A 230686-nucleotide genomic window follows, 5' to 3' on the forward strand; every position below is an offset into this window, starting at 1 on the left:
CGTTGACCTCGAGCGTCGACTGGCCCGGAACGATGTTGGCGAGAACGATGTGCCGGTCGATGAAGGCCTGGCTTCCGCGCAGCACGGCGATGCAGCAGGCCGACCCGGCGCTGGGCCGCAGGATGAACCGGATGGCATTGACCGCTGCCGGAATCGGCGTGTCGAACGCGAGCGGCGCAGCGGCCGACGATGGCGCTATGCTGCCGACCGCCGCGGACGACTGCTCCCAGTTGACCGAGAACGACAATTGAGTGCCCGGCGTCGACGAGCCGGACCCGCCGCCGCTGCCGCCGCAGCCGTCAGTCAGTGAGACGGCGAACGCAGCGAGAACTGCAAGTTGTGAACGGCGTCCGAAAGATTTGATGCCCATGAAGACCCCGCCCGTGCTGCTTGATCGAAACCCCCGGAAAACCGCGCGAAGCTATACGAACTTAGCTCGAAGACTCAAACGGTCCGGCCGTTCTTGTCGGATCTACGGTGGGCGGCGGTCTGGCCTGGTCGTCGTATATGGGTGGGCGGCCGGCTTTTTCCGGCGCAGAATGCCTTCCATAAGTCCGGCAGGCCCGCATTGACTGAGGGTCGGACGGCAGCGTAGGCCTGCGCCCGACCGAGCGGTATGTGTCCGGCACTTTCTGTGGCCGTCAGCACTGCGATGGAACGAGCGGCGAGTGTCCGGCTCGGCCATACGTCAACTGCGACAACGAAACTCTCGATGCCGGGGAGCAGTGCGATACCGGATACTCGAACGGCGAGGATTGGAGTTGCTGCGACTGCAGCTGCTCGTTCGTCGCGGCGGCCACGCTGTGCCGTGACGGCTTCGTGGCCTGCAACCCGCTCGAGTATTGCACCGGTTCGAGCGCCGAGTACCCCGTCGACGTTTACGAAGGTGACGACGACGCCATCTGTAATCCCGTGGACGTGCACCGACCTTTTCGTCAACCTCCTCAACAGCACCGATCTCAGCCTCGATGCGCCTCGCCAAAAGGGCAAGCTGCTGACCTATCTCAGCGTTACGAACGCCGATTCGGTCGATCCGGTCGGACACGGAACACGGGCTCAGGGCCGACTCGTCGCGTCACCGTGCGTGACTTTGAGCTCGCGTGCCAGCTCGATTGCACGTTGACCGGAGCAGCCATCTTCCGCATTGTCTTTCGCGGGTGGGGCGATCCGGCGCGCCGGGGGAAGCGCAGCAGTGGGCAATGCCAATACAATTCTGGATCCGGTTTCTGCGCGTCACCTGCTGCGTCGAACGGGATTCGGCGCGCGGCCGGCAGATGTTCAAGCGATCCTCGACCGACAACTGACGCGCGGCCAGGCTGTCGATGAGCTGATGGCCTTCGAGAGCAAGCCGATCGGGCTCGGCGGTTACTACGTCGAGAAGATCCACGCCAAGTGGCTCAAGACGATGGTCCGCTCGCGATATCCGTTGCAGGGCAAGCTCGTGCTCTTCTGGCACGACCACTTCGCCACGAGCAACGCCAAGGTCGATAACCTGCCCACGATGGGCGTCCACATCGACCTGATCCACACGCACTGCAAAGGCGACTTCAAAGCATTCGTCAAGGCGATGAATCGCGACTCCGCGATGATCTTGTTCCTCGACACCAGGCGCAATCTTAAAGAGAGCCCGAACGAGAACTACGCGAGAGAGTTGCAGGAGCTGTTCACTCTCGGCGTCTATGATTTCGCCGGCAATCCCAACTACACCCAGCAGGATGTCGTGCAGATCGCGCGAGCCTTCAGCGGCTGGCACGACTGGGGCTTCCGGGACTACGAACACGACTATCAGTCCGAATTCCTGGCCGCGCGCGGCCCGAAGGTGATTTACCAGAGTACAGGCGGTTTCGGACCGGGCGGCGCTGCGTTCGACGTCGATGGTGAGGGACCGCAGGAGATCGATGCCGTAACCGACATCATCTTCGAGCATGTCGATGGGGACGGGAAACACACCGTCGCGCGTCGGATGACTCGCCGGCTCTTCGAATATTTCGCGTACGAGATCCCGGACCCGATCGATCAGGATCATGTTGGCATGATCGACCAGCTCATCGACGAATCGGGGTTCGCATCGTCATGGGACATCGCAGCGCTCCTCCGCGCGATGTTCGTCCACGACCGGTTCTACGAGACGGCCGCGCCGGCGCCATTCGTCGAGACTACCCGCAAATCGGTCAGGTGGCCGGTCGATTACGTGGTGACCGCGCTGCGACTGCTCAGCGCACGCCTGGACAAACAAGGGAACGAGAGGGTTCGCGGGCAGCTTTCGAAGATGGGTCAGGTGCTTCTCGAACCGCCGAGCGTGTTTGGATGGGAATGGGAGCTCGGCTGGATCGGCAGCGCAGCATTGCTCGCGCGCTATGACTTCGCGTCGTACCTGACCTCTATCGACGAAGACGGACGGCACACCTTCCGACCGGAACGGCAACGCGTGCTCGTCGATGGCGAGTCGGTGCGCCTGAGCTCCCTGACGGATCCCGCTGGGATTGTCCGTGCCGCAGCAGACATACTCGGTGTCCCTGATCTGCTGACGAGCGACGAGCACGATGCCCTGGTGGCGTACCTGAGCGACGATGGGCTGAACGCAACCATTGACCTGAACGACGAGCAGACGCTCAACGAGAAACTCTACGGTTTGTTCGCGCTGATGCTGCAGTGCCCGGGCTACCATGTGCACTAGGAGCTCCGGATGATCACTCGGCGACAGTTCCTCAAACGTGCCGGCGTGATGGGTGCGGCAGCCCTCGCGGGTCCCGGACTGTTCGAGAGGCTGCTCGTTCAGCAGGCGATCGCCGAGACGTTCGGCGACAAGTACTTCGTCGTCATTTATCTCGACGGTGGAAACGATGGTCTGAACACCGTCACGCCGTACGACAACGGCAACGGTTCGTTGCGATCCGCGTATAATGTCGCGCGGGCGACGAACAGCCAGTTGCACCTGAGCCCCGACGTTCTCGAGGCCTCACTCATCGGCGTCGATCCGAACACAGGCGCCCAGCTCGCGCTGCATCCTGCTCTTTCCGGCCTCAAGGACTTGTACGATCTCGGCAAGGTCGCCGTCCTGCAGGGCTGCGGCTATCCGGAGTACACGACCTCGCACGAGTATTCGCGCAGGATCTGGCAGACGGCCGATCCCCTTCGAGCCGGCGTGAACACGGGATGGCTTGGCAGGTATCTGGCCGCGAACTACGGCGGCGACGATACGGTCGGCGTCAGCATGTCGGAAACCGTCGCCGGCGAGCTTCGCCAGGGCACAACCGGCGTGCTGACGATGTCACGCGTGCAGGACTTCGGTTTCCCGTACGACCCGTCCTTCAATGTGGAAGACAAACGTGCGGCATTTGCCGCACTTTGCGCCGCGGGCAGCGCCAGCTCGCAGCCGTCGCTGTCGTCGCTCGGCAAGACCGCGATGGCGACGCTGCTGAGCAGCGAGGCGTATCCGAGTCTCGATGCCTACTACAACAACGCTCGGGGCGGTATCTGGAACCCGCAATACGATGCTGTCGCAGGCACGTTGTCCGGTGACCTGCGTGAAATCGCGAAAATGATCTACGGCGTCTCGCAAGGCGTGCCGAATGTCGGAGCGCGATTCTTCCAGGCACGCGCTTTAGGCTACGACCTGCACGCGGACCAGGGAGGCGCCGAGGCGACCGGCCAGCATTCGATCCTGCACAGGGCGCTCGGGGATTCGCTCAAGGTGTTCTACGAAGACCTCGCCGATATGGGGATCGCGGACAAGACGTGCATTCTCGTGTGGAGCGAGTTCGGCCGGCGAGTTCCGCAGAACAACAACGGCACCGACCACGGCTCGCAGGGCCCCGCCTTTCTCGTCGGCGGATCTGTCCTCGGCGGTGTCTATGGCGATCACCCGAATATTTCCGCCAACGCGCTCGACGCGAGCGGTAACACCGAGTACCGCCAGGGCGCTGCCGAGTTCCGCTCGACGGATCTGCGTGATGTCTACGGCACGATCCTCAAGCACTGGCTCGGAATGTCGGCGATCGACGTCGCTTCGGTTCTGCCGCTCGATGCAGGCGACCCGCAGCGCTACTGGACGACGTCCGATTTCGATCTTGGGATGCTTTGAGCGTAGCGAGACTCGGCGCAGCCGGGACCGGGCCGATCAGCCGGACTCTGCCAGCCCGGACCTCACCTTCACATCGAACCTTGCAGCAACCGGGTAGTGGTCGGACAGCTCGCGCCCGCGTTTGTCGCGGAAATTCTCGAGCACCTCGTACTTCACAGGCGCGAAGCTGACCGCGCTGCCGCTTCGATAGAAAATCTTGTCCACCAGCTCGCAATCGCGACCGGCGGGAGCCCGGCTGCACGTAACGTCCATCATCGGTCCGGGCTCCGGAACCCGGCCGCCTCGCACGAGCTCGACCCACACATCGCGAAGGCCGCCTGCCACGAGAAGCTGATCGACGTTGTCGCGCGGTGATCGGGTATAGCGTGCGTTGGTATCGCCCATCACGATGACGGCCGTTCCCGGCGGAGAGAGCAGTTGCATGGCTTTGAGGAGCTGGCGGATGTTGCTGCGGCGCGCCGCAAAGCTGCCGCGATCCCCTCCTGCGTCGGCGTGAAGGTTGTAGACGTCGACGAATGCCCCCGGCGCGATCGCATGCCGTGCATAGGAAAAACCCTTGTCCGTGTCGCAGTCGCTCTCGTACAGGCCGAGCCTGCCAAAGCATTTTTTCCAGTCGACGCGAAAGGGGCGCGCAAACGCCGATACGGACAACTGCACGAGACCGTCGCCGAGTCCGAACGTGCCGCCGCGGTTCTTCACCGTCGCGAACGGAAACGAGGATGCGGAGATGCCGACGAGCGTCCTGTGGTAGTCGCGGTCGAACACCTCCTGGAGCGCGACGATGATCCTGGCGCCGGCCGAGGAGGTGTCCGGCGTGCGCAGACTTTCCAGAAGCTCGGCAATCGCCTCGACTTTTCCGCTGCGATCGCCGATCAGCAGCGGCGGCAGGCCGTGGACATTATAGGTAAGGACGCTCAGCGGCTGGCTCGAAGCGGGCGACGGCCATAGCGCAACCGTCGCCATCAGGACCGCTGCGCATCTGCCGGCTCGCTTCGTTCGCTTCACGACTTCGACAGTAGCGCCTGATGCTTCGCCAAATCGATGAGGTTTCGAAAAACAACTCGCGTGATTGCGGCTCGAGCGTGCCCCCGTGCTCGGATCTCGGAGCTCCCTCCGGTTTCGGAGCCTTAAGCGGGTCTGGACCTGCAGGCTCAGCGTGCGGTTCCGGGGTCACTGCCCCGGAAGTAGCGCAGGAAGTCGCTCTCGGGCGACAGGATCATCGACGTGCCGCTCTTGATCGACGTGCGATAGGCCTCGAGCGTGCGCACGAACGCGTAGAAGTCGGTGTCGCGCCCATAGGCGTCGGCGAAGATCTTCACGGCCTGGGCATCGCCTTCACCTCGGCGGATCTCGGACTGCTTTCTTGCCTCTGCAATCAGGATGGCCACTTCCTTGTCGGAGCCCGAGCGGATCTTGCGCGCTTCCTCGTCGCCTTCGGCGCGGAACTTCTTCGCGAGCCGCTCGCGTTCGGTGCGCATGCGGCTGAAGACGTTCATCTCGGTTTTCTCGGGAAGATCGGCGCGCTTGATGCGCACGTCGACGATCTCGATGCCGAAGTCGTGCGCCCGCTCGTTGGTGATCTGCGTGACTTCCTTCATGAGCTGCTCGCGGCTGGAGCTGATGATCTCGCTGAAGGTGTGACGGCCGAGATTCTCGCGCACGTTGGAGTAGATGATGTCGTCCAGCCGCGAGGCCGCGCCCTGCTCGTTGCGCACCGTCCGGTAGAACAGCAGCGGATCGAGGATGCGCCAGCGCGCGTAGTTGTCCACGAGAAGCTGCTGCTTGTCCTTGGTGAGCACCTCGCGCGGCGATGCGTCGTACTCGAGCAGTCGCCGGTCGAAATACAGAACGCTCTGGACGAACGGCAGCTTGAAGTTGAGCCCGGGCTCGCGAACGGTGCGAACCGGATCGCCGAGCTGGACAACGACCGCCTGCATCCATTGCTGCACGCGGAAAGCGGCAAGATTCCATGCCGCGATGATGAGGCCGAGCGCGATCAGGAAGGGGAGGGCACGCCGGTCCATCGTTACTGTCCCTCGCCGCGCGGCATCTCGGATTCGAGCGGGCCCGGAGTGCGCCGCAGCATCTGGTCCAGAGGCAGATACGGAACCACGTGCGTCGCCGATTGCTCGTCGAGCAGCAGCACGTTGCTGCGCGACATCACGTCTTCCATCGTCTCGATCCACAGCCGTGTCCGCGTAACCGCGGCGGCCTTGGCGTATTCGTCGTGGAGAGCGATGAACCTGCCGGCCGCGCCTTCGGCCGCCTTGACCTTGGTCTCCACGTAAGCGTCGGCCTCGTTGATCAGCTGCGCCGCCTGGCCGCGCGCCTTCGGCACGACGTCGTTGGCGTAACCACGCGACTCGTTGATGAGCCGTTCGCGGTCCTGCTGCGCGCTGATCACGTCCTTGAACGCGTCGGCGACCTGGTCGGGAGGATCGACGTCCTGGAGCTTGACCGTCGCTACCTCGATGCCGAGGTCATACTGATCGAGGATCGTCTGGAGCAGCTTCTGGGTGTCGGTCTGAATGCGGTCCTTGCCCTCGGTCAGCGCGGTATCGATGTCGTTGCGGCCGATGACTTCGCGCATCGCCGCTTCGGCGGCATCGCGCACGGTCTGGGTCTGATTGCGAACATTGAAGAGGAAGTCGGTCGCGCCGGACTCCTCCGGCTTGATGCGATACTGGACGATGAACTGGAGCTTGACGATGTTTTCGTCGCCAGTGACCATCAGCGCTTCGCGGTCCACGTCGACGTATTCGGCCGGCGGCCCGACGGCCACGGTGCGGAATCCGAACTCTTCCTTGCTGATGCGTGTGACCGACGGCTTGAGCACTTCCTCGACCGGCCACGGCAGGTGATAGCCGGGACCAGACGGCGCCTCGCGTACGACGCGGCCAAACCGGAGCACGATGCCGCGCTCCTCGGGCGCGATGATGAAGAACCCGGACGCAAGCCAGAGCACCAGCGCAATTACCGCGAGCGCCCACGGAGGCACCGGCCACTTCGGCGGCCCGCTTCGCGCATTGCCGCCGCCGGAGGTCGCGGACACTTGATACTGTCCGAGCAGCCGGCGTGCCTCTTCGAGCGGATCGAAGGGTCGATCGCCTCCATTTGGCTGTCCGGGTGTCCAACCTTCGGCCATCGCCGTCCTCCCTCCATCGCCGTCGCAAGATCGCGAGGCGAATCTTCATTGCCCCGACACGCCGCCGCAGCAATCCGGACTCTCGCGTCTCAGGGCACTACGCGCGTGCTCCCGTTGCAATTTGACGCAACTTTCCCGCGCTTCGGCCGGGCAGTCGGATTCGGACGCACAAAAAAACGGGCCGCTGCACCGCAGCGGCCCCGCTCTTTCAACGATCGAGCCTGCCGTTCACTGGAACATGCACGCGTTGATGAAGCTCGCCTTCGCGGCGGGCAGTCGCCGTCCGCGTCGTCGCGTTTTCCACAAGGCGACCCTCGGAATTCTACGTCGAATTCAGGCTGGCCTCACTGCGGCTGGTGCAATAGCATGCGCCCGGCGGCGGTAACGTATCGCGTTGCCGACCGGCTGCTTCTCGATCGCCGGTCGAGACCTGTTCGAAGGAGGAGGGACATGAACATCACGCGGCAAACTCCGGTTGTGCTGGGACTGTGGATCTTTTCGGTTCTGCGCGCGCAGGCGGCTCCGCCCGTGTTCGAGCCAGCCGTCGTGGTCGACCCGCAGCTCGTCGACGTAGGCCGATTTGCTCTCGATCATGTCGCGGCCACGACGGGAACGGGGACGTGGGTAGCCGCATGGAGCAACGCCCGCGAGATCGTATTTTCGCGATCGACCGATCATGGGCTTTCGTTCTCTCCCGCCGCCATTCTCAACACGGACTTCGCAGACGATCAGGACCCGTGGTTCGATACCTTTTTCGAACAAAGAGATAACGCGCCGGCGCTCGCGGCCGATCCGAACGGTCGTTTCATCGCCGTATGGCAGAGGTCAAGCCTTCAAGGCGAACACATCGAAGTCGCGCACTCGGATGATTCCGGCGCGACGTGGACGCCCCCGGCCATCCTCGTGGACTACGGCGGACGTTCCCCGGGAATCGCAACCGACGGACAGGGGAAGTGGATCATCGTCTGGCCCGGTCACCACGTGGCTGGCGGGAAATACCAGGAGGTATATTTCACGCGCTCGACGGACGGCGGCAACACGTGGAGCGCTCCGGCGCCGCTGGTCGCGAACAGCTCCGGTGGTGCACCGACCGTGCTCGGCACGCGGGTGGTCTGGTCGGGAGGAACCTGGATTGTCGCGTGGTCGAACGGCGACACTTCCGGTGACGTTGATTCCGACCTGGTGACCTCGCGCTCGACGGATGGTGGTCTCACATGGTCGGCGCCTTCGCCTGTGGACACCATCGACACCAATCTCGACTTCGGAGCGCAGCTTGCGGGCGACGGCGCCGGCAACTGGATCGCGGTGTGGGAGGCGAGACTGGCGAACTCGCAGGACGTGCTCGCGGCGCGATCCTCGGACGACGCCGTGACGTGGAGCGCGCCCGTTGCACTGAATGCAGATCCGGGAACCGGGTCATCGGTCAATTGGGCCATACACGCAGCCGCCGGAGCGACCGGCGAATTCGTTGCCGCCTGGACGCGGTACTCAGAAGAAGCGGGCGATCCCTACGGCAACGACGACGCAGACGTTCTGATGAGGAGTACGAGTGACGGCGGCGTGTCGTGGACGCCGGAGTTGCCGCTGAACGCAGCCGAGACCGACGGGATCTACGAAGACGAGATTTTTCCTTTCGTTGCTCACGATCCGTCCGGGCACTGGATGGTGTTCTGGTCATCCGAAGACGATCGTCTCTTGAGCGGTACCAAGGGCGGCTATCTCGATCTGGTCTACGCGCTGGCCGACCATCCCTGCGGCAACGGCGTGACCGATCCCGGCGAAGGATGCGATGACGGCCGTCGCGGCGATCTCGACTGCTGCGATCGCACATGCACGTTCAATGCCGATGGTACAGCATGTGCCGCCGATGATGACCTCTGCACTCTCGAGCGCTGCGATGGCAGCGGCACCTGTAATCATCTGACCGCGCCGGCAGGAACGCTCTGTACCGCCGACAGCGACGTCTGCACGTACGACCGTTGCGACGATGCAAGGAACTGCGAACACGTCGCTGAGCCGCGGCCCAGCTGCAAACAACCGTTCGCGCGTGCGTCGAAACTGCAGATCGTCGATGGCGCCGATCCCGCCGACCGGTCGTTTCGATGGAAATGGTCACGCGGAGACCTGGCGGATCTTTACGACGTCGGCCAGTCCGTCCAGGACTTCGGCCTGTGTGTCTTCGATTCGAACGGCCTCATCGCACGCTTCGACGCGCCGGCGGGCCCGAGATGCCTCGAGGACGTCACCGACGACTGCTGGAAGTTTGCCGGCAACCACAGCTGGAAATATCAGTACCGGAACAAATCCGGCTCACCGACTGGACTGACGAGCCTGGTGCTCAAAGGCAACGATGCATCCAGGTTGGGCATCAGCCTGTCCGCAAGCGGAGACAATCTGGTGTTGCCTTCGCTGCCGCTCACGAACCTTCCGCTGCGTGTACAGCTCGTCAACGAGATCGGAACGTGCTGGGACGCGGTCTATTCGCAGCCAAAGGAGACTACGGACACGAGCTTCAAGGCCTTGAACGATTGAGTTGTCGATGCCGCACGTGCAGACCCAGCGGGTTCTTTCTCTGGCGGCATTGCTCGCACTGCTTGTCGCCGCGCCTTGTTCGCACGCGGGCGGTCCACTCCTCGTCAGCGGCGCGGGACAGCCGCTTACGTGGGCGGCCGATCCGATCCCGTACAATCCCGACCGCGGAATGCTCGGAAACCTCAGCAATGCCTCCGCCACGTCGCGTATCGCGGACGCGGCGGCGGCATGGACCGCGGTAACGACGTCATCGATCTCGCTGTCGCAGGCGGCTGCCCTGCCGGTCGACGTCACCGTGTCGAATTACGCTGCCTACCTGCAGGTATGCGGGGATGATCTCAGTCCGATCGTTTTCGACAGCGATGGAAGGATCACGGACGACCTCTTCGGCGTCGGCGCGAATCAGCATATCATCGGTTTTGCCGGTCCAGCCTGCGGAACCTTCGACCCTCCGGTCATCACCGAGGGTTTCTCCGTGTTCAACGGCCGTTTTCTCGACGGCGTGGACGCATCGAACAATCCCGAGCTGACTCCGGACGAATTCGATGCGGTGCTGCTCCACGAGCTCGGCCACTACGTCGGACTCGATCATTCACAGGTAAATTTCGCCGAGGCGGCCGACGGCGATGCGTCAAACGACGACGCGCTTGCAACGATGTTCCCGATTCTCGTCAATGCGACGCAAATGAAGTCGCTTCATCTCGACGACATCGTCGCAGTCTCGTCGCTGTATCCGCAAAGCTCCTTCACCACCGATTTCGGAACGATCACTGGCCAAGTGTATGAAGGAGACGGGGCGACACCGTTCCAGGGCGCGAATGTCATTGCGCGAAAGGTCGGCGACCCTCGCATCACGGCCGTCTCGCAAGTCTCGGGCGCTCGATATTTTCCCCAGAACTATGGCGGACCTCCCGACCCGTCGCTGCGCGCGCTCTTCGAGCTCAAGGGGCTGCCGCCGGGATCGTATACGGTCGAGCTCGAGCCGATTTACGTGAACTTCACCGGCGGCTCGAGCGTCGGGCCCCTCGAAATCCCGGCCGGACTGCCCGGAGCTGCGGAGTTCTGGAATGGCTCTGATGAATCCGCGTCAAATCCGCCCGACGATCCGACGGTCGCCGAGACCATCGACGTCGTCGCGAACAGTGTCACCGAGGGAATCGACTTCGTGCTGAACCAGGGGCCGCCTCCGAGCAACGACGAGTGCGCTGGTGCGATCGAAATCCCGACGACGCCATTTACGGACGCGGCAGACGTCACGGGCGCGACGACCGGAGCGTTCGATCCGATTCAGTCGTGCACGGACCTGTTTGGCTCGCAGAACATGAACAGCGTCTGGTACCGCTACACGGCGCCCGCCGACGGAGTCCTTCACGTCTCCACCGACGGCAGCAATTATGACACTGCCGTCAGTGCACTGACGGGAATATGCGGAAATCTCGTGGAAGCCGGATGCGATGACATCAGTGGACCGGGCGTCCTGGCGGATCTCCTGATGGAGGCCGATGCAGGCGTCTCCTATCTGCTGGAGGCGACGGCGCGCTCGGGCGGCGGACAGCTCAGCATCGCGGTGGATTTCGAGCCCGCTGCGGATTGTCCGTCGGAGCAGCGCACGGGTTGTCGCGCAGCCTCAAACGACAGGTCCGCGCTGCGGCTTCGCCCGAGTCCCGATCCCCAGAGTCAATCGATGCAATGGAAATGGCTGTCAGGCGACGCAACGGCCGGCGAGCTCGGTGATCCGCTGCTTTCGACCGGTACCAGTTACGCACTGTGCATCTACGACGGCACCGGTACGCTTGCGCTGCGCGCTCGGGCTCCTGCCGGCGACCGCTGCGGCAGCGGTCTCGGCGAATGCTGGCAGTCGCGCAACGGTGCGCTGAAGTACAAGGACCGCGAGCGGCTGCCGGACGGACTGGCGAGCGTCGGATTCAAAGCCGGAAGCGGCGATGCGAAGCTCAAGATCAAAGCGGGCGGCGAGAACCTCGACATGCCGTCGCTCCCCCTGACTGCTCCCGTGACGATCCAGCTCTCGAACAGCGACGGCGGCTGCTGGGAGTCGTCGTTTTCCGGCTTGGACATCACGCAGAATGACGAGCTCGGTCTTGCCGCGAGGAATCGATGATGCGGAACGTGATGCCAATCGCCGTCTTTGTTGCGAGCCTCGTGGCGTTTTCATCCCCGGCTCGAGCCACGCTGCTTCTGGGCTCGCTGTCATTGGAGGAGACGACCCGGCAGGCCGATCGCATCGCCTACGGAAAAGTGACCGACGTTCGCGTCGCGACCGACGATGCCGGGCTTACGGCGACGTGGGTGACGCTCGAAGTCCGACGCGGCCTGAAGGGAGTTGCCGCGGGCAACCTGACCATCAAGCAGTTCGGCGATTGCAGCGCGGCGGATCTGCAACCGATCGGTCGCGTTCCGGGTCTGCCGTTGTATGTTCCGGGTGAGGAGATCGTCTTCTTTCTGCGCGGGAACAGCGCTCGCGGGTTCACGAGCCCCGTCGGCTTCGAAGGCGGCATCTATCGAGTGCATGTCGTCGGTACACGGCGTTCCGCCCGCAGCGTCGGTTCACCGGCCGACGAAAATCTCGAAACGCTGCTCGGGAAGGTAGCCGACATCGTTCAGCGGCAGTCCACGGAAGAATAAGCTGCTGAACCGAGCGGCTGCGTCGTGATCTCCTTCCGCCGACTGCTGTGACACGTAAACACCACCACGTCCCCGCACGGCTTTCACCCGCAATAGCGCTCGCGCTCGTCACGCTGTCGGCCGTCGCGGCGTCGGCCGCGACCACGTGCTACGACGAATCGCTGTATCCGGCGGTCTTTCGGCTCGAGCGGTCCCCGAAGGGACTTCGTGCCGTCGTCAACGATCCCGGTCATGACTCCGAGTCCCGGTCCGAGTTTCCGGCACTCGACTACTCTCCTGCGGACGGCTGGCAGCCCGCTGGCTCGGCACTTCCGTACGACTCGGGCGCGTACGAAAAGAAGTCTCCCGTTCCCGAGATCGTCCTCTCCAGGCGCGAGGCCATCACGCTGCGCCCGCATCTGGTGAACGCCGACGTCTTCGAACAGGAAACCGGCGCGTGGACCGAGCACGACGGCAGCATCTGGTTCGGCATCTCGTTCTACGAGGGCGAAGGCGTGGACGGCGTCGGCGGCGTCGGCCGCTACGATGCAACGACGCACACGACCGAAATACGCCGGCCCGAGCTTCTTATCGACTCGTCGATCGACTCGATCGTGCACGACGGCACGTGGCTGTGGTTCTCGACGGCCGGCCACTACGAATGCATCGGGCTACCGCCGATGGAAGGGCTCGTACGCTACGACTGGAACGCGGACCGGCTCGAAACGTTCAAGGGCAACGACGACGGGCCGTGCGGCTTCGCCGTCCACGACCTCATGCTCGATGACGACTATCTGTGGGTCGCGACCGATCTCGGGCTATCGCGGCGTGAACGTCGCACCGGGAAATGGGAGCACTTCGTTCCCGACGTCAAGGCGACGCCGCCGATGCGGCCGGCGACGTGCGAGCAGCTGTACACGCATCTTCTCGAGACGCTTCCGAAGCCGAGCGGCGACGATGTCAATCGCTATTCGGACGACGACCGCGACTCGCGGTCGCAGTTGATTGGAAACCTGCAGACGTTCCGGCCGCGTTTCCTCGCCGGCAAAGCGCGAACGCGTCCCGAGCAGTGGACTTGCGGCGACCTCGCGGCTCTCGGACAGAAGGCCGAGAGCTATGCTGCGCTCAAGACGAATGTGCTGCGGCGCCGGCGCATCGGCAGCCCGGACGTCGCGTGCGCTCTCGAAGCGTTCGGCAGGAAGAAGACGCGTGAGCCGGAGTGGCGCGATCTTCTGCTCGCGCTGCTCGATACGCCAGGTTTTTCATCGACGGCGCTGCAGGCGCTCGAGCCGTTCGCGGGCGACGAAAAGGTGGGTGCGGCCCTTGTCCGCCGCCTCGAGCAGACGCCGGAACCAATGAGCGAAGCGATGGTGCTTTCCGAAATCCTCAGCGATCGAAGCGTTCCGGCGCTCGTCCGCGCGCTCGACCGTTTCCAGCAGGACGAGCATGACACGCTGACATGGATCATCGTTGCCCTGATGCGCGCTACGAAGATCGGAATCCGCCCGGACGGCACGATCGTGAACCTGCCGAAGACCGCCGAGGCGAATCGTTTCGCCTTCGAGCTCCAGGATTATTTCGACATCATCGGGTCCCGGGAAAGTCGCGACAACATCCGGCGCGTCGCCGACCATTGGCGGGAGTGGTCGAAGAATCCTGAACGTCCGCGCTGCCAGCCGCTTCCGGAAGCCGATCCGGCACCGACGGACTGCCTGCGCGAATTCGGCGAGCTTGCTTCGCCGATCGTGCCCGGTTTCGAAGCAAATCATGGATTGAGCCAGGCCGCGCTGGCCCAGCAGTTCGGCGCTCCTATGAACAGCCTCGTGTCGAAGTCGCGCGACAACATCACCGGCGAGGCGGTCGAGCACATTACGCTCGAGTTCCCCGGAATCACGGCGTCGGGTCTTCGGTCCGCGAAATCGAAGGCCGATCCGTTGTTGCTCACGCGTCTCGTCGTCGAGACACGGGAGCTGAGTCTTCCGTGTGATCTGCGGATCGGCGATACGATTTCGCAGTTCGTCAATCGCATCGGTCCGACGCAAGCAGAGCTTCCGTACGGGACGTCGCCGTTCGCAAGCAACAGTCCTATGTACAAATGGGATCGCAACGAGTGCCGTAGCGGTGTCCCCAGCTCCTCGCGCACGAGGATCGACGTTTCGACCGGCGTAGACGGGCGTGTAAGCCGCGTGGTGTGGGAGGTCTGGCCGTACTGACGCGAAACGCTCCTTCTCGCAATCCGCGTGTCGCAGGTGCGTCGGTCAGCGCGGCTGCCGCCCGCGCAGAAGCGATTGCACAGAGTCTCCGACGCTCGGGTGGAGAAATTCGGTGTAGCGCCCGAGCCAATCGACCATGCGCTCGGCAATGCCCTCGTCAAAGCGGCTGTCCAGACGCGCGATATGCGGACCGCGAAACGTGGCCACCTCCACGCCCGACATCGCAAGGTCTGGCGCTCCGCCGATGCGGTAACACGTGCGCCAGCGTGCGCGGACGCGGTTGCCGGCCTGCTCGATCTGGGGCCGGCCCACGATTGCCCGCTCGTCGAAGCGACGGTCGAAGTTGTCGAGCACTCCGCGGAAGTAGTCCGCGACGCCGTCGATGCCTTCACACCCTCCGGAGAACGGCTCGGTGTGGATGCGGATCACGACATCCCTCGTGAGGAACGATTCGATCCGCGTCCAGTCGTCGTCGTGAAACGCGAGCTCGAACGCGGCAACGTAGGCCGCGTAGCGCTCGGTCAGGTCTTCATTGCGTGGAGGCGCCATGGCTTCGTCACGGTCCGACGACCGCCATGCAGCTCGAATGGTCGACCGTGATCTTTTTGAAGCTGCTGCCGGTCAGGTCGCACGTGCTGCCGCTGGCAACGAAGTCGAGCGTTGCTCCATCTGCCGAACCAGTGACCTTCGTATTCTTGAAGAGGAACGGGTTGAAGGGCGCGTCGTCTGCGTCGCCGACCACGATGGTCTTGCCGGCGATCTTCGCGCCGTCCACCGACAGTGTTTCATACGGATGCAGCATGATCGAATTCTGCTTCTCCGCGCCGCTGAGCGAAACTTTTGGCGAGATCCCGATCGAGTAGCCCTCGAGGACGATCGAGGACGGCATCATCGGGTCTTTGGCAGTTCCGCTCTTGATCTTGGTGCCTTCGGCGATCTGTACGCCGAACCCGGAGTTCGGCGCGGACGAGATCAGAGTGTCGGAGGTGTATGCACTCACCTTGCTCTTGGCCCCGAGCGAAACCCCGAGGTAGCCCTGGAGCGAAACCGACCCGCCCGTGGAGACGATCTTCGCTTTGTCTCCGAAATCGATCGTGCTGCCGGTCGAGGAGCTTATGTTCGCGTACGCGCTGAGCTTGGCGCTCGCGCCGAAGCTCACGCCTCCCGACAGGCTGACGACGAGACCCGTTGCAGCAGTGAGCCTCGCCTTCTCGCCAACAGCCAGGTTGCCTCCGCCGAGCGTTACGACGCCATCTGTCGCCTCGACGGAAAATTTGTCGCCGGCGACAAGATCTCCGCTGCCGCTGGTCGTCACGGTTCCGCCTGACATCTTCACGCCGTCCCCAGCCGTGATTCCGTTGGCCGAAATGGAAGCGCTCGACTCGCCTTCGAGCGACACACCGTCACCGAGCGTCAGAGTGCTCGATGCTGTTATCGACAGCGAGCCTGTCGCAGCAACGGACACGCCGGACTGGAGCTCGCTGCCTGCGTTCATGCTGATGCTGACGTAGCCATTCGTACCGACGATGGAGGCGCCTTCCCGAACGAGGATGTCATTGTCCACATCAAGATAGACGGAAGCGCCGCTGAGGTGCGTGCTCGCCCCAAGGTCGGTGGTGGCAGACCCGGTCATCGACAGAATTCCCGTGATGGCCGTCAAAGTGGCGCCGTCGCCCACGATCATGACTCCGCCACTCATGCCAAAATGGACGTCGTTTCCGATCAGCTTCGCGCTGGCACCGATTTGGATTGAAAAGCCGTCGAAGCTGAAACTGCTGTAGTTCGAAACGCTGCCGTCGAGATAGAGGCGCGTGGCATGCCAGTCCGTGTTCGACCCGTCGGGCGCCTCGAGCTTGACGCCATGGGGCACGACGATGGATCCCGACGTTGTGTAGGTGCCGACCAGCGACGCCTCCGGAATCTCCGTATCGGTTCCGCTGTTGAAGCAGCCGTCGTTGCCGACGTCGAGGTAGACAAAATCCGGTTCACCCGGCGGACAGATCACGGCGTGCGCGGGTGGGACTGCTGCGGCCGACGCAAGACAGGCCGCTGCGACGAAGGATCGATGCCATACGAAAGAACACTTCATGAGTTCCCCCTTCCGTGTCGATGAGTCACGGGAAATCGGGAGTTAGCGGGCGGGCACGCATGTGTCGAGTGCGTGGGGAAAGAGCGAAACGAAAAAGACGCCGGCGCCTGCTCACGCGCGATCGCGCGCAACTCCGATCCCGATTTGACCGATGTGTCGCCAGCGCCGAACTCGCTCGACAGGCAGAAGCCGTTCGGACGGACGAGCTGCACGATCATCTGCGGGAGCCTGTTTGACGAATTGGGTCGGTCCGACCGGGCCAGGAAGCGGAAGTCCGGAGTAATCCTGCGCACGCAACCGCATCGGCAGGAAGATCGACCGAGGTTCCTAGTAGCTCGACGATTGCCATCAGCCGCATTGCGGTACTCGCCTGCCAACCGTTCCTGAGTTGCGGCGGCGACTCCCAGTCAATTCTGCTATGGCTGCGGTTTTGTCGGATTGGGCTGGGGCGAGGTTGGCTCGGTAGTATGACTCGCGTCAGCCCTGTCACGGGTGACGCAGATCGGTACCCTTTCTTCCTTCGGTTTATCGTCGTGTGGTGGGTTGGCAGCCCAGGCATAGACTCCCAGCGCGATCAGGCCCATGGAGGTGACTAAGAGCAGTGCCACCGAACGATTGCGGACGTCCATTTTGAGCTGCTCCGTTTGCAGATACGAGCTCAGGCGACTCAACGTCGGCGTCAGCGCGGTGAATCTGTTCAACGCCTCAGTGTATTCGTTCGAACCCGGGGACTTGCTGTGCTTACGCAGCTCGACGGTGGCAGCTTGACGTTCATCAAGCAGCGGAATGAGGGACTCGTACTGAGGCGGTAGAAGGTCCGATGCGTGAGCCTCAATGAGTTTGAGGAGATTCGAGTTCTGTCTCACATCTTCCAGGAAAAAAGTCTCGGTGATGAGAAGGCGTAGCGCCTGGATCATTCCGATACCGAAAAGAAGCAGCGCCGCCGCGAGTGCCACCACCGCAGCGTAGAACCGCGGTGTAAGCGGGATCAAAGAGCCGAGAGACGTGAAGGGGCTGGTGCCGATCGCCAGCGCCCCGAGAGCGCCCAAGCCACCGACCATCCATTTGGCGGTCGCGCGAATATCCGATCGCACGGCCTCAAATTTCTGAAGTGGAGAGTCCGGGGTATCCATGGATCAGACGATTTCGAATTTGATCCGGGCAGGAATCGCGAGTCTCGAGCGTAGTTTCTCAATGTCCACGCTTTTGCCTGGCGGAACATGCACGAGAAGTGCCGGCGACTTGCGCGACCGCGTCGGGCTGGCGCCCGTTCGGACCTCGAGTAGATCCCAGTCTGTGAATGGGAGGCTCGATTTGCGGCCGGATCGGATCGGCTGAATCAGCCAGCAGGAAGTGGTCCCGGGGTCAGGAAGAACCGGCGGCGAGGTAGGCTTTGGCCCTACCGGCTTCGGAGTCTTCTTACGCCGACTCGTCGGCTTTTTCGTGGTGGCTCGCCACAGTGTGACAGATTCACCATGGCAACTGACTGTGATGCTGCCGTCCAGATTCTCTTTGACGTCCATGAGTAAGCCTCGCGGCGAATGCGGTTACGGGGCTGGCGGAACTGTGTCGAGTGACAAGGGTGAGTATCGCCACAAGTAGGGGACTGGGGGGACTTGGCCGGCGCTCGTACGATGCGGATCGCCGCGCCGGTGAGAAGCCTCGCGAAACCGGAACCGACCGAAACAATATCCATGCGGCTCGGGGTTAAACGCCCCGGGCAACCACGGGTTGCGGCGATTAAGGCTCGGGCGGTCACAGCGGGAAAGACCCCGCGGCGCGTGCAAGCGCCGCGGGGCCTCGAAGGGTTTTACGTGGAGGCGCCTTACTCGCAGAAGCCGCCGACTCCGCACGTCAGTGCAGGCAGCCACTCGCCGCTGAAGCCTTCGCAATCCACCTGCGAGTTGAAGTTCGGGCCGGCCACGCAGCCACTCGACGTCTGGCAGCATCCGCCCGGCGTCGGAGTTGCAGAGCAGAAGCCGTCGCTGCCGCATCCGGCCCCCGCCGTGATGTATGTCGCGAGGGGCCCGGCGGCCATCTGGCAGTCGGTGAGCGTCTGCAGAGTCGAAAGGATCCCGCAGGCGCCGGACACGCCGTCCGATCCGCTGCAGCATGCGGTGATCGTCAGTTTCCGCAGCGACATGCTGGCGGATTCTTCGATGTCTGCCTGGAACACACCTTCGTCCCCGGAAGTCCGACAGCCGCCTTTCGACTCCGCTTTCGTCCACGACGACGAGATCTTGCCGACGCACTTCGAGGTATCGACGGGGTCGCCGCTCTTGAGCGACTTGGCGTTTGCCGCGTGCAGGCACGACGAGTACTTGCCGGCGGCTTTTAGTTTCGCGGCTGCACAATCGGCGGCAGGGTCGCCGGCTCGCGACGCTGCAGCCGCCGCCAGTGTCAGACAAGTGACCGCAACGACAAACGAAGTTCTTCGAATCAAACTCATTGTCCTCTCCTTCTTCGCCTCGACGGCGTCGCACACCTTGTTGTGGCAGTCCTATGGACAGTGTCGTGCGACGGCCAGTCTGCGATTCCCGCCGATCTTCGCTCGACGCACGAGCGTACAATTCGAGTACGTCGAGAGTTGATGCAAACGGATCGGCCGGCGAGCTACGGCGCCTTGTACGATGCAGCGAACTTCGCCGCGCCGTTACTCTTGATCTCGTCCGCCCCGAAGCTCGCCTGCCAGCAGGACGCGTCGCTCGTGCGAACCTGCGCGACTACGGTACCTTCGAGGCCGTCGCCGAGCGCAAACGTCGGGATCGTGCTGCCCTTCGCCTTGAGCTGGACCTTTCCGCTGCCCGTGGTGCTCGACGTGCCGGCAATTCCGCTGATTCCGTCGCCCGGTGCCGGCTTCCGGCGGTCCTTGTATTTGAAGCCCTTGGTCGTCTCGCTCCAGCACGACTCGTCTTCGCAGGTCGCGTTTCCGGCCAGCGGTTGGAGGAAAATGACGAGGCCATTCGCATCGTACACGCAGAGCTCGTACGCCGTGTCGGTCGTGGGCGAGCCGAGATCCTCCTTCGCGAAGCCGGCCTTGCCCCACTTGAACGAGACCGCGCGCTTCCCGGCGTCGTCGGAATTGGCCAGCGAGAGCGTCGCGCCGCCCGGCGCGTCGTTGTCACAGGTCTGCGGCGTGTCGTCGCTTTCGCAACCGCTTTCCACGTTGCAGTAGTCCCGTGTGCAGAGGGTGCCGTCGTCGCATGCGCTATCGTCGGCGGTGTGCAGGCAGCGTCCGACACTGTCGCACTCGTCGACGGTGCACCCGACGCCGTCCTCCCAGCATGGAGCCCCGTCGGCTTCGAAGGTGCACGTCGAAGAGCAGCAGTCTCCATTCGCGACATTCCCGTCGTCGCAGATTTCGCCGTATTCGACGAGGCCATTGCCGCACACCGGGATCCCCGCTTCATAGGCGCCGAGATCGCAGTGGGCTCCGACCGGCCGCGGGAATCCGCGCTGATCCCGGTCGCCGAGCAGATGGCAAGTGGTATCGTCGCCGGCGTCGATCGCGCTCGACGGGACGTTGAGCTTCAGCGTGTATGTCGGGCCGCCGTTGTCATCGGGATCGCCCGCGAGATTCGGGTCACCGCTGAGTGCCGGATTGCAGCTTCCGTCCTCGATGAGGTTGTGATGGTTCACGGCGAACGCCGTGCTCAAACAATCGGCGTGCAACGAATTGGCGATGATGTTGTTCACGATGCTGAGATTGCCGCCCGACGCGAGCCGAACCAGTCCAACCGAGTTGTACGAGAGAGTGCTGTTGGTGAGCTCGAGCGATCCGGTGTCGAGAGTGATCGCGCCACCCGTGATCGAGTTGGAAAAGCTGGCCGAGAACGTGCTGTTCCGGATGCTCGTTGCGCTGTTCGTGCTGTAGACGGCTCCTCCGTCGGAGTCTGCGCCATTTCCCGCGAAATAGCTGTCGAGGACGGAGAGCGTCGAGGAGCTTACGTAGATCGCACCGCCGGTGCCCGCAACGTTGTTGCTGAACGAGCTGCCTTCTATTGCGAGCGTCGAGGAGCTGGCGTGGATCACACCGCCGTCGATCGCAACATTGTTGTTGAACGAGCAGCCTTCTATTGCGAGCGTCGCCGAATCGACCATGATCGCGCCGCCGGCCACCGCGCCGCCTCCCTGAATCTGCAGTCCATTCATCTCGACGGTGCCGCCGTCGATCGAGAAGACCTGGACGGGGACGTTGGTCTCGTCGACGCCGGTGATCACGACGTACTGGCCTGCGCCGTCTATCGTGAGGGTTTTGTGGATCTGCGGGAGGCTCGATTCGAGTGTAATAAAAGTCGTGTCTGCGAACCTGATGAGATTCGGTCCAAAGGCGGCGGCGGCGGCGTTCATCGCCTCGCGCAGCGTGCAATGCGCGTCGCAGGTGCCGTCGTCATCGTCCCCACCGGCGGTGACATAGAGGATGTTCTGTTCTTCGGTCGCGCCGATGTCGCAGCCGGATCCCACCGGCCGCGTGATGCCGCGCTGATCGACACCGCCTGTGGGACTGGCCAGGCAGTAGGTTTCGTCGCCGTGGTCGTTCGCGAGGGAGCCGTTCATCGGCGGTGCTGTCTGGGTCGGACCGCCGTAGTTCCCAAGAGGCGAAAGCATGGGATCGCCGCTGAACGCAGCCGGGCACGATGCATCCTCGATCAAGTTCGAGGTGTTCGTCCCGATGGAGCCGCCGGACTCCAGCTTGCAGTCCGCACCGGTCGATCCGGCGATGATGGTGTTGACGAGGTCGAGCGGTCCGCGAGTCGCGATGCCGCCTCCAGCTGTCAGAGGCGCCGAATTGGCCATGACTGTGGTGTTGTACAGTTGCACGCCCGCGGTCACCCGGCCCTGGATTCCTCCGCCGTCGGTTGCTGCCGTGTTTCCGTAGATCGTGCTGTTGACGATCAGTGCGCTCGACGCCACGTAGATCCCGCCTCCCTGGTCGCCGCTGTTGCCGTTGATCGTGCTGCCGGAGATGGTCGCATACGTGGCGTAGATGCCGCCGCCTGCGGCGGAAGCGTGACATGCGGAGACCGTGCTGTCGTAGAAGAACAGCCGGCCCGTGCTCAGGATACAACCGCCGACGTCGCCGAGACCTTTGGTGAGCGTCACGTGGTCGAGAGTGAAGTTGATCTCGAAAGCGACGACGAACAGCTGAACGTCTGCGCTGCCGTTTCCGTTGCTGTCGCCGCTCAATGTGACCGGCACGCCGGTACCGTCGATCGTCAGGTCCTTGTCCACGGTGATGGCGCTGCCGAAACGGATTACTGATCCGGCCAGACCGGCGTCGAAGTCGATCGTGTCGCCCGACGATGCCGATGCGATCGTGTCGCGCAGCGATCCGGCGCCGGTGTCATTGCTGTTCATGACGGTGAGCACGGCCGCCTCGGACCAGTCCGGCGTCATCGCCAGCAGACAGAACGCCAGGACGCACGCAGAGTAGTTTCGAATGTTTCGGATGTTCATGGCCCTCCCTCTCAGTCGATCAGTTTGCCAAGGTGCTCGAGCAGCTCGGCGAGGCTCGTGAAGTGGTGGCGGCCGCTCGACGTGACCTCCTCCAGCTTGCCCCTGCACGTACCGGCACCGAGATCGGTGGTACGGTCGAAGCGCAGGACGAACGTCCGCTCCTGTGGATAGAGGGGACGCTGGAGTTTCTCGTCGTCGCTGCGGAAGCGCTCGGTCATGCGCAGTTGCTACCCCGGCCGGCGCCGGCGAGTCCCCACAAAACTCACACATTTCGAGGCTGCCGGGCACGAAGGCGCTCGTTTCCGGCCTCGCGCCGCCGCAGTCGGCGTGAGCGTCCACCGGCGAGCTATTTTGTGGTTTCGCCGTCCCCGGTATTCTTCCGCGCCATGGCCGGGACTTCTGGTGCTGCTCCCGCGCGTCGCCGGATCGGTCAGGGTTTCGAGCTGGATCTTTCCGGCGAACAACTCTGCCGCGGCGGGCAGACCATTGCGGTGCGGCCCAAGAGCTGGCTCGTGCTCCGGTATCTCAGCGAACGAGCGGGCGAGCTCGTTTCGATAGGCGACCTTCTCGATGTCGCGTGGCCTGGAACAGCAATCACACCGAACACGCTGAGCAACGTCATCAACGAGCTGAGACGGGCTCTCGGGGACAGCGCATCCGATCCGCGCTTCATCCAGACCGTGCACAGGCGCGGATTCCGCTGGCTTGGGGCCGGTGCGGGCGACGGTCGTCCGCCTTCGGAATCCGATTCCCGCGGCTCCGTGCCACACACGGAAGTATTCGTTGGCCGAGAGACTGAGCTGGAGCGACTTCGTCGCTGCTGGACCGATGCAAAGGCGGGCCGGCGGCAGATCGTTTTCGTTGGAGGCGATGCCGGTATTGGCAAGACGACACTCGTCGCTGAGCTCATGCGCTCGCTCGATGATGGAGAGAGCCTGATCGCGCGCGGCGGCGCTGTCGAATCGACAGGCGCCCTCGAGCCATACGTGCCGTTTGTCGGTGCGATCGATGACCTGCTGTCGCGCGAGCGCGCTCTGGTGCTGCCTTTGTTGCAGCGCTCAGCTCCCGGCTGGCTCGCCATGATGCCTTGGACTGCCGCGCCCGAATCAGCCCCGCTTTCGCCGGCTGCACCTCTCGACACTGCTCCCTCGCTGCTGTTCCAGGGAGCAACCTTCTGGGAATCCGTCGCGGCGATGCGACCCACGCTGCTGGTGATCGAAGACCTTCACATGGCGGATGCGGCAACGATCGCGCTCGTCGGGCTTCTCGCCGAGCGCACCGCGACGGCACGACTCATGGTGCTCGCTACGTGGCGCTCTGCGCAGGCCGTTGCGACCGAGCACGCCGCCGCGGGCCTTGTCCGGCGGTTGCAGGCGTCGCGCCGTGCGAGCGTGATCTCCTTGTCACCGCTGCTGCGTGTCGAGATCGAGCGGTGGCTGTCCCATCGCTTCGCCAGCGACTCGGTTGCCGCAGCGCTTGCGCCGGCGCTGGAACAGCTCTCGGAGGGCAACCCGCTCTTTCTCCGCGCGCTCAGCGAACATGCGGTCGAGCGGGGCATCATCAGCAGCGACGGAAGTGCCTGGCAGCTTCCAGTCGATCCTGCTGCCACGCTGCTCGAGCTTCCGGACGATCTGCGCGACATCGTGGGAGCACAGCTCGACGTGCTCGGCCCGGACGAAACCGAAGCCCTGGAGGTTGCAGCCGCGGTGGGGCTGCGCTTCTGCGCGCAGGACGTCGCCAGCGGATGCGGACGGCCGGTGGCTGCTGCCGATTCGCTCTGCCATCGCCTCGGGAAGGCGCGTCATTTCATCCGCGCGTGTGGCAGTGTCACTCGTCCCGACGGCACTCGCAGCGGCGAATACGAGTTCGTGCATTCTCTCTTCCGTCACGCCTGCTACGCGCGCATGTCGTCGGCGCGCCGCCAGCTCGTTCACGAGCGGATCGCGCTCGGAATGGAAATGGCCCACGGCGAGCGAACGACGGAGGCTGTTTACCAGCTCGCTGAGCAGTTCGAGGCGGCGGACGATCTCGAGAGGGCGGTGCAGTATCTGTCGAAGGCCGCCGCATCCGCGGTCGAACCCGACGCACAGGCCGAAGCGCGCAAGCGTCTCGAACAGTTGCTTCAAAGGCTTCACGAAGAACCCCGAAGCCGCGCGCGTGATAGCGAGGATGCCCAGTTCCAGCTTACCGGCCTCGACTTTCAGCGCACGGGGGGCGACTACTTCCAGTACTACCAGACGGCGGAGCGGTTGGCCTTGCGAGCGGGAGACAGCCGCCTCGTCTTCACCGCGCGCCTCGGACTCGCTGTCGGCCAGCTTGCGCTCGGAGAAACGGAGCAGGCCGAGCTCACCGCGGAAAAGCTTCTCGTGATGGCCGACAGGGAGCTGCCCACTCTTCGTCCACAAGCGCTCACGGCGGCGTCGTTCGCACCGGTCGTCAAAGGAGAGCTCGAGAAGGCCGCGGCGCGTCTTTCGGTAGCCGTCACGCTGGATCCGGAGCCGGGCATTCCCGCCACCGTCGATCAGCGCGCGTGGCAGGAGATTCACTACGCGTACGTGCTTGCGCTGCTCGGAAGACTCCGCGAGTCGGAAGTGTGGCTCGAACGATCACTCGCGCGCTGTGAGGATTCGGATCATCCGGTCAGCCAATCTTTGGTACAGACCCACGCCGCGGAGATCTGCATCGTGCTGCGCAATCCCGATCGAGCCGCGCGCTGCAACGAACGATCGTCGCAGATCACGCAGCAGCTCATCGGAAAAATCACTGCGCGAAACCGCGCGATCGCGAGCTGGGCCGCCTTTGAGCGCACACCTTCGGCCGAGTTGTGCGATGCGATGGAAGGCATCAATCAACGCCGCTGGTTGTCCTGGCCGGCAGTGCTCGCCTCGGCGCAGAGGCGCGTCGGCCGGCTCGAGAAGGCTCTTCAGACGATCGAGGCCGGCTTCCAATACGCCGTCGACACCAGCTCGGCGATCTATCTGGCAGACTTGCACCGCGAGCGCGGCGAGATCGCGATGGCCCGGCTCACGCACGAACGCGGCGCCGGCACCGCCGCCGAAGCGGAAACGCAGTTCCGCGAAGCAGTGCGCGTGGCGCACCATCAGCGTTCCCGGCTGCTCGAGCTCCGAGCCAGAGTTTGCCTCGCGCGACTGCTCGCCCGGACGGAGCGTGCGGCCGAGGCTCGCCAGCAGCTCGAGGACATTCTCGGTTCCTTCGAGGGCGAGCCGGCTGCCGCGGACATCACCGAGGCGATGGCCGCGAACCAGAGTATCTGCTGAGGCTGATGCAGTAGGCGCGAAGCGCCGTGACGAGGAAGCGCGAAGCGCCGTGACGAGAGTCCCGTACGGCGATCGTCCCGTCCATGTCGCGGAACCCTTCTGCTTCACGAACATTCCCCGGGGAATGTTGTTCGCGATCGTCGTACGACGGCCGAGCTGCTCATCGCGATCGCCGAGATCGATGACCGTAAGCTCTCCGCCAGGCACGCCTGATCTGGCGGAGTGAGGCTAACCGAGCCATTTGAGGTAGGCGTTGGCGCGACTGAACCCCGCTCTCTCGTAGAACCGATGCGCGTCAGCGCGCCGACTGTTTGATGACAGCTCGATGTGAGTGAGGCCGCGCGCCGTCGCCCAGTCCTCGGCCGCGGCCAGCAACTGACCGCCGATGCCCTCGGACCGCCTCTTCTCATCGACAACCATGTCCTGCAGCCAACACTTCGGACCGAAGCCGAGCGATTGGATGTCCGCATAGACACTCGTCAAGCCCACGGCTCTGTCACCATCAAAAGCCAGAAGTATGTCGGCATTCGGTTGCTCCACTGCCCAGCGGAACGATGTCGACGAGCGGCGTCGCGTGTAGTCGGGGGGCACGCCGCCGGGCGGCTCGAACAACTGCTCGAGCAGGTAAAGCGCGCCCTCCTCGTCCGAGAGGGTTGCCGGGCGTATCTCGATTCCCATGTTCGGATTCTACACAAGGACGAAACGTGGACTAGAAGGCGGGTGGCCAGAGCCGGCCACCAGGCGCGTCTGTGTCAGTCTTCGTAGACCGGCGGACGTCCATGCTTTCGCGCGCGAATCGCCTCGTCGAGATTCTGCGTCGTCATGCGCACGAGCAGCTGGTTGCGGTTCTCGAGATCGATGGCGGCCTTGAGGCTGCCCGCCTCGAGGTTCGCCCACAGCACTTCCTTCGTCATCGAAAGACCGTGCGCGCTGTAGCCGCACATGCGGTCGGCCATCTCGAGGGCGCAATCGACGAGCTCGGCGTCATCGACGACGCGCGAGACGAGGCCGATACGCTCGGCTTCGTCCGCATCGACCTCGCGACCCGACAGGATGATCTCGTTGGCGCGCGACGCGCCGATCAGTCGCGGGAGTAGATAGCTTACGCCGCACTCGGTACCGGCGAGGCCGTTGTTGATGCCGGCGCCGCGAAAGGTCGCCGAGCGCGCCGCGATGCGGATGTCGGCGCCGAGCGGAATGCACATTCCGCCGCCGTACGACGGGCCGTTGACCGCGCAAATCAGCGGCTGCGGAATCGCACGCATTGCCGGTACCACGTCCGACATGAACGCCATCGCGCGGATCGCGATGCGCGAGATCGGAAGCCCGTCGCTTCCCGGCGGCATCCCGACGTCGGTCAGGTCCATGCCCGAGCAGAAGCCGCGACCGCTTCCGGTCAGGATTGCGACCATGCAGTCGTTGTCGGCGGCGACGCGGCGGAGCGCGGCGTACAGCGACTCGACGAGCGGAAACGACATCGCGTTGAGCCGCTCGGGGTTGTTGAGCGTGATCAGTCGAACGCGCGGCCGCGGGCTCGACACGAGCACGTAGTCCGCGCCGTCGTCACGCGCGTGCATGGCGTAGTTCTGGTGACTCATGACGCTGGCCAATCGTTGCCGCACGGCGGGAAGTCAATCGGAGACCAGCAGCAGCGGTTTCTTGTTACTGAGTTTTAAATGTACCTGTCCCCATCAGGTTGCGCCGGATTTGCTGACGAATTTTAAATGTACCTGTCCCTATTTTCCGTTTCAGGAGGACTACGATGATCACGTTGTATGGCGTGCCCGGCTCGCGGGCGTTTCGCACGATCTGGATGCTCGAGGAGCTCGGCGTCCCTTATGAAAATGTCCCGACCCACTTCGCGAACGGCGACACGAAGAAGCCGGACTATCTCGCGCTGAATCCGAATGGCCACATTCCGACGCTCGTCGACGACGGGACGCCGTACTGGGAGTCGATGGCGATCAACCTGTATCTCGCGAAGAAGTACGACAAGGGCCTGCAGCCGAAGTCGGCTGAAGGCGAAGCGCACGCCATACAGTGGAGCTTCTGGGCGATGACCGAGGTCGAGAACCCGCTCATCGAAGTGCTGATGCACCGCATGTTCCTGCCCGCCGACCAGCGCAATCCCAAAGTCGCCGAAGCGGCCGTCGAAAAGCTCCAGGGCCCGCTCGGTGTGCTCGACCGGCATCTGGCCGGCCGCAAGTACGTGCTCGGCGACCAGTACAGTGTCGCCGACGTGAATCTTGCGTCGGTTCTTTCGTGGGGTCCGCTCGTAGGGCTCGACCTGTCCGGTTTCCCGTCGCTCGGGAAGTGGCTGATGGAGTGCTCGGCGCGGCCTGCGGCAAAGACCGCGTCGGCCAAGGCGATGGGCTAGCCGTCACCTCGGCCGTCGTAGCAGGTCTCGCCGGGATCGGCTGAACCGAAGGCGCGGCGCTGGCGCGGAAAAGATCACAAAAAAAGACCCGACGTTCCTCTGGCCGTGGAACGTCGGGTCCGAATCGCTCGAAGTCTCGGGGGGGAGGTCAGACTTCGAGCAGGAGCTGCACCGATGGGGGGGATGGTCAGTCGGTTCAACTCCCGTGGCACCATCAGAGCACGGCTCGTGCCAGCCGGCGGCGTTCACGGCACAGTTCTTAACAACATGAAGTCGCTCAGGATTTTTCGAGCTATGCGGGAATTTTACCGCAATCGTGTCTCAGTGAACTGTTTCAATTCTGTCTCTGTCGTGTCCCGCGAGACACCGTAGAGACACCGTCTGAAAATCCCGGAGGGCCTCGATCGCCGGCATCGCGCCGGTCGATTTCTGCCCGTCATTCATCCTTCGGCTGCTCGCCGTGCTCTGGATCGTCGGCACCAAACCCCGGGACCCCAAGCACCGTCAGCCGCCGGTAGAACGTGGCGCGACTCACTCCGAGCAGCTTGGCGGCCTGCGACCGGTTGCCGCCCGCGCGGTGCAGCGCTTCGAGCACCTCGAGCCGCGAGGCCATCGGACCCTGCGGCAGCGATGCGGCAGCAGCCGCACCGTCGAGCACTTCGACCGGAAGATCGTCGGCCTGGATGAGCTCGCCGCGGGCGCGCGCCGCCGCCACAGCGATCGCATTGCGAAGCTCGCGCACGTTGCCCGGCCAATCGTACAGGTGAAGCAGCCGCAGCGTTTCGTTGCCGACGCCGCGTACGGTCTTGCCGGTAACGGCGCTCTGCGCGGCGAGGAAGTGCCGCACCAGGTGCACGATGTCTTCCTTGCGGTCGCGCAGCGGGGGAAGCGTAATGCGCGCCGCGCGCACGCGATAGTAAAGATCGGCACGGAAGTGTCCGAGCCTCACCTCCTCGGCAAGGTCGCGATTGGTCGCGGCGACGATGCGCACGTCGACCGGCTCTCCCTTGGTGCGTCCGACCGGATAGACGAGCCGCTCGTCGAGCACGCGAAGCAGGCTCGCCTGCACGCGCGCCGACAGCTCGCCGATCTCGTCGAGAAACAGCGTTCCGCCGTTGGCTGCGCGGAAGAGTCCCTCGTAGTCGCCGATCGCGTCGGTGAACGCGCCGCGGGCGTGTCCGAAGAGCTGGCTCGAGGCGAGCTCGTCGGAAAGTCCCGCGCAGTTGACGGCGACGAAATTTCCGTCGGCGCGCACGCTGCTGCGGTGGATCGCGCGCGCAACCAGCTCTTTGCCCGAACCGGTTTCGCCGTCGACGAGCACCGGCACTTCGACAGCGCCGTAGTCGCGGATCTGCAGGAAGATCTGCTTCATCGGATCGCTGTTGCCGACGATGTCGCTGAAGCGCGAGCGCTCGTCGAGGATGCGCTCGAGGTGCACGACGCGCGACACGTCGTACAGGAAGAACATCCTGCCGCCGGCCGTGCGCACGTCTTCGCGCACCTCGACTTCGACCGCCGTCGGAACGCCGGCACCGTGCGGTATGTGCACCAGCACCGTTCCGGCATGTCCCGCCGGATTGCGAACGGCGTTGTCGAGACGCTGGCGATCGCTCTTGGAGAGTCCGAGCGCATCCTGCCAGTTGCTGCCGAGCACGCTCTCCTCCTCGAGGCCAAGCATCGACAGCGCCGCACGGCTCGCGAACGTGACGCGGCTCTCGCCGTCGACGAGAAGCGTGCCGTGGCGCTGCGCATCGAGCACGGCCTTCAGGTCGTCGTGCGCGCGCTGCAGGTTGCGATGGATTGCGCCGCGACCGAGCGCGGTCTGCACGGTGACCTCGATGTCGCGCTGGTCGAACGGCTTGACGATATAACCGAGCGGTGCGGCGCTGCGCGCGCGCTCGAGCGTGGTCGGATCGGCGTACGCGGTCAGGAACACGATCGGGATGTCGTGTTCCCGGCGGATGCGCTTGGCGAGCTCGATGCCGTCTTCCTCGCCCTCGATGCGCACGTCCATCAGCACGAGGTCGGGTTTGTGCTCGATCGCGAGCTGGAAAGCCGCTTCGCCGCTGCGCGCGGTTCCCACCACTTCGTGGCCGAGGCGCCGCAGCCGCGTGGCGATGTCGAACGCGACGATGCTTTCGTCTTCGACGATCAGGATGCGTGCCGGAAGAGTAGCCGTAGGTACTTCGCTCATGACCCGGCTCCTTCCATGCTCGCCACGCTCGGGCTGCGCGCGATCATGATGCGACCGCCTTGCGCGGACGGCCCGGCGCGACGGCTTCCGAGTCTTCGATGGAAACGTCGTCGACGCCGGCGGTCTGCGCGAGAGCCGGCAGGTCGACGATGCACTTGGCGCCGCCGTCGGTTGCCATCGTAAGGTGCCCGCCGAGCTGCTCGGTCAGTGCCTGCACGAGCTTCAGCCCCAGGCTGTCGGACGTCTCGATGTCGAGATCGGCCGGAAAACCACTTCCGTTGTCGGTCACCAGCAGCCTGCGTGCGAGCGCGTTGCCGCTCAGCCGCACCGTGATCAGGCCTTTCGGCTGGCCTGTAAAACCGTGTTTGACCGAGTTCGCGATCAGCTCGTTGACGATCAGACCGATCGGAATTGCCTGGTCGACGCTCACCTCGCGCACGCTTTCGTCGACGTGCACGTCGACGTGGCACTCGCCGTGGCCGAGATAGCGGATCACCTGCTGCGCGAGCGTGTCGAGGTAACGCGCGAGATCGACATGGGCGAGGTCTCCCGAGCGGTAGAGCTGCTCGTGGACGAGCGCCATGGCGCGGATCCGGACTTCGCTTTCATGAAAGATTTCGCGCGTGTCGTCGTCGCGGCTGCGATCGCCCTGAAGGCTCAGCATCGACGAGATGATCTGCAGGTTGTTCTTCACGCGGTGGTGGATTTCGCGCAGCAGGATCTCTTTCTCCACGAGCGAGCGCTCGATCTGTCTTTCGGCTGCGAGGCGGTCGGTGACGTTTTCCATGACGAACACGTAACCCGTAGGTACGCCGCCCTCTTCACGAAGCGGGGCTGCAGACACGCGCACCGGAATGTGGCCGCCATCCGGCCGGCACAGCTCGAACGTGCGAGGAGAATCGCTGTAGCGCGGCAGGCCGACCGGCGCGCGCCGCAGATCGGGCAGCAACGTCTCGATGAGCTTTCCGTGAAGCTCGGATTCACTCGCGCCGAGCTCTTCAAGACAGCGCGGATTGGCGGTCACGACGCGGCCTTCGGCATCGGTGGCGATCAGCATGTCGGCCATCGAGCGCAGCACGTTGTCGAAATAGTCCTTGGACACCGTCGTCGTGCGCAGCGTTGCGGCCATTTCGTCGAACGCGCGCGAGAGATCGCCGATCTCGTCGCGGCGCTCGAGCGCGTCCGATTGCACCAGCTCGCCGCGACCGATGCGTCGGGCGCGCGATGCGAACGCGACGACCGGACGCGAAAGGCCGCCCGCGACCCCGATTGCCGAAAGCACCGAAACCGTGACGAGCACGATGCCGAGCGCGATGCCCGTCAGCGAGAACGCCGTCGACTGGCTGCGGATGAGTCCATCCAGACGCGCCTGCTCGAGCTGGATGTCGCTGCGGATTCCGTCCATCGCAAGGTCGACCAGCGCGGCGCCGATCACGTGATTTTCGAGAACCGCGGGAGCGGCCACGCGCAGCGTCCGGCCGTCGCGCCGACTCGAAGGTTTTCCGGTTTCGAGAGCCTCGCGCACCCACGGAACAGCCTGCCGGCTGTCATCGCCGTCGGGCGGCACGCCGCTTTCACGAATCAGCATCCCCCTGCCGTCGACGACCGATGCCGTAAGCACGTCGGGATAGCTCCGCAGCTCGGCGGCTTCGTGGCTGATCTGGCGGTAGTCGTTGTGATACAGCGGCGTGACGAGACGCTCGGCAAGCGCGGATGCGAGCGAGATGCCGTGCTTCTCAATCTGGCGTTCGAGCGTGTCGCTCAGGTTCGAGGATGCAACCGAGCTGATTTCCTCGGCGTAGCGGCGCTGCTCGGCGAGCAGCGCCGCGCCGAGCACGAGCAGGCTCGCGCACACGAGCCCTCCGATCACCATCGTGTATTGTCCGCGGAGCCGCATTCAGTTGGCTCCCTGCACGGCGCCGGACAATTCCGCATGAACGAGCGACCAGGTCTCTTCGAGATCGGCGATCGACCGCTCAGTCTCCGCATCGATCGCGCTCAGGCGGTCGATCTTGTTGTAGCGATCGAGCGTTTCGCGCCCGTCGGCGTCGCTGTTCATCTCGAGCAGCAGCTTGCCGAGCCCCGCGCGCTGCTCGGCCGAGACCGTCGGCCCGGTCAGCACGAACGCGCGCGGAATCTCGTTCGACTCGTAGATGATACGCAAGCCGGAAATGGTTGTGGGCTGTGCGGCTTCGGCGGCCTTCCATTCCTCGCTGCTGAGCGCGCCGGCGTCTGCGACGTCGCGAGCGACGGCGGCAACGATCGCCGTCTCCGAGAGTGCGAAGAAATATCCGGCCGCATCCTTCGGCGCGGCCTGCATCGGGGTTGCGAGTGCGACCGTTGCAAGACCCGTACGCTTGATGCCGGCAAGCGGCAGCAGGAACGCGGTCGTCGAGCCGGAGTCTTCGAATGCGACGCGATGCGAGCCAAGGTCGGCGAGCGTATGAATCGGGGAATCTTTCCGGACGAAGACGACCGAGTCGTACGTCGCCCGTCCGCCCCGACTCTCGCGCAGCAGGATCGTGGCGCCGGCAGCCTTGACGAAATGAATCGCCGAAAGCGGGGTCTCCGAGACAACGTCGACGATGCCTCGCCGAAGGAACTCGATCATCTCGGCGTTGTCGCGAGCGACGACCGGGCGGGCCCTGGCGTATCCCAGCCCGCCGATGCGGCTGGCGAACCACGAGGCGAGCGCGTCGAGTGCGGGAAGATGCTCGGAGACGTTGCGCGCGACGCGGCCGACTCCGAGCGTGTCGGGCTGTTCGAGCTCGTCGCGATACAGGATCGGAGGCTTGCCGAGATCGGCGGTATCCGGGGCTTCGACGCTGGGATCGCGTGGTTCCATTTCAGCCGTCGCCAGGCCTGCCGCACCGGTGATCATCGCCACCGGGACGAGCAGAAAAACCAGCGTCATTGCTGCCACGGACCCCGCGTGCCTCAGCATCTCCCCTCTTTCCGGAACTCGCGAAAGTCGCCGGTTCTGTTGTCTCACCACTGTCTCAGCCGTGACGCAAGCACTTTCTGGTAACGGCCTCGGTACGCGCCGGAATTGCTGGAGATTGACCTGACCCGCGCCGTTCGACATCGAGGGGCATGCCCCCGTTCCTGTGGCCGGTCCTCATCTATGGAGTGATCCTTCTCCTCCATATTGCCGTGCCTGGCCGGTGGGTGACCGGCTACGTGACCGGCGAAAACGGCGAGAAGCTCCGCTACCGGCTGAACGGTCTTCGCGTGCTCGCGGCCGCGATCGTGCTGTGGGCGGGCGCATGCTGGGGAGGTTTCCTCGCGTGGGATGCGTTTTACGTGCACCGCTGGGAGCTCGCGGCCGGTGCGTGCCTCGTCGGCCTCATCTTCACGCTCGCGATCGTGCTTCCGGCCGCGCCTGATCCGGACAAGTCATTTGCAGCGCAGCTCTACGAGGGCCGGCTCGCCAACCCGCAGTGGTTCGGCGGGCTTCTCGACGCGAAGATGGTGCTCTATCTGCTAGGCGCGATCATGCTCGAGCAGAACGTGCTGTCGTTCGCCGCCCACCACGTTCTGCTTCATCAGGATGACCCGTCGCCGGGCGTGTTTCTGTACGCAGCGCTGTTCAGCTTCTTCGTCGCCGAGTATCTGAACTTCGAGGAAGTCCATCTCTACACGTACGACTTCATGGCCGAGCGCGTCGGCTTCAAGCTGGGCTGGGGCTGCCTGGTGTTCTATCCGTTCTTCTATGCCGTTGGTCTGTGGGGACTCGCGGAATGGCCGAACCCGCATACGCCGCCTGTGCTGCTCGTGCTGTACGCGGGAATCTTCTTCAGCGGCTGGATGCTGTCGCGCGGCGCGAACCTGCAGAAGTTCTGGTTCAAGCGCGATCCGTCGGCTCGGGCATTCGGTGTGCTCGATCCGCGCGCGATCAGCGGCGGCGGAAAGCACGTGCTGGCCGGAGGTTTCTGGGGCCTGTCGCGGCACATCAATTATCTCGGCGAGATCCTGATGGCCTGCGGCCTCGCGCTGAGCCTCGGCTATCCGCTCGCGCTCACGCCGTGGCTCTACCCGCTGTATTACGTCGCGCTGCTTTTGCCGCGCCAGGCCGACGACGACCGCCGCTGCGCCGCGCGCTACGGTGACCTGTGGACCGAATACTGCCGCCGCGTGCCGTGGCGCATCATTCCCTACGTGTACTGAGCAGTTTTCCTTGCCGGTGCGTTTGCGGCACCACGACACAAGCTCCATCGCGAGGGACCCCCATGCGAACTGCCGTTACAAAGATGCTGGGAATCGACTTCCCGATCTTCGCGTTCACGCACTGCCGCGACGTCGTCGCTGCAGTATCCAATGCCGGCGGTCTCGGCGTGCTCGGAGCCGTTGCGCATACCCCCGAGCAACTCGACATCGATCTCAAGTGGATTCGCGAGCAGGTCAAAGGCCGACCGTTCGGCGTCGACCTGCTGATCCCGAGCAAGTATGCCGGCGCAAGCGAAGGCGGCTTCGACGCCGCATCGCTGAAATCGATGGTGCCGGACGAGCACCGCGAGTGGCTCGAGCGCCTGCTCGAGCGCTACGACATTCCCGGTCTTCCCGAGCCGGCGAGCGGCGAGCGCGGCATGGCGCGCATGCGTGTCGATCCGAAAAGCATGGGCCCACTGATCGACGTGTCGTTCGACAACAAGGTTTCATTCCTCGCCTCTGCGCTCGGCAGCCCGCCGCGATGGCTCGTCGACCGCTGCCACGAAGCCGGAGTGCCGGTTGCTGCGCTGGCCGGGCGTCTCGACCATGCGATCGCTCACAAGGAAGCCGGCGTCGACATCATCATCGCGCAGGGAACCGAAGGCGGAGGCCACACCGGCGAGATCGCGACGATGGTGCTGATTCCGCAGGTCGTCGATGCGGTTGCGCCGGTGCCGGTGCTCGCGGCCGGCGGGATCGCCAACGGCAGGCAGATGGCTGCCGCAATGGCGCTCGGCGCCGAAGGCGTCTGGTGCGGCTCGGTATGGCTGACGACCAACGAAGCCGAGACGTCGCCGGTGATCCGGCAGAAGTTTCTCGCGGCAACCTCGGCCGACACGCTTCGTTCGAAGTCGCTCACCGGAAAGCCCGCGCGCATGCTTCGCAGCGCATGGACCGATGCGTGGCAGGATCCCGATGCGCCGCAGCCGCTGCCGATGCCGCTTCAGAGCATGCTGATCGGCGAGGCGCAGCGCCGCATCCATCGCATCGCGCACAAGGAAGGAAGCGGCGCGCAGCAGCTCGCGACGTACTTCGTCGGCCAGGTCGTCGGGCAGATGAATACGCCGATGCCGGCCCGGCGCGTCGTCTCGGAGATGGTCGAAGAGTTCGTGACCGCGATGGAGCGCATGAACTCTCTCGTCGAGGATTGAATTCGCTCGAGCGACGCGCGCCGGGGGCGGGGGCATGCGCGTACGCTTCGATTCGCTTCGCTCATAGGCGCGTCCGCGCACGCCCTCGCCCCCGGCGCGCTGCGTAGTTGCTTGATGGAGGGATTGTGAACTACGGCGTACTTCAGATTTTTCAGAATTATGAGAGCCGCGATGCGGACGAAGTCGTCTGGCAGCAGGAGACCGAGATGGCGCTCGAGGCGGAGAAGCTCGGGTTTCATTCGGTGTGGGTCGTCGAGCATCACTTCCGCGACTACGCGGCGTGTCCCGACAATCTCCAGTACCTGGCGTGGCTCGCGGCCAAGACGAGCCGCATCCGTCTTGCGACCGGCGCGGTCATTCTTCCGTGGAACGATCCGCTGCGCGTCGCCGAGAAGCTCTCGGTGCTCGACCATTTGAGCGGCGGGCGCGCGATCTTCGGAATGGGCCGGGGCCTCGCGCGCTGCGAATACCTCGGCTTCAACATCGAGATGGACACGTCGCGCGGACGCTTCGACGAAGCGGCCGACAGCGTGCTGAGCGCGCTCGACACCGGCATCTTCGAAAGCAAAGGCCCGTGGTTCACGCGTGAGCCTACCGAGATCCGGCCGCGCCCGCGCGCCGGGTTTCGCGATCGGGTCTGGTGCATCGCGATGTCACCGGATTCGGTCGAGGCCGCGGCGCGCATCGGCACCGGCATGGCGATGTTCTCGCAGGCGTCGTGGGACAGCGCGCGCGAGTCGGTCGGCCGCTACCGCACGCTGTTTCGCGAGCAGCACGCCGGCAAGCCGATTCCTCCCGTCGTCACCGCCGACATGATCGTCTGCGACGACGATCCCGAGCGCGCGAAAGACATGGCGCGCAAACACATCGGCGGCTACCTCGTCACGGTCTTCAATCATTACGAGCTGATGAGCGATCATCTGAAGAACGCGAAAGGCTACGAGCTCTACGGCAGCGCCGTCGACATGCTGCGCGCCATCGGGCTCGAGCACGTCGTCGAGAGCTACATCGACGTCCAGGCGTGGGGCACGCCCGAGATGGTCGCAGACAAGCTTCGCGCGCGCGGCGAGAAGATCGGCGACTATTTCTTCAACGCGTGTTTCCGTTTCGCCGGCGTTCCGCACGACTACGCGATGCGCAGCATGCGGATGTTCGCGGACAAGGTGATGCCGGCGCTCGCATAACGTCATGGACATCAAGGATCCGGAAATACTCGGGCTCATTGAGGAGCTCGACCGCGCGCGTGAATCGTGGATTCACGGAAGAACCGAGAAGCCGGGCACCGACGTCATGGTGCAGGGCGCCGACATGACGATCTTCGGTCCGTTCGGCGGCGAGCTCGTGAGCAACAGTCCGGAGCTCGAGCGGCGGCAGGAAGCGATCTCGGCGAAATTCCGCGGCGGAACCGGGAGATCGGAAGTCGCGAGCGTGATGCGCGAAGGCAACCTCGTCGTGATCGTGCTCCTCGAGCGCAACACGGTGCTGTTCGAAGGAAAGACCGAGCCGCAACCGTTCGTGCTGCGCACGACGCAGGTGTTTCGAAAGGACGGTGAACGCTGGCTGCGCCTGCACCGACATGCCGATCCACTGATCGACCGGCGTTCGTTCGAGACGACGCTCGAGATCGCGGCCGGAAAGCTCGGCGGCTGAGCGTAGCCTTAGCCGCTGATTCGCATCCTGCTGTTGCCGCGGGCCGGTCGTATCGGAAATCCGCGGCTATACCGTGTTTACTGCACTTCGAGCGTCGAGAGCTCTCCGCCGTAGATGGCGTAACGGACGGTCATGTTTTCGTCGATGCAGCTCGAATAGAGATCGAGGTCACCTTGGAAAGCGAGATGCAAAGTCGCGACCTGATCGACGAACGCGCCGGTGTCGATCGGATCGGTGACGATCGTCATCGTATCGGTTCCGTCATCGTACGAAGCGCTGGCCACGGTGGCTTTGCTTGTCGCCACTGTCATCCGGTTTCCAGCCGGGTTCAGGCCGACCCAGCGAATCTTGATCTTTCCTTTGTCCAGCGTCGAAGCGCTGCTGAAGAACGACGCGCAGGTTGCTTCGCGCAGCTTGCCGGTGAGCCGGAACGAAACCTCGGTGATGGGCGCGGAGCCCCCGGTTATGCCCGAGTTATCGCAACTGCTTTGCGTGTCGGTCACCCGTGCCGTCTGCGTCTTCGGAATTCCCGTGAGGCCCGGGTGAAACTCGAATCCGGTATATGGCCACGAATGCTCGTCGCCGCTTGCGATGGAGCACGAGATCGTCCCGGTCGGCTGATCGGCACTGGCGACGGTCGCCGGCGCCGCGCAGAGAAGCACCGCCAGAACCATGGCTCCGAACGATGTAGTGGTACGGGTAACAGTCCGATCGCAGCGACGGTTTGTCATGGAAGCCCTCCTGAAGGCCGCGGGTCTCGTCTCCCTTAGAGGGTTGCCACCCAGTGTGTCAAGGGACGAATCGCTCGCGGGCTACTTACTTCGCGTCACTCGCGAGTGCCGAATCACCGCGTCAGCTCCTGATGCGGATCTTGTAGTTGCCGCGCGCCTGGTCGTATTCGAGCGTGACGAGGCTACGGGCCTCGGCGTCTTTCAGCATCTCGACGAAGCTCGCGTAGCCGTAGTGCTCTTCGCGAAAGTCGGGATGCACGCGTCGCAGCGTCTGTTTCACGAGCGAGCCCCAGACCGGATCGTAATCCTGCGACAGCGACGTGACGATCTCGAGCAGCTTGTCGATGCCTTCGGCCCTGTTGTCGTGAGCCGCTTCGGTCGTCGTCGTCTCCGTCTCGGGCTCGACGGGAGTGTCGGTCACCGCCTCGGCCTCCGCGTCCACGGACTTCTTCGAGCGCCGCCCGCGCGCCGTGCGCGTGGACGTGGCCTTTGTCGAAGCTTTCGTCGTGCGCGAACGTTTCGCCGGTTTTGCTTCGACGACCGGCTCAGCCGCCGCTTCGACGACGACCTCCGCCAGCGGCGCTGCGCTTTCCTTGGCGACCGGCGCAGTCTTTGTCGAAGCGCGGCCGCGCGTGCGCGCTCCGGTAGAGCGCGACGCGCGCCGTGCCGACGCGACCGTGCGGATCTTGTCGGCGGTCTGCACGAGATCGTCATAGTAGATGAACTCGTCGCAGCTCGAGACCAGAAGCTCCGACGTCGAGCTTCGCACGCCGCAGCCGATCACGCGCTTGTTGTTCTCCTTGAGCTTGTTGACGAGCGGCGAGAAGTCGCTGTCGCCGGTCAGCAGCGCGAACACGTCGATGTGGTCTTTCGAGTAACAGAGGTCGAGCGCATCGACGACCATGCGGATGTCGGCAGAGTTCTTGCCCGTCAGCTTGTTCGAGGGGATGTCGATCATCTCGATTCCCTGCGAGTGGAAGCCGCGCACGGCGCCGCGATAGCGGTTCCAGTCGCAGTACGCGCGCTTGAAGACGAGGCGGCCTTTTTCGAGAAGCCGCTTGTGGACGAGATCGATGCGGAACTCGCCTTCGTGCATGTCGCGCGAGCCGATCGCGAGGTTCTCGAAGTCGACGAAGACGGCAATCAGGGATTCTTCAGCCATGCGCCGCACCATAGGCCTCACGGCGGCCGGAACGAATCGATTCCCGTGCACGGACGCGGTCATCGGCCTGGAGAAACGGCAGACGATCCGCCTCGCACGCTTTCCGGGGCTCCGGGCGCGAGTCGTTCGCGTCTGTTTATGCTGCAGTCTTGACCTCCGCGGACCCTGCATGATAGCCGCCGCAGAGGGGATCGATCATGAGACGAATCCTGTCCGCAGTTGCCGGAGGTGTTCTGACGATTGTCCCGGTTACACGAGGCTACGCGCAATACGTCGCCGTTCCGAGCTTTCCCGCGGGATCGCCGACGTTCTGCACGTGGCTCCAGGAGATCGATGTCGCGCCGGGCAGCGACGGCGGCTTCACTGTGGTCTGGGGAGAATTCAACAACACGCTCGGATCCTCGAACGCGATCGTCACGCATCGCTTCTCTCGCGACGGCGTCGCCGAGGCTCCTCCCGTGCGGATCGATACCAGCGGCTGGGGACTTTACCCGACGATCACCGCGGACGCGGGAGGCGGTTTCATCGGCGCGTGGATGTACTCGCACGACGGCTCGCCGCGCGCGCTGTACTCGCGACGTTTGAGTGCAGCCGGCGTCGGCGTCGGTGGTGAAGGTCGCATCGACACGCTGAACACCGGTCCGATGATCGCGCATTCGGTCGCCTATCGCGATGCCGGGCCGGTTTATCTGTGGAAGCAGAACGGGCTGTTCATCCGCGCGTACGACAACTTCGGAAACGCGTTGTCGTCGGCGATCGCCGTTACGAGCAACTCGCCTTCGTTCGAGACCGGGATCGCAGCGCTCCCTGGTGGCGGCTTCATCGTGACGTGGAGCAACATGTGGATGACCGAGTGGAGCTGGGCGCGCATCTATAATGCGGATCTTACGCCGGCGACCGCCGAATTTTCTGTCGATGTGCCCGGCCTCGTCGACAACGTCATCGCGAGCAGCACCGGTGAAATCACTTTCGTCGGGCACGCGTGGAACGATGGCGGGCCGGCGGGATCTCACTCGGAAGCATGGTTCCGCAAATTTTCTTCCAGCGGATCACCGCTCGGCGACAGAGTGATCGCCAGAACCGCGCCCGACGGCTACTACCTCGAAGTAGACGCCGACTACGATTCGCGCGGCAATCTGCTGCTGGTCTGGACCGAATACGACACGACGAACGAGGTCTTCCTGCCGGCGCGCGCCCGTGCGTACGACGCGTCGAATTCTCCGCTTGGCCCCGATTTCATCGTTGCCGACGCACGCGCCGATTCGATCCGTACGGCGGCGCTCAGCGACGGCTGCTTCGCGAACGCGTGGTACGGAAACGCAAGGGCGTACGCGAACGTCGTGTGCCTGTGCGGCGGCGAGAACAGCTCGTGCGGCGACGGCAACGTGGATGCGCAGTGCGAAGCGTGCGACGACGGCAACACGACCGACGGCGATGGCTGCGATTCCAACTGTACGTTACCGGCATGCGGCAATGGCGTGGTCTCGCCGGGAGAAGGCTGCGACGACGGCAATCGTGCCGACAGCGATGGCTGCGATTCGAACTGCACGCCGACTGCGTGCGGCAACGGCGTGCGTGCCGGCGCTGAGCAGTGCGACGACGGCAATCTGGTCGACGACGACGGTTGCGACGCGAACTGCCGTCCAAGCGGTTGCGGCAACGGGACGGCCGGCGCCGGCGAAGCGTGCGACGACGGTGATCAGGCGAGCGGCGACGGGTGCGATGCCAACTGCACGGTCTCGCGCTGCGGCAACGGAATCGCCGCCGGCGGCGAGGCCTGCGACGACGGAAACGAAACCTCCGGCGACGGCTGCGACACCAACTGCACGCTTTCCGCGTGTGGAAACGGCATCGCGGTCGGCGAGGAAGAGTGCGACGACGCGAACCGCACGAGCGGCGACGGCTGCGACAAGAACTGCCTGATCGAGTTCTGCGGCAACGGCCGCCGCGAAGCGAACGAGCAGTGCGACAGCGGCGGTGCGCCCGAAGGCGAAGACGCCGGATGCAATCCGGATTGCACGCTGCGCGCCGTGCACGACAGTGTCGTATTCGCGGTCGATCCGATCGAGCTGTCGATCCCCGTCGGAAACTCTCCGTTCCCGTCGAACGTCGTCGTGCAGGTTCAGAACGCGGACGTGACTCCCGAGCGCGAGTCGCCCGGACACACGATTCGCCTGACGGCGTCCGACGGGGATTGTCCGCCGGGAACCGCCGGCCAGCCGGATTTCGATCGCGGCGTGGCGGGCGTGCAGGATACGACCGTAGTCGAGGGAGGCGTGCCGTCGACTGCGATCGCGGAAGTCACGGTTTCACGCGACGCATTCACGCCGTTCGACCACAAGATCCCGACGCGCTGCACGCTGTGGTTCACAGCCGAGGAAGCGAGCGGCGCATCCGACGATCCGACGCCCGACAACAACGTTGCGTCGGTGCATCTCGACGTGACCGACACCGATGACCCCGTGCACTCGGACGAAGACGAGTTCTTCATCGACAGCATGGACCCGATCACGATCAAGATTCCGAACGGGCAGACCGTCGTCACCAAACAGATCAAGCCGGTCGTGCGCCGGTCGCGCGATCTTCCGGACACCGCCGGCGATCTCGAGGTGACCGTGAGCGTGAGCGACGGCGACTGCCCGCCGGGGACCGTCGGCTACATCGACTTCGACAAGCGGCTTGCCGGGCATCAGTCGCGGATGATGCTGCGCCGCGGACGGCGTGCGAAAGGAACGCTCGGCCTCGTCGTTCGCGCGGAGGTGTTCGACAGTCCGAGCGACGAGTCTCCGCGGCGGTGCACGGCGCTGATCACGGCGAACGGGTATGGAGATTCGGATCCGTCGAACAACACCACGCGGCTGGTGATTGATGTGGTGGATCGGAACGATTTCTAGCCGCTCTCGCGGCGCGCATCACGACAGCCGCATTCCGGGCCGCGGTCTCGAGACGCCCGCGGCGTTCAGTCGCGTGCTTCGGCTCCGGACGGATGGGCGGCAACGTCGGAAATGTTAAGGGTAAGAACTGCACGGGTTTCACCCGACGGCAGAACGAACTCGACTTCGACGCCATCCGGTTCGTAGACGAACACAATTGTCCCGTGATCGCCTGCCTTCAGACGGTGCTCCGGGATGTCTCGTCGCAAAACAACGATATCGAGTTCTCGGTATTTCATGACGGTTCTCCCGGATATGCGCTAACCAATCGCGGGAAGTCTTCTCCTTTGAGTATGATCCAGACCGAGACGACCTCCCGAACGATTCCTGACGGTCCCCGAAGCGTACCACGGACTGCGTATTTCATTCCATAAACAGTCTCAGCTGCATCAACGGCCGGTCGAAGGCGCAGATGGCGCCTGAGATCGTCCGCGAGACGTTTCCAGTGATTGCGCGAATATCATCATATCTTCCAGACAGGCACCGGAACGGGTGGCGACTTCTAATTGCTAACGTCGTACTCTGATCGCCGCCTCCTCGCTCGCCCGCTCGGCGATCGAGTCGAGCATGCCCTGGAAGACGATCGCGTGCAGTGGATAGACGCCGTACCAGTACGCGAGTCCCGCAAGCCCCGCCGGGTCGAACATCGCCGTCTGGCGAATGATCGATCCGCCTTCGGCCGGCGTCACCTCGAACTCGAGCCACGCGCGGCCGGGCACTTTCATTTCCGCGTACAGCACCAGGCGGCGATCGGGCTCGAACGCTTCGACGCGCCACCAGTCGAGCGCATCTCCTGCGCGAAGCTTTTCCGGATCGCGGCGGCCGCGTCGCATGCCGACGCCGCCCATCCACATGTCGAGTATGCCGCGAATCCGCCACAGCCAGTTCGCGTGATACCAGCCGCGCGCTCCGCCGATGCGGCGAATTGGCGCGAACGCCGCGGCCGGCGGCACAGGAACGAACGCGGTTCTGGAATCGATCAGCCGGTTACCGACGGGGACGCTGCCGGGATCGGTCGGCCGGCCGACTGCCGATAGCGCGTCCGACCAGCGGGTTTCCGCGAGCTCGTTGTCCTCGTTGACGAGGGCCGACGAAATGGCCTGCTCGAGCCCCATTGGTTTGATTCCGAAGACGCGCGTCGCTGAATCATCGCGAACGATCGTCGGATGCACGATGCTCTCGATGAGCTTGCGGCCGATGCGTGCGTAAAGCGGCGTCACGAAGCCGAGCCACAGGCTCGACAGCCAGGGCGTGAGAAGTGGGAACGGAATCATCGCGCGGCGAAGTCCGCGCTGGCGTGCGTACTCCTGCATGATGCCGCCGTACGAGACGACGTCGGCTCCGCCGATCTCGAAGATGCGGCTCGTCTCGGCGGGAACCGTCAGGGCGGTGACCAGGTAGGAGATGAGGTCGGCGATCGCGATCGGCTGCGCCGGCACGCGAACCCAGCGCGGCGTGATCATCACCGGCAGCCGCTCGGTCAGCGCGCGCACCATTTCGAACGAGAGGCTTCCCGACCCGATCACGACCGACGCGCGAAACTCGATCGTCGGCACGGGACTCTCGCGAAGGATGCGACCCGTTTCGTGCCGGCTACGAAGGTGCGTGGAAAGCTCCGCGGAGTCGTCGCCGAGGCCGCCGAGGTAAACGATGCGGCGCACGCCGGCCTCGGCTGCTGCAGATGCAAAGCTGGTCGCCGCCTCGCGGTCCTGTTCCTCGAACGAGCCCGACGAGGACATTGAATGGACGAGGTAGTACGCGAACTCGCAGTGTTTCAACGCGGCGACGAGCGACGCGCGGTCGAATGCATCGCCGCGGACGACTTCGACGCCGGACGGGACGCGGGCGACCAGATACTCGGGCCGGCGTGCGATCGCGCGCACCGCGAATCCCGCGTTGAGCAGCGGACGCAGCAGTCGGCCGCCGACATAGCCGCTGGCGCCGAGGACGGCGACGCGGCCGGCGGGTCGGGAGGTTTCGCTCAAACGCGGCGACTATACGGGGAGGGGAGTGCGGAGCGAGGCGGCGCTTGATCCGCCTGGAATGGGGAAACGTTGCTCGGGAGGCGTCCTGGGCTATAACGCGCGGCTGCCGGGTTGGGGCCGCCCCGCTTCGGCGTTTCTCGTGGCTCTGTCGGATTCTGTCCGCCGGGCGCGAGTTGTCCTTCGGTACGCTGACGTAGCTCAGTTGGTAGAGCAGCTGATTCGTAATCAGCAGGTCCCCGGTTCGAGTCCGGGCGTCAGCTCCATGAAAATCAAAGACTTAGCGCGCATCCGCGGATCGCTTCGATTCCGGGGTTACGCTGGGGTTACGACGGGGCGCGGTTCGACTATCGCTCTATCGTGACATGGAGTTTTCCTTCCAGTCTCGCGGGACAATCGTTCGCATTGGGAACGTGCGGCACAGATCACGCGGAGTGGTGCGCCGTTTTTTACGGGTCGCGAAACTCGCGAAATACGTCGGCGGACGGACACAACTCCGCATCGCAGCTCGCCGGGAGCGCCGAACCGGAAACCAGGTCGATTCACGAAACTGATCGACCGCCAAAACTGCCACGATTCATTCTCGTGGAGCGTCGTAATCGAGACAAAAATGACAGAATTTCGCGGTCGCGAGGGGAGGGGGCGCCAAATCTCTGCGAGAGTGACTTGGGGACCGGCGCTCACAGTCGTGCGAGTGTGCGCGCAGGTTTTGGGAGTGATTTCCCGTTAGCGCGGCGGTCCGGCCCGCAGTCTTTTGGGACTTTACGGAACCGGTAAAAAAGAGAGCTCGGGTCGCGTCGCTCTGCGGCTGCAACCGGATCGCGCTAGGAACATCGTAGACCGTTTCCCGAAGGCGCTCGGCACAAATCTGCACAGTGGCCGACGTTTCGATGGCTGGGCGTCAGGGTTAGGTTCGGGCGCGCAGAGTGGGGCGATCCGCGCGCAGCCGTCGATGGCTGGTTGGCGGGAAGACCAGGTGATCGGCTAGAAGGACTCGTGTACGTGCCTGAGCCTGGAATCCATCGGCCGGCAGCGGGAATCTCCAATGGCGATGGGCAACAGGAGTTCAATGCTTCAACGCGGGACAGATGCGAGTCACTCCGAGAGCCCACCGGCCGCTCGCACTAAGACGGGCAGAGTTTCTCCGCGTTCAGGCGCTGTAGCGCGTGCCAGTAGCCAAAGGACCAAGGCTGCGCCTCGCGCTGCGGCCGACAAATCGGCGTGCGATGTCCGGGTCGAGCTTGGAGATGCCTACGATCTACTCGATACCCTCGATCCGAGCAGCATTGATCTGCTCATTACGAGTCCGCCGTATTGGGGGCAGCGTAGTTACGGGGCAGACCACAATTGGTCTGTCTTGAGCGAATGGAAGTGCGCGGGTGGTCAGCCCGAGCAAGCACCTCCATACGACTGGTATCGCGGGGCGGGCGGGATACTCGGGCTAGAGCCGTTTCCTGATTGGTACGTTGCGCATCTAGTTGAGATCCTCGACAAGTGTCGGTCGCGACTGAAATCTACGGCTAGCGTTTGGGTGAACATCGGGGATACCTATTTCGCTCGCTGGGCGAGTATTCGCGAGAACGGCCGCCAAGGGTTGGGAAACAATCCACGGACACGTCGTCGGACACCCATGGGCGACTATCGGCAAGAAAAACAGTTGCTGATGGTACCGGCGCGGTTCGCGATTGCGATGCAGTCTCGTCGCTGGATTCTTCGTAATGACGTTATTTGGTTTAAGCCGAACGTGCCGCCTCGACCCGAGAAAGACAGACTTCGGCTATCGCACGAGCATTTCTTCCATTTTGTCTTGCGCCCGAAACTGGGACGAGCTCGATATTTCTATGACTTGGCAGCCGTTGAGCCACGCGCCCATGATGTAGTCGAGGTCCCCGTTCGGCCTGGGCAGGACGGACATTCAGCGACGTTCCCTGAGGATCTCATCCGTCCACGTATTCTGAGCTCGTGTCCGCCGAATGGAGTTGTCCTCGATCCTTTTTGCGGGACGGGTCGAACTCTCGTCGTGGCCGCGGAAAGCGGGCGGCGAGCGATCGGCTTCGACGTTGCCAAACACTTCGTAAAAGCGGCGCGGGAATCCATCGTCGCCAAAAAACCGAGTGCGAGAGTGCGAAATGCCCGTCGCCCCTAACCCGCGAGTTCCCAACAATGTCGTGGCTGAGTGGTTTGGCCGGCGAGTTTATCCGACGGTCGCGGCGACGCCGGAAGCACTTTCGGATCAACAAAACCGCCGGTGCCCTTTCCTCTCCGCAGCGATCGAATCGACTTGTGCCTGCGTCAAGGCGCCGCGGTCAGCGGGAGTGTGCACAATCAGCTCCACGAGCAATGGCACAAGGCAAGACTGGCTTGTCTGTCCTTACAGAGCACTTGACCCGAATCTCGTCGAGAACGCCGTGCGTCGGCTTTTTGATATCTCTCCAGAAATGCGGGTGATGATCCGTCCGGCTACGACGCTAGCCCGCCGTGAGGTACGCGCGGAGCTACTCGACGCTTTGGCGCGCGGGGAAGCAGTATTTGTCTACATGCAGGACAAGCTCGGGGGAGAAGTCTCCTTAATCGCGAGTCCGGGATCGCCGGAGCTGTCGTTTGACGTGACCTTGGTAAACTTGGTGCCCGGGCCGATGGCCCCGACTGTCGGACAGTACGCAATTCTGGAAGTCCAGACGATGGATTTTCATGGAAGCTACAGTCATGTCGTGAAAGACCTCGACGACGCTCTCCGGCTCCATGCCGAAGCGTTTCACCAGAATGTACGCGCGAATGTCGGATGGCTTTGCAAGAAAATTGAGGGACCGAATATCGCGAACGTCTTCAAGCGAACGCTCTATCAGATGCTTCTAAAGTTCCGGCTTGCCGGAAACGGTGCGTGCGCGGGTGCGGCCTTGGCGATTCCACAGGCGGTCTGGGATAGCTGGCAACGTCACCTGGGTGCGCCGGTACTCGTGCCCGTAGATGACGGCACTTTTCGACTCGTACATCCCACGTCTCCTGTAGAGCCACGCGCGTGGCTCTATATCTTCGACCTGGATACGTCGGGCGATACGAGTCCTGACCCAGTAGTTGTTACAAAGGTGATCGGGACCGACGCGGATACGATGACGCATTACGCATTCAAAGCCGCCCCCGAAGCGATTCTTGCGGCGGGTGGTCCGGGTTCGATGGTGCTCGATGTCATTCGGGCACGTCTGGCTAACTGGTGGCCCGAACTCGGACCGCTTCGACGTGCACAACGTCTCTCTCCGAAGACAAGTCTTTCGGAATAGCTCGCGGGCTTTGGCAACTTGACCGTCGAATCGGCAGCGCGCTTCGCGGCCCGCGGCCGAGAGTCTCGATTCCTGCCTGCATCTGCGCACCGGCCGGACGACAGCTCGCGGAAACGTTCCGACTCTCAGCTTCCCAACGTAGCCGGCTCTCGCCACGAGCGGCCTGTGAGCACAGTCACTGCATCGTTCCCGCGGCGCTAGTCACAGTGCGGAACGGTCTCTATGAGACGCCATAGTCTCGAATTCCGACATTGGAGTCGAGCCGTGCTGCGGAGGAGATTTATGCGATTCATACTGACGAAGGCCGGGATCCTGCTGCTCGCGGTCACGCTTTGTGGCTGGTCCGGCTGCGCCCAGGTGAAACACCATCCGGTCGACAGCTTCGATCAAGTCCAGGGCATCCCTTACTACCTTGGCTCTTGGTACCTGCTGCTCTACCCGGACGGCAAGGGCGCGGTGAAATCCTCGTTCCTGTACATGATGGATCCGCGGTTCAAGATGGAGGCGCGCCCGCGCGCGTGGTTCGCCTCGGTCGAATCGCTGCTCAAGCTCGACGGCGGCGTTCTCACGGCGACCGAGATGAAAGCGGATACCACCGCCGTTCCGTCGTTCATTCTCAAAGCCGCCGAGAAGGCGGCCACGTCAATGGTCGCCAACGACGTCAGCGCCAGCCGCGGAGAAGAAACCGTGACCTCCGTTCCCGCGCCCAGTATCTACCGGATCGACGTTCAAGCACCGTCGAACCCGGGCGACGCGACCATCGTGACGTTTGTCGGCGAGCAATCCGATTTCCTAGTCGAAGTCTACTGAGGAGGAATTCGATGCGAGTATCTATGAGCCTTCTCAGTCTTGGCATCTTCCTGTGTGGGTGCACTTGCGTTCGCGTGGAGCGGGTTTCCACCGACGCCTCTCGACATTCCCATGGGCCAGTCGGCCAGCGCTTCGCACTTCCCGTCGTCGCATTCGTGGTCACGCCGACCGGCGAGGGTGGGATTTCGGTCGAACGTAGCGATCTTCCGGATCCAGCCAACACTTTCGCGATCGACGGTGACGCCCTGTTCGCCGCCTACAGTTTGAACGTCGAGACGAAGAATGGAGTGCTGACGCAAGTACGATGGAATCCCGATTCGACGGCGGTCCTCGGACAGACACTCGCCTCTGCCGGCGGTCTCGCCTCGGAGGCCATCAAGGCAAGCCGGACAGCAGAAGACTCGAAGGATTCGGCCATTGCAGCCGCGAAAATGGATGTGGTGGTGGCCCAGGCGGCGTACGACAAGACACTCAAGGAGTATGGATTGGGATCCAAGGAGGAGAAGGAAGCGAAAGTCGCGCTTGCGAAAGCTAAGGCCAAGCTCGCCCTGCTCACCGGCAACGATGCAACAGCCGTACTGAACGATTTGGCCAACGTATCGAACGATGCTGCGGGTAAGGCGGCGCTCGACCGGTTCTCGAAAGCACCTGCACCGATGCTGCTCGTGCTTCACGTCGACAAGGACGGTCGTCCGAGTCTGAAACCGGCAAGAACCGAAGCGGGCGATTTCCAGCTTCGCACGCCGATCGCCGGCACCAAACCGGCGGCAACGACCGATACTGCTGTCGTGGTTCCGACTGACAAAGCCCGCATCACGATCAAAAAGCCTGCTTCTGGTGACTTCACTGCCGAGATCGAGCTGAGCGCGAAGGTCGCTGCCGCGACGACGCAGGATTTACGGGACACGCAAACCGGCATTGAGCACACGGCGCGGGCAAAAGGGCTCGTCGTGAAAACCGGCGCCGCGGATCACTTGATCCTGACGCTCGACTCCGGGTTGCCGACCGGCGTCTACCAGTATCGTTTCAACGTGACGGCGACAGCGGGAGCTGCCCCTGTCTTACTCACCGTCACGTTGGACGTGAAGTAGTGGCGAGGATCGAAGGCTACGTCGGTGCGCTGCGACCGACGTCGGTGCTTCCGAGTCTTCCTCTTCAGCTCGGGGGTATCCGGATCGAGGAAAGCCTCATGCGCGGAGCCAGCGATGGTGGAACGCGCCCGCTGAGGTTCGACCTCTCGTATTCGAATCTGGCGTCGGGAAACCGACCGAACAATGAACCGTCTGACATCCCGACGCTTCAAGCCTCGCTGACTTCGCTCTTTCCCGGTCAGCCGTCGTCGCGAAGCCGGCGACGGGTAGGATTGGTGCTCGCCGACACGTACACATACAGCAAGACGGTGCTGGGACTGATGTTCGACATCGCTCCCTTTGCCGGAGAGTTTTACAGGGAAGGCGCAGCAGTGTTCCTGGACTCGATTCGTTCGTGGCGAAAGAGTGAAGGACCACAGGCGCAAGCAGACGAAATGGCTTTCACCGCCATTCACGAGCTCGGTCACTGCTTCAATCTCTGGCACGCAGAGAAGCCGGAGTATGCCCCGAATTTCATGATGTCGAGCGGCAAGAAGGTCTTTGATCTGAATGCATGGAACTTTCATCCGGATCACGAGAGCTACCTGAGGCTCGCGGGCGGACACGACGATGTTTTGCCGTACGTGCTACCGGGCGGCACCCCGTTCGACACGCGTCCGGACGGCTGGGGCAAGGGAACATCTTCCTGGGGAGCCGTTGAAAACAATCCACGCGAGCCGGCAAAGAACGATCTGCGTCTTCATATCGCACTGGATCGTCAGGAGATGTGGTACTTCGAGCCGCTGGAACTGGATCTGCGCATTTCCGCGAAGCGAGGAGCCCGCGTGCGAAGAATTCCGGACCAGATAGATCCGGGCTACGAACGTCTGCGAATCTGGCTCGAGGAGCCGGACGGACGCCGATCGTATTATCGACCTCCCGTACGATACTGCTCGAACCCCGCGAAAGTCGTGGTCGCCCCGGGACGCGATTTTGTCCGCGATGTCACGCTGTTCGCGGGGGCAGCCGGCTACACGTTCAAGACGCCCGGCATATATCGCATCCGGGCCAGCTACCGCGTCGGGCCGCGCGAGGTTCTCTGGTCGAACATCGAAACGTTGAACGTGAAACCGGCGCGGCCCGGCATGAAGGAGTACGAGAATGCGAGCGCGATCCTGAAATCTCCGCAGATGGCCCACATCCTTTTGTATCATCGGCCGCGCCGGCTACGGCTCGATGTCGTCAGACAGCTCGCCGAGGTCGCCAAACGCATCCCGGACAGGACATCTGCAGGTGCGGTCCGTTACGAATCCGCGCAATTGCTGTCACGAATTCCTGCGTCTCGGCGGGGCGCCGCGACACGCCAGGTTCTGTCGGGTCTCGAAAGATCCATCCTCGACGGCGGGCACGGACGCTACCGGGAACAACATGCGCTCGAGTTGGTCGACACGCTGCGGAAATCGAAATGAGCCATGGCGACTCGATCGTCGCACGCCAACGCGTACTCGCCGATCACGCCGCCGTCCCGTTCGATCGCGATAACGACTTCGTCCAATGACGAAACTCCGGGCAAGCGGGTCAGGGCTGACCTGTTCGCTTCCGGAACGTCAGTCCAAGTCGCCGAACAGTTCCTCGATCGACAACTCGACGCCGGCGACGACTCGCGAGATCAGGAAGCCGGCGCCAAACACCCGCGCCGCCCCAAAGCCCTCGCCGTCACGCGCGAAAATCGTAACCTCACAGCGGCGAGGATCGACAAGCCAGTACTCATCGACACCACAGCGCTCGTAGATTTTCTTTTTCTCGATTCGGTCGCGCCGTGCGGTTGACGGAGACAGCACCTCTATGACGAGGTCGGGGACGACGTCGATGAACCCCGTAGGCTTGGTCATCATTTCGTTCGTGCGCCTCGCGGCCGAAATGAAAGACACATCCGGTTGGAGCGTATCGCCCGAAGGCAGATCGAAGCCGGCGCTCGACTCGAGGACCAGGCCGCCGGTCATCCTCGCGTATCGACCCAGGGCGAATACAATTCGGGCCGCGACCACGCTGTGACCGATCCGGGCAGGCGGCGTCATGATGATCCGTCCGCCGAGGAGCTCGTAGCGGTTGATGTCGGAAGCCGGAAGCTCCTGGAGCCAATCCCAGAACTCGGCCTGCGTGAACTTCTCGTCCGATCGGAACGCGGTCTGCACCGACATGGCCCTCCAAGCGTACCCCAACTCATTCTGCCGGGAAAAGTACTCTTTCGACTGCCGATGCTGCGACGACAGGGATGGAATGTTCCGTGTCGACCGTGACGGGCTCCGGAAACTACGGCTGACGGCGCGCCGCGCAAGCTGACCCTCAAGGCCGGATCCGATGCGGCAATTAACGTCGTTGCGTACGACCCCGCTCCGTCCTACGATCCCCTCTCCCTCCGCGACTGGCGAACCCGTGGACTAACCACAAGGAAACGGAGGGCGATCGTCCCGCCGCTCGCCTGGGCAACTTCAAAAAAACGTTCTCGACGTTTGTCTGGAGGTTGCCATGCAGGATTTCCGTCAGCTGCTTTCGAAGACCGATCCCGATGTTTACCGCGCGCTCGTCGGTGAGGAACAGCGCCAGCGTGAAGGCGTCGAGCTGATCCCGTCGGAGAACTACACGTACCCCGAAGTTCTCGCTGCGCTCGGCTCTGTCTTCACGAACAAGTACTCGGAAGGTTATCCCGGACGCCGCTACTACGGCGGCCAGACCTATACCGACCAGATCGAAGAGCTCGCGCGCAGTCGTGCGAAACGCCTGTTTCGCGCCGAGCACGCGAACGTTCAGCCGCTTTCCGGGTCGCCGATGAACCAGGCGATCTACTTCGCGTACCTGAAGCCGGGCGATACGGTGCTCGGCATGGACCTTTCCCACGGCGGGCATCTGACGCACGGAGCGCCGGTCTCGCACATGGGAAAGATCTTCAACTTCGTGCGCTACAAGACGCGCGTGGACCAGCAGGGCGCGATCGATTTCGACGAGCTGCTGCGTGTCGCGAAAGAAACGCGTCCGAAAATCGTCCTGTGCGGCTACAGCTCGTACCCGCGCGACTACGACTATCGCGCGTTCAAGTCGGTCGCCGACGAGGTCGGTGCGATGACGATGGCCGACATCGCACATATCGGAGGTCTCGTCGCCGCTGACGTCATGCGAAACCCGCTCGATGCGGGCTTCGATTTCGTGACGACGACGACGCACAAATCGCTGCGCGGACCGCGCGGCGGCATGATCCTGTGCCGCAAAGATCATGCGGCCACGATCGATTCGTCGGTATTCCCGGGCCTGCAGGGCGGGCCGCACATGAACAACGTCGCTGCAGCGGCGATCACGTTCGAGAAAGCATTGCAGCCGGATTTCAAAGTCTACACGGAACAGATTCTGAGAAACGCAAAGACGCTGGCGGAAGTCTTTCTGCACGAGGGCGTCGAGCTGATTACCGGCGGCACCGACAACCATCTGCTCGTCATCGACACCATCGCGAGCTTCAACCTCGACGGCAGGCGCGCCGAGGAAGTACTCGACCGCATCGGCATCACGACGAACAAGCAGGTGATTCCCGACGATCCGCGCCCGCCGCTGCGGCCGAGCGGCGTCCGGCTCGGAACTCCTGCGTGCACGACGCGAGGCATGAAAGAGCCAGAGATGGAGAAGATCGCCGCCTGGATGATTGACGCGCTTCGCCACGCCGACTCGGAAACGCATCTCGATCGACTCGCCGGCGAAGTGAAGGCGCTCTGTTCGAGATATCCGGTACCGGGCCTGGAGTAGTCTTCTGTAAGCGGAACAGGGCGGCAGCTCCGTTGTTGAGATTGCGCCTCGGCCACGAAGCTATCCTGCGGCGCCTCGTGTGGCGTGACGTGCTGGACGATGCTTCAGCCGGAACAAACAACTCAGCTGCGCCGCGGGTGCTTGCCTTCTCCAGATCGGTCCTGTCTACCGGCCCTCGAGCGGAACACGCCACGCTTAGAGCGAATCAGGAGGGCCGGATGAACCCCATGCTTCGATCCTTTCCAGTTCTTATGACCGTGTTGCTCGTCATTTCCGCGCAAGCCGGCCAGCCGTCGCCGTACATTACTCCCCAGCCGTACGTGAGATTCTTCGACAGTCCATTCTCCGTACAGCACGACTACGATTTCTGCCTGGAGACGTTTGAAGACGGCACATTCGACGTGCCGGGTACGACGGGCGACGGCAGCGTTCTCGGCCCCTCGTCGAATACCGATTCCGTCGACGATGACGATGGTGTCACGGACGGATTCGGCAGAGACGGGCATTCGTATTTCTCCGGGAGCGGGACCATCACCTTCACGTTCACTGAAGGGCGGACCAACGGTTATCCTACCAAGCTTGCTGTCGTATGGACGGACGGCGGTCCGGCGACGCCTGTAACGTTCGAGGCATTCGGTCCGGATGGACAGTCGTACGGAGTCGCGGACGCGCCGTTGCATGCCGATCTCACGAATACCGGCGAAACGGCGGAAGATCGCAGCTATGCGATCCAGACGGCAGCAGGGATCTCAAAAATCACGATATCGAACGCGATCGGCGGCATCGAAGTCGATCATCTCCAGCTCGACCGCTGCATCGTCTGCGGTGACACGAATCAGGACCTGCACGTTGCTGCTTCCGATGCGCTCGTAGCGCTGCGAACCTCGGTCGGAACGGGTACGTGCCGGCTGTGCATCTGCGATACCAACAACAGCAACTCTGTATCGGTAAGCGACGCTCTCGCGATGTTGCGGAAGTCGGTTGGACTTGCGCAGGGGATGAACTGTCCCGACTGCGTGTTTCTCTGAAGTGTTCGGCGTTCAGGAACCGACGACCGGCGCGCCCCGAAACACAAAGTACACCGCCCCGCAGATACACAGCGCCGCCCACAAGTAGTCCAGCTTCGGCGGCTGCCGCATGTAGAAAACCGCGAACGGCACGAACACCGACAGTGTGACGGCCTCCTGCAGGATCTTGAGCTGCCCGATGTTGTACTGCGTGAAGCCGATCCGATTGGCGGGCACCTGGAACAGATACTCGAGCAGCGCGATGGCCCAGCTGACGAGCGCCGCAACGATCCACGGCTTGCTGCCGAGTTCGCGAAGATGCGCGTACCAGGCAAACGTCATGAAGACGTTCGAAATCGTAAGCAGGATGGCTGTCTGAACGATGACGGGAATGCTCATGGCGACAACTTACATTGCCGCGCATCCCGACCGCAATTCCGCCTGCGCGTCGATTGGCGAAATCAGTGCGTTCCTTCCTGGCATTTCTTGTACGCGAAGCCGACGACGCGGATTTTGTTCGCGCCTTTGAGGGAATGACGACAGAAGACGGTGGGGGAAAAGCGGTAGTGACCGCGGAACTGGACATCCCGTACGCCGTCTCCACCTTTGGCCCTCGCCTCGGCGATCAGGTCCGCCACGGCCAACGCGGCCAGCTCCGAGCAGTCGATCTTGTCGACGCGGATTTTTTCGATTCGGCCGAGGGGCTTGCCGCACACGTAATCGCGCTTGTCGTAGATCGACGCATCTTCCAGCTCCGGGTGCTGGATGTAGTTCAACTCGCCCCGGACGTAGCGGTGGCAGCCTGAAACGACCGCGAAAATCAGTGCTGAGATGAGAATGCTATTTCGCATGGTCTGCGGCTCCGGGAGTACCTGCACCGCAGGCTATCCGCCGGCCGAGCCTCAAGCCATGCCTTGGTGCTCTTACTGTGCCGCGGTCGCTCCCTGCTGCACGAGCGTTTCGACCGGAACCCCTTCCTTCCACATGCGCATGAGCACATCGGGATCATACCCCACGCCGATCGGATTCTCTTCGAACGCGCCGCTGTGAAACCAAGCGTCGAGCTCCTCGTTGGTCGCGAAGTTGTCGATCTGAAGCTCGACACGATTTCCGTCGGGGTCGCTGTAGTACATTGACGTCGTCGGTCCGTGGTTGACGCACCAGGCCGGCTCGATGCCTTCGCCCTTCAGTCGTTCGTAAGTCTGGAGGAGCTCGGCGAGCGATGCATAGGTGAACGCGACGTGGTCCAGCCCGGCCGAGAGCGGGTTCAGGTCGGCAAGCTGGGGAAGATTGATGAACGCAACGCGGTGATGCTCCTCGTCGTAGGTAAGGAACGTCAGCATGGCGTCCGAGAACATGGTCCGCGTGTTCAGAACCGTCGAATACCATTTCACCATCGCGTCGTAGCGCGGGGTGCGGAAGACGAGGTGGGCGAGCTTGGCGGGTGCGATCGCTCGCGCCGAATCGTTGGAGCGGTTCGTCGTTTTCATTTCATCCTCACTACGTCATCACGCTGCCGTTTCTTCTAACCCGGCAAGCATCGGCCGCGACAGCAAAGATGCAAACGTCTGCGCAAGAATGCCGAACGCCGCATGCGGCGCCGCGCCATCGGCCATCCGCCACCCCACGTGGCCGTCCGGACGCACGATCAGGGCGCCCCCGGTTCGCAGACCGCTGACCTCGGCCCAGGCGCCGGACGCGTCGCAGAGCTCGCCGGCATCGCCCGATCGCGACGTCGCAATCACTGCAACGCCGAGGTCGATGCCGGCGCGCCGCACGAGCTCACGCGCCGCATCGATCCACGCGGTACCGTCCGGGTCGGTCATCAGCGTAAAGCGGCCAGGCTTCGCCAGGTCGAGCGTTGACACCCGGCGGCCTCGCTTTTCGACCCATGCATGCGGAAGCCGCGAGCCCGGGCACGCCGACGGCGAATAGACGCGTACGTCGAGCGGCGGCGCGATGGTCCCATCGCCAACGATGGCGCCGGCCTCGTAGCGGAATCCGAGATCGAGCCCGCCAAAGTCGAAATGCTCGGCCTGCGACTGGATCACTTCGCCGAGCGCGTGGCGTTTTGCGACGGCCTCTTCGCGGTCGCCATCGATTCCGAAATCCATGACTGCCACGTCGTCGCTCATGACAACGGCCGGATCGACGGGCGCCAGCGTCGATACGCCGAGCACCATGTCGACCTCCATCATGCGCATCGCGTTGCGCACGCTCTGGTCGCAGTTGATCTGCGCTACCGGGCGCCGCTCGACTTCGTAGCTGTCGAGCAGTCCTTCGCCGGCGTCGCCGCGTACGACGGCAGCAATCTTCCACGCAAGATTGTGGGCGTCCTGGATGCCGGTGTTCATGCCGAGACCGCCCGACGGTGGAAACCGATGCGCGGCATCGCCGGCGAGGAACACGCGCCCGCTGCGATAACGGTCGGCAATCTGTGCGCTCATGTTCCAGTTGCCGATCGACGTGACTCGAAACTCGGCCGAAGCGTCGCCGATCGCTGCGGCAACGAGGCGCTCGGCAACCGGCATCGGGAAGTCCTCCGCCGAATGCGCCTCATCGTACGGGACCATCAGCGCCCACGTCCGCGCGAGATCGAAGCCGATGATCACGCCGCGTGTCTTCGCGCCGGCAATCCAGAACAGCGGGCCGGTGCGAGCGCCGATCCACCGATCGAGGTTTGCTTCGAAGTAGATCGACACGAACTTCTGAAGCGACGCGGGCCCGATGAGCTCGATGCCGAGCCGCGAGCGCGTGCGGCTGCCGGCGCCGTCGCAGGCGACAGCCCACTTTGCGTTCGTGCATTGCTCGCTGCCGTCGGGCTGGCGGACGGTGAGCATCACGCGGTCGCCGCGCTCCTCGACGGCCACGACCTCGCAGTTGAAACGGACCTCGCTGCGAGCGCTTCTGCGCACCAGGTCGCAGAGCAGCGGTTCGAGCCGGTTCTGCGCGAGATTCGCGATCGACGTCGGGCTGAGCGCGAGCCGCTGCGTAAGGCCTGCGGGGGAATCCCCCTGGAGCGAGATGCGGCCGAGCTCGCGCCCGGCAAGGCTCTCGCACCACGTGACCCAGCGAAGGAGCAGCGGCGACGCAGCCTCGGCCTGCACTTCCTGCTCGATCCCGAGCCCGCGCAGAATCTCCATCGTCCTCGTATTGATGACGTGGGCCTGGGGATCGCGGTGGAGCGCCGACCGCCTTTCGAAGACGCGGCTCGTGACGCGCTGCCGATCGAGCAGGGCCGCCAGTGTAAGCCCGACCGGGCCGGCGCCAATGATTGCGACGTCGATTTCGGTGGTGAGTGAAGAGCTCATCGGAAAAACCGGAGAGGCCTATAGCAGCGAACCCGCCGTTGTCTAAGAGACGCGGCCGGCCTCTCGGCGGCACCCCGCTGCTACCATCGGCCTTAACTTCATGCTCGCCACCGTTCGCTCGTGATGTTCTGCTCGAGCCCGTTTCGCTAACCCGCGATACCGCTTGCGAAGCGGTGCGCCACCACCGCGACGCGAGTTGCGCTTGCGCAATTCCGCAATTGACCCGCCTGCGTGACAATCGTGCATTGTCGCACGCATGTTTCTGCCGATTCGTATCACCCAGGCAGGTTCTTCGACCTTACTAACCGTTCTTTCGCGGCCTACAGTCGAGGCATGAGTCGCGACACACACGAGTGGGCCGGCGTACATGTCGCGCCGACACTGGTCGATGAAGCGGACTCGGCGCCGCGGTTGCCGCGGCGACTAACATCGAAAGAAGGAGCTCACCATGCTGCACTACGCTGTAACGTTCTTCGTGATTGCACTGATCGCGGCAGTGCTCGGATTCAATGGAGTGGCCGGAATGTCGGCCAATATCGGCTGGCTGTTCGCCGTCCTGGCGGTGGTGGTGCTCGCAGTGGCGCTGGTGTCGGGACGACGCGGCATACTTCCGCCGCCGTAAACGTTCTTCGCGACTCCGGATGCGTGCTCTTCGGAGTACTTGTTGGAACGACGATCTGTTCGGTCGTTTCGCATCCGGGGTTCGCGGCGGACGGCACGATCTCTGCCGCTAGCCTGGGCGTCGTCGCAATGCTGCTCGGAAGCCTTCGCGACTCGCCTTCCCCGCACTGACACCGGAGGCTCTGTGAAGAGCCTCCGGACAAGCTCTGCTAGCGCCGCGAACGACCCTTCGGCGCCGGCGCAAGAACTCCTCTCTCGATCGCCTCAGCTTCGGCGCGCAACTTCTCGACGCGCACCTGGAGCTCTTCCAGTGTCTCCGGCTCGTCGCCCATGATTTCGGCTTCACGCAGGTGACGAAGCTCGTCCGCGGTGATCGCGTTCGGGTCGGGGCAAACAGCGGCCAGATCGAGGCGTCGATCGACTTCGACAAACGACGGTTTCGGCGAGTTGGGGAGCCTGGGCATCGGATCCTTTCGTATTTCCAAGAGTTGAGCTTCCGGTCCAGGGCCCGCGTGTGGGAGTTCGACGCGGTTCTCGTCCCGCGGCGACCCGGACCTCACACTGTTGTACGGGAACTACACGAGCGCGCGCAGTCGGAGTTCTACGTGCGTATTCTTACCGGGACCGGACAACCACGTAGTTCTACGTACAAACCGACAATTGAATCCAGCCGGAATCGATCAAAAATTTCGTGACAGCACGTCAAAGCGCCGTCCATCGGCTCACCCGACGTTGCAGGGCGCCGCTGCCGTTCGCTGCTCGCGCTATCGAGCTCCGCGCCATTGCTTCGTTTCCGTTGGCATCCCTCTCGCTGCTGGTGGCGGGGCATCTGCGGCGCTGTTAGACACTCCCGCATGCCCCGCGCGCCTGCCGCTCGACCCGGCGTGTCGTTCCAGCGCGTCGCTGTCGTTGCCGCCATCGTTTTCGCAGTGCTCGCGCTCTACGCGCCGGTGCGCAACTACCCCTTCATCAACCTCGACGACAACGAGTACGTCACCGACAACCCGTTCGTGCGCACTGGGCTCAGCGGCGAGAACGTCGAGTGGGCGCTGACGGCGTTTCATTCGGGACACTGGCATCCGTTGACCTGGCTTTCGCTGATGGCCGACTGCCAGTGGTCGGGTACAGCTCCGGGCGCGCTGCATCTGGTGAACGCGCTGCTTGGTGCGGCGGCCGCAGCGCTGCTCTTTCTCTGGGTCGAATCGGCGACGGGCTGTTTCTGGCGGAGTGCATTCGTTGCGGCGCTGTTTGCGTTGCATCCGTTGCGTGTCGAATCGATCGCGTGGGTCGCCGCGCGCAAGGACGTGCTGAGCGGCCTCTTCCTGATGCTGGCCGTCTGGGCGTGGGTTGCGTACGCGAAGAACCCATCCTTGCGGCGCTATCTGCTCACCATGCTGGCGTTCGCGCTCGCTCTTCTCGCCAAGCCGACGGTGGCCATACTTCCGTGCGGCCTGCTGCTGCTCGACTTCTGGCCGCTCCGGCGCCGGAGCTTTCCCGGCTTGCGCGGTGCAGCTTCGATCGCCGTGAATCCACGAGAGGTCCCGGTGGGATGGCTCATTGCAGAAAAGCTTCCGCTGGTGGCGCTGGCGGCGCTGACTCTGCGCCAGACGTGGGCTGCGCAGCATGCCGCAGGCGCGGTCATGCAGGGCTATCTGCCGTTCCCGACGCGCGTCGCAAACACTTTCTGGCACTACGCTCTCTATCTCGACCGCACGTTCCGGCCGCTGGATCTCGCCGTGTTCTACCCGCTGCAGAAGGTGCCGTCGGCGAACGCGGTCGCATCGGCGCTTGGTCTCGTGCTGGTCACGATCCTTGCATGGCGCGTGCGCGGGAAGCTCCCGTATGTCCTCGTCGGGTGGCTGTGGTTCGTCGGCACGCTGCTTCCGGAAAGCGGAATCATCCAGTTCGGCGGCCAGGCAATCGCCGACCGCTATTCGTACATTCCGCACATCGGCCTGTTCCTGATGTTGACCTGGGGTGCGGCGGATCTGTTCGAGCGCTGGCAGGTACCGCGCGCCGCGATCGCCGGCGTTGCGGTGCTTCTGCTCGGCGGCCTGGCCGCGCGCACGAGCGACCAGCTTGGCTACTGGTCGAGCAGCGTCGCGCTGTTCGAGCGGGCCATCGCCGTCACCGATGGCAACTACATGGCGCACAACAACCTCGGCGTCGCGCTCGACGATCTCGGTCGCGAAGAGGACGCCGCAAAGCACTACGCCGAAGCCGTACGCATCAATCCCACGTGGCCCGAAGCGCTCAACAACTACGGCATTGCGCTCGCGCGCCGCGGTCAGTTCGGCGAAGCGCGCAGCCGTTTCGAGGAAGCGCTCCGCATCCGTCCGGCTTTCGCGAAGGCCGAGAACAACCTCGGTACCACGTACGGACGCGAACAGAATTTCGACGAAGCCATCGTGCACTACACGCGCGCGCTGGACCTTGACGGATCGTATTTCGATGCGCGCTACGCGCTCGGCGATGCGCTCGAACGGCGCGGACGCTTTCGGGCTGCCGAGGTGCAGTACCGGGAGGCGCTCGCGCTTCGCCCCGGCTTCGCTCCGGCCGCCGCAGCGCTCGCACGGGTTCAGGCAGGAATTGCGGCGGCGACCGGTCAACCACCGCAGTTGGGAATCGGTTCAGCGCGTTGAATCCGTAGCGCTGGCGGCTCTCCACGGGCGTCTCGCGCGCTTCTCCGATCCGCGCGGCCATCGCCGCAGCCAGCGATCCGACGCGAGCCCGACCGACTTTCGCGCGAGCGACGCGATGACGGCCGGCCGCGCAAAGTGCCGCAGCATCATCGCGCGCGCGCGACGGGACAGTTCGCCCGGAGCGAGCGTGTGGGATGCAAGCGCGGGCTCGGCCTGCGCCCGGGGCGACGCGATTGACACCTTTTCGGCCATCACGTCGTCGTAGTAACGCGTGCCGGGATACGGATGCGCATGATGGATCGTCAGGAGATCGGGCCGCACGACGCGCAGGAACCGCTCGGTTTCATCGAGCGTTTCGGGCGTGTCCCACAGAAATCCGATCATCACGTAGCCGAGCGAGACGATGCCGTGCGCGTCGCAGCCTCGCATCGCCGCTGTCGCGCGCTTCGCGTCGGGCATCTTCCGCACTTTCTGACCGATCGCGCGGCTTCCGACGTCGATGCCGAAGCTGACGCCGTAGCAGCCGCCCCGCCGCATCGCAGCCAGCACGGCATCGTCCACGCATTCGACTCGCGTCGTCGTAACCCAGCGCGCGCCGGGACACTGCTCGGCAATCGCCTCGCTCGTGGCGATGGCCCAGGCACGGTCGAGCGAGAACGTGTCGGCGCGAAGATAGAAATAGTCGATGCCCGTCCTCTGCACGGCCGCCATTTCGGCTGCCACGCTTGCAGGCGAGCGGTGGCGCGCACGGTCGCCGCTTACGCTATGGACGAGGCAGTACGTGCACGGAAACGGACAGCCGCGCTGAACGCGCACGGTCGCTTGCGGAGCCCCGAGGCCGCGGACCTGGTAGATCGACGAGTCGATGACGGTGCGATCCGGCCATGGAAGCGCATCGAGATCCTCGGCAACGGCCGACGGATGAGGCGAAACGATGCGGTCACCGTCGCGGTAAACGGTTCCGCACGCATCGCGGAACCCGCAGCGCACGATCGACTCGAACACGAGCTCGTATTCACCTCGCACGCAGAAATCGACGGCCGGCTGGCGGGTGAGAATCTCTTCGGCGAGCACGTAGCAAGGCGCACCACGAAGCCCGATCGAAAGATCGGGATGCCGCTCGCGGATGCGCGCGGCCCACGCGAGGTCGTCGTCGAGCGTACCGAAGGTTGCGACGAGCACGACCAGATCCGGACCGATGCGCTCGATCGACTCGAACGTCTGCGCGGCCGAAAGCCCGAGCGCCGGCGCATCGACCACGAACGGCTCGGCGCCGGCATGGCGGATCGCGCCGGCCGCTTCGCATTCCTCCATAGGAGGCCGCATCGACGGGATCAGCTCGGGGCTGAAATACGACTGGCAGCGATCCTCTCGGCAGAACGCGCCGGTCGGACAGATGAGGAACAGCACGCGATGGTAGAAGAGCGGCTGCGCGCGCATGCCGCCGTCACTAGCGGAGTCGTCTCCGAACGGCAATGGCGTCGTTCATTGCCTTAACGCGAAAAATCCCGGAGCAGTTGCGCTCGATGTGGGCCGGCTCGCCAGGATCCGAGTGCACCGGGGTCGCCGAGACCACGCTGCCCAGCGCGCGCACCGCGTCGCAAAAATTCGTCTGTCTTATGGCGGCGGCATGTCTGCTGATGCTGGCGAGCGCATCGTTCGTCTGGTTCTTCGACTGGAGCAACTCGAGGCCGGACGTCACGGCGTACTGGGATGCGGCGCTGCGGTTGCGACACGGCGAAGCGCTGTACGTCCCGCCGCCGCCAGGGGTTTCGCCGAAGGCTTACCTGTATCCACCGGCATTTGCCGTGCTGTTCTCGCCGCTGACGCTGCTCGCTCCGGTGACCGGCTATGCGGTCTGGATGGCGCTGCACTTCGTGTTTCTCGCCGTGATGGTTGTTGGATGTATCCGCCTGGCGAGAATCCGCGACGCGCGTTCGCTGCTCGTCTACGCCGGGCTGCTCGTTGCCTGGCTTCCGGCGCCGGTTGGAGGCGACTTCCAGGAAGGGCAGACGAACCTGCTGGTCGCGTGCCTCGTGGTCGTCGGATTGCGATGGATCGAGAACCGGCGATGGCGGGCGGGCGCCGGCATGCTCGCGTTCGCCGTGCACATCAAGCTGCTGCCGATCGTGCTGTTCGCGGCGCTTCTTGCGCAGCGCCGCTATCGCGCGGTCGCAGCCGGCATTGCCGCAACGACTGCGCTCATCCTGCTACCGGCCGTCGTCACCGTTCCGCGCGAAGGGCTGACTGCGGGAGTCGGCCATGCGATCGCGATGCATTTCGATTACGTGCGCGTCGTGCTCGCACCGGCGGCGTTCGACGCGAAAGTTGTCGGGGCGGAGCAGTTCTACGTCCTCAACAACTCGATCGTCGCCGTGCTGCACAGGCTCTTCGGCGATGGCGTGGCGTTTTCGCCGTTTCCGGAGCTGGGCGGATGGCACGGGCCTCTGCTGTTCGCACTGCCGCGAGGCGCGCTGCGACTTGTCGGCGGCATCGTCGGTGCGCTGCTGGTTGCGGCTTCGCTCGTGTTCGCGCGCCGCTCGGCGGATTCGCCGACGGGACGCGTAGCTGCGTATGCACTTTGCCTCGCGGCGATCGAGCTCGCGACACTCAACTGCTGGGAGCATCACCTTGTGTTTGTCGCGCTGATGCTCGCGCCGCTGGCTGCCGGGCAGCACGAACCGCAGCGGCGGCTCCTTGCACTGAGCGCCGCCGTTGCGGTGCTCTGGACCGGGCCATATCTGCTGCATCCGATCGCGAGCGCAGCCGGGATCGAAGCGTTCGGTGCGGTGCTTTCGACGGTTCGGACCTGGGGTGTGCCGACGCTGGCGGTGCTTGTTCTGGCGACTATCGTCAGCGGCCAGAGCGGGCGCGCGCTGCTTCGACGCTAGAAGCGACAGCCAGCCGGCGAAAATGCTGCACGCCGGAGAGTCGGGGACAGCCCGGTTCTCCGGCGCGAGCGTTAATTCCTACGGCAGAACGGTGCGCGTGCAGGGTTCGCACACCATCGACTGTTTGCTCACTCCGAGATGGAGCGTGCTGCCGTCGAGGCTGATCGCATCGATGATGGACGTCGCAGAGAGCGCGGGACCGGTTGCCTTGTAGCAGCACTGATGCGCCGTCGAGTCGGTGACCGCCGCAGCGCCGAGCGCCACCGGTGCGCAGTACAGTGCCGGCTTGCTGACCTTCACGCTGTCGGTGGCGAGGCCATCGGTCACGGCGAGACTGTCCAATGCAGAGAAAGCCGGGTTCTTGAGATCCTTGACCTTGTAGCAGCGCAGCGACTGCTCGGTCGACGCGCTTCCGCCGCACTGGCTGCAGACAAGCGCCTGCTTGCCGACGGCAAGCTGCACGGTTCCGAGGTGCGCGCCGGTGACTTCGACCGACACCGGCGAGGCCAGCTTCGCGCCGCTTTCCTTGTAGCAGCACATCGGCGCGTCCGGATTCGATACCGGCTCGGCTCCGAAACCGGCCGGCGAGCAGAACATCGCCGGACTCTTGATGTCGATGGTGTCCGACGCGACGACCTCGTCGCTGGCCGATACGTCATCCTGCGCGGCGAAAGCCGGAGTCTTCTGATCCTTCGCCTTCCAGCAGCGCAGCTCGTTGCGGCTTTCGCACGACTCCGAACCGGCCGACGGCTGGTAGGTTCCCGCTTCGCACGCGAGGCACGTCGACGACCCGGACGACGACACGGTGTGCGGATCACAGTCGGTGCATGCCGCGCTCGTCGTTGCGCCGGCGGTGGTTCCGTATTTTCCGGCCGAGCAGTCAGTGCAGACCGTAACGCCAGTGGCTTCGTTGTAGCTTCCGGCCGAGCAGTCGGTGCACACGGTCGAGGCGAACGTATTGCTGAACTCGCCCCTGCCGCAGTTCTGGCAAGCTGTTGAAGCGACCGTATCGCTGAATGTGCCGGGATTGCAGTTCGCGCAGAATGTTGCACCCGACGAATCGCTGTACGAGCCCGGCGTGCAGCTCGAGCAGCTCGTCACGCCGCTGGTCGAGCTGTACTTGCCTGCGTTGCAATCGGTGCACGCCTCGCTGGTGGTCGCGCCGGCGGTGGTTCCGTATTTTCCGGCCGAGCAGTTGGTGCAGACCGTGACGCCGGTCGCTTCGTTGTAGCTGCCGGCCGAGCAGTCGGTGCACACGGTCGAAGCGAACGTGTTGCTGAATTCCCCCTTGCCGCAGTCCTGGCAATTCGTTGAAGCGACCGTATCGTTGAAAGTCCCGGGATCGCAGCTCGAGCAGGACGTTGCACCCGACGCATCGCTGAACGTGCCCGGGTTGCAGCTGGAACAGCTCGTCACACCGCTCGTCGAGCTGTACTTGCCGGCGTTGCAGTCCGTGCATGCCTCGCTCGTGGTGGCGCCGGCGGTGGTTCCGTATTTCCCGGCCGAGCAGTTGGTGCAGACCGTAACGCCCGTGGCTTCGTTGTAGCTGCCGGCAGAGCAGTCGGTGCACACGGTCGACGCGGCGGTATCGCTGAACTGTCCCCGGCCGCAATTCTGACAGAGCATTGCACCGGACGAATCGCTGAACGTGCCCGGATTGCAGTTCGCGCAGTAGGTCGACCCGAAAGTGCTTGTGAACGTTCCCGCGTCGCAGCTGGAGCAGGTGACCGTGCGCGACGAGTTGGAGTAAGTGCCGGGGGTGCAGTTGGAGCACGTCGTGGATGCGACGTCGTGGCTGAAGGTTCCGGCGGTGCAGTCGTTGCACGTCGTACGCGCCGCCGCCTCGCTGTACGTGCCAGCCTCGCAAGGCGTGCACGGGTCGTGACCGGTCGGGCTCGAGAAGCCGGGTTCGCAGTCTGCGCCAAAGGCTGTGGAAGTCCCGAGCGCCATCGATGCCGCCAGGCAGAGAGCGAGAGTAGAATTTTTCACGTGCCCCTCCGTTTCACGACTGAACCAGTTCAGGACCGAACCAGCATCCGACGGCCCGACCGCCATCGAGCAAACGCGGAGCAAATGCTCTATCAGCCTGCTTCCAGACCGGCAAGGGAAGAAACCGGCAGAATTCGCGAATCTGCGGCGAAAGCTCCGCCTAAGACTGGCTCTCCGGGGTTGTGACTTTCAGCCCGTCGAGGTCGTCACTGACTTTGATCTGACAGCTCAGCCGCGAGTTGTCGGCAACGTTCGGCGCGAACGCCAGCATCGAATCCTCGGTCTCGCCGCGCGTGCCGACTTTCGCCAGCCACAGCTCGTCGACGAACACGTGGCAGGTCGCGCAGGCGCACTTGCCGCCGCAATCGGCGTCGATACCGGCCACGTTGTTGCGCCTGGCCGCCTGCATCACCGATTCGCCGCAGTCGGCCTCGACGGTCTGCTGGTTGCCGACGTGGTCGGTGAAAATGATCCTGGGCATTGGTCCTCGCTCCTCAGGCACGGCATCTGGCCGTGCTTGCTCAGGCACGGCATCTCGCCGTGCTTCTAGACTGCATGGGCGGCTACGATCTGTTTCATCGACACGTCGGTATCGCCAAGCAAAGCCGGATCCGGCCGGGCGCCGCGTGCGATGAGCTGCTTCGATGCCATGAATTCCATCGGGCTGTTTACCGCATCGGTCGCTATCAGCCGGCCGTCCTTCAGATAGAACGCGGCGAACCTGCGATCGGCGGGGTTGCCGCGAACGACGATGTGGTCGTGACCTTCGCTCAACCCCGCAATCTGCAGCTTGAGGTCGTACTGGTCCGACCAGAACCACGGTACGTCTTCGGCCGGTCGCGGGCGGCCGAGAATGGCTGCGGCTGCGAGCTTTCCCTGCTCGATGGCGTTGTGGACGCTCTCCAGGCGGCCGGCGCGCTCGTAGTGGACGAGCGGACGCCGTGCGCAATCGCCGGCGGCGAATACGCGAGGATCGCTCGTGCGCGCATCGCGATCGACGACGATGCCGTTGTCGCATTCGATCCCGCACGCGCGCGCAAGCTCGTCGCACGGCTGGATGCCGACGCCGACGACGGCGATATCGGCGGCGATCTGCATGCCGTCGGCGAGTCGCGCTCCCTCGAGCCGTTCGCGCCCTTCCAGCGCCGCGAGCCTGGCGCCGCAGCGGATGTCGACGCCGCGCGAGCGATGCTCGCTCTCGAAGAATTCGGAGATGACCGGGCCGGCGACGCGCGCGAGCACGCGCGGCATTGCTTCGAGCACCGTCACGTCGAGCCCGCGCAGCCTCGCGACCGCTGCGACTTCCAGACCGATGTAGCCGGCGCCGACCACGAGCGCGCGCGCACCCGGCACGAGAGCTTCACCGATGCGGCGCGCGTCGGCCATCGTGCGCAGCTCGAAGACGCCGGCGAGCGACACGCCGGCGACCGGAAGCGCGCGTGGGCGCGATCCGGTTGAGAGCACCAGATTGTCGTACCCGACCTCACTGCCGTCGGACAGCGAAACGACTCGCTGCGCGCAATCGATCGCATCGGCAGCGACACCTGTCTTCAGCTCGACACCGTTGTCGCCGTACCACGCGGCGGTCTTGAAATAGAGGCCGGCCTCGTCGAGCTCGCCTTTCAGGAATTCCTTCGAGAGCGGCGGCCTCTCGTACGGCGGAGCGGGCTCGTCGCCTACGAGCGCGATCGTGCCGTCGTGCCCCCACTGACGAAGCGAGAATGCGACCTGCGCACCGGCCTGACCGGCGCCGACGATGACGATACGGGTCATGATCTGCGTGGTGCCGGCCGGAATGCTCCGGCAGGTCGCTTACGCCGCGGGAATCTCGACCATCATGCGGCTGTATCCCTTGACGAAAGGGTTCGGTACCCGCTCCGGCTCTTCGAGCACTTCGATACGATCGAAGCGCTGCATGATCTCCTCCCAGAGGATGCGAAGTTGAAGATCGGCCAGGCGGTTGCCGACGCAGCGGTGGATGCCGAAGCCGAACGCCATGTGCTGGCGCGCGTTCTTGCGGTCGACGAGAAACGCGTTCGGATTCTCGAAGATGGCGTCGTCGCGATTGCCGGAAACGTACCACATCGCCACGCGGTCACCCTTGCGGATCGTCTTGCCGGCAACTTCGCAGTCGGCAATCGCCGTGCGCCGCATGTGCGCGAGCGGCGTCTGCCAGCGGATGATCTCGGAGACCATGTTGGGAATGACGCTGCGATCGCGGCGCAGCTTGTCGTACTGGTCCGGGTTCTTGCTGAGCGCGTAGAGGCCACCGGTCATCGAGTTGCGCGTGGTGTCGTTGCCGCCGACGATCAACAGGATAAGGTTCCCGAAGTACTCACTCGGCGTCATGTTCCGCGTGTTGTCGTGGTGGGCCATCATCGAGACGAGGTCACCGCGGCGCTCGGGAGAATTGATGCGCTCGTTCCACAGGCCCGTGAAGACCTCGAGGCATTCGAGCATCTCGCGCTCCCACTGCTCGCGTCCGCCGGGACAGATCGCCTCGTTGTGCTCGCCGGTCGCGACGTCGGACCAGCGCGTGAGGCGCCGGCGATCCTCGAACGGAAAATCGAACAGGGTCGCGAGCATCATCGTGGTCAACTCGATCGACACGGTGTTGACCCAGTCGAACGCCTCGCCGCGCGGAAGGGTGTCGAGAAGGGTCTGGGTTCGTACGCGGATCAGCTCTTCGAACTTGCGCAGGAAATCCGGTCCGACGATCGGCTGCACGGTCTGTCGATGCGCGGTGTGTTTCGGCTCGTCCATCGTGATGAATCCGGCCGGAAACTGCGGATCGGCATCGTAAAGGACGATGCCGCCGTTGTGGACGTCCGACGAAAACACCTTGTGGTTGGTGTCGACGGCCATGATGTCGTCGTAGCGGGTGATCGACCAGTACGGTCCGCAGAAGCTGTCGGGGCAGTAGTGGACGGGATCCTCGGCGCGAAGCCGCTCGAAACGGTCCCAGAACAGGTCGCGCCGCCAGAGCTCGGGATCGGCGACGTCGAGCGTCGCAAGATCGACTTCGGCCGCCGGCGGAATCTCCGCTCCAAAGTCGTAGTGAGTCGGATGAAGCTTCGCCATGGTGCCGGTCCTCCCCGCGGAAACTGAAAGCAGACGATGCTGTGTGAACCGCTTTCGCGGCAGCAGGTCAATCGTCAAAAATCCCGCGAGGTACATCGCCAACGCCCCGTCACGGTGCTAGACATTTGATGCACTGCGCCCGACGCAGCCGTCATCCACAGCGGGACACGACGGCCTCGGGAAACGATCGGGAGGGGAAGACATGAGCGAGACCAGATACCACTGTCCGCAATGCAGGACGCCGCTTGCTGCTCTCAAGGAAGGCGACTTCGACGCCTGGCAATGCCCGGAAGGTCACGGGATCGGTGTGACGCTGACCGAAGCGTACGGTCATTTTCAGGATGACGAGATTCACGCGATCTGGACTGCGAGCAAATCGGCTCCGAAATCCACGCTGAAGTCCCCGGTGCTCGGATCTCCGATGGTTGCCGTGACGGTCGTCGTCGACGACGACGAGATCGAAGGAAACGAAGGTCCCGGAGCCCATCTCGTCACGCTCGACGTGGCCCCCGACGAACAGTTTCTGTGGATCCACGTTGCCGACTTCCGCGGCATGCCGACGGATCTGCCGAATCCGCCGCCGTCGGCCGAGCAGCGCGCCCGGCTGGATGAGCTGGGCATGGAGTCACGCGCGTCGATCGGCCGCGACCTCGACAGCCGCGAAACCGACGAGAGCAGGCTCGGCTATCGCGTCGGATCATGGGCGGCGGCAAAGCTGCACATGACGGGCCTCGTCAATCGGTTGGGCGCGTCGGCGAAGGCGCGCATGAACAAGCCTTCCGCATAAGGCTTTCGGCGCCTCGCGCGCGCCCGGGCAATTCGGCCAAACGTCGGCAAGCAGCCGGCGGCTCCTTCAGAGGGCTTCTCCGCGCCGTATTGACAGACTTGTAAAAAGCCCGCTAGCTAGGTCGCAAGCCAAAGAACCAGGGGAGGGAACGAGGTGTCGGAATGCGGCATATCGCCCTGGGAGGAGCGGGCAAGCGTGCGGCTTTGCTCGCCATTTGTGTATCTGGTGCGGGTCTGGCCGTCTTCGTCGCCGGCCGCGGGGAGGCGTTCGCGTCGACGGACTGCGCGTCGGCCATCGACCGCGCGAGCGTCCGCTATGAATCGCGGATCCACAAGGCGCTCGCCGACTGCGAGGTCCGCGCCGCGACCGGCGCCGGATGCAAGACCGACAAGCGTGACGCGACACTCGCGAAAGCCCGCGACGGGCTCGCGTCGCAGTTGTCGGCGGCGTGCACCGACGAAGACCTTGCCGGTCTCGGATTTCCCGCCGCCTGCGGCGACGACACGGGCGGCACGTTCAGCGCAGCCGATCTGACCGACTGCATCGCGTCGACGCATCGCGATGCCATCGATGCCGCGGTCGCAATGGAAGTTCCCGGGAGCTCCGAGCCGCTCAGCGGGAACGCTGCGGGCTGCCAGAAAAAGATCACGCGCGCGTCGCAGTCGTTTCTCAAAACCAATCTCGACGCTCGCCAGCGATGCGTTGCCGGCGGCGATGGTGCGGAATGTTTCGAAGAAGGGCCGGCGACCGGGAACAGCGACGCCGACGCGACGCTGGAAGAAGCGGGCTCCGAGCTGACGGACGCCGTCGAGCGTGCCTGCGCCGATGTCGACCTGGCTCTCCTCGGCTTTCCCGCCGATTGCAATGACGATGCCGCACCGTTCGAAGCCGACGAGCTGGCCGTATGTCTGGTCGACACGCACGATGCGATCGCGCGCTCGATGCTCGAGAGCGAGCATCCTGCCGCGGCACCGGCAACGACGACGACGACAACCACGTCGACCACGATGACGACGACTACCACGACCATGCAGCCGTCGCTGCCCAATCTGCTCAGCATCGTTGCACCGTATGGCGATGCCGATGGCGACGGCTTTGCCAACAACGTCGAGCTCGCTGCGTGCTCCAACCCGGCCGATGCCGCGAGCACGCCGCTCAGTGACCACAGCCTTTGCGCGAACCAGACGATTTTCTCGGACACGCTCGGCGATTCGTGGGGTTCGACGAACCGGCAGACCGATCCGACCTACACGCTGGCCGTCAATCTGACGGTCGCACAGAACGCAGCGGATTGTTCGGCGTACTGCGCGTCGGCAACCAACATCGGATCGCCGCAGGCATGCGAAGGCGTATGGCCGTGGAGCGGAGATCCCGAGTACGCGCACTACACAGCCGGCCGCACCGTGGAAGTGAACTTCCCCGACGAAGACGGAAATCGTCTGCACGGAACCATCTTCCTTCCGCCCGATGTCAGCTGCGCGCCGACCGACGAGCCGATCTGCGACGGCATCACCGACGCGGTCACCTGCAGCGGACCGGGCGGCAAAACCTATCCGGCGGTCGTCATCTGCGACGGCTTCGTCGGCTCGCAGCGCATGTACTACTGGGCCGGCGAGCGCCTCGCCGAGCAGGGCTTCATTGCGATGGCGTTCGACGTGTCGGGCCAGGGCCTTTCGCAAGGCACGTTCCCGAACGGCGACGCGGGCATTGCCGACGGAGTCGATGGGAGCGTCGGCGGCGGATTCGCTCGCGATCAGGGCACGGCGCTCAATTTCATGGTGAGCGCGGCCAATCCGGTGCGCGACCTGATCCGCATCGACCCGGCCGTGATCGTCAACCAGGCGCCGGGCGCCGAGGATCATCTCGAGCCGTACGTGCTCGGCCTCGCGGGCCATTCGGCGGGTGCGACTGCAGCGATCGCGTACCAGCAGTCGACTGCGCCGGCGTATCCGGTGCGTGCGCGAGCGGTGGTGGCGTGGTCGCATTTCGATGCCGACGGCACCATCGGCAACGTACCGATCCAGCTTTTCACCGGAGACAACGACAACGGCTTCATCCAGCCGCCGAGCACGGACAACCGCGAGCCGGAGATGCAGAGCCGCTACAATCGCCTTGCCGGCGACCGCAATCTCGACGGCACGACGGACTTCGCACCGCACGACCGCCAGATCATCGTCACCGAAGCCGGCACGCATCTCGACTATTCGCACGTGCCGTGGGCCTACACGCCGAGCTGGGACGAAGACGTCGAGTATCACTACACGCTGGCGTGGTTCGACAAATACCTGAACGGAAACATCCGGCGGCGCATGGCGCACGTGACGGGCGGCGTCATCCAGAGCGTCGATCGTTACGGCGACTTCGCGCCGTGCGACAGCGGCGCAGACTGCTACAGCGCCGACGAGCGGCTCAAGATGAGCCACGTGCACCTGTCGGACCTGTGGTGCTCGCGCTACGACATCGGCGCAGCGTCGTCGGGGAGCATGAAAGGCGGGAGCTGTCGCATCGAGTAGCGCCGTTGGGCAGGCCGAGGCGAGTCGCATCGACCGGAGCTGCCTCGGCCGGTTACGGCGGAAAACCGAACGCGAGCTTCACCGCGGCATATTCGGGGTGCACGCTGCCGTCGCGGCAGCGGATCACCAGCGACGGCTCCGTCCACGTGCGGCTTCGCATTGCTTCGGGCAGATCGGCTGCGCGCGACATCGCGAACAGGCCGAGCAGCGGCGGCTCGCCTTCCTTCAGCTCGACGGGCCGCCATCGCACGATCGCAAGGCCGGCCTCGCGTGCAGCGCGCCGGATCCGTTCGTGCTGCTCGACCGGCGACACCGGAAAGACGCACGCAAAGGTTCCACCGCCTTCGAGGGATCGCGCAGCCGCAGCACAGTAGTCCGAGATGTCGCCGAGCATTTCGAAGCGGCACGCGACCTTCTGCGGATGGCCTCCGTGGATGCCTGCTGCCGGCGGGAAATACGGGGGGCTCGCGAGCACGAGGTCGAAACGTTCATCGTCGCGCACGACGCCGGCTTCGCGAAAATCTCCGCAGCGGATCTCGTAGCGATCTGCCAGTCCGTTCCACTCGGCCGATTTGTGCGCGAGACGCACGCTCTGCGCCTGCGCCTCGATCGTAACGAAGCGCGCGCCGGGCAGTCGCCATGCGGCGATCATTCCGACCGAGCCAATGCCGCTGCCGAGATCCAGCACGGTGCGCGCGCTCGCACACCAGGTCGTGCCGTACCAGGCGGTAAGAACATCGTCGGTCGAGAAGCGGTGGCCGTCGGTGAGCTGAAAGATCCGGAAGTGCCCGCTGATCGCATCGAGCGTTTCGCCGGTCGCCGGCTCGGGGCCGCGGCCGATTGCGCCGGGCGGAACCGGCCCGGGCTTGGTCCATCCTTTGAACGCGAAGGCGTGCTCGGTGCGAAGCGGCGCGCCGGATGCTGAAGGTTCGGCGGATTTCATCGCCAGTCGTGCCACGGCATCGCGAACGCTTCGGCCACCGGCCGGCTCGCGAGCTTGCCGCCGGTGCAGCTCACGCCGCGCGCAAGCGCAGGGTTGGCTTCGGCGGCGGCGCGCCAGCCCCACTCGGCAATTTCGAGCGCATAGCTGAGCGTCACATTGGTCAATGCGTACGTCGACGTCTGCGGCACCGCGCCAGGCATGTTGGCGACGGCGTAGTGCACGACCTCCTCTTCGATGTAGCGCGGATCGTGATGCGTGGTCGGCCGCGTCGTCTCGGCGCACCCGCCCTGGTCGACCGCGACATCGACGAACGCCGAACCGGGCTCCATGCGGCGCAGCAGCTCGCGCGAAATCAGCCGCGGTGCTTTCGCGCCCGGAATCAGCACCGCACCGATCACCAGATCTGCTCCGGCCACCGACTCCTCGATGTTGGCGCGATTCGACATCAGGCTGGTCACGTTGCCGCGCAGCACGTCGCACACGTATGCAAGCCGGCGCGGATGGACGTCGAGCACGCGCACGTCGGCGCCGAGGCCGGCGGCGACGACGCATGCATTGAAGCCGGCAACTCCTGCACCGAGGATCGTCACGCGACCGCGACGCACGCCGGAGACTCCCGGCAGCAGGATGCCTTTTCCTCCCTGGTACATCTCGAGCGAAGCCGCACCGGCCTGGACCGCAAGCCGTCCGGCTACTTCCGACATCGGAACCAGCAGCGGCAGGCTTCCGTCGTCGAGCTGGACCGTCTCGTAGGCGATCGCCGTGCAGCGGCTCTTCAGCAGCTCGCGCGTCAGCGGCTCGTTGGCCGCAAGGTGCAGGTACGTGAACAGCACGAGATCGTCGCGAAGGAAGCCGTATTCGGCGGCGAGCGGCTCTTTCACCTTGAGGACGAGATCGCAGCTCCAGACGTCGCTGGCACTCGCGAGCACGTCGGCGCCGGCTTTCGCGAAGGCTTCATCGCTGATGCGGCTGCCGCGTCCCGCGCCGGTCTCGATCGCGACCTCGTGGCCCTGCGCGCGAAGCGCCACGACGCCGGACGGCGTGATGGCCACGCGATTCTCATCGTCCTTGATCTCTCTCGGCACGCCGATGCGCATCGGTGGTCCTCCAGGCGCGGCAATTTGCGGGTCGCCGGGCTGTCGCGTGTTGGCAGGAGGATCCGGATAACGCAGGGGCAGCGAAAAGTCAGCGGCAGCGAAAAGTCAGCGGCCGCTCACGAGAGAGGCCGGCGACCACACCAGATCGGCATCGTCGCCGGCCATCCCGCATTGCCGGCTCGTGATGCGCCGGCCCCAACTCATTGCGTGCAGCTGAGCATTGCGCCCGAGTACGAGGGGGCGATCGGTCCTTCGTCGACGTAGGCGTTCAGATGCACCACGCCCTGGTCGTGCGGCACGAGAATGATCGCCTGATCCATGGCCGGCAGCAGCGTGCAGTCCGGATCGCTCATCGTGAACGACACATGGTAGAAACGGCCGGTGCCGTAGCCGGCGCGTTCGGCGCGCAGGTCGATCGAAGAATCGTTGCCGGTGTTGCTGCAGTTGGTCGCATCCGGTGATGTGTTTCCGTCGCCCTTGCCGTCGAGAGCCTCGTCCTGGCGCGCATCGGTGATCGTGATGTTGCACGCGTCACCGTCGTTGTTCACTGCAGAAATCTGGATCGTTCTCAGCTTGTGATTCGGCGGCCACAGGACCGCGTCGGAATTCCCGTCGAACTGGGTGTGGACGCCGTCATGCGGGCCGGTGATTGCCGGCGTGCAACTGTTCGGACAGGTCTGGGCACCTGCTGCCGTGCCCCAGAGAAAAAAAGCCCCGACCATCGTCGCGATAAACTGGACCCTCGCTCGCATGTTCACTCCTTTGTGTTCGTGGTTTTCGGCATCTGCCGGCTTCGTTCCGCCGGGAACCCGCCCGGAGCCGGATGCTTACACGGGAGTAAATAGCCTTGCACGCATGGCGTCAAGACGGATGAGAAGGGGCAAGCGAGGAATTTCTAAAGGGATTTTAGGCTTTCAAAAGTGTAAATAGCGAAGTTGCGGCCGGCCCGGACGGGCAGGTGAGGTGGCAGCGGTCCCCGGAAAGGAGGTCAGGCGCTCTGCTTGAGCTCGGCCGGTACGTCGCGCCGGAAGAAGTTCCTGGCGGCGCCCGACTTGTTGCGCAGGTAGAGAGCGGCATTCGACGCAAGCCGGCCGAGAAAGCGCGGCTCGCGGAGCATCAGCATGGCAAGCCCGCGCAGCACGTCGTGCCGCGAGTAGAACGTGCGGTAGCACTGGTCGAAGTACGTCTCGAGGATTTCGCGCGTGAGTCCGTTCGGCACGAACACGAAGTTCATCGCGTTCATCTCTTCCCATTTCTCTTCGAACGTTCCGTGCGAATGAATCGTCGGGTACGCCGGAGTGCCCGGATACGGCGTGAACTTCGTGATCTGGCACATGTCGAGCTCGACCGTACGCAGGAACTCGAGCGTCTCGGAAAGGCTGTCGAGGCCTTCGGTCGGATGGCCGAGCATCACATAACCCTTTGCCCGAATGCCGGCCTGTCGCGTCAGACGAAGCGTCTCGCGCATGCGCGGGATCTTCACCTCATGCTTGACGACGTTGAGGATGCGCGGTGAGCCCGACTCGATGCCGTAGGCGATCTGCCAGCAGCCGGCGCGCTTCATGAGCTGCATGGTCTCGAGGTCGAGCAGGTTCGGATGGCTCGTGCAGCTCCACGTGAACTGGAAATTGTTTTCGAGGAACGAGTTGCACAGCTGAACCACGCGATCGCGACGCACCGTGAACAGGTCGTCGACGAAAAGGATGTGCCGGACGCCGACGCTTTCGAGATGCCGGCAGAGCTCGACCACATACTCGATGCTGTGGAGACGCCCTTTGCGCCCGGACGTCGAGCGGTCGCAGAAGCTGCACGAAAACGGGCATCCGCGCGATGTGATCAGCGAGGCGACCGGCGACTTCGGATAGCTGAACAGAGTGGGCTGGAAGCGGTGAGGAAAATCCTCGAGCAGGTCCCATGCCGGCGGCGGAAGCTCGTCGAGATCGTCGATGTACGGCGCGCGCGGATTGGCGACGATGTTTCCATCGCGCCTGTAGGCAAGGCCCGACACCTTGTCGGTCGAACCCCCGGCTTCGAGCTGGTCGAGAAGCTCGAACAGCGAATGCTCGCCTTCGCCGATGATGCCGTAGTCGATGTCCGGGAAAGCCTCGAGCGTGCGCTCCGGAATTGCGCTGACGTGCGCGCCGCCGACGATCGTCACGACGCCGGGCACCAGATCCTTTACGCGCGAAGCGATCCTCGCGGCGTTCGTGACCGAGATCGTCGTCGCGGAAAGCCCCAGATAATCGGGACGGAGTCTGGCGATCTCGAGACTGACTTCCTCGAGAGGACGTCCCTGTTCCTTCGCATCGATCAGGTGGACCCGGTAGCCGCGCTCGCGCGCAACGGCGGCCAGGATCAGCACGCCCATTCCGGGAATCGTCTCTTCGCCTTTGCGAAGGCCGTCCATGCTGCGGTCCCAGAACACGTACGGCGGCTCGCAGAAGACGATGGTCTTCTGGCGCTGCTCGGGGCGGGGACGAAAGGCGGATTCGGCAGTCACGACAGGCACGCGCCGCTATAGCACGCACCGCGAATTCGCGCCCAGCCGTGGGCGCTCTTCCGGGTCGGAAATCCGGCCCGCCCATCCTCGGCGCTCCCGGAGGCGCGTCAGAAGCGGCGGGTTACGGAAAGCGAGAAGAAGTAGGTCGGGTTGGAGCCGCTGCCCGGACCCGGCATGTATCCGGCGTCGCCCGGATAGTGGCTGGTTCCGGTCGGAATGTACGAGAACGAGCCGTCCAGGCCCCAGTTCTCTCCGGCCCAGCGTAGTCCGGTGTTCAGGCGCAGGCGCTCGTAACCGGTCGGCGAAAAGCCTCCGCGCAGTCCGCCCGCCTTGGCGATGCCGCCGACGAGCGAGAACCTGCGGAACGGAGAGTACTCGAGCCCGAGAAAGTGTCTCCAGTTCTCGCGCGAGCCGGGATCGCTTCGGGTTCCGTAGGCCAGCGTCTGGTCGTAGCGCAGGAACGCCGACGTAAGATCGGTTTCCTCGGCGAGGCCGAGCCCGTACGAGGCTTTGAGCCGAGGCGCGATCTTGCGACTGATCCCATGGATGAGGGCGTCGTCGCTGGTCGAGCCGACGGGCGGCCGCGTCATCAAGTAAGGAGAGAACGTGACACCGCCGTCCTGGGCGAACACCGTCGAAGCATCGAGCGTGAGAAGAAGGGCGAGCGCCGGCACGAGCATCGTCCGCGACGAGACGCGTCGCGGTATGCTTTCGTGCGTCGCTATTTGCGCCGTTCGCATCGCATGCTCCTTGCACGTGGACAGTAACGCCCGGATCCCGTTGTGAGCAATCCCTTTTTGCAGCGCGTTAGTGGCGGTTATTGCAATCTGCGACGATTTGCCTCGATGCGTCGTACCCGATGCGGCAAGCGCGCATGGATCGAACGTGCGCGTATCCACTTTGGCGTAGCGGTCGCGCGCGGAGCCGCCGCTCGATGATACTCGTCGACGTCGTCGTGCTGCTCGGCGTTGCCGTGGCCGGGCTGCTCATTGCCGGCTTTGTCGGCAATCCACTCGCCGAGCGCGTATTCGGACGCCGCATCGGGATACCGCCGATCGTCGTCTACCTCGTCGTCGGCGTGCTCGCCGGTCCCGGCGTCCTCGGGCTCGCAAAACATTCCGAAAGCACCGATCGGCTGGCCGAGATCGGCGTGGCGCTGCTGCTGTTCGGAGTCGGAATCGAGTTCTCGCTCGAGAAGCTTCGCCGGCTTGTCGGCTTTCTCGTCATCGGAGGAACGGTTCAGGTGGTCGCGAGCTGGGCCGCCACGTCGGTCCTGATGTGGATGGCGGGGCTGCCGGGGCCGGCGGCAGTGGTTGCGGGGCCGCTGGTCGCGCTGTCGAGCACCGCGCTCGTCTTCCGGATGCTCGGCGGACGCGGTGAGCTCGATGCTCCGTTCGGCCAGGCGGCCGCCGCAGTCCTGCTGTTCCAGGATCTCGCGCTGGTTCCGATGATGCTCCTGCTGCCGGTCTTTGCGGCGCCCGGTGAGTCGCTGCTGGCCGCGACGGCGATGGCGCTTCTTCGCGCTGCGATCGCGGTTGCAACCATCGTCGCGCTCGCGAGGTTCGTGCTGCCACGCGCGCTCGAGCTGACCGCGCGGGCGCGTCTTCCGGAACTGTTCCCGTCGGTCGCGCTGCTGGTTGCGCTCGGGACGGCACTGGCCGCGACGAGCCTCGGACTGTCGCTGCCGCTCGGAGCGTTTCTTGCCGGCCTCGCGCTGTCCGGCACGCCGTACGCGCACCAGGTCTTTGCCGAGCTGCTACCGCTTCGGGATTCGTTCGTCGCCATCTTCTTCACCAGCATTGGGGCGCTGTTCGATCCGTTCGGACTCGCCGGTCACTGGGAATGGGTTGCGCTGCTGATCGGTGCGGTTGCGATCAAGGGCGCCATATCGGGCGTGGTGATCGGCGTGGGCTGGGGCTCGATGCGCTCGGGCCTGCTTGCCGGCTGCGCGCTCGCGCAGATCGGCGAGTTCTCGTTCGTGCTGTCGCGGCAGGCGGTCGCGCTCGGGCTTCTTCCGTCTGCTTTCGAACAGGCATTTCTCGGTGCGGCCGTCCTCAGCATGGCCGCGACACCATTTGTCTATTTCGGCGCGCGCCGGCTCGCGCTCGCGGCCGGCGAGGCAGCGCGGCCCGTGCGAAAAGCCGAGGCTCATGTGGTCATCATCGGATACGACGTGACCGGACAGGCCGTCGCGCGCGTGCTCGGGTCGACGTCGATCCCGTTCGTGGTGCTCGACATGGATCCGGCAAGGGTGAGTGCCGGTACGACTGAGGGACTTCCCGTATTCTTTGGCGATGGATCGAGGCGTGGTGCGTTGGAGACGGCCGGGATTCATTCGGCGCGTGCGGTCGTCATTGCCGTCAGCGATGCGCTTGCATCGCAGCGAATCACGTCGCTTGCCCGCCAGCTCAATCCGCGGGCGCACATCCTGGTGCGCGCACACGGAGTCGAAGAGATCGCCGAGCTCGAGCGTCTCGGGGCTTCCGAAGTCGTGCCGGCCGAATTCGAGGCGTCGATCGAGATTTTCGTACGGCTTCTGCAGCGGCTCGGCGTGCCGCGCCACGTTACGCGCGTGCAGGAAGGCATCATCCGGCTCGGCAACTACCATTCGCTTCGGGGCACCGCGGCAAGCTTCGAGACGATGTCCGATATCGAGCGGCTGATCGGCGGCGGCATCATCGAGACCGCCGAGGTGATGAAGGGCAGTGAAGGCGACGGGAAATCGATCGGCGAGCTCGACCTGCGCGGCCGCACCGGTGCGGCAATCCTGACGGTCATCCGCAACGAGACGCCGGTTTCGAACCCGGACGAATCGTTGCGGCTTCAGAGCGGAGACCTTCTCGTCCTGTACGGACCGCATGCCGCGATCGCCGAGGCGATCGAAGTCTTCGAGCCGCGGCACCTCCAGCCACGCTGACTTTTCGGCAGAAGCCCGCGGCTTTCTTGAAGATGGCCTAAATCAAAATATTTTCTGTGCGCGCCTGGGTGACACCCAAACAGGTTCCGTTCTCTAGTGCCGCACCCCATGATGCGTGCGAATGGGAGGGACGATCATAGGGGTATTGTGGGGTGATCGGCGCAGCTCGATCGCGCGAGCTTGCGGCGCAACTGCGCTTCTCGCATCGAACCTTCTTCTCTCCAGCAACGCATCGTCAGCAGAGCGCATCGTCGAGCGCGACGTCGCCGGCCTCGTCCACGTTCTTCCTCCTCCGCCTTCCGAAAAATCCGTCTCGGTCTCCGCGCACAGATCTTCGATTCACTCTCCTTCCGTTCGCGAATCAGCGTCGCGCGAGACTGCTTCGACAGAAGACGAAGCGATTCGTGTTGGAATCCAGAGACTGAGCGCGCGGCGCTCGGCGTTGCATCGCGGTGTTTCGAAAGATGCGCACGCATCGGCAGACGCCGGCGCGCAACCATCCACCGACGCCGTCTCCGCCGTGCACGAGCTCGACGTCGTCGAGACAGCCGGAGCTGCAGCCGACGAAACCACGCAGTCCACACGGCGACATCAACCGGCCGTCGCGCATGCAAGGGCCCACGCGCCCGCGACCGTATGGTTCTCGATCAACGAAGCGACCACGACCGAGCACTCGATCGACGAGACGGCCGACGCCGACTCCGCTGCAGACGCAGCCGCAGAGCATGCTGCGGCCGACGCGACGAAAGCCGCGTCGAAGACGCAGCCGCAAGCGGGTTCGTCCCCGCGCAAACGCGCCGCGGCCGTCGAGCTGACCGCGGTGAGCATTGCGCCGCCACCGGTCGTCCGCAGCCGCAGCACCGAGCGCGAGACGGCGGCTGTGAGCATCGCGCCGCCACCTGTCATTCGCAGCCGAAGCACGCAGAGAGATGCGGCCGCCGCTACCGATGCGCCCGCGCCGGCCAGCGAAAAGCCTGGAGTGTTCTCGCGACTGTTCGGCGCGCTGACGGCGGGCCGTCAAGGCTCGCGCAGCAAGTCGGAGAACGACATCGTGCCGCTGCCCGAGCCGAGCCGCGACGAAGCGCTGCTGCTCGAGCTCATCAACACCGAGCGCACGTCGCGCGGCATCTCGCCGGTTCGCTGGGATGGAATGCTCGCGCAGATTGCCCGTCTTCACGCGGCCGACATGAGCTCGATCCACAAGATGTCGCATCATTCGTCGAGAGACGGCGCGAATTTCGAAGCAAGACTGTCGCGCAGCGCCTACAGCGCCAAAGGCGCAGCCGAGAACGTTGCCTACAACAGCGACGTGATGAGGGCGCATCGCGCGCTGATGGCTTCTCCCGGCCATCGCCGCAACATCCTCGACCCGTCGCTGACCGTCGTCGGCCCGGGCGTCATGTCGGAGCCAAGCGGCGAATGGGTCTATGTTGCGGAAGACTTCGCGACGCCGATGCCGCAGGTTACCGACGACCAGGCGGCCGCCAGGATCGCCAAGCTTCTCGAGGGCGCGCGGTCACGCTCGCGCAGCACTCCGCTCGTCGAAGACCGTGCGATGTCGAAGCAGCTCAACCGCCAGCTCGAAAAAATGATCGCGTCGGGTGCGGTGCGCGGTACGGCCTCAGGCAGCGTCGGCTGGACGCTGGCCTTCACGTCGATGGATCTTTCCTCGCCTCCGCCCGGCGCGCTCGAGCATGTGTCGGAGGCCAGCAGCTACGGGCTCGCCGTCACGTTCCGCAAGACGAAACAGTATCCGCTGGGAACGTACTGGGCGATCCTGTTTCTCGGCGGCGAAGAGGCGAGCCGGACAACCGCGAGCGCCGCACCGGCCGGCGCGACAACCGCCGATTCGACCTGGTAGAGCCGCCGCCGCTACATCCCGCCACGCGCTGCCGTGCGCAGGCGCTCGCGCCACTCGCCGACTTCCCACCCGCGACCGGATCCATCGACACACAGGAAGATCACGCCGAGATCGATCACGTAGAACGCCCGCTGCCGGAATCTCGCCGAGACGTCGGCGGCGACCGACAGATCGGCAAACGCGAATCCGCGCCCGGCTTCGTGATGCCGAAGGTCGGGCGACGCACCGACGACCGCGAACGAATCGATCCGCTCACGCCGCAGATGCTCGGCAAGCGCGCGCTCGTATTCGTTGTTGGCCTGATCCGGCGCGATCCGGCCGTCCGGATTGTGCGCCGTCACGATCGCGAACCGCGAAGGCCACGGTGACGGCGGGCTCGGAACGAGAAAGACCGTTTCGAAGTAGACCGGATCGAACGGCGGCTGGGCGTCGGTCTGCGTGATCAGCGCGCTCACCGGCTGGCGTGCTCCTGTCGAAGACGTTCGGGACGCAGAAGCACGGCGGTTTCCGCGCGCACGGTGCCGCCGAACGCGCGGCCTTCGCCCGCGCCGTCCGAGCTGACCTCGACGATTCCTTTGGCCGCCACGCCCGCATCGCGGCTCGAGAAATTGACGAGCACGATGCGCTCGTCGCCATCGTCGTGCCTGCGAAAGGCGAGGACGGCCGCATCGGTCTCGCCGCCGAACGACAGGATTTCCTGGTCGCCGGTGCGAAGCGCGCTCGACCCGCGCCGCGCGTCGAGCAGTCGCCGGTAAAGGGCGAGCATCGAAGCCGGGTCGCCTCGCTGCTGCTCCATCGAAAGCACACCGGCGTCGGGCGGCCACGGCAGCCAGTTGTCGTCCCGAATCCATCCGTGCGTCGCGGACGCATCCCACGGAATCGGTGCGCGGCAGCCGTCGCGCATCGCAGGATCGACGCGGCGCGGTTCCGGAACGACCGCGTCCGACAGGCCGAGCTCTTCGCCTGCGTAAAGAAAAGGCGTTCCGCGCAGCAGCGCGACGAGGAATGCGGCTGCACGCGTGCGCGACTCGTTGCCGTAGCGGGTCCGGTGACGCTGGTTGTCGTGATTCGACAACACCCACGTCGGCCACGCCGATGCCGGCGCGAGCTCCTGGTCAATGCGCTCGATCTGGTCGCGCCACGCGGCCGCATCGAACGGCGTGTAGAGAGGCGAAAAATTGAAACACAGGTGCAGCTCGTCCCCGCGACCGTAGTATTCGGCAACCTGCTTGGTATCGAGAAGGAAGACTTCGCCGACGGCGAGGCGGTCGCCTTCGTATCGTTCCAGCAGGCGCCGGATTTCGCGCAGCAGCGGGTGCGTCTCCGGCCGGTGATTGAGCGGCACGTGCGTCACGCCGCGGATGTCGTCGGGATCGTCGGCAAGCCCGGGGTCTTTGCCGATCAGATGCACGACGTCCATGCGGAAGCCGTCGACGCCGCGGTCGAGCCAGAAACGCAGCGTCTCGTGCATTGCGCCGACGACCGCCGGCTCGTTCCAGTTCAGGTCCGGCTGTTCCGGCAGGAAGCAGTGCAGATAGTACTGTCCGGTGGCTTCGTCGAAGGTCCATGCCGGTCCGCGAGAGAATTGTCCGACCCAGTTGTTCGGCGGCGATCCGTCGGGCGCCGGATCGCGCCAGACGTACCAGTTGCGCATCGCGCTGCGGCGGCTGCTGCGCGATTCGACGAACCACGGATGCTCGTCCGACGTGTGGTTCGGCACCCAGTCGATGATCACCCGCAGTCCGCATGCGTGCGCTTCGGCGAGCAGCCGGTCGAACGTCGCGAGGGTTCCGAAGATCGGATCGACGTCGCAATAGTCGCGCACGTCGTAGCCGAAATCCTTCATCGGCGACGGATAGAACGGCGAGATCCACAGCGCGTCCACGCCGAGCCAGACGAGATATTCGAGGCGGCGGCGTATCCCTTCGAGATCACCGACGCCGTCGCCGTCGGTGTCGAGGAAGCTGCGCGGATAGATCTGGTAGAACACCGCCGTCTTCCACCACGGTGCGCGCGCCGCCGGATCGCGCGAGCTCCCGGCTTCGCCGTATTCCAATCGTTTCTCCACTTCCGTCGGCTCGGTCATCATCGCGGCTATCGACGCATCACCCGCGCTGCATCACCGGTGAGGATAGGCGGTGCACCGGTGTCGTGGAACCTCGGCGACCTCGCAGGTTGGGTGCGAACACGGAGTGGGCTAGGGTCCCGTCCCCATGAAACAGTCGACACTGCTCGTTATTGCACTGGTACTTCTCGGTGGCTCCGCGCTCTGGATCACGAGCCTCAAGCTCGAAAACTACGAGCTGAAGGTGGAGCAGGCGAACCTGCGCTCCCAGCAGGCCAGCCTGTCCGCGAAAGCCGCCGCTCCGCGGCCTGCGGCCGCGCGGGCAGCCGCCGCTCCGGCCAATGCGTCGGGTCGTACGGTCGATGAGACTGCCCGCCAGATGATGATCGACGCGCTCGCCGAGGCCACGGGCGACGAGAAGAAGGCGTGGATCCGCGTCGATCCGCGGGACCGCGAGGCCTCGTCGTTCGCCAACCAGATCGCCGCCGTGTTTCGCGACCAGGGATGGGACACCAAGGTGCTCGACAACGAAGGCCTGCGCTTCAAGCCCGGCCTGCTCTTCTTCGTCGGCGACGAGACGGAGCCCCCGTCGTACGTAACGGCGGCCCAGAAGGCGATCGAGGCCATCGGCGAGGAAGTCACGAGCGGCCGGGGGTATCGATCCTACTACGAGAACAAGAAGAAGGAGTCGCCCGACTGGCAGGGCTCGAGCTTCGCCCCGGAGCAGACCTTCGTGCTGATCGTCGGCAGGAAGCCGGCGCCGGCGGCCGAGTAGATCACCGCGGATTCAGCTCACGCCAGCGGTCACCGGCTCAGCTGGCGGCAGCCGCCTCGGCGGAGAACAGCGGCGTGTACGGCGCGAGCTCGGTGACGCCCAGCTCGCGGCGAACTTCGGCAAGCGGCCTCTCGAGCAGCGCTTCCCAGTCGGCTGCGGCGAAGAACCCTGCACGCCGTCCCCGGAAATACGCGCCGCGGCTGAGCGCGAGCCCGTCGCGGTAGCCTTCGCGCCATTCCTTGAGCATCGCGATCAGCACGATGAACCCGATGCCGCCGTTGCGAATCTGCGCATAGGTAAACGCGAGCAGCGCGACTTCGCCGAAGAGGTCGCGCTGGTACCCCGTCACCACGTGCCACAGATCGTGAATGTCGCGCAGCCGGCGGCTCAGCAGCTCGGCGCGGTCGTCGAGGAAAACCGAATCGTCGAATCCGTCGCTCGCTTCGACCAGGCCTTCGGCGCTGATGCCCTCCTGGTCGAGGAACCGCGCGTATTCGCGCCCGAGCGTTCCCTCGGGGAGTTGCCGCAGGCGGTCGCGGTCCTGAAGGACCGGAAGGATGTCGCGCCGCTCGTTCAGGATCCTCGACCCGACCGGGTCGGCGAGGACCCGCTGGAAGAGGCGCTCGAAGCTGTTGCCCGACAGGGCCCGTATGATGCGGAAGACCTGGGCGGTATCGTCGGGATCGTCGATCAGCGCGCCCATCGCGCGCATCGCGGTCTTCAACTGCAAAGGACGGGGTGTAACGCCACGGGTTCTCATGATCCGACCGCTCCTCGCTCCCCACACATGCTCAATCTGACCACCACCAAAATGGAAAAACCTTCGGGATGACGCGAAGGTACGTTCAACCTACAGTGTTGTCAATAGATGAATTCCCGGTGCTGTCCCGGGCTATCGGCCGTCGCGCTGGCCGTCGGCGCCTTGCCTCCTCGGCCGGGTTTGGTCACAGCGGAGCCATGCCGGCGACAAAAAGGAGTCAGGTGCGTTGAGCGTTGACCTGCGTCTTTGCGGCAGGCTGATGGCGATCCTGGCCGCCGCGGCTGTGACGTCCTGCACACGAGCCCCGGACCCGGCCACCCTCAAGCTGCAGCCCGCTTTCCCCGTAGTGTTCGTCCTCGTCGACGCGATGCGCGCAGATCGCGCGCTCGCCGTGCGAAACGGAGTCGAGCTGGCGCCGAACATCGCAATGCTCGCAAGAGACGGCGTCATCTTCCGCAATGCATTCTCGTCGGCGCCGAAAACGATTCCGTCCGTCCCGCAGATTCTTACGTCGCGCTACTTTCCCGATCTCCAGCATGAGACGACCCTGCTCACGGTTCTCCGGCAGGCCGGCTACGAATCGACCGGCGCGTTCATCCACAATCCGTACGTGACGAAATGGACCGATCGCCTCGTCCCCACGTTCGATCATCTTGGTGGAGGCGATCTCGATGCGGCTGCGCTGACGAACAATGCGATCGATTGGTTTGGCGCGCGCAGGTCGGACCGGATCGCGATGTACATGCACTACCTCGACGTGCACGTGCCGCTGAACCCTCCGGCCGACATCGCGGCGAAGCTCGTCGACCGCTCGTACCACGGTCCGATCGGGCTCGAGTTCCACGACATCGCGGGCGCGTGGAACGGGCGCTACGACGACGCCGACCGGCGCCGCATTGCCGACCTCTACGATGCCGCCGTTGCCGCGACTGACGTCGAGCTCGGAAAGCTGCTCGACGGATTGCGCTCGGCCGGCCTCTACGATCGCGCGCTCATCGTGCTGACCGCGGACCACGGGGAGGAGCTCTGGGATCACGGAGGATTCTTCCACGGCCACACGCTGTACGACGAGCTGCTGCACGTGCCGCTGATCGTGAAATTCCCCGATGGATGGGCAGCCGGCGCGTCGGTCGACGCTCTGGCGCGCACGGTCGACATCCTGCCGACGATTGCCGATCTTCTGCATCGCGCGTCGCCGGAGGTCGAGACGCCGCCGTCCGACGGCGCGTCGCTGGTGCCGCTCGTTGCCGGCGACGCGCCGGCGCGCACGCTGTTCGCGACGATCGGCCGCAACGACGATCGCAGCCCGCCGCTCGCCGCCGTCCGCACCGCGACGTCGAAGCTCATCTACGACATGCGCAGCGGCAGTGAAGAGCTCTACGACGTCGTGCACGATCCCGGCGAGCGCGAGAACATCGTCGACAAGCGGGCCGGATCGCGTGAGCTCGCCGACCTGCGATCGCTGGTCAACGCCGGGCTCGAGACTCTACGCAACACCGGAATCCACGTGCGCCTGTCGAACGGCACTGCGGCACCGATCCGTTACCGGATTGCGATCGGGCTCAAGCCGCTCGCGCCGTTTCTCGATCTTGCGAGATTCGACATGGAGAAGGGCGACGATCTTGCGCAGAATCCGCGCGCCGACGGGATGAGCGCTTCCGGCCTGCTCGCGCCCGGAGATTCCGACGAAGTCCGCTTCGCGGTTCTCTCGACCGATGCCGCCGTGCTGGCGAATGTCGTGACCGAGCCGAACGCGACGCTCGAAGTCTGCATCGCGGGCGAATCCTGTACGCCTTCGGTCGACGGCAGCGCGACGTTGCCGCTGGCGCGTCTTGCGATGACATCGTCACCTCCTGTGCGCGGCGGCTCCGCGTTGCAGATGCACGCATGGATGCTGCCGTCGGAGAGCGCGCCGATCACGAACGTGCTGAGCCCGGCCGACAGGGAGCGTCTGCGCGCACTCGGCTATGCGGAGTGAACCCGGCCCGGGGATCGCCTTGCCATCCCGTTGATCGCCTCGCGGCACGCCGCTCGTCGTCCCCGGGTTGCGGGAGGCGGTGACGCAAAATAAGTTGCAACGCGATGATTGAGCTCGAGCCACGCAGCACTTCCTCCGACGCATCGGATCCGGATGGCGTGCGTGTGGTCGCGCGCGACCCCGCGGGCCGCCGCCAGCAGAGGATAATGCAGGGAGTTGCGCTGTTTCTCGCCGCCGCGTGCGCAGGTTACGTGCTGATGCCACGACAGGTTTCTCAGGCCGGCCCCGACAACACTCCGAAGAGGCCCGAACCCCGTCCGACGATCGGAGCAGAGTCCGCGAATCACCCGGTCGCTGCTTCCGCTGCTGGAACCGCGGCCGCGACTCCGGAGAACGTTGCCGCGGCAGTGCCCGGCACGCCGCAGGCTCAGCCTGCGACTCCCACGCCAAGAAGGCTCACGCCGCGGCGCGCTCCGAGTCATTCCTCTCAGAATGCCGACGACGAACCCGGCCAGCAGCCCGAGCTCGTCGGAATCCCGCGCGACGTGACCGCGGCCGAATACATCCAGGCGTTGCACGACGCCGGCATCTACGAAGGAATCGGGGCGTTCAATCCGCCGGGAACGAGCCCGCCTCTCGACGGCCTTGCCGTTCCCGAGGATTACGTCCTGCCCGAAGGCTACGTGCGTCATTATCAGACCACCGACGACGGTCAGGACATCGAGCCGATCCTGATGTACTCACCCGACTACGAGTTCTTCGACGAGAACGGCAACCCCGTTCCGATCCCCGAGGATCGCGTAGTGCCGGCCGACAAGGCGCCGCCCGGTTTTCCGATTCGTCCGATCGAGATTCCCAAGCCGCGAGAAAGAGAACCAGGGGATACCGGCCGCTGATCGAATCCCCGCGTCTTTCGTCCGCAATCCAGACGTTCGCCGGCATCGCCGCGGCGACGATCGTCCTCGCGCTGTGCTCGCCGATCCGCGGCAACACATACCTGCTCGATTTTTTCGGCCTCGTGCCGTGGCTGCTGGTTCTTTCTCGTACGCGCACGCTCGCGGGTGCGGCGGCGTCCGGCTACTTCATGTGTCTCGCGTTCGTGCTCGCGATTTTCGCATGGTTCGGGCTCGCGATTGCCGTGTATTCGGCCGGAGCGGCCTTCGCCGGGATCGTCGTGCTCGCGCTTGCGGCGCCGCTGCTGCAGCCGCAGTTCCTTGTGTTTGCGATCGTGCGTCACGCGGCACGCCGTTTTCACGGACCTCTTCTGGCCGCGATTGCGGGTGCGTCGGCGTGGGTCGCGGCCGAATGGATGTTCCCGAAGCTGCTCGCGGATTCGCTCGCGCACGGCTTCTATCCTTCTCCGGTGCTGCGGCAGACCGCCGATCTCGGCGGCATCGCGGGAATCACGTTCCTGATCGTGCTCATCAATGAAGCGCTGTGCGAGGCATTGTCCGCAGCCGTGCGGCGCGATCCGCGCGCGTCGCTCGCCGCCGTGTCGTGCGCGGCACTGATCATCGCGGCCATGGCCGGATACGGGACATGGCGGCTCCACGCGCTTGCCGCATCGCAGGGCATTCCTCCGGTGCGCGTCGGCCTCGTGCAGTCGAACATTTCTGCTTACGACCGATTGAAGCGCGAAATGGGAGCGTACGAAGCCGTGCGCCACGTGCTCGATACGCACTTCGCGATGTCGCGTGAGGCGGTAGACAAGAACCACGTCGATGCGCTCGTCTGGTCGGAGACCGTATTTCCGACCACGTTCGGCAAGCCGAAGAACGAAACCGGCGGCGAGCTCGACCAGGAGATAGAGGACTTCGTTGCGCGGCTGGGCGTTCCGCTGGTGTTCGGCTCGTACGACCGCGACGAAGACGGCGAGTACAACTCGGCGGTCTTCCTCGAGCCGGGTGCCGTCGGTGCTCCCGCGAAGTTTTCGGTTTACCGCAAGACCCGGCTCTTCTTCCTGACCGAATACGTGCCGGCATGGCTAGACGGCCCGCGCGCGCGGCAGTGGATGCCATGGGCCGGCACGTGGAAGCCAGGCCCCGGCGCCAAAGTGCTTCCGCTGCGCCTGCGCGGCGGTCGTACGGTGCCGGTGCTGCCGATGATCTGTCTCGACGACGTCGACGTCGGCCTCGCCGTCGAGGGCGCGCGGCGCGGCGCCGAGATGATCGTGACGATGTCGAACGATTCGTGGTTCACCGAGCACGCCGAAGGTGCGTGGCTGCATCTGGTGGTCGCGGCGTTCCGAAGCATCGAGACGCGCCTTCCGCAGATTCGCGTGACCAACAACGGCATCACGGCCGTCATCGATCCGACCGGCGAGATCACGTCGAGCGCCGGCGTCGGTGAGCGCAGCACGCTGGTTGCCGACGTGGTGCCGCAAAAGCCCGCGCGAACCCTCGTGGTCGCGCTCGGCGACTGGGTCGGTCCGACCGGTCTTGTCGTCGTGCTGCTGCTCGTCGGCGTTCCGCTCGTGCGTCGCCGCGGTCGCTGATGAAATCGGGGACAGACACCGATTTCCGGAAATCGGTGTCTGTCCCCGATTTCATCGTTTCAGATGGTCATCCGAGTGCGCGGGCGCGATCGCGTGCGGTGGCGAAGCGGTCGGCAAGCTCGTCGATGGTGGCGTGAAACTCGCGAACCGTGCGCTCGAGGATCTCGGCCACCGGCTCGACACGGTCGATGCGTCCGGCAACCTGGCCACCCAGCCCGATCGCCGCCTCCATGTCGCCACCGAAATACAGGTCGAGAATCCGGCCGAACTCCGTCATCGGCACGTGGTCCTGGCGCTCGAGCGCTTCGGTGCGTGTCGTGCGGATCGCGCGAAGACCGGGCCGGCTGTGACGGTTGAGAAATACGGTGTCGGTTTCGGCTGCACCGGTGATGGCGGCCTTGTAGTTGGCATGCACCGGCGACTCGGCCGCCGAGACCATGCGCGTTCCCATCTGCACGCCTTCGGCGCCGAGCGCGAAGGCTGCGGCCATCGACCGGCCATCGCAGATTCCACCGGCCGCGATCACGGGCACATCCACTTTCGAGCAGACGAGCGGCAGCAGCACCATCGATGCGACGTCGCGCGGATTCTTGAATCCGCCGCCTTCTCCGCCTTCGACGACAAGCCCGTCGACGCCTGCAGCAACCGCCTTGAGCGCGGTCTTCAGCGTAGGCACGACGTGAAAGACGACGAGGCCGGCGTCTTTCAGCTTGCTGGTGTACTGGGTCGGATCGCCGGCCGACGTCGTCACGAATCGAACGCCCTGCGCGACGACGAAGTCCGCAATAGAGGGGTCGCGCACGAACAGCTGCGCAATGTTCACGCCGAACGGCTTGTCGGTCAGCTCGCGCATCTTGAGGATCTCGCCGCGCACGGCATCGAGCTCACCCGAAGACGTTTCGATGATTCCGAGCCCGCCGGCGTTGGAGACCGCAGAGGCGAGTTGTGCGCGTGCGATCCAGCCCATCGGGGCCTGCACGATCGGATAGCGGACGCCGAGAAGCTCGGAGACGCGAGTGCGAACTGGTGGCGCGGACGACTGCGTTTGCATCGCGGCAACTTGGCGGGGCCGCCCGACAGGGGCAAGCCGATCGCCGCGACCGCGACGCTGCCGAGTTACGGCGCGGCAGATGCCGGAGCGATCCCGCACGCGACGCGCATGCCGCCGCCGCCGAGCGGAGCCGGATGGTCGGAATGGTTGTCGCCGCCGGCATGAATCATCAGCGAATGTCCGAGCAGGTCCGCAACCTTGAGGCGCGGCGCAAGTACGGGGTACTCGGCCTTGCCGTCGGGGTCGACGTACAGGGCAGGAAGGTCACCGAGATGACCTGTTCCGTACGGTCCCTCGTGGCGTCCGGTCTTGGCCGGATCGTAATGGCCGCCGGCCGCTTGCGCGGCCGTCATCTGACCGTCCTTTTCGGCCGGATCGCACGACGGATTTTCGTGCACGTGAAAGCCGTGCAGCCCTGGCGGCAACCCGTTCAGGGCAGGCTTGAGCATCAGTCCGTAGCCGGTATCGGATGCCGTCACGGTGCCGACGGGTTTGGCCTCGCCCTTGGCGTCGACGAGATTCATCGTGATCTTGACCGGGCCTGACGCAGTTGCGGCTGCCGGAGGCTGCGCATTCGACACGCCGACCACGATGAGGGTGCCAAAGGTCGAGACAGTCAGCGAGAGAATCGAAGAGGTGAGCGCATTCATATGTTGCATGATGTGACCCTAGTCCTCAGAAAGCCGTCGATCAAGTTCCACGAAACCGCTCCCTCGTGATAACGACCCCAGCCGGCGGCAGGTTTTCCCGACGGTTGGCACCTCAGCGATGGACACCACGACAACCGGCGACCGCAAGCCGCGTATTCTCATCTGTACTCCGGAGATCACGGAGCTTCCGGAGGGCATGGGCAACGCTGCGCAGAACATCCGCGCAAAGGGCGGCGGCCTCGGCGATATCTCTGCGGGGCTGATTCAGTATCTTCACACCGACGGCCGCTTCGAGCTGCACGTGGTGCTGCCGCGCTACGATGCCAGGATCCGCGACCTCGCACGCATCACGTATCGCGAGATCGATGCGATGGGACGCGTGCTCGGGCGCCAGGGCGTGCATCTGGTCACCGACAGTGCGTTCTCGTCGCTGACCGATGTCTACGGCGAGCAGGAGGCCAACCCGCGAATCCGTCGCGCGGAGGCTTTTCAGCGCTACATCATCAACGACCTGATGCCGCGTCTGGAGCCGGACCTCGTGCACTGCAACGACTGGATGACAGGGCTGGTTCCGGCGGCGGCGCGTGCGGCCGGAATCAAGAGCGTCTTCACGCTGCACAACGTGTTCACCGAGCACGCGCCCCCTGCCGACATTGACCGCAGCGGCATCGACATCCGGCGCATCTACGAGTTCCTCTATTTCAAAGACTATCCGATCGACACGGCCGAGAACTGGAGGCAGAACGGCGTCGATTTCACCGCCACCGGAATTCACGCCGCGGATGTCGTCAATACCGTGAGTCCGACCTTTCTCGAGGAGATGATCTCCGGACAGTTCGACGAGATCGTACCGCCGGGCGTGGCGCACGCGATGCGCGAGAAGCACGCTGCCGGCCGCACGCTCGGCATCCTCAATGCGCCGGCCGACTCCGACGACCCGCGCATCAATCCGCACGTGTCCACGTACGACGTCCACGACGTCATCGAGGGCAAGCGCACCAACAAGGAGTTGTTCCAGAAAGAGATGGGCCTGCGCGTCGAGCCCGACGCTCCGCTGTTTTTCTGGCCGAGCAGGCTTTACGCGCAGAAAGGCCCCGAGCTTCTGGCTGCGATCGCATCGGCTGCCGTGCGGCGCCACGGACTGCAGATCGCGCTGGTGGCGAGCGGAGACCGCGCCGTCGAAGCCGTTTTCCGCAAGCTTGCCGCGACCAGCGACGGACGCATCGCGCATCGTCCGTTTCGCGAGGACCTCAGCATGCGCGCGCTCGCAGGATCCGACTTCGTGCTGATGCCTTCGCTGTACGAGCCGTGCGGCCTGCCGCAGATGATGGGCCCTCGCTTCGGCACGCTCGCGGTCGCGCGCGCGACGGGCGGCCTCAAGGATACGGTGATGCCGCTCGATGCATCGCGCGAGGCCGGCAACGGTTTCGTGTTCAAGCCCCACACGGCGAGCGGCCTGGCTGGCGCGATCACCGAGGCGGTTCATTTCTATCGCGAGCCGGAAGAGGTGCGCAGGGCTGTGCTTCAGCGCGTGATGCAGGAGAGTCTCGACCGTTTCACGCTCGCGAATACGGCCCGCGCCTACATCGAGCTCTACGAGAAACTGATTGCCGAGAGTCGCGGGCCGGCCGGCGCCGGCGAAGCCGCCGCTCCGTTCGTCTGATGCAGCAGACCTACGGCCGAAGCAGGACCTTTCCGATGTTTTTCCTGTCCTGCACGTAGTGATGGGCCGCTGCCGCTTCGGCAAACGGAAACACCTTGTCGACGTGCGGGCGAATGACGCCGGCTTTCCACAACTCCAGGAGATCTTCGGCCCAGATGCGGATGCGAGGGATCTCGCCCCAGAGATGTCCGAGATTGACGCCGAACACTCCCTTGTTCGCATTGAGCAGGGCCGGCGGGTTGAACTGCAGCCACGGCATCGACGCCACGGTCTTGAGCGCGGCGACGATGCTGCGCTCCTTGCCGACCGCCGCCGACGACATTCCGAACATTCCGAGGCGTCCGGTCGGAGCGAGAATGCGAAAGCCTTTCTTGAACGAGTCGCCGCCGACTGCATCGAGGATCAGCTCGACTCCCTGTCCGCCGGTAATCTCCATCGTGCGCTTCTCGAAATCCTCGGTGCGGTAGTCGATCAGCGCATCGACGCCGATGCCGCGCAGGAAATCGTGCTTGCCGCGCGACGCCGTGCCGATCACGGTTGCGCCGAGATGCTTGGCAATCTGCGTCGCGGCAATGCCGACTCCGCCGCCGACCGAATGCACGAGCACGGTTTCGCCTGCGCGCAGGCCGCCCATCACCACGATGAGCTGCCAGGCGGTGAAATAGTTGACCGGCAGCGCAGCGCCGTCTTCGGCCGTCATCCCCGCCGGACGAGTGAAGACCTGGCTCGCCGGAACGCAGACGACGTCCGAGTAACCGCCGAAGCGCGTCATTGCGAAGACGTCTCGTCCGACCCACGACGAATCGACGCCGCTTCCGACGGCGTCGACGCGTCCGCCGACTTCGTAGCCCACGACGACAGGCATCTTCGGAAGGTCCGGATAGATTCCGAGCCGTCCCATGATGTCGGCGAAATTTACGCCGGTCGCTTCGACGCGAATGCGCATCTGGTCCGGCCCCGGCGAGGGATCGGGCGCTTCTTTGACCTCGAGCACTTCGGGGGCACCGGCTTTCGTGATCCATATCTGTCGCATGGCGCGAGTATGGTTTCAGGCCCGTTCCGTGTCGACCGCTCGTGCCAGGCGGCATCGGCGGTCGCGCCTGCGCGTTGCTTCCTTATGATCGGCTTGATCGGCGCAGCCGGAACATTGGGTAACCGGCCGAATGCAAGTCCGAAGCTCGAGCCCGATCGCAACGTGGAGAAGATCGACGTGAAGAAGATGACATTGTTTCGTGCCCGACGGCTTTGGCGTCATGCGTTTGGCGTAGCCTGCTGCATGGTCGTGCTCGTCGCCGCGCCGGTGCGGGCCGAAGATGTTCCTCCCGACGTGCAGAAAGAAGCCGACACGATCTGGCAGAGCCGCTGTTCGACGTGTCACGGTGCAGCCGGCAAAGGCGATGGAGCGGCGGCGGCGGCGCTGACGCCGAAACCGAGGGACTTCTCCTCGGCGAGCTGGCAGGCGTCGGTATCCGACGAACACATCGAAAAGATCATCGCCGAAGGCGGCCAATCCGTCGGGCTCAGCATGCTGATGCCGGCCAATCCGGACCTCGTCGCGAAGCCCGCCGTCATCAAGGCCCTGCGCGCGCACGTGCGCGGGCTGGCCGCGCACTGATCGGCGTCAGTCTTCGCGCAGCCGGTAGTTCGAAACGCCGATGCGCCGGCCGTCCGGATCACGAACGTAAACTGTAAACGGCGTCTCGCCGTCGTAACAGTCGCGTTCGCGGGCTCTCTCACGGACGTGCGAGAGAGTTCGCTCATCGGCGCGGAACGCGACCAGCTCCATCGATCCGGCTGCAATGGGCGTCTCGGCGTCCGTGCGCGCTTCGATCATCAGGACTGCGTCCGCGCCGAGGGCGAGCCAGAGCGACTTCGGCAACGCGTCGCGCACTACTTCGAAGCCGAACATCTCGCGATAGAACGACGCCAGCGCTGCGACGTCCGCGGTTCGAAATGCGAGGTGGTGCAGCGCCATCATTCGTAGAGATTCTCCACCCCGAAAAGTTCGCCGAAAAGCTCGGAACGTTGTACACGGCCGGGTATGATCGGTCCATGCAGACAGGTCTCGAACGATTTCTCGACGATCCGACACGCTGGGTTCGCGGCGCGCGCGTCGGGCTGATCGCCAACCCGACAACTGTCGATCGCCGGTTCCGCCATGCGATCGACCTTCTCCATTCCCATCCCGACGTGAACCTCGTGCTCCTTTTCGGACCGGAGCACGGCATCCGCGGCGCCGCGCAGGACATGATCCATGTCGGCGACGCCCACGATCCGGTCACGCATCTGCCGGAGGTGAGTCTTTACGGAAAGACCTTCGAGTCGCTGACGCCGCGTGCGAAGGATCTCGAGCGCATCGATGTGATGCTCTTCGATATCCAGGACGTGGGCGCGCGCTATTACACGTATGCGGCAACCATGGCGCTGGCAATGCAGGCGGCAGCGAAGGCCGGCGTACGGTTTGTCGTGCTCGACCGGCCCAATCCGATCGGCGGCGCGCAGGTCGAAGGCGGCGGTCTCCAGAGCGGCCTCGAAAACTTCTGCGCGCTGTATCCGGTGCCGCAGCGGCACGGGATGACCGTCGGCGAGCTCGCGCGTCTCTACAACACGACGTTCGCGATCGGATGCGACCTCGACGTGATCGCGTGCGAAGGGTGGAACCGCACCCAGTATTATGAGGAGACGGGACTTCCATGGGTCATGCCGTCGCCGAACATGCCCACGGTCGATACCGCGGTCGTCTATCCCGGAATGTGTCTGCTCGAAGCCACGAATCTGTCCGAGGGGAGAGGCACGACGCGGCCGTTCGAGCTGTTCGGCGCGCCGTTCATCGACGGCCGCGCCCTGGGTGCGGAGCTCGATCGATGCGGTATCGAAGGCGCGATCTTTCGCGCGTGCTCGATCGAGCCGACCTTTCACAAGCACGCGCGACAGCCGTGCGGCGCCGTGCAGATCCATGTCACCGAACGTGCGCGCTTCGATTCGTATCGCACGGGACTCGCGGTGCTGGCCTCGGTCAAAAAGCTCTGGCCCGAGGATTTCCGGTGGAGGACCGAGGCGTATGAGTTCCGCGACGACGTTCCGGCGATCGACCTGCTGACGGGGCATCCCGCCGTTCGAGAGGCGATCGACGCCGGCGGCCCGTTCGACGACATCGTGGCGCTGTCCGTTGCCGGCAGAGAGCGCTACGACGCCGGGCGAGGTGCCGCGCTCCTTTACTGAACGTCGACTGCGCGCTCTCGATTGAACTTCGGCCTGGCGCAATGGCCCGTCAGACGGGTGCCCCCCAGTCAGTCGGAGTCCGGCCGCTCGATCAGCTCAATCGGATAACCAGTCGGGTCGCGGATGAACGCAATCACAGTCGAGCCGTGTTTCATCGGCCCTGGCTCGCGGGTGATCGGGACTCCGTCGGCCCGCAGACGCTCGCAGAGCGCGTGGATGTCCTCGACACCGATTGCGACATGGCCGAATCCGGTCCCGACCTCATAGTTGCGGCCGTCCCAATTCCACGTCAGCTCGATTTCGTGCCCGCTTTCTCCGGGGATGCCGACGAACGCCAGGGTGAACTCGCCACCGGGGTAGTCCGTGCGGCGCCGGAGCTCCATTCCGAGCTTTCCGCAGTAAAACCCGATTGACTCGTCGAGATCTTTGACGCGGAGCATCGTGTGAAGGAATTTCATACGGCAGTCCTTACCCGTATTTCTGCGCTTCTGTAAGGGCCGCGCGATGCCGGCAGATCGGAGAGGAATCTCACAGACAGCGCTGTAAGTATTTGATTTTCCTCCATATGAGGGAGCGCCGATCGTCCTTGGCCGGCCGTCCGGCCCGTGCCGGAACTCCGATTCAGTTTCGCCCCGCAATCCCCGAAGTTCATGTTGCCGCTCCCCGATGTGGGCGAATTCGCTTGTACTACTGGTGAACACGGGGCATTTAAGAGACCGTCAGGTGCGCGAAAACGCGTGCGTGATCTGTATTCCGTCGACGCGGCGGTAGACCTGGAAGCCGCGATTTGAGGAATGGCCGTCGAGGGAAGTTCGGCGGCCGACATCGGTACGGGGGAAGAGTCGGCCTGGTCCGCCGGTTCTCCATAGACAGACGGTCGGCTTTTCTGGAGGCAAAGGAAACACAAATGGAAACCTCAAGCATCTCAACGCTTCATGCGAGGGTCGCTCGTTCGACCACCTCGCTCGCGGTGGCGGCAATTCTTGCTGCGGTCGGCTGGAGCAGCAGTGCATCTGCTGCGCAGTGCCTCGCAGACGCGGCCGGCACATCGGTCAACTGTACAGCCAACGACCTCGGGCTCGCCGGCGCAACCAACGTCACCGGTGACACCACCAACTGTACGCAGAACGGCGGAACGTTGACGTTCAGCGGAGACCTCGATGTCGACGCGGCGTCGCCGACCCGCTACGACATCGGCTTCTACATTGCCTCCGACAGCGTCCAGGCCCTTACCGGCCAGTGCACGGTGGTCGCCGCTCCGGCAACTGGAGTCTACGACATCGACAGCGATCAGTGCGGCGACGTACCCGGCAGCACTCCGCTGTCGGTTCATGTCACCGACGTGACCGTCGCCTGCAAAGATCAGGACAGCGATGGTTTCTTCGATATCTTCGTATGTGCGGGCTACGCCCAGAACGCGCAGACCGAATGCAACGGGCCGGACGATCTCGCGGCCGGCACCAAGTCGAAGTGCCAGTGCGACTTCGTGCCCACCGATCTTCCGACTCCGCACTGCACGGACGATCCGACCCTCTGCGTCGACGACGGCAACCCCTGCACCGACATCGTGTGCCACCCGAGGGGCGAGGCCGGCGGCGACTTCTTCGGATGCGAGACCGTCAACAACAGCACCCCGTGTCCGGACGGCCTCTTCTGCAACGGCGTAGATGTATGCGCGGGCGGCACCTGCACGCATCCGGGCAACCCGTGCACCGGCGGCGGCGTCTGCGAGTCCTGCAACGAGACCGACGACAACTGTTTCGCCGCGGCCGGCACTCTCTGCCGTGGTGCGGTGAACCTCTGTGACATCGCAGAGAACTGCACGGGTTCGTCGACGAGCTGCCCGGCCAACCAGTTCCAGCCGACCACGATCGTCTGCCGCGCATCGGCCGGCGTCTGTGATCCGCAGGAAGTCTGCACCGGCACGAGCGCAGCCTGTCAGGCGACCGGCTTCCTGCCGAGCAACACGGTCTGCCGTGCGTCGACCGGCGTTTGCGATCCGGCCGAGCTCTGCACCGGTTCGACCGGCGCATGCCCGGGCGATTCGTTCCTCCCGAGCAGCACGATCTGCCGCGCTTCGGCCGGCGAGTGCGACGTGGCTGAGCAGTGCACCGGTTCCACCGGCCCCTGCCCCGGCGACGGCTTCAAGGGCAACGGCACCGGCTGCACCCCGGACTCGAACATCTGCACGGACGACGAGTGCAACGGCGTGGATGCAACCTGCCACCACCCGAACAACAGCGACCCGTGCAATGACAACAATCAGTGCACCGAGGGCGACATCTGCAGTGGTGGCACGTGCACCGGTGGATCGCCGCTCAGCTGCGACGACCAGGACGACTGCACCGAGGACACCTGCGTGCCCGCGAGCGGCTGCGTCAACAACCTGATCTGCGCCGACATCTGCCGCAGCCCGGGCTACTGGGCGACCCACAGCGGCTACGAGAAGGACGGCTCGGTCAACGTCGCGCAGACGCTGCTCGACATCGTCGGACCGCTCTCGGTTTGCGGCCAGACGATCAGCGCAACCAGCAACCAGGACAGCCCGTTCCTCGACGGACTCGGACTGACCTCGGACCTGCAGGGTCTCTGCATGAAGACGAAGGGCGTCCATCAGAGGCAGCTCTACCGTCAGCTGGTGGCTGCGGCCCTCAACTGTGCGGCGAGCGGCGCGACCGACTGTGACAACGTGGCCAACACGTACATGGACGTCGACTTCCAGGACTGCAGCGACATCTGCGCAGGCCTCCCGGTCGTCGATCCGCCGACGGTTGGCGAGTGCATCGGTCAGCTCGACTGCTTCAACAACGGCGGACAGGTCATTCTCGGCACCGGCAAGTGCGCGACGGGAACCTGCCCGAACGAGCAGGTGCTCACCTACTGCGGTGGCGACTTCGGCGCGTGCCCGCTGATCAACGAAGTCGCGCAGGATTGCGTGGCGTTCGAGAACAACTGCCACGCGCAGGCGATGTGCAACGAGGAGATCAACTTCTGTCCGAAGAACACTCCCGCTTCGAGCCCCAAGGCTTGCCAGGAAGCGAGGTTCGACGACTGCACGATCGACGACTGCGCACCGTAAACGGTTCGCCGGCGTAAGCCGGCAGTCGTAAGCCGAAAGGGCGGGTGTCGCGAAAGCGGCACCCGCCCTTTTCTTTTGGCGACCATTCCAACGGCGGTGCAGACGATGGTGGTTGTCGCGCACCGCGGCCGCAGCGCCTGTCGACGCTGCCTTCGTCCGAGGCGCCGTGGGATGCGGCCCTTGCGAATGGGCTGCCAGCTGCCGTGACTGCGAGAAATCCTCCAGTCATCTGCAGTGCTTCATGGACGACGGGCGACGACCGGTTGCTGCTCGTCGCCTACATCAACAAGCTTCGATGTGGGCAATGTTTTCGACGCCTGGATGCGGCCGTCCGAGCAGGCCCCTGCCGGTTCGCTTCCGCAACGACTCACAGCCTTTTTTCACCGGGGCTCCGGTCTTGCAGGTGACACGATCGACCGTCGCTGACCTTCTTGCGGCGATATCAACGTGCGCCGTTGCCGTCGCACTCATGGATGACACCGCACGTGCATCACCGGGATGAGCGGCGATGCGGTCGGTGTGTCCGATTCAGTTCGCCTCGGGCAGCGTCGTCGTCGTCGACGCTTCGCCCGATTCGTCGGCGGCTGCCGCAGCGGGACAGTGCGGCGTGCCGCTCAGGCCGACTGCCTTGCGCAGGATGGCGAGCGCATCGGCGGCACTGACCTTGTTGTCGCCGTTGTAGTCGCACCGCACCAGAGGACAGGTTCCCGTTCCAACCGCGGTTCGCAGCGCCGCAAGGGCATCGCCGGCGCTCAGCTTGTGGTCGTCGTTGGCGTCGCCGCAGAGGATTTCATCCCGCAGCGTCGTCGTCGTTACCCCGCATGAAGGAATCGAGATGCCGGCGCAGGTGCCGTTCGCGCAGATATCGTTCTGCGTGCACTCGTCGCCGTCGTTGCACGGGCTGCTGTCGGAATCGGCCGCGCTGCAGTTGTCGAGGGCCTCGTTGCACGACTCGCTGCAGTTGCCGTCACCGTCCGGACCGGGGCAGGGGTTACCGGCGTGGAGGCTGCACGTCCCGTTGTTGCAGGTGTCGGCGCCGTCGCAGAATGCGCCGTCGTCGCACGGCGAAGAGTTGCTGACGTGTGTGCACGAATCGGTGGCCTCGTTGCACGAATCGTTCGTGCAGGCCGTCGTGTCGCTGCAGTCGCGGGCCGTACCGGCCGTGCAGGCGCCGCCGACGCATTTCTCGCCCACCGTGCAGAACGCAGAATCGTCGCACGGAGCCTGGTCGGGCCTGGCCGTGTGCGAGCAGATGTCGCCACCCTCGTCGCAGCCGTCGTCGGTGCAGGGATTGGTATCGCTGCAGTCGCGCGTCGTTCCCGAGCACGCGCCGTCCTTGCACGTGTCGGCGGAAGTGCAGAACAGACCGTCGTCGCACGGCGCCGTGTTGTTGGTGTGCGTGCAGGTGTCGTTGACCTCGTCGCACGCATCGGTCGTGCAGGCGTTGGTATCCGCGCAGTTGCGCGGAGTACCCGAGCAGACGCCGCCGTTGCAGATGCCCTCGGTCGAACAGAACGCCGCGGTGCCGCAGCTCTGGCCGTTCGTGTTGATTTCGGCCGGGCATGCAATCGAGGTCCCGCTGCAGATCTCCGCCGTGTCGCAGATGCCGGTGGAAACCCGGCACACGGTCTGGCTCGTCGCGAGCAGATCGGCGGGGCAGGTTGCGGACGAACCCGGGCACAGCTCTGCAACGTCGCAGGCTCCTGCGGCGCTGCGACAGACGGTCTGGCTGGTGGCGAATGCATCGGCCGGGCAGGCCGTCGACGATCCGGAACAGAGCTCGGCGGCGTCGCACGCACCGACGGCAGTGCGGCAGACCGCCTGACTCGAAGCGAACGCGTCGGCAGGACACGCCGGCGACGCTCCGGTGCAGCTCTCGGCCACATCGCACGAGCCGGACGCGCTTCGACAGACCGTCGACGAACCGGCAACCGCATTTGCCGGACATGTCGCTGCTGCGCCGGTGCAGGTTTCGGCGGGATCGCACACGCCGGTCGATTCGCGGCACAGCGTCTGGCTCGATGCGAACGTATCCGACGGGCACGAAGCGGAAGTGCCGGTGCACCCTTCGCTCGAGTCGCAGATGCCCGTCGATGCGCGGCACAGCGTGTTGAACGCAACCAGCGTGTCCGCCGGACAGGCGGCCGACTGCCCGGAACAGATCTCCGCAACGTCGCACGGGCCCGCCGATGCACGGCACGTCAGGTTCGAAACGAACGTGTCGGCCGGACACGCCTGCGACGATCCCGGACAGAGTTCGGCTGCGTCACAGATTCCCGCGGCCGAGCGGCAGGTCGTTCCGGTAAGGAACGAGTCGGACGGACACGACGCGCTCGTTCCACTGCACGTCTCGGTCGCGTCGCATATGCCGGTTGATGAGCGGCAGATTGCACCGGACGCGAATGCATCGACCGGGCAGGCGGCTGCTGTACCCGAGCAGCTTTCCGCAGCGTCACAGATTCCAGCCGACGCGCGACACGTCGTAGCCGGCGACAGGAACGTGTCGACCGGACACGCGGGGCTGGTCCCGTTGCACTGTTCGATCGTATCGCACGGTCCCGACAGCTGGCGGCACGTCGTTCCCGACGGGACGAGGCCGTCGGCCTGGCAATCCGGGCTCGCGCCCGAGCAGACCTCGCCCGGATCGCATCCACCTGCCGACGGACGGCAGACGGTCGTGCTCGTCAGCAGCGAATCGGCAGGACACACAGCGCTCGATCCCGAGCATGTCTCGGCGGCGTCGCATACGCCGACGGATCCGCGACACGTCGTCGCGGCCGAAAGGAACGAGTTGACCGGGCAGTTGACGCTGAGTCCGCTGCACGTCTCCGCCGAATCGCACACGCCGCTCGACGTGCGGCAGATCGACGCCGTAGAGAGCACCGAGTCGGCCGGACACGCGGGACTCGTACCCGTGCAGGTCTCGACCGAATCGCACACGCCGGCCGCGCCGCGACAGATCGTGGCCGGTGATGCGAACGTATTTGCCGGACACGCAGCGGCCGATCCGCTGCAGGTCTCCGCACTGTCGCACGCATCGCTCGATGCTCGGCACGTGACGGAAGGCGATGCGAACAGGTCCGTCGGACACGCCGGCGCGGTCCCGCTGCAGACTTCGACCGAATCGCAGACGCCGCCGGAGGCTCGGCATACCGTGTCGACCGCCACGAACGCATCGAACGGACACGCCCCCGATACTCCGGAGCAGAACTCCGCAGTGTCGCAGCTGCCTGCGGACGCGCGGCACGGAGTGGTCGTGGGCAGGAACGAATTGGCAGGGCACGAAGGGCCCGCTCCATTGCAGGTCTCGGCGACGTCGCACACGCCGGCCGAAGAACGACATGTCGTCGCAGTACCGAGGAACGAGTCCGCCGGGCACGACGCGCTGCCGCCGGTGCACGTCTCCGCCGTATCGCAGACGCCGGCGGAAGTGCGGCACGTCGTGGTGCTCGCGACGAACTGATCCGACGGGCAAGCGATCGCGTCTCCGGTGCAGCTCTCGGCCGTATCGCAGGCGCCGGCTGCGCTCCGGCACGGGACATTCGATGCAACGAATCCGTTTGCCGGGCAGCTTGCCGACGCGCCCGTGCAGGTTTCCGCCGCATCGCATACGCCGGCCGAGGCGCGGCACGTCAGCGTCGATGGAAAGAAGGAATCGAACGGGCAGGCTGCGCTGTTGCCGGAGCACGATTCTGCGCTGTCGCAGATTCCCGCCGAAGGCCGGCAGGCGGTGCTGGATGGGAGGAACGCATTGGCCGGGCAGGCGGCCGCCGAGCCGGAGCAGGTCTCGGCGGCATCGCAGATCCCATTCGACGTCCGGCACACGGTTGCCGTGGTCAGGAACGAGTCTGTTGGGCATGCCGCGGCGGTTCCCGTGCACGCCTCGCTGGTATCGCAGACGCCGCTTGCCGGGCGGCACGTGACCGTCGAGGCCACGAAATCGTTGGCCGGACATGTCGCCGACGCTCCGGTGCAGGCCTCGGCAACGTCACAGATGTCCGCGGCGGCGCGACACGTGATGTCCGACGCGAGGAAAGAATCCGCAGGACATGCGGCGCCGCCCCCGGTGCACGACTCGACGCTGTCGCAGCTTCCGGCAGCAGCCCGGCAGACCGTGCTCGACGCAACGAATCCGTTGGCCGGGCATGCGGCCGTCGTGCCGGTGCAGCTCTCGGCCACGTCGCAGACGCCGGTCGAGCTGCGGCACACCGTCGACGCCGGCAGGAACAGATCGCCGGGACACGCGGCGCCGGTTCCGCTGCACGATTCACTGGTGTCGCAGACACCGGAAGCGGCGCGGCAGATCGACGACGTGGCGATGAACGCGTTGGTGGGGCAGGCCGCGGCGGTTCCGGTGCAGGATTCCGCGGTGTCGCAGACACCGGCCGACGCGCGGCAGACCGTCGTCGTCGGCACGAACGCATTGCCCGGGCACGCAGCGGAAGTTCCCGTGCAGCTCTCTACCGTGTCACAGATGCCGGCCGAGCCGCGGCATGTGACATCCGAAGCCCGGAACACGTCGGCCGGACATGCGGACGTCGACCCGCTGCAGAATTCGACGGTGTCGCAGACGCCCGCAGCCGTGCGGCACGCGGTATCGGACGCGGCGAAATCATTCGACGGACAATCGGGCGATGCGCCGTTGCAGTCTTCTTCGAGGTCGCACACTCCGGTGGCGTCGCGGCAGACGGTCGGGAAGTCGAGGAAATTGTCGATCGGACATGCACCCGACGATCCGGTGCACGATTCGGCCGCGTCGCATACGCCGGCCGTCTGCCGGCAGACCGTGCTCGACGGCTGGAAAATATCGGCAGGACAACCGGCCGACGCTCCGGTGCAGAGCTCGGCCGTGTCGCAGACCCCCGTGGTCGCCCGGCACAGCGTGCTCGACGCAAGGAAGCCGTCGGCCGGACAAAGCGCGCTCGAGCCGGTGCAGGATTCGACAGCATCGCAGACGCCGACCGTCGAGCGACAGACGATGTCGGACGCGACGAAGACGTTGCCCGGACACAGCGCGGTCGATCCCGTGCAACTCTCGGCGATGTCGCAGACACCGCCGGATTCGCGGCAGACCGTCGACGCTGAAACGAAAAGATCGACCGGGCAGGCGGCGGCCGCGCCCGTGCAGCTCTCGGCCGTGTCGCAGACGCCGGCGGACGAACGGCAGACCTGCGTGCTGGCGGACAGCGAATCCGAAGGACAGCTCGCCGCGGAGCCGGTGCACGATTCCGCCGGATCGCAGATTCCGGCCGAGCCGCGACAGGTCGTTGCGACAGTTCGGAACAGGCACGTCACGGTATTGCAGCAGATGCCCGATTCGCACTGCTCGCTCAGGCCGACCGAGCCGTCACCGCAGATGCCTTCGACCGCGCCGATATCGCACGCCGTGCCCTGAGGCCGCGTCTCCCCGCGTTGATCGTTCGGCTGGCAGCGACGCAGCGTGCTTACGAGCGTGCCATCGGGCGTTCCCGGATTGCCGGCGTTCAGCGCGACGCTCGAGGAAGTCAGCTGCAGGTTTCGAGTGGTGCCGCCGTTGGTGGCGAGTGCGCCCGACAGTCCCGGATTCAGCGGTGCAGCAACCGTTCCGAACTGATCTCCGGTATTCGAAAATCCCGTGCAGCCGCCGATGTCGCGAACACCGATCAGGTTGTAGCCCTGGGAAACGACGGCTGCCGCGCTCGCGGTCGAGCAGTCGAACACCTTGTTGGCCGCAAGCGGGCTAAGATCCGTGTTGTTGGCGATGATCGTGTTGCCGACGTTGACGGTGCCGGCGCCTCGCGCGAGACCGCCGCCGTCGCCGCCGCCGCTGGAATTGGCATCAGCGGTATTGCCCGCGATCGTCACGTTGTTCATGAGCAGCACGCTCGACGCATCGCCGGACCAGAAGATCGCGCCGCCGCTGCCATCGGCAGAGTTGGCGACGAAGCTCGAGTTGGTGATGGTTGCGCCCGCGCCGTTGCTCGTGCTGGAGAACGCGCCGCCGTCGTTTGTGTTGGTATTGCCCGTGAAAAGGCTGCCGCTGATGGTCGTGACCGCGTTGGTAACCGCCACACGAACGGCGCCTCCGGCCTTCGCACCGGTCGCCTGATTGCCGGTAAATTCGCAATCGCTGATCGTCAGCGTCGTTCCCGTAGCGGAGTTGAAGAATATTCCTGCGCCTTCGACCGCGTGACCGTTTCGTATGGTGACCCCCGAGACCGAAAAGTTTCCTTTCGTGATCTCGAAGACGCGTGTCGACGCCGTCCCCTCGACGAACGTCGCAGCCGCCCCGGCGCCGGTGATGACGAGATTGTTGGGCGTCGTGTCGCCGACGGTCAGTTGTGCGGTCGTCGAGTACGTGCCGGCCGGAACGAGGATCGTATCGTCGTTATAAGCGCCGCTGCCGACGCAGCCGCCGGTGTCGACGTCGTTGTTCGCGGATGCGATCGCCTCGCGCAGCGAGCATGCTGGGCCGGTTCCGTTTTCGTCGGTCGTCGTATTGACGGTGATGGTTGCAGCGAACCCGCGATCGGCTGCGAGCGAGAGCAATGCGCCGAGCACCAGCGCACGCGCGGACAGACGGGTACGACGGCCACAAACCGGGCTCGGAAAAATCATGACTCCCCCTGTTGCGGGCGTGAGACAGCTATGGATTCCGGCTTTCTCTTTCGCGCGAACGGCCATCACGCGATCGATTCGCCGGATCCGGCCCGTGGCTCAGCGTCGGCGGGCCCAAATCGCCAACTACAACGGTTTTCACCTGATGTCGATGTAAAAATCCGAATGACGCGGGCGTGATGACGCTTGGATCACAGTGCGCTGCGACTAAGGCGCGACGTCAGCGCGGCCGCGGATGCTTTGATCCTGCCAGGCTGCTCTTGCTCGCCGCCGCGCGCTTGCGATCCCGTCGCTCGGGAGCCACCGGCCGCTTCTTTCTTGCTGCCTCCTCGCGCCGGATCACGAGGCGACCGTCGCTGCCCTCGGTCAGGCACGTCCGGCAACGCCACCGGTGCATCGGGCGCGCGGCGTGGCGCGACCTCTCGCAGTTGGGGCAATGGTGCAGGTAGACGATGCGGCTCTCGGCGTCCTTGCTGCGGACGACGACAGGGATGCGGACGCGCGGCTCGAAACCGGCCATACGCATCAACTCTTCCCATTCCGAGCCATGCGGCCTGGCCGCGTTCCCGTAGAGCTCGAAGACGGCGGCATGCGCGGCTTCGTGGCAGAGAATTTCGGCGAGCAGGTGCGACTGCGAGTCGCGCAGCGACGGTGTCAGCCGGATGAGCTGTTCTTCCTGGTAACAGCGGCCGAACGCGCGGCGAAGGCGCGGCGAAAATTCGATCCGCAGCGTGTCGGCGAGAGACGGGGTATCCCAACGCGAAAGCCAGTGAGCCACGCGCTTTTGCAGCCGCTGGGGAAGCTCGGAGTTCTGGAGTGACATGGGCGCGGAAGCTAGCACGACGTTGCGTGCAGTTCCCATTCGCATCCGCCTGCCGGCGGGACCGCTGAATTTGCATCTTCCGGCCGAATGGGCGTCGTCCGGACAGCCGAGCTCTGCGAATATCGGCTCGATTCTTGACTCAGCCCGGGGTCGCCTCCCTTCGCAGCCTGCGCGCGATCACGTCGACGACGATGTACGCTGTGAACAGAACCACGGCTGCACCGACGAACCACAGCAGCTTGGCCTTGAGCACGCGGAGCAGTGCGTCGGGATCGGTCAGGAGATCAGGCTGATCCGATAGTACCTGTCCGCCAAACCACGCGAGCACGACACTCCAGAGAAACGAGCCGCCGAGCGTCATCGCCGAGAACATGCCGAACGGAACGCGAGCCGCCCCGGCCGGCAACGAGACGAGGTGACGCACGACGGGGAGAAGACGGGCGTAGAAGATACCTCCCGCGGAGTAGTGCTGGATCCATCGTTCGGCCAGTAGCCACTTCTTCTCCGGTACCAGTACGTACTTGCCGTAGCGCAGGATCAGCGGGCGGCCGATCCAGTTCGCAGCGAAATACGAAACGCTCGAGCCGAAATACGAGCCGAGCGTCGACGCGAGGACGATCCCCCAGAAACTCATCTCGCCCTGCGCAGCCCAGTATGCGGCCGGCGGGACCACGACTTCGCTCGGGATCGGAAAGACGGTCGATTCCACCGCCATCAGCAGAAAAACGCCGAGATACCCCCAGCGTCTCGACAGCTGGAACCACGTGACGAACAAAGAATGAAGCATGGCCGGCAACCATATACGTGCGACGCCCCAGCGTGAAGCCTTGCCGGCCGGGCGGTTCCCGGTAGTGACTGCTTCGCAACAAACGGAATGTTCGCGAGCATTCGGTCAATCGCGTGGTCCTTCTCGAATACCTCTTGCTGGCTTTCGTCCGAGCAGGCTAACCAACAGTACAGACGAGCGAGATCTGCGCATTGCGTCCGTGGCTGCAAAAGCGAGATCGCAGGTTCGCGAGCAGGATGGGAGAGGTCAAGTCCAACATGCGAGCCGCAGATTTTTCGCCGATGCCCGTTCCCATCGCGCTGAGCCGGAGCCGCAAGCTTCAAGCCGCACGTCGAACCCGCCCACTCGCCGATCCGGGTGTTCCTGCCGCAAGGGAACCGTCTCCGCTCCACTCGTTCGAGGCCCTGGCCGGGGCGGTCTTCGTGGCGTCCATGGCGGCGTGCTGGATCGCGGTGGCATCGACCACTACGGCCCCGCTGGTTGCGGCCAGTGAGCTGCTGACGCGTGCGGCGCGGGCTTCGGACCGCTGACTCCAGCGTTCAAGGGACCAGTCCGAATCCGAGATGGTCAGGCGGGTTACGAACCGGTCGCCGCGTCTCCTCAGCGAACCTCATCCTCGTCCACTCGCGACGTGGCGACCGGCCTCCGCATAGCACCATCGTCACCATGCTGAGCGAAGCCGGCGCCGTGCGTATCTTCTGCGATTGCGGAGCTTCGCGCGGCGAGGACATCGGGGCGGTCGCACCGCGCGAAGCCGTGGACCCCACCGGAGCGGCCGGCCCGAACCTGTTGTCTCCGCGAAGCGGAGAAGACACCATCGCTCGAGGCGGCGCGCGAATGCCGCCTCACATCCAGAAATTGCGTCTATCCGCATGCCGGACAGACCGGGAGGCTCACCATGGCCCAGACTGCGCAGCTTCGTGTCATTCACTCCGCCGAAAACGAGTGCGAGCGGATCTACAAGATTCAACGCGAAGCCTACCTTCGTCATCCTTATCCGACGGCCGAGGAGCGGCGCGCGAACCTTTCGAAGCTCGAACAGATTCTCGCGGCCAACGTGGACCAGATCGCAGCGATGATCGGAAAGGACTTCGGACATCGCTGCGCCGAAGAGACCAAGCTTCTGGAAATCTTCACGAGCATCGACGGCATCCGTGACGCACGAAAGAAGGTCGGCAAATGGATGGCCCCTGAGCGGCGCCACGTCTCCATCCTGTTTGCGACCGGAAAGAACCGCGTGATCCCTCAGCCGAAGGGCGTGGTCGGAATCGTCGTTCCGTGGAATTACCCGCTGTTTCTGCTGATGGGGCCGCTGACGAGCGCGCTCGCGGCCGGCAATCGCTGCATGGTCAAGATGGCGGCCAATTCGACCAATCTCTGCAAGTTCCTCGCGGGCAAGTTCGCCGAAGTCTTTCCGGAAGACACGGTGGCGATCCTGCCGGGAGTCAAGGGTTCGGATTTTTCGAGCCTGCCGTTCGATCACCTGCTGTTCACGGGCTCGGCCGATGCCGGGCGCAACGTGATGCGCGCGGCGGCAGAGAACCTGACTCCGGTCACGCTCGAGCTTGGCGGGAAGTCGCCGACGGTCGTCTGCGAGGACTTCGACGTCGAAACCGCGGCCTCGCGCATCCTGTACGCGAAATACGTCAACGCCGGCCAGACCTGCCTCGCGCCGGACTACGTGATGGTTCCGAAGGACAAGCGCGACAAGTTCGTCGAGGCCTGCAAGCGCATTCTCCCGCAGCGGTATCCGGATACGTCCGACCCGAGCTACACGTCGCTGATCGACGACAAGGCCTACAAGCGGCTGCGTGCGACCCTCGATGATGCGGTCGCCAAGGGCGCCGAAGTGGTGCCGCTCGTTCCCGGCGCGCAGTTCGACGACAAGCTTCGCAAATTTCCCCCGCATCTCGTGCTCAATCCGACCGAAGACATGATGGTCATGCGCGAGGAAATCTTCGGGCCACTGCTGCCGGTCAAGACCTACGACCATCTCGACGACGTGCTCCGCTACGTGAACTCGAAGGACCGCCCGCTCGGCTTCTACCTGTTCACGAACGACAAGGAGCGCGAGGAGAAGCTGATCTACGGCACCATTTCCGGAGGCGTCACCGTCAACAACTGCGTCATGCACGTGGCGCAGCACGACATGCCGTTCGGCGGCGTGGGTTCGAGCGGCATGGGGCACTATCATGCACGCGAAGGCTTCGTCGAAATGAGCAAGCTGCGGCCGGTGCACACCAATCCGAAGCTGCCTGGTGTTGAGCAGTTTTATCCGCCGTACGGCAGGAAGCACTCCCTGCTCTTCAACATGCTGTTGCGGTTCAAGAGATAGGGGCTGTTGAGATTCAAGAGCGGGGACGGCCGCGGATAAGGGCCCATCTGCTTCGTTGGATTTCGCTTCGCTCGCTACAACGTACGGGAAGTACGCCTCCGCTCGCGAAGCGAAATCCGCCTCGCATCTGGACCCTTCTCCGCGACCGCTGTCCGCGCGGACGTCGATAAGGGCCCATCTCCTTCGTTCGACATCGGGCCGGTCGCTTCAACGTGGCTCCGCCACGCCTCAGCTCCCTTTACCCGACGTCTGCCTCGGATCTGGACCCTTCTCGACGCCCGCGGTTTTGTGGTGGGCGGGCTTGAGCCCGCGACCTCTTTATTTTTGTCTGACGAAGAAGGCGTAGGCGGGGAGGGCTGTGGCGGTTACGGCCAGGGCGGCGGCGCATTCGATCGGGCGGCCGATGAGCATTGCGATGGCGATGGCGGCGTTGGCTACCAGGTAGAGCGCAGGGACGAGCGGGTAGCCCCATGCGCGATACGGGCGCGGGCGGTGGGGATGGCGGCGGCGGAGCTGGTAGAGCGCGGCGGTGTCGGCGATCGTTGCGAGCACGATCGCGAACGTCGTGTAGTCGAGGACGCTCGGGAAACGCCGCAGCAGCACGATCAGCGCGATCGCGGTCATGGCCTGAACCGCGATCGCGATGTGCGGGGTACGGTAGCGCTCATGCACTCCCTGGACCGAACGGAAGAACAGCCCGTCGATCGCCATGGCGTAGGCGATGCGAGGTCCGACGAGGATCGTCGCGTTCAGACAGCTCAGGATCGAGCCGAGGATCAGAACCGACGCGATGGTCGCGCCGTGCTCGCCGAAGAATACGCGCGCAGCGGCTTCGCCGACGTTGGCGTTTGCGCGCATCGCATCGATCGACAGCGCATCGAGATACGCGAGGTTGACGGCCAGGTAGATCGCCGTCGAGATGGCGAGGCCGGCGAACAGCGAGAGCGGAAGATTGCGCTCGGGGCGGCGGATCTCACTCGCGACGTACACCGACGCGTTCCAGCCGAGATAGCTGAACAGCACCGGCGAGAGCGCCAGCCCGAAGCCCATCGCGGTAATCCCGCCGCCGGGGGCAACAGCAGATGGCGCCGGAGCGGGCGTGGCCGTCCCTGCAAGGTGCAGGAACATCGGTCCGATCACCGCGAGCGCGGCCAGCGCAGCGATCTTAAGGCCGGCGGTTACGTTGTTGAGCCACGCCGCGAGCCGCACGCCGCGAAAATGAATGGCCGACGTGGCGAGCGTGATCGCGACCGCGAATGCGGTGCGCACTCCTGCGCTCATCGGGACGAAATGCGCCAGTCCGTCGACGAAGCCGACGGCAAGCGTCGCGACGGTTCCGGCATAGATCACGAAGAACGACAGCCAGCCGATCACGAAGCCGGCGAGCGGATGCCACGCCTCGCGAAGGTAGACGTAGTCGCCGCCGGCGTGCGGGTACATGGCGCCGAGCTCGGCGTTGGCGAGCGCGCCGGCCAGCGACAGCACGCCTCCGAGCACCCAGGCCGCAAGGAACGCGCCCGCGCTCGGCAGCGCGGCTGCTACCTGGCCCGGCGTCAGGAAGATCCCGACGCCGATCACCGACGAGACGACGAGCAGCGTCGCGTCGGCCAGCGACAGGGCCGGCTCGAGGCGATCGAGTGGATGACGATCCGAAGCCATCACTGCCTTGCCGTTGCCCGTACCCGGGCGAAACGGCGGCGAGTCATTCCGTTACAGCTTGGGCTTCTTGCACTTCAGCTGATCGTGATCGTCGTTCGGCTCGCAGATGCGCGTGCGCTCGATGCACACGTCACCGATGCGCAGCTTGAGGAACACGCGCTCGTCCGCCGGTGACGCATCGACCTCGCTCGCCTTGACCTGGAACTTCCAGATTCCTTTCTTGAGCTTGAAACTGACCTTGGTCACGCCCGGCGCGTCGGCCGAGAACTTGTACGACGTGTTCGAGGTGTTGCCCGTAAAGCTCGCCGCCGGAATCAACTGATTGAACTCGGGCGTGTCCGGCGAGCCGATCGTGATTTCGACGCTGTTCGCGACCGGGTCGAACCCGCGTCCGGCGGTATTGACGAAGCCCTTGATCTGCAGCTTGTCGTTGCCGGCGCCTGTCGGGTACTTCATCGAGACCTTCTCGAGCATCGAACGGTATTCGGACGTGCACTCGCCGGACGATGTCGCAACGCCGGAATTGAGGTTGCCGCTTCGATGGATGTCGCGCGACACCGTTGCCCACTGCACGCTCTTGGTGCCGGAACGCTCGTACGACGCGCCTGTTCCCCACGCGTACAGATTTCCTTCCCGGGTGATCGCGACGACATCGAGCGTGCCGTTGTTGTCGATATCGCCGGCGGTCGCGGCGCCGACCATCCAGCCGCCGGTGAACTTCGGCCAGCCCGCCGGCTCGCCGCCGCCGGCCCGGAATGCGTGCAGGTAGTAACCGCCGCTGCCCTGCAGGAGCTCGGCGATCGAGTCGCCGTCGATGTCGGCAACCGCGGGAGAGGAGAGGAACTGGAGGTCCTCCTCGCGTTGCGGAAACGCAGGCAGTCCGTGCCCGTCGGATGCCGACCACGCCATGAGCTGATGGTCACCGGGACCCTGGAATGCCGGGCCCTGGTTGTCGACGAGCTGATGGGCGCCGACGCTCGGCAGCGCAAAATCGAGCGTGCCGTTGGAAAAGAAGTCGCCGACGGCTCCGCTGCTGAGCAGCGCGAACGTGAGCGGAAAGTCGTCGCTCGATGCGTCCGGATTGCTGGCGAGAGTCAGCGACGGGTTGAAGACGTTGTACTTTCCGGACGTGGATCCGAAGTACGACAGGCCCGTGCCCTGCAGGAGATACGCGGGTCCGTTGTTGCCGTTGATGAAGACTTCGTCGTCGCCGTCATCGTCGACGTCGGCAAGCGCCGGCGCAGCGGTGACTCCGTGTCCCACGGTCGGCAGCAGGTCTTTCGTCAGCATTCCGAGTCTGGCCGGCCAGCCTTCGAGGAACGGTCCGCTCGCGTTGGGCGTCTCGACGAGCGCGGGATCGTCGTTGCCGAAACGCGACACCGCATAGATTCGGCCGTTCACGTTGTCGAGGGAGTTCGAAAGCAGCCCGAACGTCGGGTTGCTGATGAAGAAGTTCGAGGTTTCCCCGCGCACGTATTCTTCGTTGGATCCGAGCACGATCTCGAGATGGCCGTCGCCGTCGAGGTCGCCGACCGACGGCGAGCTGAGCAGCTTGGTGCCGATCGAGCCGACCGGCTGTCCGCTGACGAGCTTCCAGGTCACCTGGTGGTTGGTCGCATTGACGCTCGACATGCGGTCCTGGTCGACGATCAGCACCGGAAAGCCGGCGTGCGTCGTCCCGTTGCTGTTCCAGACGTACAGATGCCGGTCCATCGCAGCGACCAGGATCTCGAGCGTTCCGTCGCCGTCGAGATCGGCCAGGGTCGGCGCCGCAAGCACGCCGTAGTCGAGACGGTTGGCTTCGTTGCGGATCGCAGGGTCGGAATAGACGGGATTGAGGGAAACCGGGAAGCCCGGAAGCGCGGTTCCGTCGTCGCGGAACACGTAGACCGAGCCGTCCATGTCGGCCGCGACGACCTCGTCGTCGCCGTCGTTGTCGACGTCGCCGATCGCGACGCCGGCGAGAATCGACGAATGATAGTCGTTGCCGAGCGCGAGCGGAGCGAAGGATGCCGAGCTCGCGAGCTGCATGGGATTGGTCTCGACCGGCCAGCCGGCAAGCTCGCTGCCGCTGCCGTCGAGGATGTGCAGCTTGCCGTCGGCCGCTCCGAAAATGATCTCCTGTGCGCCGTCACCGTCCATGTCGTGCAGCAGTGGCGCAGAGTCGCCCGATACGCCGACCTCGATCGGAAAGCCGGGCATCAGCGACGAGTCGTGCTCGAGCGTGACGTTGCGCCGCGCCTGTCCCACGTTGCCGAGACTGTCCTGGACGGTCACGCGAATGGTGACGGCGTAGGACTCGTCGAAATCATCCTCGTTGGTACGCGGCAGCGTCAGGCTGGCGAAACCGCATTCGGCGGCTGCGGCTGCCGTGTCGAACGTTGCGAGCAGGCTGTTCTCGATCGGAGTTCCGCCGAGCGCGGCCGAAGCGATCGTGTGGCCGATCATCGCGAAATCGGATTCGAGCGGATCGACGCCGCACGCCCAGTCGACCACGTAGCTCGCGTTGTTGGCATCGCGCTGCGCAGCCGCCGTGCCGGTGATCGACAGGATCGGCGTCACGGTGGGATCGACGTTGACGAACCACGCCGGCGACTGGATGTCGGCCTCGGGCGGGATCGTGCCCGCGTCGATCGCCTCGATTGCCGTGCGCACGTTGGCCCTGCCGTAGCCGAAATACTTGTCGAAGCCGGCGTGCGACGGGAAGCGCTCGTCGATCAGGTCGGGAAACAGGATGAGCAGCGTCCCGGCGGGCGTCAGCGTCGGGCTGACTGCCGAGAAATCGATATCGTCTGCCGTCATGCGCATCAGCTGGTAGATTTCGGTCGGCGACAGCGGCTTGCCGCTGGGGTGCGGAGAGATCGCCCCGAGCTCGATCTGGTTTTTTGCGCGCGCGAGCATCAGCGCGAAGATGCCGGCGGCGCGACCGGTGGCTTCCGACGAGCATGAATTGGATGCGATCGCCGCGTCGGCGCGGCCGCTGTAGTTCGTGCAGCCGTTGAGCAGCAGGTTGGTCGGATTGGTGACCGCCGTGCCGTCTTTCGGGCGCACCGAGTTTGCCCAGAAGCCGTGCGTGTATACGGCCGGGAAATTGTGGTGGTAGCTCTGCTCGTCGGCCGCAGACAGCACCATCGGCACGCCCTGCTCGAACGCGTACTCGACCGCATTCTGCGCGAGCTTGGTGTTGTTGAGGGCTCCGAGCGCCTCGGAAATCACGCTGACGCCGCGGTCGAGCGCGTATGCCACGCCGGCGCCGAAATCGTTGCCGTCGGCGACGAAGCTGTCGCTCACCTTGATCGGCACGAACATCGCATTCGGCGCGACACCCCACGATCCGCCGTCGTTCACTTCTCCGCTCGAGTCCTTGGATTCGCCGGTTCCGTGTCCGTAGTCCGCGTCGTCGAACGGATCGTTGTCGTGCTCGTGCGTGTCCCATCCGCAGATGTCGTCGACGTAGCCGTTGGCGTCGTCGTCGACACCGTCGCTGAACACGAGGATCAGGTCGCGTGGATCGCGGATTCCGTTTCCGTCGACGTCGCTCACCCTCGAATCGGTCGCATAATCGTTGATGTTGAAGACGCCGTCGCCGTTCTTGTCGTAGACGAGGCTGCCTTCGGGTAGCGGCAGCTCGGCCTGGTTCAGCGCGGCCTTGCGGACGTTGTCGTGGTCGTAGCGGATGCCGGAGTCGAGGTGGGCCACCGTCACGTCGGGACGCCCCGTCGTGAGTTGCCACGCGGTATCGATGCTCATGCCGGCCACACCGCCGAGCTCCTCCGGCGTATTCGGCAGCGAAGGATCGACCAGGGACGACGCGCGGAAGTCGTACTGGCCGATCTCGTTCGGTCTCACGGGCGGCGCGACGACCGCCGTATGCATGTAATCCTTGTAGTCGTTGGGGTCCGCACAGCCGCCGCAGGCCGGGTATGGAAATTCGGCATGGGCAGGGGCCGTGACGAGGATCGTCGCCAGAACCGAGGCCAGAAAGCGTATCGACGGTCGGAGGCAGGAACTTAGAAGGCTCATAGGGACCTCGCGGAAACAGGCTGGGGACTCAAGGGGGTAAGAAGCCCTGCACGTTGAGCTTCTGGCACGGGTAATTCAATAGTCGGATGACCCGGCGCGGATGCCCCGAATGCTTTACAGGCCCCCGCTCGGAGCGTAGAACGCACACCTGCGGGTAGCGGGGCTGCCCGTCTCTCAGCAAGGGGAATCGACGCCACGCCGTCGAGAACGGGACGACGGCGGACGCTGTCGAGTACGGGGATCGGCGACTCGAGTCGCTGCAAAAGTGTTCGGAGGGAGGCAACTCATGTTTGGACGGCTCGTAAGGTCGGCAGCGACAGCTGCATTGCTATTGTCCGTTGTGTGTTCCGGATCGGTTGCGATGGCCGGCGATGCCTGCCCCGACGAAGTCTGCGGGGTAACCGAGGATTGCATCACCTGTCCTCAGGACTGCGGGCCGTGCGAGACAGTCCCGCAGGGCTCCACGACGACGTCAACGACGACCTCCACGACGACGTCGACCACGTCGTCCACAACGTCGACGACCTTGATGATCGGTTCGACGACCTCAACGACCACCTCGACGAGCACGACCAGCACCACATCGACGACTTCGACGACCAGCGGAGAGCCTACCGGAGCGTGCTGCTCGGGTGGTTTCTGTACCGACGCGCTCACGCAGGCGTTCTGTGAAGTCGGCACGTGGCATGAGGACCAGATCTGCAGCCAGGCGCTCTGTGCCACTTGCGGCAACAACTGCGTCGAGTTCGGCGAAACCTGCGACGACGGCGACAGCGACAGCGGGGACGGCTGCGACTCGAGCTGTCATGAAGAGACCTGCTACTCGTGCTCCGAGAGCTTTGGCGACGTGCAGCCGACTGCTTTCGTGGGTTGCGCCGGGCCGTCGACGTGCCGGCTGACGGGCAACTGCGACGTCTGCGGTGACGAAGAAGTCGGACCAAGCGAGCAGTGCGACGACGGCAATACCGCCAGCGGCGACTGCTGCAGCTCGACCTGCCAGTTCGAGGCGAACCAGTCGCCGTGCACCGACGGCCAGTTCTGCAACGGTCCCGAGAAATGCAACGGCGCCGGCGCCTGCGTAAACCAGGAATCGCCGCCGGACTGCTCCGGCGTCAGCACGCAGTGCGCAGACGGCATCTGCGATCCGCAGCAGAACGCATGCGTGGCTTCGGGCGCCAAGAACGAAGGCTCTCCGTGCACCGACGCCAGCGCATGCACGCTCGCCGGCAGCGGCGTCTGCACGAGCGGCCAGTGCGTCGGTCAGGGATCGACTCTGTCGCCGTCGTGCCGATGGATCATCGTCGCCGGTAACTGGCATCTCGTCGCCAATAGTCCGGTTCGGGAAACCTCGGTCGCGGTTCGCAACGGACGCGGCTCTCTCGCGGACGCGAGCTTCTGCGGAGACACCGGCAAAGGCGGCGGCATGACCGCGGGCAGCTACATCGTCACGGCATCGAGCGGAACGGGAATCCGTTTCGGCAGGACGGCCGAGGTCGACGGCGACATCGCCACCGACGGCGCGGCCGTCATGAGCACGCTGTACGGAAAGGTCCCGGGGACGCAGGTCAAGAGCGTGCCGGGCGGGACCACGATGGCGAAGCTGCCGACCGGCACGGTGAGCACCAACGGATCGAGTCAGCTGGTCGATGTCTGCAACAACGACCAGGCGGAGCTGCTCGCAGCGGAAGACACGCTGAACGCGAAGCCGAACACACTGCCGCTGCTGAATCCGCCCAACACCCCGATCAAGGTCGGCGTCGGCAAGTCGTACTCGCTCGACGTCACCGGTGACGGCATCGTCGTGGTCGAAACGCCGCAGATCAAGGTGGCGCACCACGGCTCGATCAACCTGACCGGCGGACCGAACGACGTCGTGATGTTCCGCATCCTCAACGGACGGTTCAGTCTCGGCTACGGCGCAAAGGTCGTCCTGAACGGCGGGCTCAAGCCGGAGAACGTGCTGTTCTACAGCGAGTGGAAAGTCTGCCGTCTTGCGCCGGGCGTGACAGGTTTCGGAACGGTCTTCTGCCCGGCTGCCGGCAAGTTCATCATCGGCGCCGGTGTGAACTGGTCCGGTACGTTCCTCGGCGGCACCAAGGAGATCAAGGCCCGCAGCGGGGCCGACCTCATCCACGTTCCGTTTACCGGATTCTGATCCGGCAACGATGCGGCCGCCTGGCGGCCGCGAAATCGAAGGGCCGATTCCGAAAGGGATCGGCCCTTCGTGTTTGCCATGAGGCTGCTGGTCGCATAGCTCACAGCTGCCGATGGCGACCGAAGAATCGAGCGCCGGCGGCCCCGGCCTGCGCGAGAATGCGACCGCCTTCCTGGTCGCCGGCGCGCTGCTGCTTTTCCAGATCACGTTCACGCGACTGATCAGCTACAAGCTGTTCTACCATTTCGTCTTCTTTGCGATCTCGCTGTCGATGCTCGGCCTCGGTGCGGCGGGTACATATGTTGCGCTTCACACCAGGCGGCGTGGGGCCGCGATAGGAATCCACCGCTGGCTCGCGATGCTCGCGGTTTCGGTGCCGATCGTGTTCCTTGCGATCGCCAATCCGGTCGGCGTGACGCACCACCCGCCGGTGCGAACCAAGCTGCTCGGCTCGGATGCGATCGCCTATCTTCTGTGGTGCGCACCGCTGCTGGTCTGGCTCAATTTCTGCGGCGGTGTCGTCCTGACCACGCTTTTTTCGCGTTTCAGCAGCCGCATGGGACGGCTCTATGCCGCCGATCTCTGCGGCGCCGCGATGGGCGGGCTCGCGTCGGTCGCCCTGATGCGTTCGTTCTCGCCGCCGGCGGCTTTCGTCTCCGGAGTCGTTCCGATCGTTGTTGCGCTGGTGGCGTACCGCGCTTCATGGCCGGGCTCGAGCGGGCGCGTACATCTTGCAGCTGTGTGCGCGAGCGCGCTCGCACTGTCGGCGGCGATCTTTGTCGGACCGGTCTGGCTCCGTAACTTCGAGAACTTCCGCGTCGAGGGCGGACGGCTTCGCAACGTCATCAAGTACGAGTGGAACCACATCATCCGCACCGATCACATGTCCGGATGGTACGTGCTCGACGGCGAAGCGGCCACGCGCATCAATCAGTGGAATCCCAATCCGGCACCACCTCGGACGCCCGCCTATGGGCTGGCTCCGAAATCGCCGTCGGTTGCGGTCATCGGTGTCGGCGGCGGCCGCGAGCTCGTCGAAGCGCTGCAGGCCGGTGCATCGTCGGTGCTGGCTATCGATCTGAACCCGACGATTCTTTCGTGGGCGCGCGGCGCCGACCGCGCACTCAACAAGGATCTCTATTACGACCCGCGCGTCGAAACGCAGCTCGGCGAAGGCCGGCACGTGGTGCGCTCGAGCGATCGCCGCTTCGACATGATCGTGATCCATGCGATCGACACGTATGCCGCAACCTCGGCCGGCGCCTACGCGCTGACGGAGAATTTCCTCTACACCAAGGAAGCGTTTGCCGATTACTGGCGCGCGTTGTCGGACGACGGCGTCCTCAGCGTCTCCAGGTGGATGTTCTATCCGCCGCGCGAAGATCTCCGCCTGTTCGCGACGGCGAAGGCTGCGCTCGAAGACCTCGGTGTCGCCGATCCGCTGCGGCATCTCGTCATGGTCGCGCCGCTCGGCGACGCGACCAAGCTCGGAGACAAACGGGTCTGGGGTTATCTGTCGATGTCGCGCCGCGAGCTCTCCGACGCGGACGTCGCGAGCCTGAACCAGGCGCTGCGCAAGAGGCACTGGAGCATTTTGTACGGGCCGGGCCTGAAGACGGGGACGCCGTTCGAGCAGCTCGCGCTGGCGGCGGATCCTTCCGATTTCCAGCGTACGTACCCGTATCTGGTCACGCCGGTAACGGACGCGAGCCCGTACCTGTTCCAGTTCTTCAATCCACTGAATGCGTCGTCCTACGCATCGAGCACCGAGTGGATGACGAGCAACGTCTACCAGTCGTCGGCGGTGATGCTGCTGGTGGCGCTGCTCGTCTGCATCGCCGGCAGCATCATCGTGATCCTGGCGCCGCTCGCATGGGCGAGTCGCGGCGCGGCGAATGCAGGTAACGAGATCGCTACGCTGCGAATGCGCGAGCTCGCGTACTTCTGCGGCCTCGGCCTCGGATTCATGGCGCTCGAAGTTCCGATCATCCAGGCGTTGTCGATGTATCTCGGTCACCCGACATACGGGCTGGCCGTAGCGCTCGTGGCGCTGCTGCTTTCGAGCGGCGCGGGCAGTCTTGTCGCCGACCGCCTCGATCCGGAGCCGTGGCTTCCGTGCGCGATCGCCGCGGCGCTGCTCGCTGCGCTCACCGTCGGTGCGTTTCCGCTTCTGCACGCGACGCTCGACCTGTCCGATCCCGCGCGCTTCGCGATCGCACTGGTCCTGCTCGCGGCGTGCGGTGTTCCGATGGGCATGCCGCTCGCACTCGGCGTTCGACGCCTCGGACGACGCAATCCGGCCGCAGTTGCATGGGCGTGGGGCGCCAACGGCGCATCATCGGTCGTCGGCTCGTGCCTGATCATGATCGCGATGGTGTTCGCCGGCTCGTCGGCAGCGCTTGCGATGGGTGCGCTATCTTACGCGATGTGCGCGATCGTCGCGGAGCGGCGTCCGGTCGCGTGATCAGCCGGCGGCCGCGCCGTCGAATCCGGGCTGCGACGCATACCGGCCGAGGTGCCAGTCGGCGTCGCCGAACAGGCTCTGCAGCACGCGGATGCGTTTGAAGTAGAGTCCGACGTCCTGCTCATCGGTGATCGCGATGCCGCCGAAAAGCTGCACGGCGTTTTCCTGCACGAACCAGCCGCCCTGCTGGAGCTGAACCTTGGCCGCGGAGATCGCCGCCTTGCGCCCGGCCTCGTCGCCCGAGTCGGCGTGGATGGCGGCAAAGATCATCATGCCGCGGCATAGCTCGACTTCGGCGAACATGTCGGCTGCCCGATGCTGCAGCGCCTGGAACGATCCGATCGCCTTGCCGAACTGTTTTCGCTGCTTGAGATAATCGACGGTCATCGCGAGCAGCGCGCCGAGGCCTCCCTGCGCTTCGGCGCACGCCGCGGCCGCGCCGCGATCGAGCGCCCATTCGATGTCCGCGAGCGCGTGGCCTTCGCTTCCGAGCAGCCGGTCGGCGCCGACTTCGACGCTGGAAAGCCGGACGAGGCCCGTCGACTGACCGTCCATGCCGTGGACGCGCACGCGCTCGAGACCGGGCGCGTCGCCATCGACGAGGAACAGCGAGAGCCCTGCAGCGTCGCGCGGACCACCGGACGTACGAGCGACGACGACGAATGCATCGGCTGCGTGCCCGTTGAGCACCCAGACTTTTTCACCGGTCAGCGTGTAACCTGACGCAGATTTCACGGCTTTGGTCTGGCAGTCGGCCGCTTCGTAGCGCGCCTGCCGCTCGGCGTATGCAAACGCGAGCGTGGTGCGTCCTTCGAGCATCGGAGCGAGAAACCGTTCGATCTGCTGCGGCGTTCCGAGCCGCGACAGGAGGCCGCCGGCCAGCACGACCGAGGCAATGTACGGTTCCGGCACGAGGCCGCGTCCGAGCTGCTCGAGAATCAGCGCGACGTCGACGAAGTTTCCGCCGTAGCCGCCCTGCTCTTCGGGAAACGCGACGGCGAGCCATCCGTAGTCGGCCATCGCCTTCCAGGTTTTTGCTTCGTAGCCCGCTTCGGTAGTGCGTAGATTGCGAAACCGCGAAATCGGCGAGTCGTTGTCGACAAAGCGCCGCACGGCATCGACCATCATCTTCTGTTCGTCAGTCAGCTCGAAGTTCATCGTGTTTGGTTTTTCAGCTCTGCGGCAGGCCGAGGATCATCTTGGCGATGATGTTTTTCTGGATTTCGTTGGAGCCGCCGTAGATCGTCGCGGCGCGCAGGTAGTTGAAGTTCGAAGCCATCCACAGCTGGTATTCGGGCATCGCTTCGGTCGGCGAATCGAACCAGCCGAGCGCGTTGTGGCCCATCGCATCCATCGCGAGCTCCGAGAGCTCCTGCTGGAGCTCGGTGCCGGCGATTTTCAGGATCGAGCTCTCCGGGCCGGGAGCATGTCCAAGCTGAGCGGACGCGAGCGTGCGAAGGTTCGCCATGCCGACGGTGCGCTGACGGATCTCGAGTTTTGCGAGACGGCGCCGAAACGCGTCGTCGTCCATCAGCGTCTTTCCGCGGACCGGAGTGTCGCGCGCGATGCGACGGATCAGCCGCAGCAGTCTGGCCGATTCGGCAACGCCGCCGATCGAGGTCCGCTCATGGCCGAGCAGGGCCTTCGCCATCGTCCAGCCCTGGTTTTCCGGACCGACGCGGTTGGCCTGCGGCACGCGCGCGTTATCGAACCACGTTTCGGAGAATGCCGGCGTGCCGCCGATCGTGAGGAACGGCTTCACTTCGATGCCGGGCGTATTCCTGATGTCGGCGAGCAGGAACGAAATTCCTTCCTGCTGCTTGCCGTTCGAGTTGGTGCGCGCGAGCACGAAGATCCAGTGCGCGTACTGCGCATAGGTCGTCCACGTCTTCTGTCCGTTCAGGACGTAGTCGTCGCCGTCCTTTTCGGCACGAAGCTGGAGGCTTGCCAGGTCGGAGCCCGAATTCGGCTCGCTGTACCCCTGGCACCAGATCTCTTCGCCGGAGAGGATTTTCGGCAGAAAGCGCTTCTTCTGCTCGTCGGTTCCGAACTGGATGATCAGCGGTCCGACCATGGTCAGGCCGAACGGCGAGAGCGACGGCGCGTTCGCGCGCGTCAGCTCCTCGCTGAAAATGTGGCGCTGGCCGACGTCCCAGCCGGTGCCACCGACTTCCTTCGGCCAGTGCGGCGCAGCCCATCCCTTCTCGTAAAGAATCCGGTGCCAGCGCAGCGTGTCTTCGTGCTCGTAGTGGCCGCCGTTCTCGGCCTTGTGCCGCAGCTCGGGCGGCATGGCTTCGGAGATGAAACGCCGGACTTCGTCGCGAAACGCGATCTGCTCTGGCGTGAAGGACATGTCCATGGGAAGGCTACCTCCGGAGATTCTGCGCGCATTTCATGCAAACCCGGGCGCGCGGCGACGGGACCGTAGCGAGCGCCGGAAATGAAGTAAACAGTGCTCGCTTTAGCGGAATCGTGAGGTCGCCTGGTGTGTCGAGTGGCGGGAAGACGGGGAAGTCGCGCTCACGCGCTGGGAAAGCACGACAGAATCGCGAGCAGCATCGACGTCACGGTCTGCGTCGCACGCTCGGAATCGAGCTCATGACGGATGCGCAGCTCGTTCCACGTCTCCCACGATGCGGTCGCCGACAGAGCGGCGACGACGCCCGTGCGCGCGTCTTCGCTGACCGCGGCAATTTCGCCGGCAAACGTTTTCTCGAGCTCGGTGCGCGCGAGCGCGCGCACCCACGAAAGCCGGCGCGCGACTTCCTCGGAGAACGGTTCGTGAAGAAGGGCGACGCGGCGAACCGGAGTCACGCGTTCGTTGAGCGTGCACCAGCGCCGCGCCAGATGGGAAGCCCTGTCGGCGACCGGCCCGGATTCGGGCGCCGGGTCCGGAAGGTCCCTGCCCACCCTCTGGATCTGCAGCGTGGCTGCTTCGCTGTGGAGGGTTTCCATGTCCTGGAAGTGCCGGAAGACCGCGCGCTCGGAAACGCCGGCCTGCGCGGCAATGGCCTTGGCAGTCGGCCGCATGTCCCCGGAATTGAGCAGGTTCAGGTACGCGTCCGCCACGGCGCGCCGCGTCGTCGCCGAACGGACGGCGCGGCCGTCTTCTTTTACCGGGTTCCTTTCGGGGCTCTCGGGGTCGAGGATCGTTGCGGCGGTACTCATCGTTGCGTCGATTATCAATTGTCAGGCAGGCTGACAACTGTTAGAACCCAGCGCGCTCGCAAACCGGGAGTCGGGGAGGAAATGCTCATGCAGATTCATCGTTTGGCCTGTCGTTCCGCGGCGGACACCAGCCGCGGCTGGGGGCGACTTATGGCCGCGGGGCTCGTCATCGCAACCACGGCCGCCACGCCGGCGGTCACGTCGTTTGCCGATCCGCCTCCGCCCGTCCAGGACTGGTCGCGCACCGAAACTCGCGCAGACTGTGCCGAGCACAACGCTTTACGCAACCCATATTTTGGCGACACCCACGTGCACACCAAGTATTCGGCCGATGCGGTGCTCGCGCGCACGCGCAACGACCCGCGCGACGCATACCGGTTCGCGATCGGAAAAGATCATCCGGGATTTCCGGATGACGGAACCGTAGGGCTCCCGCCGTTCGATACCAATGGCGATCCGCTGCGAACCGCGCACATCGACCGGCCGCTCGATTTCACTGCAGTGACCGATCACGCCGAAGGTTTCGGCGAGTCGAGCATCTGCCTTGATCCGCATCCGGAATACGACGGCGACGGAACCGGCTACAACGCTCCGCTTTGCGTCGGACTGCGCGACACGTTCGACAACGAGTACCATCCCGACAATGCGCTGCCTGCGGCGTTCATCTCGTTCTTCACGGCGCTGAGCCTTCCCAATCCGGGGCGCTTCCAGGACATCTGCGGCGACGCGCCCGGTTATACGAATTGCAGCACCGAAGCCGGAATCATCTGGCAGGCCACGCAGGATGCAGCCGAGGAGGTCTACGACCGGTCGGACGCGTGCTCGTTCACGAGCTTCGTCGCGTACGAATGGAGCGGCAACACGTACGGCAACAACCTCCACCGCAACATCATCTTCCGCAATGCCGAGGTTCCGGCGCTGCCGATCACGTACTACGAGCAGTGGAAGGCGGAAGACCTGTGGGCGCAGCTCCAGAGCCAGTGCCTCGACCAGCCGGGCAACTGCGACGTGCTGGCGATTCCGCACAATTCGAACATCGCGCAGGATGCGATGTTCTCGCGAAAGACATCCGACGGCGTGAGCCTGACCGCTGCGCAGGCGGCGGTGCGTGCGTCGTTCGAGCCGGTCATGGAGCTGACCCAGGTCAAGGGCGACTCCGAGTGCCGCGACGGCGTCGACGGCACCAGCGACGAGCTGTGCAGCTTCGAGAAACTGTCGCGCACGACTCTCCTGCAGGATCCTTCGAACTGGAACCAGGAATTCTCGCAGTACGCGTATGCGCGCGGCGCCCTCAAGCAGGGTCTGATCATCCAGGGCATCACCGGCGTGAACCCGTACGAGCTCGGATTCGTCGGAGGCACCGACACGCACAACGGCGTTCCGGGTGCGGTCAGCGAGATCGACTACGGTTCGATCGGCTTCAGCGGCGTCGCCGACTCGGAGCCGGCCTTCATCCTGGCCGAAGCCACTCCGCCTTCGAAGATCCAGTCGAATCCCGGCGGCCTCTCGGTCGTGTGGGCCGAAGAGAATTCGCGCGATGCGATCTTCGCGGCCCTGCGCCGCAAGGAGACGTACTCGACGAGCGGCACGCGCCCGATCGTGCGCTCGTTCGCCGGACGCTACCCGCTCGACCTCTGCACCAACGGCGAGAATTTCGTCGCGGAAGGTTACGACAAGGGCAAGCCGATGGGCGGCGACATCGGTCCGGTCCTCGGCAAGGAGTCGCCGCGCTTTGCGGTCATGGCGATGATGGACAACGGAACCGTCGAGCGTCCCGGCACGCCGCTGCAGCACATCCAGATGATCAAGGGCTGGATCGACAACGGTGAGACGTTCGAGAAGGTCTACGAGATTGCCGGCAATCCCGAGAACGGCGCCGGCGTCAACGAAGCCACCTGCGAGGAAACGAATTCCGCGAACGGATTCCCGACTCTGTGCACGGTCTGGGAGGATCCCGATTTCGATCCGGAGCTTCACGCGTTCTACTACGTGCGCGTCCTCGAGGATCCCGTCTGCCGTTGGAGCAAGCGGCTGTGCAACACGCTCGGTGTCACTTGCCCGATCGATTCCGAAGATCCGTACGCCGAGTGCTGCGATCCGCACATTCCGACGACGATCCAGGAGCGCGCGGTGGCATCGCCGATCTGGTACCACCCGGACCAGCTGGGCATCACCAAGGCAGCGGTAAAATTCGGCAAGGACGGCGGCGACGATCGCCTGCAGATCCAGGCGTTCATTCCGGAGTCGCCGGGCGGCCTCGACCCCGCGGCCGACGGCATCACGCTGACGCTGCGCGACGACGCGACGGTATGGACCGCCGTGATCCCGGCCGGAGCCATGACCGTCAAGAAGCCCGGCTTCTTCCAGCTCAAGGACAAGGAAGGAACGCACGGCGGCGTGACGGGGCTGTCGATCAAGGTCTCGAAAGGTCTGGCGAAGATCAAGGTCAAGACCGGAGACCTCGACCTGGCAGCCATCGAGCGTGACCCCGACGTACCGACGACGCTGACACTCGATCTGACGAGCGGCGATTACAGCTCGACGACCGTAAGGGAATGGACCTACGAGGCCCCGAAGCTTACCGTCGCATTCTGATCTCCCGCCTCCAAAGATTGCTCCGCGCTCCGGCCCTGCATTTTGCAGTGGCCGGAGCGCTGTGTTTTTTCGCGTCGACCCGGTTCGAGACGGTCGCGTCCGATGCGTCGGTCGCATCGCCCGCATCGCGGCGGCTCGTCATCGACGCGACCCGCATCCGCGGATTGCAGCGCGACTACCGCCTCGCCAACCACGCGTCTCCGACCGAATCCGAGACCAGAGCGCTCGTCGCGGACCTCATCGACGAGGAGATCCTGTTTCGCGAGGCGATCGCGATGGGGTTCGACAAAGCCGACCGCTCGATCGGCTGGCGGCTCGTCCAGAAAATGCGCTACCTCGGCGAAGACGCCGGCGAGGACGTGACGACGCTCTACCGGCGCGCGCTCGCGATGGGCCTTCACAAGTCGGATCCGGTCGTCCGCCGCATCCTCGTCGAGAAGATGCGGCTGATCATCGGGCACTCCGGTCCGAAGCCCACCGATGCGGAGATTGCCGACTGGTTCGCCGCGCATCAGAGCGAGTACGGACAGGCCGCGCGCGTGACGTTCCGTCACGTGTTCTTCGACAAGGGCAGGCGCGGCGCCGCTGCTGCGGAGCAGGCCGCGCAAGCCGCAGCTGCCGAAGCTGCAGGGCATGGCGTCGAGATCGCGAAGTCACTTCATGGCGATCCGTTCGTGATGGGCACCGATCTTCCGTCGCAGGCTCGCAAGGATCTCGAAAAGCTCTTCGGCGCGGCGTTCGCCGACCAGGTGCTCTCGCTGCCCCAGGGTACGTGGAGCGGGCCGGTGGCCTCGGCATACGGCTGGCATCTGGTGTGGATCGAGAAGCGCTTCGACCCGCGCATTCCGGCGCTTGCCGAAGTGCGATCCCGCGTCCTGAAAAGCCTCGAGGCATCGCGCCGCGATCATCGCGTCGCCGAGTACCTGGCGCGCGTGCGGCCGGCTTATACGATCGAGGTCGACGAGGCAGCGATGCGCGGAGAGAAAAATGGCTGAGCGTCTGGCGTCTCGTCGCCGCACTGGCGCGCTCCCGACTCGCGCAGGCGAGCGTGGATGGCGATGCGTCGTTGCGGCACTCGTCGTCGCCGTGATGTCGCTCCCGGCCGGTCCGCGCATCGCGTCGGCGCACGCGCTCGATCCGGTGCTGTTCGAGCTCGACGAGCGCGCCGACGGCAAGATCGACGTCACGTGGAAGGCGCCGAACGCCAAAGTTCCGGGCCTCGACCTGGTCCCGATCCTGCCGCCCGAGTGCAAACGGGAAAGCGCCGCCGCCGACGTCAACGAAGAGGACGCGACGATCTCGCACTGGGTGCTCGACTGCGAAGGCGGCATCGTCGGACGAACCGTCGGGATCGCGGGGCTCGAGAGCACCGACGCGCTGCTGCGCGTGAGCCTTCGCTCGGGCGCGGTCGACCGCCGCGTGCTGGGCGCGGATCATCCGACCATCGTCATCGCGGCGCAGCCGACGCGCATGGCGGTATTCCGCGACTATGCGCGGCTCGGCATCGAGCATATCGCCACCGGCATCGATCACCTGCTGTTCGTGTTCGGCCTGCTGCTGCTGGCCGGCGGCACGCGGCTGCTGCTCGCGACGATCACGGCGTTCACGCTCGGGCACTCGGTCACGCTTGCGCTTGCGGCCCTGCAGATCGTCACCGTGCCGCAGGCGCCGGTGGAGGTCCTGATCGCGCTGACGATCTACATCCTTGCCGTCGAGCTCGCGCGCCCTGCGCGGCCCGGAGGCACGATGCTGCGGCGTCGTCCGTGGGCAATGGCGTTCACGTTCGGGCTCCTGCACGGTCTCGGCTTTGCCGGTGCGCTGCGCGAAGCGGGCCTGCCGCCGAACGACGTGCCGCTGGCGCTCGTCTCGTTCAACGTCGGAATCGAGATCGGGCAGCTCGCGTTCGTGGCCGTTGTGCTTGCCGTGCTCGCTGCGCTGGCATCGGCGATGCGGTCGTTGCCGGCGTGGACCGCGCGAATTCCCGTCTACGCGATGGGGACCGCGTCCGCGTACTGGATCTTCACGCGCGCTGCGGCGCTCTGACGTTCGGGCTCGCTGCAGCGATCAGGCGCGCTTTCGCAGCAGCTTGCCGGTTGCGTTGCGCGGAAGATCGCCGACCACGCGCACTTCGCGCGGAATCTTGTAGGCCGCGAGGCGGCCGCGGCACCAGCCGCGGATTTCATCCTCAGGCGGCGGTACGCCCGTACGCCGGAGCACGACCAGCGCAACGATTTTTTGACCCCACTCGTCGTCCGGTTCTCCGATGACCATGCTTTCGGCAACGTCGCGATGCTCTTCGAGCACGCGTTCGACCTCGTTCGGCGAGACGTTTTCTCCGCCGCTTACGATCAGGTCGTCGAGCCGCCCGGAGACCTCGAGCGCACGATCTTCACCGAGCCGTCCGATGTCGCCGGTTGCGAGCCAGCCGCGTCGGAACGCCGCGCGGTCCGCAGCCGGATTGCGCAGATAGCCGCGTGCCACGCCGGGTCCGCGAACGAGGATCTGTCCCCAGCCGCCGGCGTGCTCGCCGTTCTCGATCGGCTCGATGCGGATATCCACGCCGTCGAGCGCCTTGCCGGTCCTACCCTGCGCCGCGTAGATGCTGCCCGGTTCGCCTGTTGCGATCTGCGAGCATGCCTCGGTCATGCCGTACGTGGCGGCGACCGGCAGGCCGCGGTCGAGTGCGCGCCTTGCGAGCACGGCCGGCAGTGCTGCACCGCCGACGAGCACCGCGCGAACGCGCGCCGACACGTCGAACGTGTGCTCGAGAACGCGGTGGAGCATCGTCGGCACGAGCGAAATCATCGTCGCGTCGCCGCGCGTAAGGACAGCGGCGCAGCGTGCGGCATCGAATCCGTCTTCCAGGACCACGGTGCTTCCTTCGAGCGCGGAGCGCGCGAGGATCGAAAGCCCACCGACGTGGAAGAGCGGCATCGTGGCAAGCCACGTATCGCCGGCGCCATGACCGAGCCGCCGGCGCGATCCGTCGGCGCTCGCCGCGAAATTGGCGTTTGTCAGCACGACTCCCTTCGGCGCGCCGGTCGTTCCGGACGTAAACACGACGGCAAGAGCGGCGTCCCCGTCGATGCGCGCCGGTACGCAGGACGATCTCGCTCCGGCGCGCGCGACGTCGGCGAAAGAATCGACAACGCGGACGTCGCCGGGATCCGCTCTCTCGCCGGAAATCGTATCGACGAGCAGTCGCGGCAGCGCATGCGAAAGGATCCGTTCGGCTTCCGGCCGCGCGAGCCGGGTATTGACGGGCAGCATCGCGGCGCCGAGCCGCTGCACGGCATGGAGCGCGGCGACCATCTCGGGCGACGGCGCGCTGCGCACGGCCACGATGTCCCCGCGACCGACACCGAGGCGCGAAAAGCCCTCTGCAAGCGATTCCGCGCGCGCCGCCAGCGATGACCACGAGATACGTTCGCCATCGCAGCAGAGCGCAACGTCGTCCGGACGCTCGCGCGCACGATCCGCGAGCCACGGCGTCTTGAGAGCGGCCGTCATGCGACGTCGACGCCGAGTCCGGGCCCGCGGACGTCGGCAGCTGCGGTTGCCGCGTCGCCGTCGTCGAGAAAGAACAAACCGCCGAGACCGATCGCAGAGGCCGCCTTGCCGCTGCGGTCGGCGACCGCCGCTGCCACGTGAAGCGCCGCCGCGCGGCCGACCGGCCCTTCGATCGAATCGGTCACGACGACGTCGATGCCGGCGCGCTCGGCGACGGCGGCCATCGCGATTGCGGCGAGCGGCCCTCCGACGCGCTCGAGCTTGAGAACGAGCACGCGGAAACCACCCCGCCCGATCGCGCGCTCGAGGTCACGGATCTTCACGATCGATTCGTCGAGCGCGACGAGCGATGAGCGCTCGAGCTCCGCGACGCAGGCGGCATCCCGCAGCGGCTCCTCGACGAGCTCGGGCCTGCTTCCGGCAAGTCGATCGAGCGCATGCGCGGCTTCGCCCACGCCCCACGCGCCGTTGGCATCGAGGCGGATCGACGCGAGCGGGCCGATTGCAGCGCGCACAGCGCTGACACGGCGCACGTCGAGCTCGAGATCGTCCGCTCCGATCTTGATCTTGAAACAATCGAAACCGCGCGCAGCAAGGCGCGAAGCTTCGCTCGCCATCGCAACCGGCGCGGCCGCAGCGAGCAGCGCGCTGACCGGCAGCCGGCATCGATCCGCGCAAGCGCCGAGCAGACGCGCCACGCTCAGGCCCGAGCGCCGCGCTTCGATATCGACGAGTGCCGTCGCGAGCGACGACCGCACCGCCGACGCGCTCGCCTGCACGAAACTGCTCGCCGCGAGGTCTTCGGCGAGCGGCTTGCCGGTGCAGATGCTGCGGACCAGTGTGTCGAGCTGCGAATCGGTCCGGTCGGTGCGTTCGGCCGACAGCCACGTCACGGCGCTGGCCTCGCCGAGCCCGCAGGTGCCGTCGTCGCTGCGCAGCCGCAGCACACGGACGGACCGTGCCCGCACGACGCGGTCGCGACCTTGCAGAGGCTTTCGAAGCGGCACTTCGCTGCGCAGGACCTCGGCATCGACGATGCGGCCGCGAAACCGCATCGGCGTTTCCGCGGTGGCATCCGGCATCGCGATCACGCGGACACTGCGATCGCCGCAGCCAGCAGCGCGCCGAAAACGAGCTGGAGCCGGGCGGTCTCTGCGAGCGATGCGTTGAGCGCTGCTCCGTGCCGCGTGCGAACGCCGTTCACAGCGCGCCACGCGAGTGGCACCGCAGCAAGCGGCAGGAGCATCGGCGGTCCGAAGCGCGCAAGGAGCAGCAACGGCCACGCCATCGATGCCGCGACCAGCAGCAGGTACTCGATGCGCGTCCGGCGGTCGCCGATGCGAACCGCGAGCGTCCGCTTGCCGGCCGCAGCATCGGTCGGAATGTCGCGCAGGTTATTGACCGCAAGGATCGCGGCCGCGAGCAGCGCAATCGGAACGGACGCGACGAGCGCGCCCGCGTCGACGGCAAGCCGCTGCAGCCAGACCGTTCCGGCTACCGGCACGACGCCGAAGAACAGGAACACGAACGCGTCGCCGAGCCCGAGCGATGCGAGCGGTCTCGGACCGCCGGCGTACGCCCACGCGCAGACGAGCGACGCGACGCCGGTCACGAGAATGGGCATGCCGCCGCGCACGACGAGTGGAATCCCGAGAAGCGCCGCGATCGCGAGCACGACGACGAACGCGCGTCGCATCTCCGCCGCCGAGATCAGCCCTGCCTGCACGGCGCGCGTCGGCCCGAGCCGCGCGTCGGTATCGATGCCGGCTTCGGCATCGAAGCAGTCGTTCGCGAAATTGACGCCGACCTGGATCGCAAGCGCCGACAGCACGGTCGCGGCTGCGATCCATGCATCTCCGGCGCTGCGTGGCGGAGCGAGCGCGAGGCCCACGACGATCGGCACGATGCTCGCCGTGAGCGTGCGCGGCCGCGCGGCGAGCCACCAGTGCTTCCAGCGTGCGCGGCCGCCGGCGAGTGCGCGTGTCGCGTTCATCGGTACGGGGCGGCCCGCGACCTACGGCAGGCGCCGGAACTTCGAGAAATCCGGCGGCCGCTTCTCGACGTACGCGTTGCGACCCTCCTGGCCTTCCTCGCTCATGTAGAACATCAGCGTGGCGTTTCCGGCGAGCTCCTGGATTCCCATCTGGCCGTCGAGCTCGGCGTTGAACGACGACTTGAGGCAGCGAAGCGCGAGCGGGCTCAGCTCGAGCATCTCGCGGCACCACTGGACGGTCGTCGACTCGAGCTCGGCGAGCGGAACGACGGTGTTGACGAGACCCATCGCGAGCGCTTCGGCGGCATCGTACTGCCGGCAGAGGTACCAGATCTCGCGCGCTTTCTTCTGACCGACGATGCGCGCGAGATAAGACGCGCCGAGGCCGCCGTCGAAGCTGCCGACGCGCGGACCGGTCTGACCGAAGCGCGCGTTGTCGGCGGCGATCGTCAGGTCGCAGACGACGTGCAGCACGTGACCGCCGCCGATCGCCCAGCCTGCGACCATCGCGACCACGGGCTTCGGAATGCTGCGGATCAGCCGCTGCAGGTCGAGCACGTTCAGCCGCGGCACGCCGTCCTTGCCGACATAGCCCTGGTCGCCGCGCACGCGCTGGTCGCCGCCGCTGCAGAACGCGTTACCGCCTTCGCCGGTCAGGATGATGACGCCGATCTCTTCGTCCTCGCGCGCGCGTGCGAACGCATCCAGCAGCTCCATGACCGTCTGCGGGCGAAACGCGTTGTGGACTTCCGGCCGGTTGATCGCGACGCGGCCGATGCCTTCGGCTTTCGCGAACGTGATGTCTTCGTACGGGCGGATGGTCTGCCATGCGATGGTCATGTCCGATTCATTCTCCATGGGCGTGGTGGTGCGCATCCGCACCGTGATGCGCGAGGAATTCGTCGACGATCGCGAGGTACTCGTCGGGCTTTTCGAGGTGGACGTTGTGGCCGGCGCCCTCGACGATCACGAGGTGGGCGTGCGCGAAAAGCGGCTGCATCGCACGCGCGATGGCGACATAGGCATCGTCGAGCGCGCCGGCGATCAGCAGCACCGGCGCCGTGATCTTGCGGACGTGATCTCCGAGCCAGTGCTGCGCACCGGTTCCGGCATGGCGGATGCTTCGCGCAAGCGCTTCGGCATCGCCGGCCAGGCGGCGCGCGCGCTGGTCGGCGCGAACCTTGTCTGGGAGCGCTGCCTGCGATGCGAACAGCGGGTGCTGTTCCCACGCGGCAACGAACGCCTCGAGACCGCCGCGCGTGAGGCTGGCCGCGCGGGTTTCGTCTTCGAGGCGACGCGCGGCGCGCGCGGCCTCATCTTCGATTCCGAGTGATCCGCTTTCGAGGATCAGCGATGCGACGCAGCCCGGGCGCGTGACGGCGAAGTACAGCGCGATGCGCGCGCCCATCGAGTAGCCGATGATGTGGCCGGACGTCGATTCGAGCGCTTCGAGGACCGCTTCGATGCGGTGGCACGCCGAATCCATGCTGCAGTCGGCGTCTTCGCGTGCTTCGGCCGCCGGGCCGTGCCCGGGAAGATCGAACACCGCCACGCGCCGACCGCTCTGGAGCTTCGACGCGATCGCGTGCCAGTCATCCTTGCAGCCGAGAAATCCATGCAGCATCAGCACGGGAATGTCGGCGCCGGCATCTTGGGATTTTTGAGGATCGGTCTCTGCCATCATTCTCCTGCGGGAAACGGGACGGTCCCGGTATTCGCGTCATTGCAGCGGGACGGGCCCGGCTGTCTGTCGGATGTGCACGTCCGCGCGGCGCGTTCGAGCTCTTCGAGAGCCGCGCGCTGCACGGACGATACGATGGCGAGATGAGCGGTTCGGCCTGCATCGCCGTCCGTCCGGACCTCGACGAGGGCGGGACCGCAGGCGGCTGCGGCAACGCCGCGAGCGAGCGACGCGTCGAGTGCATCGCGTGTGGTGACGCGCTCGAAGAACTGCGCGCCGAGCCCGCTCACGCGCTCGAAGTCGGTGCCGTGCGGAGTCGTGAACATGCGCTCGAACACGCCCGTCCGGTCGGAGCTCGCCTCGAGTTGCTCGCGCAGCGGGAGGAAGGAGAAGATCCCGCCACCGTCGTTGTTGACGACGACGACCAGCAGCGGAATTCGTTCGCGCGCGCCGAACGCGAGAGCGGCCGCGTCGTGCAGCAGGCTGACGTCGCCGATCACGAGCACGGTCGGGTCGCTGGAAGCCGCGGCGATTCCCAAGGCGGTCGACAGCACACCGTCGATCCCGCTTGCTCCGCGGCTGGCATGGACGCGCAGGCGCACGCCGGACGAGACGACAAACGCGTCTGCATCGCGGACCGGCATGCTGTTGCCGATCACGAGGTTCGCGCCGCCGGTTTTGGCGGCCGCCTCCGACAGGACGGAAACGACCGAACGCAGCACGACGCCGTCGAACAGTACCGATTCGCGGACGAACGCGTGATCGAGAGCAGCGGATGCAATGCGCGAGAGCGACCTCCAGCGTTCGAGCCATTCGCTGCGGCCGCCATCGTCGATTGCGACGCCGCCGGCGACTGGTGCGAGTGCCGCAAGGCTGCTCGAAAGGCCGGCCGCAAATTCGCGCGGGCCGGAGCGCACGACCGTGCTGGCCGCGCGAAACGGATCCGGCCACGCATCGGCATCCGGAGTGACGACGAAATGCTCGGCAGGCCACGCATCTTCGAGCCAGCGCTGAAGGCTCCGCGGCGCCGGCGTCAGCCCGAAGCGAAGGATGCAGTCGGGTAGCAGCATCGCGCGCAGCGATTCGTCGCGCAACAGCGGCTCGCAGCCATCGACCACGTGCGAGCGATCGTGCGCGCCGAAGCGCAGCCCGCTCATCGGATCGGCAACGATTGGCCAGCCGAGCCGGACGGCAAGCGCCGCAATCTCGGCGGCCGGAAGCTCCGGGCCGGCGCACACGATGACGCCGCGCCGCGCAGTCGACATCACTCTCGCGATCGCATCGAGCTCGCCGGTATCCGGACACACGCGACCGCAGACGCTCGTGAACGGCCGGCCTCCGTCGCGTGCGGCGACCGGATAGCGTTCGCGCGACGGGAAGCTGAGATCCGTGAACGGCTCGCGCAGCGGCACGTTCAGATGCACAGGGCCCCCGGCTCCGGACCTCGCTGACCAGATCGCGCGCGACGCGATCGAACGCAGCACGCGCGCGGCTTCCACGGTCTCGCCGAGCGTCGGAACGTCCGAGCTCCAGCGCGCGTGGCTGCCGAACAGACCGCACTGGTCGATGGTCTGCGGCGCTGCGCAATCGCGAAGCTCGGGCGGCCGGTCAGCGGTCAGCAAAACGAGCGCGCCGCCGCCGAGCGACGATTCGCAGACCGCCGGCAGCAGATTGGCAGCGGCGGTTCCGGACGTCGTCACGACGGCGACCGGTGCAGCCGTCGCGCGCGCGATGCCGAGCGCGAAGAATCCCATGCTGCGTTCGTCGGTCAGCACGTGCGAGCGGAGCTCCGACTGCTCGGACATGGCAAGAGCGAGCGATGTCGAGCGCGAGCCCGGTGCGATGCACACGTCGCGGACGCCGCCGCGGAGGAGCTCGTCGACGAGAACGCGCGCGGTAAAAAGCGAGACGCTCATGCCGCGCATTGCCCTCGGACGTTCGTGCTGCGCATTGGGCACTTGATGTTCATGCTGCGCATTCATTGGTCCCGCGTTCGAAGTACGGGAGGATGCTGGCCATCTTGCGTTCGGTTTCGTCGAACTCGCGTTCGGGTGAGGAGCCTTCGACGATGCCGGCTCCGGCCCAGACGTGTGCGGCGTCGGCGTCGATGAGCGCGGCGCGAAGCGCAACGGCCAGCTCTCCGTCTCCGGATGCGCCAATCCAGCCGATGCCGCCGCCGTACCAGCCGCGATCCGGCTCCTCGGCTGCGAGCCGCCGGCATGCATCCTCGCGCGGAGCGCCGCAGACCGCGGGCGTCGGATGCAGCCGCTCGGCAATCGAAAGCAGGTGCGACGTTTTTCCGGGTGCGAGTCGCGCCCGGATCGGCGTGTGAAGGTGATGCGCTTCCGGCAGCCGCTGAACGACCGGCTGCTCCGGGACATCGATCTCGCACGCGAACGGCGCGAGCGCATCGCGGATCGCATCGGAGACGATGCGATGCTCGCGCTGGTCTTTCGGTGACGCGAGAAGCTCGCGTGCGAGGGCTTCGTCGTGCGCGGCACTGTGGCCGCGACCGGCGCTTCCCGCCAGAGCATCGGCGTCGATGCGGCCCTGGTCGAGACGCAGCAGGCGCTCCGGGCTCGAACCGGCAAACGCGCGGCCGTTCCAGCGCACGAGGAACGTAAAGCAGGACGGTCTTGCCTCGGCGAGCGCACGCACGAGGAGCGCGATCGGCGCGCGGCAGCGGGCGGTATGACGACGTGCAAGCACGACCTTCTCGATCTCGCCGGCGCGAATCGCATCCACTGCCGAGCTCACGCGACGATGCCAGTCGCTTGCCGGCTCGTCTGCGGCGGCGAAGCTCGTGGAACGGCCATCGCAAGGAGAGACGCCGTTGCAGGCGAGCAGCGACGCCGGCGTCTGCGCACGGCCGGCCGCATAAGCGACGATCATCCTGGTGACTGCGCCGCGCCGCACCCACAGCATGCGCGGCACGAACAGCCGCAGCGGCGGGAATCCCGTCCATGTCGGACCGGGCGCGGCATCGTCGAACGCAAACCCGCCGACGGCAAGCGGCCAGTCGCCGTCGACGTCGTCGATGGTCGCGCGCAGCGACTCGAGCTGTGCAATGGCGTCCCGGAAGCGCGTGCGTCCGGACGACTCGACGACGGCAACTGCGCCGAGCGCAGCAATCTCGACATCGCGCTCGTCCGATCGCCAGTAGAACGCCGGTTCGCCGGGCGCGAGCTCGATGGCGTCGAGCGGATCGCGGGTCGCGGTCTCGGCGAGCAGCTCGCGGCGGATGCGCAGGGGACGGCTGATCATTTTAAGTTCGCCTGACGGCTCACTCTGAGGTTCGCCTGACGGATCACCCTGATGTTCGCCTGGCGGACCACTCTGGTGTTCGCCTGATGGCTCATTGAACCTGCTCGACGCGCACGGCGGTCACGATCTGCACGGCGCCGAGCATTGCGCTCTCTCGGTCGACGGCGGCGAAGCCGGCATCGGCGAGCATCGTCCGCATCGTCGGCCACGGCGGAAGGTAGACGGCCGATTCCGGAAGGTACGAGTACGCCTTGCGATCGGCGAGCAGGCTGCCGACGAGCGGCACGACGCGATCGAAATACACGGAATGCCCGAGACGGATCGCGGCGTTCTCCGGGCGGTCCACTTCGACGATCGCGAGCCGGCCGCCCGGCCGCAGCACGCGCGCCATTTCGCCAAACGCCGGCGCGAGCGACGCGAAGTTGCGAAGCGCGAATCCGCAGACGACGGCATCGAATGCGCCGCTGCGAATCGGAAGCCGCATCGCATCGCCGCGCACGAGCAGGCCGGCAAGGCCGCGAAGCGACGCGTGATCGAGCATGCGCGCCGCGTAGTCGGTTGCGACCACGCCGGCGCCGCGGGCCAGGCACATCTCGGCGAAGTCTCCCGTGCCGCAGGCGACGTCGAGCACGAGGTCATCGGCGCCGACGCCGATCCTGTCGAGCGCGCGGCGACGCCATTTCTGGTCGAGGCCGAACGTCAGCAAGCGGTTCATGCGGTCGTAATGCGGCGCGATGCGGTCGAACATCGCTTCGACGACGGCGGCTTTTTCGGCGGGCGAGGGAAGCGTCACTGCCAACTGACCTTGAGCTTGGTGCGCGCGGCGACTTTGAGCGCATACGACAGCGTCGTCGCGTCGCCCTTTTTCTTGAGGCGGCGAAGCGCCTGGTTGACGAGCACGCGCTGGAAATGATGGGCGACGACCGCGGTGACCAGCGGGAGCAGCTCGCGGAACGCTGCGGCCACCTGCTCGCCGTTTTCCCCGCCGTCGGCGGACGCGTCCGCGCCGCGCTTCTTGCGGACGTAATCGTCGAACAGGTCGATGGCGCTGTCGCAGGTCTTGCGGATCGCGCGGTCGTGCCGGACGGCCAGCGCGAGCAGCTTCGTCAGCGGGAATCCGTAGCTCAGCAGCCGGATCGCGCCGCGGGCCGCGGCCAGGTCACCTTCGGTGTAGCGGCGCTTGCCGTCGTCGGTCTCCTGGCCCTCGGCCAGGCCGGCCTCCTCGACCGAACGGATGAGGGCCGGGGGCACGCCGAGCTGGCGGGCGAGCTCGTCTCCTGAGTAAGCGGGTCCATCGGTCTCTTCTTCGAGCGCGGCCAGCAGCGCAGTGTCGCTGGCGGCCGGTCCGGACTCGCGATCGAGCAGCAGCCGGATGGCCTTGAGTGACAGGCCTTTCGACGCCATCGATCGGATCAGGCGCAGCCGGTCGAGATGCTCCGGAGTGTAAACGGCCTTTCGCCCGGACCGTGCCGGAGGCTGTAAGAGCCCGCCAGACTGATAGAAACGCAGCGTATCGACCGAGATCCCGGCCGCCGCCGCAAGGTCCGAAACATCGTACTGCATGAGTCCAGACTCTTAGAGTGTTTACTCGAAAGGTCAACGCTTGCCACACCCGGCTGCGTACTACTGACATGAAAGTAAACTTTTTTCTGGAACCGTATTGATGCTGACACCGGGGTAAGTATAGGTTCTGTCCCAGACAAAACGTCCGCGTTTCCGGGAGGGCCGTTCGATGACGAAGTTTTCTCCGCCGCTAGTGGCGATGGCGATTCTCGGTCTGGTAACGGTCCCAAAAGTTTCGGCCCAGGTGCCCCCTCCCCCAACCTCGGCCGAAAGAGGGTCGGCGCCGGTCATACTGACTGGCGCCGACCTTCCTTCATGGTCTCACCTCGCCGCCACCATCGTCTGCATGCCCTGGCCGTACGGCGCACTGATCGGCGACCGCAACGCGCATAGCGGCACGGCGGTCGTTCCTCCCGACGTTCGCGCGGGCGTTGTGCCGCAGGACATCGCGGCGTTTCGCTGGAATGGCTCCTCGTTCGAAGAAATCCCGGTACAGGTCGACGAGGTGATGCCGTACTGCCTGTCGAACATCAATTCGGACTTCGGCCTCTACTCCGGTACCGACAAGGAATTCAGCTACGCGTGGGATGTCGAGAGCTGGAAGAAAGTCTCCGGCGTCTGCTCTGCGGAGTATCCGGAAGGTGAGACGGCAACGCCGGATCCCGCCGGCATGCTCGACGACGACGACGAGATCGTCTTCATGGCGTCCGACGCAGGCGACGTCGCGCCGGTCGGAGCTTCGTTTCCTCCCGACGTCTCCTCGGTGCACGCGGTTGCCGTCATCGATCCGCTCGCGCCGAGCTCGCCGCACTTCGTATATCTCGCCGTTCGTCCCGGCGGCTCGACGTTCACGAGCGACAACGGGCTCGTCGACTACGCCAGAGACGCCAACGCGGACGAGTGGATCGACCGGTACGACTTCGCCGACGACGATCCGGAAAAAATCGGCTCGAGCAACACCGGTTATGGCCCGAACCTTTCCGGCACGGTCTGCGACGGCGGCCTGGTGCCGCGCGCGTCGACCGACCGCTTCCCGCGCGACGGCGTAACCGTCAGCACAGACAAGTATCAGTTCCGCGCGAGCGGCCGCTGGATGATCCGCGGCATGCGGATCGCCAAGCCCGACGCACCGGGAGACTACGGTCCCGACCTGATCGACCGCTGGAAGGGCCGCGCATTCCAGCAATCGCCCGACTCGACGATCTCCGTCGTCGGTTTCGAAGACGAGCAGGTCAACTGGGAAGCCAACTCCGCGCTGCTCGGTGAACGGATGGGTCCGGTGCGCGCGATCCGCGAGATCTGGGGCGCCGACTCCGGCACCAACGTGACCAACACCGAAACCTTTTACCGCGACGCCGTCACGTACCGATACCACGTGCGCGTGCATCCGATACCTCCCGACGGCCTGTACACGTCGTGGGATTACAACCACGGCGTCGCGGTAAAGTACTACAACACGCTGAAGACCGACGGGGTCGACATCGACGGCGTCAACGACGACACCGGCAACATCGACGCGGTGAACGGCCAGCCGGCGTTCTTCGACCTTCCGGATCCGTCGTTCAACATTCCGTCCGCCCTGCTGAACTGGGAAGAGGTCTCCGGCGCCGGCGATGCGGGCTCGCTCGTCTACATCATCGAGATGAAGGGCGCGACGACGCTGGTGAACTCGGCGGTGGTGCCGTACTACCGCGACGACGCGTGCCTCGACGACGGCACCGGCGATGATCCGGTTCCGCGGCCGTGGCCCGGCGAAGCCAGCACCGACCAGCGCGTGAAGGACGGATACTCGGCCCTTGCCGGCGGCACGCCGTACGATCAGCTCGCGTGCTCGCAGAAGCAGGGCGCGTGGGGCGCGCACGGCATTCACTATTTCGTCACCGGCGATACCGACAACGTCTTCACGCCGGAGACCGTCACCGAAATCGACGCGATGCAGTGGCAGTTCGCCGTGCCGACCTCCGAGCCTACCAATATCGGCCAGGCATATGGCGACAACGTGCGCATTCCGCTGCAGACCGTTGCGATCGATCTGGCGAGCGCGCCCGTCAGCGTGCCGCCGCAGGCATCGGACGCCAGCGCGACCACGCAGCAGAACAAGCCGGCCGATGTCGTGCTCGCCGGGGCGGACCTCGACACCTGCGAGCTCACGTTCCGCATCGTCGATCCGCCGGCATCCGGACAGGTCGGAGCGATCTCCGGCCTCGCATGCTCGGCGGCTACGCCGAACACCGACACCGCGACCGTCACTTACACGCCGAACGCCGGATTCATCGGCAGTGATTCGTTCACGTACGTGGTCGGTGACAGCACGAGCGAATCGCAGCCGGCCACCGTCTCGATCACGGTTACTCCGCCGCCGCCGCCGTGTTCGGGCGGGCCGCGAACCGGCTGCCGCGTCTCGACGAAGTCCGGCAAAGGCCAGGTCCGGCTGAGCGACGCAGACGACACCGAGGACGATTCGCTGTCGTGGAAATGGCTCGCGGGCGAGCAGACCGACGTCGCCGACTTCGGAGACCCCGCGGCGACAACCGACTACGAGCTGTGCGTGTTCGATGCGTCGGGCACGGCGGTCGCGTACGTCCAGTACGACGCGGCCGAAGACTGCGGCGGCAAACCCTGCTGGCGCAGCACCAGCTCGGGTTACGGCTTCAGCCGGCGCGTCGAGGACGAAGACGGCACCAAGAGCACGGCCAAGCTGACGCTCCGGGCCGGAGCGCAGGGCAAGGCGAAGATCACCGCCAGCGCGACCGGCGGGCTCCTGTCGGTCGGCGGACTTCCGCCCGAGCAGCCGGTCGTCGTCGAGCTCCGAGCCAAGGACGGAGCGTGCTGGCAGGCGACGTTCAGCGAGCCCGCTTCAGTATCCGAAGCCGGTTCATTCGAAGATCGCGCGGACTGAGATCTTCATCAGATTTTCCTGGACGGCGCAGGCCCGGTTTCGTGAAAACCGGGCCTGCGCTCGTTTGCGGAGTGCAACGCAGCAAAGTTCGACCGCTGCGTTGCGACCGAAACGTGTGCGCATCTTCCGATTGCGTGCGCTTTCTGCTGCATGGCGTCTTGCTGTTTGCCCATCGCCCGATTCTTACTGGAAAAAAACGAACGGCATTGGTTCGACGCGTGCGCGATACTCGCGAGCGCGGCGAACGAAACAGGAAATGGGGGCGGACGAGCGCGATGCGCAAAACAACGAACGTGAGCGAAGCGGAAAATCTCTGGAAGGCGGCGGGGCAGGCCGCGTTGATCGGACTTGCCGGCGCGGCGGCGATGCTGGCAACGGAAATGATGCTGTTCCCGGGCCTTGTGCGCGCGGGCGACGCCGCGGTTTCGTGCTCCGCGGCCTGCGGTGCAAATCCGGCGGTGAGCGCGGCGAGCGCGGGACCCGACGCCGGGAATTGACGGGCCAGGGTCGCCCGTTCAGCCGAGAACGCGCACGCGGAACGTCGCTTCGAACGGCCGGCCGCGCTCCGCAACAGGAAAACCCCTGCCTGCGCCAAGCGCGTTGGCCGGTGCCGTCATCGGCTCGATGCAGAAAAATTCCGCGCCGGCCGGCGCGAAGATCTGCACGTACGGATAGCCCTCGGCCAGCTCGACCTCGATCCGCCTGCCGCCGCCTTCGATCGCGAACACACCGGGAGGGATGATTCCGGTGAATCCGTCATCGTAGGTGCGACCTGCGAGCGGCGCGCGCGGGATCGTCACGTCCTCCATCTCACCGGTTGGAATCGAGCGCGCATCGAGTACCAGGCGCCGGCGCACCGGCAGCTCGACGATCCAGCTTTCGCGCCGGATTCCCGGCAGCTGGAAGTACGGATGATACCCGAACGAAACCGGAACCGGCCGCTCGCTGGTCGCTTCGATCGTGGTCGTGACGGCAAGCTCGGCCGACGAGAGCGAGATCCGCATCGTCACGTCGTGTGGAAACGGGAAGCTCGCGAGGAGCGCCGGCGATTCGAAACGGAAGCGGGCGGTAAGCAGCGCGGCGGTCGCGGACGATGTCTCGCTCGTGATCTCCCAGGGCGTGCGGCCGCCGAGCAGTCCGTGATTGGGAAGACCGTTGGCATCCCTTGCGACGCGCGCGCCGGCCTCGCCGTCCGTGGAGAGATCGACTCGCGCACCGCAGGCTTCGTACGTGTCGCCCGACAACCGGTTGGCCCACGGATGCAGGAACGGGATGCCGCAGGTCTTTGCGCGCTCGGCGTACGCCGCGATCCCGGCGCGAAGGTGCAGAAGCTGCTCGCCGTCGTGCACCAGCGACGTGCACAGCATGTTGAGCGTCGGCAGGAACGTCGCATCGAGCCGCCTGTCGGGCGACACGAGGGTCCGGGCCGGGAAGTCGGCTTCGCTCGCGTGAAGGATCCGCGCGGTCACTCAGCGGCAGTCGAGCGCTGCCGCCGATCCTTCGCAAACGGGCGACGAGCTTCCCGGGGTGTTCCATTCGAGGGCCCCGCATTCGTCCGTGTTCCCGAGTACGAGCGACGTGCGAACCGCCGTCGCGGAGGGCAGCGTCGCGCTGGAGTCGCTCCTCGCCTTGATCGTGACGCGCAGGCGTCCGTCTTCCGAGCTGCTGCGATCCTTGACGATGGCCTTGGTGACGCCCGCGACCGTTCCGTCGCGGTCGCTGTACTTCCATGTGGTGCCGGCCCCGTTCACGGTCCATGCGGCGCCGCCGGGGAGCAGCGCATCGAATGCGCCCGCACCGGATGTCGAATCGAGCAGGAAATGGATTCCGCTCGCCGGCGGATCGATGCCGGCCCACGGTTTCGGGATGACGACTTCCGCGGAGAACTTGACGTACAGCGGAGTCGCGCGCGCCTTGACGCGTGCGCGCTCGAGCTCGATTCCGCTTTCGCAGAGCGGCGCATTGCTGCACTGACAGCCCGTGCAGACCTGGCCGCCCGTGCAGTCGCCGTCTGACTCGCACTGCTCGCTGCCGCAGATGGCCTGATCGCCGCAGACCGGATCGGCCGCTGCGCAGATGCATCCGAGGCACGCCGTACACGGATCGGAGCACGACGGCAGACCGGGCTCGCCGCAGACCTCTCCGGCGTCGATGTTGCCGTCGTTGCAGTTCGGGAGCTGGGCTTCGTATGCACCCATGTCGTATCCGCCGCCGACCGGACGGCCGCCGCCGTCGATGTCGGTTCCCGGCGCGCCGGTCGCGGTACCCGCGTCGATCGCCGGCGACGACGGCAGCAGGTGAAAATCGCTCGCCGGATTGAAGAAATGGTCGGTGGGCGTTGCCAGGAACGAATGCGCGTCGCGCCCGGCCGCCTGCCACGTCGCCAGCGAGATCACCGTGTCGCCGCCGTCGGTGCTGAAACGGTTCATCAGCGAATTGTAGTCGGACGTGAAGCCGCTGAGGCTCGACGAATCGATCGTGATCACGCCGCGGAACGAGTGATAGTTGTACAGGATGTTGTTACGAATCGTATTGCCCGTCGATCCGCCGCTGATGTTGATGCACCAGCGTCCGTTGGACGCGTTGATGATCGTGTTGTTGATGACGAGATTGCCCGTCGCTCCGGTCGCACCGTCGATCCTGTACAGGCTGATGCCGCTTGCGTGATTGTCATACAGCAGATTGTTGCGCACGACGCTGGTGACGACGCCGTCCATGTTGATTCCAGAGCCGCCCGCGACGCCGTTGCCGTGAATCACGTTGTTCTCGACGAGCGCGTCGGAGATGGTTCCGTCGCCTCCCTGCGATTCGTCGCCGTTCATGTGGATGCCGTTGGCGTTGTTGTCGTGCGAATGGTTGCCGCGGATCACCGGCCGGTCGCCGCTGTTGGACACGTAGATTCCGTGTTCGTCGATCGAGCCGAACGTCTCGTTGTTCTCGATCAGCAGGTCGTCGACGAAACCGGTGAAGATTCCCCAGCGGCCATTGGTGCCGCACGTGCAGTTGCGCACCGTGATGTGGTGCGAGACGGCGGCGCGGATGCCGGCGCGCGTGCGGTTGCTCGACGTGAACCCGTCGATCGTGATGTACGCGGCGTTCTCGATGTTGATGCCGTCGGGCGTCTCCGGATTGTCGCTGGTGATGTGCACGTTCGGCCCGGATGCAGCGAATTCGATCGGCGAGCCGGCTGTCGCAACTATGCGGACGTCGAAGCCCGCATAGTTGCCGTCGGCTACGTGCACGGTATCGCCGGGCACGACCGTGTCGGCGGCTTTCTGCAGCGTCGCCCATGCGGCGGCGGGCGTCATGCCGTCGGCGGCGTCGTTTCCGCCTGGCGCAACGTAGCGATCGGCGGCATGCGCCGGTGGAGACAGTACAGCAGCAAGGATCGCGGCGACCGCGATCCGTTTCGAGATGACTGGCATGAGATCCCCCTCCGCGAGGACCGAGTGTGGCTCGGCGGGCGGTCTTCGCGCAAGGGCAAGTCGGGGAAGTTCCGGCACGCCGGCGCGAAAACCGGACAAGTCGCGGTTTCCCGCGTCGCGCACGGGCGGATAGCCTTACGCCGTGAGCACTGAACATGTTTTCAACGGTCGATGGCGGCCGCTGTTCGAGCGCTTTGCGCGTCTCGGCGAACGGATCCCGCTCGTGGAGCTCGCCGATCTGCCGACGCCCGTGCGGCTGCTCGCGCATCTCGGCAATGCCATCGATGTCCGCCAGCTGTGGCTGAAAGACGACGGTCTCAGCAGCGCGCACTACGGCGGAAACAAGGTTCGCAAGCTCGAGCTGCTGCTCGCCGCCGCAACAGCGCGCGGCGCCCGAACCGTGATGACGTTCGGTTACGCGGGTTCCAATCACGCAACCGCAACTGCCGTGCACGCGGCGCGGATCGGCCTCGGCAGCATCTCGATGCTGCTTCCGCAGGAGAACGCGGCGTACCTGCGAAAGAACCTTCTCGTCAGTGCGTCCGTCGGCGCCGAGATCCACGAGTATCCGTCGCAGGTCGCTCTGGCGGCGGCAGCGGCGCTGACGCTCGTGCGGCGCCGTGTTCGCGACGGCTCGATGCCGTTCGTGATTGCGCCTGGCGGATCGTCCGAGCTCGGCACGATCGGATTCGTCAACGCGGCGTTCGAGCTTGCCGCACAGGCGGGCGAAGGGCTGCTGCCGCTGCCCCGCCGCATCTACGCGGCGGCCGGAAGCCTCGGTACGGTCGTCGGGCTCGGCATCGGATTTGCTGCGCTCGCTCTGCCGGTTCGCATCATCGGCGTACGGGTCGTCGACGAGCGGTTCGTCAATCCGGCGCGCGCGCAGTCGCTGTGGCAGAAAACCGTGCGGCTTCTGCGCTCCAGCGACGCTTCGTTTCCCGAGGTCGGCAGCTTTGCCGACCATGTCGAGCTGCGCAGCGAGTTCTTCGGCGGGCTGTATGCGCGTGTCACCGAAGCCGGCGAGGAAGCCCGCGCGCTTGCGAGCGCGCACGAAGGCCTCGATCTCGACATCACGTATACGGCCAAAGCCCTCGCCTGCCTGATTGCCGACGCGCGCGCAGGGCGGATCGGCGACGATCCGGTGTTGTTCTGGAACACCGTCAGCGCAGCCCCTGCCGATTCTCTGCCCGCCGGCGCTGCGCCCGAGGATCTGCCGCGGCGGCTGCAGCGTTATTTCGACCGGACGACGGGTTCTTCCTTCGCCGCCGCGTCCGGGAAATGATCCGCGCCATGAGCAACTCCCCATTGGCCGCCTGGCACGAGCTCGTAAAAACGAAGAACAGCGACGGGATCCTTCCGCTGCTTGCCGACGACGTCGTATTCTTCTCTCCGATCGTACACACGCCGCAGGCAGGCCAGGCGTTGACGCTCCTGTACCTGACCGCCGCTGTCCATGCGTTCGGCAACGATACGTTCCGCTACGTTCGCGAAATCGTCGGCAACCGCGACGCCGTTCTCGAATTCGAGGTGACCGTCGACGGCATCCGCGTAAACGGCGTCGACATGATCCGCTGGAACGACGACGGCAGGATCGTCGAGTTCAAGGTGATGCTGCGTCCGCTGAAGGCGATCAACCTGATGCACCAGAAGATGGCGGCCATGCTCGAACAGCTCGGCTGAGCGTTCGCATCGGGGCCGGCGGTCGGTTTGCATCTGCGGTGCCGTCACCGCACCGGTTGCCTGCCGGAATCCACCTTTCGGATCAGCTTCTCGACGCGCTCTTCCACTTCGTGAATTTCATGACTGCCGAGGCCGAGCTGAATGCGGTTGCCGCGCCGTGCGAAGCCGTCCTCGATCTCCGGCTCGAAAGGTGCTTCGGGCGCAACGACGTGCAGCATGCCGGCGTTGTCGACCTCGAGCTCGGCGACGACGGCCAGCGCGCGGATCGTCTTCTTGTCCACCTTGCGCAGGCGATCGACTGTCTCGCGGCGAAGCCATGGCACACGGATCCGGAACCAGTTGTTCACGTTCAGGTTCCACGGAAGCAGGTCGAACGCCATGCCGTTGTCGACCGCATACGAGCGCGGGTCGCTCGCGTCGGTGGACACCAGGATGTTTCCCTGATGACCGTCGCGATGACCGATCACATAGGTCAGTACGTTCAGATCGGCCAGGTAGCGGGCGTAAAGCGGATCACTGCGGAAGCGCTTCTTGTCGTACGCGTCTTTCGGCGCCGTCACGTCCTCGAGCCAGACGGCGACGGTGCCGAGCACGCAAGACGAGCCCGCAAGCGTCGGCTTCGAATCGGCTTGAAAGGAACGGATCTTCTCCAGCGCAAAGCAGCGGGGCTCGATCGTCGGAACCACATAGTCGTTTTCATCGAAGAGCCATCGCTGGATTTCGTAAGTGGCGAGCTCTCTGCGCGGCGAATTGTTCCAGCCGTCGGCGGTTTCCGGCGGGGCAGACTTCCACTTCGCCTGCAGCGTCTTGCCGTCGGAAAAAGCGATCGCGAGCTTCCAGGCGCCGGTCACGCCGCTGCCGGCAGGCTTGGCCTCGCGGATTTCGATGTCCTGCTCGCCGAGGCGTTTTTCGAGCTCGGCCGGCGCCATCGGCCAGTTGCGCGGAAGTCCCGCGGCATTCGTCGAGCCCGCGATCGCCAGACACAAAAGAGCGCCTGCAGAAACGAAAGATGCCGGTCGCGCGTTCCGCGCACGGCGCGCCTTGGTGTTGGGAACGATTGCCCGGTAGTCCGCCATGGCACGACGATGACAGACGTCGCGCCTGCCAGCAGCAACCATTGCTTCGGCGCTGTCGGGTGCTGCCATATTTCACCCTGAAGGAGTCGCCCCGTGATCGAAGTCGGAAAGAAAGCCCCCGCGTTCGCACTGAAAGACCAGGATGGCCAGACCCGCCGCCTGTCGGATTACGCCGGGCAATGGGTCGTTCTTTATTTCTATCCGAAGGACGACACGCCCGGCTGCACGATCCAGGCGTGCGAGTTCACGGCCGGCATTCGCCAGTTCGGCAAGCTCGATGCGGTCGTGCTCGGCTGCAGCGGCGACAGTGAGGAAAGCCATCGCAAGTTCATCGCGAAGCACAAGCTCAAGATCACGCTGCTGTCGGATCCTGCGCACCAGACGATGGAGAAGTACGGCGCGTGGGGCGAGAAGAACATGTACGGGAAGAAGACGATCGGCGTGATCCGATCGACCGTGCTGATCGATCCGGCCGGCAAGGTCGTGCGTCACTGGAAGAAGGTGCAGGCCAAGGGGCACGCCGAGTCGGTGCAGACTGCGATCGGGGAAGCGCAGGCCTGACGCTGTCCGATACGACGAGGGCCGCGGCGGACTACTTCTTGTGTTCGAACTCGGCCGCGAGCGCGACGGCGCTGTCGAGCGCGCCCTTCGTGAAGACCAGCACCTGCTCGAAGCTTTCATCGGTCAGCTCGCGCGCTTCGTCGTTGCCGCGCAGTAGGTTCACGAACAGGCGCTCGCGCTCGATCTGCAGCGGCAGGCGCCCGGCCCCCCAGTCTTCGAGAAACTTCGCGACCGCGGGGTTGCTTGTCCGGGTAAGCTTGAGGATCGTCGGCAGAGGATCGTTGCGTGCGACGATGGCCGAGATGCGAAGCACCAGATCAAACGAAAGCGTCTGCGCTCCCGCTTCGACGGCTTCGAGATAGGACGAATCGCGCAGCTCGAGAGCGCGCGCGAGATCGGAGATCGTAAGACCCGCCAGCTCACGAAGCTCGCGAACGTAGTTGCCGGCTTCGCGAGCGAGCTTCCCCGGATGCGCCGGCCCCTGCAGAAGCGGCCGAAGCTTGAGCGGATCGCCGGTCACTTTGAGGAAGAAGTCGATTGCGCTGCCGGCCGCATCTCCGGTCATTGCCGCCAGACCCGACAGCATCGTCAACTCACCGGAGGCAGCCGGATCGGGTTTCTTGTGGCGCGGCCGCTTGCGGCGCGCGCCCTTCGCGTGGTCCTTGCTCATCCGGCGGGGAGCGTTTCAGATTGCGCGATGACACGCCAGCGTGACGCGGCCGCTCCTGCCCATCCCTCCCGAAACTGGTAGAGATGACGCTCGCCACGCGGGATGCGCCGGACCGACGAAAAAGCCGGCTGCCACTTTACGCCCTGAAGCGCGACGCATCGTCGTCGCCTCGCGCAATCGCCGGCAGGCGATGGGGATGCATATGCAAAACACAATCGCCGTCCACGCCGTTTCGTTGTCGCTGCTGCTGCAGGCGAGCATCGCTGCTGCGGTGACGACTGTTCCCGGGTCCTCCAATCCAAACCTCGCAGGTCGCGCCGACGGCTACGCATGCTGCGGCGGCGACTCGGTGCCACAGTCCTCTCCGGCCGCGGTCACCGAAACCGACTTCTCGCCATGCGACGTGCTCAACTTCTCCGCCACGGGAAAGGTAAACTTCGCCGGAGTCCCGGTGACCGGCAACAATCCGGACGGCGAGGGCGCATTCAGCCTGTTGAACTACAACGATGGGATTGCGCCGGCCCTGAACGTCCGTGTGGATGCCCTGGTCGGAGTCTTTCTCGGTCCGGATTCGCCGACCGGATCGCCGACACCCACGCCGATCAGCTTTCAGTCCGGACTGGGCTTTGCATGGTTGGCTCCCGGGATCGGCCAGATGTTCTTCGTCGGTGACGGCCTCACATCCGACAGCAACGCGGGCCTGTTCAACGGCGAGCAGCAGTCGTTCATCGTTCCCGCCGGCGCCACGCGGCTCTTTCTCGGCACGGTCGACGGCGAGGGCTGGTACAACAATTCGGGAAGTTTCTCCGTCGACGTTTCGATCTCGGACAAGCCGTTCGACGAGTGCGGCGATCCTGCGAAACCCGCGGGAATAACCGCAAGCGACGCACTGGTCGCGCTGCGTACTGCGGTTGGAACCGGAAGCTGCCTGGTTTGCACGTGCGACGTCGATGCGTCGGGCGGCATCGTCGCGAGCGACGCGCTGGCCGTGCTGCGGCACGCGGTCGGACTCAACGTGCAGCTTGTGTGTCAGCCCTGCTGCTAGACGCTGCCGGTGCGCCGTCGAAGTGATCCGGCGGATGGGGCGAAAGAGCGCTATTTCAATACCGGCTCTTCACGTCGATCAGGAACAAGCGGGGCAGTTCAAAGTCACCTCGTTACCCACCGCGTAACGCAGCACCGACAGCGCGTCGTTCGTGGTCGCTCCATTGACGCCGTCAGCGTCGCACCGGCACGGATCGCAGCTCTGGATGGCGACCGCGGTGCGCAGCACGAACAGCGCATCGGCTACCGTGACCAGATGAAACGGCTCGGCCGGATCCGCACATTGTCCGGCCGGCGAGATTCCGATCGGATAGAAGAACGGGTCATCCAGGTTGGCGGTGATTTTCGCACTGGGGCCGCCGCCGGTCTTGGTTGCACGCAGCTCGATGCGCGCTGCAACTGCGTCGAGCGGCGACGTCGCGGAACCACCCGTCAGTTTCCACTGCGTTGCGCTTGTTGCGGACGTGCTCGGCGGAATTCCCGGGAGCTCGTTCTCGCATCCGGCATCGCTCGTCCACACGACGACGAGGCCGGCCCGGCCCCCGGCATTGTTCGGAATGTCGAGCAGCACATCGACGCCGTATTCGTACGTGTCGCCGCCGTCGACCGCAATGCACTGGCTGATTGCCGCCGTCGTGACGCTGTCGAGCTCGAACTGGACAGAGCCGGAGATTTCCGATCCGTCGGAGTCCTCCGGCGACCAGCTTGCGGCAGGTGACAAATCCCATCCTCGCAGGTCCTGATCGAAGTAAGAGTTGGTGAATGCGTAAGACGTCGAAGCCAACACGGCCGGGGCGACGACGGACAACGTGAAAAGCGACACCCGCGTAGTCACCATGACGAACCCTCCTGATGGAAGTGCCCGGATTCTAGCTGCGCGAAAAATTTCCGACGAGAGAAACGGATCCGAATCCGCGCCAGGTGAGGGCTGTGGTTTACCCGGAATGGACCGGGTCGTTGTCGCGGTTCTGCGACGACGCAGCGCTGTACGTCAGATCGCGCGACGCCGCGCCAGCGTGGACGAAATCAGGCGACGCAGCGGGCCGGCTTCGCGGCGCTGGCGCGCGGCCGCGATCGACTCGAGGATGGCCGGGACGGCCCTGCGTGCCGCTTCGCGGCCGCACTCGATCGCCTCGGCTCCGCGCAGCAGCTCGAACACGCCGATGTGCTCGGAGCGCGGCGCGATGAATGCGTCGGGCGGATCGACGCGCAGCCGTGCTTCGGCAATATGGGACTGCACGACGGCGCTGCCCTTCGCCAGCACGTCGAGCACTCCGAGCTGGACGGACGGGTTTGCGGCATCCGTCGGCGGGGCGCAGGCCGCGTCCGCGGCTTCGGCCACGTCGGTGCCGGCGTCGAAAAGGTCGTTGGTGAATTCTTCGATGAAACTTCCGATGCGCAGGATGCTCGCTGCAATCACGTAGTCGGCGCCCATCGCGCGCGCGACACTGACCGGAATCGGGTTGACGAGACCGCCGTCGACGAGCACGCGGCCGTGCGTGGTCTGCGGACGGAACACGCCTGGGATCGCGATGCTGGCGCGTACGGCGTCAGCCGTCGGCCCATTGTCGAGCACGACCTCTTCGCCGGTATCGAGATCGGTGGCGACCGCAGCGAAACGCATCGGCAGCGCTTCGATCGTCTCGCCGAAAAACGGCGTGACGAGGTCCATTCCGCGGCGGCCGTCCATGAGACCGCCGCGCTTCCACGTCGGATCGAACAGCTTGTAGAAACGGCTGCGCGTCAGCGACGACATCGCCTCGCTCAGCTCGTTGAGGTGGCCCGATGCGAACGCCGCGCCGACGATCGCGCCGGCACTGGTGCCGGCCACGCAATGGACAGGGATCCCGGCAGCCGCCAGCTCCTGGATCACGCCGATGGCCGAAAGCGCGGCTGCGCCTCCACCTCCGAGTGCCAGACCGATGTGAAGATCCTCGCTCACAACTACAACCCTAGACACAAAACGAGGAAGGCGGCGATTCCTTTCGGGACCGCCGCCTTCGAAAATGCCCGACCGGGCGAACGGGCTTTCAATCCGTACAGCGGGCGCTGACGGTCAGTGCTGGATCTCGATCTTCTTGGCGCCCATCTTCTCCGGCGCCTTCATCGTGATTTCGAGCACTCCATCCTTGCACTGGGCCTTGACGGTCGATGGATCGACGTCCCACGGCAGCGAGATCGAGCGTTCGAACGCGCCGTAGACGACTTCGCGGTAGGTGCGTCCGTTCTCTGCGTTCTCGCTGGAGTCGCGCCGTTCACCCCGAACGGTGAGGCGGTCGCCCTCGACCGAAATATCCAGGGCTTCGCGAGCGATGCCCGGAACATCGAGCCGTACGACGAGCTCTCCTTCGCGCAGGAAAGACTCCAGAGGGGGAACCCACCGTCCGGTAGACACGCCCGGAAGCCACTCGTTGTCGTTACCGAAAAAACGGCCCAGCAGGCTGTCGAACTCGCGATGCAGCGGCGACAGGTCACGGGCCGGGGGTCTCAGGGTAATCGCTCTCATTTCGAAAGATACCTCCGTAAAAGAAGTTTTGCCGTTGGCCCTTTCGAAATAATCACCGCCACTTTCGGCGCAATATGGTCCCTCGAATTTTTTGAGCCGGGTTTTGAGCGGGCAGTCGATGCGCCTCCGGCGACCTCACGGAACGAGCTCGCACGACATCCGCGAGTCCGCGCCGGTGCACTCGAGCGATCCCGCGAAGACGTCGTCGCCGATCGTCAGCGTGACCGTTGCGGCGCCGGCTGCCACATCCGCGAGCGCCGCACCGCGGGCTTTCAGGCCCATCTTGAATGCGTCGTCCGCGCTGCCCTTGAGCTGCGCCTTGGTTATGCCGTCGACCGCCGCGCTCCGGTCGACGTAGCGGAACGACGGCGTCGCGCGCAGCAGATCGGTCATCCTCGATGCCAGCGACGCGGTGTAACCGCCGCTCCCGGCCTGCGTGATCGCAAGCGTGACCGTTTCGACGTCGGGTGCGATCGCAGCGCCCGCCGGAAGATCGAACGCGAGCTTGATGCCGACCTTGTCGTCCTCGTCGCCGGAGCCGGCCTTCACGCGGATGCTCGCGCGTGCGAGGGCGCTCGACGACGGCCCAGGCGTGGCCGGAAGCGCGCACTCGTCGCATCCGGCCGAAAGCGGATCGAGGATGCAGGTGCCGTCGCAGCAGTCGCCGATGCCGTCGTGGTCGCTGTCGACCTGGCTCGGGTTGATCACGCGCGGGCAGTTGTCGTCGCACCCCGCGACGGCGCCGTCACACGACCGATCCCCGGACACACCGCTTGCATTGCCGTCGTCGGCAATGCTGTCGCCGTCGGAGTCGGCGTCCGCGCCTATGGCAATGGCGACGGTCTGCGCCACCGAGCCGCCGACGGAAACCACCAGACGCGCGCTTCCGCTTCCGGCATCGTCGATCACAACCACAGCGCCTGCCGCACTCGTGAGCGACAACGACTCGGTCTTTCCGTTTCCGTCGGTGTTCGGCGAGACGATCGTGGCCGCGCCGCCGAGCGCGAGCGTGACGGAAAGCGCGGACGGCGGATCCGCCACGTTCGAGAACAGGTCGACCGGAAGGATCCGCAGCGAAGTCTGTGAGGTGGCGCCGTCGGCGGGGATCACGATGCGCTCGGCCGGCAGCACGAGCGTGCGCCCGGCGCCCGCGGCCGGTGCAACGCGAAGCCGCGGCCGCGCGCGCGCGACAAACGTTGACGCAGAAGCTTCGGTGAACGCGCGCGCGGAAACGGCGCTTCCACTGACGACGCGGACCTGGTCGGTGGTCGGCTCGCTTCCGCTGACCGAAAGCGCGAACGGCGTGCCGAGCACCGGATCTCCAGGTGCAGGCAGGTAGTTGCGCTCGATGTCCCATTCGAGCTGGCTCGGGGTCGCCGGATCCGGCGCCGGTGCAGCACCGCCGCCGAGAAGATCCTTCGGATCGAGCGGCGGAAACAGAGGCCAGCGGGTCAGGATGAAAGGGCCATCGGTGAAGAGCTTGTTCGCATCGGTTCCGGTCCACGCGCCGGCAACCAGTGCGACGTCGAGCCCGCCGATCGAAGCCGGAGCGGCGATCTCGACGCCGACGCTGTCGAAGAAGCGTCCGTTGTCGAGCGAGCCCATCTGGCGGCCGGCGTACGCGGTGGCTTCCTGCAACTCGAGCGCGTTGTCGGCGCTTCCGTCGGCATTGGTCGGGCCGATGATGCCGTCGCCGTCCAGGTCGGCGAACGCATAGACGGTCGCAGGCCTCAGGTCGAGATCACTCGCCGTGACGACGTTGCCGTACGGCGGCGATCCGGTGCCGTCACTCGCCATCACCGTGAACGAAGCTTCGCCGCCGTCGCCGATGGTGCCGCCGCCTGCGACGACGGTCGTGATGGCCGGACCGCCGGCGGCGCGCGAAGGCGGAGGAATCGATGACGACAGCACAGCGGCGGCGCGCACGACGAGATCGACGTCGCCCGTGATGCCGGTGTTGATCACGTCGTCGGATGTTCCGAAGCGCTTGTCGCCGCCGGGCAGAAGCAGCGGCATTCCGGGAAAGATCGGGTACGCCTTGCCGGTCGAAGGATCGACCGGATCACCGCTCAGCACCTGCTGCGCGAACGACGCGGCCGGCGGAACCGCGGCGGAGAGCGCGAGAAGAGCGAGGAACGCGAGAGCGCCGCTACGTCTCATGCCCCGCCCTCCGAAGACGACTGCGCGGTGTTGCTGAGAAAGGTGCCTTCGCCCGGCAGCGTCACGTAGGCGACGACGCTCAGGTCCCCGGGGGCAAAGATCGCCGGAAGCGACAGCGTCATCTCATGCAGCGCAAGACGCGTGATCGACGCGCCGGCATCGGGCGATCCGGCCGATTCGAGCGCCGCGATCTCGCCGAGGCTGAGCCCGTCGGCAAGGCCTGCGAACGTTCCGGAGACCGCCTGCTCGCCGAAGCGATAGCGCACGAACGACGAGCCCTGGCTGACGACGATGCTGAGCGGATAGTCGATCTGCAGCGCGTCGTCGAAGCCCCAGCTCCCGAGGAGGTCGACGACGCGGGACGGCGATCCGCCGGATGCCGAAGCCTGGCCTATGACCAGCACCGGATCGGTGGACCCCGCACGCACGAACGTCGCGATCGTCAGAAGAGCCAGTGCGCTCCCCACAATCGCGACGGATTTTGTCATCGACAGGAATCTACGGGTTTCGATCACGACGTTCGCCCCCAGAACTTGTGGTATCAGCATCGTTTGCCCAAAGGCCATCCACAGACTTCCGTAACCAAGCAATTTGCGCGCCCGTTCGGCGCGGTAGGTTACGCAAAAGCGCCGTGCGGCGCGCGGGTAAGGAGCGCCGCGCGGCGCGTGGCTCAGGGAGCGCCGCGCGTCGCATCGGTTGCGGCGCGCGGCGCTTGCCGTTTGAGCGGAGCGTTACCTGACGGCGCAGGCGACGGATCCTTCAATAATTACGTTGCCGTCCGCGTCGAGGATCTGCGCGCTGATCGACGGAGGGGCTCCGGTAAGGAAATCGTCCGCGATCGCGACGTCGCCGGCCGCGATGTCGCCGGCGTCGCTGTCGAAATCGAATTCGACTTCTCCGCCCGACGTGGCCGCTGCTGCAGTCACGACCTCATTTGCTCCGGAGACTACACGAGCCGTGTACGAACCGGTGCGCAGGCCACGACCATCGACCGAAGCGCGCGAGCGGTCCGATCGCTTTTCGCATTCGAGCCGGAGCTCCTCGCTGCCGGTCGGAATCACCACGCCCGTGCATGCATCGATGCTGCAGATGCCGGCGCCGATGTCGACGCCGCCGCGAGCCGCGCACTCCGACGGCAGGCGATCTTCGCACTCACTGCCGCTGTCGTCCGGCTCGCAGCAGCGCGTGTCGTCGTCGACCGGAGGGATCGCCGCGCACGGATTGTCGGTGCACGACGTGGCCGCCACGACGATGCCGCCCTGAGCGCTGCATTCCTCGACCGAGCGGTCTTCGCATTCGGGGCCGCTGTCGTCGGGCACGCAGCAGATCACGTCGTCGTCGGGTGCGGGCGTCGTCGTGTCGCACGGATTCGGCATGCAGGTCTCAGCGGTCGAAACCGTTCCGCCTTCGGCGAGACATTCGTCGGCCGTGCGATCTTCGCATTCGGGGCCGTCGTCGTCCGCAACGCAGCAGACGATCTTCGAGTCGTCCGACGCATTGCCGCCGGCGGGAATGTCGCCGGCGAGGACATCCTCTCCCGCCGCGTTGCGGATGATCAGGATCGAGCCGCGCGGATCGAAGCCGAGCAGAAGGTCGCTCGAGGAGCGCGGCTGGCTGCGGAGCCTCGTACGGATGCGGCCGTTGTCGTCGGCGACGAGCTCGGCGATCAGCACGTCACTCACGACCGCCTGGTAGGTCGCACCGGCGTCGAGTCCGCTCGCGCGCAGGTCGAAGCGGCCGTCGTCGGCGCTGCGGATGCGAAGCTTCACGCGTCCCGCGGCGTCCGCGGCCACGCCGGTCGAAACGAGGGTGACGTCGGCGCCGCCTCCGTGCTGATGCGCAACCGCATCGGCGGGGACGATGGCAGTGCCGGCCAGCGTGGCGAGCAGCGCGAAGGAAAGAGTTGCGGCAGGGTTTTTCATTGCGGTCTCCTTTCCCGGAGGCAGTTCGCTCGCTCCGGAGATGACCCGGATTGAGCAAGGCCTGTGCCGGACCCGTTTCCGCAGAAAACCAGCGGAATTCGCCGGCTGCCGGGTGGATTCGCGCGGGGCAGTTCGCCCGGCCGCAGCGGTGCGGGCGACTTCGCCCGGAGCGCTGTCTCGGCTAAGCACGCGGCGTGGCCGATATCCTGATCGTGGAGGACGAAGAGGTCCTGCGCCTGACGATCGCGCGCAATCTTCGTGGCGCCGGCCATTCGACGCGCGTTGCCGAGAGCGCCGAGGACGGCCTGGCCATGATCGCAGAGGGACCGCCCGACCTGGTGCTGACCGACCAGCGGCTGCCGGGAAAGTCCGGGCACGAGCTGCTGCTGGCCGTGCGAGCCGAGCATCCGGACATTCCGATCGTGATCCTGACCGCACATGCAACGATCGAGGACGCGGTCTACGCCATGCGCGACGGCGCGGCCGATTACCTGCGCAAGCCGGTCGATCTCGCGGAGCTGCAGCTCGTCATCGAGCGCTGCCTTCGCGGCAAGAGCCTGCGCCTCGAGCTCGACTACTATCGTGCGCGCGACGTCGGCGACTCGGTCAGCGAAAGCATTCTCGGAAAGTCCGAAGCGGTCGACCGCCTGCGCGGCGTCATCCAGCGCGTGGCGGGGCTGCAGAAAGAAGGCGGCGTCGGACCGACCGTGCTGCTGACGGGTGAGACCGGTACCGGCAAGGGTCTCGTCGCCCGTGCGATTCACCGCGCATCGCTGCGCGCGAGCGCACCGCTGATCGAGGTCAACTGCACGGCGATTCCCGAGGATCTGCTGGAGGCCGAGCTGTTCGGTTATGAGCGCGGCGCGTTCACCGGTGCGGTCGCCGCCAAACCCGGCCTGCTCGAAGCGGCAGAGTCCGGGACGTTGTTCTTCGACGAGATCGGCCACATGAGCCTCGCGCTGCAGGCCAAGCTGCTCAAGGTCATCGAAGACCGCACGGTTCGCCGTCTCGGCAGCACGCGCGAACGCCCGGTGCGATGCTCGTTCATCACCGCGACGCACATGGACCTCGAAAAGCTCGTCGCGGACGGCCGTTTTCGCGAAGATCTGTACCACCGCATCCATGTGGTCGAGGTGACGATGCCGCCGCTGCGCGAGCGCGACGGCGACGTGCTGATGCTGGCGTCGCACTTCCTTGCGCGCCATGCGCGCGATTACGGCATTCCTGCGCCGCGGCTGACGGACGCCGCGCTGCGCGCGCTTCGCGCGCATGCATGGCCGGGCAACATCCGCGAGCTCAGCCATACGCTCGAGCGCGCGGTCGTGCTCGCGACGGGAAACACCATCGACGCCGGCGATCTTGGGCTCCGCGCGCAGATTCATCCCGCAGCGTCCACAGCCACTGCCGCGACATCCGCCGCTGCCTCTGCGCAGCCGGCCGCCGAAAAATCGTCCGCGATGGTTCAGGTCGCCACGGGATCGGCGGTGTCGGTCGATTTCACGGCCGGACCGGTTTCGATGGAAACCGTCGAGCGCGAGATGCTGTTTGCCGCGCTCGAAAAAGCCGGCGGCAGCAAGACCGAAGCCGGCCGCCTGCTCGGCATGTCGCGCGACATGTTCCGCTACCGCCTGTCCAAATACGAAGGCTGATCGCGGTCGGGTACCGTGACGCGGAAGCACGCCCCGGGGTGATCCGAGTCGACCACTTCGATGGTCGCGTGATGCGCGTCGGCGATGCGCTTGACGGTGGCGAGCCCTATGCCGGTGCCTTTCGCCTTGGTCGTGAAGAACATCCGGAACATGCGCTCGCGGCGGTCGGGCGGAATGCCCGGGCCTTGGTCGCGGACTTCGAGATACGACGCATGCCCGTTGCGCGAAGCCGATACGGTGACCGTCGCGCCGTCCGGGCTCGCATCGACGGCGTTGGCAATGAGCTCGACGGTGAGCTGCTCGAACAGCTCCGGATCGACGAACGCGCGCGAATCGGTGGAAACCCGACTGTCGTCGATCGTGATGCGGCGCTGCTGCGCACGTCCGCGCACCTGTTCGGCCGCGCGCCGGGCAATCTCCCCGAGCGCCGTCACGCTCGGATTGACGTGGAACGGCCTGGCGAAGTCGAGCAGCGAATCGATGCGCGAGCTCAGGCGATCGGTCTCGCGCACGAACGCGTCGACCAGCTCGGTGACCGGATGGTCGGCAAGCTCGATCGATGCCTGCTGGGCCGTCGCGCGCATCCCCGCGAGCGGATTGCGGATCGTGTGCGCGACGGCGCCGGCGATCTCGCCGATCGCCGCAAGCCGCTCCTTGACGATGAGCTCGTCCTGGGCTTCGCGAAGCTCGGTCAGCGCATGGCCGAGCTCCACGTTCTTGCCCTCGAGATCGCGGTTGAGCGTGTCGATGACCTGGTACGACTCGGCGTTGCGCATCGCGACCGCGAGCTGGCCCGCGATCGTGCGCAGCAGATCGATGTCTTCGCGCGTGTAGGCTGCACCCGAGCGGCGCGGTCCGATCGCCAGCAGACCGGTCGCCTTTCCTTCGAGCGCAAGGCCGAACGCGACCGCCGCTCCGCATGCATCGAGCGCCGCGGCATCGGGGTCATGGTCGGTGATCGCCTCGCGAGCCGCGGCCACGCGCGCAAGCGCGGCAAGCTCCGGAGCCTCGGGGCCGTCGCGATGGACGTCGATGGTCGCATTGGCACCCGGTGCATGCAGCAGCCCGCCTCGCAGCCTCGGGGCGTCGCTGCCTGCGATCGTGTAGATGCACGCGAACGTCGGCTGCACCGAATCGTCGACGAGGCCGAGCACGCTGGTGACGAGCTGGTCGAGGTCGAGGATCGTCGAGAACGCGCGGACCGCCGAGCGCACCACGTCGCGGTAGACCCAGCGCCTGCGGTCGTAGAGCCGGTTGACGGTTTCCTGCAGGCGGCGCCGGCTCGGATCGAACAGCACGAGCAGCGTGACGATCACCGTGCCTTCGGCAAGACGCGAGGCCACCGGCGACGCGTTCTCGAACATCGCATCGAACAGGTTGATGGCGATCGAATAGACGCCGAAGACCGCGGTGCTCAGCGTCGCATAGACGATGGTGCGCTTGACCACCGTGTCGATGTCGAACAGGTCGTAGCGCGCGACCGCATATCCGATGCCGATCGGGAACAGCACGAACGGCAGTGCAAGGAAGTTGAGCGGCACGGAAAAGCCGCCCGCGTAGGCCGCGAACAAAAAGACCATGGTCGGGAGAAATCCGCCGATGCTTGCGAGCAGGACGACCTGGCAGCGCCGCCGCACTGCTTCGCTGCGACCACGCACGTAGTGGCGCGCGAAGAATGCGAACGCGGCCAGCGCACCCGCGGCCATGGCCAGGTGCAGCGCGCGATCGAGCGCGAGCAGCGCATCCCTGTTGGTGTAGAAGAACGCGTTCGACAGCAGCCCGAACGACAGCGACGCGGCCAGCGCCGCGCCGAGAAGGGCGTTCTCGAGCCGTCCGATGCGGCGCTCGACCGGGAAGCGGCTGACCATGAACATCGTCGCCGTCGGCGTGAGCCCGGCAAAGAAGAAGTACAGCTCGCGGAAACGGTAGGGCCCGAACAGATCGATCGACGTCGCCAGGAAAAGCGATTGCACGAGCGCAAAGAGGCCGACTGCTCGCGCGCCCGGATCGCCGGAGCCGACGTAGAACATCACGATCGCGAGCAGCAGCAGCACGACCGCATCGAACAGGTAGATGCCGGTGCTGACAGCGAAATGCCGGGTGCTGAAGCGCTCGCTCGGTACCTCGATGTCGCGCAATGTGCCTTCGTGGCGGATCGAGTAGCGGACGGGCCGCCCGAGCGGTTGTGATCCGGCTGCATCGTCGATCTGGCCGACCGACGTGAGCGGCGCGCCTTCGACGCCTTCGATCCACGAATAATACGGGAGCCCCGAAGCCGCGCCCGACCAGGCAGGCGTTCCCACGGCCGGAACGAAACCGTTCTGCCAGACGAAGAAGCCGGGAAACGGCGCACCGATGCGCGCGAACGCGGAGTAGCCGCAGGTCGCGACGATGACCGCCGCCACGCCCGCAAGCGCTGCGCTCGTCCATCGGACGGTCGTCGTTGCGCCATGGTCGGGTGTTGTCATCCCTCGTTCCTGCGAATAGTCGGGGCCACGTGGGCCTCCCGGAGCTTTCGCACCCTGCGACGGTCGTGCAAGGTTCGCACCAAGGCAAGCCCGTTCGCCTGTGGGCAGCGGTGGTCATGAGCGCGCTGCTGTATGCGGCTGCGCATCCGCCGTGGTCGCTCTGGCCGCTCGCGCTGGTTGCCGTCTCGCCGGTTTCCGCCGTGCTGCTCGACGGAAGGTCGCGCGTATCTTCGGCGCGGGCGGCTGCGGCCGGCCTGCTTTTCGGAGGCCTCGCGACGTATCTGATCGTCGGTCACTGGACGTGGCAGGCCGCGTCGCGGTTTTTCCCGGACGCGCCGCTGGTCGCAATTGCGCTTACGGCGGCGATGCCGATCGTCGCGTCGGCGGTTGCGCTGTACTACGCGCTCGCGTTCGTGCTGATCGCTCGGCTCGCGCGCCGCGGCGCGGCCGCTGGAGTAATCGGCAGCGCCGCGCTGTGGGCGGCGGCCGAGCTCGCGCGCTCGTCGCTCGGCTACGGCAACCCGTGGGGTTCGTTCGCGTCGGCCATGATCGCTGCCGACAGCGCACTGTCGGGCTTTCGTCCGCAGACGCCGGTCGCGGACATTTTGTCCGTGGGCGGCGCGCCGGCCGTTGCGCTCGCGGCGAGCGCAATCGGCGCATCGCTCGGCCTGGCCTGGATCGAGCGGCGGAATGCGGTTCGGCGAGGGCAGGCGATTGCGGCGGGCGCATTGGTCGCGGCGACGCTCGTTGCGGCGGGTCACTTCGGCGCGACGCTGGCACCGCTTCGCGACAGCACGTCGATGCCGCAGCAGCCGCTGCGCGTCGCGCTGGTGCAGGCCGGCATCGGCAAGAACCAGCTGTGGGAAAGCGGCGGCGCGGCCGAATCTCTCGCCCGACACGTCGAGATCACGCGGTCGTTCGAGACACGCGGCGCAGATCTGGTCGTCTGGTCCGAGAATGCGCTTCCGTTTCTGCTCGATGCCAACCCCGACAAGCAGGCCGAGCTGCGTGCGCTCGCTCGCGAGCGCGAAACATCGCTTCTGGTCGGGGGCTCGCGGTCGGAGAAAGGCCCGCGCGGCACCACGAGCGTGTTCAACTCGGCGTTTCTTTTCCCCGCCGACGGCGGCGAGCCGATGGTCTACGACAAGCGCATCCTGCTGCCGCTGGTCGAGCACGTCCCGGGATGGGCCGCGATGCTGCGGGCGTCGCCGTGGCAGGGCGCGTTTGCCGTAGGTCTGAGTCCCGGCCTCTTCAACGTGAAGGGATGGCGCGTGGCTCCGCTTCTGTGCCTGGAAGCGCTCTATCCCGGCGAAGCGGCAGCGCGCGTCGAGGACGGAGCCGACCTGCTCGTCAATCTGTCGAACGATTCGTGGTTCGACGACGGCGCCGGGCCCGAGCAGCACTTCCAGCATGCGACGCTGCGCGCGGCCGAGACGCGGCGTCCGCTGGTTCGCGTTGCGACCACCGGCGTTTCTGCGCTCGTTCGCGAGGACGGCCTGGTTTCGTGGCGGCTGCCGACGCGAACCACGTCGGTCGCGCTGCTCGACGTAGTGCCGCCCGCGCACGACTCGCTTTTCGTACGCGGAGGACGCGTCGGATTTTCGCTGCTGGTCGTCGCGATTGCCGCCGCGGCCGCGGTACTGCCGTCACGCACAGGAGGAATCGATGAGTGAGCTTTCTGAACATCCGAATGCCGAACATCCCAACGCCGCGCTGGTCCGCGATCTGTTCCGTGCGTTTCGCGAGAGCGACCTCGCGGCGATCGAGCGCGCGGTCCCGGAGCACGCCGTCTGGGAGTTCCCGGGACGGCGCGGAAAGATCGCGGGCCGGCACGAAGGCCGCGCCGGCATCCTCGGATTCCTGATGAACGTGATGTCGCTGACCGACGGAACCTTCCATCTCGACCTCGAGGACGTCGTAGCCGGCGATCGCCATGCAGTGGCGCTTTTTCGCGGCCACGGCCGGCGCGGGGACAAGGTGCTCGACAACCCGACATGCCTTCGCATGCGCATCGAGAACGGCCAGATCGTCGAGCTGCGCGAGTTCGTCTGGGATCTGTTCGCCGTCGACGATTTCTGGAGCTGACGGATTCGCTCAGCGGGTCTCCGTGCTGCGGACGATGCGCAGGATCTCGTCTGCTTCCGGCAGCTCGTTGGCGCTTGCGGGCACGTGTTTCCACACGACGGTTCCACTTCGATCGATGAGGAACGCTCCGGCCTTCTGCCAGCGGGTTCCGGATGCCGTCCGGTTCCGGATTCCGTCGCGTCGCAGCGCCATCGCGCCGCCAAGCGACGCACGGCCGAGAAAATGCGAAATTCCCGAATAGCCGAGGCCGCACTGGCCGTACAGCGTCCGCTCCGGATCATCGATCCAGCGCGCGCGTCCAGCGCCGCCGATCTCCGCCAGCCACTCCCGCGTCACCCGTGCATCGCCGTGACCGACGAAGATCACGTCGACCCGCTCATCGCGTGCGGCCAGATCGCGCAGCGACCGCACGGTTTTTTCGGCGAACGGGCAGCCAGTGTGTCGCAGGAAGACTATGCAGCGCAGCGGCTGCTCGCCTGGGACGATGGATGCGATCGGGAGTTGTTGGCCGATGCGCGGCTCGGCGCCGATGCGTTGCTGGCGGGGTTTTCGAAGCCCGATGATCGCCACGTTCCATCCCTGACCGGCGCGAGGCGCTCAGTCAAAGCGATTGTTCATCGGCGATTCGTCTTCGTCGCAGACTCTTCATGGACCAGCTTCGCGGCGCGCGATGCGCCGCGAAGCACCGCATTACAAAATGGCGATCCGTTACGCGCCCTGCTTCGAGTGGTGATGCACTGACGAGACGCTGGCCTTCTTGCCGGTACGGTGGTTGCTCGCCGATGCACCGGCGGCGGCCGCGAGTTTCTGCGAATCGCTCAGGTGTTCCTCGACGACTTTCAGCGTCTTCTGCGCGAAAGCCTTGACCTCGGCATCCTGGCCGCTCTTGCTCTCGTCCTTGAACAGCGTCTGCATCTCCTTGTGCGCGTTCACGCCGGCTTCGCGGATGTACGTCTTGTCGAAGTCGGTGCCCGACAGCCCTTTGAGCTTGTCGATGAGCGCCTGGTGCTTGGGATCCGGCGCCGCCGGAAGCGTAATGCCCTTGTTCGAAGCGATGCCCTTCAGCTCGTCGTTGGCCTTGGTGTGGTCGTCGATCATGTGCTGGGCATGATGCTTGACCTCCGGCGACGATGCCTTCTCGAGCGCAAGCTTGCCGAGCTCGACCTCGGCGATTCCGCCACCCGCAGCCTTGAGCATGAACTGCTTGTCGCCGGAGGCGACCGAATCCGCTTTCTGCTGGTTCACGCTCTGGGCGGTCGCATAGCCGCTCGCCGCGCCGATCGCGGCGAGAAAGACAATGGTGGCAATGCTCTGGGCTTTCATGGTCGCTACCTCCTGAATGAACACGGCGGTTTCCGAATGCGGGATCCGCCGGATACTGCGTGCGAAGTCACGGCTTCAGCACGACCTTGATGCAGTTCTCCTTGTGCTTGAACATTTCATAGCCGCCCGGTGCTTCGTCGAGGCTCATCTCGTGCGTGATGACGAATGACGGGTCGATCTCGCCGGCCTCGATCTTCTTCATCAGCGTGTCGGCATAGCGCTGGACGTTGGTCTGGCCGGTCTTCAGCGTGAGCCCTTTGTTCATCGCCGCGCCGAACGGAATCTTGTCGAGGAAGCCGAGATACACGCCGGGGATCGAAAGCGTTCCGCCCTTGCGGCAGCACATGATGATCTCGCGCAGGACATGCGGGCGGTCGGTCGCGAGGTACGTGCTCATCTTCACCTGGTCGAGCATCGCATCGAACGATCCGGTCGCATGCGCCTCGCATCCGACGGCATCGACGCAGCTGTCGGGACCGCGGCCTTCGGTCATGCTCATCAGGCGGTCATAGACGTCGACCTGGTCGAAGTTGATGGTTTCGGCATGACCGTGCTCGGCGGCCATCGCGAGCCGCTCGGGCACGCGATCGATCGCGATCACGCGGCCGGCACCGAACATCCATGCGCTCTGGATCGTGAACTGCCCGACCGGTCCGCAGCCCCAGACGGCGACCGTGTCGCCGGCTTCGATGTTGCAGTTTTCCGCGGCCATGTAGCCGGTCGGAAAGATGTCGGACAGGAACAGCACCTGTTCGTCCCTGAGCCCGGCCGGAACCTTGATCGGCCCGACGTCGGCGTGGGGAACGCGCAGATACTCGGCCTGCCCGCCCGGGAATCCACCGAGCAGATGCGAATAGCCGAACAACCCGGCGGGCGACTGGCCCATGGCCTCGCGCGCGAGCTTCGCGTTCGGGTTGGTCGTGTCGCACAGCGAGAACAGTTTCTTGCGGCAGAAGAAGCATTCCCCGCACGAGATCGTGAACGGCACGACGACCCGGTCGCCGACCTTGAGTTTTGTGACGCCGGCCCCGACCTCGACGACTTCCCCCATCGGCTCGTGGCCGATGACGTCGCCTTTTTCCATGGTCGGCATCAGCCCGTCATAGAGATGAAGATCCGATCCGCAGATGGCCGTCGAAGTGATCCGGATGATACAGTCGCGCGGATCCTGGATCTGCGGGTCGGGAACGTTCTCTACGCGTACATCCTTGGTGCCATACCAGCAAAGTGCTTTCATGAGTCTGCTCCGGCTCGTGTTTCCGCAATGCCCCGGATGGCGCGGCGACTGCGACCGGGGCTGGTAACGGAAAGACGATGCCATCCGTGATTCTTTTCAAGAAGCCGATCGCAGCGAGCGCGCGAAAGAATGAGCAGCCGAGCGATCGGTTGCGTCGACTCGCAGACTGCGGGCGGGCGAAATGACTGCGCAGGCAAACCCCTCATGAGCAGTACGACGACGATCGGCCGCTACCTCGTCGAGCGCCTCGAGCAGGCCGGAACGCGCCACGTCTTCGGGATTCCGGGCGACTACGTGCTGCGTTTCTACGATCTGCTCGTCGACAGCCGGCTCGAGGTCGTCGGCACCTGCACCGAGTCCGGCGCCGGCTTCGCAGCCGACGCCTATGCGAGGGTGAACGGCCTCGGTGTGCTGTGCGTGACCTACTGCGTGGGCGGCCTCAATGCGCTCAATGCGGTGGCGGGTGCGTACGCGGAGAAGTCACCCCTTGTCGTGATCAGCGGCGCGCCTGGTCTCGGCGAGCGCGAAAAGACACCGCTGCTGCACCACAAGGTCCGCGATTTCCAGACGCAGCTCGAGATCTACGAGAAAGTCACCGCCGCCGCCGCCGCGCTCGAGAGCGCCGAGTCCGCGCCGCGAAAGATCGACGAGTGCCTGCGCACGTGCCTTCTTCACAAACGGCCGGTGTTCCTCGAGCTTCCGCGCGACATGGTGGACGCCGAATGCGCGGCGCCGGGTCCGTTCGAGCTTGCCTCGGCCGCGAGCGATCCGGGCGTGCTCGACGAGTGTCTGGACGAGGCGCTCTCGATGCTGCGCAATGCGCGGCGCCCGGTGATCCTTGCCGGCGTCGAGATTCACCGCTTCGGCCTCCAGGACGAGCTCGTGCGCCTGGTGGAGCGCACCGGTTATCCGGTCGCCGCGACGATCCTCGGCAAGTCGGTCATCACCGAGATCCATCCGCAGTATCTCGGCGTGTACGAAGGCGCGATGGGGCGTGAAGAAGTGCGCGCCGCGGTCGAGGACGCCGACTGCGTGCTGATCCTCGGTGCGTTCATGACCGACATCAACCTGGGCGTCTATACCGCCAATCTGGAGATCGAGCGCACGATCAACGTGAACTCCGAGCGGGCATCGATCAAACGGCACCACTTCGACGACGTGACGCTGCGCGATTTCATGACCGGGCTCTTGCGGGCCGAGCTTCGTGGTGCGGCCGATCCTTCGTACCGGAGCGCGGCATCGATGTTGTGGACGAGCGATTTCGAGCCCGAACCCACCGCGCCGATGACCGTGCGCCGGTTCTTCCAGCGGCTGAACCGCTTCCTCGAAGCGGGTGATGTCGTCATTGCCGATATCGGCGATTCGCTGTTCGGCGCCGCCGACCTCGTGATTCGCGAGCGCACCGATTTCCTGAGCCCGGCGTATTACACGTCGATGGGCTTTGCCGTCCCGGCTGCAATCGGCGCGCAGATGCACGATCGCAGCTCGCGTCCGATCGTGATCGTCGGCGACGGTGCGTTCCAGATGACCGGCCACGAGCTGTCGACCGCCGTACGGTTCGGGCTCGACCCGATCGTGTTTGTGCTGAACAACAAGGGCTACACGACCGAACGGTTCATTCACGAAGGTCCCTACAACGACATTCACGACTGGGCCTATCACCGCATGCCCGAGCTGCTCTGCAGCGGATGGGGCACCGAAGTGCGGACGGAGGACGAGCTCGAGGCTGCGCTTGCCGAGGCCAGGCGCAATCGCGGCACGTTCTCGATCCTCAACATCCATCTCGACAAGATGGATCGGTCGAATGCTCTCGAACGTCTCGGGAAACGCATGGCGGCAAACGTTGCGAGCTCGGGTGGAAGACGGGTTAAGAAGCGCGCGCGCTGAGCCGTCGCATAATGTTGCGTCGGACCGGTCGGCAGCGTAAGCGCACGTCATGCACCATGGCATCGAAGAGGCCCAGCTCATCGCAGCCGGAATCTACGATCCGGCGTCACCGCACGCCGCCGATCGCCTCGCGCTCATCGAGTGGCTTGCCGGACGCGGCGTCACGCTCGAGCAGATGATCGAGCGCGGCGGCCGGTCCCTTTCCGGTCTTGCGGGTGATCTGGCCATTCGGCCGGGGCGCCGCATCACCGCGCGCGACATTGCCGAAGAGACCGGGATGACCGTCGACGAAGTGATGTCGCTCGCACTGGCCGCCGGCTTTCCCCCTGAGGCGCCCGACGCTCCGTCGTTCACGGAAGGCGATGCACACGTGTTCTCTGTGTTTCGCGGCGGCGCGAGCCTTTTCGGAGATGCCGCGACGCGGCGTTTCACGCGCGTGCTCGGCTCATCGCTGTCGCGCGTCGCGGAAGCGGCCGTCACTCTTTTCCAGGTCAACGTCGAGCAGCCAATCCTCGAGTCGGGCGGCGGCGAGCTTGCCATCGCGCAGGAAAACCTGCGTGCCGTTGAAACACTCGAGGGCCTGCGCACGGTGATCGACAACCTTTTCGGGTCTCACGTAGAGACCGCGATCCGGCGACTCCGCGAAGCGAGGCCGACGAGGTCGCCCGACACCGTGCAGTTCGCGGTCGGTTTCGTCGATCTCGTAGGCTTTACGACAGTGACGCAGCGGATGCCGGTACGCGAGCTCGCCCTTCTGGTCGAGCAATTCGAGGAGACCGCGTACGACGTCGTTGCGGCATTCGACGGCCGGGTCGTCAAGCTGATCGGCGACGAGGTCATGTTCGTGACGCGCGACTGCGGCCATGCATGCCGGATCGCGCTCACGTTGTTCGAACGCTTTGCCGAGGATCGCACGGTTACGCCACGTGGAGCGCTCGCCTACGGCGAGATGCTCGTGCGCGGCGGCGACTACTACGGACCGATCGTGAACCTCTCGTCGCGCATCGCGCAGATCGCGGTGCCGAGCGAGCTGCTCGTGACCGCCGAAGTCGCCCGTAACGTCGAGGCGGGCGATCTCGTATTCGAGCCGGCCGGGCGAAGAATGCTCAAGGGCTTCGACGAGCCGGTCAGCCTGCTTACGGTAAGCCGCACGAAGCCGGCGGCCGCCGGCGACTTCACGACGAGCGAGGATCCTGCATGAGCATTTCGTTCCCTAAATCGGCGAATCACCATTTTCGTTTCCATGCTCCCCACGCGCATCTCGCCACGGTGTTCGGCGAAGGCTGGTTCGCCAACAAGGCGGAGGCCTTTGCGAGGCTGTTCGGGACGCCGAAGTTTCTCATCGGGCAGACGGTCGTCGTCCTGATCTGGGTAGGGCTCAACACGACGCGCGTGACGGAGTTCGACCTCTACCCGTTCATCCTGCTCAACCTCGCGTTCAGTCTTCAGTCGGCGTACGCAGCTCCGCTCATCCTGCTCGCGCAGACCCGGCAGGCCGATCGTGACAAGGCGTATGCCGATGCGGACGCGCAGCATCGCGAAGAGCTGGCCCAGTCCGGAATTGCGCTTCAGCGGCAGGCGGCCGAGCAGAACGAACAGCTGCGGCAGCTTCTCGAGCAGAACACGCGTCTTACCGAGACCACGGCCGAGCTCAGTCGCCGCATCGCGGATCTGACCGAGCAGATCCATGGGAGGATGGTCACCGGCTGATCCGGGAACGATGGCTCGCTGATGCCCGGCGGCGAGATTCTAGAGGGGAAGGTCGCCGGCCGGCGGCGGCGCAATGCGGCTGACGCAAGTCGCGATCACGAGATCGCCGCCGACGTTGAGCGTCGTGCGACACATGTCGAGGATGCGATCGACGCCGAGGATGATGCCGATTCCCTCGGCCGGCACTCCGACCGTCGTCAGCACGATCGCGATCAGCGGCAGCGATCCTCCCGGTACGCCGGCCGTGCCGACTCCGGCGAGCACCGCCATCAGCACGACCGTGGCCTGCTGCGCCCACGTGAGGTCCACGCCGAAGACCTGCGCGAGGAAAAGCACGGTGATGCCTTCGTAGAGCGCGGTCCCGTTCTGGTTCGCGGTCGCGCCGACGGTCAGCACGAAACGGCTGACCTCGCGGTGGAGCCCGAGATTTTCCTCGGCGACGCGAAGCGACGTCGGCAGCGTTGCGTTCGACGACGAGGTTCCGAATGCCGTGACGATCGCGTCGGAAATGCCCGAGAAGAAGCGCAGCGGGCTCATGCCGGCGACGACGCGAATCACGGCGCCGTAGACCACCACGGCCTGCAGCGCGAGCGCGAGCAGCACGCACGCGACGAAACCGGCCAGCGTCGTCAGGATCTCGAAGCCGAGTGTTGCCGTCAGCGAGAAGACCAGGCCCGCGACGCCGACCGGTGCGATCACCATCGCCCATCCGATGATCGTCATCGAAACGTCGTAGAGACCCTCGAGCATCGCGACCAGCGGCGCGGTGCGGGCGGGCGCAGCCGTGATTGCTGCACCGAACACGAGCGCGAACACCATCACCGCGAGCATGCCGCCGCCCGGCGAGCTGCCGTCGAGCGCGCCGACCATTTCCTGAAGCGGATTCTTCGGGATCAGGTCGAGCAGCACGGTGCGCATCGACTTGGCCTGGCGGCTCTGCTCGATGGCCGATGCAGTGCGGTCTTTCGATGCGAAACGTTCGCGAAGCTCGACGCGGGTCGTCTCGCTCAGCCGATCGCCGGGACGCAGCGTGTTCGCGACCCCGAGGCCGATCGCCACCGAGAAACCCGACAGGACGAGCGTCAGCGCGAGCGTGACCAGTCCCATCCTGCGCAGACGCGAAAGATCACCGATCTCGACGACGCCGAGCACCAGCGCCGAGAACACCAGCGGCACGACCACCATGAAAATCAGCCGCAGGAAGATCTGCCCTGCCGGCTGCGCGATGTTGTCGACGATCCACAGAAGAGCGGGGTGTGCTGCTCCAAGGCCGAGATTGGCAGCGACTCCGAGCGTCGCGCCGACAACCAGGCCGGCGAGGATCCGCCAGTGAAGCGCGAGGCGTTCGCCCTCGGCACTGCTCACTGCGCCGCCGCCTGCTGTTCGAGCGCCGCAACGACGCGGCTGACGCCGGTCGGCGACCAGTGCGCGTGATCGACGTAGAGCGCGAGCGGCGCGAACTGCGACCGTCCGCTGACGCGTTCGGCGGCGGTGATGTCGACGAAGTCGATGACCGACATGCCCTGCTTCCGGGCCAGCTCCATCACCCGCGTACGCTCGGCCAGGAACGTCGGCCAGTTGTAGTGCGAGTGGCCGCGAATGCGTGTGACTTCGGGGATCGTGTTGTAGATGAGCGGGGTAACGATCAGCGTCGTCCGCTTGACGCTTTCGCGGCTGCGGTACGCGGTAAGCCAGTCGATGAGCTCTTCCGGCGACGAGTACTTTCCGCCCTGGTCGAAGTCGTTCTCGCACAGCACGTAGATCACTTCGTCGATCGCGCCGTGGTAGCGCGCCGCGGCGCGATCGAGCGCACAGGTGATATCGGCGGCCGCTGCCCGCGCGATGCCGATGTTGACGTAACGGCGCGTCGGATCCCTTGCCTGCAGCTGCGACGACAGCGTCTCCGAATCGTCGATCGCGAGCCCGTTGGCCACGCTGTCGCCGGCCACCAGCACGACGCGCGGTGCATCGCTTTTCGGCAGCGTCGTGCGTTCGCCGGCCTCATTGGTCGAATGACGAACGATGCGGAACGCATAGCGGTCGAGGAACGCCTGGAGCTCGGCCGGAAGCGTGCGGTCCTCGTCGACGAAAAAGCTCATCTGGTCGAACGGGTTGTACAGGTTGGTGCGAAGATACGTGACCTTCTTGCGAAGGTTCGGCTTCTGCTCGAGGCACGGGCCTTTTTCCGAATTGACCGACGCTTCCTCGGTCTTGAGCTCGGAAAACGGCGAGTTGCCGAGGCCGACGCCTGACGCCTTCATCGCCGGAAGCAGCGCCTTGATGTCGCTTGCGCGCACGATCATCTGCGATGCCGGGTCGTGAGGGTCTGCCGCCGGTGCCGGCGGCGGCGTGCGCATGGACTCAAGCAGCGAGAACACGAGGCTGGTTCCACCAAGGTAGCCGGACGCGAGCGAATGGATCCCCTCGGCGACGAGAAGGGGAACGGCTGTCGCTGCGAGAACCACGACGATGGGAAACCACCACGGACGGTGGCCGGATGCCGGCATCGCGAGAGTGTACGGATTCGCAGCGGGAGAGACGAGCGGGCAGGTGCGCAGCGCACCGGTCCGCTCGCCTCCGTCAGCTACTTCGCCGCTCGCAGCGCCGGATACGGGATCGGAGTTCCGGTGCTGCGCGCGAGCTCGAAGAACGCGTCGGTCAGGCGCTGCGTGACCGCGCCCGGAACCGTATCGCCGATCTTCTGGCCGTCGAGCGAGCGGATCGGGACGATGCGCGCGCCGGATCCGGACAGGAACGCTTCGTCGGCCGCGAAGAAATCGATGCGGCCCATCGTGCGTTCCTTCGACGCGATGCCGAGCTTCTCGCACAGCTCGAGGATCGTGCGGCGCGTGATCCCGTCGAGCGCGCCGTCGGTGGTCGGCGGTGTCATCACGACGCCGGCGCACACCGCGAACACGTTCGCGCTGGTCGCTTCGGCGACCGCGCCCTGCTGGTTGAGAAGCAGCGCATCGTCGGCGCCGCGCCGCTTCGCTTCGCCTTTGCAGAGCGCATTGTTGAGGTAGTTGAGGCTCTTGACGCGAGGATCGAGCACGTCGGCGCTCGGACGGCGCAGGCTGGCCGTCACCAGGTCCACGCCGAGTGCCGCCCGCGCCGGCGGGAACAGCTCGACGGTATCGACGATGCAGATCATCTTCGGCTCGGCGCAGGTCGTCGGATCGACGCCGAGCGGGCCTTCGCCGCGCGTGATCAGCAGGCGCACGTAAGCGTCGAGCGAGCCGGTCGCGGCCACCGTTTCGAGGACGACGTCGCGTGCCTGCCGGACGCCGCCGGGAATTTCGATCGCGATCGCGCGCGCCGAAACCTGCAGGCGGCGCATGTGATCGTCGAGGCGGAACAGGCGCCCGCTGTACGCGCGCATGCCTTCGAAGATCCCGTCGCCGTAAAGAAATCCGTGGTCGGTGACGGACAGTTTGGCGTCCTTGCCGTCCACGATACTGCCGTCGATCCAGACTTTCATGCGATGCTCCTCTGCGGACTTTCGAGCTCGAGCCGGCCGGCAATATCGGCCGCCGCCTGGACGACGCGCTCCGCAAGCGCGGCCAGGCGTTCGCCGCCTGCGCGCGTGCTCGGCGCGGCGATCACCATCGAGCCGAGCATGTTCCCGCGCAGCAGCACCGGAGCGGCCACGACCGTCATGCCCGGAATCCATTCGTCGCGGTTGGTGGCCCAGCCGCGTTTGCGCGCGCGCGCGACTTCGCGCTCGAGGTCCTTGCGTGCGCTGGTCGTCTGGCCGGTGAATGCCGGCCACGGTTCGGGGGGAAGGGTGACGCTGTCGGGCGCGAACGCCAGATGCAGCTTGCCGACAGCGCTCGCGTGCACCGGGACCTCGGAGCCGATTGCGGGCGCGACGCGAAGAACCGAGCGGCCCTCGCTCTTGTCGAGGACGACGATGCGGCCGCGCCGCGCAATCGTAAGGAACGCCGTCTCGCCGGTGGCCTCGGATTCGCGTTCGAGCACCGCGTGCGCGGCGGCCGCGAGCGGCTCGCGCTCGAGCACGCCGAGCCCGAGCGCGACCAGCGCGATGCCCGGCCGGTAACGGCCGTGCTCGTCCTGCTCGACGAGGCCGCGGCGGCCGAGCGACGCGAGCAGCCGATGCGCGCTCGATTTCGGAACGCCGAGCGCACGGCCGACATCGCTGACTCCGCGCGCGCTTCCGCTCGAATGCAGGAAGAACAGCAGGTCGACGGCCTTCTCGACGGTCCCCGTCTGCGTTCCGGATAGTGGAACAGCGTTCTTCATGGCTGAACGCTTGTAGCGCGCCGGCGCGCGCCGGGCAAGAGAAATGCCCGGGAGGCGGAAACCGGTGTCTGTCCCCGATTTTTGTCCCGGATTTTCCGGTTAGACTCGCGCGCCATCGAACGCTGCACGGCCGGCGCGGCGCTTGGGAATCCGGTTTTACGGGTGGACGAGAATCTCTACAGCATCCTTCGCGCCGGGTTTTCCGAAGTCATCGACCGCGCCGCATTCGTATCGCCCGGCGAGCCGTCGGTCTCCTGGCGCGAGCTCGATGACCTCGTCGCGGGCTTCGCGTCGGTGCTGATGTCTCGCGGCGTCGAGCCGGGAGATCGGGTCGTCGCGCAGGTCGAAAAATCGCTCGGCGCCGTCGCGCTCTATCTGGCGACGATCCGCATCGGCGCCGTCTTCGTTCCGCTCAACACCGCGTACACGGATGCGGAAGTTGCCTCCTTCCTCGCCGACGCGGAGCCGCGCGTGTTTGTCGCGTCGACGAAGCGCGAATCGCCGTCCGGCGTCATGCCGGAGCTGCTCGGCACGACGATCACAAGTCCGCTGTGGTCCGAAGCCCTGTCGGTGAAGCCTGCGCGCGCCGTCGCGCCGCGAACGAAGGACGATCTCGCCGCCATCGTCTACACCTCCGGCACCACGGGCCGTTCCAAGGGTGCGATGCTTTCGCACGGCAACCTGGCATCGAATGCGGCCACTCTGGTCAAGCTTTGGGAAATGACCGCAAGCGACGTGCTGCTGCACGCGTTGCCGATCTATCACGTGCACGGTCTTTTCGTTGCGCTGCACACGGCGATGCTCGCCGGCGCGACGACGCTGTTCCTTGCGAAGTTCGACGCGGAAGTCGTTCGCCGCGCGCTTGCCGGCGCGACCATGATGATGGGCGTGCCGACGTTCTATACGCGCCTGCTCGCGCTCGACGGCTTCGGCCGCGACGATTGCGGCGGAATGCGTCTTTTCATCTCAGGCTCGGCGCCGCTGCTCGCCGACACGCACCGCGAGTTCGAGGAACGCACGGGCCATCGCATTCTCGAGCGTTACGGGATGACCGAGACCGGGATGCTGACGTCGAATCCGCTTCGCGGCGAGCGCATTGCCGGCACGGTCGGCTTCGCGCTGCCCGACGTACGCATTCGCGTTGCGGACGCGACCGGCGCTCCTGTGCCGGCCGGCGACGCCGGAGTGCTGGAAGTGGCCGGGCCCAACGTATTCGCCGGCTACTGGCGAAGGCCCGAACGAAGCCCCGAAGACTTCCGCCCCGACGGCTACTTCATAACCGGTGATATCGGCGTTGCCGCAGCCGGCGGTCGCATCACGCTGGTCGGCCGCGCGAAGGATCTGATCATCACCGGCGGGCTCAACGTGTATCCGAAGGAAGTCGAGGAAGTCCTCGACGCCGTCGATGGCGTCGTCGAAAGCGCGGTAATCGGCGTCCCGGATGCGGACTTCGGCGAGGCGATCGTGGCGGTCGTCGTTCGCGAGGATGGAGATGCCGTAACGGCGGAAAGTCTGGAGACGGCTGCGCGCACGAGCCTGGCGCGATTCAAGCATCCGCGGCGCATCGAATTCGTCGACGCGCTTCCGCGAAACGCGATCGGAAAAGTGCAGAAGAACGTGCTTCGCGAGCGTTACGCAGGCCGCGCGCGCTGATCGGGATCAGTACTGCTCGCTCCAGTCTCCGAGCGGCCGCTCGAACGTGAAGCGGGCCGGCTGGACGACCAGAAAGTGCGCCGGCGTCGCGTAGTCGCGCGTCGCCGCTGCGAACGGCAATGCGACGACGAATAACGCGGTGCCGACCACGGTGGCCACCAGGCCAAGCGGACGCACGATAACGACGTCGAGAATGATCGCAGGCCCTTCGGACGCTTCCTGATCCAGCGTGACGTCGGAATCGGCAGGATCGTACACGGCCCGTGCGGGCGAAGCCGCGAGCAGGAACGCGGCGATGCTGATCGCGGAAATCACCGGACGAAGGCGCGTGACTCGAAACATGATGTTTTTCTCCGGGAGGCTGGCGGCAAGCCTACGCTCGACCTGCGGACGGCGTCAATACGACCTCAGTCATTCCCTTCGACGTAATCAGCTCGCGTACGCATACTCGCCGCCGCGCTCGAGCGCCTTGCGGTAGGCGGGACGCGAATGGATGCGCGCGAGGAAGTCCATCAGCCGCGGCCGGGATTTGTCGAGGCCGGCGCGCGATGCTGCCGCTTCGAGAGGAAAGCTCATCTGGATGTCGGCGGCCGTCATCTCGCTGCCCGCGAACCACGGGCTGCGGCCAAGCTCGCCTTCCATGTAGTCGAGGTGGCGGGCGAGCTGCGGATTGATGAACGTGTTCATCGCAGTATCGGCGATCCGCCGGATGATCGGTTTGACGAAGAACGGAGCCGGCGCGGTTTCGAGGCGCGTGAAGACGAGCTTGAGAAGTAGCGGCGGCATCGCCGAGCCTTCGGCGTAGTGCAGCCAGTACGTGTAGCGAAGGCGCTCGGGCGTTCCGGCCGGCGGGATCAGGCGCCCGTTGCCGTACTTGTCGACGAGGTACTCGACGATCGCGCCGGACTCGGCGACCGTGTGGTCGCCGTCGGTGATCACCGGAGACTTGCCGAGCGGATGCACGGCGCGCAGCGAATCGGGAGCCAGCATCGTCTCGGTGTTGCGCTCGTAGCGCTTGACCTCGTACGGAACACCGAGCTCCTCGAGCAGCCAGAGCACACGCTGGGAGCGGGAATTGTTCAGGTGATGCACGACAACCATCGGTGAGCCTCCTTCATCGAACGGGACGGACGCGGCTGCGCCGTCGCGTTCAGATCCGTTTCACGGCGCCGACTCAAGCCCGGGCGGTTCGCCGGCGCGGCGCGGGATGCTATCGTCGCAGCGCTCTGGAAGCCTCCCTCGATCATGTCCCGCCGGCCGCGGCGCGGACGTTTCTCGGCCATCCCGCGGGCCTGTTCGTCCTGTTCTTCACCGAGATGTGGGAACGGATGAGCTACTACGGGATGCGCGCGCTGCTCGTGCTGTACATGACGAGCTATCTGTTCGCGGACGACGCGCGCGCGCACAACGTCCTCGGGTACGACGCAATCCGGAGCACGATCGAAGGCGTGTTCGGAGGCCAGAACACGCAGCAGCTCGCGTCGCAGCTCTACGGCCTTTACACGGGCCTGGTCTACCTGACGCCGTTCTTCGGCGGGATGCTCGCCGACCGCGTGCTCGGTCAGCGAAAGAGCGTCTACATCGGCGGAGTGCTGATGATGATCGGCCACTTCCTGATGGCGGTCGAGTCGCTGTTCTTCGTTGCGCTGTTCTTCCTGATCTGCGGCAACGGCTGCTTCAAGCCCAACATCTCGACGCAGGTCGGACGCCTCTACGGCGAGGGCGACCCGCGCCGCGACGCTGCGTTCACGATCTTCTACATGGGCATCAACCTCGGCGCGTTCTTCGCGCCGCTCGTTTGCGGCACGCTCGGGCAGAGCGAGCGCTTCGGCTGGCACTGGGGCTTCGCGTCGGCCGGCGTCGGCATGGCGCTCGGGCTCGTCGTCTATTTTCTGGGTCAGAGCACGCTCGCGCCCGACACGCTGAACGCAGAGGACGAACGCGCAGGCGTCCGTCCGCCGCTCACGGCCGCCGAAAAGTATGCAATCCTGTCGCTGTGCGTGCTGTGCGTGCTGAATATCGTCTTCTGGGGCGTCTACGAGCAGCAGGGCAACACGATGCAGCTGTGGGCCGACGCACGCACCGACTGGCACGTGTTCGGCCGCGAGCTGCCGTCGACGTGGTATCAGGCATTCAATCCTCTGATGATTTTCGTGTTTGCGCCGGTGCTGAGCGCAGTCTGGGCGTGGCAGGCCAGGCGCGCGGGCGGCGAGCCGTCGAGCGTCGTCAAGATGGCCATCGGCTGCGCGCTGCTCGGCGTCGGATACATCGTGATGATTGCCGCAGCGACAGTCGTGCCGTCGCCGGGTCGTGGATCGATTTCGTGGCTGGTCGGCGCGACGTTCATCTTCACGATCGGCGAGCTCTACCTGTCGCCGATCGGCCTCTCGCTGGTTACCAAGGTGGCGCCGCGTCGCTACGTATCGATGCTGATGGGCATGTGGTTCCTGTCGAGCTTTTTCGGCAACTACATGAGCGGCCTGCTCGGCACCTTCTATTCGGTGCTTCCGGGCAACCAGTTCTTCGCGATGCTGGCCGTGCTCGCGATCGCAACCGGTGCGACGATGTGGGCCATGAACCGGCCGCTCCAGCGCTGGCTCGGCGGACACATGTGAAAACTGCAGCGTGCCGCTCGCGTTGCGATCCTGCCGGGCGCGGTCTACCCGTGCCCGGGTTCTTCGGAGGTCACGCATGAAATTCGGACTGTTCGGCATCAATTTCGGCGCATGCGCCGAGCCGGCCGTGGCGATCGAGATCGCACGCGCGGCCGAGCAGGCAGGGTTCGATTCGCTGTGGACCGGGGAGCACGTCGTGCTGCCGGATCCGCAGGTGCCGCCGTCTCCGGTACCGCCGCAGACGCCGATGCTCGATCCGGTCGTCGCGCTCGCCGCCATCGCGCAGCACACGAAACGGATCCTGCTCGGCACAGGCATCATCATTCTGCCGCAGCGAAATCCGCTGGTGCTTGCCAAGGAGCTCGCGACGCTCGACATCGTCTCCGGAGGCCGGCTGCTGTTCGGCGTGGGCGTCGGTTATCTCGAGGCCGAGTTCCGCGCGCTCGGCATTCCGTTCGAGAACAAAGGCGCTCGCACGATGGACTACCTTCGTGCGATGCAGGCGATCTGGACGCAGCCCTCACCCACTTACGAAGGTCGCTTCGCAAGTTTTTCGGGCGTCGACGCGCAGCCGCGGCCGGTGCAGAAGCCGCATCCGCCGATCGTCTTCGGCGGTCACACTGCGGCGGCATTCGGGCGAGCCGTCGAGATCGCGGCAGGCTGGTACGGGTTCTCTCAGGACGTCGAGCAGACCGCGCGATGCCTGGAAGGTCTTCGCAGCGCCGCCGAACGCCGGGAACGTCCGCAGTCGCTCGGGCCGCTCGAGATCAGCGTGACGCCGCCGGCCGGCCTTCCGGACGCGGACGCGGTACGGCGCTATGAGGATCTCGGAGTCGACCGGCTGATCCTTCTGCCCCGTGCGGTCAGCCGCGCGGATGTCATGCGCTACGTCGGCGACGCAGCGGCTGCGTTCATCGCGCGCTGAAAAAAAGAAGGGCGAAGCTGCTTTCGCAGCTTCGCCCTTCGCAACCGTCCTGCCGGACCAGCCGGCTTCCGGAATCTAGTACCTGTAGTACGGGCCCGGCGCGTAGTACGGACCGTAGCCGTAATAGACCGGCGGGTAGTACACGCGCGGAGCGTAGTAGTACGGATCTGCCGCTACTGCCGCTGCTCCGAGGAACGCGCTCGTAATGCCGAGGCCGATCGCCCAACCCGGATAGTAGCCGTAGTGACCGTAGTGACCGCCGTAGTGCCCACCATAGTGACCGCCGTAATGGCCGCCGCCGTAGTGTCCACCACCGTAGTGTCCACCGCTGTAATGACCGCCGCCGCCGTAATGGCCGCCGCCACCGCCGTAGTGTCCGCCGGCATGAGCCGTCGAAGCCCCAAGCGCCGTGGCGAGAATTGCCGCTGCCAGGATTCTCATGCCAGTTTTCATCATCTCTTTTCCTCTCCTCATGGCCTGCCGGACCATGTCTGCCGGGGCTTGCGGCCGGCACCTCCGCCGTCACGCTTCCCGAGCGATTTTAGGACGAACGAACGTTACGCTTCTTCAGAATTCCTTTCCAGAGACGTTCGGTTTGTTGCGGGCGAACATTGACCGGACCGGGCGCCGCGGAGCGGAAAGCCTTCTGAAGTGCGCTGCGGCGGACGGGGGTGGCGCAATCTGATGCCGGCGATACGCCTTCACGCGGAGGCACTGTGGGCGGCGAACGTAAAGTCACGCCCGCAGGCACTCGCGCCGGATGCCGCGCCGCGCGGCCAGCGTTCAGTCCGGCACCCCGTCGAAGAAATCGACTCGACCGCTTGCCAGATCGTATTCTGCGCCGACCACGAGCAGGCCCTTTTCGGAGATCAGCTTCTCGAGCAGCGGCGAGCCGCGGCGAAGATGATTGGCCGTGGCCTCCACGTTGGCGCGACCAGCCGCCTTCATCAGCGCGTCATGTTCGCCCGCAATCCGGGTTTTCATCAGCGGCTCGACGGCCGGGCGCACCGAATCGACGATGAAGCGTAGATTGGACGATTCGGGACTCGGATGACCTTCGAGCTCGTCGACGGTCGCCTTGATCGCACCGCACTCGGTGTGTCCGAGCACGACGACCAGCCGTGAGCCGAACAGCGAGGCGGCAAACTCGACGCTGCCGACCTGTGACGGCGCGACGATGTTGCCCGCCACGCGAATCACGAAGAGATCTCCCAGCCCCTGGTCGAAGACGACTTCGGCCGGCACGCGCGAATCCGAGCAGCCGAGAATGATCGCAATCGGCGACTGCCCGGCCGCGAGCTCGGCGCGGTGCATGTAGCTCAGCAGCGAATCGAGGCTGCGCACGTTGGAGACGTACCGTTCGTTGCCGTCGCGCAGACGGCGAAGCGCTTCCGGGCCGGAGATGATGTCGGACATCGCGCTTCCTTAGCAGGGTGCTCCCCGGAGTCGAGGCCGGTGCGGGCCGGAGAAATACGCAGACCCTGGCGATGGCGCGAAAGGCCGGCAACCGCCGGGACGCCGCGATGCTCGGCGCTTCAGTGAACCGAGGTGCCGGAGGCCAGCGTGTCCTCGGGCGAGCGGCCGGCCGCAATGGGCACCGGCGCGGGCAGGATTCGCAGGCTGCGGCTGAGGTCCACGTAAAGCTCGTGAACCCACGACGGCTGGCCTGCAGCGGGTTCGGACTCGCCGGTCCGGCGAAAATCGCGCGGCGCGATCAGCACCGAGACGTGCTCGAGTCCGGCATCGGCGCTCAGCACGAACAGATCCTCGGCAGCAATGTCACCGACGGCCACGCAGCCGATCGATTTGGAGCCGCCGTGAATCATGATGTCGCCGCCGAGGCGCGGGCGGCGGTCGCGCTCTCCCATGCGCTGGTCGAACGCGTTCGGATACGAGAGCCGCATCGAGACGTGGTACGCGCTGTTCGGATTGAGCTTTTCGATTTCGTAGATGCCTTCGGGCACCTGGCGGTCGCCTTCGCGCAGCTTGGGTCCCGGTCCGCCGCTTGCGGCTTCGATCGCGATCGTACGCACGAACGACAGGGCATACGGCGACTGGCCGGCGTAGACTTCGACGCGCCGCTCGCGCTTGAGCACGACGATCTCGGCGCTCGCCGGCGGGTACGAAACGCCGGCGCGGTCGAAGTACGGTTTCCAGCGGCTGCGCGCGCGGTCTCCGATTTCGGCAAGACGGGTGGCGACGGTGTGCTCACCCCATCCGATGTAACGCGGTTCGGCCGAAGCGGCGTCCGGTTCGAGGTCGGCAGGTGTAAGCCGCGGCGTCGTGCGGCGGATGTGCACCGGTTGATGCGGCGGCGACGCGCAGCCGAAAGCCGCCGCGCCGAGCGCGCCGGTGGCGCCGAAGCCGCCCAGCGAAAGCGCAACGAGCAACGCGCGGCCAGGCCATCCGCGAGGCCATTCGCGAAACCATTCGCCAGGCCAACGAATCGGCCGGCATTTCATTCGACAGAGTCCGGTCATTCCCCTCTTCCAATTGCCGTTCGCCGCGGTCCGGTACGCGGCCGTGCCCGTTCTAGCACGCAACCGGGCAGCTAGCCGAGCGATTTCCGGCCACGGCATTTTGCTAGCGCGTCACCGTCAGCAGCCGCGCCGGCAGCACTTTGAGGAGCTGCGCGAGCACCGTCCACGGCATCCTTGGTACGTACGCGAAGCCGGTGCCGCCTTCGATCATCGAAACCATCGCCTCGGTTCCGGTCTCGGCCGAGACCACGAACGGGCGGCTCGGCATGTGCCGGTTGATCTCGGTATCGATGAACCCGGGCGCGAGATCGCTGACGCGGATGCCGCTGCCGGCGACTTCGGCGCGCACGGCTTCGAGATAGCGCGAAAGCCCCGACTTGCTGGCCGAATAGGCGCCCTGGTTCGGCAACCCGCGCACCGCGGCAACCGACGTGACGCCGACGACGTGGCCGCGACGCTGCCGGTAGAAGAGCTCGACGGCGGCGTCGATCGTGGCCATCGCGCCGAGCAGGTTGGTCTCGACCACCTGGCGCGCGGCATCGAACGCGCCTTTGCCGATCGGGGTCGAACCGCCGATTCCGGAATTCGCGATCACGATGTCGAGGCCGCCGAGCGCGTCGGCCGCCTCGTTCAGCACGCGCGGCACCGATGCGAAGTCGGTGACGTCGAGGCCCCGCACGATCACGTTCGCTGCGCCGCCGGTACGGAGCTCGGCGGCCAGCGCTTCCAGCTTGTCGGTGCGTCGAGCCGTCAGCGCGAGCGCGTAACCGCGGCGCGCGAAGCCGCGCGCCATGCCTTCACCGAGACCGCCCGATGCACCCGTAAGAAAAACTGACTTTGCCGTGTTTCCGGAACTGGCCATTGGAACCTCCGATAAGCCCGGGAGCCCGATGCCTAATGCATCCAGTAGAAGACTGCGAGAACGGCACCGATGGCGACCATCACGCCGCGCAGCGCGCCGGCGTTTACCCTGCCCGCAAGATAGCCGCCGAGCGCGCCGCCGATCAGCGCGCCGACCGCCATCGCGGCCGTGACGATCCAGTCGATGCTGCCCGAGAACACGAAGAACACGGCGGCGGCAACATTGACGACGAGCGCGACGACCTGCTTGAGCGCGTTCAGCCGCGGCAGCGGCTCGTCGAGCACGGTGCCGAGCGCCGCGAGCAGCACCACTCCGAGACCTGCGCCGAAGTAGCCGCCATAGATCGCAGCCGTGCCCACCACGAGCGGTGCCCAGTGCGCATGCCCGTGATTCGTGCCGCGACGCAGCTCGCGCGCCGCAAGCATCGCCCTCACGCGATCCTGCATCGCGAGCAGGATCGACGACGCCAGCAGAAGAACCGGAACGACGTCGCGAAACGTTTTTTCACCGGTGTGAAGCAGCAGCAGGCCTCCGATGAGGCCGCCGATGATTCCTGCGGGAACGAGCATCGCGAGAAGCGGACGCTGTCCGCGCAGCGCCGCGGCTTGCGCAAGCGTGGCGCCGATGTGACCGGGACACAGCGCGACCGTGTTCGTGATGTTTGCGGCCAGCGCGGGCATGCCCGCGGCCATCAGCACGGGGAACGTGATCAGCGTGCCGCCGCCTGCAAGCGCATTGACGGCTCCGGCGGCAACGGCCGCCGCTGCAACCGCCAGCAGCTCGAGTGGCCCGAAGGCGTGCGCGGCAGCAAGCAAAGCCGGCTCAGGAATTGCGGCGCGAGTGACGGGCGAGGCGATCGGCGATGATCCGGTAGACCTCGGGACAGAATCCGAGGCCGATGTGAGTGGTGCGCACCTCGACGTGCTCGATGCCGGGGCTTCTGCGGTCGATGCAGGCTTCCCATGCCACGATGCCGTCGGCCTTCGAGAAGATGGCGGTAACCGGCACGCTTAGCGGCCGGTCGTAGCGCGCGTCGACGAGCCGCTCGAGCTCGTCGAGATCGAAACCGCGGCGGCGATAACGGCCGGCTACGGTCGTGTACTTGGGGCCGCCGACGACCGGGCTTCCGAGCGTGATCACGCTGCGGATGAGGTCGGGCCGCTCGCGCGCGGCCTCGCGGGCGATATATCCGCCGAGGCTCCAGCCAAGCAGATGCACTTCGGCGTCGGCTTCGGGAGCGATCTCGGAGATTCGCGCAAGCACGCGCGGCATCAGGCGCGCGACGTTGCCGGTGTTGCGGCCGAGACCCCAGTGAAAGCTGCGATAGCCGAGCAGGCGAAGAAAGCCCTGCAGGACCGCCGTCGAGGATTCGCTCGCACCGTAACCGGGAAGCACGACGACGTGTGCGCCGCGTCCGCGCGGAAGCGTTGCCAGAAGCGGCGCGCGCAGCAGCAGTCGCGCAGGCTCGACGGCGCCGCGAAGCTCGCCGAGCAGCAGGCGTGCAGGCGGCGGAACGATCGTGCGTACGGTAGGGCCGATCATGCTGCGCAGACCGTACCCGATCGCGCGCGATCGGCCAAGGCAGCCGCATTTCGGTCGGCGCGAAGCGAATCCGGCGATCGCCGATTGCGCCGGATCGCGAACGCTTTCACGCCTTCCATGCGAGCGCGGTTTCGAGGCGGTCGTTGCCCCAGAACAGCTCGCCGCCGACGACGAAACTCGGCGCGCCGAAGATGCCGAGCGCGATCGCTTCGTCGGTATTCGTGCGCAGCTTCGACTTGGCCTCTTCGCTCGAGGCTTCGCGGACGAGCTCGGCCGGCTGGCCGACGGCGGCGAGCACGGAGGCAACCACGGCGGGATCCGAGATCTCTTCGTCCCTGGCGAAGTTGGCCTCGTAGATTCCGCGTACGAACGCAGGCACCCACGGCGCGTCGTCGAAACGTGCGGCGATGCGCGCGGCGACGAGCCCGTTACGCGGAAAGCTCGTCGGATGCCGCAGCGGAATGTTCTGCGCGGCGCAGATGCGCGCGAGGTCGCGCCACATGTATTTCCCCTTGACCGGGTAGATATTGAACGGCGAATCCAGCCACCCCTGAGTCCGGAAGATCGGACCGAGAAGGAACGGTCGCCAGCGCAGCGCGACACCTCGCGCGCGGGCTTCGTCTTCGACGCGCATGGCCGACGGATACGAATAGGTGCTTCCGAACTCGAACCAGAAATCCATCCCGACCGGCTCCTTGTGCCCTTCATTCGACCCTTGTCATGATCGGTCGCCGCTGTCAGCCGGGCGGGTCTGGCCTGCAGGGACAAATCCGGTATGATCGCGATTCCGATTCGAAGAGATCCATGACGACGGAGGTCCGGACGATGCGACGAGGCTTTGCGAACCACACCAGTATGGCGGCAATTCGCGTTTCCGCAGTGATGGCGGGGATTTCGTTCGCGCTGCTGCCGGCGGCGTCGTTCGCGGGAACGTTCTCGGTCATGAGCTACAACGTCCGCGGCCTGCCGCCCCAGGTGATCGAGGACCGCCACACGGAAATCGGCGAGATCGCGCCGCTGCTCGAGGATTACCACACGCCGGCGCCGCCGTACGTCGGCATGGATGCGTTTGTCGGGCTGCAGGAAGTCTTCTACCAGGACTACTACGACACGCTGACCAATCCGCAGACGGTCAGCTACGCATACATCACCGCCAAGGACAACGGCGGCCCGACCAACATCGGCGACGGCCTTACCAATCTTTCGGATTTCCCGATCACCGGCTTCACCAGGACGCAGTGGGACGACTGCTTCGGCACATTCGACAACGGCAGCGATTGCGGAACCAACAAGGGCTTTACGTACTCGAAGGTCTTTCTCGAAGAGAACGTCTCGGTCGACGTGTACACGCTCCATGCGGACGCAGGCCAGGACAGCGGAAGCCGTGAGGCGCGCCGCAAGAACATCCTGCAGCTCGTCGACGCCATCAATGCGAACTCGGCGCCAACGCGGCCGCTGATCGTGCTCGGCGACACCAACAGCCTCTACACGCGGCTCGGCAACGACAACATCCAGGAGCTGCTCAACGGCACCGGCGTCAAGGATGTGTGGGTCGAGCTTCGCCGCAGCGGCATCGTGCCGACCGCCGGTGCGCCGATCGATACCGATTGCCCGACCGACCCGGGCGGCGCCAACTGCGAGCTGGTCGACAAGATCTTCTATCGCGACGGAACGGTGCTCGCGCTCGCGCCGCAGAGCTATGACGCGCTCAAGGAAATGTTCTCGGACGACGACGGCGAGCTCTCGGATCACACGCCGATCACCGTCACGTTCGACTACGCGGTGCTGACGACGACCACGACGACGACCACCACGTCCTCGACCTCGACCTCGACGTCGACATCGACGACAATCCCCGTCGACCGGCCGTGCGGCGATCCGATCGCGCTCGTCGCGAATACAAGGCGGGCCAACCGGGTCATCGCCGGTGGTGTGCGCGCGGTGGTCGCGAGCGACGCGCTGTTCGTGCTCAAGGCGGCGGTGGGAAGCTTGAGTTGTCAGCTTTGCACCTGCGACGTCGACAACAGCACCAAGATCACGGCTACGGATGCGCTGCGCGTGCTGAAGAAGGCGGTCGGGCAGGACATCACGTTGACCTGTCCGCCGTGCATCTAACGTCAGCGCTCGATTGGTGGGCCGGACGTCGATAAGGGCCCATCTGCTTCGTTGGATTCCGGCTTCGTTCGGTCGACGTACGGGAAGTACGACTCCCTCTCTACGCCGGAATCCGCCTCGCATCTGGACCCTTCTCGACGCCCGGCTGGTGGAACGAACACTCCCGTCGCTTGAGTGATTCCTTGGATAGTCAGTCGCGCGTTCGCAGCAGCCATGCTGCGAAGACTGCGGCGATGGCGAGGTCGGGGAGGCCTATCAGAACGGCTGTGCCGGGAAGCGTGCCGGTTGCGGCGGCGAGGATCAGGACGAGTGCGAAGGCGGCTTTGCCGGCGGCGCCGACGGCGAGGAATGTGCGGTCGGCGCGACCTGACACGCCGATCTGCCAGTACGCGATGCCGAACACGAAGATCCAGATCGACAGTACCCAAAGATAGACCGGCGATCCGTCGGGCAGGCCGAACAGGCGGCGCACGTATGGGAACGGCGGCGCGAAGATCAGCGCGCCGAACGCGTTGATCGGGCCGCTTGCGCGCAGCAGCGTGCGCACGAACGGGTCGATGTTGCTGGAGGTGGCGGCGGTCGTCATCTCAAGCCTCGGGCGGTGTCCAGTGGTCGTGGCGTTCGCGGCGTTCGCTGCGATAGTTCGTGACCTCGAGGCGGATACCGTCGGGATCGTCGAAGAACGCGGCGAAGTAATCGTCGGCATACTGCGGATAGAGCTTCGGCTCGGTCACCTCGAGGCCTTCGCGGCGAAGCGCATCGGCCACCGCCCTGACGTCGTCGGCCGTCTCCACGCGGAAACAGAAATGGTGAAGGCCGGACGCATACGGATCGTGCGGCTGCGCGCTGCGGGCAGGTCTCAGCACGAAGCCGAAATGGCGGTTGTAGTACGACGCGTGCGGCTCTCCGCCGATCTCGAATCTGCCGCTGCGAAATCCGAGGATCCGCATCACGACGTCGTAGTAGCGACGCGACACCTCGAGGTCGCGGACGGCGAGATACACATGATCGATGCCGAGGACTTCGACCGTCATGACTTACTTCCTCCAGCCGTGCTGGCGCGCGGCTTCGTCCCAGTTCTGTCCGTCGAATGTCACGATCGGCAGCGACGCGATGTCGAGATCGCGAAGGCAGCGGGCGTTGACGCTCCAGCGCGACGGGTCCATGCGCGGGCGATGGAATGGGTGAATTCCGCAATGCCGACAGAACATGTGCGTCGCAGTGCCGGTGTTGAAGCGGTACGCCGTGATCTCGTCCTCGCCCGACAGGATCGTTACCGCGGCGATCTCGGCGACCGGTACGTAGACCGCGCCTTTCGCCGAGCACATCGAGCAGTTGCAGACGGAAAGACGCGTCGGGCTCGCGTCCACTTCGAAGGTGACGCGGCCGCAGTGACAGGCTCCGTGATAGATCGGCATGGATTCACGGCCTCCTTCCGGGAATGTCGGGCCCACGGCTTCCTGCGTGAGCGTCGGCCTCGCGGCCTCCTGCGTGAACGTCGGCCCCACGGCCTCCTTGGCACGGACGGGCGCGCGACGAAAAAAAAGCCGGCCAGCGCGAACGGCTGGCCGGCTTTTTTGATTCGCAGTTCGCGATGATCAGGGCCGGTAGAGGAACCCGAGACCGACCAGCACCATGTCGTAGCCGTCGACCTGGCCGACGCCGAGCATGTAGCTGACGCCGGTCGTCAGCACGAGCTTGTTGGTCACGTACCCGTCGAGTCCGATGCCGAAGCGCAACGCGGCGCCGTCATCGGTCTTGTTCTTGTTCTCCGCGTTGTTGACGTTGGTTTCCATGCTCAGATAGTTGAGCCCGATCAGCGCGAGCGGCTGGATGCGGCCGGGCAGAAAGTACACTTTCTGATCGATTCCGAGCGCCCATCCGTTGACCTGTCCGACGTCATCGTTGTGCCCATGACCGCCGCTGGCGTTGAACTTCTGGTAGCGCTCGATGTCGAGGTCGCTCGCGGTCCAGCGATTGAACCGGTATCCAAGGTGCGCGTTGTAGCCGCCGCTGTCACGGGCATCGATCTCGTTCTGTCCCTGGCCGGCGGGAGTAGTCGGGGCCGACTTGCCGACGCCATCGAAATTGGCGTGCGCATAGGTCGCGCCGAATCCGAGCATCGGGCCCGAGCGCGCCGGGTCGTTGTTTTCCTCTTCGACCGTCTGCCGCCTGGCCGGCTTCTTTGTGGTCAGCTCGCCCAGATCGTCGTCCTGGGCGTAAACGGCCGGCGCCGCGACGATCATCGCGGCGAACGACAAGACAAGCATGCGTCCGAATTTCATTCGGCTCCTCCTTTGTACCTTTTTCCCAACGTGAGCTTCGCGGTTCTTCGATCTGGTCCCAATCCGGCCGACCGCCTCCACTCCGGCGATCCGCCACCTGCCCGCAAGGTTTTGCCGGGAAAGTCCCGGGATTCCGCGGCCTGCCTGCGCCGCCGGCGCAAGCACGGCTCCATCGCTTTTACCGGATGACCGCCCGGGAGTCACGCCTGACGACCCCCGGAGTCGCACGGAGCCGGACGAATGAGCGATTCGGCACAGGCAGACGATCATACGACCTGGCACGGCCGAAGATCACAGTTCCGGCGCGCGTTCCGCCATTCGACGAGGAAGCGAGCGCGATCCGTGCCGATGAGCAGGCCCGCCGATGCGATGTGGCCCGGTGCATCGGTCAAGGCTGGCAGGCCGCGCCTACTCTCGTTCGTCGAGACGAAGGCCGACGATGACGAGATCGCGCTCGATGCCGTCGAGCTCGGCGACGCGCGCCAGCTCTCCCCAGCGGCGGAATCCGAAGGCTTCGAACAGCGTGAGGCTCGGATCGTTGTGACCGAAGATGAAGCCGAGCAGCGTTTTCAGGCCGAGGGAGGGCGCCCGGTCGATCGCGCGGCCGATGAGTGCCCTTCCGACTCCGCGGCGCTGGTGATCGGGTGCGACGTACACGCTGAGCTCGGCCGTCGCGCGATAGGCGGGCCGGCCGTAGAACGGCTGGAAACTGAGCCAGCCGGCAATCGAAGCGCCGCTCCGCGCAGCGCTTCCTGCGGCTTCGGCGACCCACAGCGGATGGCACTGCGGGTCGTGCTCGCGAAACCACGCGGCGCGGCTCATGGCGGTGATCGGCTCGGTGTCGGCTGTCGCGCGGCGGCCCGGAATCGCCGCGTTGTAGATCTCGACGATGCGCGCGAGATCGCCCGGCGTCGCATCGCGGATGTTCATGGGCGGCTTTGTCCTGCGGATCGGTCCGGGTCGCGCAACGCCCGATCCGCGGTCACGGCGCGAGCGGCCACAGCGAAGCTCCAAGCGCGACGACGCTCAGCACGATTCGCACCTCATGCCACCGGCCCCAGCGCTCGAGGGCGTCCGGCAACTCGGCAGGCGAGATCGACGCGTGGGCGAAGCTTTCGTTGATGGCGCGGAAGATCGCGAAGAACATCACGATCATCAGGGCCATCAGCACGGCCGAGATCGTGGCGCCGACGCGCGCGGGATGATTCGTCCACCAGAGCGTGATCGCCGCGGCAATTGCGACGAGGGCGGTGATCGACGTCAGCGGCCGGAAATAGCCGATGAGCCGCCGGTCGTTGGCGGCGTACCATGAAAAGAACTCGGACGGTGGAAGCGATCGCCAGTACGGAACGTTGAGGAACCCTTCCGTCAGCATCGCCCCGGTGTAGATGCCGAGGCATGCGATCGAAAGAAGCTGCAGGGAAGAGATGTCGGCCAACGCGCCTCCGGATCCGCCGCACCTGGCGTGCGGATCCGGAGGCTATGCGTCGGTTGGATCAGCGGCAAGCGAGGCGATCGGTGTCGCCTTCGCAGTGCGGTGCGGCGCCGCCGGGCCCGTTCCACGCGATGCTCGCGCACTCGTCGGCTGCGCCGAACACGACCATCGCGCCGAGGCCCGACGCCGACGGCAGCGTCGACGGCGGGCCCGACGCGCGAACCTTGATGGCAATGCGACCGTCTTCGACCATCGAGCGATTGCGGATCTTGACCGACGTCACGCCCGAGACCGCACCGAGACTGTTGCGATAGATCCACCCCGAAGCCTTGGTCGTCCAGCCGGCGCCGCCCGGAATGGTCGCATCAAGCAGGCCGTCGATCACGATGTGAGCTCCGCTCGTCGCCGGATCGACGGTCCATGGCGTGTCGAGCAGCGCGTCCGCGTGGAACTTGACCGACATCGGTGCGGCAGCGGCCTTGAGGCTCGCGTTCTCGAGCGCGATTCCGCTGGTGCACGAACCGTCTCCGCCTCCGTCCGGAAGGGTCGTCGTCGTACTGCCGCCGCCTCCTCCTGGAAGCGTCGTCGTCGTGGTGCCGCCGCCGCCTCCACCGGACCACGCCGCGAGCAGGTCGTGCAGCGCCTGTGGTTCGTTGACGGGCGCCGGCGCGCCGGTCTGGCTCTTGGTGTTGATGCCGTGACAGTTCGCGCACACGCGGATCTCGCCCGACTGAAAGCTGAGCCAGTTGCGCTCGCGGACGACCGGAGTGCCGAGGTCGTCGGTGAGCTGCCACGACAGCGCGCGTTTGGCCGGAACGAGCGCGGCCATCGAGCCGTCGGCTGCGATCACGACACCGCCGCTCGGTGCGCCCGGAGCCTGAGAAACCCCAGGCTCATGCATCGGTCTTGCGAGAAGGCGCCGGCCCGCGTTCGGAGTGGCAATCGGCCCGTACCCGCGCAGCGCATCGGCCTGGAAGAACTGCATGTAGGAAATGTCATAGACGGTTCCGGATTTTCCGATCGACTGGACGCCGCCCGGCACCGAGAGGTTGAACGGCTGCTGCACGTCGGCGCGGTCGCGCTGCGTGACGTTGCGGCTGACGACCAGAGCAAGTGAATTGTCGCGCAGGTACTGGCGGAACTCGGCGACGTTGACGCCTTCGGCGGCGAACACGCCGGCTTCGATGGCCGGCAGCACCGAGACGCGCGCGGTTGGAACCGGCCGCGCGACCACTTCGACCGGATCGAGCTCCCACATCGTGCCGGTCCACGAAGCCATCTGGTCGGGCGTCCACCAGCTCAATGTCTTGGTGATGCCGTTGGTCAGCGTGGGGCCGGCAACCATCGTCGCGCCGGACGTCTGCAGCAGTTTGAGCCGGTAGGCGTAGTTCCAGTTCGGCGCCGTGGTGCTGCCGAGGTTGGCTGCAGCACCGGTCGCGTCGGTGTGCACCGCGATGATCTTCCCGTCGGTCATCGGCAGCGGATTGCGGAAATATCCGGTCGCTTGCGGCACGTTCGCGGTCGGGGTGACCGCGATCAGCAGCATCGATTCCGGATTGATCGACGGTGCGCCGGTGATGCGCATCAGCTTGCCGCCGGACGCCGTGCTGAATTCGGGAGCGTTGGTTGCGAGGAAATCGCCGGGCACGTTCGGATCCTCGCGAAGATGGAACAGGCCGCCATCCCCGCCGATCTTCAGCGTGTTCGCGTGCAGGCTGTCGGATGTGTAGTACGTCAGGTTCGGATCGGCCGGAAAGCTGCCTTCGGTGTACGCGCCGCCGAACTCCTGGCGCCCGACATGGTTGAGCGTCTCCTCGGCAGTTCCGTCCTGGTTGATCTCCCACGGAAAGAACTGGTTGAACGTGTGAAGCGAGGTGCTCGACGAGTACGCGGGATCCTGCGTCGAGCGCGGCTCCGGATAGACTTCCGCACCGGCCAGCACCTGCGTCTTGGCCGCGTTGGCGGCTTCGCTCGCATACGTGAACGACTGGTAGGACGCGACGACGCCCGGAGCGTCGCCCTGCTGGTCACGCTGCAGGTGATCCCATTTGGTGAAGATCACGCGGCCGAAGGTGTCGAGCGACAGCGACGTCGATCCGCTCGGCGAGTGCTCGAGCAGCTCGTACGTGCCGGCCTGCTCGTCCAGCGCATAGATGCCGGAGACGATCGGTGACGATTCGTACTCGTCGCGCTGCGGGTAAAGGTGCGCTTCGCCTCCGCGCGGGCGGTCGGACGTGAACAGGATGCGGCCGTCGGTCGCATAGATCGGCGAGACATTGTTGTAGCCCGGCTGTCCGGAAATCTTGCGGATCGAGGCCACCTGCCCGACACCGAGCCCGGTCACTTCGTAGATCTGCCAGCGCGCGGTCGGCGACTGGTACTGCTGCGTCGCTGCGCCGACGATCATCGAGAACAACGCTTTCTGCCCGTTCCAGTGCACGCACGGTTCGCGCACCGCGATCGAGCTCGCGCCCTGCATGCCGGAGTTGCCGTAGCCGGCCTCGGCGGTCAGCGAGCGCAGCGTGCCATCCGGATATCTCAGCATCAGGTCGCCGCCGCGCGGAGCGGCGTCGATCGAAGGCTGATGATTGCCGAACACCGCCGCGACCGAACCGAATCCGGCGGCCGGTGTCTGCGTGACGAAGAGAATCGGATTGGCGGTGACGACCTGTGCACCGGCAGTGGATGCTGTGAAAGCGAGCACTGTGAAAATGCTCGCAACGATCGGGCGTACGAGAAAATCGCGACCGCCGGACAGTCCGGCAGCGCTGCGGAGCATCGAATGAACGCGCATGAAAATGGCCCCCTGCTTTTTTTGATGGCAAACGGACTGCCATCGACCCCGTGGCAAGAAGCGTCATTGTTGCGCTCGGTCTCCGCAACAGCGAGAGGATTCGCCGTGAGAGATGCAGAAACATTCACACGCAATGGTCCTTTGCGTGCAAAATGCTGATTTGAATATCTGTTCAGTGGGTTGCGACCACGAATCTGGACGAGCCGCACGTGGACAACGCGAACATCGGCGCGCCCGTGTCTGACGCGCGAGGTGACGCAGTTCAACTTGTCGAAGGGTCTTCGGCGGCGAACAGCTTCCATTCGCCGGGCACGCCCTTCAGCGCGCGCATGCCACGTTCCTCGAAGCGGATGCCGGAGCCCGCAACGAGATCCTTGACCATCGCCGAGACCAGCACTTCTCCTGCGCCGGCCTCTCCGGTCACGCGTGCAGCAACATGCACGGCGATGCCCCGGATGTCGTTGCCTGCCAGCTCGATCTCACCGGTGTGCAGACCGGCGCGGATCTCGAGCCCGAGGCGGCGGATCGCACTTCGGATTGCACATGCACAGCCGATCGCGCGCGCGGGTCCGTCGAACGTCGCCAGCAGGCCGTCGCCGATGAACTTGATCTCGCGCCCGCGGAATCGCTCGAGATGCCCGCGTACCATGTCGTGATGCTGATCGAGCAGCTCGTGCCAGCGCCTGTCGCCGAGCGAGACGGCACGCCTGGTCGAATCGACGATGTCGGTGAACAGGACGGTGGCGAGCACGCGATCGGTATCGGGCACGGAGCGTACGCCGGTGAGGAACTCCTCGACTTCGCCGAGCATCGCATCGGTGTCGCCGGCATGAAAAAGGTGGTCTTCGCCTGGAATCTCGACAAAGCGTGCGCCGGCGATTGCCTCGGCGAGCTTGCGCCCGCGCTCGACTGCGATGAAACGATTGCCGCTGCGGTGCAGGACGAGCGTCGGAACGCGGATCACCGGAAGGATGCCGACGACGTCGCGCTCGTAGTCGGATTCCACCACCGCGCGAACCATGCGCGGGCCGAACGAGAGACGCTCATACCGCGCATACCACGCACGAAACCCGGGATCGGCGGCCACGCTCGGCGCGAGCAGGTCGAGCGTCGTCGCGGTGCCCCAGTTCCGCTCGAGCTCCGACAGAAAGATCTGGCGTTCTTCGGGTGGCGGAAGACTGCCGTCGTCGAACTGGCGCGCGCACGTGTCGGCCAGCACGAGCGCCGAGACATTGGCCGGATACGTGGCCGCACACAGCATCGCCATCTGGCCGCCCTGCGCATGACCGAACAGCGCGGCGCGCTCGCACTGCGCCGCCTGCATGACAGTGCGCACGTCGTCGCTCCACTCCTCGAGCGACGGCAGCGACGACGATGGCAGTGCGTCGGACACGCCTGTGCCTCTTTTGTCGAAGACGATCAGCCGGCAGAAACTCGCGAGGCGACGCAGAAAGCGCGCGATCGACGGTTCCTCCCACATCACGTCGACGTTGGTCGCCCACCACGGGATGAACACGACGTCGATCGGACCCTCGCCGAGCGTCTGGTACGCGACGCTGCCGCCCGGTCCGCGTGCAAAGCGTGTCTCCGGGCCCGCCATCAGGCCGTGAATCCTCCGTCGATCGTAAGGCTTGCGCCGGTGACGAAGCCCGATTCCGGGCTGCAGAGCCACGCGACCATCGCCGCGACTTCATCGGCCGTGCCGTAGCGGGGCACGGCCATGAAGCCGCGCATCAGCTCGGCGAACGCGCCGTCGGCAGGATTCATGTCGGTGTCGATCGGACCCGGCTGGATGTTGTTGACGGTGATTCCGCGCGCGCCGAGATCGCGTGCGAGACCTTTGACGAGCCCGACGAGCCCCGCCTTGCTCATCGCATAGACCGCGCCGCCGACGAACGGCATCCGATCGGCATTGCAGCTTCCGATGGTCACGATGCGCCCGCCGGTCTTCATGTGCTTGACGGCGGCCTGAGTGGCCACGAATACCGCGCGCAGGTTGATGGCGACGGTCCGGTCGAAGTCGCCGAGATCGAACGCGTCGACCGGGGCCATGGACGCGATGCCGGCGTTGTGGACCAGGATGTCGATTGCGCCGAGCTCTTCTTCGGTGCGTTCGACGGCGCTGACGAGCGCTTCGGCGTCGGAACTGTCGGCATGAATCTCGATCGCGTGGGAGCCGAGCGATCGCGCCGCCTTTACAGTCACGTCGGCCTGGTCGGGATTGCTGACGTATGTGAAAGCCACGTCGGCGCCTTCCGCTGCAAGGCGGCGCACGATCGCCGCTCCGATTCCGCGGCTGCCACCCGTCACGAGCGCGCGTTTGCCGACCAGTCGACGTTCCATGGGGTACTCCTTCGGTTGCTCCGCGTTCCTGTTTTCAGCGCTGCAGGCGAAGCACGAGGCCGAGCACTTTCTTCGCGGTGGGCGTCAGCTTCGTGCGCATGTACGCGTTGGCCGCAGCCTTGATGCCTTCGGCCTGGGTCGGGTAGGGGTGAATGACGCCGGCGATTTTCGACAGGCCGAGGCCGCCGGTCATTGCGAGCGTGATCTCGCTGATCATCTCGCCGGCGTGGGTCGCGACGACCGTCGCACCGAGGATCGTATCGGTGCCTTTCTTTGCATGAACCCGCACGAAGCCGTCGGTTTCACCGTCGCAGGCCGCACGGTTCACTTTCTCGAGCGCGACCGTGAACGTGTCGATCTCGATGCCGCGTTCGCGTGCGTCGGATTCGTAGAGGCCGACATGCGCGATCTCCGGATCCGTGTACGTGCACCACGGCATCACGAGCGCGCTCAGTTTTTTTCGCCCGAAGAACAGCGCGTTCTGCACGGCGATCTTGGCCGCCGCGTCGGCCGCGTGCGTGAACTGCCACTTCATCGCGCAGTCGCCGACCGCGAAGATTCGCGCGTTGGTCGTGCGCAGGTTGTCGTCGACGTGGATGCCGCTGCGATCGAACTCGATGCCGGCCGTCTCGAGGCCCATGCCGTCGACGTTCGGCTGCCGTCCGGTGGCCACCAGGATCTGGTCGCAGACGGTCTCGAGCTCGCCGTCCGCGTTTCGATGGCGCACGACTTTCGCGCTGCCACCCGAAGATACTGAAAGCACCTCGGCTCCGAGGACGAGCCGTACGCCTTCCGCTGTGAGCCGTGTCTGTAGGATCTCAGCAGCGTCGAGGTCTTCGCGTGGCAGCAGCCGAGTTTCCCGGTCGATGAGGGTCACGTCGCATCCGAAGCGGCGCATCGCCTGCGCGAGCTCGCATCCGATCGGGCCGCCGCCGAGAACGACGATGCGGCGCGGGCGCTCGGTCAGGTTGAACACCGTCTCGTTGGTGAGATATCCGGCCGCTTCCAGGCCCGCGATCGGAGGGACGCCGGCGCGCGCGCCGCTTGCGACGACGGCTTTCTTGAAGTCGAGCCTCACGCCGTCGACTTCGAGCGTCTGCGGTCCCGTGAATGATGCGCTGCCGAGAAACACGTCGACGCCGAGCTCGTCGCGATAGCGCCTGGCCGAGTCGTCGCTGCTGATGTCGGCGCGCACCTTGCGCATGCGTTCCATCGCCGCGGCGAACTGCGCGTCGAGCGCGGCGTCGTCGAACGCGGCGCCGCCGATGGCTTCGCGCGCTTCGACGAGCCGGCGGCTGTGGCGAATGACGGTCTTCGATGGCACGCAGCCGACGTTCAGGCAGTCGCCGCCCATCAGGTTGCGCTCGACCAGCGCGACTTTCGCGCCGAGACCGGAGCCGACCGCCGCGCAGATGAGCCCGCCGGTTCCGGCGCCGACCACGACGAGATCGTATCGGGATGCCGGCGCGGGATTGGTCCAGCTCTCGGGCCGTACGTTGGCGAGCAGTCTCTGGTTGTGTTCGTCGGGCGGCGTGACCGGCGTGTGACCCGAAGTGTGCGTCATGCTGCGTCGCCTTTGCCGCCGACGTGACTCGAAGCAGCGTTCGCGTCTCCGGTCGCTTCGGCGAGCGCCTTTCGCGCAATGCGGGTCACGACGGCCGTCACCGCGATCGTTGCAGCCAGGCCGAGCGCAAGCACTGCATAGTAGCCCGTTCCTTTCGGAGCGTCGGCAGCACCGCCGGCCAGGGCCGCGACGTCACCGGCAAGTTTTCCGTAGTACACGAACAGCAACGTGCCGGGCAGCATCCCGATCGAAGCCACGACGAAGTCGACAAAGCGCACGCGCGTAAGCCCGAGCGCGTAGTTCAGCAACGTGAACGGAAATGCCGGCGACAGGCGCAGCAGGAACACGATCCGCCGGCCGTCGGCGGCAACCGTGCGATCGATGGCTGCGAATCGCTCGTTGCCGGCGATCCTGCGTTCGATCGCCGCACGCGCGGCGTACCGGGATACGAGAAACGACATGGCCGCCCCGATCGTCGCCGCGGTGAATGCATAGAGTACGCCCCGGCCGATCCCGAAAATCGCACCGGCCGCCAGCGTCAGCGCCGAGCCGGGAACGAATGCGACCACCGCCACTGCGTATCCTGCGATGAACACGAGCGGACCGAGCGCGCCGAGGCTTTCCACCCACTCGGCAAACCGCGGGACCTCGGCTCCCGCCCTGCGGCCGAGAATCCACAGGCCCGCAACGAGTCCGAGGACGAGCAGCCATTTGACCGCGGCCGGAACCGGCGACTTGGAGACAGATGCAGTACCGCTCATCGCCGCACGTGCATATGCGACTGCGGCGAGTCCGACAACTGCGGTCGCTACTTTTGCTTCTCGACGACGACTCGGCCCTCGGCAGTCTCGTACACTCGATACTTGTTGCCGTCCTTGCAGGTCGCGGCGAAATCCTTGTCGGCCTTGACCGTTACGGCTGTGACTTCTCCGCACGGCATGCCCTGGAGAGCGATCACGGATGTCAGGTCCTTCCTGAGCGCCTCGTCGGACTCGGCGGCAAACGCCGGCGCCGCGAGGCACGCAACGAGGAACAACGAGAATGGAATGACGTTCTTCATGGAATCTCCCTTCGTTCAGGTCTGCAGGGATGCGAACTTCTTCGGATCTGCGAGCAGTCCCCAGATTCGTTCGCGTGAGGAGACGATCTCCGACGCGAGCTTCTGGTCGTGATCCTGCAGAAGGGACAGCACCTTCATCATCAACAGGTCGTAGGAGCGCCGCAGCTCCGTGATGCTGGGCGTTGTCTTTCCCGCGTGGTGCTCGCGGAATTTCTCCATCAGGTCGTCGACCTGATTCTTGAGCGCGAGCTTCGTGAACACGCCGATCGCTTTGGTTTCCTTGAGCTGGGTCTTGAGCGCGTCGAGATCGAGCGGTGCGCTCGCCGCCGGCTCACGCGCGGCAGCGGCGGGCGCGTCAGGTGGCTGCCGCGCGGGCGCTTGCGGTTTCGGAGCCGGTGTTTCCGCTACGGGAGCCGCGTTGTTTTTCGTCGTCGATGCGGCGGGCTTTGCGGCCGGCGGCGTTGCGGGAGCCGGTGGCGGTGCCTGCGCCGGAACTGGCGGCGACGTCTCGGCCTTCTCGCGAGTGCATCCGGCGGCAAGCACCAATGTCACGACGAAGGCAGTGGAGAAGGTCCGCACGATCGACGAATAGCAAGGAGAGCGGCAGAGATGAAGCTCGCCGCCGGTAGCTTCAATCCGAGAGCATCGCGACGGATGGCGCCGGCTCGACTTTCTGCAGGTTGAGATCTGTCGCCTCCACATCAATGTCCACCGGACCGGTCGGACCAGTCGCTCCTCGCGGCGCGTAGGTCGTGCAGCGAGCAAGCTGCGACGGACCCCGGAAGCCTTGGAACGTGACGAAGCCCATGCGGAGAGGCGAGTAGGGGTAGCCCGCTCCGAAGAGTACGTTTGGCAGCAACGATTCGCACTCTGCATTCCGGCCGACGTGTCCGAACTCGAAGCCTGCATCGGTGGGATCGACCGCGACCTCGAGAGAACCGAGCACCGGCGAATCCATCAGCACGAACCGGACCGAGCCTTTGATCGGGCAGCGCAATGTCACACCCAGACCGGCCGCGTCGTGCAGCGCGGCCGACGCATCGCTCGCGGTAGTTAGACCATTGCCGTCGATGTCGCAGCGATCCCGCGTGCACTGCGGCTCGAGATCGACTGCGAAGCGAAGAATCTTCAATGCATCGGTCGCGGTGGTGGTTCCGCTGTCGTCGGCATCGCCGCACCTTTCCGCAAGCTTGCAGTCCACGGAGCATGCGCCATGCAGGTTCTCCCCGGTCGGATCATCGCACTGCTCGACTCCGACCCGCACATATCCGTCGCCGCATACGGCGGTCCTGCACTCCTCGGTGCACGCGTTGCCTGACCAACGGTCTCCATCGTCGCAAAGCTCGACGCCCTTCTCGAGAATCCCGTCGCCGCAGTACGCAAGCTTGCAGCTGTTGCGGCAAGCGTCGTTGTCCGCCGAGTTCGCGTCGTCGCATTCCTCCGTTCCGAATCGGACGAAGCCGTCGCCGCAATAGCTGCGGAAGCAGAGCGACGGACACTCGTCGGAATCATCCGGGTTCGCATCGTCGCACTGCTCGGTGAAGACGTTGATCACCCCGTCGCCGCATCGTTCCTGCTCGCACGTCGCCGCGCAGGACGGATCGCTGCCGCCGTACTCGCATTGCTCGCCAGGCTCGAGCACTTCGTTGCCGCAACCGGGCAGCGTGCAGTTCGCGTTGCATCCGTCGAGGTCGATGTCGTTGCCGTCGTCGCACTCCTCGCCGGCGTCGACCGTGCCGTTGTCGCATGGGAAGCCCGATACGGCGACCTTGACGATGGTATCGACCGGGTCGTAGCGGTCGGTGAAAGGCAGCGCATTCCACGCGATGGTCCAGCGATTGTCGCCGTCGGCGGCGACGATCGGATCGAGGTCCTGGCGCGCATCGCCGAGCGCCGCCGGATCCACGGGCGATGGCGGGCTGAACGTGCGACCGTCGTCCGTGGAGATCGACGCGACGATGTCCGAGTCGGTTCCAGCTGCAGCACCGAGATGGGCTGACCATGCGGCGAGAATGCGTCCCCCGTCATCCGCGGCGAGCGACGGAGACTGAAACTCGACGCCTCCGCGGTAGCCAATCGACTCGGGCGCGCTCCAGGATTGGCCGTGATCTTCGGAACGCGTCACGACGACGAACGGCAGGGATTCCCACCCGACCATCGTGGTTCCCGAAGGCGCGACCACCAGGGATGGCGCGCGGTATCCTCCGTATAGCGTACGGTAGAGCGGTCCGTATCCAGGCGACGCGAACTGCGGAAGCACACGGCTGTTCCACGCCGCTCCAGAAGCAGCGCTGCGTGAAAACCACAGCTCGCTTCCGAACTCTCTTTGCCACACGACGTTCCAGCCACCTGCGGGATCGGACGCCGCCGTCACGAACTCTTGCTCGTCATCGGCCGAGCATCCTGCGCCGGTACGGGTATGGTCATAGATGTGCCCGGATGCGGACCACGACTTTCCATCGTCCGCGCTGTAAGCGGCATCGAGTGAGACCGAGCACGAGCTGTCCTGTTTCTTGGTGGTCTCGACGACCGCCATCCATGCGCCGCTGTTACTGCTCACCAGCGTCACGCTGTCGACCCGGAGCACTTCGCAGCCGGAACACGAAAGCGTGTCGATGACGGCCGTCGTCGGCCACGATACGCCCTGATCCGTCGAACGCTGGACAACGATGCTCCCAACCTCACCGTAGTACTCCTCGGCCTCGACGCCTTTCCTGACGAACTGCGCAAACAGCGTGGTCCCGCCGCGCGACACCCCATCCCATCCCATCGAATCGTGACGGAAGCTGTTGTGAAGCGGCGGCGCGGGCGGTGAATTCCAGCGCGCTCCGGCTGTTGACGAAACGTACGTCGAGGCGCGCGGCAAGTCGGCGTCGTACGCGGGGTCGAATGTCATCGTGCGTTGGATGCCCCGGCGAAGCACGAGGCCCCCGTGACCATCGCCTTTCATGTCCGAGACACCCTGCTCGGCGATGGACGGGCCTTTCGGCGGCAGGGCCGTCTGGCCGACCGTGCGGACAATGGAAAATTCGGGCGCATCGTCCGACGGCGGCAACGTCGTCGTGGTAGTCGACGTGAACGAATAGAGGTCCGGATCGACGCTGAGCAGTCGGACCAGTTCTCCTTCGAACCGGCTTTCCCAATACACCGAGAAAATGCCGTCCGCTTCGGAACCGACACCGAGGAGCCGCGCGCGACGCGGGACGAACGTGTCGAGATCGAAAGCGCTGCCGACGAGCTTCATTCCGTCATTCACGACGCGGGCATGGACCCGTGAATCGCATTCGTAGTACTCGTTGCACGAGTGCTCCTCCGACCACGCGACGACGATATTTCCGAGGGCATCGGCCGCCGCATCGGCAGCATCAATCGGGTACGATATCGACGACTTCACCTCGATCGGCAGCGGAACGGGATCGCCATCGGCAGGGAAGCTCCGCAGCAGGATCTGTCCATTGCGCGGATACTTGCCACAGGTCGCGACGAGAACGAGCTTGTCTCCGACGAGCAGCCATCGTTCCGGAGACAGGGTGCAGTGCGATTCCGGCGTGAGCGTACGGAGCGCAGCGGCAACGCGGCCCGCCGAATCGAGCGACTGGATCCGGTACGTCGAGGTGTAGAGCTGATCCGATCTGCTCATGCCGACGACGACGCCCGACCCGTCGTTCCGGCAGATGAGCGTCACTGAGGAGCTGGAATCGAATTCCTCCAGAACTGCGGAGGCCTTGATCTCGCCATCGGGAAACTTCGTCTCGATCGCCCAATGGTATTTTTGTCCCTGCTCGTCCCACCACGAGTCGGTCAGCCCGAAAGGAAATTCGGAGGTGCCGCAGGCCGGTTGACTCAACCGGAATTCGGTCGCGACCCGCGGCTCGCCGATCGCGGCCGGCGCCGCGGCGAGCGCGGCGCCGTGGCCGACCAGCGTCGCGACGAGAATCGCCGTGCCGGTGAGATTGAGCCGTTTCATCGGAAGTCGGCGAATGTACCTGCCGGTGCAGAGCCGAGGCAAGGCGTCGAATGTTTTCCTGCAGCTCGCGATGGCCCGCTACGACATCCGCCGCGTGCGAGTCGCTACTTCGACCGCCACTTGTACCAAAGCGGCGCGATCGCCTGCAGCGGCCCGAGCGGGCTCATCTGCGATGCGCGCAGCTCGGCTTCGATGCGGTCGCAGTGGCGCAGCACCGGGCGCATGTCTTCGATGCGCGAGCGGATGCGGCTCCAGTCGGCCCACATCGCTTCGTCGTCGAACGTGATCTGGTCGGTCGCGAGCTTCCACAGCCAGTGGAATGCGTCGCGCGCGAGCACGTTCAGGTTCGGGTCGCGGTCGAGGTCGTCGATCGAGAAGCGGCTGTGGCGGATGCCGGGCTTCAGGTACTCGTCGCGGTAGATCGCGATCTCCTTGCGGCACTTCTCGTCGACCGGCAGGCCGAGGCCGCGCGCCATGCGCTCGAGCTCGACGGCAGGGTCGGCCATGACGTTGTCGTAGTCGATGAACACGCAGCGGCTCCCGCGGGTTCTCTCGAAGTACGGCACGGCGTTGACGAGCCATTCGAGATCGCTCTTTTCCTGCGTGCCGCGCTGGGGCTCGAGGCGCTGGCGCGAGCGTGCGACGCTGATCGGATTGCGCACCGCATAGACGAAACGCGCGTCGAGGCCGCAGCGATCGAACACGCGCTGGAAGAACGGCAGGAAGCGCGACGTACGCGCGTACTTGTAACCCCACACCGGCGAGTTGCCGAAGCGCCGGTGCAGCAGCGCGACGCAGTCGTCCTCGATCGCGCGCACGATCGGCAGATCGAACTCGGCGTCCTCGATCAGGCGAACGCTGTCGCCGCGGACACCCAGCGCGCGCTTCAGCCGCTTGCTGATCCGCAGCAGGTCGTTGTCTTCGAAAAAACCGGTCGGATTCTTGCCGCTGCCGGCACGCAGGTTGTCGCCGAGGTCGACGCCGACCGCCTGCATCGCGCGCGCGATCGCGCTCGTGCCGCTTCGGCCGACGCCGAGAATTGTTGCCATGACCCAGGGCTTTTTCGCAGGGGCGTTGGTGCTCATCGGTTGCATCCGTGCGAAGGCTGTCTTCGCGGCAGGAGTTGCTCAGGCGCGAGTCGCCGCACGCCGGGCAGAGGCTATTGGCGGTTCTCGCCCCGGAGGTCAAATAGCGCGCGCACGCGCTCGACGGTCCGCTCGAGATCGTCGAGTGGCCGGCGAACGGCAGGCGGCTGTTCGCCGAAGCGGTGCGCGAGACCGCGCTCGCGCATCGCAGCGAAATACGCGTCGAAATCGCGCGCCGGTTTGAACAGGCCGAGATCGATCGCGATGCGCCGCATCCACTGCGGCCACCTCGATTGTTCGGTGTTGCCGCGGCGAGGCCATTCGAACACCGCAACCGGCCGTCCGGTTGCGCTCGCTTCGACGAGCAGCGATGCGCTGTCGATCGTCACGACGAAATCGTCGGCCAGCGCGAGGAAGCCCTTGTACGGATTGTTCGCGGCGTCGTCCTTCTTCCACAGGTAGACGTGCGACGGCGCATCGACTGCTGCTGCCAGCGCTGCCGCCGCATCGGCGGGCGTGCGCGGGCTCGTCGTGATCAGCAGCGAGCCGCCGCGTGCCGCTGCCATCTGCGATGCTTCGCGACCGAGCCGTGAGGCCGTCTGCGCATCCAGAAGGTACGACGAGCTGTTGCCGCCGACGAGCAGCGCCGTCCACGGCCGCGGCAGGTGCTCGAGGCGCGGCTTCCATGCTGCAGCAGCCTCGGCCATCGCAGCCGGCTCGATGCGGTTGAGCACGCCGGTCACGTGAAGAATGTTTTTTCGCTCGGGAAGGCAGAACTGCGGCATCGTCACGATCAGATCGAAGCCTCCGAGCGGGGCCTGCACGTGCAGCAGGTGCACGAGCCTGGTGCGCCCGCCGGACTGCTTGCGTATCCACTTCGCTACGGGCGCCGCGCGGCGCGATGCGGCGATCACGAGGTCGGGCCACGGCGGCTCGAGCGGCGCCGATCTGTCACGGTCGACGGTCGCGCGCGTCGCACCGAGAAGAATGTTCGGCAGCACGTTCAGCTTGTTGTGGCGCAGCTGCTTGATCTCGTACGGCCAGCCGAGCGCGTCGGCGAGGCTCTGCATCTGGCCGTTTCCGCCGGTTCCCTTGCCGAAAAGGACCCAGACGTGCGGAGGTCGGAATGTGTCGCCGCGCGGGAGCGAGGGGGAATCGGTCATCGCGGGCCGGTGGCCTTGGTCGGCAATGTCAGGCGCGCGCGCGGCTCGGCTCTTCCGGCGCGAGCCGTTCGCAACCGAGAAGGGCACGCACGCGCTCGGCGACCGCGACCGCTTCGAACAGGACCGGCTGCGGCGAAAGATCGAGAGTGCCGTCGAACATCTTCGCATGACCGCGCTCGACGAGGCCGCGGTGGAACGCTTCGAGGTCGCGCGTGGGATGGACGATGCCGCGCTCGATCAGGCGCGAACAGAAATACTCGGTACCCTGCTGCGGCCGGAACGTTCCCTTTCCTTTCTTCGGACGCGAGAACGCGCGGCTGGTGATCGCGTTGACGAAGCGCTGCGCGAGCCCCGGCGACTTTTTGCGAACGGGGTAGATGTAGACCGGTTTTCCGGTTGCGGCCGCTTCGGCGATCATCGATTCGCTCTCGCCCGTCACGATCAGCGCATCGGCGCCCGCAAGATAGGCGAGATAAGGATTTTCCCTGCGGTCGGCGCTCCAGCGATGCACCTGGCCGAGCGGGGAAGGCAGCGCGGCTTCGAGCGCCTTGACGGCAGCTTCCGGCGTGCGGCGGCTCGTGACCACGGTGACGCTTGCGCCGGTCTTGCGCGCGAGCGTTGCGACGTCGTCGCCGAGCCGGTGCGCCATGGCCGCGTCGAGGTCGTACTGAGGGCAGCTTCCGCCGACCAGCAGCACGATGCGTGGCGACACGCGGCCTTCGAACAATGCGGGAAACGCGTCGGCCGCCGCACGCAGACGCGCGGGAGTCACCTGGCTCAGCGGCGCGGCCAGCTGGATGCGGCGCTCGTGCGGCGGGTAGCGCACGAACGAGCAGGTCGCGACCAGATCGAAATTGGTTGCGACGTCGCCGCCTTTGCGGCCCATCGCGATGACCGACGTGCGGCCTTCTCCCTGGCGTGCGATCCAGCGCGCGATCGGCCCGGTCGACCAGCCGGTGGATATGACCAGGTCCGGCCACGGCGGTTGAAACGTCTGGTGACGCCTGCGCGAGCGATCGAACGACATCGGGCCGAAAAGCCGGTCCGTCAATTTTGTCCACGCCGGAAAACCGCCGTCCTTGATCTCGTACGGCCATCCGAGCGTATCGGCGAGGCCGATCGACTGGGTCGTATGTCCAGGCTTCGGATCGGCGAGGATCCACACCCGCGGCGTCTCGTCGAGCAGGCGCTTTCCGCCTTCGCGCCACTGGACGACTTCGGTTCCGGCAAGTGTGCGGCGCCTGACGCCGATCCGCCAGCGGATGTCGGGGCTGTTGCGCGACGCGGCTTCCATCTGCGCACGCCACCACGCAAAGCCGCGCGGCCGGATGAGGATCGTCGTGCCGTCGGCAACATGTACGGTGCGCGCGGTGTCGTCGACGGTGATGAACACCGCAGCGGTCGCGCGATCGAACAGCTGGTCGAGCACCCACGGCAGGTCTTCGTTCGACAGCAGGTCGAGACCGGTCGTCGAGATTACGGCGTCGAACGGCCCGAACGGCACGTCCATTCCTTCCGCCGTGGTGGCGGTCGGATCGAATGCCGTCACGGTTGCGCCGGGATACTTGCCGACGCGGCTTTCGATCGCCTCGTTGCGTGCATCGGCGAGCGTGAACTCGAGGATGCTCCTGGCGTCGGCCTGGGCGAGCAGCTCACCGAGTCCGGACAGCGGCGGAGACGAGAACCGGCTCTCGAGTGCCGGCGACTGCCCGCCGCGCCGCGCGCTGCGCATCTGTGCGACGAACTCGGTGTAGAGCGTGTTGGTGCTGCGGAAGTCGAACGCGCGGTAGTTCTGGCTGTCGGCTTCGCGCTCCATGTCGTGCCAGATGTCGTGGACCGGGCTCGGCATGTAGACGAACTGTTCCGGGAACGGATGCCACGGCTGCTCGTGGATCGTCGTGAAGTGCAGGCACTTCGAGTAACCGGGCACGTAGTCGAAGTCGCGGGCGTGCCAGCATGCCTCGAGCGTTCCCCATTCGTGTTTGGACAGGCGCTCGATCGCCTTGCGTCCCTTGTGGTTGATGACGTCGATCGTCCAGATGTCGGCCATGCGCTCGCAGTCGATGAGCATGACCGCGGTGTCGTCGGGCGAGATCGCCAGATAGCCCTTTCCACCCATGTCCGAGTCGAAAAGCTCGGCCGGGTCGGACAGCCAGATCTGGTCGACGTCGTTGTAGATCGCGCGGCCGGTGGCGCCGGCCCAGCGCGCGATCGCGAAGCGGTAGTTCGTAAAGCCCGTCAGCCAACGGCGGCGGTCGTAGCCGCGCACGTCCTTCATCAGATGGATTTCGTAGACGCGCGACGGATCGCGGACCTTCTCGATGGAAAAGATGAAGACGCGCTCGGCGCGGTACTGTCCGGCCTCGGTGCCGACGTAGATCCGCACCGGAGGCTTGGTCGAAGGAGCGACGCTGCGGCGCGCGGGCAGCACGACCTTCAGCGGCAGGTCGCGCACGCCGGCAGAGGGAAGCCGGTTCGGGTCGGGGAAGATGCGGGAGAGAACCCGTCTCGTCGTCAGAAAAGGCATAACGATCTCCGAGAAGCCGGTGACGCGTCCGGCCAAGACAAAGCGGACGCGCTGGAGCAAGTCAACGTGCTGCGCCGACCGCCTGCTCGCGCACCGCGAATGCCGCCGCATCGTGATCGCCGTAGCGCGCGTCGCCCTCGAGCAGGGCGATGCGGCCCGCACTCAGGCGGTAGACCCGGTCGGCAACCTTGAGCAGGCCAGGCTGATGCGAGATCGCGAGAATCGTCGTGCGACCGCGAAGCGCGCGCACGGTTTCGTAAATGCCCGCTTCGCTCGCGGGATCGAGAGAGGCTGTGGCCTCGTCGAGGATCAGAAGACTCGGCCGGTGAACCAGAGCACGGGCGATCGCGATGCGCTGGCGCTGACCGCCGGAAAGGCGCGCTCCGCGTTCGCCGAGCGGCGTCTCCAACCCCTGCGGGAGCTCGCGGACGAACTCGGTCGCGCCGGCCGCCTGAAGAGCTTCCTCGACGTCGGCACGAGTCAGAGCGGGATCGCCGAGCGTCACGTTGAGCATCACGTCTTCGTGCAGAAGCAGCATCTCCTGCGGCACGTAACCGACGCAATGGCGCCACTTCGCGACGTCGATCTCCGACAGCGGCACACCGTCGAGCAGCACTTCGCCGCCCTGAGGCTTGACCAGGCCGAGCGCGAGATCGGCGATCGTCGTTTTGCCGGCGCCGGAAGGGCCCACGATCGCCGTGACCTCTCCGGCCACGATCTCGAGCGTCGCGCCCGCCAGGATCGGCCGCTCTTCGTACGCAAAGTCGACTGCGACCACCGACAGCGAATGTTCGAAGATCGGCTCGCGGGTACCGGTGGTCACTTCGGATTCGCGCGCGGACTCGTCGATGGTCTTCTGCAACGACCAGAAAGCGCTCTCGCACGCCGCCATCGCCTGGTACTGTTTCTGGGCTTTCTGCAGGCTGAACAGCGCGCGCGCAAAAATCAGAGACAGCATGATCACGCCGTTGACCGCGATGTCCCAGTACGACGTCGCGATGTACAGGCCGGCGGCGATCGTTCCGATCAGCAGCGGCTCCTGCAGCGCCCGTACGGCTTCCTTCGACAGCACCTGCTTCTGAAGCGAGCGATTCAGGCTCTGGGTTTCGTGCTCGAGAAGCGGCGCCACGAGCGGCTCGCGTCCCATCGCCTTCAGTGGTTTTACCGAATAGAGCACGTCGGTCATGCGTGCGAGCAGTGCACGCATCAGGTCGGTCTGCTGGACGCCGGCACGCTTCGTCTTGCGCACTAGGCCGGAAAGCATGCCGATCGAGAACAGGCCGACGAAAGACGCGGCCAGCGTCGTCTGCCACGAGACGAATGCCGCGATCGCGACGTAAAGAATCGTCTGGATCAGCTGCGCCATCAGCGTGGTGCCGTAGAGATAGGCTTCCGACGCGCGCAGGGCTTCGGTCGCAAATGCATTGGCGAGCAGGCCGACGGGCTGGCGGATGTAGTACAGCCAGCGCGCCTGAAGCAGCGCCCGCAGCAGCGCGAGCCGGAGGTCGGTCGCGACGTGTGCGACCGTGTAGCCGACCTGGCGCTGCGCGAGCAGCATCAGGCTGGCCTTGACGACGCTGCCGGCAACGATCAGCACGAGCAGCACGCCGAGCGTCGGCGTGACGCCGACCGCGGCAAGCGCCGTGCGGATTCCGTGTTCGAGCGCGGACTCTTCGCCTTTGGAGCCCGTCACCATGCTGAGCAGCGGCATCATGGTCGACAGGCCGACTCCCTCGGCCATCGCAGCCAGAGTCAGGCACACCAGCATGATGATGGTGCGAGACGGGTAACGTCGCGCAAAGACGATGAGCAGATGCATCCGGTTCGACAGCGCGCCCGCAAGGGGCTCGGTTCTGGGTACAGCTTCAGAGTCGGGGGGTCAAGACGGCCAGCGCACCGGCGCAAGCGCACGGGATGCGCAGCCCGTCAGGCGCCTCGCCGGGATTGCTACGATGACGCCGATCCCTACTATGTCGCGATGCCGATGCGGGCGCTCGTCCTTGCCGGTCGCCGGCCTTCCGGCGATGCGGTTGCCGACTCGCAGGGAATACGTCATCGCGCGCTGCTTCCGATTGCCGGTGTGCCGATGCTCGAACGCGTCGTGGTTTCGATCGAGCAAAGCGGCGTCGCCGACTCCATCACCGTAAGCTCGGACGATCCCGGCCTGATTGCATCGACGCCGGTGCTCGACGGCTTGTCGACGCGCGGACTGCTGAAGTTTCATCGCTCGGCTTCGTCGCCGGCTGCGAGCGTCGCCGATTTCCTTACGGAAGCAGGCGCACCGCTTTTCGTCACGACGGGAGACCATCCGCTGCTGACCCCGGAAATCATCCGCTATTTCGTCGAGCACGCGCTCGCGTCCGATGCCGATCTCATCGTCGGAATGGTGCCGGCCACGGTCTATCGCCGGCGATTCCCGGACCAGCCGCGCACGTTCATTGCGCTGCGAGGCGAGAAATATTCGGGCGCCAATCTGTTCCTGATGCGTACTGCCGACGCGGTCCGCGTGCCGCTGTTCTGGAGGCGAGCTGAAGCGCATCGCAAGTCGCCGTGGAAGCTGGTGCGGGAGTTCGGTCTCGCAAACCTCGGGCTCTTTCTGCTCGGGCGGCTCGATCTTGCAGCGGCACTCGCGCGGGCATCGTCGGTGATCGGAGCGAACGTCGCAGCCGTCGAGCTCCCGTATGCGGAGGCTGCGCTCGACGTCGACAAGGAGGCTGACCGGCTCTGCGTCGAAGCGGTGTTCGCCGAGCGCTTCGCAAACGGGAGCGCCGGCGAGCCTGCGCTTTACCCGCACGCGCAATTAGGGGACTGATCGATTCCGTGCGGATCGGAGTTCTGACCAATCTGCGCGCCGGCGGAAGCGGCGCGCGTTCCGGCAAGGTGCTCGAGCACCTCAGCCGTTATCCCGACATCGTCCACGTCGAGACCGATACGGGCCACGGTGCGACGGCCGCCGTTCGCGAGCTCGCCGAAGCCGGCGTTCAGATCCTCGTCGTCAACGGCGGCGATGGAACGCTGCAGCGAACGATCACCGAAGTTCTCTCGGCGAGCTCGCCGTTTCGAAAGAACGGAGGCGAGCTTCCCGATGCGCGCGATCTTCCGCTGATTGCTCCGCTTCGCACGGGCAGAACGAGCATGACTGCCTACGACATCGGCAGTCCGAGAGACGGCCGCGCCGCGATCGACCGCCTGATCTGGCGGAGCCGCACCGGCCGCCTGCACGACAGCCTCGTTCACCGCGCGGCGCTGCGCATGCGTCTCGACCCCGACGGCGTCGACTGCTGGGGAACGTTCTTCGGCGTCGGTGTGATTTACCGCGGCACGCTGCTGACGCACCGTATTTTCCCGAAGGGCAAGGCCCAGGGCGCGTTCGGCAGCACGATGGTCACGGCGGGTCTGATTGCGCGTGCGCTGACCGGGCGCGCACCGGTGGTCCCGAGCGCGGACGATCCTCTGAAGGTCGATCCGATCACGGTCACGCTCGACAACGAGCGTCTCGAGGCCTGCGAGTTCCAGCTGCTGCTGGCCACGACGCTTCATCGTCTTTTTGCCGGCATCCGTCCGTTCTGGGGCAAAGGGCCTGGCGGCATCCGCTTTACGGCGTTGCGGCCGGGCTGCTTCCGCCGTCCGCAGGACATCGCTCGCATCCTTCGCGGACACGCGCCCAAGAGCGACGAAGGCAGCGGTTCGATCTACGAAAGCCGCAACGTGGAAACGGTAGCGCTGACGCTCGACTGCGGAATCTCGCTCGACGGGGAAATGTACGCGCCGCATGCCGGCCGCCAGGCGATTCTCAAGGCGGACCATCGCATTCGCTTCCTGTCGACGCGCTGAGATACGCTTCGCCCGTGAGCTCGCGAAGCCAGCCCGAGTCTGCGGAGCGCAGCAAGGTTGCCGAACCTGCCGAACCTGCCGCGCCTGCGGCGCCTGTCGAGAATGATCCGCGCACCGAGCTCGCCGCGCTCTTCGAGGACGAGCATCGCCGAAGCGTGCCCGACGAGATCCGCACGCTCACCGACGAGATCCGGCGGCGCCACGGCGACGCGGTAAGCGCGGTCTTCTTCTACGGATCATGCCTGCGGCGCGCGTACGTCGACGGCGGCGTCGTCGACTTCTACGCGATCGTCGATTCGTATCGCGGCGCGTACCGCTCGCGGATGCTGCGGCTGTCCAACACGCTGCTGCCGCCCAACGTCTATTACGTGGAGCTTCCGCAGGCCGGGGGCGAGGCGCTGCGCATGAAGTACAACGTCGTCTCGCGTGACGACTTCGCCAGGGCGTGCCGGCCCGAAAGCCTGCACGCGATCGTCTGGGCCAGGTTCTGCCAGCCGGCTGCTCTGTCGTGGGTTCGAGACGACCAGACCCGCGCGGCCCTTGCCGGCGATACCGCAGAGGCGGCCGTCACGATGGTCAGCCGGATGCTCGCGCTTCATCCGTCGGCGGCGACGACCGAGGAGCTCTGGCAGGCCGGATTCGCGACCACCTATACGACCGAAATGCGTGTCGAGACCGCGGAGACAATCCGGCAGGTCTATGACGCCGCGCCGGAGCGTTATGCCCGTGTCACGGCGCTCGCCGTCGAGGTCCTCGCACGCCGGGGCCTCGTGCAGGGTCGCGTCGAGGACGGACGGCTCAGGGTCCGCATGGCGGAGCCTGCACGCCAGGCGATCCTCAGCTCGTGGAACCGCAAGTTGCCGATTGCCAAGGGACTTTACGTTGTCCGCCTGGTCAAGTCGGCGCTCACGTTCGGCGACTGGCTGCCTTACGCGCTGTGGAAACTGACCAGGCACAGCGGCGTGACGATCGAGCTCACCGAGCGCCAGCGGAGGCATCCTCTGATCTGGGGCTGGCCGGTCATCCTGCGGCTGATCCGGGGTCAGACGCTGCGCTGACGGCTGAAGCCGGGCGCCGGATCTGTGGCTCGGGCTCCGCACGGGCCGGTTGTCATCTGCCGCCACCACTGGCAAAACGATGGTCTTCTTATGGCCACCACGGACGGAGGGACGCTCGTCTCGCCGGGCGAGACGGCACAGGTGGATCACAGTCCTGCCGCACTGCGGCGACGATACACCTCGCTGTTTCGACCCAAGGCCTGGCTCTATTACTGCGACACGCTCGTCTCGGCCGCGCTGGGCTGGGGTGCATTTGCCGTCGCGCTGATGGCGCCGAGGTTCTCGCTGCTGTGGGCCGTGGCGGTCGTGACGGCCACATTCGCGCTGTACCGGGCCGTGCTGTTCATTCACGAGCTCGCTCATCTCAAGCGGACATCGGTTCCGCGCTTCGAAATCCTCTGGTCGATCTTCGTCGGCTTTCCGCTGCTGGTGCCGAGCCTGATGTACGTCGGCTCGCACGGCGAGCATCACCGCCGCGCCATTTTCGGAACCGACCGCGATCCCGAGTACCAGCCGATCGGACAGTGGAGCAAGGCAAAGGTCGTCGGATCGACGCTCCCGCTCCTGTTCGTTCCGTTCCTGCTGGTGCTGCGCTGGGGAATCTTCGGACCGATCTCATACCTCGTGCCGCCGCTCAGGCGCTTCCTCGTCGGCTACGCTTCCACGCTCGTCATCAATCCAACTTATAAAAGGCGCATGCCCGAAGGCCGCATGGCGCGACGCTGGATGATCGAGGAAGCCGGCGTCGCATTGGTCTGCTGGACCGTGATAGCCGCCGTTGCGACCGGGACGATCGGCTTTTCGTGGATGTTCGAGTGGTACGTGATCTCGTGTTCGATCCTGGTGCTCAACCACGTCCGCACGCTGGTCGCGCACCGCTACCACAACGACGGCACACCGATGGATCTGCTCGAACAGTATCGCGACTCGGTCAATCTGTCGGGTGGATCGCTGATCGATGCGATGCTCGCTCCGGTCGGGCTTCGTTACCACGCGCTTCACCATCTGCTGCCGACGGTGCCGTATCATTCGCTCGGTGCGATCCACCGGCTGATGCTGAGCGAGCTTCCGGCGCAGACGCCGTACCATGTCGCCGAGCACCGCACGCTCGTTCACGCGGTGCGCAGCCTGTTCGGTGGACGTGCGCTCGCGCACTTTCTTCCGGTGCGGAGCTCGGGCGTCGTCGCGCGGCGCTGACACCGCCTTTGAGCAGCAGCCAGCGGCTAGTTCCTGAGCGCCAGCATCCCGCCCACCAGCAGAAAGATTCCGTTTGCCGCCCATGCGGCCATCACCGGAGGCAAGGACCCCGCGTGCCCGGCGGAAACCGTCAGCGCCTGCGTCAGCCAGTAGAGAAAGCACACTCCCATGCCGGTTCCGATGTGCTGCGCGTTTCCGGTCCGTGACGAACCGCGCAGCGCGAGCGGAAGCCCGATCAGCACCGTGATGATGCCCGACAGCGGCAGAGCGAACTTGAACTGGAGGTCGGTCTGGAAGCCGGCCGGATCGAGCCCCTTGGCCTCGAGCGTTCGGATGCGCTGTCGCAGCTGCCGGATGCTGAACTCGTCCGAGCGTGGAGCCTTGCGACGGAACTCGGCCGGCGTGCCGCCGAGATCGACGTGGGGGTCACTGAGCGGCGCATAGGTCAAGCCTCCGTCGCTCGTGAACTCGCGGACGGTCCCTCCTTCGTAAGCCCAGTGGTCCTGGCGCCAGATCGCTTCGGGAATTTCGATCAGCTTGTTCAAACGGAAGTGCTCGTCGACGCCGTGCAGGGTGATGCCTTCGAGCTTGTTATTGGTCGCATCGAAATAGTCGATGTTCAGGAAACCCTCCGGCACCTGAAGCCAGAGCGACGTCGCGTCGAGCTTGCCGCGGCTGTCCATGCTCTTGATGTCGATGTCCTTGATCGCGCGTGCGCGTCCGGCCGCCGGCGGCACCACGTATTCGTTCCACGCGAGCGCGGAAACACTGAGCAGAATGCTCATGCCGACGAGCGGCCGCCCGATCTGGCCGACGCTGACGCCGCACGAAAGCATCGCGAGCACCTCGTTGCTGCGAACCAGCGAACCGATGCCGAGAAGCACCGCCAGAAGAGACGCCGCGGGATAGACCTCGACCAGCCATTTCGGAGTGCGCAGCGCGAAGTACGCCGCAACCAGCCCCGGATTGGAGTTGTACGCCGCGAAATCCCCGATGCGGCTGAAAAACTCGACGACGAGCAGCAGGCTGATCGCGCCCACGAGGCACATCGCGAACGCCCGCAGGTAGATCCCGACCACGTGGCGCGAGAGCAGGCTCATGCGCGGCTCCTGCGCGCAAAGCGCGGCGACCAGCTGCGGCTCGAATGCTGATCGGACGCACGCCGGAACAGCATCGAGGCAAGAAGCGCGAGCAGCGCGTTGGGAAGCCACATCGCAACCCATGTCGGAATGATCTGCTCGCGCGCGACGGTCACCGATCCGGTCAACGCGAGGTAGTAGAGGAGCACGACGATCGTGCTCAGCAGCAGCCCTCGCGACTTGACGCCGCGCCGTCCGACCGCACCGAGCGGCACGCCGACGAACGGCAGCAGAAGCGCGGCCACCGGCAGGACGAGCTTGCGGTGCAGCTCGATGGTTTCCTCGATTGCGCTTTCGCCGCGCGCCAGGTGCTCGCGCCGTTCTTCGAGAAGCCGCGTCAGGTTCATCGCCGCCGGTCCGCCGTTGTCCATCAGGTCGATGCCGCGTTCTTCGGTCAGGTCGAGATGGAGCTCGAGCGAATCGAAATCGGTCTTGTCGTGGTATTTGCCCGTCGGGTGGTACGTGAGCAGGCTGCCGTTTCGCAGCCTGAGATAGGCCGTACGCGCATCCTCGTTCGACTCGACATGACCGTCGCTCGCGAAGATCGTCTTGCGCCCGAACTCCTCGCGCTCCTCGGCGAGCATCACGTTGCGCATGGTGCCGGTGTCCGGCTCGAGCTCGTCGACGAACAGAATGACGCCGCCGAACCACGTATTGAAGACACCCGGGCGCAAGGAAGCCGTAAGCCGCGTGCGCGCCATGTCGTACGTGGTCTGCTCGATGCCGCGATTGGCCCAGGGACGAGCCCACACGCCGAGCACGAGACTGACGATCGCCACGACGACGCTGAATGCGATCAGCGGCTGTGCCAGCTGGCGCAGCTCGAGCCCGGCGGCGCGCATCGCGAGCAGCTCGCCATCGCTTCCGAGCCGCGCGAACACGACCACGACCGCCAGCAGCGCTCCCATCGGAAGCGCCATCTCGAGGTAGGACGGGACGATGAATCCGGCGAGCAGGCCGACGAGCCGGGCCGGGACGCCGCGTGCGAATACGAGGTCGACGAATTCGACGAGCCGGAGCACGAACAGCACGGAGACCGCCAGGCCCACCGCGGCGACGAAGGCCCGGCCTACTTCGCGCAGCAGGTAACGGTCGAGAGTGCTGGTCATCGGTTGTCGTTCACTTGGACGTTCACTCGGTCGTTCACTTGGACGTTCACTCAGTCGTTCACTTGGGCGTTCACTCGGTCGTTCACTCAGTCGTTCACGGTGATCTTCTCGTACACCGACTGGCCGTCGTTGCTGTGGCCGAACAGCTCGATGTAGCGAACCGTCGGCAGCACCAGGCCCTCTTCGGCGAACACGAAGACCTTCTCGAGATAGGCCTGCTTGCCGGCGATCGTCGTGAATGTCTCCGCCTTGCAGTGCTGTCCGACCGGCGTGACCCTTATCACGAGCTCACGGTCGGGAAGGGCACGAACCCGGATTTCTATGCGCTGGTCTTTCTTGACCTCCTGTTTCTCGAAGCCATAGCCGGCCTGCTGGTAGAAATGCAGCGACTCGACTTCGGGCGGGTCCTTTTCCCGCTTCAGCCAGTAGTTGTAGACCGGCTCGGTGCCGATCGGGCGGCAGTGCTCGTCGACGTGAACGCCGTAGTGAACCTGGTTGCGGTTTTTGTTGCGGTCGACGTGGAAAACCGACTCGGGAGACTCCGCTTGCGACATGCCGGCGGCACAGATCACGAGCAGCACGGCGATTGCCGGCACCGTTGCCCGAAAATCACGCGCAGGAGTTCGCCGGGCTTGCACGCCCGCACACTAGCCGACCGGGCGATCGAGTTCACGCCGGCTGAGCGTGCATGCGGGGGTTGTGCGCGAGGCCGCGCAGACCGTGCCGAGGGCGCCGAAGCGAGAACGATCGCCTAGACGGCAGCGCGCATCGCGGATTCGACCGCAACTCCGCCGCTCTCTTCTCGCGGAGCGAACGGTCCGAGCTTTCGCCGCTCGAGCTCGGCGGCCATTGCCGCGCGGAAGCTGCGATTGGCGAAGATCAGCCAGGTCACGGTGCCGAAATACCCATACCGAAGCTTCGGGCTCTCATCGAAGTATCGCAGCTGCTGGTACGGCCGGGCAGCGTTCGCGTGATGATCCGCATGCCGGGAGAGCCCGACCAGCGTGTAGAGCGTGAACCACGAATCGGTGTCCCACGAATCGATCGGTCGCACGCGCCGCGACGTGCGCGAAAGCCCGTAATGCTCGAAGTAGTTGACGGCCTCGAGCAGTCGCACGGCGACCACGGCCTGCAGGACGTAGACGACCGCTGCGCCGGCGCCGAGTACAACAAGGAGCGCGAGCGGAACCGTCCACTCGATGACGAGACCGTGGAGCATGCGGTTCCTGAGCATCCGTGCATCGCGCCACGACATCGATTCGTCACCGAGGCGCTTTTTTTCGAGGCGCCATGCGCTGGCGAACTGCGCGGGAATCGTGCGGCGCAGGAACGACACCGCCGTCTCGCCAAAACGGGCGGTGGCGGGATCGTCCGCCGTTCCGACACGGGCGTGATGGCCGCGTACGTGCTCGATTGCGAAATGGTCGTACAGGACCGTCCACAGCAGCAGCCGGCCGAGCCACTGCATGTGCGGCCTGCTCCTGTGGACCAGCTCGTGCGCGACGACGATCGCCGAGTACCCGGAGTTGATGCCGATCAGCAGCACGCCGACGAGCGTATCGATGCGCCAGAATCCGTTTTCGGCCACCGTTCGCACGAGCAGCGCGACGCTTGCGAGCTGGGTCGCGACCAGCACGTAGAGCACGCCGTCGAACGGCCACGCCGGCATCAGCGCAACCGGCTGGCGGTGCTCGCCTGGTGAGCGCATGTCGATCCAGATCGAGCCGGCGACCACCATAAGGAACGGAAGCGAAGCCCACCACGGATGCGGCGCCGTCAGTCCGAATGCGAGACACGCCGTCGGCAGGACAAAGCAAAGAAGATGAAGCAGCCAGACGCGCATCGTCTCGGCAGGCGAAGCGCCGACAGGCGAAGAAGAAAGGGCAGCTGACTCGGCAGTTTTCACATACGACTCCGTATGTCGCCCATTTCATACATACGGTGCCGTATGTCAATAGGGACGAATGACGAAGGCGACCCACAAGGGCAGGTCCGGCTCGGGCGCTCCGCCGGGCGAAGGACAATCTTCGGGCCGTGGCCGCCGGGCAGTACCTTCCTCCGCCGTCGCGAGGGACCGCGAGACGACCAAGCAGGAGACCCGCGAGGCGCTGGTGGCCGCCGGTCTTGCCGAATTTGCCGAGCGCGGCCTCGATGCGCCCAGCCTCGATGCGATCTGTGCGCGCGCCGGCTTCACGCGCGGCGCGTTCTACGTTCACTTCCACGATCGCGACGAGTTCCTCGAATGCGTGATGGAGCGCGTATTCGGCGCATTTCTCGATGCGGTCATCGCAACCGGCGACAACGCGCACGACCTCGAGCAGACCGTATCCCGCTTCGCTGACGCGGCGTCGATGGTTGGACGCCGGCACGCAAGGCCGCTCGCGCTTTCGATCGACCTTCATCGGGTGCTCGACGCATGCGCGAGGTCTCCCGTCCTTAAAAAGCGATTCGTCACGATGTTCTCCGGAGGAGCGGAGAGGGTCGCGGCGGCCGCCCGGCGCGGGCAGCAGGCCGGGTCCGTCCGCAGCGATGTCGATGCGGCGACTCTCGGCTCCCTTCTGACCATCCTCGCCCTCGGAGTGGTCACATCGCTGGACATGGGGGTCCCCACAGATTTCCAGGGCTTGCGTGACACGGTTCTGCGCCTGCTCGCCGAATCGGCCGGAATGTGACTGTTGGAGTGGCACTACGCCCACGCGTGCGGGGGCCGATTTCAATCCCAACGGCAGGAAATAAAACGCTATTCATTTTTTCCGGAATTTTGGGCCTGTGGTCGGGAGCACACCCTTGTTGAGGCTCGTGTAAGTAATGTATCGCGGACACCGTTGGACGGCATGCAGGTGTTCCGACCGGAACACCGGGAGTGCTGCCGCCCCCACGGGAGGACCCTACCGATGCGCAGCCTTGCTGTTCGCCTTGCCTGCCTTGCCCTTCTGATCCCTTCGTCATCTCTGGCGCTCACGTCGGCCGAAACCAGTTGCCGCGACACCATCGCCCGGTCGATCGCCCGCTACGATGGTACCGTTCAGAAGCTGGTCACGAGTTGCCACTCCCGGCGCAGCGGCGGTGTCCGTTCCCTCGACGACGACTGCAACGACGTCGATCAGGCCAACGCCGCGTCCGCGTCGGCCGCGCGTGACGAAGCACGCGAGGCCATCGTGGGGGGATGCTCGGGCGCAAGTTCGCTGCTGGCGTCGTATCCGACGTGCCCGGCCCCGGCCGCCACGGCCGACGACGGCGGTACGACCACAGGAATCGATGACTTCGAGGATCTCAGCGACTGCCTGACGGCGCTCACCGACGTGCAGGTCTCGCGGCTCAACCGCGACGCCCAGGGACTTCCCGACGAGCGGCTTCTCGATCCGCTGCGCAAATGTCAGGGCCGCCTCGGCAAAGGCGTCGCGCGTATCGTCAAGACGATCCTGAGCGAAGGCCGCCGATGCCAGAAGCAGAAGGACGAAGCCGGCGGCTCGTCCGCTTACGCGTGTGAAGACGTCGATGCGCGCGGACTCATCGCCAAGGCCGTCACCAAGTTCGAATCCAAGACGGCGTCATCGTGCGCATTCTCTTCGAGCGTTCTTTCCAAGCTCGATGCGTGCGCGGACACGACCGACGGCCTGATCGCCTGCGCGGAAGCGAGCGCCGTCAATCGCGGAAACGCGATCATCCGCAACGCGTACGAGCTCAGCGAAGAAACTGAAACGACGACGACCACGACGACCACCACGACTACCACGCTGCCTGGCACCGGCTGCGGCTCGACGTTCCCGACGTGCGGCGGAATCTGCCCGGCCAACTCGACCTGCATGAACACCGGCTCGTCGTGTGCGTGCGTCGCAACCGGAAGCGGCGAGTGCGCGCCGGCAACGATCATCCGCACGATCCGCGGCAAGTACGGTTCGGCTCCGTCGCAGACGTCGCTCAGCACCGGCTGGTCCGGCTCTGCGCACGACGTCGAGGTTCCCGACCGCACCGGCGACGTCGTCGACGTCGAGTGCGACGCCAATTGCGAGAACTGCGAGATCTCGATGAACGTGCAGAGGGGAGACCCGACGTCGAACTGCCGCTGCACGCAGAACCCGCAGACGACCTGCACGGTCATCAATGGTTCGGATCCGGAAGCCTGCGGCTCGCTCGATCCGACGTGCCGGTGCTACTTCGGTTCGCCGCTCCCGCTCGAGTCGGCGGGAACGCCGGCCTGCGTCGTCAACCGGATCCGCGAAGACTATTCGGGCACGATGAACTTAAGGACCGGCGAATGGTCCGATCGGATCAAGCTCGCGGCGGTCGTCTACCTCGGTCTCGACAAGCTGCATCCGTGTCCGACCTGCGTCGGCGATCCGGTCGCGAACGACGGCGTTCGCGGCGGCACGTGCAGCGGAGGAGTTTCGAGCGGCGCGTGCGACGTGAACGGTACGCACGCCACGTTCGGCCCGACCAGCTGGGACTGCCTGCCCGAGACGGCCTCGAACGTGAGCGGAGCCGGCCTGCTCATCAATCTCAACTCCACTCCGGACACCGTCTCGATGAACGCCACCCTGCCGTGCGACACGCCGGCGGGAAGCAACTGCCCGTGCCGCACGTGCAGCGGCAACGGCAACCAGGGCTGCAACTCGGACGCGGAATGTGCCGCGACCAGTTCCGGAACGTGCACGGTCGGCGGCGGAGCCGGCGTGCGTCTCAACATGTGCACCGCATTCGCGTGCGGTGCAGACGGCACCTGCGCGTCCGGCCCGATCGACCGTTACTGCGATTCCAACACGCAGCCGGATGGACGCGGGTTCCTGCCGTGCGCCAGCAACGCCGACTGCTCGTCGGGTACGTGCAGCATTCTCGACGTGCGCCGCTGCTTCCCGGATCCGATCACGGCAAGCGGTGCGCCCGATCCGGCCGTTCCGACGAGCGGATCGCTGTTCTGCATCGCGCCGACGTCGAACCCTGCGATCAACGTCGCCGCCGGGCTGCCTGGCCCGGGCAAGCTCGAGCTCACGTTCGAGGCCGACGTGCGCTGCCGCAACAACCCGGAAGTCCCGTATGAATTCCCGTCCGGCGCGAACTGCGTCGCGGCCGGCTCGACCACGACGACTACGCTTCTTCCGCTGCCCGACTGCGGTGACGCCGAAGCACCGATTTGCGGCGGCGTGTGTCCGGTCGGTCAGACGTGCGGCGCGAGCGGCAGCGTCTGCACGTGCACGGGCCTGCCGCTGCCAGCGTGCGAGGACGCGACATCTCCGGTCTGCGGTGGTGTCTGCGCGGATGCCAACAAGATCTGCATGGACAACGGCGGAACGTGCGCGTGCCAGATTCCCACGCTTCCGCAATGTTCGAATGCGTCGTCGCCGGTCTGCGGCGGCGTCTGTCCGACCGGCGAGCTCTGCACCGACGTCGGCGGAACATGCGAGTGCGGCGCACCGGGCGTTCCGCCGTGCGGCTCTGCGCTGTATCCGACATGCGCGGGACTCTGCGACGTGGGATCGGTCTGCACGGCCAATACCAGCGGGAGCGGGTGCGGATGCCTCGCGACGCCGCTGCCGACCTGTGCGTCGGCTACCACGCCGCTGTGCGGAGGCACCTGCGCGGTAGGCTCGCTGTGCCAGACGGTCGGCCTCGTGTGCCAGTGCGTGCCGCTGCCGATACCGCCGACTCCGTCGCTGCCGTAGCCAGGCAGCTACGCTCTTCGAGGCGCACCCTGCGAATCTGTCCGGATTCGCCGGGTGCGCGGTCGGTCCGGCTCCCCATTTTTGTTCTCCCGCCACTCGCGTATTTTTCCCCGCGTGAAAGTCGCACCTGAGTTCCGTGCTTGCGGGAGTTCGTTGTCGTGATGCTTCTCGTTGCTACGCGCAAAGGCGCATGGATCCTTCATGGCGATTCGGCACGTCGCACGTGGCGCGTCGACGGCCCGCATCTTCTCGGCCAGGTCGTCAATCATCTCGTCATGGATCCGCGCGACGGCCGCACGCTGCTGATGGCCGCGAAGACCGGCCACCTCGGGCCGACGATCTTTCGCTCGGACGATCTCGGCCGCACGTGGAAAGAAGCCGCGCGTCCGCCCGCGTTTCCGAAAGTGGACGACGGCACAAACGGCCGCGCCGTCAGTCACACGTTCTGGCTCGAAGCCGGGCCTGCGTCCGAGCCGGGAGTGTGGTGGGCCGGCACGTCGCCGCCGGGACTGTTCTGCAGTGAAGACGGCGGCGCGACGTGGGAGAGCGTAAGCGGCTGGAACGACCATCCGATGTATTCGAAGTGGGTTCCGGCCGATTCGGGAACGCCCGATGGTCCGCTGCTCAATCAGATCGTCATCGATCCGCGCGATGCGCGCCACATGTACGTCGCGACGTCGACCGGCGGCGTGTTCGAATCGAGCGATCGCGCGGCGTCGTGGGCGCCGCTCAATAAAGGCGTCGAAGCCAACTTCATGCCGGACCCGTATCCCGAGTATGGCCAGGACGCGCATTACCTTGCGCAGAGCCGCGTGCGGCCCGATCGCATCTACCAGCAGAACCATTGCGGCATCTATCGCATCGACCGGCCGGCCGATGTCTGGGAACGGATCGGCCGCAACATGCCGGCGGACATCGGCGACATCGGATTCTCGATCGTTGCGCATCCGCGCAACGCGGACGTCGCGTGGGTGTTTCCGATGGACGGCACCGAAGTGTGGCCGCGCACGAGCCCTGGCGGAAAGCCGGCCGTCTACCGCACGCGTGATGCCGGCGCGTCCTGGGAGCGACAGGACCGCGGTTTTCCGGCCGAGCAGGGCTGGTTCACCGTCAAGCGGCAGGCTTTTGCGATCGACAGTCTCGATCCGGTCGGGATTTATCTCGGCACCACCGGCGGCGAGCTGTGGGCGAGCAGTGACGAAGGCGAATCGTGGCACGAGATCGTCCGCCACCTGCCCGAGATCTATTCGGTCGTCCCCGCCGGCGCAGCCTGATGCGCGTGCTCTTGCCGACGATGCTGCGCTCGTACAGCGCGGGAGCCGCGGAAGTCGATGCGGCCGGCACGACGCTCGGCGACCTTCTCGCAGATCTCGACCGCAGATTTCCCGGAATTCGTTTTCGCGTGATCGACGAACAGGACAGGGTGCGCCAGCACGTGCGCATCTTCGTCGACGGCGAGGTCGCCGGCGATCTTGGCGTAGCGCTCGCGGGGCGATCGGTGGTTCAGATCGTCGGCGCGCTCAGCGGCGGGTAGCCTTCAAGGAGAGCACTATGCAACGACGTATCCTCGGAAAGAACGGTCTCGACGTTTCGGCAATTGGTCTCGGATGCATGGGCATGTCCGAGTTCTACGGGCCGTGCGACGATGCGGAATCGATCGCGACGATTCATCGCGCGATCGAGATCGGCGTCAACTTCCTCGACACGGCCGACATGTACGGGCCGTACATCAACGAAGAGCTGGTCGGGCGCGCGATCCGCGATCGCCGCGACAAGGTCGTTCTGGCCACCAAATGCGGCATCACGCGCGATCCCGTGCACAAGGGAATCCGCGGCATCGACGGCAGTCCCGCGTACATTCGCGAGGCCTGCGACGCGAGCCTCAAGCGTCTCTGCGTGGACCACGTGGATCTCTACCAGCTTCATCGCGTCGATCCGCAGACGCCGATCGAAGACAGCGTCGGCGCGATGGCCGAGCTCGTCCGCGCCGGCAAGACGCGTTTCATCGGACTGTCCGAAGCCGGCAGCGACACGCTGAGGCGCGCGCAGAAAGTGCATCCGATCGCGTCCGTGCAGAGCGAGTTTTCGCTGTGGAGCCGCGATCCGGAGGACGGCGTGCTCGCGACTTGCCGTGAGCTCGGGATCGGTTTCATCGCGTACAGCCCGCTCGGGCGCGGCTTCCTGACCGGACAGATCAAGCGTTTCGAGGATCTCGCCACCGACGACTACCGGCGCTTCTCGCCGCGCTTCCAGGCGGAGAACTTCCAGAAGAACCTCGACCTCGTCGCACGCATCGAAGAGATCGCGCGCGACAAAGACTGCACGGCTTCGCAGCTCGCGCTGGCGTGGGTGCTCGCGCAGGGCGACGACATCGTGCCGATTCCCGGGACCAAGCGGCGCAAGTATCTCGAGGAGAATGCCGGTGCGGTGGCGATCGAGCTCACGGCGAGCGACCTTGCGCGCATCGACGAAGTCGCGCCCGCCGGTGCCGCCGCCGGTGGCCGCTACCCCGAAACGATGATGCAGTTCGTGAACCGCTGAAAACAAAGGGAAAAAATAAAGGTACCTGGTCCCTTTTCAATTCCCTTTAGAATTTCGGCATGTCGGCGAAGCCTCGCAGGTCGTGGGCGGGAACGATCGTGATCTCCGGGAATTTTGCGGCGATGGCGGCGACGCGAAGCAGGTTTGCGCGCACGCCTTCGGGATCGGCGTCGGCGACGCGGCGCTGGAGCCACGGACGCTCCTCGCGCTGGAGTATTCCTTCGAGCTGCCAGACGAGGTCGCCGACGAGCGCGTAGCGCTTCTCGCCCGGCAGCGTGACGAAGACGATGACCGAACCCGGCGTGTGTCCCGGCGCCGGCACGAGGACGATGCTGCCGTCCTTGTAGACGTCGCTGCTCGTCGGAAATCCGAGATACGGCCCGCCGCCGAACTTGTACGCAGCGTAGCGCACGTCGCGGAAGCTGCGCGCGAGCTCCATCACCGCGCCGCCTTTGTCGATGGCTTCGCGCTCGGCCTCCGGAACGAGCACCGTCGCTCCCGGAAAGTCCGGAAGCCCGCTCACGTGATCCCAGTGCGCATGCGTCAGCAGGATCCACTTGAGCTGCGTCATGTCGTATCCGGCGTCGCGCAGCTGATCGGCTGCGCATTTCCCGTGCTCGTACGTCGTCACGTAGCGGACGAAGAACGGCAGCATTTCGAACTGCCGGTCGATGTCGCAGCCGAAGCCCGTGTCGATCAGCAGATCGCCTTTGGGGTGCTTGATCAGCACGGCCGTCATCGCGAAGTCGCGCTTGTCGAAAAACGAGCCTCCGCGGTACGCAAAGCCGGTGCTGCGATGCGTGACGCCGGTCGGAAGCTGGAAGATCGCCATGCCATCGGGCGGAGACGCCGGCGGCAGTTCGGCATCGAGCGGAGCCGGCGCGGGAAGCGGCGCCGGCAGCAGCGAGATCTCGAGCAGAACGAACGGCAGCGCAAGGATCGCGGCGAGCAGGAGAAGTTTTCGCAACGTACGCCTTCGATCTCAGCGCTGCAGGATGCTCTGGGCGGATTTGACGATGTCGTCGTCGGTGACCTGCTGCTGCGGCCTCGGAATCTCGACGCCGCGCTGCACGGCGGGACGCGCGGCAACGCGCTCGATCCACGCCTGCACGTTCGGAAGATCGTCGATCTCGATGCCGGCCCACGGGTGGATGCGCACCCACGGCCACGTGGCGATGTCGGCGATGGTGTAGTCGTCGCACAGGAACTCGCGGCCGTCGAGGCGCTTCTCGAGGACTTCGTACAGCCGCTTGGTCTCGTTGTGATAGCGCGAGATCACGGCCGGAAGCTTTTCGGGAAAGTAGCGGAAGAACACGTTGGCCTGTCCCTGCATCGGACCGATGCCGCCCATCTGGAACATGACCCACTGCAGAACCGTCGACCGGCCCTTTCGGTCGACCGGCATGAGCTTCCCGGTCTTCTCCGCCAGGTAGACGAGAATCGCGCCCGATTCGAAGACCGCAAAGTTGTCCTCGTCGCGATCGACGATCGTCGGAATGCGGCCGTTCGGATTGATGCGAAGGTACTCGGGCGCCTTCTGGTCACCGCTGCCGAGATTGATCGGGTGCACTTCGTACGGAAGCCCGGTCTCCTCGAGCATGATCGAGGCTTTCCAGCCGTTCGGCGTCTGCGAGGTGTAGAGGTCGATCATCAGCGGTCCTCCGGAAATGCGTTGGCGTGCGGCGGGAAGCTAGCGGGGAAGAGCAATCCGAGCGAACGGAAAATCGGGGACAGACACTGATTTCGCTAAATCGGGGACAGACACCGATTTCCGGAAATCGGTGTCTGTCCCCGATTTAATCGTCAGGCTGCTACCGCGCCTGCAAACTTTGCGACGCGGCAGCGCACGTAGCGGTGGTGCGGAATGCCGGTGAACGGATCGCGGTCGGCGATGTCGGTCAGCTCGTTGCCGTTGATGCCGTCCGTCAGCGGGCGGCCGTCACTGTCGATCCGGATGATCATTCCGAAGCCGTTCGGCATCGAGACCTGTCCGGGAAGCAGCTTGTCGTCGATCACGACCGGCAGCACGATGCTCGCGCGATTGGTCTCGAGCGTCGCCTGGTCGCCGTCATGGAGACCAAGCGCGGCGGCGTCCTCCGGATGCACGCTCAACGGACAGTGCGGTCCGCTTCCCTTGCGCCACGACGGATCGCGCTGGATCGTGTTCGCCGTCCACCGCGTGCGAAGCCCGTTCGACAGCACGAACGGATACTCTTCGTTCTTGCGCGACGTCGTCATCGCGCGCTCCAGCTCCGTGAGCATCTGCGGAATCGCAAGGCGCACGCGCTTGTCGTCCCAGCCGACGTGCTGCTCGTAGTTGCGCGCCGGGTCGAGCGTCGCCATCACGAAGCCTTCCGGATGCGCGAGCGCGAGTCGGAAGAGCTCTTCGCCGATGTCGAACGGACTTTTTCCCTGCCAGTCGCTGCCGAGCGCGCGAAGAACGTCGTCCGTGCGGCCCATCGCGTTCTTCTGGCACATCAAATAGATCGCGACGAGACCGGGCGCCGGCATCGCCGGACCGAGGATTTTGTAGGCCCACGCGAGCACCTGCGTTTCCGCATCGAGGCCGGCTTCGGCGATCGCGGCGGCCTGGCCCATCGCCGTCATCAGGAAGAAACCGCGTCCTTCGGGAGTGCCTGCAACCGGGGCAAGGCTCGCGAGCTCCTCGGGCACCGGCAGCAGCAGGCCCATCTTGTCGAGGATGCGCAGATAGATCTCTGCTTCCGGCAGCGCTTCGGCGGGACCGGCGATCACCGGCGGACGAACCTGCACGGGAATTTCCGGATAGCCTTTCGGGAACAGCGCCATCTCCCACTTCTCGTATCCGCACGGTGCGGGAAGCACGTAGTCGGCGACGCGCGCCGTTTCGGTAAACGACGTATCGATGACGACGAGAAGGTCGAGTTTCTTCCTCGACTCGCGCCACGCGCCGGTATCCGAATACGAAAGGAACGGGTTGGACGACTCGACGAACAGCGCGCGCAGCCGCTCGGGATGGTCGAGCAGGATTTCTTCCGGCACCAGCGTCGGCGAGAACATCCCGGCGTTGCCGAGCGCGCGAATCGCCGGAATGCCGGACGCGAGCGCACGCTCGGGTTCCTCGAAACGGTTCTTGCTCCATTCGCTCGGAGTGAACGTGCCGTAGAACACGTTGCCGCCTTCGCGCCCGAGATTTCCGGTCAGCGTCGAGACGACGCGCATCAGGTACGAGATCAATGTCGAGAACGGCGTCAGCTCGACGCCGAGATCCCAGAACACCGCGGCCGATTCCGCCCGCGCGAATTCCTCGGCGACCGTCAGGATCGATGCCGCATCGAGCCCCGCACGCGTAGCCATTTCGTCGATGTCGATCGTCGAGAGCGCGTCGCGAAGCTCATGGAACCCCGTGGTTCCGTTCTCGACGAACGCCGAGTCGTAGAGCTCTTTCTGCACGATCGCGGCGGCCATCGCCGCAAGGAAATACACGTCGCCGCCGGGCCGCACGCGAAGATGGCGGTCGGCCGTCTTGGTCGTCTCCGTGACGCGCGGATCGAGCACGACAGTCTTGCGATCGCCCGAAGCGTTCTTCTTGAAGTACTCGTTCGCGTTGTGCCCGCGGTTGCTGATCTTCGGATTGGTGCCGAGCACGAGCAGGTACTTCGTGTGCTCCATGTCGGCGTGCATGAACGCCGCCGGCGGCGCATCCATCATCCAGAAGTCGACGAGGTTGTGCTGGGTCTTCTCCTGGCCGTACGCATTGAACCAGCGCCGCGAGCCGACCGATTTGAGGAACGACAGCGCCCACGGCCCGTCGAGATGGTTGGCCTGTCCGCCGACGCCGACGAGGCCGATCGAACGGCCGCCGTGTTCGCGCTGAATGCCGGAGAGCCTGGCGCTGATCTCGTCGATCGCCGTGTCCCAGTCGATGCGCTCGAACGTGCCGTCGCTCTTCCGGCGCATCGGATGCGTGATGCGCTGGTCGTGATGCGCGTAGTTCACGACCGTAACCGCCTTGTTGCAGATGTAGCCGGCCGTGATCGGGCTCGTCTTGTCGGGCCGCACCGCAACGATGTGGTTGTCGGCGACGTCGACGCGAATGCCGCAGTTGTGGCTGCACAGCACGCAGACCGTCACGAGGTCCGTTGCGTCGGTCGGGATCGGGGTGGCGGACACGGAGGGATGGACTTCAGTCATGGACATCGGAGCCTCCTGTTCTCGCGCCGGTCGCTTGCCGGCGCGGGCTCGCGGCGGCTGCACGCTTTCAGGGTCGTGCGCCGCTCGCTTGTGCGTACAACTATTCGGACGCCGGCGCGGGTTCCTCGCGAAGAGCCGTCAGCACCTCGGCCATGTCGGCGAGCAGGCGCTCGAAACGTTCGCTGCCGATCTTGTCGCGTAGCTTGTCCTGCGCCTGAGCCCACAGGCGTCCCGCTTCGGCAAGCTTGCGATGGCCCTTCGCCGTCAGCACGAGCTCGCGGACCCGGCGGTCCTCGCCAGGTTCGGATGCAACGAAACCATCGCGTTCCATCGGCAGAAGCGTGCGCGTCATCGTGCTCGGATCGACACCGAGCTCGGCCGCAAGCATCTGCATACTGACGGCGCCGTGCGTGCGTATTGCCGTGAGGATCGCGAGCTGCGACGTGCGGATGCCGCTGTCATCGAGCGTGGCGTCGTAAAGCGCAGTGATCGCGCGCGCGACGCTGCGGGAACGGAAACAGGCGCAGGGGCCCAGGATGTCGGGGTCGGGCATTTGGTTGTAGGTACAACCAAATGGGACTTGGCGTCAAGGGGAGGGCAGTTTCGGCCGTCTGCGCGTCCACTGGGGCCGCGGCAACTACTGAAAAACGAAAGAGCTCCGCCTGCTGGAACGCGGAGTCGTCCCGACGTGCCTGGTCTAGCGCACCGTCCGAAAAAACCCCCGCACATCCTCCACCAGCGCCTCGGGTTCCTCCATCGCCGCGAAGTGCCCGCCAGCCTTCATTTCCGTCCAGCGCGTCACGTTGAACAACCGTTCCGCCCACGCGCGCGGCGGCCGGAACAGCTCGCGCGGAAAGATTGCGCAACCAGTCGGTGTCTCGACGCGGGATTCGACCGGGCCGAAGCGTCCGGACTTCTTCGTCTCGTAGTAGAGCCGCGCGGCCGACGTCGCGCTGCGCGTCAGCCAGTACCAGGTCACGTTGGCGAGCAGCTCGTCGCGCGAGAACCGCTTCTCGACGTCGCCGTTGCAATCGCCCCACGCCTGGAACTTCGAAACGATCCACGCGCACAGCGCAGCCGGCGAATCCTCGAGCGCGATGCCGATCAGATCCGGCTCGAGTCCCTGCACGCGCTGGTACGCGGTGCGGTCTTTCATGTACGCGCGTGCATCGACGAGCGCTGCGATCTCTGTTTCGGACAGATCGCCCGGCCCGTCCGGCGGCATGCCGGCCAGCACGAGATTCAGGTGAAGCCCGATGCAGTTCTCCGGCGCCGCGAGCGCAACGTATGCGTTCGTCATCGCGCCCCAGTCGCCGCCCTGCGCACCGTAGCGGTCGAAGCCGAGCGAACGCATGAGGCCGGCGAGCGTCGCGGCGACGGCTTTGACGTCGAAGCCGCGAACGTGCGGCGCTTCCGAAAGCCCATATCCGGGAATCGACGGTGCAATGACGTGAAACGCATCCGATGCGCTGCCGCCATGCGCGACCGGATCGGTCAGCGGGCCGAGTACCTTCAGAAATTCGAGCACCGAGCCCGGCCAGCCGTGCGTGAGCAACAGCGGCAGCGCGCCCGGATGCGGCGAGCGCGCTTCGAGGAAATGCACGCGAAGGCCATCGACGGCCAGATACGCATGCCGGTAGCGGTTGAGCTCGCGCTCGACAATTCGCCAGCCGAAGCCCGTGCGCCAGTATTCGAGAAGATCCGCGAGCCACGCGGTATCGATGCCGTAATCCCAGCCGGCTCCTTCGACGGCGGCCGGAAGCCGCGTCGATGCAAGTCGCCGGCGAAGCTCGGTGAGCTCGCTTTCGTCGAAATGAACCGTGAACGTTTCGCCGCGCTCGCTCATCGCGCCGTGCTTATGCGATTGCCCGCCGCATCGCCAGAAAAAAATCGGGGACAGACACCGATTTCGCAGGAACGCGGAATTGGTGTCTGTCCCCGATTGTCGAACGGGCGTCGTCCGCGGAAGCGGGCCGCCGCCGCGTCGTCAGTGCTGGTAACCCGCCTTTACCCCGCGCGGATCGTTCAGCTTGAAGTCCGAGCCGGCCTCGCGTCGCACGAACGTCGACGACCAGCACGAGCCCTTGCTGTTGCGAAGCTGCACGATGACCGACGGGTCGCCGAAGAAGAACAGGTCGCTCGACACGGCGTTCGGAAGATTCAGCAGCGAGCCGGCGCCCTTGATGCCGGCCACCGACTTGCCGTCTTCCGAGCCGGCCTTGGCAATCATCTTGGCGATGCCTTCGGAAGGATTGTCCTTGTCCGAGAACGTGACGCGGCTCGAATGCGCACTCCAGCCCGGCAGCCCGGCGGGAATGTCATACGAAGCAGCGAGCCTCGGTTCGCCGCCGTCATTGTCGAAGACGCACAGCGCGTAGTCGGTATCCGTGGTCGGCGTACCGAGCTTGCTCGGTGCGAACTGCTCGCCCTGGACCCATTTCCACTTGAACACGGCATCGAACGGGAACTCGCCGGTCTTGATGTAGAGCTGGCCTTTGGCGGCCTGCAGGCAGCCGGTATCGAGCACGCCCGGCAGATGGACGCATCCGTCGGTGGCGTCGCACGTATCGAACGTGCAGATGTCGCCGTCGTCGCATGCGGTCGATGTGCCCGGCGTGCACGCTCCTGCCGAGCATGTGTCTCCGTTCGTGCACGGGTTGCCGTCGCTGCACGCGCTGCCGTTGGGATCGTTCGTCGTGCAGTTGTCGGAAGCTTCGTTGCAGGTCTCCGCGCAGTTCGCGTCGCCATCGGGGCCCGGGCACGGGACACCGACGTGCACTGCGCACGAGCCGCTGCCGTTGCAGGTGTCGGCTCCGTTGCAGAACAGGCCGTCGTTGCAGGACGTGCCCGAGCCCGCGAATGCGTTGGCCGGACAGGTGCCGGCGCTGCCTGTGCAGCGCTCCGCGACGTCGCAGGCGTCGGCCGCTGCCCGGCAGGTAACGACGCTCGGTGCGAACAGGTCGTTCGGACACTGGTTCGAGGCGCCGGTGCAGACCTCGACGACATCGCAGGCACTGACCGCGCTGCGGCACGTCGTGCCGGGACCGGCGATGCCATCGGGCGGACACTGGATCGATGTTCCCGTGCACGACTCCGGTGCATCGCACCCGGTGGCCTTTACGCGGCACGTGACGATGTTCGGCTGCAGCGTGTCGGGCGGACACGCCTTGTTCGTCGAGTCGCACGACTCGAGCAGATCGCAGACGCCGGCGGCAGGCCGGCAGATCGTCGCGCCGTTGAGAACGGCGTCGGTCGGGCACCCGCTCGTCGAGCCCGAGCAGTTCTCGGCCGCATCACAGATATCGGTGGCAGGACGACACTGCGTCGCCGCGGGCCGGAACGAATCGGCCGGGCATGCCGCGGCCGAGCCGGTGCATTTCTCGACGAGATCGCAGACGCCGGTCGACGGCCGACACGTCGTCGTCGACGAGACGAACGCGTCGGTCGGACATACGCCGCTGGTTCCGTTGCAGTTCTCCGAGATGTCGCAGCTTCCCGCGACCGCGCGGCACAGCGTCGTCGACGGAAGCATCGGCAGGCTTGGCGGACACTGATCGGACGAGCCGGTGCATTTTTCCTCCGGATCGCAGCTTCCGATCGCGCCGCGGCAGACGGTGCCGGATGCCAGCAGCGGGCCCGGAGCCGGACAGGCGAGGTTCAGGCCGTCGCAGATCTCGACGCCGTCGCACGCGCCCGTCGCGTTGCGACAAGTGTGTGATTCGCTGATTCGATACGGCGTGCAGGTGACAGGGCTGCAGCAGGTCGCGAACGGCGCTTCGCAGGTTTCGCGGCCTTCGAGCACGGCGTTGCCGCAGATCGGGCACTGCAGCGAGCGCGCAGGCGGAATCGATTCGTTCTCGCTGTTGTCGCCGAAGCAAAGCGTCGTGCCGTCGCCGAGCAGCGCGCACGTGTGGTACGAGCCGGCGTTGATATCGAGGAACGCATCGGCGGGCGGCGACGACTGGCCGGACGTGTTGTCGCCCCAGCATGTCGCGAGGCCGGAAGCGGCGAGCGCGCAGTTGTGCTCGTCACCGGCCGTGATGTTGACGAACGGTCCGACCTTGTCGGCGGTCTCTCCGGAGTAGTCTGCTCCCCAGCACTCGACGCGTCCGTTGCTGCGACGTCCGCACGCATGCTCGCCGCCGGCCACGACCTGCACGAAGTCGGACAGCGTCGGCGTGTCGGCGATCAGTCCCCAGCAGATGATTCGTCCGTCGGAGCGCAGTCCGCAGGTCAGCACCGAGCCCGCTCCGATCTGGATGAACTGGTCGCCGGGAGGCGTGGATTCGCCGTACGTGTTGTCGCCCCAGCACGTCACGGTGTGGTTCTGGTGCAGGCCGCATGCGTGACCGAATCCCGAATCGACCTGGATGAAGTCGGTTGCGGTCGGCGTGTTCGAGACCTGGTTCTGCCCGTTGTAGCCCCAGCACTCGATCTTGCCGGGAATCGCGCGAAGCCCGCACGTGAAGATCGCGCCGGCGCTGACCTGCTTGAAGGTTCCGGTGGGCGGCGTCGACTGGCCGAACGCGTTGTTGCCCCAGCATTCGATCAGATCGTCCTGCACCGTGCTTCCGTTTCCGGCTACGACCGCGCAGGTGTGCGACGTTCCGCCGGAGACCGAAAAGTTGCCGCAGTTGATTCCAGGATCTCCCGGAGCAGCGCCGGCAGGTGCCGAGATCAAAATCAGCGCGGCCACGATCCAACGGCCGAACGTATTCGCGTTCATGGTGTCCCCAGGTTCCGGAAAGGCGGCGTCGGTATTCCACGCCACTCGGCACACCGCGGCGTCCCTCCGCCCCGGCGTTCCCGGCACCGCCTCAACCCCAGGCGCTGCCGACCGGATTTATGACCCGGATGCCCCAGCCGGTGCAACCCGGAAGAGAGGGAAGCTTCGAGCTTGGAAGTGAAGGGAGTCGAATCCGGGCGACCAGAGCCAGACAGCGCCGGTCGCCCACGGATCCGAGTGCTACGGTCCGACGGCCTGGACCTGATTCTCGTTGTTCTTTCCGGCCTGTTCCGACGTGAACTCGGAGGACCAGCAGGCCCCTTCGCTGTTGCGGAGCTGGACCGTAAGCAGCGAGTCGACGGCCAGGAAGCGGGTCGGCGAGAAATGCCTCGGCAGCTGGATGCTGCCGCCTTTGGCCTTGAGGCCGATCGACGGCTTGCCGTCGGTCAGGCTGCTCTTGGCCTTGAGGACCGTAATGCCGTCGGCCGCGCCGGACTTGTCCACGTACTTGATCGCATCGGTCTTCGCTGCCCACGGCGGGCCGGCCGGAACCGAGTAGGAACCGACGAGCTCGGGCACGCCTGCGACCTCATCGAATACGCAGAGCGCATAGACCGTGTCGCCGGTTGCCGGCGTGCCGAGATCTTCGGCGGGCACGGCCGCGCCGTTCTTCCACTTCCACTGAATCTGGCTGGTGGCCGGATCACCCGAGTCCTTGATCGCGAACGAGAATTTTGTGGCCGCGTAACACGCGCCGGCGTCGAGGACCTCGCCGTCGTGCTGGCAGCCGGTCAGCGGCTCGCAGGTATCGGCGGTGCAGAGGTCGTCGTCGTCGCAATCGGGCTGGGTGCCGCCGCTGCACGTGCCGGACGTGCACGCTTCACCGATCGTGCACTGGTCGGCGTCGTCGCACGGCGTGGCGTCGGTGTCGTTGGCGCTGCAATCGTCGGCCGCTTCGTTGCACGACTCGGAGCAGTCGCCGTCGCCGTTCGGTCCGGG

The 230686-nt window shown here is 65.4% G+C and carries 184 protein-coding genes, 1 tRNA gene and 1 riboswitch (1 of these 186 cut by a window edge); of the genes, 69 read left to right on the top strand and 116 right to left on the bottom strand.

What is annotated here, in order from left to right:
- Positions 1-370, bottom strand: a 370-nt coding sequence (locus VN634_04025) for a hypothetical protein (protein ID HXC50027.1), incomplete at its 3' end; no start/stop codon positions are given.
- A 516-nt stretch (positions 371-886) separates the two neighbouring features.
- Between VN634_04025 and VN634_04030 the strand changes: the two genes are divergently transcribed.
- The 3 genes from VN634_04030 (at position 887) to VN634_04040 (ending at position 4084) form a co-directional block, all read left to right on the top strand.
- Positions 887-1123: a hypothetical protein gene (locus tag VN634_04030; protein HXC50028.1), complete on the top strand. Its 237-nt coding sequence runs from the start codon at positions 887-889 to the stop codon at positions 1121-1123.
- A gap of 69 nt (positions 1124-1192) precedes the next feature.
- The gene (locus tag VN634_04035; protein ID HXC50029.1) at positions 1193-2677 is read left to right on the top strand and encodes a DUF1800 family protein; all 1485 of its coding nucleotides are present in this window, start codon (positions 1193-1195) and stop codon (positions 2675-2677) included.
- 9 nt (positions 2678-2686) lie between these two features.
- Positions 2687-4084: a DUF1501 domain-containing protein gene (locus VN634_04040; protein HXC50030.1), complete on the top strand. Its 1398-nt coding sequence runs from the start codon at positions 2687-2689 to the stop codon at positions 4082-4084.
- Between the two features lie 36 nt (positions 4085-4120).
- On the opposite strand, the gene VN634_04045 is transcribed toward VN634_04040, so the two are convergent.
- The 3 genes from VN634_04045 to hflK all read right to left on the bottom strand — a co-directional run bounded on the left by VN634_04045 (position 4121) and on the right by hflK (position 7229).
- Positions 4121-5047, bottom strand: a complete 927-nt coding sequence (locus tag VN634_04045; GenBank protein ID HXC50031.1) for an endonuclease/exonuclease/phosphatase family protein — start codon at positions 5045-5047, stop codon at positions 4121-4123.
- Positions 5048-5235: 188 nt separating this feature from the next.
- Positions 5236-6108: a protease modulator HflC gene (gene hflC / locus VN634_04050; GenBank protein HXC50032.1), complete on the bottom strand. Its 873-nt coding sequence runs from the start codon at positions 6106-6108 to the stop codon at positions 5236-5238.
- A 2-nt stretch (positions 6109-6110) separates the two neighbouring features.
- A complete protein-coding gene (hflK, locus tag VN634_04055) occupies positions 6111-7229 on the bottom strand; it encodes an FtsH protease activity modulator HflK (GenBank protein ID HXC50033.1) in 1119 nt (372 codons plus the stop codon).
- Positions 7230-7679: 450 nt separating this feature from the next.
- Here hflK and VN634_04060 point away from each other — a divergent pair, with 450 nt between their 5' ends.
- From VN634_04060 to VN634_04075, 4 genes are read left to right on the top strand one after another with little or no spacing between them, the layout of a single operon-like run.
- Positions 7680-9761, top strand: coding sequence for an exo-alpha-sialidase (locus VN634_04060; GenBank protein HXC50034.1), 2082 nt, complete (start codon positions 7680-7682; stop codon positions 9759-9761).
- A 7-nt stretch (positions 9762-9768) separates the two neighbouring features.
- Positions 9769-11880, top strand: a complete 2112-nt coding sequence (locus VN634_04065) for a hypothetical protein (protein ID HXC50035.1) — start codon at positions 9769-9771, stop codon at positions 11878-11880.
- An 8-nt stretch (positions 11881-11888) separates the two neighbouring features.
- The gene (locus VN634_04070) at positions 11889-12404 is read left to right on the top strand and encodes a hypothetical protein (protein ID HXC50036.1); all 516 of its coding nucleotides are present in this window, start codon (positions 11889-11891) and stop codon (positions 12402-12404) included.
- A gap of 47 nt (positions 12405-12451) precedes the next feature.
- The gene (locus VN634_04075; GenBank protein HXC50037.1) at positions 12452-14596 is read left to right on the top strand and encodes a hypothetical protein; all 2145 of its coding nucleotides are present in this window, start codon (positions 12452-12454) and stop codon (positions 14594-14596) included.
- Positions 14597-14641: 45 nt separating this feature from the next.
- On the opposite strand, the gene VN634_04080 is transcribed toward VN634_04075, so the two are convergent.
- The 6 genes from VN634_04080 to VN634_04105 form a co-directional block, all read right to left on the bottom strand.
- On the bottom strand, positions 14642-15145 hold the full coding sequence (locus tag VN634_04080) for a nuclear transport factor 2 family protein (GenBank protein HXC50038.1): 504 nt from the start codon (positions 15143-15145) through the stop codon (positions 14642-14644).
- A 7-nt stretch (positions 15146-15152) separates the two neighbouring features.
- On the bottom strand, positions 15153-16685 hold the full coding sequence (locus VN634_04085) for a hypothetical protein (protein ID HXC50039.1): 1533 nt from the start codon (positions 16683-16685) through the stop codon (positions 15153-15155).
- Positions 16686-17101: 416 nt separating this feature from the next.
- Entirely contained in the window at positions 17102-17818 is a 717-nt protein-coding gene (locus VN634_04090) for a hypothetical protein (protein ID HXC50040.1), read from the bottom strand.
- Positions 17819-18510: 692 nt separating this feature from the next.
- Entirely contained in the window at positions 18511-19134 is a 624-nt protein-coding gene (locus VN634_04095) for a hypothetical protein (GenBank protein ID HXC50041.1), read from the bottom strand.
- A 164-nt stretch (positions 19135-19298) separates the two neighbouring features.
- Positions 19299-22142: a choice-of-anchor Q domain-containing protein gene (locus VN634_04100; protein ID HXC50042.1), complete on the bottom strand. Its 2844-nt coding sequence runs from the start codon at positions 22140-22142 to the stop codon at positions 19299-19301.
- An 11-nt stretch (positions 22143-22153) separates the two neighbouring features.
- Positions 22154-22360 carry a hypothetical protein gene (locus tag VN634_04105; protein ID HXC50043.1) on the bottom strand — a complete coding sequence of 69 codons (207 nt, stop codon included), beginning with the start codon at positions 22358-22360 and terminating at the stop codon, positions 22154-22156.
- A gap of 168 nt (positions 22361-22528) precedes the next feature.
- On the opposite strand from VN634_04105, the gene VN634_04110 reads away from it, so the two are divergent.
- Positions 22529-25420 (top strand): AAA family ATPase, encoded by a 2892-nt coding sequence (locus tag VN634_04110; GenBank protein ID HXC50044.1) that lies wholly within the window; start codon positions 22529-22531, stop codon positions 25418-25420.
- A 228-nt stretch (positions 25421-25648) separates the two neighbouring features.
- Here the strand turns inward: VN634_04110 and VN634_04115 are convergent, their stop codons facing one another.
- Positions 25649-26098 carry a GNAT family N-acetyltransferase gene (locus VN634_04115; protein ID HXC50045.1) on the bottom strand — a complete coding sequence of 150 codons (450 nt, stop codon included), beginning with the start codon at positions 26096-26098 and terminating at the stop codon, positions 25649-25651.
- A 74-nt stretch (positions 26099-26172) separates the two neighbouring features.
- Positions 26173-27018 (bottom strand): enoyl-CoA hydratase-related protein, encoded by an 846-nt coding sequence (locus VN634_04120; protein ID HXC50046.1) that lies wholly within the window; start codon positions 27016-27018, stop codon positions 26173-26175.
- 164 nt (positions 27019-27182) lie between these two features.
- Between VN634_04120 and VN634_04125 the strand changes: the two genes are divergently transcribed.
- Positions 27183-27797 carry a glutathione S-transferase family protein gene (locus VN634_04125; protein ID HXC50047.1) on the top strand — a complete coding sequence of 205 codons (615 nt, stop codon included), beginning with the start codon at positions 27183-27185 and terminating at the stop codon, positions 27795-27797.
- A gap of 436 nt (positions 27798-28233) precedes the next feature.
- Here VN634_04125 and VN634_04130 read toward each other — a convergent pair whose 3' ends face one another.
- From VN634_04130 to VN634_04140, 3 genes are read right to left on the bottom strand one after another with little or no spacing between them, the layout of a single operon-like run.
- Entirely contained in the window at positions 28234-29991 is a 1758-nt protein-coding gene (locus VN634_04130; protein HXC50048.1) for a sigma 54-interacting transcriptional regulator, read from the bottom strand.
- Positions 29992-30034: 43 nt separating this feature from the next.
- Positions 30035-31888, bottom strand: a complete 1854-nt coding sequence (locus VN634_04135) for a histidine kinase dimerization/phosphoacceptor domain -containing protein (protein HXC50049.1) — start codon at positions 31886-31888, stop codon at positions 30035-30037.
- The gene (locus VN634_04140) at positions 31889-32905 is read right to left on the bottom strand and encodes a phosphate/phosphite/phosphonate ABC transporter substrate-binding protein (GenBank protein ID HXC50050.1); all 1017 of its coding nucleotides are present in this window, start codon (positions 32903-32905) and stop codon (positions 31889-31891) included.
- Positions 32906-33084: 179 nt separating this feature from the next.
- Here VN634_04140 and VN634_04145 point away from each other — a divergent pair, with 179 nt between their 5' ends.
- The 4 genes from VN634_04145 to VN634_04160 all read left to right on the top strand — a co-directional run bounded on the left by VN634_04145 (position 33085) and on the right by VN634_04160 (position 37001).
- Positions 33085-34158 carry a DUF1295 domain-containing protein gene (locus tag VN634_04145; protein ID HXC50051.1) on the top strand — a complete coding sequence of 358 codons (1074 nt, stop codon included), beginning with the start codon at positions 33085-33087 and terminating at the stop codon, positions 34156-34158.
- Positions 34159-34220: 62 nt separating this feature from the next.
- Positions 34221-35351 (top strand): nitronate monooxygenase, encoded by a 1131-nt coding sequence (locus tag VN634_04150; GenBank protein HXC50052.1) that lies wholly within the window; start codon positions 34221-34223, stop codon positions 35349-35351.
- A gap of 125 nt (positions 35352-35476) precedes the next feature.
- On the top strand, positions 35477-36535 hold the full coding sequence (locus VN634_04155) for an LLM class flavin-dependent oxidoreductase (protein HXC50053.1): 1059 nt from the start codon (positions 35477-35479) through the stop codon (positions 36533-36535).
- 4 nt (positions 36536-36539) lie between these two features.
- Positions 36540-37001 (top strand): nuclear transport factor 2 family protein, encoded by a 462-nt coding sequence (locus VN634_04160; protein ID HXC50054.1) that lies wholly within the window; start codon positions 36540-36542, stop codon positions 36999-37001.
- Positions 37002-37078: 77 nt separating this feature from the next.
- On the opposite strand, the gene VN634_04165 is transcribed toward VN634_04160, so the two are convergent.
- Together VN634_04165 and VN634_04170 are read right to left on the bottom strand one after the other, a co-directional pair.
- Positions 37079-37732: a hypothetical protein gene (locus VN634_04165; GenBank protein HXC50055.1), complete on the bottom strand. Its 654-nt coding sequence runs from the start codon at positions 37730-37732 to the stop codon at positions 37079-37081.
- A gap of 121 nt (positions 37733-37853) precedes the next feature.
- Complete coding sequence (locus tag VN634_04170; GenBank protein ID HXC50056.1) at positions 37854-38894, bottom strand: NYN domain-containing protein; 1041 nt, start codon at positions 38892-38894, stop codon at positions 37854-37856.
- A 197-nt stretch (positions 38895-39091) separates the two neighbouring features.
- On the opposite strand from VN634_04170, the gene VN634_04175 reads away from it, so the two are divergent.
- Positions 39092-41788, top strand: coding sequence for a DUF4215 domain-containing protein (locus VN634_04175; protein ID HXC50057.1), 2697 nt, complete (start codon positions 39092-39094; stop codon positions 41786-41788).
- A gap of 65 nt (positions 41789-41853) precedes the next feature.
- Here the strand turns inward: VN634_04175 and VN634_04180 are convergent, their stop codons facing one another.
- Both VN634_04180 and VN634_04185 read right to left on the bottom strand, forming a co-directional pair.
- The gene (locus VN634_04180; protein ID HXC50058.1) at positions 41854-42066 is read right to left on the bottom strand and encodes a DUF4926 domain-containing protein; all 213 of its coding nucleotides are present in this window, start codon (positions 42064-42066) and stop codon (positions 41854-41856) included.
- Between the two features lie 270 nt (positions 42067-42336).
- Positions 42337-43812, bottom strand: a complete 1476-nt coding sequence (locus tag VN634_04185) for an SDR family oxidoreductase (GenBank protein ID HXC50059.1) — start codon at positions 43810-43812, stop codon at positions 42337-42339.
- Between the two features lie 187 nt (positions 43813-43999).
- Between VN634_04185 and VN634_04190 the strand changes: the two genes are divergently transcribed.
- The 5 genes from VN634_04190 (at position 44000) to VN634_04210 (ending at position 50436) form a co-directional block, all read left to right on the top strand.
- Positions 44000-44075: transfer RNA gene (locus tag VN634_04190), tRNA-Thr, on the top strand.
- A gap of 1863 nt (positions 44076-45938) precedes the next feature.
- Entirely contained in the window at positions 45939-47087 is a 1149-nt protein-coding gene (locus tag VN634_04195; GenBank protein HXC50060.1) for a hypothetical protein, read from the top strand.
- Positions 47088-47351: 264 nt separating this feature from the next.
- The gene (locus VN634_04200) at positions 47352-47897 is read left to right on the top strand and encodes a hypothetical protein (protein HXC50061.1); all 546 of its coding nucleotides are present in this window, start codon (positions 47352-47354) and stop codon (positions 47895-47897) included.
- A gap of 23 nt (positions 47898-47920) precedes the next feature.
- Positions 47921-48988: a hypothetical protein gene (locus VN634_04205; GenBank protein HXC50062.1), complete on the top strand. Its 1068-nt coding sequence runs from the start codon at positions 47921-47923 to the stop codon at positions 48986-48988.
- A 275-nt stretch (positions 48989-49263) separates the two neighbouring features.
- On the top strand, positions 49264-50436 hold the full coding sequence (locus VN634_04210) for a hypothetical protein (protein ID HXC50063.1): 1173 nt from the start codon (positions 49264-49266) through the stop codon (positions 50434-50436).
- A gap of 138 nt (positions 50437-50574) precedes the next feature.
- Here VN634_04210 and VN634_04215 read toward each other — a convergent pair whose 3' ends face one another.
- Positions 50575-51168: a Uma2 family endonuclease gene (locus tag VN634_04215; protein ID HXC50064.1), complete on the bottom strand. Its 594-nt coding sequence runs from the start codon at positions 51166-51168 to the stop codon at positions 50575-50577.
- A 210-nt stretch (positions 51169-51378) separates the two neighbouring features.
- A riboswitch (ZMP/ZTP riboswitch) is annotated at positions 51379-51462 on the top strand.
- 34 nt (positions 51463-51496) lie between these two features.
- On the opposite strand from VN634_04215, the gene glyA reads away from it, so the two are divergent.
- Together glyA and VN634_04225 are read left to right on the top strand one after the other, a co-directional pair.
- Entirely contained in the window at positions 51497-52759 is a 1263-nt protein-coding gene (gene glyA / locus VN634_04220) for a serine hydroxymethyltransferase (GenBank protein HXC50065.1), read from the top strand.
- Between the two features lie 251 nt (positions 52760-53010).
- Entirely contained in the window at positions 53011-53787 is a 777-nt protein-coding gene (locus tag VN634_04225) for a hypothetical protein (GenBank protein ID HXC50066.1), read from the top strand.
- A 12-nt stretch (positions 53788-53799) separates the two neighbouring features.
- Here VN634_04225 and VN634_04230 read toward each other — a convergent pair whose 3' ends face one another.
- The 4 genes from VN634_04230 to VN634_04245 form a co-directional block, all read right to left on the bottom strand.
- On the bottom strand, positions 53800-54165 hold the full coding sequence (locus VN634_04230) for a DMT family protein (GenBank protein ID HXC50067.1): 366 nt from the start codon (positions 54163-54165) through the stop codon (positions 53800-53802).
- A 62-nt stretch (positions 54166-54227) separates the two neighbouring features.
- Entirely contained in the window at positions 54228-54644 is a 417-nt protein-coding gene (locus tag VN634_04235; GenBank protein HXC50068.1) for a hypothetical protein, read from the bottom strand.
- 45 nt (positions 54645-54689) lie between these two features.
- Positions 54690-55256 (bottom strand): VOC family protein, encoded by a 567-nt coding sequence (locus VN634_04240; protein HXC50069.1) that lies wholly within the window; start codon positions 55254-55256, stop codon positions 54690-54692.
- Between the two features lie 18 nt (positions 55257-55274).
- Entirely contained in the window at positions 55275-57077 is a 1803-nt protein-coding gene (locus VN634_04245; GenBank protein HXC50070.1) for an FAD-dependent monooxygenase, read from the bottom strand.
- Between the two features lie 448 nt (positions 57078-57525).
- Between VN634_04245 and VN634_04250 the strand changes: the two genes are divergently transcribed.
- Positions 57526-57699, top strand: coding sequence for a DUF1328 domain-containing protein (locus VN634_04250; GenBank protein ID HXC50071.1), 174 nt, complete (start codon positions 57526-57528; stop codon positions 57697-57699).
- Between the two features lie 208 nt (positions 57700-57907).
- Here VN634_04250 and VN634_04255 read toward each other — a convergent pair whose 3' ends face one another.
- Entirely contained in the window at positions 57908-58162 is a 255-nt protein-coding gene (locus VN634_04255; GenBank protein ID HXC50072.1) for a hypothetical protein, read from the bottom strand.
- Positions 58163-58552: 390 nt separating this feature from the next.
- Here VN634_04255 and VN634_04260 point away from each other — a divergent pair, with 390 nt between their 5' ends.
- Positions 58553-60340 (top strand): tetratricopeptide repeat protein, encoded by a 1788-nt coding sequence (locus VN634_04260; protein HXC50073.1) that lies wholly within the window; start codon positions 58553-58555, stop codon positions 60338-60340.
- Here VN634_04260 and VN634_04265 read toward each other — a convergent pair.
- Positions 60329-61816 (bottom strand): radical SAM protein, encoded by a 1488-nt coding sequence (locus VN634_04265; GenBank protein ID HXC50074.1) that lies wholly within the window; start codon positions 61814-61816, stop codon positions 60329-60331. The two genes, VN634_04260 and VN634_04265, sit on opposite strands and share 12 nt — an antisense overlap.
- Positions 61817-61959: 143 nt before the next feature.
- Here VN634_04265 and VN634_04270 point away from each other — a divergent pair, with 143 nt between their 5' ends.
- On the top strand, positions 61960-63231 hold the full coding sequence (locus VN634_04270; GenBank protein HXC50075.1) for a glycosyltransferase family 87 protein: 1272 nt from the start codon (positions 61960-61962) through the stop codon (positions 63229-63231).
- Between the two features lie 78 nt (positions 63232-63309).
- Here the strand turns inward: VN634_04270 and VN634_04275 are convergent, their stop codons facing one another.
- The 4 genes from VN634_04275 to VN634_04290 form a co-directional block, all read right to left on the bottom strand.
- Entirely contained in the window at positions 63310-65220 is a 1911-nt protein-coding gene (locus VN634_04275) for a hypothetical protein (protein HXC50076.1), read from the bottom strand.
- Positions 65221-65380: 160 nt separating this feature from the next.
- Positions 65381-65701, bottom strand: a complete 321-nt coding sequence (locus tag VN634_04280) for a 2Fe-2S iron-sulfur cluster-binding protein (protein ID HXC50077.1) — start codon at positions 65699-65701, stop codon at positions 65381-65383.
- A gap of 65 nt (positions 65702-65766) precedes the next feature.
- Positions 65767-66993, bottom strand: coding sequence for an FAD-dependent oxidoreductase (locus VN634_04285; protein HXC50078.1), 1227 nt, complete (start codon positions 66991-66993; stop codon positions 65767-65769).
- 39 nt (positions 66994-67032) lie between these two features.
- Entirely contained in the window at positions 67033-68301 is a 1269-nt protein-coding gene (locus VN634_04290; protein HXC50079.1) for a cytochrome P450, read from the bottom strand.
- A gap of 202 nt (positions 68302-68503) precedes the next feature.
- Between VN634_04290 and VN634_04295 the strand changes: the two genes are divergently transcribed.
- Both VN634_04295 and VN634_04300 read left to right on the top strand, forming a co-directional pair.
- On the top strand, positions 68504-69088 hold the full coding sequence (locus tag VN634_04295; protein HXC50080.1) for a zf-TFIIB domain-containing protein: 585 nt from the start codon (positions 68504-68506) through the stop codon (positions 69086-69088).
- A 161-nt stretch (positions 69089-69249) separates the two neighbouring features.
- Positions 69250-71601, top strand: a complete 2352-nt coding sequence (locus tag VN634_04300; protein HXC50081.1) for a hypothetical protein — start codon at positions 69250-69252, stop codon at positions 71599-71601.
- A 52-nt stretch (positions 71602-71653) separates the two neighbouring features.
- Here the strand turns inward: VN634_04300 and VN634_04305 are convergent, their stop codons facing one another.
- The 5 genes from VN634_04305 to VN634_04325 all read right to left on the bottom strand — a co-directional run bounded on the left by VN634_04305 (position 71654) and on the right by VN634_04325 (position 76881).
- Positions 71654-72544 (bottom strand): methyltransferase, encoded by an 891-nt coding sequence (locus VN634_04305; GenBank protein ID HXC50082.1) that lies wholly within the window; start codon positions 72542-72544, stop codon positions 71654-71656.
- Positions 72541-73641 (bottom strand): alanine dehydrogenase, encoded by a 1101-nt coding sequence (ald, locus tag VN634_04310; GenBank protein HXC50083.1) that lies wholly within the window; start codon positions 73639-73641, stop codon positions 72541-72543. The genes VN634_04305 and ald overlap by 4 nt, the downstream gene beginning before the upstream one ends.
- 200 nt (positions 73642-73841) lie before the next feature.
- Positions 73842-74393: a hypothetical protein gene (locus VN634_04315; GenBank protein HXC50084.1), complete on the bottom strand. Its 552-nt coding sequence runs from the start codon at positions 74391-74393 to the stop codon at positions 73842-73844.
- A 236-nt stretch (positions 74394-74629) separates the two neighbouring features.
- Positions 74630-76141: a radical SAM protein gene (locus tag VN634_04320; protein HXC50085.1), complete on the bottom strand. Its 1512-nt coding sequence runs from the start codon at positions 76139-76141 to the stop codon at positions 74630-74632.
- Between the two features lie 107 nt (positions 76142-76248).
- A complete protein-coding gene (locus VN634_04325) occupies positions 76249-76881 on the bottom strand; it encodes a hypothetical protein (GenBank protein HXC50086.1) in 633 nt (210 codons plus the stop codon).
- A gap of 194 nt (positions 76882-77075) precedes the next feature.
- Between VN634_04325 and VN634_04330 the strand changes: the two genes are divergently transcribed.
- Complete coding sequence (locus VN634_04330; protein HXC50087.1) at positions 77076-79058, top strand: cation:proton antiporter; 1983 nt, start codon at positions 77076-77078, stop codon at positions 79056-79058.
- 442 nt (positions 79059-79500) lie between these two features.
- Positions 79501-80919 carry a CAP domain-containing protein gene (locus tag VN634_04335; protein HXC50088.1) on the top strand — a complete coding sequence of 473 codons (1419 nt, stop codon included), beginning with the start codon at positions 79501-79503 and terminating at the stop codon, positions 80917-80919.
- Between the two features lie 11 nt (positions 80920-80930).
- Here VN634_04335 and VN634_04340 read toward each other — a convergent pair whose 3' ends face one another.
- A complete protein-coding gene (locus tag VN634_04340) occupies positions 80931-81374 on the bottom strand; it encodes a DUF3293 domain-containing protein (GenBank protein HXC50089.1) in 444 nt (147 codons plus the stop codon).
- The gene (locus tag VN634_04345; protein HXC50090.1) at positions 81371-82987 is read right to left on the bottom strand and encodes an alpha-amylase family glycosyl hydrolase; all 1617 of its coding nucleotides are present in this window, start codon (positions 82985-82987) and stop codon (positions 81371-81373) included. The genes VN634_04340 and VN634_04345 overlap by 4 nt, the downstream gene beginning before the upstream one ends.
- Positions 82988-83132: 145 nt before the next feature.
- Here VN634_04345 and VN634_04350 point away from each other — a divergent pair, with 145 nt between their 5' ends.
- The gene (locus VN634_04350) at positions 83133-83759 is read left to right on the top strand and encodes a hypothetical protein (protein HXC50091.1); all 627 of its coding nucleotides are present in this window, start codon (positions 83133-83135) and stop codon (positions 83757-83759) included.
- 37 nt (positions 83760-83796) lie between these two features.
- Here VN634_04350 and VN634_04355 read toward each other — a convergent pair whose 3' ends face one another.
- Positions 83797-84519 carry a Coq4 family protein gene (locus tag VN634_04355; protein HXC50092.1) on the bottom strand — a complete coding sequence of 241 codons (723 nt, stop codon included), beginning with the start codon at positions 84517-84519 and terminating at the stop codon, positions 83797-83799.
- Between the two features lie 226 nt (positions 84520-84745).
- Here VN634_04355 and VN634_04360 point away from each other — a divergent pair, with 226 nt between their 5' ends.
- The 3 genes from VN634_04360 to lnt (VN634_04370) all read left to right on the top strand — a co-directional run bounded on the left by VN634_04360 (position 84746) and on the right by lnt (VN634_04370) (position 88991).
- Positions 84746-86497 carry a sulfatase gene (locus tag VN634_04360; GenBank protein HXC50093.1) on the top strand — a complete coding sequence of 584 codons (1752 nt, stop codon included), beginning with the start codon at positions 84746-84748 and terminating at the stop codon, positions 86495-86497.
- A gap of 104 nt (positions 86498-86601) precedes the next feature.
- Positions 86602-87393: a hypothetical protein gene (locus tag VN634_04365; GenBank protein HXC50094.1), complete on the top strand. Its 792-nt coding sequence runs from the start codon at positions 86602-86604 to the stop codon at positions 87391-87393.
- Between the two features lie 101 nt (positions 87394-87494).
- Positions 87495-88991 carry an apolipoprotein N-acyltransferase gene (lnt, locus tag VN634_04370; protein HXC50095.1) on the top strand — a complete coding sequence of 499 codons (1497 nt, stop codon included), beginning with the start codon at positions 87495-87497 and terminating at the stop codon, positions 88989-88991.
- 67 nt (positions 88992-89058) lie between these two features.
- Here the strand turns inward: lnt (VN634_04370) and VN634_04375 are convergent, their stop codons facing one another.
- Together VN634_04375 and sodC are read right to left on the bottom strand one after the other, a co-directional pair.
- Complete coding sequence (locus tag VN634_04375) at positions 89059-90042, bottom strand: nitronate monooxygenase (GenBank protein ID HXC50096.1); 984 nt, start codon at positions 90040-90042, stop codon at positions 89059-89061.
- A 65-nt stretch (positions 90043-90107) separates the two neighbouring features.
- The gene (gene sodC, locus VN634_04380; GenBank protein HXC50097.1) at positions 90108-90701 is read right to left on the bottom strand and encodes a superoxide dismutase [Cu-Zn] SodC; all 594 of its coding nucleotides are present in this window, start codon (positions 90699-90701) and stop codon (positions 90108-90110) included.
- Between the two features lie 109 nt (positions 90702-90810).
- On the opposite strand from sodC, the gene VN634_04385 reads away from it, so the two are divergent.
- A complete protein-coding gene (locus VN634_04385; GenBank protein HXC50098.1) occupies positions 90811-92355 on the top strand; it encodes a glycogen/starch synthase in 1545 nt (514 codons plus the stop codon).
- A gap of 10 nt (positions 92356-92365) precedes the next feature.
- On the opposite strand, the gene VN634_04390 is transcribed toward VN634_04385, so the two are convergent.
- Entirely contained in the window at positions 92366-93388 is a 1023-nt protein-coding gene (locus VN634_04390) for a medium chain dehydrogenase/reductase family protein (protein HXC50099.1), read from the bottom strand.
- A gap of 84 nt (positions 93389-93472) precedes the next feature.
- Between VN634_04390 and VN634_04395 the strand changes: the two genes are divergently transcribed.
- Positions 93473-93970, top strand: a complete 498-nt coding sequence (locus tag VN634_04395) for a c-type cytochrome (protein ID HXC50100.1) — start codon at positions 93473-93475, stop codon at positions 93968-93970.
- 6 nt (positions 93971-93976) lie between these two features.
- Here the strand turns inward: VN634_04395 and VN634_04400 are convergent, their stop codons facing one another.
- On the bottom strand, positions 93977-94333 hold the full coding sequence (locus VN634_04400) for a VOC family protein (protein ID HXC50101.1): 357 nt from the start codon (positions 94331-94333) through the stop codon (positions 93977-93979).
- Between the two features lie 74 nt (positions 94334-94407).
- Between VN634_04400 and VN634_04405 the strand changes: the two genes are divergently transcribed.
- A complete protein-coding gene (locus VN634_04405; GenBank protein HXC50102.1) occupies positions 94408-95577 on the top strand; it encodes a DUF1343 domain-containing protein in 1170 nt (389 codons plus the stop codon).
- 68 nt (positions 95578-95645) lie between these two features.
- On the opposite strand, the gene gloA is transcribed toward VN634_04405, so the two are convergent.
- Positions 95646-96035, bottom strand: a complete 390-nt coding sequence (gloA, locus tag VN634_04410; GenBank protein ID HXC50103.1) for a lactoylglutathione lyase — start codon at positions 96033-96035, stop codon at positions 95646-95648.
- A 449-nt stretch (positions 96036-96484) separates the two neighbouring features.
- On the opposite strand from gloA, the gene VN634_04415 reads away from it, so the two are divergent.
- Positions 96485-98656 carry a hypothetical protein gene (locus VN634_04415; GenBank protein HXC50104.1) on the top strand — a complete coding sequence of 724 codons (2172 nt, stop codon included), beginning with the start codon at positions 96485-96487 and terminating at the stop codon, positions 98654-98656.
- A gap of 528 nt (positions 98657-99184) precedes the next feature.
- On the opposite strand, the gene VN634_04420 is transcribed toward VN634_04415, so the two are convergent.
- The 3 genes from VN634_04420 to VN634_04430 form a co-directional block, all read right to left on the bottom strand.
- The gene (locus VN634_04420) at positions 99185-105253 is read right to left on the bottom strand and encodes a choice-of-anchor Q domain-containing protein (protein HXC50105.1); all 6069 of its coding nucleotides are present in this window, start codon (positions 105251-105253) and stop codon (positions 99185-99187) included.
- A gap of 220 nt (positions 105254-105473) precedes the next feature.
- Positions 105474-106076, bottom strand: a complete 603-nt coding sequence (locus VN634_04425; GenBank protein HXC50106.1) for a SprT-like domain-containing protein — start codon at positions 106074-106076, stop codon at positions 105474-105476.
- 139 nt (positions 106077-106215) lie between these two features.
- Positions 106216-106863, bottom strand: coding sequence for a DedA family protein (locus tag VN634_04430; protein ID HXC50107.1), 648 nt, complete (start codon positions 106861-106863; stop codon positions 106216-106218).
- Positions 106864-107144: 281 nt separating this feature from the next.
- Here VN634_04430 and VN634_04435 point away from each other — a divergent pair, with 281 nt between their 5' ends.
- Together VN634_04435 and VN634_04440 are read left to right on the top strand one after the other, a co-directional pair.
- Positions 107145-107393, top strand: coding sequence for a hypothetical protein (locus VN634_04435; GenBank protein ID HXC50108.1), 249 nt, complete (start codon positions 107145-107147; stop codon positions 107391-107393).
- Positions 107394-107761: 368 nt separating this feature from the next.
- Positions 107762-109198, top strand: coding sequence for a coniferyl aldehyde dehydrogenase (locus tag VN634_04440; protein ID HXC50109.1), 1437 nt, complete (start codon positions 107762-107764; stop codon positions 109196-109198).
- 318 nt (positions 109199-109516) lie between these two features.
- Here VN634_04440 and VN634_04445 read toward each other — a convergent pair whose 3' ends face one another.
- Both VN634_04445 and VN634_04450 read right to left on the bottom strand, forming a co-directional pair.
- On the bottom strand, positions 109517-110857 hold the full coding sequence (locus tag VN634_04445) for an amino acid permease (protein HXC50110.1): 1341 nt from the start codon (positions 110855-110857) through the stop codon (positions 109517-109519).
- A gap of 51 nt (positions 110858-110908) precedes the next feature.
- A complete protein-coding gene (locus tag VN634_04450) occupies positions 110909-114880 on the bottom strand; it encodes an FG-GAP-like repeat-containing protein (GenBank protein HXC50111.1) in 3972 nt (1323 codons plus the stop codon).
- 361 nt (positions 114881-115241) lie between these two features.
- Here VN634_04450 and VN634_04455 point away from each other — a divergent pair, with 361 nt between their 5' ends.
- Positions 115242-117035: a hypothetical protein gene (locus tag VN634_04455; protein ID HXC50112.1), complete on the top strand. Its 1794-nt coding sequence runs from the start codon at positions 115242-115244 to the stop codon at positions 117033-117035.
- Positions 117036-117147: 112 nt separating this feature from the next.
- On the top strand, positions 117148-119499 hold the full coding sequence (locus tag VN634_04460) for a hypothetical protein (protein ID HXC50113.1): 2352 nt from the start codon (positions 117148-117150) through the stop codon (positions 119497-119499).
- On the opposite strand, the gene VN634_04465 is transcribed toward VN634_04460, so the two are convergent.
- The 3 genes from VN634_04465 to VN634_04475 all read right to left on the bottom strand — a co-directional run bounded on the left by VN634_04465 (position 119500) and on the right by VN634_04475 (position 122667).
- A complete protein-coding gene (locus tag VN634_04465; GenBank protein ID HXC50114.1) occupies positions 119500-120657 on the bottom strand; it encodes an acyl-CoA dehydrogenase family protein in 1158 nt (385 codons plus the stop codon).
- Between the two features lie 13 nt (positions 120658-120670).
- The gene (locus VN634_04470) at positions 120671-121858 is read right to left on the bottom strand and encodes an acyl-CoA dehydrogenase family protein (protein HXC50115.1); all 1188 of its coding nucleotides are present in this window, start codon (positions 121856-121858) and stop codon (positions 120671-120673) included.
- Between the two features lie 161 nt (positions 121859-122019).
- Positions 122020-122667 carry a TetR/AcrR family transcriptional regulator gene (locus VN634_04475; protein ID HXC50116.1) on the bottom strand — a complete coding sequence of 216 codons (648 nt, stop codon included), beginning with the start codon at positions 122665-122667 and terminating at the stop codon, positions 122020-122022.
- 150 nt (positions 122668-122817) lie between these two features.
- Here VN634_04475 and VN634_04480 point away from each other — a divergent pair, with 150 nt between their 5' ends.
- The 3 genes from VN634_04480 to VN634_04490 are packed head-to-tail and all read left to right on the top strand — an operon-like array spanning position 122818 to position 127305.
- Positions 122818-125262: a DUF3604 domain-containing protein gene (locus VN634_04480; GenBank protein HXC50117.1), complete on the top strand. Its 2445-nt coding sequence runs from the start codon at positions 122818-122820 to the stop codon at positions 125260-125262.
- Between the two features lie 47 nt (positions 125263-125309).
- Positions 125310-126257, top strand: coding sequence for a peptidylprolyl isomerase (locus tag VN634_04485; GenBank protein HXC50118.1), 948 nt, complete (start codon positions 125310-125312; stop codon positions 126255-126257).
- On the top strand, positions 126250-127305 hold the full coding sequence (locus VN634_04490; protein HXC50119.1) for a HupE/UreJ family protein: 1056 nt from the start codon (positions 126250-126252) through the stop codon (positions 127303-127305). Before VN634_04485 ends, VN634_04490 begins: the two co-directional genes overlap by 8 nt.
- A gap of 21 nt (positions 127306-127326) precedes the next feature.
- Here VN634_04490 and menE read toward each other — a convergent pair whose 3' ends face one another.
- The 9 genes from menE to VN634_04535 form a co-directional block, all read right to left on the bottom strand.
- Complete coding sequence (gene menE / locus VN634_04495; GenBank protein ID HXC50120.1) at positions 127327-128772, bottom strand: o-succinylbenzoate--CoA ligase; 1446 nt, start codon at positions 128770-128772, stop codon at positions 127327-127329.
- The gene (locus VN634_04500; GenBank protein ID HXC50121.1) at positions 128769-129854 is read right to left on the bottom strand and encodes a mandelate racemase/muconate lactonizing enzyme family protein; all 1086 of its coding nucleotides are present in this window, start codon (positions 129852-129854) and stop codon (positions 128769-128771) included. The genes menE and VN634_04500 overlap by 4 nt, the downstream gene beginning before the upstream one ends.
- Before the next feature lie 5 nt (positions 129855-129859).
- Positions 129860-130765 carry a 1,4-dihydroxy-2-naphthoate polyprenyltransferase gene (locus VN634_04505; GenBank protein ID HXC50122.1) on the bottom strand — a complete coding sequence of 302 codons (906 nt, stop codon included), beginning with the start codon at positions 130763-130765 and terminating at the stop codon, positions 129860-129862.
- 21 nt (positions 130766-130786) lie between these two features.
- A complete protein-coding gene (menB, locus tag VN634_04510) occupies positions 130787-131605 on the bottom strand; it encodes a 1,4-dihydroxy-2-naphthoyl-CoA synthase (GenBank protein HXC50123.1) in 819 nt (272 codons plus the stop codon).
- Between the two features lie 7 nt (positions 131606-131612).
- Entirely contained in the window at positions 131613-132446 is an 834-nt protein-coding gene (menH, locus tag VN634_04515; GenBank protein ID HXC50124.1) for a 2-succinyl-6-hydroxy-2,4-cyclohexadiene-1-carboxylate synthase, read from the bottom strand.
- On the bottom strand, positions 132446-134362 hold the full coding sequence (gene menD / locus VN634_04520) for a 2-succinyl-5-enolpyruvyl-6-hydroxy-3-cyclohexene-1-carboxylic-acid synthase (GenBank protein HXC50125.1): 1917 nt from the start codon (positions 134360-134362) through the stop codon (positions 132446-132448). Before menD ends, menH begins: the two co-directional genes overlap by 1 nt.
- A 49-nt stretch (positions 134363-134411) precedes the next feature.
- Positions 134412-135710 (bottom strand): isochorismate synthase, encoded by a 1299-nt coding sequence (locus VN634_04525; GenBank protein ID HXC50126.1) that lies wholly within the window; start codon positions 135708-135710, stop codon positions 134412-134414.
- Positions 135711-135801: 91 nt separating this feature from the next.
- Positions 135802-136503 carry a ubiquinone/menaquinone biosynthesis methyltransferase gene (locus tag VN634_04530; protein ID HXC50127.1) on the bottom strand — a complete coding sequence of 234 codons (702 nt, stop codon included), beginning with the start codon at positions 136501-136503 and terminating at the stop codon, positions 135802-135804.
- A complete protein-coding gene (locus tag VN634_04535) occupies positions 136500-137273 on the bottom strand; it encodes a MerR family transcriptional regulator (protein HXC50128.1) in 774 nt (257 codons plus the stop codon). Before VN634_04535 ends, VN634_04530 begins: the two co-directional genes overlap by 4 nt.
- A 346-nt stretch (positions 137274-137619) precedes the next feature.
- On the opposite strand from VN634_04535, the gene VN634_04540 reads away from it, so the two are divergent.
- Together VN634_04540 and VN634_04545 are read left to right on the top strand one after the other, a co-directional pair.
- Positions 137620-140172, top strand: a complete 2553-nt coding sequence (locus VN634_04540; protein HXC50129.1) for an Ig-like domain-containing protein — start codon at positions 137620-137622, stop codon at positions 140170-140172.
- Between the two features lie 134 nt (positions 140173-140306).
- Entirely contained in the window at positions 140307-140669 is a 363-nt protein-coding gene (locus VN634_04545) for a hypothetical protein (protein ID HXC50130.1), read from the top strand.
- An 18-nt stretch (positions 140670-140687) separates the two neighbouring features.
- On the opposite strand, the gene VN634_04550 is transcribed toward VN634_04545, so the two are convergent.
- On the bottom strand, positions 140688-141641 hold the full coding sequence (locus tag VN634_04550; GenBank protein ID HXC50131.1) for an aldose 1-epimerase: 954 nt from the start codon (positions 141639-141641) through the stop codon (positions 140688-140690).
- A complete protein-coding gene (locus VN634_04555; protein ID HXC50132.1) occupies positions 141642-143597 on the bottom strand; it encodes a right-handed parallel beta-helix repeat-containing protein in 1956 nt (651 codons plus the stop codon).
- A gap of 142 nt (positions 143598-143739) precedes the next feature.
- Here VN634_04555 and VN634_04560 point away from each other — a divergent pair, with 142 nt between their 5' ends.
- Positions 143740-144879, top strand: a complete 1140-nt coding sequence (locus VN634_04560; GenBank protein ID HXC50133.1) for a pyridoxal-phosphate dependent enzyme — start codon at positions 143740-143742, stop codon at positions 144877-144879.
- Positions 144880-144887: 8 nt separating this feature from the next.
- Entirely contained in the window at positions 144888-145277 is a 390-nt protein-coding gene (locus tag VN634_04565) for a nuclear transport factor 2 family protein (protein HXC50134.1), read from the top strand.
- A gap of 44 nt (positions 145278-145321) precedes the next feature.
- Here VN634_04565 and VN634_04570 read toward each other — a convergent pair whose 3' ends face one another.
- Complete coding sequence (locus VN634_04570) at positions 145322-146263, bottom strand: hypothetical protein (protein HXC50135.1); 942 nt, start codon at positions 146261-146263, stop codon at positions 145322-145324.
- 183 nt (positions 146264-146446) lie between these two features.
- On the opposite strand from VN634_04570, the gene VN634_04575 reads away from it, so the two are divergent.
- Positions 146447-146914 carry a peroxiredoxin gene (locus VN634_04575; GenBank protein ID HXC50136.1) on the top strand — a complete coding sequence of 156 codons (468 nt, stop codon included), beginning with the start codon at positions 146447-146449 and terminating at the stop codon, positions 146912-146914.
- Positions 146915-146945: 31 nt separating this feature from the next.
- Here VN634_04575 and VN634_04580 read toward each other — a convergent pair whose 3' ends face one another.
- Entirely contained in the window at positions 146946-147584 is a 639-nt protein-coding gene (locus VN634_04580; protein HXC50137.1) for a helix-turn-helix domain-containing protein, read from the bottom strand.
- Between the two features lie 202 nt (positions 147585-147786).
- Between VN634_04580 and VN634_04585 the strand changes: the two genes are divergently transcribed.
- A complete protein-coding gene (locus VN634_04585; protein ID HXC50138.1) occupies positions 147787-148629 on the top strand; it encodes a hypothetical protein in 843 nt (280 codons plus the stop codon).
- A 78-nt stretch (positions 148630-148707) separates the two neighbouring features.
- Here VN634_04585 and VN634_04590 read toward each other — a convergent pair whose 3' ends face one another.
- From VN634_04590 to VN634_04615, 6 genes are all read right to left on the bottom strand, one after another.
- Complete coding sequence (locus tag VN634_04590; protein ID HXC50139.1) at positions 148708-149466, bottom strand: hypothetical protein; 759 nt, start codon at positions 149464-149466, stop codon at positions 148708-148710.
- Between the two features lie 153 nt (positions 149467-149619).
- Entirely contained in the window at positions 149620-150570 is a 951-nt protein-coding gene (locus VN634_04595) for a patatin-like phospholipase family protein (protein HXC50140.1), read from the bottom strand.
- A gap of 114 nt (positions 150571-150684) precedes the next feature.
- Entirely contained in the window at positions 150685-151134 is a 450-nt protein-coding gene (locus VN634_04600; protein HXC50141.1) for an Hsp20/alpha crystallin family protein, read from the bottom strand.
- Between the two features lie 135 nt (positions 151135-151269).
- Positions 151270-153294 (bottom strand): hypothetical protein, encoded by a 2025-nt coding sequence (locus VN634_04605; protein ID HXC50142.1) that lies wholly within the window; start codon positions 153292-153294, stop codon positions 151270-151272.
- On the bottom strand, positions 153291-153782 hold the full coding sequence (locus VN634_04610; GenBank protein HXC50143.1) for a hypothetical protein: 492 nt from the start codon (positions 153780-153782) through the stop codon (positions 153291-153293). The genes VN634_04605 and VN634_04610 overlap by 4 nt, the downstream gene beginning before the upstream one ends.
- A gap of 243 nt (positions 153783-154025) precedes the next feature.
- Positions 154026-155216, bottom strand: coding sequence for a hypothetical protein (locus VN634_04615; GenBank protein HXC50144.1), 1191 nt, complete (start codon positions 155214-155216; stop codon positions 154026-154028).
- 194 nt (positions 155217-155410) lie between these two features.
- Between VN634_04615 and VN634_04620 the strand changes: the two genes are divergently transcribed.
- Positions 155411-156865, top strand: a complete 1455-nt coding sequence (locus tag VN634_04620) for a sigma-54 dependent transcriptional regulator (GenBank protein ID HXC50145.1) — start codon at positions 155411-155413, stop codon at positions 156863-156865.
- Here the strand turns inward: VN634_04620 and VN634_04625 are convergent.
- Entirely contained in the window at positions 156838-159333 is a 2496-nt protein-coding gene (locus VN634_04625) for an ATP-binding protein (protein HXC50146.1), read from the bottom strand. The two genes, VN634_04620 and VN634_04625, sit on opposite strands and share 28 nt — an antisense overlap.
- Before the next feature lie 116 nt (positions 159334-159449).
- Here VN634_04625 and lnt (VN634_04630) point away from each other — a divergent pair, with 116 nt between their 5' ends.
- Both lnt (VN634_04630) and VN634_04635 read left to right on the top strand, forming a co-directional pair.
- Entirely contained in the window at positions 159450-161006 is a 1557-nt protein-coding gene (gene lnt / locus VN634_04630) for an apolipoprotein N-acyltransferase (protein HXC50147.1), read from the top strand.
- Positions 160999-161418: a nuclear transport factor 2 family protein gene (locus VN634_04635; protein HXC50148.1), complete on the top strand. Its 420-nt coding sequence runs from the start codon at positions 160999-161001 to the stop codon at positions 161416-161418. Before lnt (VN634_04630) ends, VN634_04635 begins: the two co-directional genes overlap by 8 nt.
- 9 nt (positions 161419-161427) lie before the next feature.
- Here the strand turns inward: VN634_04635 and VN634_04640 are convergent, their stop codons facing one another.
- A complete protein-coding gene (locus tag VN634_04640; protein ID HXC50149.1) occupies positions 161428-161784 on the bottom strand; it encodes an AhpC/TSA family protein in 357 nt (118 codons plus the stop codon).
- On the opposite strand from VN634_04640, the gene VN634_04645 reads away from it, so the two are divergent.
- Positions 161767-162159: a hypothetical protein gene (locus VN634_04645; protein HXC50150.1), complete on the top strand. Its 393-nt coding sequence runs from the start codon at positions 161767-161769 to the stop codon at positions 162157-162159. The two genes, VN634_04640 and VN634_04645, sit on opposite strands and share 18 nt — an antisense overlap.
- Here the strand turns inward: VN634_04645 and VN634_04650 are convergent.
- On the bottom strand, positions 162127-162741 hold the full coding sequence (locus VN634_04650) for a DUF4142 domain-containing protein (GenBank protein ID HXC50151.1): 615 nt from the start codon (positions 162739-162741) through the stop codon (positions 162127-162129). The genes VN634_04645 and VN634_04650 overlap by 33 nt on opposite strands.
- A gap of 67 nt (positions 162742-162808) precedes the next feature.
- The gene (locus VN634_04655; GenBank protein ID HXC50152.1) at positions 162809-163978 is read right to left on the bottom strand and encodes a zinc-dependent alcohol dehydrogenase; all 1170 of its coding nucleotides are present in this window, start codon (positions 163976-163978) and stop codon (positions 162809-162811) included.
- A 204-nt stretch (positions 163979-164182) separates the two neighbouring features.
- On the opposite strand from VN634_04655, the gene VN634_04660 reads away from it, so the two are divergent.
- Genes VN634_04660 through VN634_04670 form a run of 3 tightly spaced genes read left to right on the top strand, consistent with a single transcriptional unit; the run spans position 164183 to position 167575 of the window.
- Positions 164183-165865: a thiamine pyrophosphate-binding protein gene (locus tag VN634_04660; GenBank protein HXC50153.1), complete on the top strand. Its 1683-nt coding sequence runs from the start codon at positions 164183-164185 to the stop codon at positions 165863-165865.
- Positions 165866-165914: 49 nt separating this feature from the next.
- On the top strand, positions 165915-167066 hold the full coding sequence (locus VN634_04665) for an adenylate cyclase regulatory domain-containing protein (GenBank protein HXC50154.1): 1152 nt from the start codon (positions 165915-165917) through the stop codon (positions 167064-167066).
- Positions 167063-167575 (top strand): DUF1003 domain-containing protein, encoded by a 513-nt coding sequence (locus VN634_04670; GenBank protein HXC50155.1) that lies wholly within the window; start codon positions 167063-167065, stop codon positions 167573-167575. Before VN634_04665 ends, VN634_04670 begins: the two co-directional genes overlap by 4 nt.
- A 39-nt stretch (positions 167576-167614) precedes the next feature.
- On the opposite strand, the gene VN634_04675 is transcribed toward VN634_04670, so the two are convergent.
- The 4 genes from VN634_04675 to VN634_04690 all read right to left on the bottom strand — a co-directional run bounded on the left by VN634_04675 (position 167615) and on the right by VN634_04690 (position 171835).
- A complete protein-coding gene (locus tag VN634_04675) occupies positions 167615-168940 on the bottom strand; it encodes a dicarboxylate/amino acid:cation symporter (protein ID HXC50156.1) in 1326 nt (441 codons plus the stop codon).
- On the bottom strand, positions 168937-170082 hold the full coding sequence (locus VN634_04680) for an SGNH/GDSL hydrolase family protein (protein ID HXC50157.1): 1146 nt from the start codon (positions 170080-170082) through the stop codon (positions 168937-168939). Before VN634_04680 ends, VN634_04675 begins: the two co-directional genes overlap by 4 nt.
- Before the next feature lie 77 nt (positions 170083-170159).
- On the bottom strand, positions 170160-171053 hold the full coding sequence (gene ilvE, locus VN634_04685; GenBank protein HXC50158.1) for a branched-chain-amino-acid transaminase: 894 nt from the start codon (positions 171051-171053) through the stop codon (positions 170160-170162).
- Complete coding sequence (locus tag VN634_04690; GenBank protein HXC50159.1) at positions 171050-171835, bottom strand: IclR family transcriptional regulator; 786 nt, start codon at positions 171833-171835, stop codon at positions 171050-171052. Before VN634_04690 ends, ilvE begins: the two co-directional genes overlap by 4 nt.
- Positions 171836-171997: 162 nt before the next feature.
- On the opposite strand from VN634_04690, the gene VN634_04695 reads away from it, so the two are divergent.
- Entirely contained in the window at positions 171998-173488 is a 1491-nt protein-coding gene (locus tag VN634_04695) for an AMP-binding protein (GenBank protein ID HXC50160.1), read from the top strand.
- 6 nt (positions 173489-173494) lie between these two features.
- Here the strand turns inward: VN634_04695 and VN634_04700 are convergent, their stop codons facing one another.
- Both VN634_04700 and VN634_04705 read right to left on the bottom strand, forming a co-directional pair.
- Positions 173495-173830, bottom strand: coding sequence for a hypothetical protein (locus VN634_04700; protein ID HXC50161.1), 336 nt, complete (start codon positions 173828-173830; stop codon positions 173495-173497).
- Positions 173831-173917: 87 nt separating this feature from the next.
- Positions 173918-174589, bottom strand: coding sequence for a glutathione S-transferase (locus tag VN634_04705; GenBank protein HXC50162.1), 672 nt, complete (start codon positions 174587-174589; stop codon positions 173918-173920).
- 2 nt (positions 174590-174591) lie between these two features.
- On the opposite strand from VN634_04705, the gene VN634_04710 reads away from it, so the two are divergent.
- Together VN634_04710 and VN634_04715 are read left to right on the top strand one after the other, a co-directional pair.
- The gene (locus tag VN634_04710; GenBank protein ID HXC50163.1) at positions 174592-176103 is read left to right on the top strand and encodes a peptide MFS transporter; all 1512 of its coding nucleotides are present in this window, start codon (positions 174592-174594) and stop codon (positions 176101-176103) included.
- Between the two features lie 76 nt (positions 176104-176179).
- A complete protein-coding gene (locus tag VN634_04715; GenBank protein ID HXC50164.1) occupies positions 176180-177028 on the top strand; it encodes an LLM class F420-dependent oxidoreductase in 849 nt (282 codons plus the stop codon).
- Between the two features lie 75 nt (positions 177029-177103).
- On the opposite strand, the gene VN634_04720 is transcribed toward VN634_04715, so the two are convergent.
- The 7 genes from VN634_04720 to VN634_04750 form a co-directional block, all read right to left on the bottom strand.
- Entirely contained in the window at positions 177104-177469 is a 366-nt protein-coding gene (locus VN634_04720; protein HXC50165.1) for a hypothetical protein, read from the bottom strand.
- A gap of 342 nt (positions 177470-177811) precedes the next feature.
- Positions 177812-178444, bottom strand: a complete 633-nt coding sequence (locus VN634_04725) for a carbonic anhydrase (GenBank protein ID HXC50166.1) — start codon at positions 178442-178444, stop codon at positions 177812-177814.
- 119 nt (positions 178445-178563) lie between these two features.
- Positions 178564-179418 carry a L,D-transpeptidase family protein gene (locus VN634_04730; protein ID HXC50167.1) on the bottom strand — a complete coding sequence of 285 codons (855 nt, stop codon included), beginning with the start codon at positions 179416-179418 and terminating at the stop codon, positions 178564-178566.
- 193 nt (positions 179419-179611) lie between these two features.
- Positions 179612-180370 (bottom strand): SDR family oxidoreductase, encoded by a 759-nt coding sequence (locus tag VN634_04735; GenBank protein HXC50168.1) that lies wholly within the window; start codon positions 180368-180370, stop codon positions 179612-179614.
- A 32-nt stretch (positions 180371-180402) separates the two neighbouring features.
- A complete protein-coding gene (locus VN634_04740) occupies positions 180403-181185 on the bottom strand; it encodes a sulfite exporter TauE/SafE family protein (GenBank protein ID HXC50169.1) in 783 nt (260 codons plus the stop codon).
- A gap of 7 nt (positions 181186-181192) precedes the next feature.
- The gene (locus VN634_04745; GenBank protein ID HXC50170.1) at positions 181193-181912 is read right to left on the bottom strand and encodes an alpha/beta hydrolase; all 720 of its coding nucleotides are present in this window, start codon (positions 181910-181912) and stop codon (positions 181193-181195) included.
- 106 nt (positions 181913-182018) lie between these two features.
- Complete coding sequence (locus VN634_04750) at positions 182019-182594, bottom strand: 2-hydroxychromene-2-carboxylate isomerase (protein ID HXC50171.1); 576 nt, start codon at positions 182592-182594, stop codon at positions 182019-182021.
- 143 nt (positions 182595-182737) lie between these two features.
- Between VN634_04750 and VN634_04755 the strand changes: the two genes are divergently transcribed.
- Positions 182738-184027 carry an endonuclease/exonuclease/phosphatase family protein gene (locus VN634_04755; GenBank protein HXC50172.1) on the top strand — a complete coding sequence of 430 codons (1290 nt, stop codon included), beginning with the start codon at positions 182738-182740 and terminating at the stop codon, positions 184025-184027.
- Between the two features lie 190 nt (positions 184028-184217).
- On the opposite strand, the gene VN634_04760 is transcribed toward VN634_04755, so the two are convergent.
- The 18 genes from VN634_04760 to VN634_04845 all read right to left on the bottom strand — a co-directional run bounded on the left by VN634_04760 (position 184218) and on the right by VN634_04845 (position 206069).
- Positions 184218-184613 (bottom strand): hypothetical protein, encoded by a 396-nt coding sequence (locus VN634_04760; protein ID HXC50173.1) that lies wholly within the window; start codon positions 184611-184613, stop codon positions 184218-184220.
- A gap of 1 nt (position 184614) precedes the next feature.
- The gene (locus tag VN634_04765; GenBank protein HXC50174.1) at positions 184615-185061 is read right to left on the bottom strand and encodes a VOC family protein; all 447 of its coding nucleotides are present in this window, start codon (positions 185059-185061) and stop codon (positions 184615-184617) included.
- Positions 185062-185064: 3 nt separating this feature from the next.
- Positions 185065-185535, bottom strand: coding sequence for a GFA family protein (locus VN634_04770; GenBank protein HXC50175.1), 471 nt, complete (start codon positions 185533-185535; stop codon positions 185065-185067).
- Positions 185536-185625: 90 nt separating this feature from the next.
- Positions 185626-186312, bottom strand: a complete 687-nt coding sequence (locus VN634_04775; GenBank protein HXC50176.1) for an outer membrane beta-barrel protein — start codon at positions 186310-186312, stop codon at positions 185626-185628.
- A 408-nt stretch (positions 186313-186720) separates the two neighbouring features.
- Positions 186721-187242 carry a GNAT family N-acetyltransferase gene (locus VN634_04780; GenBank protein ID HXC50177.1) on the bottom strand — a complete coding sequence of 174 codons (522 nt, stop codon included), beginning with the start codon at positions 187240-187242 and terminating at the stop codon, positions 186721-186723.
- 52 nt (positions 187243-187294) lie between these two features.
- On the bottom strand, positions 187295-187750 hold the full coding sequence (locus tag VN634_04785; protein ID HXC50178.1) for a DUF1772 domain-containing protein: 456 nt from the start codon (positions 187748-187750) through the stop codon (positions 187295-187297).
- 58 nt (positions 187751-187808) lie between these two features.
- Positions 187809-190451: a hypothetical protein gene (locus tag VN634_04790; protein ID HXC50179.1), complete on the bottom strand. Its 2643-nt coding sequence runs from the start codon at positions 190449-190451 to the stop codon at positions 187809-187811.
- A gap of 352 nt (positions 190452-190803) precedes the next feature.
- Entirely contained in the window at positions 190804-192141 is a 1338-nt protein-coding gene (locus VN634_04795; GenBank protein ID HXC50180.1) for an adenylate/guanylate cyclase domain-containing protein, read from the bottom strand.
- A complete protein-coding gene (locus VN634_04800) occupies positions 192141-192884 on the bottom strand; it encodes a 3-oxoacyl-ACP reductase family protein (GenBank protein ID HXC50181.1) in 744 nt (247 codons plus the stop codon). The genes VN634_04795 and VN634_04800 overlap by 1 nt, the downstream gene beginning before the upstream one ends.
- A 34-nt stretch (positions 192885-192918) precedes the next feature.
- Positions 192919-194448, bottom strand: a complete 1530-nt coding sequence (locus VN634_04805; GenBank protein HXC50182.1) for a mercuric reductase — start codon at positions 194446-194448, stop codon at positions 192919-192921.
- Positions 194445-195209 (bottom strand): TVP38/TMEM64 family protein, encoded by a 765-nt coding sequence (locus tag VN634_04810; protein HXC50183.1) that lies wholly within the window; start codon positions 195207-195209, stop codon positions 194445-194447. Before VN634_04810 ends, VN634_04805 begins: the two co-directional genes overlap by 4 nt.
- A gap of 47 nt (positions 195210-195256) precedes the next feature.
- Positions 195257-195508 (bottom strand): hypothetical protein, encoded by a 252-nt coding sequence (locus VN634_04815; GenBank protein ID HXC50184.1) that lies wholly within the window; start codon positions 195506-195508, stop codon positions 195257-195259.
- Between the two features lie 15 nt (positions 195509-195523).
- Entirely contained in the window at positions 195524-196087 is a 564-nt protein-coding gene (locus VN634_04820; GenBank protein HXC50185.1) for a hypothetical protein, read from the bottom strand.
- Positions 196088-196139: 52 nt separating this feature from the next.
- Complete coding sequence (locus VN634_04825; GenBank protein HXC50186.1) at positions 196140-199475, bottom strand: DUF4215 domain-containing protein; 3336 nt, start codon at positions 199473-199475, stop codon at positions 196140-196142.
- Between the two features lie 104 nt (positions 199476-199579).
- Positions 199580-200560, bottom strand: coding sequence for a sulfotransferase (locus VN634_04830; protein ID HXC50187.1), 981 nt, complete (start codon positions 200558-200560; stop codon positions 199580-199582).
- 74 nt (positions 200561-200634) lie between these two features.
- Positions 200635-201723 (bottom strand): mitochondrial fission ELM1 family protein, encoded by a 1089-nt coding sequence (locus VN634_04835; protein HXC50188.1) that lies wholly within the window; start codon positions 201721-201723, stop codon positions 200635-200637.
- A 28-nt stretch (positions 201724-201751) separates the two neighbouring features.
- The gene (locus VN634_04840) at positions 201752-204250 is read right to left on the bottom strand and encodes an ELM1/GtrOC1 family putative glycosyltransferase (GenBank protein HXC50189.1); all 2499 of its coding nucleotides are present in this window, start codon (positions 204248-204250) and stop codon (positions 201752-201754) included.
- A 61-nt stretch (positions 204251-204311) separates the two neighbouring features.
- Entirely contained in the window at positions 204312-206069 is a 1758-nt protein-coding gene (locus VN634_04845; protein HXC50190.1) for an ABC transporter ATP-binding protein, read from the bottom strand.
- Positions 206070-206228: 159 nt separating this feature from the next.
- Between VN634_04845 and VN634_04850 the strand changes: the two genes are divergently transcribed.
- The 4 genes from VN634_04850 to VN634_04865 all read left to right on the top strand — a co-directional run bounded on the left by VN634_04850 (position 206229) and on the right by VN634_04865 (position 210339).
- Positions 206229-207062: a nucleotidyltransferase family protein gene (locus VN634_04850; GenBank protein HXC50191.1), complete on the top strand. Its 834-nt coding sequence runs from the start codon at positions 206229-206231 to the stop codon at positions 207060-207062.
- A gap of 8 nt (positions 207063-207070) precedes the next feature.
- On the top strand, positions 207071-208084 hold the full coding sequence (locus VN634_04855; GenBank protein ID HXC50192.1) for a diacylglycerol kinase family protein: 1014 nt from the start codon (positions 207071-207073) through the stop codon (positions 208082-208084).
- Between the two features lie 14 nt (positions 208085-208098).
- Positions 208099-209142, top strand: a complete 1044-nt coding sequence (locus VN634_04860) for a hypothetical protein (protein HXC50193.1) — start codon at positions 208099-208101, stop codon at positions 209140-209142.
- Positions 209143-209232: 90 nt separating this feature from the next.
- Positions 209233-210339, top strand: coding sequence for a fatty acid desaturase (locus VN634_04865; protein ID HXC50194.1), 1107 nt, complete (start codon positions 209233-209235; stop codon positions 210337-210339).
- Between the two features lie 26 nt (positions 210340-210365).
- Here the strand turns inward: VN634_04865 and VN634_04870 are convergent, their stop codons facing one another.
- The 4 genes from VN634_04870 to VN634_04885 form a co-directional block, all read right to left on the bottom strand.
- Positions 210366-211439, bottom strand: coding sequence for an LptF/LptG family permease (locus tag VN634_04870; protein HXC50195.1), 1074 nt, complete (start codon positions 211437-211439; stop codon positions 210366-210368).
- Positions 211436-212587, bottom strand: a complete 1152-nt coding sequence (lptF, locus tag VN634_04875) for an LPS export ABC transporter permease LptF (GenBank protein HXC50196.1) — start codon at positions 212585-212587, stop codon at positions 211436-211438. Before lptF ends, VN634_04870 begins: the two co-directional genes overlap by 4 nt.
- A gap of 86 nt (positions 212588-212673) precedes the next feature.
- A complete protein-coding gene (locus tag VN634_04880) occupies positions 212674-213183 on the bottom strand; it encodes a DUF4833 domain-containing protein (protein HXC50197.1) in 510 nt (169 codons plus the stop codon).
- A 155-nt stretch (positions 213184-213338) separates the two neighbouring features.
- Positions 213339-214493 (bottom strand): alkane 1-monooxygenase, encoded by a 1155-nt coding sequence (locus tag VN634_04885; GenBank protein ID HXC50198.1) that lies wholly within the window; start codon positions 214491-214493, stop codon positions 213339-213341.
- 58 nt (positions 214494-214551) lie between these two features.
- Between VN634_04885 and VN634_04890 the strand changes: the two genes are divergently transcribed.
- The 5 genes from VN634_04890 (at position 214552) to VN634_04910 (ending at position 220788) form a co-directional block, all read left to right on the top strand.
- Complete coding sequence (locus VN634_04890) at positions 214552-215259, top strand: TetR/AcrR family transcriptional regulator (GenBank protein ID HXC50199.1); 708 nt, start codon at positions 214552-214554, stop codon at positions 215257-215259.
- Positions 215260-215481: 222 nt separating this feature from the next.
- Positions 215482-218247, top strand: a complete 2766-nt coding sequence (locus VN634_04895) for a hypothetical protein (GenBank protein HXC50200.1) — start codon at positions 215482-215484, stop codon at positions 218245-218247.
- Between the two features lie 158 nt (positions 218248-218405).
- Positions 218406-219521, top strand: coding sequence for a hypothetical protein (locus tag VN634_04900; protein HXC50201.1), 1116 nt, complete (start codon positions 218406-218408; stop codon positions 219519-219521).
- Entirely contained in the window at positions 219521-219781 is a 261-nt protein-coding gene (locus tag VN634_04905; GenBank protein HXC50202.1) for a MoaD/ThiS family protein, read from the top strand. Before VN634_04900 ends, VN634_04905 begins: the two co-directional genes overlap by 1 nt.
- A 17-nt stretch (positions 219782-219798) precedes the next feature.
- On the top strand, positions 219799-220788 hold the full coding sequence (locus VN634_04910) for an aldo/keto reductase (protein HXC50203.1): 990 nt from the start codon (positions 219799-219801) through the stop codon (positions 220786-220788).
- Positions 220789-220834: 46 nt separating this feature from the next.
- On the opposite strand, the gene VN634_04915 is transcribed toward VN634_04910, so the two are convergent.
- From VN634_04915 to VN634_04945, 7 genes are all read right to left on the bottom strand, one after another.
- Positions 220835-221755, bottom strand: a complete 921-nt coding sequence (locus tag VN634_04915; GenBank protein HXC50204.1) for an MBL fold metallo-hydrolase — start codon at positions 221753-221755, stop codon at positions 220835-220837.
- A 15-nt stretch (positions 221756-221770) separates the two neighbouring features.
- Complete coding sequence (locus VN634_04920; protein HXC50205.1) at positions 221771-222439, bottom strand: glutathione S-transferase N-terminal domain-containing protein; 669 nt, start codon at positions 222437-222439, stop codon at positions 221771-221773.
- Positions 222440-222591: 152 nt separating this feature from the next.
- Entirely contained in the window at positions 222592-224967 is a 2376-nt protein-coding gene (locus VN634_04925; protein ID HXC50206.1) for a molybdopterin-dependent oxidoreductase, read from the bottom strand.
- Positions 224968-225061: 94 nt separating this feature from the next.
- Entirely contained in the window at positions 225062-225514 is a 453-nt protein-coding gene (locus tag VN634_04930) for a MarR family winged helix-turn-helix transcriptional regulator (protein ID HXC50207.1), read from the bottom strand.
- 144 nt (positions 225515-225658) lie between these two features.
- Positions 225659-226807 (bottom strand): epoxide hydrolase, encoded by a 1149-nt coding sequence (locus tag VN634_04935; GenBank protein ID HXC50208.1) that lies wholly within the window; start codon positions 226805-226807, stop codon positions 225659-225661.
- A gap of 141 nt (positions 226808-226948) precedes the next feature.
- On the bottom strand, positions 226949-229687 hold the full coding sequence (locus tag VN634_04940; protein ID HXC50209.1) for a hypothetical protein: 2739 nt from the start codon (positions 229685-229687) through the stop codon (positions 226949-226951).
- Positions 229688-229927: 240 nt separating this feature from the next.
- Positions 229928-230686 carry the end of a hypothetical protein gene (locus tag VN634_04945; protein ID HXC50210.1) on the bottom strand. Its footprint extends 3360 nt past the window's final position, so the window shows 759 of its 4119 coding nt (coding positions 3361-4119); its start codon lies off the right edge, out of view; it ends in the stop codon at positions 229928-229930.

It is taken from the genome of Candidatus Limnocylindrales bacterium (assembly GCA_035571835.1).
Taxonomy (GTDB): Bacteria; Desulfobacterota; Binatia; order UBA1149; family CAITLU01; genus DATNBU01.

What these genes read in the sequence shown, in the direction of transcription:
- VN634_04040 (HXC50030.1), top strand. Translation starts at nt 2,687, where the DNA reads ATGATCACTCGGCGACAGTTCCTCAAACGTGCCGGCGTGATGGGTGCG.
- VN634_04045 (HXC50031.1), bottom strand. Translation starts at nt 5,047, where the DNA reads ATGGCGACGGTTGCGCTATGGCCGTCGCCCGCTTCGAGCCAGCCGCTG.
- hflC (HXC50032.1), bottom strand. Translation starts at nt 6,108, where the DNA reads ATGGACCGGCGTGCCCTCCCCTTCCTGATCGCGCTCGGCCTCATCATC.
- hflK (HXC50033.1), bottom strand. Translation starts at nt 7,229, where the DNA reads ATGGCCGAAGGTTGGACACCCGGACAGCCAAATGGAGGCGATCGACCC.
- VN634_04060 (HXC50034.1), top strand. Translation starts at nt 7,680, where the DNA reads ATGAACATCACGCGGCAAACTCCGGTTGTGCTGGGACTGTGGATCTTT.
- VN634_04065 (HXC50035.1), top strand. Translation starts at nt 9,769, where the DNA reads ATGCCGCACGTGCAGACCCAGCGGGTTCTTTCTCTGGCGGCATTGCTC.
- VN634_04080 (HXC50038.1), bottom strand. Translation starts at nt 15,145, where the DNA reads ATGGCGCCTCCACGCAATGAAGACCTGACCGAGCGCTACGCGGCCTAC.
- VN634_04085 (HXC50039.1), bottom strand. Translation starts at nt 16,685, where the DNA reads ATGAAGTGTTCTTTCGTATGGCATCGATCCTTCGTCGCAGCGGCCTGT.
- VN634_04090 (HXC50040.1), bottom strand. Translation starts at nt 17,818, where the DNA reads ATGGATACCCCGGACTCTCCACTTCAGAAATTTGAGGCCGTGCGATCG.
- VN634_04095 (HXC50041.1), bottom strand. Translation starts at nt 19,134, where the DNA reads ATGAGTTTGATTCGAAGAACTTCGTTTGTCGTTGCGGTCACTTGTCTG.
- VN634_04100 (HXC50042.1), bottom strand. Translation starts at nt 22,142, where the DNA reads ATGAACATCCGAAACATTCGAAACTACTCTGCGTGCGTCCTGGCGTTC.
- VN634_04105 (HXC50043.1), bottom strand. Translation starts at nt 22,360, where the DNA reads ATGACCGAGCGCTTCCGCAGCGACGACGAGAAACTCCAGCGTCCCCTC.
- VN634_04110 (HXC50044.1), top strand. Translation starts at nt 22,529, where the DNA reads ATGGCCGGGACTTCTGGTGCTGCTCCCGCGCGTCGCCGGATCGGTCAG.
- VN634_04115 (HXC50045.1), bottom strand. Translation starts at nt 26,098, where the DNA reads ATGGGAATCGAGATACGCCCGGCAACCCTCTCGGACGAGGAGGGCGCG.
- VN634_04120 (HXC50046.1), bottom strand. Translation starts at nt 27,018, where the DNA reads ATGAGTCACCAGAACTACGCCATGCACGCGCGTGACGACGGCGCGGAC.
- VN634_04125 (HXC50047.1), top strand. Translation starts at nt 27,183, where the DNA reads ATGATCACGTTGTATGGCGTGCCCGGCTCGCGGGCGTTTCGCACGATC.
- VN634_04130 (HXC50048.1), bottom strand. Translation starts at nt 29,991, where the DNA reads ATGAGCGAAGTACCTACGGCTACTCTTCCGGCACGCATCCTGATCGTC.
- VN634_04135 (HXC50049.1), bottom strand. Translation starts at nt 31,888, where the DNA reads ATGCGGCTCCGCGGACAATACACGATGGTGATCGGAGGGCTCGTGTGC.
- VN634_04140 (HXC50050.1), bottom strand. Translation starts at nt 32,905, where the DNA reads ATGACGCTGGTTTTTCTGCTCGTCCCGGTGGCGATGATCACCGGTGCG.
- VN634_04145 (HXC50051.1), top strand. Translation starts at nt 33,085, where the DNA reads ATGCCCCCGTTCCTGTGGCCGGTCCTCATCTATGGAGTGATCCTTCTC.
- VN634_04150 (HXC50052.1), top strand. Translation starts at nt 34,221, where the DNA reads ATGCGAACTGCCGTTACAAAGATGCTGGGAATCGACTTCCCGATCTTC.
- VN634_04160 (HXC50054.1), top strand. Translation starts at nt 36,540, where the DNA reads ATGGACATCAAGGATCCGGAAATACTCGGGCTCATTGAGGAGCTCGAC.
- VN634_04165 (HXC50055.1), bottom strand. Translation starts at nt 37,732, where the DNA reads ATGACAAACCGTCGCTGCGATCGGACTGTTACCCGTACCACTACATCG.
- VN634_04170 (HXC50056.1), bottom strand. Translation starts at nt 38,894, where the DNA reads ATGGCTGAAGAATCCCTGATTGCCGTCTTCGTCGACTTCGAGAACCTC.
- VN634_04175 (HXC50057.1), top strand. Translation starts at nt 39,092, where the DNA reads ATGAGACGAATCCTGTCCGCAGTTGCCGGAGGTGTTCTGACGATTGTC.
- VN634_04180 (HXC50058.1), bottom strand. Translation starts at nt 42,066, where the DNA reads ATGAAATACCGAGAACTCGATATCGTTGTTTTGCGACGAGACATCCCG.
- VN634_04195 (HXC50060.1), top strand. Translation starts at nt 45,939, where the DNA reads ATGCCCGTCGCCCCTAACCCGCGAGTTCCCAACAATGTCGTGGCTGAG.
- VN634_04205 (HXC50062.1), top strand. Translation starts at nt 47,921, where the DNA reads ATGAGCCTTCTCAGTCTTGGCATCTTCCTGTGTGGGTGCACTTGCGTT.
- VN634_04215 (HXC50064.1), bottom strand. Translation starts at nt 51,168, where the DNA reads ATGTCGGTGCAGACCGCGTTCCGATCGGACGAGAAGTTCACGCAGGCC.
- glyA (HXC50065.1), top strand. Translation starts at nt 51,497, where the DNA reads ATGCAGGATTTCCGTCAGCTGCTTTCGAAGACCGATCCCGATGTTTAC.
- VN634_04225 (HXC50066.1), top strand. Translation starts at nt 53,011, where the DNA reads ATGACCGTGTTGCTCGTCATTTCCGCGCAAGCCGGCCAGCCGTCGCCG.
- VN634_04230 (HXC50067.1), bottom strand. Translation starts at nt 54,165, where the DNA reads ATGAGCATTCCCGTCATCGTTCAGACAGCCATCCTGCTTACGATTTCG.
- VN634_04240 (HXC50069.1), bottom strand. Translation starts at nt 55,256, where the DNA reads ATGAAAACGACGAACCGCTCCAACGATTCGGCGCGAGCGATCGCACCC.
- VN634_04245 (HXC50070.1), bottom strand. Translation starts at nt 57,077, where the DNA reads ATGAGCTCTTCACTCACCACCGAAATCGACGTCGCAATCATTGGCGCC.
- VN634_04250 (HXC50071.1), top strand. Translation starts at nt 57,526, where the DNA reads ATGCTGCACTACGCTGTAACGTTCTTCGTGATTGCACTGATCGCGGCA.
- VN634_04255 (HXC50072.1), bottom strand. Translation starts at nt 58,162, where the DNA reads ATGCCCAGGCTCCCCAACTCGCCGAAACCGTCGTTTGTCGAAGTCGAT.
- VN634_04260 (HXC50073.1), top strand. Translation starts at nt 58,553, where the DNA reads ATGCCCCGCGCGCCTGCCGCTCGACCCGGCGTGTCGTTCCAGCGCGTC.
- VN634_04270 (HXC50075.1), top strand. Translation starts at nt 61,960, where the DNA reads ATGGCGGCGGCATGTCTGCTGATGCTGGCGAGCGCATCGTTCGTCTGG.
- VN634_04280 (HXC50077.1), bottom strand. Translation starts at nt 65,701, where the DNA reads ATGCCCAGGATCATTTTCACCGACCACGTCGGCAACCAGCAGACCGTC.
- VN634_04285 (HXC50078.1), bottom strand. Translation starts at nt 66,993, where the DNA reads ATGACCCGTATCGTCATCGTCGGCGCCGGTCAGGCCGGTGCGCAGGTC.
- VN634_04290 (HXC50079.1), bottom strand. Translation starts at nt 68,301, where the DNA reads ATGGCGAAGCTTCATCCGACTCACTACGACTTTGGAGCGGAGATTCCG.
- VN634_04295 (HXC50080.1), top strand. Translation starts at nt 68,504, where the DNA reads ATGAGCGAGACCAGATACCACTGTCCGCAATGCAGGACGCCGCTTGCT.
- VN634_04300 (HXC50081.1), top strand. Translation starts at nt 69,250, where the DNA reads ATGCGGCATATCGCCCTGGGAGGAGCGGGCAAGCGTGCGGCTTTGCTC.
- VN634_04305 (HXC50082.1), bottom strand. Translation starts at nt 72,544, where the DNA reads ATGAAATCCGCCGAACCTTCAGCATCCGGCGCGCCGCTTCGCACCGAG.
- ald (HXC50083.1), bottom strand. Translation starts at nt 73,641, where the DNA reads ATGCGCATCGGCGTGCCGAGAGAGATCAAGGACGATGAGAATCGCGTG.
- VN634_04315 (HXC50084.1), bottom strand. Translation starts at nt 74,393, where the DNA reads ATGCGAGCGAGGGTCCAGTTTATCGCGACGATGGTCGGGGCTTTTTTT.
- VN634_04325 (HXC50086.1), bottom strand. Translation starts at nt 76,881, where the DNA reads ATGCGAACGGCGCAAATAGCGACGCACGAAAGCATACCGCGACGCGTC.
- VN634_04330 (HXC50087.1), top strand. Translation starts at nt 77,076, where the DNA reads ATGATACTCGTCGACGTCGTCGTGCTGCTCGGCGTTGCCGTGGCCGGG.
- VN634_04350 (HXC50091.1), top strand. Translation starts at nt 83,133, where the DNA reads ATGAAACAGTCGACACTGCTCGTTATTGCACTGGTACTTCTCGGTGGC.
- VN634_04355 (HXC50092.1), bottom strand. Translation starts at nt 84,519, where the DNA reads ATGAGAACCCGTGGCGTTACACCCCGTCCTTTGCAGTTGAAGACCGCG.
- VN634_04365 (HXC50094.1), top strand. Translation starts at nt 86,602, where the DNA reads ATGATTGAGCTCGAGCCACGCAGCACTTCCTCCGACGCATCGGATCCG.
- VN634_04375 (HXC50096.1), bottom strand. Translation starts at nt 90,042, where the DNA reads ATGCAAACGCAGTCGTCCGCGCCACCAGTTCGCACTCGCGTCTCCGAG.
- sodC (HXC50097.1), bottom strand. Translation starts at nt 90,701, where the DNA reads ATGCAACATATGAATGCGCTCACCTCTTCGATTCTCTCGCTGACTGTC.
- VN634_04385 (HXC50098.1), top strand. Translation starts at nt 90,811, where the DNA reads ATGGACACCACGACAACCGGCGACCGCAAGCCGCGTATTCTCATCTGT.
- VN634_04390 (HXC50099.1), bottom strand. Translation starts at nt 93,388, where the DNA reads ATGCGACAGATATGGATCACGAAAGCCGGTGCCCCCGAAGTGCTCGAG.
- VN634_04395 (HXC50100.1), top strand. Translation starts at nt 93,473, where the DNA reads ATGATCGGCTTGATCGGCGCAGCCGGAACATTGGGTAACCGGCCGAAT.
- VN634_04400 (HXC50101.1), bottom strand. Translation starts at nt 94,333, where the DNA reads ATGATGGCGCTGCACCACCTCGCATTTCGAACCGCGGACGTCGCAGCG.
- VN634_04405 (HXC50102.1), top strand. Translation starts at nt 94,408, where the DNA reads ATGCAGACAGGTCTCGAACGATTTCTCGACGATCCGACACGCTGGGTT.
- gloA (HXC50103.1), bottom strand. Translation starts at nt 96,035, where the DNA reads ATGAAATTCCTTCACACGATGCTCCGCGTCAAAGATCTCGACGAGTCA.
- VN634_04415 (HXC50104.1), top strand. Translation starts at nt 96,485, where the DNA reads ATGGAAACCTCAAGCATCTCAACGCTTCATGCGAGGGTCGCTCGTTCG.
- VN634_04420 (HXC50105.1), bottom strand. Translation starts at nt 105,253, where the DNA reads ATGATTTTTCCGAGCCCGGTTTGTGGCCGTCGTACCCGTCTGTCCGCG.
- VN634_04425 (HXC50106.1), bottom strand. Translation starts at nt 106,076, where the DNA reads ATGTCACTCCAGAACTCCGAGCTTCCCCAGCGGCTGCAAAAGCGCGTG.
- VN634_04430 (HXC50107.1), bottom strand. Translation starts at nt 106,863, where the DNA reads ATGCTTCATTCTTTGTTCGTCACGTGGTTCCAGCTGTCGAGACGCTGG.
- VN634_04435 (HXC50108.1), top strand. Translation starts at nt 107,145, where the DNA reads ATGCCCGTTCCCATCGCGCTGAGCCGGAGCCGCAAGCTTCAAGCCGCA.
- VN634_04440 (HXC50109.1), top strand. Translation starts at nt 107,762, where the DNA reads ATGGCCCAGACTGCGCAGCTTCGTGTCATTCACTCCGCCGAAAACGAG.
- VN634_04445 (HXC50110.1), bottom strand. Translation starts at nt 110,857, where the DNA reads ATGGCTTCGGATCGTCATCCACTCGATCGCCTCGAGCCGGCCCTGTCG.
- VN634_04450 (HXC50111.1), bottom strand. Translation starts at nt 114,880, where the DNA reads ATGAGCCTTCTAAGTTCCTGCCTCCGACCGTCGATACGCTTTCTGGCC.
- VN634_04455 (HXC50112.1), top strand. Translation starts at nt 115,242, where the DNA reads ATGGCCGGCGATGCCTGCCCCGACGAAGTCTGCGGGGTAACCGAGGAT.
- VN634_04460 (HXC50113.1), top strand. Translation starts at nt 117,148, where the DNA reads ATGGCGACCGAAGAATCGAGCGCCGGCGGCCCCGGCCTGCGCGAGAAT.
- VN634_04465 (HXC50114.1), bottom strand. Translation starts at nt 120,657, where the DNA reads ATGAACTTCGAGCTGACTGACGAACAGAAGATGATGGTCGATGCCGTG.
- VN634_04470 (HXC50115.1), bottom strand. Translation starts at nt 121,858, where the DNA reads ATGGACATGTCCTTCACGCCAGAGCAGATCGCGTTTCGCGACGAAGTC.
- VN634_04475 (HXC50116.1), bottom strand. Translation starts at nt 122,667, where the DNA reads ATGAGTACCGCCGCAACGATCCTCGACCCCGAGAGCCCCGAAAGGAAC.
- VN634_04480 (HXC50117.1), top strand. Translation starts at nt 122,818, where the DNA reads ATGGCCGCGGGGCTCGTCATCGCAACCACGGCCGCCACGCCGGCGGTC.
- VN634_04490 (HXC50119.1), top strand. Translation starts at nt 126,250, where the DNA reads ATGGCTGAGCGTCTGGCGTCTCGTCGCCGCACTGGCGCGCTCCCGACT.
- menE (HXC50120.1), bottom strand. Translation starts at nt 128,772, where the DNA reads ATGACGGCCGCTCTCAAGACGCCGTGGCTCGCGGATCGTGCGCGCGAG.
- VN634_04500 (HXC50121.1), bottom strand. Translation starts at nt 129,854, where the DNA reads ATGCCGGATGCCACCGCGGAAACGCCGATGCGGTTTCGCGGCCGCATC.
- VN634_04505 (HXC50122.1), bottom strand. Translation starts at nt 130,765, where the DNA reads ATGAACGCGACACGCGCACTCGCCGGCGGCCGCGCACGCTGGAAGCAC.
- menB (HXC50123.1), bottom strand. Translation starts at nt 131,605, where the DNA reads ATGACCATCGCATGGCAGACCATCCGCCCGTACGAAGACATCACGTTC.
- menH (HXC50124.1), bottom strand. Translation starts at nt 132,446, where the DNA reads ATGGCAGAGACCGATCCTCAAAAATCCCAAGATGCCGGCGCCGACATT.
- menD (HXC50125.1), bottom strand. Translation starts at nt 134,362, where the DNA reads ATGAGCGTCTCGCTTTTTACCGCGCGCGTTCTCGTCGACGAGCTCCTC.
- VN634_04525 (HXC50126.1), bottom strand. Translation starts at nt 135,710, where the DNA reads ATGATCAGCCGTCCCCTGCGCATCCGCCGCGAGCTGCTCGCCGAGACC.
- VN634_04535 (HXC50128.1), bottom strand. Translation starts at nt 137,273, where the DNA reads ATGCAGTACGATGTTTCGGACCTTGCGGCGGCGGCCGGGATCTCGGTC.
- VN634_04540 (HXC50129.1), top strand. Translation starts at nt 137,620, where the DNA reads ATGCCCTGGCCGTACGGCGCACTGATCGGCGACCGCAACGCGCATAGC.
- VN634_04555 (HXC50132.1), bottom strand. Translation starts at nt 143,597, where the DNA reads ATGCCAGTCATCTCGAAACGGATCGCGGTCGCCGCGATCCTTGCTGCT.
- VN634_04565 (HXC50134.1), top strand. Translation starts at nt 144,888, where the DNA reads ATGAGCAACTCCCCATTGGCCGCCTGGCACGAGCTCGTAAAAACGAAG.
- VN634_04580 (HXC50137.1), bottom strand. Translation starts at nt 147,584, where the DNA reads ATGAGCAAGGACCACGCGAAGGGCGCGCGCCGCAAGCGGCCGCGCCAC.
- VN634_04585 (HXC50138.1), top strand. Translation starts at nt 147,787, where the DNA reads ATGCAAAACACAATCGCCGTCCACGCCGTTTCGTTGTCGCTGCTGCTG.
- VN634_04590 (HXC50139.1), bottom strand. Translation starts at nt 149,466, where the DNA reads ATGGTGACTACGCGGGTGTCGCTTTTCACGTTGTCCGTCGTCGCCCCG.
- VN634_04600 (HXC50141.1), bottom strand. Translation starts at nt 151,134, where the DNA reads ATGAGAGCGATTACCCTGAGACCCCCGGCCCGTGACCTGTCGCCGCTG.
- VN634_04605 (HXC50142.1), bottom strand. Translation starts at nt 153,294, where the DNA reads ATGAGACGTAGCGGCGCTCTCGCGTTCCTCGCTCTTCTCGCGCTCTCC.
- VN634_04610 (HXC50143.1), bottom strand. Translation starts at nt 153,782, where the DNA reads ATGACAAAATCCGTCGCGATTGTGGGGAGCGCACTGGCTCTTCTGACG.
- VN634_04615 (HXC50144.1), bottom strand. Translation starts at nt 155,216, where the DNA reads ATGAAAAACCCTGCCGCAACTCTTTCCTTCGCGCTGCTCGCCACGCTG.
- VN634_04625 (HXC50146.1), bottom strand. Translation starts at nt 159,333, where the DNA reads ATGACAACACCCGACCATGGCGCAACGACGACCGTCCGATGGACGAGC.
- lnt (HXC50147.1), top strand. Translation starts at nt 159,450, where the DNA reads ATGAGCGCGCTGCTGTATGCGGCTGCGCATCCGCCGTGGTCGCTCTGG.
- VN634_04635 (HXC50148.1), top strand. Translation starts at nt 160,999, where the DNA reads ATGAGTGAGCTTTCTGAACATCCGAATGCCGAACATCCCAACGCCGCG.
- VN634_04650 (HXC50151.1), bottom strand. Translation starts at nt 162,741, where the DNA reads ATGAAAGCCCAGAGCATTGCCACCATTGTCTTTCTCGCCGCGATCGGC.
- VN634_04655 (HXC50152.1), bottom strand. Translation starts at nt 163,978, where the DNA reads ATGAAAGCACTTTGCTGGTATGGCACCAAGGATGTACGCGTAGAGAAC.
- VN634_04660 (HXC50153.1), top strand. Translation starts at nt 164,183, where the DNA reads ATGAGCAGTACGACGACGATCGGCCGCTACCTCGTCGAGCGCCTCGAG.
- VN634_04665 (HXC50154.1), top strand. Translation starts at nt 165,915, where the DNA reads ATGCACCATGGCATCGAAGAGGCCCAGCTCATCGCAGCCGGAATCTAC.
- VN634_04670 (HXC50155.1), top strand. Translation starts at nt 167,063, where the DNA reads ATGAGCATTTCGTTCCCTAAATCGGCGAATCACCATTTTCGTTTCCAT.
- VN634_04680 (HXC50157.1), bottom strand. Translation starts at nt 170,082, where the DNA reads ATGCCGGCATCCGGCCACCGTCCGTGGTGGTTTCCCATCGTCGTGGTT.
- ilvE (HXC50158.1), bottom strand. Translation starts at nt 171,053, where the DNA reads ATGAAAGTCTGGATCGACGGCAGTATCGTGGACGGCAAGGACGCCAAA.
- VN634_04690 (HXC50159.1), bottom strand. Translation starts at nt 171,835, where the DNA reads ATGAAGAACGCTGTTCCACTATCCGGAACGCAGACGGGGACCGTCGAG.
- VN634_04700 (HXC50161.1), bottom strand. Translation starts at nt 173,830, where the DNA reads ATGTTTCGAGTCACGCGCCTTCGTCCGGTGATTTCCGCGATCAGCATC.
- VN634_04705 (HXC50162.1), bottom strand. Translation starts at nt 174,589, where the DNA reads ATGGTTGTCGTGCATCACCTGAACAATTCCCGCTCCCAGCGTGTGCTC.
- VN634_04715 (HXC50164.1), top strand. Translation starts at nt 176,180, where the DNA reads ATGAAATTCGGACTGTTCGGCATCAATTTCGGCGCATGCGCCGAGCCG.
- VN634_04720 (HXC50165.1), bottom strand. Translation starts at nt 177,469, where the DNA reads ATGAGAATCCTGGCAGCGGCAATTCTCGCCACGGCGCTTGGGGCTTCG.
- VN634_04725 (HXC50166.1), bottom strand. Translation starts at nt 178,444, where the DNA reads ATGTCCGACATCATCTCCGGCCCGGAAGCGCTTCGCCGTCTGCGCGAC.
- VN634_04735 (HXC50168.1), bottom strand. Translation starts at nt 180,370, where the DNA reads ATGGCCAGTTCCGGAAACACGGCAAAGTCAGTTTTTCTTACGGGTGCA.
- VN634_04745 (HXC50170.1), bottom strand. Translation starts at nt 181,912, where the DNA reads ATGATCGGCCCTACCGTACGCACGATCGTTCCGCCGCCTGCACGCCTG.
- VN634_04750 (HXC50171.1), bottom strand. Translation starts at nt 182,594, where the DNA reads ATGGATTTCTGGTTCGAGTTCGGAAGCACCTATTCGTATCCGTCGGCC.
- VN634_04755 (HXC50172.1), top strand. Translation starts at nt 182,738, where the DNA reads ATGCGACGAGGCTTTGCGAACCACACCAGTATGGCGGCAATTCGCGTT.
- VN634_04760 (HXC50173.1), bottom strand. Translation starts at nt 184,613, where the DNA reads ATGACGACCGCCGCCACCTCCAGCAACATCGACCCGTTCGTGCGCACG.
- VN634_04765 (HXC50174.1), bottom strand. Translation starts at nt 185,061, where the DNA reads ATGACGGTCGAAGTCCTCGGCATCGATCATGTGTATCTCGCCGTCCGC.
- VN634_04775 (HXC50176.1), bottom strand. Translation starts at nt 186,312, where the DNA reads ATGAAATTCGGACGCATGCTTGTCTTGTCGTTCGCCGCGATGATCGTC.
- VN634_04780 (HXC50177.1), bottom strand. Translation starts at nt 187,242, where the DNA reads ATGAACATCCGCGATGCGACGCCGGGCGATCTCGCGCGCATCGTCGAG.
- VN634_04795 (HXC50180.1), bottom strand. Translation starts at nt 192,141, where the DNA reads ATGGCGGGCCCGGAGACACGCTTTGCACGCGGACCGGGCGGCAGCGTC.
- VN634_04800 (HXC50181.1), bottom strand. Translation starts at nt 192,884, where the DNA reads ATGGAACGTCGACTGGTCGGCAAACGCGCGCTCGTGACGGGTGGCAGC.
- VN634_04805 (HXC50182.1), bottom strand. Translation starts at nt 194,448, where the DNA reads ATGACGCACACTTCGGGTCACACGCCGGTCACGCCGCCCGACGAACAC.
- VN634_04810 (HXC50183.1), bottom strand. Translation starts at nt 195,209, where the DNA reads ATGAGCGGTACTGCATCTGTCTCCAAGTCGCCGGTTCCGGCCGCGGTC.
- VN634_04815 (HXC50184.1), bottom strand. Translation starts at nt 195,508, where the DNA reads ATGAAGAACGTCATTCCATTCTCGTTGTTCCTCGTTGCGTGCCTCGCG.
- VN634_04825 (HXC50186.1), bottom strand. Translation starts at nt 199,475, where the DNA reads ATGAAACGGCTCAATCTCACCGGCACGGCGATTCTCGTCGCGACGCTG.
- VN634_04830 (HXC50187.1), bottom strand. Translation starts at nt 200,560, where the DNA reads ATGAGCACCAACGCCCCTGCGAAAAAGCCCTGGGTCATGGCAACAATT.
- VN634_04835 (HXC50188.1), bottom strand. Translation starts at nt 201,723, where the DNA reads ATGACCGATTCCCCCTCGCTCCCGCGCGGCGACACATTCCGACCTCCG.
- VN634_04840 (HXC50189.1), bottom strand. Translation starts at nt 204,250, where the DNA reads ATGCCTTTTCTGACGACGAGACGGGTTCTCTCCCGCATCTTCCCCGAC.
- VN634_04845 (HXC50190.1), bottom strand. Translation starts at nt 206,069, where the DNA reads ATGCATCTGCTCATCGTCTTTGCGCGACGTTACCCGTCTCGCACCATC.
- VN634_04850 (HXC50191.1), top strand. Translation starts at nt 206,229, where the DNA reads ATGCCGATGCGGGCGCTCGTCCTTGCCGGTCGCCGGCCTTCCGGCGAT.
- VN634_04865 (HXC50194.1), top strand. Translation starts at nt 209,233, where the DNA reads ATGGCCACCACGGACGGAGGGACGCTCGTCTCGCCGGGCGAGACGGCA.
- VN634_04870 (HXC50195.1), bottom strand. Translation starts at nt 211,439, where the DNA reads ATGAGCCTGCTCTCGCGCCACGTGGTCGGGATCTACCTGCGGGCGTTC.
- lptF (HXC50196.1), bottom strand. Translation starts at nt 212,587, where the DNA reads ATGACCAGCACTCTCGACCGTTACCTGCTGCGCGAAGTAGGCCGGGCC.
- VN634_04890 (HXC50199.1), top strand. Translation starts at nt 214,552, where the DNA reads ATGACGAAGGCGACCCACAAGGGCAGGTCCGGCTCGGGCGCTCCGCCG.
- VN634_04895 (HXC50200.1), top strand. Translation starts at nt 215,482, where the DNA reads ATGCGCAGCCTTGCTGTTCGCCTTGCCTGCCTTGCCCTTCTGATCCCT.
- VN634_04905 (HXC50202.1), top strand. Translation starts at nt 219,521, where the DNA reads ATGCGCGTGCTCTTGCCGACGATGCTGCGCTCGTACAGCGCGGGAGCC.
- VN634_04910 (HXC50203.1), top strand. Translation starts at nt 219,799, where the DNA reads ATGCAACGACGTATCCTCGGAAAGAACGGTCTCGACGTTTCGGCAATT.
- VN634_04920 (HXC50205.1), bottom strand. Translation starts at nt 222,439, where the DNA reads ATGATCGACCTCTACACCTCGCAGACGCCGAACGGCTGGAAAGCCTCG.
- VN634_04925 (HXC50206.1), bottom strand. Translation starts at nt 224,967, where the DNA reads ATGTCCATGACTGAAGTCCATCCCTCCGTGTCCGCCACCCCGATCCCG.
- VN634_04930 (HXC50207.1), bottom strand. Translation starts at nt 225,514, where the DNA reads ATGCCCGACCCCGACATCCTGGGCCCCTGCGCCTGTTTCCGTTCCCGC.
- VN634_04935 (HXC50208.1), bottom strand. Translation starts at nt 226,807, where the DNA reads ATGAGCGAGCGCGGCGAAACGTTCACGGTTCATTTCGACGAAAGCGAG.
- VN634_04940 (HXC50209.1), bottom strand. Translation starts at nt 229,687, where the DNA reads ATGAACGCGAATACGTTCGGCCGTTGGATCGTGGCCGCGCTGATTTTG.